This is a genomic window from Parapedobacter tibetensis, from assembly GCF_024704835.1.
GTDB lineage: Bacteria > Bacteroidota > Bacteroidia > Sphingobacteriales > Sphingobacteriaceae > Parapedobacter > Parapedobacter tibetensis.
Window position 1 is genome coordinate 1 of the sequence record NZ_JAMXBE010000011.1, and the last position, 208,676, is coordinate 208,676.

Annotated in this window: 169 protein-coding genes, 3 tRNA genes and 1 riboswitch; of the genes, 51 read left to right on the forward strand and 121 right to left on the reverse strand. The window is 46.7% G+C overall.

The genetic code is table 11. The features are described from left to right. Window positions 1–274: 274 nt before the first annotated feature. From NF543_RS16710 to NF543_RS16725, 4 genes are all read right to left on the reverse strand, one after another. Window positions 275–814 carry a hypothetical protein gene (locus tag NF543_RS16710; RefSeq protein WP_257669322.1) on the reverse strand — a complete coding sequence of 180 codons (540 nt, stop codon included), beginning with the start codon at window positions 812–814 and terminating at the stop codon, window positions 275–277. A gap of 11 nt (window positions 815–825) precedes the next feature. Further along, window positions 826–1,164 carry a type II toxin-antitoxin system HigB family toxin gene (locus NF543_RS16715; protein WP_257669323.1) on the reverse strand — a complete coding sequence of 113 codons (339 nt, stop codon included), beginning with the start codon at window positions 1,162–1,164 and terminating at the stop codon, window positions 826–828. A gap of 403 nt (window positions 1,165–1,567) precedes the next feature. Continuing rightward, on the reverse strand, window positions 1,568–1,954 hold the full coding sequence (gloA2, locus tag NF543_RS16720) for an SMU1112c/YaeR family gloxylase I-like metalloprotein (protein ID WP_257669324.1): 387 nt from the start codon (window positions 1,952–1,954) through the stop codon (window positions 1,568–1,570). Between the two features lie 335 nt (window positions 1,955–2,289). Then, entirely contained in the window at window positions 2,290–2,775 is a 486-nt protein-coding gene (locus NF543_RS16725; protein WP_257669325.1) for a GNAT family N-acetyltransferase, read from the reverse strand. Window positions 2,776–3,162: 387 nt separating this feature from the next. Here NF543_RS16725 and NF543_RS16730 point away from each other — a divergent pair, with 387 nt between their 5' ends. Beyond that, on the forward strand, window positions 3,163–3,579 hold the full coding sequence (locus NF543_RS16730) for an aldo/keto reductase (RefSeq protein ID WP_257669326.1): 417 nt from the start codon (window positions 3,163–3,165) through the stop codon (window positions 3,577–3,579). A gap of 461 nt (window positions 3,580–4,040) precedes the next feature. Continuing rightward, window positions 4,041–4,145: a JAB domain-containing protein gene (locus NF543_RS25570; RefSeq protein WP_373275017.1), complete on the forward strand. Its 105-nt coding sequence runs from the start codon at window positions 4,041–4,043 to the stop codon at window positions 4,143–4,145. On the opposite strand, the gene NF543_RS16735 is transcribed toward NF543_RS25570, so the two are convergent. The 9 genes from NF543_RS16735 to surE (NF543_RS16775) all read right to left on the reverse strand — a co-directional run bounded on the left by NF543_RS16735 (window position 4,132) and on the right by surE (NF543_RS16775) (window position 18,556). Next, entirely contained in the window at window positions 4,132–5,076 is a 945-nt protein-coding gene (locus NF543_RS16735; protein ID WP_257669327.1) for an alpha/beta fold hydrolase, read from the reverse strand. The genes NF543_RS25570 and NF543_RS16735 overlap by 14 nt on opposite strands. A gap of 154 nt (window positions 5,077–5,230) precedes the next feature. After that, window positions 5,231–7,864, reverse strand: coding sequence for a family 78 glycoside hydrolase catalytic domain (locus NF543_RS16740; protein WP_257669328.1), 2,634 nt, complete (start codon window positions 7,862–7,864; stop codon window positions 5,231–5,233). Window positions 7,865–8,012: 148 nt separating this feature from the next. Then, window positions 8,013–8,387 (reverse strand): DoxX family protein, encoded by a 375-nt coding sequence (locus tag NF543_RS16745; RefSeq protein WP_257669329.1) that lies wholly within the window; start codon window positions 8,385–8,387, stop codon window positions 8,013–8,015. A 129-nt stretch (window positions 8,388–8,516) separates the two neighbouring features. Next, window positions 8,517–9,764 (reverse strand): hypothetical protein, encoded by a 1,248-nt coding sequence (locus NF543_RS16750; RefSeq protein ID WP_257669330.1) that lies wholly within the window; start codon window positions 9,762–9,764, stop codon window positions 8,517–8,519. Between the two features lie 105 nt (window positions 9,765–9,869). Further along, window positions 9,870–12,794, reverse strand: a complete 2,925-nt coding sequence (locus tag NF543_RS16755; RefSeq protein ID WP_257669331.1) for a triple tyrosine motif-containing protein — start codon at window positions 12,792–12,794, stop codon at window positions 9,870–9,872. Window positions 12,795–12,877: 83 nt separating this feature from the next. After that, complete coding sequence (locus NF543_RS16760; RefSeq protein WP_257669332.1) at window positions 12,878–15,313, reverse strand: TonB-dependent receptor; 2,436 nt, start codon at window positions 15,311–15,313, stop codon at window positions 12,878–12,880. 256 nt (window positions 15,314–15,569) lie between these two features. Further along, complete coding sequence (locus NF543_RS16765) at window positions 15,570–17,201, reverse strand: PspC domain-containing protein (protein ID WP_257669333.1); 1,632 nt, start codon at window positions 17,199–17,201, stop codon at window positions 15,570–15,572. A gap of 19 nt (window positions 17,202–17,220) precedes the next feature. Continuing rightward, entirely contained in the window at window positions 17,221–17,577 is a 357-nt protein-coding gene (locus NF543_RS16770) for a PadR family transcriptional regulator (protein WP_257669334.1), read from the reverse strand. 241 nt (window positions 17,578–17,818) lie between these two features. Then, window positions 17,819–18,556, reverse strand: coding sequence for a 5'/3'-nucleotidase SurE (surE, locus tag NF543_RS16775; protein WP_257669335.1), 738 nt, complete (start codon window positions 18,554–18,556; stop codon window positions 17,819–17,821). A gap of 98 nt (window positions 18,557–18,654) precedes the next feature. Between surE (NF543_RS16775) and NF543_RS16780 the strand changes: the two genes are divergently transcribed. Further along, entirely contained in the window at window positions 18,655–19,572 is a 918-nt protein-coding gene (locus tag NF543_RS16780) for a diacylglycerol/lipid kinase family protein (protein WP_257669336.1), read from the forward strand. Window positions 19,573–19,596: 24 nt separating this feature from the next. Next, window positions 19,597–21,798, forward strand: coding sequence for a bifunctional alpha,alpha-trehalose-phosphate synthase (UDP-forming)/trehalose-phosphatase (locus NF543_RS16785; RefSeq protein ID WP_257669337.1), 2,202 nt, complete (start codon window positions 19,597–19,599; stop codon window positions 21,796–21,798). Window positions 21,799–21,940: 142 nt separating this feature from the next. Here NF543_RS16785 and NF543_RS16790 read toward each other — a convergent pair whose 3' ends face one another. The 6 genes from NF543_RS16790 to NF543_RS16815 all read right to left on the reverse strand — a co-directional run bounded on the left by NF543_RS16790 (window position 21,941) and on the right by NF543_RS16815 (window position 28,803). Beyond that, window positions 21,941–23,728: a glycoside hydrolase family 15 protein gene (locus NF543_RS16790; protein ID WP_257669338.1), complete on the reverse strand. Its 1,788-nt coding sequence runs from the start codon at window positions 23,726–23,728 to the stop codon at window positions 21,941–21,943. 370 nt (window positions 23,729–24,098) lie between these two features. Beyond that, window positions 24,099–24,539, reverse strand: coding sequence for a gliding motility lipoprotein GldH (locus NF543_RS16795; RefSeq protein WP_257669339.1), 441 nt, complete (start codon window positions 24,537–24,539; stop codon window positions 24,099–24,101). A 70-nt stretch (window positions 24,540–24,609) separates the two neighbouring features. Further along, entirely contained in the window at window positions 24,610–25,935 is a 1,326-nt protein-coding gene (locus NF543_RS16800) for a PSP1 domain-containing protein (RefSeq protein WP_257669340.1), read from the reverse strand. 2 nt (window positions 25,936–25,937) lie between these two features. Continuing rightward, a complete protein-coding gene (locus NF543_RS16805) occupies window positions 25,938–27,086 on the reverse strand; it encodes a DNA polymerase III subunit (RefSeq protein WP_257669341.1) in 1,149 nt (382 codons plus the stop codon). Window positions 27,087–27,110: 24 nt separating this feature from the next. Continuing rightward, the gene (map, locus tag NF543_RS16810; RefSeq protein WP_257669342.1) at window positions 27,111–27,875 is read right to left on the reverse strand and encodes a type I methionyl aminopeptidase; all 765 of its coding nucleotides are present in this window, start codon (window positions 27,873–27,875) and stop codon (window positions 27,111–27,113) included. Between the two features lie 139 nt (window positions 27,876–28,014). Next, window positions 28,015–28,803: a PhzF family phenazine biosynthesis protein gene (locus tag NF543_RS16815; protein ID WP_257669343.1), complete on the reverse strand. Its 789-nt coding sequence runs from the start codon at window positions 28,801–28,803 to the stop codon at window positions 28,015–28,017. Between the two features lie 352 nt (window positions 28,804–29,155). On the opposite strand from NF543_RS16815, the gene NF543_RS16820 reads away from it, so the two are divergent. The 3 genes from NF543_RS16820 (at window position 29,156) to NF543_RS16830 (ending at window position 31,381) form a co-directional block, all read left to right on the forward strand. Next, window positions 29,156–29,497: a single-stranded DNA-binding protein gene (locus NF543_RS16820; protein ID WP_257669344.1), complete on the forward strand. Its 342-nt coding sequence runs from the start codon at window positions 29,156–29,158 to the stop codon at window positions 29,495–29,497. Between the two features lie 78 nt (window positions 29,498–29,575). Next, a complete protein-coding gene (gene gcvT / locus NF543_RS16825; RefSeq protein WP_257669345.1) occupies window positions 29,576–30,658 on the forward strand; it encodes a glycine cleavage system aminomethyltransferase GcvT in 1,083 nt (360 codons plus the stop codon). Between the two features lie 9 nt (window positions 30,659–30,667). After that, the gene (locus NF543_RS16830; protein ID WP_257669346.1) at window positions 30,668–31,381 is read left to right on the forward strand and encodes a 2-phosphosulfolactate phosphatase; all 714 of its coding nucleotides are present in this window, start codon (window positions 30,668–30,670) and stop codon (window positions 31,379–31,381) included. Window positions 31,382–31,426: 45 nt separating this feature from the next. On the opposite strand, the gene NF543_RS16835 is transcribed toward NF543_RS16830, so the two are convergent. Both NF543_RS16835 and NF543_RS16840 read right to left on the reverse strand, forming a co-directional pair. Continuing rightward, on the reverse strand, window positions 31,427–31,618 hold the full coding sequence (locus NF543_RS16835; protein ID WP_257669347.1) for a DUF6358 family protein: 192 nt from the start codon (window positions 31,616–31,618) through the stop codon (window positions 31,427–31,429). Window positions 31,619–31,621: 3 nt separating this feature from the next. Next, entirely contained in the window at window positions 31,622–31,936 is a 315-nt protein-coding gene (locus NF543_RS16840) for a rhodanese-like domain-containing protein (RefSeq protein ID WP_257669348.1), read from the reverse strand. A gap of 374 nt (window positions 31,937–32,310) precedes the next feature. Here NF543_RS16840 and NF543_RS16845 point away from each other — a divergent pair, with 374 nt between their 5' ends. Next, the gene (locus tag NF543_RS16845) at window positions 32,311–33,621 is read left to right on the forward strand and encodes a M20/M25/M40 family metallo-hydrolase (RefSeq protein ID WP_257669349.1); all 1,311 of its coding nucleotides are present in this window, start codon (window positions 32,311–32,313) and stop codon (window positions 33,619–33,621) included. A gap of 82 nt (window positions 33,622–33,703) precedes the next feature. Here the strand turns inward: NF543_RS16845 and NF543_RS16850 are convergent, their stop codons facing one another. From NF543_RS16850 to polA, 15 genes are all read right to left on the reverse strand, one after another. Beyond that, window positions 33,704–34,204 carry a GNAT family N-acetyltransferase gene (locus NF543_RS16850; protein WP_257669350.1) on the reverse strand — a complete coding sequence of 167 codons (501 nt, stop codon included), beginning with the start codon at window positions 34,202–34,204 and terminating at the stop codon, window positions 33,704–33,706. Between the two features lie 3 nt (window positions 34,205–34,207). Continuing rightward, window positions 34,208–34,768: a thiamine diphosphokinase gene (locus NF543_RS16855; protein ID WP_257669351.1), complete on the reverse strand. Its 561-nt coding sequence runs from the start codon at window positions 34,766–34,768 to the stop codon at window positions 34,208–34,210. Window positions 34,769–34,781: 13 nt separating this feature from the next. Beyond that, the gene (locus tag NF543_RS16860; protein WP_257669352.1) at window positions 34,782–35,966 is read right to left on the reverse strand and encodes a M20 metallopeptidase family protein; all 1,185 of its coding nucleotides are present in this window, start codon (window positions 35,964–35,966) and stop codon (window positions 34,782–34,784) included. Window positions 35,967–35,976: 10 nt separating this feature from the next. Then, complete coding sequence (locus tag NF543_RS16865) at window positions 35,977–36,420, reverse strand: SPOR domain-containing protein (protein ID WP_257669353.1); 444 nt, start codon at window positions 36,418–36,420, stop codon at window positions 35,977–35,979. Window positions 36,421–36,435: 15 nt separating this feature from the next. Beyond that, a complete protein-coding gene (secA, locus tag NF543_RS16870; RefSeq protein ID WP_257669354.1) occupies window positions 36,436–39,729 on the reverse strand; it encodes a preprotein translocase subunit SecA in 3,294 nt (1,097 codons plus the stop codon). Between the two features lie 185 nt (window positions 39,730–39,914). After that, window positions 39,915–40,817 carry a 1,4-dihydroxy-6-naphtoate synthase gene (locus NF543_RS16875; protein ID WP_257669355.1) on the reverse strand — a complete coding sequence of 301 codons (903 nt, stop codon included), beginning with the start codon at window positions 40,815–40,817 and terminating at the stop codon, window positions 39,915–39,917. 42 nt (window positions 40,818–40,859) lie between these two features. Continuing rightward, window positions 40,860–41,120 (reverse strand): hypothetical protein, encoded by a 261-nt coding sequence (locus NF543_RS16880; RefSeq protein WP_257669356.1) that lies wholly within the window; start codon window positions 41,118–41,120, stop codon window positions 40,860–40,862. Window positions 41,121–41,138: 18 nt separating this feature from the next. After that, entirely contained in the window at window positions 41,139–41,915 is a 777-nt protein-coding gene (gene surE, locus NF543_RS16885; RefSeq protein ID WP_257669357.1) for a 5'/3'-nucleotidase SurE, read from the reverse strand. An 80-nt stretch (window positions 41,916–41,995) separates the two neighbouring features. Then, window positions 41,996–43,402 (reverse strand): OmpA family protein, encoded by a 1,407-nt coding sequence (locus NF543_RS16890; protein WP_257669484.1) that lies wholly within the window; start codon window positions 43,400–43,402, stop codon window positions 41,996–41,998. Between the two features lie 445 nt (window positions 43,403–43,847). Then, complete coding sequence (locus NF543_RS16895) at window positions 43,848–44,858, reverse strand: inorganic phosphate transporter (protein ID WP_257669358.1); 1,011 nt, start codon at window positions 44,856–44,858, stop codon at window positions 43,848–43,850. 61 nt (window positions 44,859–44,919) lie between these two features. Further along, entirely contained in the window at window positions 44,920–45,567 is a 648-nt protein-coding gene (locus NF543_RS16900; protein ID WP_257669359.1) for a DUF47 domain-containing protein, read from the reverse strand. 124 nt (window positions 45,568–45,691) lie between these two features. Continuing rightward, a complete protein-coding gene (locus tag NF543_RS16905) occupies window positions 45,692–46,729 on the reverse strand; it encodes a sensor histidine kinase (protein WP_257669360.1) in 1,038 nt (345 codons plus the stop codon). Between the two features lie 20 nt (window positions 46,730–46,749). Continuing rightward, the gene (locus NF543_RS16910) at window positions 46,750–47,409 is read right to left on the reverse strand and encodes a phosphatidylserine decarboxylase family protein (RefSeq protein ID WP_257669361.1); all 660 of its coding nucleotides are present in this window, start codon (window positions 47,407–47,409) and stop codon (window positions 46,750–46,752) included. A gap of 62 nt (window positions 47,410–47,471) precedes the next feature. Beyond that, the gene (locus NF543_RS16915; protein ID WP_257669362.1) at window positions 47,472–48,596 is read right to left on the reverse strand and encodes a toxin-antitoxin system YwqK family antitoxin; all 1,125 of its coding nucleotides are present in this window, start codon (window positions 48,594–48,596) and stop codon (window positions 47,472–47,474) included. Between the two features lie 15 nt (window positions 48,597–48,611). Next, entirely contained in the window at window positions 48,612–51,413 is a 2,802-nt protein-coding gene (polA, locus tag NF543_RS16920; RefSeq protein WP_257669363.1) for a DNA polymerase I, read from the reverse strand. A gap of 158 nt (window positions 51,414–51,571) precedes the next feature. Between polA and rsgA the strand changes: the two genes are divergently transcribed. The 4 genes from rsgA (at window position 51,572) to NF543_RS16940 (ending at window position 57,965) form a co-directional block, all read left to right on the forward strand. Continuing rightward, complete coding sequence (gene rsgA, locus NF543_RS16925; protein WP_257669364.1) at window positions 51,572–52,489, forward strand: ribosome small subunit-dependent GTPase A; 918 nt, start codon at window positions 51,572–51,574, stop codon at window positions 52,487–52,489. Window positions 52,490–52,549: 60 nt separating this feature from the next. Continuing rightward, window positions 52,550–53,368, forward strand: a complete 819-nt coding sequence (locus NF543_RS16930; RefSeq protein WP_257669365.1) for a purine-nucleoside phosphorylase — start codon at window positions 52,550–52,552, stop codon at window positions 53,366–53,368. Continuing rightward, window positions 53,365–55,362, forward strand: coding sequence for a putative porin (locus NF543_RS16935; RefSeq protein WP_257669366.1), 1,998 nt, complete (start codon window positions 53,365–53,367; stop codon window positions 55,360–55,362). Before NF543_RS16930 ends, NF543_RS16935 begins: the two co-directional genes overlap by 4 nt. A 215-nt stretch (window positions 55,363–55,577) precedes the next feature. Continuing rightward, window positions 55,578–57,965, forward strand: coding sequence for a hypothetical protein (locus tag NF543_RS16940; RefSeq protein WP_257669367.1), 2,388 nt, complete (start codon window positions 55,578–55,580; stop codon window positions 57,963–57,965). A gap of 194 nt (window positions 57,966–58,159) precedes the next feature. On the opposite strand, the gene NF543_RS16945 is transcribed toward NF543_RS16940, so the two are convergent. Continuing rightward, window positions 58,160–58,234 (reverse strand) — tRNA-Val (locus NF543_RS16945). A 418-nt stretch (window positions 58,235–58,652) separates the two neighbouring features. Here NF543_RS16945 and NF543_RS16950 point away from each other — a divergent pair. From NF543_RS16950 to dusB, 7 genes are all read left to right on the forward strand, one after another. After that, window positions 58,653–60,005 carry a sigma-54-dependent transcriptional regulator gene (locus NF543_RS16950; protein WP_257669368.1) on the forward strand — a complete coding sequence of 451 codons (1,353 nt, stop codon included), beginning with the start codon at window positions 58,653–58,655 and terminating at the stop codon, window positions 60,003–60,005. A 2-nt stretch (window positions 60,006–60,007) separates the two neighbouring features. Then, on the forward strand, window positions 60,008–61,327 hold the full coding sequence (locus tag NF543_RS16955) for a sensor histidine kinase (RefSeq protein WP_257669369.1): 1,320 nt from the start codon (window positions 60,008–60,010) through the stop codon (window positions 61,325–61,327). 82 nt (window positions 61,328–61,409) lie between these two features. Further along, window positions 61,410–61,847 carry a low molecular weight protein-tyrosine-phosphatase gene (locus NF543_RS16960; RefSeq protein WP_257669370.1) on the forward strand — a complete coding sequence of 146 codons (438 nt, stop codon included), beginning with the start codon at window positions 61,410–61,412 and terminating at the stop codon, window positions 61,845–61,847. A 458-nt stretch (window positions 61,848–62,305) separates the two neighbouring features. Beyond that, a complete protein-coding gene (locus NF543_RS16965; RefSeq protein ID WP_257669371.1) occupies window positions 62,306–62,650 on the forward strand; it encodes a hypothetical protein in 345 nt (114 codons plus the stop codon). Window positions 62,651–62,689: 39 nt separating this feature from the next. Further along, window positions 62,690–63,439, forward strand: coding sequence for a peptidylprolyl isomerase (locus NF543_RS16970; protein WP_257669372.1), 750 nt, complete (start codon window positions 62,690–62,692; stop codon window positions 63,437–63,439). Between the two features lie 69 nt (window positions 63,440–63,508). Continuing rightward, window positions 63,509–64,276: an exodeoxyribonuclease III gene (locus NF543_RS16975; RefSeq protein WP_257669485.1), complete on the forward strand. Its 768-nt coding sequence runs from the start codon at window positions 63,509–63,511 to the stop codon at window positions 64,274–64,276. Window positions 64,277–64,400: 124 nt separating this feature from the next. After that, window positions 64,401–65,393: a tRNA dihydrouridine synthase DusB gene (gene dusB, locus NF543_RS16980; protein WP_257669373.1), complete on the forward strand. Its 993-nt coding sequence runs from the start codon at window positions 64,401–64,403 to the stop codon at window positions 65,391–65,393. 9 nt (window positions 65,394–65,402) lie between these two features. Here the strand turns inward: dusB and NF543_RS16985 are convergent, their stop codons facing one another. The 8 genes from NF543_RS16985 to NF543_RS17020 form a co-directional block, all read right to left on the reverse strand. Further along, window positions 65,403–66,899, reverse strand: coding sequence for a lipopolysaccharide biosynthesis protein (locus NF543_RS16985; protein WP_257669374.1), 1,497 nt, complete (start codon window positions 66,897–66,899; stop codon window positions 65,403–65,405). Between the two features lie 18 nt (window positions 66,900–66,917). Then, a complete protein-coding gene (locus tag NF543_RS16990; protein ID WP_258171744.1) occupies window positions 66,918–67,217 on the reverse strand; it encodes an acylphosphatase in 300 nt (99 codons plus the stop codon). A 24-nt stretch (window positions 67,218–67,241) separates the two neighbouring features. Further along, a complete protein-coding gene (locus tag NF543_RS16995) occupies window positions 67,242–68,621 on the reverse strand; it encodes an alpha-L-fucosidase (protein WP_257669375.1) in 1,380 nt (459 codons plus the stop codon). Between the two features lie 84 nt (window positions 68,622–68,705). Next, complete coding sequence (locus tag NF543_RS17000; protein ID WP_257957522.1) at window positions 68,706–69,470, reverse strand: endonuclease/exonuclease/phosphatase family protein; 765 nt, start codon at window positions 69,468–69,470, stop codon at window positions 68,706–68,708. 167 nt (window positions 69,471–69,637) lie between these two features. After that, complete coding sequence (locus tag NF543_RS17005; protein ID WP_257669377.1) at window positions 69,638–71,401, reverse strand: RagB/SusD family nutrient uptake outer membrane protein; 1,764 nt, start codon at window positions 71,399–71,401, stop codon at window positions 69,638–69,640. Between the two features lie 12 nt (window positions 71,402–71,413). Continuing rightward, window positions 71,414–74,971, reverse strand: coding sequence for a TonB-dependent receptor (locus NF543_RS17010; RefSeq protein ID WP_257669378.1), 3,558 nt, complete (start codon window positions 74,969–74,971; stop codon window positions 71,414–71,416). A 135-nt stretch (window positions 74,972–75,106) separates the two neighbouring features. Beyond that, window positions 75,107–76,354 (reverse strand): FecR family protein, encoded by a 1,248-nt coding sequence (locus NF543_RS17015; protein ID WP_257669379.1) that lies wholly within the window; start codon window positions 76,352–76,354, stop codon window positions 75,107–75,109. A gap of 126 nt (window positions 76,355–76,480) precedes the next feature. Further along, window positions 76,481–77,068: an RNA polymerase sigma factor gene (locus NF543_RS17020; RefSeq protein WP_257669380.1), complete on the reverse strand. Its 588-nt coding sequence runs from the start codon at window positions 77,066–77,068 to the stop codon at window positions 76,481–76,483. A 515-nt stretch (window positions 77,069–77,583) separates the two neighbouring features. Here NF543_RS17020 and NF543_RS17025 point away from each other — a divergent pair. Beyond that, entirely contained in the window at window positions 77,584–77,781 is a 198-nt protein-coding gene (locus NF543_RS17025; protein WP_257669381.1) for a hypothetical protein, read from the forward strand. Between the two features lie 282 nt (window positions 77,782–78,063). After that, a complete protein-coding gene (locus NF543_RS17030) occupies window positions 78,064–78,252 on the forward strand; it encodes a hypothetical protein (protein WP_257669382.1) in 189 nt (62 codons plus the stop codon). Between the two features lie 487 nt (window positions 78,253–78,739). Here the strand turns inward: NF543_RS17030 and NF543_RS17035 are convergent, their stop codons facing one another. From NF543_RS17035 to NF543_RS17190, 32 genes are all read right to left on the reverse strand, one after another. Beyond that, window positions 78,740–81,346, reverse strand: a complete 2,607-nt coding sequence (locus NF543_RS17035) for an alkaline phosphatase D family protein (protein ID WP_257669383.1) — start codon at window positions 81,344–81,346, stop codon at window positions 78,740–78,742. After that, the gene (locus tag NF543_RS17040) at window positions 81,258–81,860 is read right to left on the reverse strand and encodes a sulfatase-like hydrolase/transferase (RefSeq protein WP_257669384.1); all 603 of its coding nucleotides are present in this window, start codon (window positions 81,858–81,860) and stop codon (window positions 81,258–81,260) included. Before NF543_RS17040 ends, NF543_RS17035 begins: the two co-directional genes overlap by 89 nt. Window positions 81,861–82,111: 251 nt before the next feature. Continuing rightward, entirely contained in the window at window positions 82,112–83,737 is a 1,626-nt protein-coding gene (locus NF543_RS17045; RefSeq protein ID WP_257669385.1) for a sulfatase family protein, read from the reverse strand. Further along, window positions 83,734–85,110, reverse strand: a complete 1,377-nt coding sequence (locus NF543_RS17050; protein ID WP_257669386.1) for a sulfatase-like hydrolase/transferase — start codon at window positions 85,108–85,110, stop codon at window positions 83,734–83,736. Before NF543_RS17050 ends, NF543_RS17045 begins: the two co-directional genes overlap by 4 nt. A gap of 97 nt (window positions 85,111–85,207) precedes the next feature. Next, window positions 85,208–86,815 (reverse strand): sulfatase family protein, encoded by a 1,608-nt coding sequence (locus tag NF543_RS17055; protein ID WP_257669387.1) that lies wholly within the window; start codon window positions 86,813–86,815, stop codon window positions 85,208–85,210. 13 nt (window positions 86,816–86,828) lie between these two features. Next, window positions 86,829–88,319 carry a sulfatase gene (locus NF543_RS17060; RefSeq protein ID WP_257669388.1) on the reverse strand — a complete coding sequence of 497 codons (1,491 nt, stop codon included), beginning with the start codon at window positions 88,317–88,319 and terminating at the stop codon, window positions 86,829–86,831. A 27-nt stretch (window positions 88,320–88,346) separates the two neighbouring features. Then, window positions 88,347–90,431 carry a hypothetical protein gene (locus NF543_RS17065; protein ID WP_257669389.1) on the reverse strand — a complete coding sequence of 695 codons (2,085 nt, stop codon included), beginning with the start codon at window positions 90,429–90,431 and terminating at the stop codon, window positions 88,347–88,349. Window positions 90,432–90,450: 19 nt separating this feature from the next. After that, window positions 90,451–92,043, reverse strand: coding sequence for a sulfatase family protein (locus NF543_RS17070; protein WP_257669390.1), 1,593 nt, complete (start codon window positions 92,041–92,043; stop codon window positions 90,451–90,453). An 18-nt stretch (window positions 92,044–92,061) separates the two neighbouring features. After that, entirely contained in the window at window positions 92,062–93,705 is a 1,644-nt protein-coding gene (locus tag NF543_RS17075) for a hypothetical protein (protein ID WP_257669391.1), read from the reverse strand. A gap of 28 nt (window positions 93,706–93,733) precedes the next feature. Further along, window positions 93,734–95,299: a RagB/SusD family nutrient uptake outer membrane protein gene (locus NF543_RS17080; RefSeq protein WP_257669392.1), complete on the reverse strand. Its 1,566-nt coding sequence runs from the start codon at window positions 95,297–95,299 to the stop codon at window positions 93,734–93,736. Between the two features lie 35 nt (window positions 95,300–95,334). Next, a complete protein-coding gene (locus NF543_RS17085; protein WP_257669393.1) occupies window positions 95,335–98,409 on the reverse strand; it encodes a SusC/RagA family TonB-linked outer membrane protein in 3,075 nt (1,024 codons plus the stop codon). 60 nt (window positions 98,410–98,469) lie between these two features. Beyond that, a complete protein-coding gene (locus tag NF543_RS17090; RefSeq protein WP_257669394.1) occupies window positions 98,470–100,104 on the reverse strand; it encodes a hypothetical protein in 1,635 nt (544 codons plus the stop codon). A 27-nt stretch (window positions 100,105–100,131) separates the two neighbouring features. Then, complete coding sequence (locus NF543_RS17095) at window positions 100,132–101,676, reverse strand: RagB/SusD family nutrient uptake outer membrane protein (protein WP_257669395.1); 1,545 nt, start codon at window positions 101,674–101,676, stop codon at window positions 100,132–100,134. Window positions 101,677–101,685: 9 nt separating this feature from the next. After that, window positions 101,686–105,000 carry a TonB-dependent receptor gene (locus NF543_RS17100; protein WP_257669396.1) on the reverse strand — a complete coding sequence of 1,105 codons (3,315 nt, stop codon included), beginning with the start codon at window positions 104,998–105,000 and terminating at the stop codon, window positions 101,686–101,688. Window positions 105,001–105,159: 159 nt separating this feature from the next. Continuing rightward, window positions 105,160–106,797 carry a hypothetical protein gene (locus NF543_RS17105; protein ID WP_257669397.1) on the reverse strand — a complete coding sequence of 546 codons (1,638 nt, stop codon included), beginning with the start codon at window positions 106,795–106,797 and terminating at the stop codon, window positions 105,160–105,162. A gap of 24 nt (window positions 106,798–106,821) precedes the next feature. Then, window positions 106,822–108,249, reverse strand: a complete 1,428-nt coding sequence (locus NF543_RS17110) for a sulfatase-like hydrolase/transferase (RefSeq protein WP_257669398.1) — start codon at window positions 108,247–108,249, stop codon at window positions 106,822–106,824. A 72-nt stretch (window positions 108,250–108,321) separates the two neighbouring features. After that, on the reverse strand, window positions 108,322–109,512 hold the full coding sequence (locus NF543_RS17115) for a FecR family protein (protein ID WP_257669399.1): 1,191 nt from the start codon (window positions 109,510–109,512) through the stop codon (window positions 108,322–108,324). A 135-nt stretch (window positions 109,513–109,647) separates the two neighbouring features. Beyond that, window positions 109,648–110,244, reverse strand: a complete 597-nt coding sequence (locus tag NF543_RS17120) for an RNA polymerase sigma factor (RefSeq protein ID WP_257669400.1) — start codon at window positions 110,242–110,244, stop codon at window positions 109,648–109,650. 182 nt (window positions 110,245–110,426) lie between these two features. Continuing rightward, window positions 110,427–110,771: a type IV toxin-antitoxin system AbiEi family antitoxin gene (locus NF543_RS17125; RefSeq protein WP_257669401.1), complete on the reverse strand. Its 345-nt coding sequence runs from the start codon at window positions 110,769–110,771 to the stop codon at window positions 110,427–110,429. A gap of 33 nt (window positions 110,772–110,804) precedes the next feature. Next, window positions 110,805–111,575, reverse strand: coding sequence for a 2-dehydro-3-deoxy-D-gluconate 5-dehydrogenase KduD (gene kduD / locus NF543_RS17130; RefSeq protein ID WP_257669402.1), 771 nt, complete (start codon window positions 111,573–111,575; stop codon window positions 110,805–110,807). 38 nt (window positions 111,576–111,613) lie between these two features. After that, entirely contained in the window at window positions 111,614–113,710 is a 2,097-nt protein-coding gene (locus NF543_RS17135) for a heparinase II/III domain-containing protein (protein WP_257669403.1), read from the reverse strand. Next, window positions 113,694–114,722: a zinc-dependent alcohol dehydrogenase gene (locus NF543_RS17140; RefSeq protein ID WP_257669404.1), complete on the reverse strand. Its 1,029-nt coding sequence runs from the start codon at window positions 114,720–114,722 to the stop codon at window positions 113,694–113,696. Before NF543_RS17140 ends, NF543_RS17135 begins: the two co-directional genes overlap by 17 nt. Beyond that, entirely contained in the window at window positions 114,722–115,129 is a 408-nt protein-coding gene (locus tag NF543_RS17145) for a VOC family protein (RefSeq protein WP_257669405.1), read from the reverse strand. The genes NF543_RS17140 and NF543_RS17145 overlap by 1 nt, the downstream gene beginning before the upstream one ends. Before the next feature lie 10 nt (window positions 115,130–115,139). Beyond that, window positions 115,140–115,841, reverse strand: a complete 702-nt coding sequence (locus tag NF543_RS17150) for an RraA family protein (RefSeq protein ID WP_257669406.1) — start codon at window positions 115,839–115,841, stop codon at window positions 115,140–115,142. A 4-nt stretch (window positions 115,842–115,845) separates the two neighbouring features. After that, window positions 115,846–116,538, reverse strand: a complete 693-nt coding sequence (locus tag NF543_RS17155; protein ID WP_257669407.1) for an SDR family oxidoreductase — start codon at window positions 116,536–116,538, stop codon at window positions 115,846–115,848. Then, window positions 116,519–118,216, reverse strand: a complete 1,698-nt coding sequence (locus NF543_RS17160) for a sodium:solute symporter family transporter (protein ID WP_257669408.1) — start codon at window positions 118,214–118,216, stop codon at window positions 116,519–116,521. Before NF543_RS17160 ends, NF543_RS17155 begins: the two co-directional genes overlap by 20 nt. Continuing rightward, window positions 118,213–118,902, reverse strand: a complete 690-nt coding sequence (locus tag NF543_RS17165) for an SGNH/GDSL hydrolase family protein (protein WP_257669409.1) — start codon at window positions 118,900–118,902, stop codon at window positions 118,213–118,215. Before NF543_RS17165 ends, NF543_RS17160 begins: the two co-directional genes overlap by 4 nt. After that, a complete protein-coding gene (locus tag NF543_RS17170; RefSeq protein ID WP_257669410.1) occupies window positions 118,899–120,071 on the reverse strand; it encodes a hypothetical protein in 1,173 nt (390 codons plus the stop codon). The genes NF543_RS17165 and NF543_RS17170 overlap by 4 nt, the downstream gene beginning before the upstream one ends. Before the next feature lie 24 nt (window positions 120,072–120,095). Further along, window positions 120,096–121,544 carry a GH39 family glycosyl hydrolase gene (locus NF543_RS17175; RefSeq protein WP_257669411.1) on the reverse strand — a complete coding sequence of 483 codons (1,449 nt, stop codon included), beginning with the start codon at window positions 121,542–121,544 and terminating at the stop codon, window positions 120,096–120,098. Between the two features lie 250 nt (window positions 121,545–121,794). Continuing rightward, window positions 121,795–123,330 (reverse strand): alkaline phosphatase D family protein, encoded by a 1,536-nt coding sequence (locus tag NF543_RS17180; protein ID WP_257669412.1) that lies wholly within the window; start codon window positions 123,328–123,330, stop codon window positions 121,795–121,797. A gap of 54 nt (window positions 123,331–123,384) precedes the next feature. Continuing rightward, window positions 123,385–125,007 carry a RagB/SusD family nutrient uptake outer membrane protein gene (locus tag NF543_RS17185; RefSeq protein ID WP_257669413.1) on the reverse strand — a complete coding sequence of 541 codons (1,623 nt, stop codon included), beginning with the start codon at window positions 125,005–125,007 and terminating at the stop codon, window positions 123,385–123,387. An 11-nt stretch (window positions 125,008–125,018) separates the two neighbouring features. After that, on the reverse strand, window positions 125,019–128,006 hold the full coding sequence (locus tag NF543_RS17190; protein WP_257669414.1) for a SusC/RagA family TonB-linked outer membrane protein: 2,988 nt from the start codon (window positions 128,004–128,006) through the stop codon (window positions 125,019–125,021). Between the two features lie 255 nt (window positions 128,007–128,261). Here NF543_RS17190 and NF543_RS17195 point away from each other — a divergent pair, with 255 nt between their 5' ends. The 3 genes from NF543_RS17195 (at window position 128,262) to NF543_RS17205 (ending at window position 129,731) form a co-directional block, all read left to right on the forward strand. After that, window positions 128,262–129,005, forward strand: a complete 744-nt coding sequence (locus NF543_RS17195) for an IclR family transcriptional regulator (RefSeq protein ID WP_257669415.1) — start codon at window positions 128,262–128,264, stop codon at window positions 129,003–129,005. A 42-nt stretch (window positions 129,006–129,047) separates the two neighbouring features. Beyond that, complete coding sequence (locus tag NF543_RS17200; RefSeq protein WP_257669416.1) at window positions 129,048–129,188, forward strand: hypothetical protein; 141 nt, start codon at window positions 129,048–129,050, stop codon at window positions 129,186–129,188. 348 nt (window positions 129,189–129,536) lie between these two features. Further along, entirely contained in the window at window positions 129,537–129,731 is a 195-nt protein-coding gene (locus tag NF543_RS17205) for a hypothetical protein (protein ID WP_257669417.1), read from the forward strand. A 52-nt stretch (window positions 129,732–129,783) separates the two neighbouring features. Here the strand turns inward: NF543_RS17205 and NF543_RS17210 are convergent, their stop codons facing one another. From NF543_RS17210 to NF543_RS17230, 5 genes are all read right to left on the reverse strand, one after another. After that, window positions 129,784–130,101, reverse strand: coding sequence for a HepT-like ribonuclease domain-containing protein (locus tag NF543_RS17210; RefSeq protein ID WP_257669418.1), 318 nt, complete (start codon window positions 130,099–130,101; stop codon window positions 129,784–129,786). Further along, window positions 130,094–130,405: a nucleotidyltransferase family protein gene (locus NF543_RS17215; protein ID WP_257669419.1), complete on the reverse strand. Its 312-nt coding sequence runs from the start codon at window positions 130,403–130,405 to the stop codon at window positions 130,094–130,096. Before NF543_RS17215 ends, NF543_RS17210 begins: the two co-directional genes overlap by 8 nt. A gap of 50 nt (window positions 130,406–130,455) precedes the next feature. Next, on the reverse strand, window positions 130,456–130,605 hold the full coding sequence (locus NF543_RS17220; RefSeq protein ID WP_257669420.1) for a hypothetical protein: 150 nt from the start codon (window positions 130,603–130,605) through the stop codon (window positions 130,456–130,458). Window positions 130,606–130,665: 60 nt separating this feature from the next. Then, window positions 130,666–131,109 (reverse strand): hypothetical protein, encoded by a 444-nt coding sequence (locus tag NF543_RS17225; RefSeq protein ID WP_257669421.1) that lies wholly within the window; start codon window positions 131,107–131,109, stop codon window positions 130,666–130,668. Window positions 131,110–131,181: 72 nt separating this feature from the next. Beyond that, window positions 131,182–131,565 (reverse strand): hypothetical protein, encoded by a 384-nt coding sequence (locus NF543_RS17230; RefSeq protein ID WP_257669422.1) that lies wholly within the window; start codon window positions 131,563–131,565, stop codon window positions 131,182–131,184. A gap of 177 nt (window positions 131,566–131,742) precedes the next feature. On the opposite strand from NF543_RS17230, the gene NF543_RS17235 reads away from it, so the two are divergent. The 3 genes from NF543_RS17235 (at window position 131,743) to NF543_RS17245 (ending at window position 134,426) form a co-directional block, all read left to right on the forward strand. Next, window positions 131,743–131,931, forward strand: a complete 189-nt coding sequence (locus NF543_RS17235) for a hypothetical protein (RefSeq protein WP_257669423.1) — start codon at window positions 131,743–131,745, stop codon at window positions 131,929–131,931. Window positions 131,932–131,942: 11 nt separating this feature from the next. After that, window positions 131,943–132,266, forward strand: a complete 324-nt coding sequence (locus NF543_RS17240; protein WP_257669424.1) for a hypothetical protein — start codon at window positions 131,943–131,945, stop codon at window positions 132,264–132,266. Window positions 132,267–133,049: 783 nt separating this feature from the next. Then, window positions 133,050–134,426, forward strand: a complete 1,377-nt coding sequence (locus NF543_RS17245) for a methyltransferase RsmF C-terminal domain-like protein (RefSeq protein ID WP_257669425.1) — start codon at window positions 133,050–133,052, stop codon at window positions 134,424–134,426. A 37-nt stretch (window positions 134,427–134,463) separates the two neighbouring features. Here the strand turns inward: NF543_RS17245 and NF543_RS17250 are convergent, their stop codons facing one another. Next, window positions 134,464–135,792 carry a PhoH family protein gene (locus NF543_RS17250; RefSeq protein WP_257669426.1) on the reverse strand — a complete coding sequence of 443 codons (1,329 nt, stop codon included), beginning with the start codon at window positions 135,790–135,792 and terminating at the stop codon, window positions 134,464–134,466. Window positions 135,793–135,950: 158 nt separating this feature from the next. Next, entirely contained in the window at window positions 135,951–138,416 is a 2,466-nt protein-coding gene (locus tag NF543_RS17255; protein WP_257669427.1) for a DUF5686 and carboxypeptidase regulatory-like domain-containing protein, read from the reverse strand. Window positions 138,417–138,638: 222 nt separating this feature from the next. Here NF543_RS17255 and NF543_RS17260 point away from each other — a divergent pair, with 222 nt between their 5' ends. From NF543_RS17260 to NF543_RS17290, 6 genes are all read left to right on the forward strand, one after another. Then, complete coding sequence (locus tag NF543_RS17260) at window positions 138,639–139,274, forward strand: O-methyltransferase (protein WP_257669428.1); 636 nt, start codon at window positions 138,639–138,641, stop codon at window positions 139,272–139,274. A gap of 18 nt (window positions 139,275–139,292) precedes the next feature. Beyond that, window positions 139,293–139,976 carry a glucosaminidase domain and LysM peptidoglycan-binding domain-containing protein gene (locus NF543_RS17265; RefSeq protein ID WP_257669429.1) on the forward strand — a complete coding sequence of 228 codons (684 nt, stop codon included), beginning with the start codon at window positions 139,293–139,295 and terminating at the stop codon, window positions 139,974–139,976. Next, window positions 139,977–140,825, forward strand: a complete 849-nt coding sequence (locus tag NF543_RS17270; protein ID WP_308379093.1) for a glucosaminidase domain-containing protein — start codon at window positions 139,977–139,979, stop codon at window positions 140,823–140,825. It begins immediately after the preceding gene. A gap of 104 nt (window positions 140,826–140,929) precedes the next feature. Beyond that, window positions 140,930–141,679 (forward strand): peptidase associated/transthyretin-like domain-containing protein, encoded by a 750-nt coding sequence (locus NF543_RS17280; protein ID WP_257669430.1) that lies wholly within the window; start codon window positions 140,930–140,932, stop codon window positions 141,677–141,679. Window positions 141,680–141,839: 160 nt separating this feature from the next. Continuing rightward, complete coding sequence (locus NF543_RS17285) at window positions 141,840–142,829, forward strand: DUF3078 domain-containing protein (RefSeq protein ID WP_257669431.1); 990 nt, start codon at window positions 141,840–141,842, stop codon at window positions 142,827–142,829. A gap of 16 nt (window positions 142,830–142,845) precedes the next feature. Then, window positions 142,846–143,721, forward strand: coding sequence for an N-acetylmuramoyl-L-alanine amidase (locus NF543_RS17290; RefSeq protein ID WP_373275016.1), 876 nt, complete (start codon window positions 142,846–142,848; stop codon window positions 143,719–143,721). 18 nt (window positions 143,722–143,739) lie between these two features. Here the strand turns inward: NF543_RS17290 and NF543_RS17295 are convergent, their stop codons facing one another. From NF543_RS17295 to NF543_RS17320, 6 genes are all read right to left on the reverse strand, one after another. Continuing rightward, window positions 143,740–145,440, reverse strand: a complete 1,701-nt coding sequence (locus NF543_RS17295; protein ID WP_257669433.1) for a sodium:solute symporter family protein — start codon at window positions 145,438–145,440, stop codon at window positions 143,740–143,742. Between the two features lie 105 nt (window positions 145,441–145,545). Then, window positions 145,546–145,752 carry a hypothetical protein gene (locus NF543_RS17300; protein WP_257669434.1) on the reverse strand — a complete coding sequence of 69 codons (207 nt, stop codon included), beginning with the start codon at window positions 145,750–145,752 and terminating at the stop codon, window positions 145,546–145,548. A 2-nt stretch (window positions 145,753–145,754) separates the two neighbouring features. Next, a complete protein-coding gene (locus tag NF543_RS17305; protein ID WP_257669435.1) occupies window positions 145,755–148,232 on the reverse strand; it encodes a PIG-L family deacetylase in 2,478 nt (825 codons plus the stop codon). 363 nt (window positions 148,233–148,595) lie between these two features. Then, a complete protein-coding gene (locus NF543_RS17310) occupies window positions 148,596–148,853 on the reverse strand; it encodes a DUF6952 family protein (protein ID WP_257669436.1) in 258 nt (85 codons plus the stop codon). Continuing rightward, window positions 148,834–149,148: a thioredoxin family protein gene (locus tag NF543_RS17315; protein WP_257669437.1), complete on the reverse strand. Its 315-nt coding sequence runs from the start codon at window positions 149,146–149,148 to the stop codon at window positions 148,834–148,836. The genes NF543_RS17310 and NF543_RS17315 overlap by 20 nt, the downstream gene beginning before the upstream one ends. A gap of 51 nt (window positions 149,149–149,199) precedes the next feature. After that, on the reverse strand, window positions 149,200–149,844 hold the full coding sequence (locus NF543_RS17320; protein ID WP_257669438.1) for a peroxiredoxin: 645 nt from the start codon (window positions 149,842–149,844) through the stop codon (window positions 149,200–149,202). Between the two features lie 200 nt (window positions 149,845–150,044). On the opposite strand from NF543_RS17320, the gene NF543_RS17325 reads away from it, so the two are divergent. Next, a tRNA-Arg gene (locus NF543_RS17325) sits at window positions 150,045–150,116 on the forward strand. Window positions 150,117–150,287: 171 nt separating this feature from the next. After that, complete coding sequence (locus NF543_RS17330) at window positions 150,288–151,196, forward strand: alpha/beta hydrolase (protein ID WP_257669439.1); 909 nt, start codon at window positions 150,288–150,290, stop codon at window positions 151,194–151,196. Window positions 151,197–151,676: 480 nt separating this feature from the next. On the opposite strand, the gene uxaC is transcribed toward NF543_RS17330, so the two are convergent. From uxaC to NF543_RS17345, 3 genes are read right to left on the reverse strand one after another with little or no spacing between them, the layout of a single operon-like run. Beyond that, on the reverse strand, window positions 151,677–153,089 hold the full coding sequence (uxaC, locus tag NF543_RS17335) for a glucuronate isomerase (RefSeq protein ID WP_257669440.1): 1,413 nt from the start codon (window positions 153,087–153,089) through the stop codon (window positions 151,677–151,679). 36 nt (window positions 153,090–153,125) lie between these two features. Continuing rightward, window positions 153,126–154,289, reverse strand: coding sequence for a mannonate dehydratase (gene uxuA, locus NF543_RS17340; protein WP_257669441.1), 1,164 nt, complete (start codon window positions 154,287–154,289; stop codon window positions 153,126–153,128). 27 nt (window positions 154,290–154,316) lie between these two features. Further along, window positions 154,317–155,138 (reverse strand): SDR family oxidoreductase, encoded by an 822-nt coding sequence (locus NF543_RS17345; protein ID WP_257669442.1) that lies wholly within the window; start codon window positions 155,136–155,138, stop codon window positions 154,317–154,319. A 388-nt stretch (window positions 155,139–155,526) separates the two neighbouring features. Between NF543_RS17345 and NF543_RS17350 the strand changes: the two genes are divergently transcribed. The 3 genes from NF543_RS17350 (at window position 155,527) to NF543_RS17365 (ending at window position 158,765) form a co-directional block, all read left to right on the forward strand. Continuing rightward, a complete protein-coding gene (locus tag NF543_RS17350; RefSeq protein WP_257669443.1) occupies window positions 155,527–155,811 on the forward strand; it encodes an HU family DNA-binding protein in 285 nt (94 codons plus the stop codon). A 33-nt stretch (window positions 155,812–155,844) separates the two neighbouring features. After that, entirely contained in the window at window positions 155,845–156,678 is an 834-nt protein-coding gene (locus NF543_RS17355; protein WP_257669444.1) for a tetratricopeptide repeat protein, read from the forward strand. Between the two features lie 533 nt (window positions 156,679–157,211). Beyond that, a complete protein-coding gene (locus NF543_RS17365; protein WP_257669445.1) occupies window positions 157,212–158,765 on the forward strand; it encodes an Rne/Rng family ribonuclease in 1,554 nt (517 codons plus the stop codon). Between the two features lie 39 nt (window positions 158,766–158,804). On the opposite strand, the gene NF543_RS17370 is transcribed toward NF543_RS17365, so the two are convergent. From NF543_RS17370 to NF543_RS17385, 4 genes are all read right to left on the reverse strand, one after another. Further along, a complete protein-coding gene (locus NF543_RS17370) occupies window positions 158,805–159,602 on the reverse strand; it encodes an endonuclease/exonuclease/phosphatase family protein (RefSeq protein WP_257669446.1) in 798 nt (265 codons plus the stop codon). Window positions 159,603–159,634: 32 nt separating this feature from the next. Further along, window positions 159,635–160,534, reverse strand: coding sequence for a tRNA (adenosine(37)-N6)-dimethylallyltransferase MiaA (miaA, locus tag NF543_RS17375; protein ID WP_257669447.1), 900 nt, complete (start codon window positions 160,532–160,534; stop codon window positions 159,635–159,637). Beyond that, window positions 160,531–161,703, reverse strand: a complete 1,173-nt coding sequence (locus NF543_RS17380; protein ID WP_257669448.1) for a Gfo/Idh/MocA family protein — start codon at window positions 161,701–161,703, stop codon at window positions 160,531–160,533. The genes miaA and NF543_RS17380 overlap by 4 nt, the downstream gene beginning before the upstream one ends. A gap of 174 nt (window positions 161,704–161,877) precedes the next feature. Continuing rightward, complete coding sequence (locus NF543_RS17385; RefSeq protein ID WP_257669449.1) at window positions 161,878–162,702, reverse strand: hypothetical protein; 825 nt, start codon at window positions 162,700–162,702, stop codon at window positions 161,878–161,880. Window positions 162,703–162,851: 149 nt separating this feature from the next. Here NF543_RS17385 and NF543_RS17390 point away from each other — a divergent pair, with 149 nt between their 5' ends. The 3 genes from NF543_RS17390 to radA are packed head-to-tail and all read left to right on the forward strand — an operon-like array spanning window position 162,852 to window position 167,140. Next, the gene (locus tag NF543_RS17390; protein WP_257957523.1) at window positions 162,852–164,561 is read left to right on the forward strand and encodes a serine hydrolase domain-containing protein; all 1,710 of its coding nucleotides are present in this window, start codon (window positions 162,852–162,854) and stop codon (window positions 164,559–164,561) included. 36 nt (window positions 164,562–164,597) lie between these two features. Then, a complete protein-coding gene (locus NF543_RS17395; RefSeq protein ID WP_257669451.1) occupies window positions 164,598–165,755 on the forward strand; it encodes a dipeptidase in 1,158 nt (385 codons plus the stop codon). A 5-nt stretch (window positions 165,756–165,760) separates the two neighbouring features. Then, window positions 165,761–167,140: a DNA repair protein RadA gene (gene radA / locus NF543_RS17400; protein ID WP_257669452.1), complete on the forward strand. Its 1,380-nt coding sequence runs from the start codon at window positions 165,761–165,763 to the stop codon at window positions 167,138–167,140. Between the two features lie 30 nt (window positions 167,141–167,170). Here the strand turns inward: radA and NF543_RS17405 are convergent, their stop codons facing one another. From NF543_RS17405 to NF543_RS17425, 5 genes are all read right to left on the reverse strand, one after another. Next, window positions 167,171–167,539 (reverse strand): YccF domain-containing protein, encoded by a 369-nt coding sequence (locus NF543_RS17405; RefSeq protein WP_257669453.1) that lies wholly within the window; start codon window positions 167,537–167,539, stop codon window positions 167,171–167,173. Window positions 167,540–167,543: 4 nt separating this feature from the next. After that, entirely contained in the window at window positions 167,544–168,929 is a 1,386-nt protein-coding gene (gene hisS, locus NF543_RS17410) for a histidine--tRNA ligase (RefSeq protein WP_257669454.1), read from the reverse strand. A gap of 83 nt (window positions 168,930–169,012) precedes the next feature. Further along, window positions 169,013–169,744 carry a ribonuclease III gene (gene rnc / locus NF543_RS17415; protein ID WP_257669455.1) on the reverse strand — a complete coding sequence of 244 codons (732 nt, stop codon included), beginning with the start codon at window positions 169,742–169,744 and terminating at the stop codon, window positions 169,013–169,015. A 67-nt stretch (window positions 169,745–169,811) separates the two neighbouring features. Beyond that, window positions 169,812–171,065 (reverse strand): beta-ketoacyl-ACP synthase II, encoded by a 1,254-nt coding sequence (fabF, locus tag NF543_RS17420; RefSeq protein ID WP_257669456.1) that lies wholly within the window; start codon window positions 171,063–171,065, stop codon window positions 169,812–169,814. Between the two features lie 27 nt (window positions 171,066–171,092). Next, window positions 171,093–171,329, reverse strand: a complete 237-nt coding sequence (locus tag NF543_RS17425) for an acyl carrier protein (RefSeq protein WP_079717265.1) — start codon at window positions 171,327–171,329, stop codon at window positions 171,093–171,095. A 274-nt stretch (window positions 171,330–171,603) separates the two neighbouring features. Between NF543_RS17425 and NF543_RS17430 the strand changes: the two genes are divergently transcribed. The 6 genes from NF543_RS17430 to metE all read left to right on the forward strand — a co-directional run bounded on the left by NF543_RS17430 (window position 171,604) and on the right by metE (window position 179,726). Further along, window positions 171,604–172,026, forward strand: coding sequence for an IPExxxVDY family protein (locus NF543_RS17430; protein ID WP_257669457.1), 423 nt, complete (start codon window positions 171,604–171,606; stop codon window positions 172,024–172,026). Between the two features lie 122 nt (window positions 172,027–172,148). Further along, window positions 172,149–173,579, forward strand: coding sequence for a pyruvate kinase (gene pyk, locus NF543_RS17435; RefSeq protein ID WP_257669458.1), 1,431 nt, complete (start codon window positions 172,149–172,151; stop codon window positions 173,577–173,579). A 153-nt stretch (window positions 173,580–173,732) separates the two neighbouring features. After that, window positions 173,733–174,452: a TylF/MycF/NovP-related O-methyltransferase gene (locus NF543_RS17440; RefSeq protein ID WP_257669459.1), complete on the forward strand. Its 720-nt coding sequence runs from the start codon at window positions 173,733–173,735 to the stop codon at window positions 174,450–174,452. Between the two features lie 153 nt (window positions 174,453–174,605). Next, complete coding sequence (locus tag NF543_RS17445; protein ID WP_257669460.1) at window positions 174,606–176,420, forward strand: sensor histidine kinase; 1,815 nt, start codon at window positions 174,606–174,608, stop codon at window positions 176,418–176,420. 9 nt (window positions 176,421–176,429) lie between these two features. After that, window positions 176,430–177,122, forward strand: coding sequence for a response regulator transcription factor (locus NF543_RS17450; protein ID WP_257669461.1), 693 nt, complete (start codon window positions 176,430–176,432; stop codon window positions 177,120–177,122). Window positions 177,123–177,178: 56 nt separating this feature from the next. After that, window positions 177,179–177,282, forward strand: a riboswitch (SAM riboswitch). Window positions 177,283–177,404: 122 nt separating this feature from the next. Then, window positions 177,405–179,726 carry a 5-methyltetrahydropteroyltriglutamate--homocysteine S-methyltransferase gene (gene metE, locus NF543_RS17455; RefSeq protein ID WP_258171745.1) on the forward strand — a complete coding sequence of 774 codons (2,322 nt, stop codon included), beginning with the start codon at window positions 177,405–177,407 and terminating at the stop codon, window positions 179,724–179,726. 163 nt (window positions 179,727–179,889) lie between these two features. Here metE and NF543_RS17460 read toward each other — a convergent pair whose 3' ends face one another. The 4 genes from NF543_RS17460 to NF543_RS17475 all read right to left on the reverse strand — a co-directional run bounded on the left by NF543_RS17460 (window position 179,890) and on the right by NF543_RS17475 (window position 183,154). Then, window positions 179,890–180,924 carry an LLM class flavin-dependent oxidoreductase gene (locus tag NF543_RS17460; RefSeq protein WP_257669462.1) on the reverse strand — a complete coding sequence of 345 codons (1,035 nt, stop codon included), beginning with the start codon at window positions 180,922–180,924 and terminating at the stop codon, window positions 179,890–179,892. A 194-nt stretch (window positions 180,925–181,118) separates the two neighbouring features. Continuing rightward, entirely contained in the window at window positions 181,119–181,718 is a 600-nt protein-coding gene (locus NF543_RS17465) for a hypothetical protein (protein ID WP_257669463.1), read from the reverse strand. Window positions 181,719–181,938: 220 nt separating this feature from the next. Next, window positions 181,939–182,523 carry a DUF4833 domain-containing protein gene (locus NF543_RS17470; RefSeq protein WP_257669464.1) on the reverse strand — a complete coding sequence of 195 codons (585 nt, stop codon included), beginning with the start codon at window positions 182,521–182,523 and terminating at the stop codon, window positions 181,939–181,941. A 64-nt stretch (window positions 182,524–182,587) separates the two neighbouring features. Continuing rightward, window positions 182,588–183,154 carry a hypothetical protein gene (locus NF543_RS17475; protein ID WP_257669465.1) on the reverse strand — a complete coding sequence of 189 codons (567 nt, stop codon included), beginning with the start codon at window positions 183,152–183,154 and terminating at the stop codon, window positions 182,588–182,590. A gap of 199 nt (window positions 183,155–183,353) precedes the next feature. Here NF543_RS17475 and NF543_RS17480 point away from each other — a divergent pair, with 199 nt between their 5' ends. Beyond that, complete coding sequence (locus NF543_RS17480) at window positions 183,354–184,979, forward strand: S41 family peptidase (RefSeq protein ID WP_257669466.1); 1,626 nt, start codon at window positions 183,354–183,356, stop codon at window positions 184,977–184,979. Here the strand turns inward: NF543_RS17480 and NF543_RS17485 are convergent, their stop codons facing one another. Continuing rightward, window positions 184,980–185,645 carry an ABC transporter ATP-binding protein gene (locus NF543_RS17485; RefSeq protein WP_257669467.1) on the reverse strand — a complete coding sequence of 222 codons (666 nt, stop codon included), beginning with the start codon at window positions 185,643–185,645 and terminating at the stop codon, window positions 184,980–184,982. It lies immediately after the preceding gene. Window positions 185,646–185,952: 307 nt separating this feature from the next. Here NF543_RS17485 and NF543_RS17490 point away from each other — a divergent pair, with 307 nt between their 5' ends. Next, the gene (locus NF543_RS17490; RefSeq protein WP_257669468.1) at window positions 185,953–187,152 is read left to right on the forward strand and encodes an MFS transporter; all 1,200 of its coding nucleotides are present in this window, start codon (window positions 185,953–185,955) and stop codon (window positions 187,150–187,152) included. A 10-nt stretch (window positions 187,153–187,162) separates the two neighbouring features. Here the strand turns inward: NF543_RS17490 and NF543_RS17495 are convergent, their stop codons facing one another. The 6 genes from NF543_RS17495 to NF543_RS17520 form a co-directional block, all read right to left on the reverse strand. Further along, on the reverse strand, window positions 187,163–189,535 hold the full coding sequence (locus NF543_RS17495; protein WP_257669469.1) for an ABC transporter permease: 2,373 nt from the start codon (window positions 189,533–189,535) through the stop codon (window positions 187,163–187,165). 198 nt (window positions 189,536–189,733) lie between these two features. Then, on the reverse strand, window positions 189,734–190,279 hold the full coding sequence (locus tag NF543_RS17500; RefSeq protein WP_257669470.1) for an NUDIX hydrolase: 546 nt from the start codon (window positions 190,277–190,279) through the stop codon (window positions 189,734–189,736). Window position 190,280: 1 nt separating this feature from the next. Next, complete coding sequence (locus NF543_RS17505) at window positions 190,281–192,014, reverse strand: phospho-sugar mutase (protein ID WP_373275018.1); 1,734 nt, start codon at window positions 192,012–192,014, stop codon at window positions 190,281–190,283. Window positions 192,015–192,172: 158 nt separating this feature from the next. Continuing rightward, complete coding sequence (locus NF543_RS17510; protein WP_257669472.1) at window positions 192,173–193,054, reverse strand: SDR family oxidoreductase; 882 nt, start codon at window positions 193,052–193,054, stop codon at window positions 192,173–192,175. A gap of 69 nt (window positions 193,055–193,123) precedes the next feature. Beyond that, window positions 193,124–193,891, reverse strand: coding sequence for an enoyl-CoA hydratase/isomerase family protein (locus tag NF543_RS17515; protein WP_257669473.1), 768 nt, complete (start codon window positions 193,889–193,891; stop codon window positions 193,124–193,126). A gap of 82 nt (window positions 193,892–193,973) precedes the next feature. Further along, window positions 193,974–196,682, reverse strand: a complete 2,709-nt coding sequence (locus tag NF543_RS17520) for a TonB-dependent receptor plug domain-containing protein (RefSeq protein WP_257669474.1) — start codon at window positions 196,680–196,682, stop codon at window positions 193,974–193,976. 455 nt (window positions 196,683–197,137) lie between these two features. On the opposite strand from NF543_RS17520, the gene purD reads away from it, so the two are divergent. Further along, entirely contained in the window at window positions 197,138–198,412 is a 1,275-nt protein-coding gene (gene purD / locus NF543_RS17525) for a phosphoribosylamine--glycine ligase (RefSeq protein ID WP_257669475.1), read from the forward strand. A gap of 24 nt (window positions 198,413–198,436) precedes the next feature. Next, window positions 198,437–198,511, forward strand: a tRNA-Glu gene (locus NF543_RS17530). 601 nt (window positions 198,512–199,112) lie between these two features. Here NF543_RS17530 and NF543_RS17535 read toward each other — a convergent pair. From NF543_RS17535 to NF543_RS17570, 8 genes are read right to left on the reverse strand one after another with little or no spacing between them, the layout of a single operon-like run. Beyond that, window positions 199,113–199,376, reverse strand: coding sequence for a hypothetical protein (locus NF543_RS17535; protein ID WP_257669476.1), 264 nt, complete (start codon window positions 199,374–199,376; stop codon window positions 199,113–199,115). Next, a complete protein-coding gene (locus tag NF543_RS17540) occupies window positions 199,364–199,582 on the reverse strand; it encodes a hypothetical protein (RefSeq protein WP_257669477.1) in 219 nt (72 codons plus the stop codon). The genes NF543_RS17535 and NF543_RS17540 overlap by 13 nt, the downstream gene beginning before the upstream one ends. Window positions 199,583–199,601: 19 nt before the next feature. Next, window positions 199,602–200,669 carry a dihydrodipicolinate synthase family protein gene (locus NF543_RS17545; protein WP_257669478.1) on the reverse strand — a complete coding sequence of 356 codons (1,068 nt, stop codon included), beginning with the start codon at window positions 200,667–200,669 and terminating at the stop codon, window positions 199,602–199,604. A 3-nt stretch (window positions 200,670–200,672) separates the two neighbouring features. Beyond that, complete coding sequence (locus NF543_RS17550) at window positions 200,673–201,689, reverse strand: NAD-dependent epimerase/dehydratase family protein (RefSeq protein ID WP_257669479.1); 1,017 nt, start codon at window positions 201,687–201,689, stop codon at window positions 200,673–200,675. Between the two features lie 8 nt (window positions 201,690–201,697). Further along, window positions 201,698–202,900: an Nramp family divalent metal transporter gene (locus NF543_RS17555; protein ID WP_257669480.1), complete on the reverse strand. Its 1,203-nt coding sequence runs from the start codon at window positions 202,898–202,900 to the stop codon at window positions 201,698–201,700. 51 nt (window positions 202,901–202,951) lie between these two features. Further along, window positions 202,952–204,085 (reverse strand): DUF4185 domain-containing protein, encoded by a 1,134-nt coding sequence (locus tag NF543_RS17560; RefSeq protein ID WP_257669481.1) that lies wholly within the window; start codon window positions 204,083–204,085, stop codon window positions 202,952–202,954. Further along, window positions 204,082–206,274, reverse strand: a complete 2,193-nt coding sequence (locus tag NF543_RS17565; protein ID WP_257669482.1) for a DUF5005 domain-containing protein — start codon at window positions 206,272–206,274, stop codon at window positions 204,082–204,084. The genes NF543_RS17560 and NF543_RS17565 overlap by 4 nt, the downstream gene beginning before the upstream one ends. 21 nt (window positions 206,275–206,295) lie before the next feature. After that, window positions 206,296–208,584, reverse strand: coding sequence for a hypothetical protein (locus NF543_RS17570; protein WP_257669483.1), 2,289 nt, complete (start codon window positions 208,582–208,584; stop codon window positions 206,296–206,298). Between the last annotated feature and the right edge of the window lie 92 nt (window positions 208,585–208,676).

A 208,676-nucleotide genomic window follows, 5' to 3' on the forward strand; every position in this document is an offset into this window, starting at 1 on the left:
AGTTTGATTTTTTGTTAGTACGTCTTTGGGAACGCCTGCCAGATCTGGCCAGACCGGTCGATCTTCAGGTTCCGGAGCAAATAGAGGAATTTATAATCAGCTCAGGTCCTTTTCAAGTAAGCGGCTGAATACGCTAACGATGAAATTAATTAATTTATCAAAAAAAATCTTAGTTTTTTTAGACGGTAAAAAATGTGAACATCAAAATAGAGCTGCCGGTGAGTTTTCAGTGGGATCCAAAAACGCAAATAATTCGTTTATCCTTTTGACGCTTTCAAACAACTGTCTTTTGCTTTTTCCTGTATTTCAAAAAAGCCACGAAATCCGACACCTCTTGCCTGAGATTAGCCGGTAAGGAACTGATTTCTGCAAATAATTGAACATCTGATATCGCATGATTTTGCTCAGCTTTACCGTTACTTGGTTTTGCACTTTTCGTTGGCACATCAATCAGATCATATGGAGTATTGAGTAAATTCTGATCCAAATGTAAGAACTCGGACAATTTGCGGATCATGCTTTTTGATAACCCTCGCTTTTTATTCAGTACTTCGGATACAATCCCGCTGCTTCCAATATACGGTTGCAGATCTTTTTGCTTCAACCCCATGTATTCCATTTTGAGTTTGATGATTTCTATGGGGTTGCCAACATCAATGTTGGCATTCTTATTTTCGTAAGCCTCGATCAAATCTGAAAGCAATTCAAACTGTTTTACGAGTTTTTCGTTTTCTTCAAACCCCTCCCGATCACCAAGCTCTTCCAACAAGGCTACCGCCTTATTGTACTCTTCTTCGTTTCTAAACATTTTCATTTTCATGGCTTTCATTTAAACATTTCTACAGTATACTGCTTGTTTAGTTTGCAAAGCTTTGAATATTCTGCGTGTGTACCGATCCACTTAACGTAAATCACGGATTGCTTCAATTTGGAGTGAAATTGATATTTAATGATGATCCGTATGTGATTTCCTTTAATGTCAATTACAGCGCGTTCGCCTCCGATAATATCTACAGCCTTTGCTCCAAACGATTCGACAATATCTTGGGGCTTTTCCCACGTTAGTGTTTTGACCAACGATACCCAAGCTTCGAGAGCGTCCTTTACTTTCGGATTTGTTTCGATATATTTACCTATCGAAGTAACTTTTACGATTCTAATCATGTTATTATGCCGATGATTTCGCTCTCGATTACAAAGGTAATAATTTACTCTCAAAACGAGAGGTTTTTTTGTGTTTTTTCAAATCCAGAAATTGTCTACAGGAAGTTTCCTACAACGCAAAAAAACCCGAGCCAATTTTAAGCTGGAATTGTGGAAGGCACATATTTCGCCGCTTCCAAAGTACTACTTCCCTATTTTGTCGCATATGCCCCGTTTAAACAATTAGGCATGTTTGTATCTTTGAAGTTAGTTAGGACGCTATGAAATCAATATATCTCCATCCGGCTCCCTGTATTGCAGAATACGTTCATGAATTGCTTATTATTGAAAACTTCCAATAAAAATATTTTCACCGGAATCGATATAGCAAGGAAGCACCACAAGCTGTATGACAGCCGACCGCCTACAGTTCATACAATTCGATAGGTAACCGGTCGGGGTCGTTAAAAAACGTAAACTTCTTTTGGGTATATTCATCAATCCGTATGGGCTCTACGGCTATATTACGGGAATCGAGGAAGGCAACCCATTCCGAAATGTTATCGACCCCAAAGGCAATATGCCGAAGCCCGGTTGCTTCGGGCCTGGTAGCCCGCGCCGGTGGATTGGGAAATGAAAACAACTCGATGAGGTATTGTCCATTCAAGGATAAATCCAATTTGAACGACTGGCGCTCTTTCCGGTACACTTCATTCACGACTGCAAACCCTAAAATTTCGGTATAAAATTTTTTAGAGACTTCGTAGTCCGTGCAGATAATGGCAATGTGATGCAGTTGGCTTATTTTCATCGGTATAAATTACTTTCAATGGTGATGAAGCTATCGTGATTTTATCTTTTCTGCTATGAGCCTTTGCAAAATCATGATGGTTCGTTTTTTCAAAAACCAAAAATGCAACTTCAGGACGAATAACTGAAGGAAACGTGAGGAAGGAATATTAAGTTAACGTTCTGGTGATATTCGAGATTTAACTTTGTGTAATGAACCCATGCTAACGCACTGGTTTTATCCAAGTTCTGTACAATGATTTCTACAGGCCTGCTGCGGCAAAACACTCCAACGGAAGAACGGGTTGGCTAATTATTTTGAACGTCAGTTCACCCCTGATTTTTTAGGGATATGCCTTAAGCCAGTTTATAAATAAATTCCTCTATCTCCGTTTGCCGTGCATTTGCAAAACCTTTGTCAGCGCCTATTTTGACAAAACCACATTTTTCCAAAACTTTTTGTGAACCGAAATTATCAAACGCTACTCGCCCAAAAACGGGTCTCGTCGTTTCAATCTCAAGAAGGTTCTTTAGTGCTTTTGTTGCAATTCCTTTTCCCCAAAAGTTTCTGTCTATCCAATAGGTAATTTCCGTATCACCTTCCATTATAAACTTCGCAACACTTCCTACGATGACATTGTCAACTATAATGGTCTGATTATTTACGGTTGGGTCGCTCAATAATTTTGTGTATTTAGTCAAATATGCCGTTTTGTCTGTCGGGTCTTTTGGTGTAAACGCAGCTAAATAATTCGCTTCTTTGTTAAGCTGAAACTGAAAGAAATTATCCAAGTCTGCAACTTCTGTTCGTCTAAGTTTTATGTTGAGTTTGTTTTTTGTCATTTTGTTTCGCGTGGTCGCTCGGTATTAACCCAAGGTACTAAAACCTCATCATCTTCAATATAGTGGGCCGTCGCTGCGGGTCAGCTTGCTCCGCAATATCCACTTCATCTATTTCATGGCATTAAGATAAATAAAATTTGTCAATTCATTTACAATTTATGATGGAAGTGAGTGGTGTAACAATGATATACAATCAATTCGCAAAGTCCCAATAGACCAGCACATTAGCGCCAATAGTGATATTAATGGCACCAATTGTTTATCCGATACTATTTTGATTGCTTATTTTTATTGCAGGAATGGTTTTTGGATACAACCTGATGTGATTTGGATACTTTTAATCAGGTTGCATGACGTAGCTTTGTTATAAATTAAAATAATGAATCTATGAGCAACATTAAAGAAGTGAAATTGGGCAGTCAGGGACTTACTGTACCAACGATTGGTCTGGGCTGTATGGGTATGACAACAGGGTTCGGGGTAGAAATATACGGAAAAGCAGATGAGAAAGAAGCGATTGCTACTATTCATCGTTCATTAGAGTTGGGCGGTAATTTTTTGGACACGGCGGATATATATAGTCCTTTTCTCAACGAACGGCTAATTGCAAAAGCCATTCAGGGAAACAGGGAGAAATACATTATAGCCACAAAATTCGGGTTTGAAATTGACGATAATGGACAAGCTACAGGTGCAATAAATGGCAGTAAAAGTTATGTAAAAAAAGCCGTAGAGCGTTCATTAAAAAATCTTGGTACGGATTATATTGACTTGTATTACCTGCATCGATTGGACACCAATTGAAGAGACCGTAGAAGCAATGGGCGAATTGTTTGGCGTGGAGGTTAACACCATCAATTATCACCTAAAAGAGATTTTTAAAAGCGGTGAACTCAAGGCAGATTCAGTTATTCGAAAAATTCGAATAACTGCCGATAACGGCAAAAAACACAAACGCTGAACGAAGAAAGGAAAGAAATAATACAGAAAAGTTCAGCATGGATACCTTGAAAAACACAGCGAAATAGCTTAACATTGGATCTATCCTATGGAGATGACCACCGAATATAAAAAACCTTAAACTGGCGTAAGGCATCAAAGGCCCGTGAGTGGGGTACCTTGTGCCTGACAATAAAACCAAGCGTGTAGCTTGATGGTCTGTATGAAGCCACAGGCTTCTTTTTATTGAGTGGATCCAAGTTAGGCCAGCCGCATTTCCCGACTCCTAAACTTGACCCAATGTCGGGCAGCGGCCTGTGCAAAGAGTGAAACATGCGGGCAAGTTATTAGATATACGGTTGTTGGATCACCTGATCATCACTAAAGAAAGGTACTGTTCATTCGCTGAAAAAGTGATCACTTCCGGATAAACTCACAGACCGCTTTCGTAAAAGTTGCATTATTCTCATAATACAACAAATGCCCACCGTCTATCTTCACTACTCTCTGATCTGGAAATTTGAATAACCGGTAATGATTGATCCCGATGGCATGGTCCCTTGTGCCGGTGATCACCAGCACGGGCAGCGAAAGTTTAGACGTCATGCCGGTAAAGTCCTGTGCATATTCAGGATAAACAACAGGCTTGGTGGTATCTAACAGCGGTACAACAATGGCCATTCCAAAGTCATTGGTACGGGGGTACTTATCATCGAGGCTGTCCAGTTTAATGATGGTTTGAATATCATCCGTCAGGAATTTGTAGCCGATGCGTTTTTGGCTCATTTCTTTCCTTACTGCCGTCATGGCCTGCAATAAGGAATCTTTATCCGTCCGCTGAACGATAGTGTCTTTATTTAGTAAGTGGTATCCATATTCCACCTGTTCCTTTATAGAGGTGGTGTTGAAAAAGTGAAGCGTTGAATTGGCCAGTATTAAACCATATACATGATCAGGATATTTCCTAGCATAATTGACGGCAATGATTCCGCCAAAGGAATGGCTGAGCAGGTATACTTTATCCAATTTCAGTCTCACCCTCAATTCTTCAATATCCTCCACCATTCTGTTTAAGCTGTAATCAGCGGCATTATGGGAGGAGCCGGAGCCACGCTGATCGTAATACACCATCGTCAAACATTGCTCAAGGGATTGACCGCCAATTTTTTCGAAAGAAAGAAAACCACCACCGGGGCCACCGTGAACAAAGATACAGGGGTAGCCCTGCCCTGCTACTTTAACCGCCAGCTGAATGGAATCACTGGTAAGGATGGTTGTATCCGCATTGGATAATTGAACATAGCTGGCTTTGGGTTGGCAAGCCGCTATGAGTAACAGGATCATTGCAAAAGGGATACGCATAAGCGGAATTTGGTTAAACTATAGCAAATATATGTTGGGTGTCCATGTTCGTGAGCAATTTATCAGTGAATAATAAGCCCCTAAACTTGTACCAGTGTTTGGGTGATTTAACCTACGCGGAACTGGTAAAACTCCGTGGGTACTGAAATCGCGTTTATGGCATACGGCATTCAAAATGATAGGTTCCAGAACCAATTTCCGATTTATTGGTCGTTTCCTTACCATCTTTCCATTCAGCAGCGGGCAAGGTTACCGTTGCTCGGGCATTCGCAGGGACCTCCACATCAAGCTTAAATAAGCCGTCTTCAATCTTCCAGGAGGAAGTAACCCATCCATAAGGCGTATTCAGTTCACCTGAAGCGCTGGTGATCCCACCACCAGGTTTCGGAACGAGGTTGATTTTTTTATACCCCGGAGCGGCAGGATCAGCATTGATACCCGCTATGTTCCTGTACATCCAATCGCCAATGGCGCCATAGGCATAGTGGTTGTATGAGTTCATATCAGGTGTTTGAAAACTTCCGTTGGGTTTGATACCGTCCCAGCGTTCCCATATGGTGGTAGCACCCATTTTAACCGGGTACAACCAAGAGGGATAGCTCTCCTGCATCAACAGGTCATAAGCCACTTGGATGTGGCCAAAACGTGTCAACACATGGCATAGGTAGGGCGTACCTAAAAACCCTGTAGTAAGGTGGTTGCCATAATCTTTTATGTTTCTCACCAGGCGGTCTGCCGCCGACACCCGTAGGTCTTCCGGCAGCATATCAAACTGCAATGCCAGTACATAGGCCGTTTGCGTGCCCGAAACCAGTCTACCGTTACTGGTCATGTATTCTTTTACAAAGGCTTCTTTGATGTGATTGAGCAATGCGGTGTACTCAGCTACATCTTCTTTTTTGCCCAATACTTGAGCGGCATTTATCAGTAACTGCGTGGAGTGTGCGTAAAAAGCCTGTGCAATTAGGTATTTATCGGTCACGGCAGCTCTGCCATCATTGTCGTCATCCGGACGGTAGAATAACCAGTCGCCAAAATGGAACCCGGTGTTCCAAAGGTTATCCTTAGCCACGGATGTCATATAACCAACCCAATTTTTCATGCTTTCATATTGCACTTCCAGCAAACGCTTGTCCCCATATGCCACATACATATCCCAGGGAATGATCGTGGATGCGTCGGCCCATCCGGCAGACCCACCATCATTCGCGCCCAGCACATTAGGGATCACATGCGGAATCGATCCATTAGGCTGTTGGTCTGCCCTTACATCGTGAAGCCACTTGGTAAAGAAACCGGCCACGTCCATATTGTAGGCCGCCGTATTAGCAAAGGCCTGCGCATCGCCGGTCCAGCCCAAGCGTTCATCACGTTGCGGACAATCGGTAGGTACATCCAGAAAATTACCTTTTTGCCCCCATTGAATGTTGTGCTGCAACTGGTTGAGCATGGGATTGGAAGTAACGAATTTACCAGTAATTGCCATCTCTGAATAGAGGGCAACAGCGGTTAGGTCTTCTGCACGGACCTCACCTGGATACCCCTCCACCTTCACATACCGGAACCCCTGAAAAGTAAAATGAGGTTCGAATACCTGATCGGTATTTTCGTTAAGTATGTAGGTATTTTGTGCTTTCGCCGATCTCAGGTTTTCGGTGTAGAAGTTTCCTTCCTTGTCCAGCACTTCTGCATGGCTTAGCGTGATTTTGGTACCGGAAGGGCCCCTTGCTTTGAGCATTACCCATCCAACAAGGTTTTGCCCAAAATCAACCACCGTTTCTCCTTTAGGGGTTTTAAATATCTTTAAGGCCTTAAACTCCTCATGCTTTTTGACCATGGGGCCACTCATACCGACCAGTTGCTCTGATCCCTTTTCAAGAATCCGGACATTTACCCATGAACTGTCTTCTGTATACCCTGCGGCCGACCAACCAGCCTTCTCCTTCCTCGCATCATAGATCTCCCCGTCATAAATATCAGACGCCAGTATCGGGCCGTATGAGGTCTTCCAACTTTCGTCCGTGTCAATCGATTCCCTGGTCCCATCGGTATATTCGACTTCCAATTGCATCAGTAAAGCCCTGGTATCGCCATAAAAATTCTGCTGACCTGCAAAACCTATTCTTCCCTTGTACCAGCCATTGCCCAGCGTTACGCCTATCGTGTTTGCGCCATTTTTCAAATCAGCCGTCACATCATAAACCTGATATTGAAGGTGATTCTTGTAGCTGGTCCAACCTGGCGCAAAGTAGGCATCACTAATGCGCTGTCCGTTGATATTTACTTCATATAAACCCTTCGCTGTGATGTAAGCCAATGCGGATTTGATTTTCTTTTTCAAGGCAAACTCTTTTCTGAACAACGGGCTTCTCACTGAAGTATCCTTGCCATTCACTGAAATCCACTGAGCAGTCCAGTCTATGGCTTTCAGACCTGTCTGCCAAAACTGAACACTGCTCCATGCAGAGGTATTGCCATGATTGTCCTTAACCCTAACCTGCCAGAAATAGTGTTTTTTTGATTGCAATGCAGGTCCTGCGTAAGGAATAAGTACCGACTTGTCTGATTTGGCAGCACCTTCCCATACGATCGCCTTTCCCGATGTCAGCCCATTTTTATCTGTGCCAACCCTGATTTCATAGGCAGTCTGCTGTGTGTTTTTTAATGGTGATAGGAGCTTCCAGCTCAATCTTGGTGCAGGGGCATCTATAGCTAAGGGATTATTGAGGTGCTCAACCCTAAGGTCACTCACATGGAGTTTCTGAGCCAAGCACGTAAAACTTGGCATGATCAATAATGCTAAAAGAAAACTCTTGATGGAAACGTTGCTCATGTAACATATAATTGGATCATACTAGTATCCGTAACATTTTTTGGATTAGTATCATGCACTATCCTGTATTTTTGGAAACAATGATGTCTGATCCACCAGGCGTTTATTTTACCATGGGCAAGTATTTAGCACGATTATCTATAATTACCCAAAGGTTTATCGCCAATAGTATCAAGGGGATTAGCAGGGTAGCCGGATCATGTGTCATGTGGTGGACAATAATCCCTACCATTATTGGAAAAATGACAATGGCGCCCAAAGCCCTGTATTTGGGGATAGCAATCAGGATGCCTCCCAGGATTTCCCCAATGGCTATCAAAGGGAGCACCCACTCAATGGTGCCGAATGCTCCAAAGATGGTCATCTGCTCGGGTGTGAGCTCCGGCATTGGCATGTAATTAAAAAGTTTGTTTAATCCTGAATTGACCATCATCAAACCGAAGAGGATGGTTAGTACCAATAAGATTTTCTGTTTCATAATTTTACATTTTTCCTTGGTTAAACTTTTATTGTTGATATACAAAAATAAGTATTCTTGTCAGATAACCTAATAGGCTAACAAGAAACGAGCAGCCGGGGAAGCCGGCCGGCAGGGTTCCTCTGCAAACTAGTCGTAATCTGAAAGCCTCACGGCAAACACGCAGCGGTTTTCTCGGCCGTATTGGGAAGTTTCGTATTCGGTCAGGTTCCAGAGATATCCGGTACTTTTTTCGAGGTACAGATCTTCGGCCCCATGTGGCCATCGCCAGCGGTATCCGGCATTGTCACCATCGGTATAACGCACCAGTCGCGCCGTGGAACCCTCGTACTGGCTTTTGCCTGTGACGGCCATAAAGGTAGTGGTAGCTTTCCGGTATACCCCTTGTATGTTATACACGGGCCCGTTGTTGCCCGTTTCGTTATCTTTGGGGGCGACCATCTCCGGGCTTGGACTGGAGGCAATCTGACCGGAAGCGTTGAGCGGAAAGCCAAATACCTTGGGAGTTCCCCCTGTCGAAGTCGTGATGTACTGACCTGTCCACAGGCCATCCCCAGAACCCGGGCCGTCGCCTACGGCGATGCAGGAGAATGGCGAGGCATTCCTAATTCTATAATAGCCTGTTTGGGGTACAATATAGCGGTAATCGAATGCCTGAAGTGTTCCATCAGTATTCCTGCCAATGCGGTTTTTAGTGGCATCCCCGGAAGCGGGGATTATTTTATTCAAATCGAAAACCCGTATCCCAAGGCTGGTAGACGCCACATAAATTTTCTGGTTATAATAAGCCACCCCTCCAGCATGGACACGTACAGGCGCAAAATCACCCAACTGTTGGTACCCGTCTGATCCATTGTAAAAACCATTGTTTATATCCTGTACCAACAGCAGATGGCGATACGTGATATTGTTCATATTGGTGATATCGACCAATGATATCCGGACGCCTTTATGAGCGTACGACTCCCTGCCATACCAAGTGACAAGCAGGAACCGCTTTCCTCCCCATTGAAATCCCGTGATGCCCTGCGGCCTCCATTCTTCCGTATCCTGGTCGCCCTTATTCCATTTGAACCCAGCAGCCTGCCTGTTGGCCGGGATGTTAAATCCGTACACCGCGTTGTACCCGCTGGTGGTACCCACACGGTTCAGGTTTACCTGTGTCGGCGTCTGGAAGCCATAAGAAGATAGGCTGGAGACAAAATTGCTTTCATCGGTGTAGGCAACGGAAACATCCGGTGCAGGAACGGCAGCAAGTAGGGAACTTTGGTCCAAGGCATTTGTCTCGCCGATCATTTCTTCTAAGTGCTCGTCGGTGGAGCAGGCACACAACAGGAAGATCCAAAGGCATGCCGCAAGGTAGTGCAGAGGTCTCATGGTTATATTTTTTGGTTAACCAAATATAGGAACAATTCGCCATGGGACAACATTAATTTTCAGTTAAAAACACCGGTCAATATCAGCACTTGGCTATACCGGCAATCACACCTCCATCAAAAATTCCGTTAGGTTTTTTTCGGTCGGCAGGTTGAGTTTTTTGCGTAGTCGGTAACGCCTGATTTCTACACCTCGGGTGGTGATGTTGAGTAGGGAGGCAATTTCCTTGCTACTCATGTTCATGCGGAGGTAAGCGCATAATTTGAGGTCATTGGGCACCAAGTCTGGGTAATCCGTTTTTAGTTTCTTAAAGAAGTTTTCATGTGCCTCATTGAAGCTGTCTTCAAAGAGGTTCCAGTCGCGTTCGTCGCTGCGCGCATCCTCGATGATTTTATTGATTTTTCGGAGCTGCTCACCAGATAGTTTCCGGCCATCGGCATCCTTAAGCCCCAGCATTTCATCATGCACATTATTGAGCAGCTCGTTTTTGTATACAATATTCATCGCTGAATTGGCGAGCTCCCTATTCTTACTGGCCAACTCCTGCTCCAGCTGCTCATTCTTAAGTTTGATGAGCCGCTGCTCGTTTTCTTCGGCCTCCTTCTTTAATAGCTCCTGTTGCTGCCGCGTCATCTTTTCTTGCACAAGCCTACGATGCTTCTGTATTTTATACCGATACCAATTGCGCCCCCCGATGCATAGAAGTAAAAACAGCATGATATATATGGTGAGTGCTCCCCAAGATAGGTACCATGGTGGCAAGACTGTAAATTTGAAATCGGCAATAGCTGAGCGCGTACCATCTGCGGTCATAGCCCGTACCTTAAAGGTATAATCCCCGTGCCTTAAATTGGTAAATTCCTTTTGTGCGGCCTCGCTCCATTCAGACCAAGTGCGCGAATACCCTTCTAAATAAAATTGGTATCGCAAGGGGGTGGCACTATACCATGGCATTGCATAGCTAATGCGGAGATTATTGTGTCGATATGGAATCTCCGGAGATGCGTCAATGATGTACCATCCGCCTAAAAGACTATCCGTAATATTCTGCACCGTGCGAATAAGCGGGATAGGCAATCGGGAAGGTCTAACGCTGGAATCCGGTGCTTGGTAAATGGCAAATCCGTCATCGAGGCTCATCAGGTACATATTGTCATTGACCCGATTAATGCTTTCATGAAATTTCATCATTCGACCATTAAGGGTGGCAAATTGGGTAGAATCTACCTGTATCTCTCCTTTCTGCCTAAAATGAACCAATGAAACCCGTGCCCGATTGATGAACCAATAGCGATTGGTATCGGCGTGTATAATTTTGTTGGAGAATGCAAAAGACCCCAATTGCTTATTCAATTGGTCATATCGATAGAATCGATCTGTGATATCATCGAATCGGTAAAAACCGCTATCCGTAGCAAACACTGGACTTCCCGCTAAATTGAACACATTTACAAACATGCTCCGGGGCAGGCCTTGGGTTGAGTCATAGGTATGTACCTGCTGAACTTCCTTAAACTGCTTATCGAGCGTGAGTAATCGAAGTCCTTTATAGCCGCTGGCCCACACTTTGGTATCTGAGATGGGTTCAATGAACTGTGTAGGGTCATTATACCTAGCAATACGGTGTGAAAACCGCCAACCTTGCCCTGCATTATGGAAAACGGCCAACCCTGTATAGTTGCCTTGTAATAAGGTGTTTGGTTGGTTAGCCAACTGCCTGAATGTCCATCCACCCGTTACGGATGACAATTTCACCAGCTTATTACCCAATACCTTATAGGTCCCATCGTTATGTCCACAGAGGAGCTCCCCATCCGCGACCGTGAGGTCCCACACTTGTCCCTGTGATCCGGCTACCAAGGCAAAGTTGAATGGACGATAGGCATCGCCAGATGACCAGGGGCTATAAAACAACCCTTGATTGGTGCCCAAATAGATGTTGCCTCCAAATATACGGGCGGCATAGACTGTACCGATGCTTCCACTATTATCCGCATAATAATAAAGTGGGGCATTGATCTCAATCCGGTCAATGCCATTATCGAGCCCCATCCAGATGTTTTGTTGAAGATCCATATTGATGCCCAGTACCGTATTGTTTTGCAAGCCGTTTCCTTTATGAAGGTGCTGCACAATATGGCCTACTTGATCCATAATGACCAAACCTTGGAGTATGGTACCGAAAGCATAATAGTGATCAAGCACCTTAAGACCGTTATTGAGTTGGGCGGCCTTCAGTAAGTCGTCAGCTGCGTTTTGCCATTTGCGGATGGTGGCAATACTGTCCATCAGGAACAAGCCTTCCTTGGATGTGCCAATAAGAATCTGCCCGTCTGCGAAGGGCAACATGGTCAGGATGTTTGCTCCAGCCAATAGGTCTTTATCAGCCACGGGTTCCAGCTTATCCTCCTTCAATTCATGGAGACCGGAAGGAATCAGCTCGATAAATATCCGTCCGTATACTTGATGCACGAATAGGAAAGGTTGACCGCCGCCTTTGATGATACGCAGCGAGTTGTTTTCATAGAGGTATAGGGTAGAAAACGATTGGAAGATGACGCGGTCGCCATCGATGATGATTTTCCATACCTCATCCTTGATCTGCTCTTCACTGCCCAATAACCGGCTCACCGAATGATAACGCATTTGCCCGTATCCGGAATCTTCCCAATACCCAAATTCAGCCAATCCTCCTGTATACACCCTACCCGCACTGTCCACAGCTACGCTCCTCACCGTGCTTTTATTCGGGAGGTAATGCAGTGCCCAATATTGTCCATCAAAAACTAATAGGCCGTCGGCATTGGCTACATACATGATGCCATTGGCCCCGGTGGCCACTGCCCAGTTTTGGTTCCCGGCCTTGTAATCTGATTTCGTGTACTGCTGCACCAAGGGAGAGCCTATCCGCTGGATTTCCTGCCCATACGCTTGGATGAGGGCTAAATAAATAATTATGAATATCGTTGCAATTGATGGTTTACACATATCGATCAGCATCACGAATGCATGCAAACTTAAGGATTTCATTCCTTATTTGTGATTTTATAAAAAAATGCCGCCGCTGATTCACATCGGCGGCGGCGAACCACAAATTTATATGCCCAAACACACTAAGGCATATTTACACGGCTTTTTTCCTCACTTTGGGTGTCGCTACGGCGGGCGCCGTTTTTTATGTTCCCAAAGTTGTAGGTAAGGGTAAGCCGCACAACCCTTGTCTCGTTTTTCTGATTAATTATCGTATTCATGCTTGCATAATTTGTACGCACATCTTGAATACGGGTATCGAAAATATCGCTCACGGATAGCTTCAAATTGGCCTTCTTATTGTAAAAGGACTTACTTAGCCCTGCGTCTATAGACCATTGTGCTCCTATATGATAAATGCTATAAATCAATGATGATCGATAGTTGCTTGAAGTTTCGGCCGTAAAGGTTGGCAAGATAGTAAATGTTTGGTTACTGCGCAATTGCCATGCAAATTTTCCTTGCTTCAGGTATTGCCCATTTAATGGGCCCTCAAAGCTCATATAAAAGGCATTGATGTTGGTGCTGGTATTCCAAAACTTGGTTATTTTCACAGGTATATTTAAATTACTATGCCATATCTCTTGTTTTGCAAGGTTATCCCGACTAACCCATGTCCTTTTTGTTTCCAGATTTTGGTTCATTGATTCGGCAATAACATCATTGGTACGACTATAGCCAGCGCTCAAATGATACCGCTGCATCAAGGTATAGGTAAAATCGAAGGCGTGGGTATACTCTGGCTTGAGGTACGGATTGCCCTGCTCAGATGTATATTGGTCAAGAAAATATTCGAAGGGATTGAGATTTCCATAGTTGGGCCTATTGATCCGCTTGCTGTAAGATATGCCTGTTTGATGGTTATCTGATATGCTGTAATTAACAAACAGACTGGGAAAGAAATCGATATAGTCGCGTTGTATACGGTTTTGCAGGGTTATGGAATTGCCATCAGATATCGTGTATTCACTACGCAGCCCTGCTTGGAAACCCCACTTGCCCAGCTTAGTGCTGTAATTGGCATAAGCGGCAGCTACCTGCTCCTCATATAGAAAGTGGTTGGTACGACCCACATCGTTTTGCCAGGCCCCATCTACCTGATTTTCAAACCGCATATCATTGTCTGACGCCACATTGCTGTATTTTATGCCCGCCTCTATTTTATTGTCTTTGCCAAACGGATGCGTATAATCAACCTTGGCCACACGGATATTGATGATGGTGGGCATGTCGCTCCGTGACAGTAGCGGAGTGTCTTTCATATCACCCGATGGTAGGTATAGCGTATTGTTGTAGTTGGCTTTGTTCTGGTTAGAAAAACGTGATATGTCCACATCAGCCACCAGTTTTCTGCCAGTGGTATCGATGGTAAACTGATTGTTGACGTTTACTGCAAAACTCCTATAGCTTCCATCAAAAATCGATGTCGTAGCCAAGGTGGAATCTGGAGAAGCGACGGTTCTACCTATCAAGGTGTTGCTCGAATTATTATTGTCATTACCGCTTGCATATCCGCTCAGCAAGATGCCAAGTACGTTTCTATTCGACGTATTGTAGTCCAGTCCAGCTCGATAGTTATGGCTACGATTTTGACGGTTAAAATCCGTGTATTGCTGGAAATCCGTATTGACGTTTTCCTTCATTAACGAACGGAAAATATCAAACTCATTGCCCCCTCTGTTATTCATGTAGCTATACGTACCAAATGCATTCAGCCGACCCGCCTTATGGTTAAGATTGAGGGAGGTATTGGCCTTATGGCCAAAGCCATATCCAGTTCCCATGGTCAACGTGCCGTTAGTCCCTGCCAGCCGGTTTTTCTTGAGCACAATATTGATCATACCGGCTGTTCCGGAAGCATCGTATTTGGATGAAGGCGTAGTAATCAGTTCGATGGACTTGATGGAATTGCCATCCGTGCTTCGGAGGAGGTTGGCCAGCTGCTCAGCGGATAGGTAAGTTTGCTTGCCATCTATCATCACCGTGACACCTTGTTTTCCCATCAGGCTGATATTGTCATCCTTATCCACCGTGACACCGGGTGAACGCTCAAGGATATCCATGGCGGTATTGCCCGCGGCTAACGTAGAATTTTCTACATTGACCACCAACATGTCTGGCTTGCGTTCTATAAGCGGACGTTGGGGAGCATCAACCGCCACTTCTGCCAATACCGTATTCACAGCATTGAGTAGCAGAGGTTTGAGTTTTTTCGTGGTGCTTTCAGTAGTTATCTCCACGATCTCGCTGATTGCATCGTCATAACCGACAAGTATTGCTGAAACTAAGTATTTGCCTTGCGGAATGCCCTGGAACTGGAAGTTCCCCTCTTCATCTGGAAAGATAGTCTTCACTACGGATGAATCTTTCGCATTCAATAAATTTATCGTCGCCAAATCGAGAGGTGCTTTTTGCTCGTCGATGACTCGACCTGCAATGGAAGCCTGCTGGGCATAGGCCGCTGCCATCAGCGAAGTGGTGACAATAACTGTTATAATGATGTAGAAAATAGTCTTCATTCGTTTCGTTACATTGCCTTTTGTGGGCTTGTACCACACAGATTTCATGTTTGTTTATTCGTAAGACATGAAATCTTCCCCAATTAAAAAACCTGGGGTTTTTTAATTACTTGCAAATCTGCCTTTTATATTTAAGCTTGGCTCTTTTAAGAATATACGGCAATATGATGTTTGCTCAGTTTCTGCTTTGTCTTCGTGCTATTATTTTGTGTTTGCTATATGACGCATCTACCTGTCAAAAAGTTGCATCAATCCACTAATTTTTTTGCACGGTATCAATATTGATCGTTCTTTCTTCATCGATCGTTTCTTCTTCAATGGGTGGCGGGATAACAGCACATTTTAATCCTGATTCGGTCATGGTCCACTCGGTTTTGTCGGGCCTGTCACCATCCGGATAGTTATAATTGTCTTCACACTGGTTGAATGGCAAATCCCAAATATGACGCTGCAAATCCCTATCGATGATGAGGGTTGCCCCCACAGGCATATTCAATTTGAGATATAACTGTTGGTGGCGCATCAGGTCGTTGCCATCGATATTGAAATGGCTATCGAATATCAATTTCCCTCCAAGTTGTTGGAATTGATAATCAATCCGTCCGGCGCGTTCAGCAGCGCGTTCGTAGGTGGCGCCATGCGCGGAATATTCATAGGTGATGGATGGTTCTTGCGTGGCGTCTACTTTGACAATGCGCATATGCATCCTACTGTGCCCCTCCAACACATTGTGGTTGCGGATAATTGCACGTTGCCGAATTCGAGATATGCGATCTGCACTATCGGTTTGCAGCCGGATGACCGTCAAGTCGTTTTTTGACAAATGGTATACCTCTTGTTTTTCCAAGGGGCGTTCTTCAACTACTGTGCTCTCCTCCCGGAAATCATTCAATGTACGGGTGCCATATACCGTGGTGAAACCCACGGCAATTAACCAAGCCACCAACATGGTAAAGCCCGTGTATTGCCCGATAACACTTTTATTGAATAAGATGCGGATAATTAACGCGACCAATGCGAGGAACGGGATAATAGCTACAAACAAGGCACTGACCAGCATGGGTGTGCGGAAGTCGGGCTCAATGACATTGAGCGGAAACATGGCCATCCCATTTTCACTGCCTAGAAAGCCGAAACTGGCAACAATGGCAATAAGCAATGTGATCAATCCGCCGCACATCCCCATAATCACCAGCACGCCTAGCACTTTCGCCAATACGACAAATGCCCTAACGAAAAAATTCCCAGCCGAGTTCAGCCCGCTCTTAAGACCTTCCTCGGCGCCGGTAAAATTTGTACGGAGGCCCTCCATCTCCTCCTGAAAGCTGCGCTTGAAATTCTGTAGGTTGGGCGCCTCGCCCCGCATAGCCATGCGGTCTGCGCGGGTCTTGGCTACGGGCATCACAATCCAAAGGATGATGTACAGCAGAAAGCCTGTGCCACCAAAGATGAAGAGCAGCACAAGGATGAGACGTATCCATCTGGCCTCGATGTCAAAATAGTGCCCCAAACCGCTACATACCCCACCGAATACCTTGTCATCGGGGTCGCGCATTAGCTTGCGTTGTCCGCTCATTGGGGGCATATCATAAGCAGCCTCGGTGGAATCTTCTTCTGGCTCACCCGTCTCAAAGTCGCTCACACGACCCATCTGCGCAATCACTTCGCTTACATCCTGCATCGCAATCACCTCTTTCTTGCCCTGTACGATACGCTCGTTGAACATTTCTGCAATCCGGTTTTCGATATCGCCTACGATCTCATGGCTGTCTGCCGTGTGTCCAAAGTGCTTCTTCACATCGATCATATAGGATCGGAGCACTTCATAGGCATCCTCCTCAATATGGAATACGATGCCGTTTATATTAATGATGATGGTCCTGTTCATTTTCTTGTGGTTTTATGTTTTAATTTGATGATTCTGTTGTTTGTTTATCACGGCCTTCCATCGAAGTTTGTACGGCAAAGACCAATTCTTCCCATGTGGTATCCAGCCTAATGAGCACCTCCAACCCTGCCGGGGTTATTTGGTAGTACTTGCGGGGAGGCCCCGATGTGGATTCTTTCCACACATAACTGAGGAGTCCATTATTTTTAAGCCGGGTAAGCAGAGGATATAAGGTACCCTCTACCACCAACAGTCGCGCTTTCTTAAGCTCGCCGATGATGTCTGAGGCATATATCTCGCCTCGCGAGATAATGGAAAGAATACAGTATTCGAGTATCCCCTTCCTCATTTGGGTTTGCGTGTTATCTACTATCATAATACAAAGATATATGTTTTACTTTATACTATGCAATACATAGTAGTATATAAGATCATAATTTGTTGATTATGAGTTAGAAAAATTTTAAAATCATTTGTTGTGTTTGGTCGTAGGTATTACTTGTAATCAAATCTGGGGGACTGGTAAAGCAAGATTCATATGATAAATAAGCAACGACTTCGAATTGGCCAACCAAGGTGCTCTTGTAGATCGCAATTGAAGTAAGTCTGCTATCAACTTATGTAACCGTATGGCCCATAAGGCTGCTTAGTTGGTTTTCATCGGTGAGATCGAGCCGTAAGGGAGTAATCGAAACCAAATTGTTTTCCATCGCCCAACGGTCGGTGTTTTCCTCAGCTGGCTCTAAGGGCATTACCGTAAACCAATAATGTTTTCGCCCCATGGGATCCGTACCGGGCACGATTTTGCCATCGTAAAACCGAACCGATTGCCTTGTCCACCTGATGCCCGATGGATACCGAGGGAAGTTTACATTGTATAATGCGGTTTCATCGGGATTTTCAAGCAACAGTGTCAATGTTTTTTCAACATAAGGTGTCAATAATTCAAAATCTGGCTCCGATTCACCTACCGGAGTGCTCAATGCAATTCCTTTTTTTCCCAATAATACAGCTTGCTTAGCAGCGGCCAACGTGCCCGAATGCCACATGGAATTTCCGAGATTAGGCCCCATATTGATGCCGGATAAGACAACTTGTATACCGCCGCGAAGATGCATCCCCAATGCAACACAATCTGCCGGAGTGCCATTGACTCGATAAGCTTCCATACCATCAAATGCAATGGGGGCTTTTTTATAGGTCAATGGGCGTGAATGGGTAACAGCGTGTCCCATGGATGACTGCTCTACATCTGGTGCCACAACGACCACTTCTCCAAAACCTATTGCAATCTTTGCTAATGCGTGTATTCCTGGGCTGTATATGCCATCATCGTTGGTTACTAAAATCCTCATAATCTATCTTTTACACGTATTACGTTATGGTTGTTTTTTTAAATTTCAAACAAGTGATAGCGGTTATTGTTTTTATCCTTAAACGAAGAAGCTTACAGATGAAGCCAGGTGCACACGTATATGTGTTACACAATCCAAATGCAGGAGACCAAAATAATACCAAAAAAGATCTTGTCAATCTTATTGAATCTGCAGGATTTCCCTGCAAATATGCCTCAGTAAAAGAGAAAGGTTGGCTACGTTTTAAAAAAAATACGGCCGTCTTGGTCGTTGTTGGTGGTGATGGCACCATCAGGCAGGTGATCAAAGAAATTCTGGATAGGCGATTGCTGGATAAACGACTACCAATAGTGCTGTTGCCTAGGGGTACAGCAAATAACTTTGCCAAGACGCTACAACTTTCTCCCAAATTGCTGGATCTGCCACTCCGTATCCATCATGGGCAAGTAAAAAAAATTGATGTCGGCTTTATTAGTAATATACCGGAACTTTCTTTTTTTTTAGAAGGCTTAGGATTTGGACTTTTACCAGCGCTTATCAAAGCGATGAGAGAAAGTAATCTATCGGCAGCCAAGGTTAATGGCCAAGAATTGGATATGGCTTTTGCAAAATTAATGCAGATAACCCAACACCATAAGGCAGAGCATGCCAAGCTAATTGTGGATGGAAGGACTTATGAGGGCAACTTCCTTTTGATCGAAATCCTAAATATTAAATCCATCGGCCCTAACCTGGAGCTTGCACCTGATGCAGATCCTTCAGACGGGAAATTCCATGTAGCTTTGTTAAAAGAAGAAATGAGGCAAGCATTTCTAGTATACTTGCAAAACAAAAAAAATGTATCTTCAAAAAAAATTACGCCAGTAGTCCCTTGGGAGCTTATAGAAGTAACTGACGAGGTAACCGTCGTCTCGGAAAATCGCTTACTCCATGCAGATGATGAATTAATGTATCTTAATAAGAAAAAACGCATAAAGGTAGAGGTGAGAACTGGTGTACTGGATGTGGTTTTATAAGTTTAACTAAACGTATTTTATATTTTGAGTAAAATTATCATTGTATCCAATCGATTACCCGTTAAAATCATGCAGGATGGGGACAACTTCGTCATACAACCCAGTGAAGGCGGACTGGCTACCGGATTGGCTTCCATCCATGAAGAAGGCGAGAATCTGTGGATCGGCTGGCCGGGGTTATCACAGGAAGCATTGGGTGACCTTGACCCGTTTACAGCGAAACTTAACAAACTCCGCTTAGTCCCATGTTATTTGAATGAAGAAGAGATAAATGGCTTTTATGAAGGATTCTCTAATGAGATCCTTTGGCCAATATTCCATTATATCTCCATGTATGCCAATTATGACTTCAATAATTGGGAAATATATAAACGTGTCAACGAGAAATTTAGGGATATCATCTTGCAATATGTGCAACCCAATGATACCATTTGGATACATGACTATCAACTGCTGCTGCTCCCTGGTTTGCTTCGGACCTCACTTCCCGAAGCAACCATTGCCTATTTCCAGCACATTCCATTTCCTTCCCAAGAGCTTTTCCGGCTCATCCCTTGGCGTAGGGAACTACTCGAAGGCATGTTGGGTGCTGATTTACTTGGCTTCCATACGTTTGACGATGTTCGCCACTTTGTTAGCTCTGCCACTCGTATAGCAGGTATACGCAGCCACTCCAATCGATTGGAAGTAGACGGGCGGGCCGTTTTTGTGGAGCCATATCCTATGGGTATTGATAGTGAACGGTTTTCTAAACTGTCTGCTGACAACGATGTACTGCAAGGTGTCTCCCAATTGAAGGAAAACTACAAAGGCCAGAAAATCATACTTTCTATCGATCGGTTGGATTATAGTAAAGGCATATTGCAACGACTTGAGGCCTTCGATTTGCTTCTTGCCGAAAATCCCGACTTCCATAAAAAATTGACTTTATACATGATTGTGGTGCCATCACGCGATACCGTCCCTGAATACCAGAAGTTAAAAGATCAAATAGACCGATTGGTAGGCCAAATCAATGCCCAATATGGGTCGTATGACTGGTATCCCATCGCTTATTTCTACCATAGCTATCCGGTGAAAGAAATCGTTACGCTCTATCATACTGCGGACATTTGCCTCATTACCCCGCTACGTGATGGAATGAACCTGGTAAGCAAGGAATACGTGGCATGCAAAAATGACTGTTCTGGGGTACTTATCTTGAGCGAAATGGCGGGGGCTTCCAACGAACTTATTGATGCGCTGATTATAAACCCCAACAATATACATGATATCCGCGATGCCATCATTAAGGCTTTGCAAATGCCTGAACCGGAAATGAAAAAGCGGATGGAAGCAATGCGATCAGTGGTATTCAAATTTAACATACACCATTGGGCAAAACTATTTTTGAACAGATTACAAGAAATCAGAACAATGCAAACTTCTACCAGAGCCCGATTAGTCGGTGACCATGTTGAGCAAACTATGCTATCGCAATACCAACGTGCTACGAGTCGTTTACTGTTGTTGGATTATGATGGCACATTAGTAGGCTTCCAAAACGATATAGATAAGGCTTCGCCAGATGAAGAACTCTATACCATACTCGATGCATTGGATGCGGACATATACAATCATTTGGTGATTATCAGCGGCCGAAAACATGAAACCCTAGCCCGGTGGTTTGCCGGGAAAAAATATACCCTAGTGGCCGAACATGGTGTTTGGATAAGAGAATCTGAATCAGACTGGCAATTGCGGAGGGGGCTATCCAACGCATGGAAAACTGAGGTGGCTCCGCTCATGGAATCGTATGCTGACCGCACCCCGGGCGCTTTTGTTGAAGAGAAGAGTTTTTCATTGGCGTGGCATTACCGCAAAGTACAGGAAGGCTTAGGTGTATTACGCGCAAGCGAATTGAAGAAAAGCCTGCGCGATTTCTCATCAACTGGTGGTTTGCAGCTCTTGGATGGCGACAAGGTTTTGGAAATCAGGCTGGCTGAAGTAAACAAAGGAAGAGCTACACTAGATATCTTGCATGGAAATACGTATGGTTTTATCCTAGCCATTGGCGATGATAGTACGGATGAAGACACGTTTATGGCCTTGCCCCCGGAGGCGTTCAGTATAAAAGTGGGCGATGCCATTTCCGCTGCTCGCTTTTATATGAAGCGGCAAACCGAAACAAGGGCGTTGCTTCGTAAATTGGCAAATATTTCAAAAGCAAACACCGAACAATCATGAAGTCACCTAATGGATTTATGTTTCTGTGTCTGTCTTCGCACCTTCTTGGGCTGTTACTGCAATGGGTTCCATGCCTGTTGCGTTTATCATGAAATGTTACTAGAACCTTTCCTATATGCGCTAATAAGTAATAAGTTGCTACTTACCCCATAAAAATCGGGCGATCGAGTTTCATGGAAATGCGATAAGCTGCATTCATGAGCCCTACATGACTATATGCTTGTGGAAAATTACCCCATTGGCTACCGTCGGTTTCATCCACATCTTCACTGAATAACATTAAGGGGTTTGCGTAGGTGAGCAACCGTTCGAACGTATCTACTGCTTCGTCTATTCGCCCGACACAGGCCAATGCTTCTACATACCAAAAGGCACAAATCAGGAAAGTTGATTTCGGTTTGCCAAAATCATCTGGATGCAAATATCGGTAAAACAATCCCTCAGGGGTTTTAAGCTCGCGCTCTAGCGCCATGAGGTGGCTATTGGCACGTTCGGATGCTGGATCCAAATAATGCATCATAATGAGCTGTAATGTACTAGCATCTAAGCTTTGGCTTCCAACGGCGTTGGTATAAACCTGTCTTTCCGCCTCATAGCAGCCCTCGATGTATTGTGCCGCGTTATCCATTAATGATTTGGCTCTTTTCATTAACTTTTCATCTCCTACTATCTTCCCTATTTTATAAGCAGCCGAACTACCAGCCCATTGGAACAGGTTAGAGTAGCAGTGATGATTCGCAAAATTGCGAAACTCCCAGATTCCGGCATCTTTCTCATCAATGGTTTTCTCCATTTTTCGCAGAATGTAATCCACCCAAGGCCCAGCATCTGAACGTTCCTTGAAAACAAAACGATAATCGGTATAGAGCGGTAATAACGCGATCATTGCTTGTCCATACACGTCATTTTGGATATGTTCGTATGCCTGGTTTCCAATTCGTACCGGTTTATTGCCCAGATATCCCGTTAGATGATTGAGGATATGCTCGGTCAACTGAGATTCTCCATTTATACCATATAATGGTTGGAGCCTTCCGGTATCAGCATGCGTGATGTTGGTAACGTAATTGGCATAGTGTTCCATTTCTTCGAACTGCCCGATATGGTTCAAGGCGGTAATCACATAATAGCTATCGCGCAGCCAACAGTACCGGTAATCCCAATTGCGGCCACTACCCGGATACTCCGGCAGACTGGTGGTACTTGCCGCTATAATAGCTCCCGTATCTTCATTTTGGTGGATTTTGAGCGCAAGAGCGGAGCGGATAACCGCTTCTTGATAAAATGTGGATATGGTGGCGTGCTTTATCCAGGTACGCCAATAGCCGATGGTCTCTCTCAGGAAGTGTTCAACGGTATGTTCAAGGGGGGCTTCCAGCGGTTCGCCATACGTCAATACTAGGTATTTTGCCTCACTTAATACAAAAGGCTCATCTTTAAAAAAATGACTGACTGGGATATTCGTTGTTAATCGCATTCGTTCAACACCGTTGTTGAATTCAACGTGGTTGCTACCCCTAAATTTTTGAAAAGTCCCCAAGCCATAATCGCATACTGGATTGCAGATAATCCGTAATCTTGGCCGGTTATCCAATGGTTCAATTTTACGGATAAGCATTAGCGGTTTAAAGTATCGTTCATATTGCCTAAATCGAGGGGCAAAATCTGTAATCCGATAGCTGCCATCTACAGCAGTCACTTCCGTACGCAGCACATTGGTGTTTTCGATGTAATACTGTTTACTGGTGAATTCTCCGATAGGTTCAGTAGAAAACCTCCCTCCCTTTTCGGGATCCAATAGGCTACCGAATATAAACGAGCTATCAAATGAAGGCCAGCATAGCCAGGAAATATTGGTATCATGCTGTACATGAGCAATAAAGGAGCAATTTCCAATAATGGCAGAGTTATAAACGTGTCGATTTTCCATGTATTAACGGCATTTGGTATGTAAGCTAATAAAGCAAAGTCTCATTTATCGTGTCAAAAACAATACCGATGAAATACTTTTCTTTAGAAATATCCGAAATCCACCACGTATTAAATGATGGTGAGCATCTACAGTGTGATCAATAGCTTTGGACTAACATTTTCGGGATCTCTTGATCGTGTGTTTACGGTACATATGCAACCCAAACATGGCCATGCCCATGACAACGGCATAGGGCACAATGGGGTGTCCTTGCGGTAAAACGAGTAGACTGATTATGCAAAAAATGACAACAAAGACATACACATAGCTAAAATAGGCGTGTATAATAATTTTCTGTAGCTTATTCATGGCCGGAGGCGTCCTAATATCATTCAACCGGTGCAATCCGGATTCCTACGTCGGTTATTTCATCCAACGGATTTTCACGCATATTTTGTTCCAACTTAAATACGTATTTCCCAGTATCAGGGAATCGAAAATGCTCCTTTAACAATTGTTGATGTGAAAAGGTACTTCCCATCCCACGGCCTAACCAACGGCCATCAGGTTCTGCAAGGCGTACTTCAAATCGTTCGGTTGTATCCCTCCCATTAGGTTCGTGCCTATGTACCAATACGAAAATATTAGAATATTTATAATCCGGTGTATGTCTCAAGTTGAGATAAATGTTATACCTTTTTTTGGTATCCGTAATATGGGCTTCTATTTCCGGCTGGTCTTCATAATGCCATTTACGGTCGGAAATAGCGACGCTATTGTCCAACAAAGCGGTGTCTGTGCAAGCCGAAGCCAGCATAACGAACAGCATCAGCCAATAACAAAATCGTATAGGTTTTGCTTGCACACAGAGCAGATGCAAACCTATGAGATTTCTACCGTTATGTGTTGCTTTGTTGCTGGCCGCCATTTCTTCCTTTTCGGTTATTATTGCCCCGAAAGCGTTTTTTCGGTTTTGAAGGTTTTTCATCCGGTGCCTTGCTCTCCGGTTTAGTCTGTTTTGCGTGGGCTATTTTATTATCTGGCTTATCCTGCGTTTGCGAGGTGGCGGTGTTTTTACCTTCAGGTTTCCGTTTGCCCCTACTTGGCCGGCGCTTTTTCTTGTTCCGTTCATCCAAACGGGTGAGGCTATCTTGACCTACTACATTTTCATAATCATAAACTACTTGCTTCTCCTCCACAATATCGATGACGACGGCTCCAATTTCCTCAGGTTTTATTCCTTCTTTGTTTAGTTGATTGATTTCCCTTACTCGATCCGTTGTGAGCGGAATCCAATTTTCCTCACCAGGATAGCTAAACCACATCAGTCTCTTGAAAATATCAGTTTTCTGGAGCCAAGCGGTACCTTTTTGGGTTTCTACCCGCTCAATGTTATTGGGAATGTCCTTGAGCGCATCCATGTAGCTATCCAGTTCGTAATTCAGGCAGCATTTGAGCTTTCCACATTGTCCCGCTAGTTTTAAGGTATTAAGCGAAAGATTTTGGTAACGCGCTGCCGAAGTGGAAACGGTTTTAAAATCGGTCAGCCAGGTAGAGCAGCATAATTCCCTTCCACACGAACCTATCCCCCCTAAACGGCTGGCTTCCTGCCGCATACCGATTTGGCGCATTTCGATCCGGATTCGGAATGCCTCTGCCATTCGCTTAATGAGCTCCCTGAAATCTACTCGTCCATCTGCTGTATAGTAAAAAGTGGCTTTGGATTTGTCTCCCTGATAATCTACATCGCTGATTTTCATGGATAGGCCAAGATCAAGAGCCAATTTGCGGGCCCGGTGCATGGTTTCCCACTCCAAGTCTTTGGCTGCTTGCCATTTCTTGATGTCGGTATCGTTGACTTTACGATAGATCTTTTTGGTTACATCGGCGACGTCTACACTGTTTTTCTTCAATTGCAGCCGTACCAATTCACCCGTTATCGACACGTGGCCGATGTCAAATCCACCCGTGGCAGGTTCCACGACCACCATTTCTCCCATTTCAAGGTATAGGTTATCGTGATTGACATAAAATTCTTTCCTTGACCCCTTGAACCTAACCTCCACAATGTTGAAGGGTGTATAATTTGTTGGCATGTCCATGTGGACCAGCCAATCGTAAACATCTAATTTATTACATCCGCTCGTCATACAAGCGCCGTTATTCTGGCAACCTGCAGGTGTGCTACCACACCCTCCGCCGGATGAGCAACTGCTACATCCCATAATTATTTATATATTGAGTCCGCCAATTGGTGGATCGTTTGATATTTGAATATTAAAACCAATTGCAAAGATAAATCTAAAAACAATATTTTCGGATTTGCATTGCGTTCTATATGATAGTGCGCCTTCTCAAATAAATCAATCGCCGGCTCAATTTGGTCCAGACGGTAATGTTTACTGAATTTTTGCGCAAAATCCAACTCTGCACTCGGCAAATGGACCAGTTGCGGCATGCGCTCTTTGAGCAACACTACCTGCCTCATCATATTAATGGTGTAAAGTAAAAAACTTTTTTGGTTTTCACGCCCTAATTTTGACAATTCCTCTTCACAGGTTTTAATCAGCGATGGGCCAGCGTCTGTAACGCAGTGACGCAACCACCGAATCATCAGATCGAAATGACCCTTGGTGTCTTCTCCCAATAAGGTGATGGCTTGTTGTATATTGCCATCGCTGATGAAGGCAATTTCGGTGGCTTGATGTTCACCTAATTGCTGAGCAGATATTAGGTATTTGCTTACGCTATCCGTATCAAGGCGATTTATTTTTACTAACTGGGTACGTGATATGATGGTGTTTAAGATCTTATCTTGGTTTTCCGCCACCAATAGGAAAAGGGTCTTCGCAGGGGGCTCCTCAATGAGCTTCAACAGGGCATTGCCCTGCGTATCCAAATATTCCGGCAACCACATGATAAGCACCTTGTATTCAGATTCAAAGACTTTAAAGCTTAGTTTTTTGATAATGTGATGGGCCTCTGCAATATTGATGTTGGCCTGCTTGTTTTCAGCGTCTAATTGGTTGCGCCAGAAGTCGAGACCGAGGTAGGGGTTGCCCAAGAAGGCTTTCCGCCATTCATCCGCATAAGTAGCGGCCGTATCTTCCTTATGTTTGGCGAAAAAGGGGTACGAAAAATGTAAATCAGGGTGAATGAGCTTGCCATATTTCCTGCATGAAGCACATGCTCCGCAACTATCATCGGCTTGTTTATTTTCGCAGTTGATGTATTGCGCATAAGCCACAGCCAGCGCCAAGCTACCGCTCCCTTCTGGACCAAGAAAAAGTTGGGCATGGCTCACGCGATTTTCCCTTACCGTATTGATAAGGTGTCGTTTTGCCTGCTGCTGCCCGATGATTTCTTTAAATAGCATATCGCGATTAGAATCCGCTTTCAATCAGTTCCATATCCCGTTCATCTCCGTCAGCACAATCGGTCTTCCATCCGTTATAACAATGGTATGTTCATGCTGCGCGACGAAACCACCGCTGTTGCCTACTAATGTCCACCCATCCTGCAATGCATTCGCTATGGTTGAACGGGTAGAAATAAAGGTCTCAATGGCCACCACCGAATTTTTTCTGAATCTGGATTGGTTAAACCGATCATAGTAGTTAGCAATCTCGCTCGGTTCCTCATGCAGCTTCCTGCCTATTCCATGGCCCGTCAGGTTTTTTATGACCGTATATCCCGATTTTTTTGCTGCTGTTTCGATTAAATGACCAATTTCCGCAATGCGAACACCTCCTCTAATGTTATCAATGGCTTTTCGCAAAATTTGTTTGGAGATATCAACAAGGTGTCGGTGGTTGTAAAAATCTTGCCCGAGGACAAATGAACTCCCATTATCAGCCCAATAACCATCGAGTTCCGCGGAAACATCAATGTTTATCAGATCGCCTTCGTGCATCGTCTTATTATCCGAAGGTATACCATGCGCGATCTCGCCATTCAGACTAATGCAGGTCCATCCCGGAAAATTATAGGCCAATGCCGGTGCTGATTTTGCGCCATACCCTTCGAGAAGTTGACGACCAAAATTATCGAGCTGCTTAGTGGTCATGCCTGGTTTGGCATATGCCGTCATTTTCCGCAGTGTAGTCGCAACGACTTCACCTATTCTCTTCATCCCTAGAAATTCTGATTCGCTTGTGATTGACATGTGCTGTTAAATTAACTTTGCAACAATATATTATCAATTAATTGAAAGTTTGTAAAGTTACTAAATTCAAGTCTGATGGCAGCAAAAAAGCCAGTCAACCATAGCGTAAACAAAAACCATCAATAAAGGGCTGTATCAATTATTCCACATATATTTCACCCATCAGATATAGTTTGCCTTGCCCGCTGATTTCAACTCGCTCACCTAAATACCTACATTCCAAATAGCCGGTCCGCTCAGAGAGCTGTATGGCAATCAATTCGTTTTTATGAAGCAAATTTGCCCAATAAGGAATCAATGTCGTGTGGGCCGATCCTGTTACAGGATCTTCATTTATACCCGTTCGTGGACCGAAAAAGCGAGAAACGAAATCAACCTTATCACCTTTTGCCGTAATAATCACGCCTCGGGCATCCAATTTGGAAATTTGCTCAAAATTAGGCGTGATTGTTTTTATCTGATTTTCGTTTTCAAATATCAGCATATAGTCCGTTTTCCCTTTTAGGGCCGCTATGGGTGTAATGTCGAAGCCATTAGTTAATTCATCGAACAGTGGTACTTGTTCGTAGATATCCGCTGGGAAATTCAATATGAAATAGTCGCCTTGTTTCTTCACCGTGAGCGCTCCACTTCGTGGCGAATGGAAGTGAATGATATTACCGGGATGGCCTTCATGATTAAATAAAACAAAAGCCGTGGCAAGCGTAGCATGGCCACAGAGATCTACTTCTACAGTTGGAGTAAACCACCTGATTTCATATACACTATCGTTTTTTACATAAAATACCGTCTCCGGAAGGTTGTTCTCCATGGCAATTCGTTGCAAAAGCTCATCATCTAACCAGTAGTTGAGTGGGCATACTGCAGCAGGGTTTCCGGAAAAAACTCGGTTGGCGAACGCGTCAATTTGGTAAATTCTTATGGTCATTTCGATTTCCTTTGAAGTTAATGCTGTATAATTTTTTTCGTTCTAATGTGGCGCCATTCTATTTCGGTTGTCCATTCAATTTACAATGTAATCTTCACACTTTACGCCAAGTCTCCAAATATACACCTTTGCCAATATCTTGGCAACCTATTGAAGGTTGTGCGAACAAATAAAACATTTGTGACTAAATGGTTTGTATAGCCGATTGTAACCGGATATAACCGTTTAAAAACGGAAGTATCCGGCTAATATACGGCTAATTTTTTTAGTCATTCGCATTTTTGCTTCGTCGTTGATCAAAGGAGATCATCGTTCATTAATCACATCATTCACGTTTTAAAATTTAAGTATCATGAACAAGTTAAAAAACAGTGTACGCCTTACCGGATTTTTGGGTAGCAATCCTGAAGTGAAAACATTCAACAACAACAGAAGCTTAGCGCGCGTATCCATCGCCACTAACGAACGATACCGAAACGTTCAGGGGGAATGGGTAACCGATACCCAGTGGCATAGTCTTGTATTTTGGGGCAAGCAGGCGGCCTTTGTGGAGAAGAGCCTCACCAAAGGTTCAGAGATTGCTGTAGAAGGCAAATTGGTCAACCGTCAATATGTTGATAAGGATGGTGTAAGTCGCTATGTCACTGAAGTCAACGTCTACGAGGTGTTACAGCTCAACCGAAAGCCAGAATAAAACGCTTCTAAACCTAACAGGTTTTTGAAATCTGTTAGGTTTTTCATTAGCTTTGCGCCAAATTAATGCTGCTTAGCTATGGTAAAAAACACCGCCCTCACTGACCTACATATTGCCTTGGGAGCCAAGATGGTCCCATTTGCTGGATTCAATATGCCTGTCCAATACTCGGGCATCAACGACGAGCATGAGACCGTTAGAAATGGGGTAGGGGTCTTCGATGTCAGTCATATGGGCGAATTTATCCTAAAGGGTGACAACGCGTTTGACTTAGTACAAAAAATAAGTTCAAACGATGCAGCAAAACTTTATGATGGCAAGGTACAATATGCCTATATCCCGAATGAAAATGGTGGCGTGGTAGACGATTTTCTGATCTACCGCATCGACGAAAAGACTTACTTCCTCGTGGTCAATGCTTCCAATATCCAAAAAGACTGGGATTGGATATCCAAATACAACACTTATGGGGTGGAAATGAAAAACATCGCTGATGAAACCTCACTGTTTGCCGTACAAGGGCCTAAGGCCGCTGAGGCATTGACCACCCTTACGGATATCGATTTGGCCACCATGGAATACTACACGTTTAAAAAGGGTGTTTTTGCCGGTATTGATAATGTATTGGTCTCTGCAACAGGTTATACTGGTTCGGGTGGATTTGAAATCTATGTCGCCAATAACGACGCCAAAAAAGTTTGGGAGGCTATTTTCGAGGCTGGTGCTCCATATGGAATTAAACCTATCGGCTTAGGCGCCCGCGACACCTTACGACTCGAAATGGGATTTTGCCTTTATGGAAATGACATCGATGATACTACCTCGCCTTTGGAAGCCGGATTGGGATGGGTCACCAAATTCACCAAAGATTTTGTCAATGCTGAAAACCTAAAGAAGCAGAAGGAATCTGGACTGAAAAATAAGCTCGTTGGATTCGAGATGGTTGACCGGGGTATTCCCCGTCATGGATATGACATTGTAGATGTGGATGGCAATGCGATTGGACGGGTTACTTCCGGTACCCAATCACCTTCACTAAAGAAATCAATCGGAATGGGTTATGTTGCCATTAGCCATGCGAAAGAGGGGAGTGAGCTATTCATTGATATCCGAAATAACAAGGTGAAGGCTATGGTGGTGAAGCCACCATTCGTGAAATAGAACATGTCTATGAATCCAAAAAGTATCCGCGTCTGCTTAAGCCCTGCATTGTTGCCATTTTACGATTTAGATGACACCATTGCCGTGGTTGTTGACATTTTCAGGGCTACTTCTTCGATATGCTATGGGTTGGCCAATGGAGCCAAAGCTATCATCCCTGTCGCAGAGGTAGACGAATGCCTGGCCTATCAAGGAAATGGATATCTGCTTGCAGCAGAACGTAATGGTGAAGTAGTGGAAGGATTTGATTTTGGCAATTCTCCTTTTGCTTACACGAAAGATAAAGTAGCGGGCAAAACCATTGTGCTTACCACCACTAATGGTACCAGAGCCATTCAGCTATGTTCAGGAGCAAAAAGAGTAGTTATCGGATCCTTCCTAAATATTACTGCACTTTCAGCGTGGTTGAAAAAGCAAAACCACCATATATTGTTGGTGTGTGCCGGCTGGAACAATCATGTTAACCTGGAAGATACTGTTTTTTCAGGGGCGGTAGTAAATCGTATCAAAGACACGGGGGCTGAATTGGACGATGCAGCTCATGTAGCTGAGAGCCTTTACCTTGAAGCCGAAAAAAACCTAGCAGTATATCTTAGTAAAGCTTCCCACGGCAAACGCATGCAGCGGCTAAACATTTCGCAGGATATCGCTTTCTGCTTACAGACAGATAAAGTATCGGCAATACCTATCATGAAGGGCAACAAGCTTGTTTGTTTAGCTTAACCTATCGTAAAGCACACAAATAACCGTTATCGACTATAACTGGGATTATTGGTCTTTATTGGTCCGTTTCACTTGTTTCAGCAATTGATATTTGAGGTAAACCAACACGATAATAATTGCCATCGAAATCGATAGGACGGGATACAGTTTGCTGTCGTATGCCGCTAATGCACTGAGGATCATCAGTATCAGCCCCACATTCAATAGGATATTATACAAAAAGGGTTTTTTCACCATAAATCAATATACCTGCATATCGGGGTCGAACGCATCACGCCAGGCCAGTATCCCTCCCTTGAGGTTAGCAAGGTTGTCGAAGCCTTCGCGTTCAAGCAATAGAATGGCTTGCATGCTCCGCTTGCCGCTGCGACAGTGTACTACCACTGGTTTGTCCTTGGCAATTTTACCTTGTTCAAGGATTACCTCTGCCAATGGGATATTTTCTCCGTTGATATGCGAGGTCTCATACTCAAATGGTTCACGTACATCAATCAGTTGAAAATCCTCGTTGTTATCGATTTTGGCTTTAAGTTCTTCAACAGTAATCTCTTTCATGGTTCATCGTTTTCAGTATCCAAACTTAGATAAAATTGCTTTTTTTCACAAGCATTAGTTAGTTTTCTTTTGTGTTCAAGCTTCCGCCAGTTGGCGGAGGTATATGCAAGTTTATAGAAACGGCATATAAAACAGGTTTATCGGTCTCTCATCTGCCGCTGAAGAACAGGTTTTACAGATGAAACTTAGGCAAATTGCTTTTAATATACAAGCACATGAATCGTGTATAACTAGCTAGTCCGCTCAAGTATGCTGAAACCATACACTCATAGAAAAAAGAAGTTTATCTAATTCTCATTAGTTATTTTACGGCAAAAAGTATGACAACCTTATTCAAAAATATGTACATTTGAGTCTCTTATACTCATGAAGTTATGCTTAAAACACTGAACCTATACATATTATTATCCTGTTTATTGGGGGGATGCGCCGTCTATCAATCGACCGACCGTATTGTGGATACCAAGGAGGTAGCAAGGCTGTTGAATACATTGGCAGCTGATGATATGGAAGGTCGGGCTTCTTTTACACCAGGCATAGAACGAGCTGCCGACTTTGTTGCTACTGAATTCAAAAAAGCCGGGCTACAGCCCCATGCTGAAGATAATTATCGACAAACTTTCCATGTGACACGCATCAGCCCAGCCACATGGGAAGTGATGCTAGATGGGGATGAAATTCCACAGGAACATATCATCATATCAAGCAATAGCCCTGGGGTGAATTGGAATTCAGAACCTGGAGTAGCAATTATCCAAATCAAGGCGGGCGAAGACTTCGCTCAACGTTTCAGAGAAGCATCAACCGGCAATCAAGATGCCGTTGTTATTATCGATACCAGTTTTACTACGATGTTTGGTCGGTATAAAGGTTTCCTAATGCAGGGCAGGATTAACCAACAGCAGGCTGATACTTCTAAAGGCAGCCCATCCGTTGTGTATGTGTTGGCAAATGAAGTTCCCCAATCATTTCGTGTGAGCTTTACAAATAGGATCGAAGAGTTACCACTTTTCAATATAGTGGGGATGCTCCCTGGCAAAACCAAGCCCAATGAGTATGTGATTTTTTCGGCACATTATGATCATATCGGCATCATCGGCCCCATAGGGCAGGACTCCATCGCCAATGGGGCAGATGATGATGCTTCAGGTGTATCGGCGGTTATTAGCTTGGCTAATTACTATAAGAAACGAAACGATAACGAGCGGACCTTGCTATTTGTTGCTTTCACAGCTGAGGAAATCGGTCTTGTAGGGTCCAGACACTTTTCGCAGCAAGTCAATGCCGACGAGGTGGTGGCTATGATTAATATTGAAATGATTGGCAAGGATGCCCGTTTTGGTCCTAATTCTTTGTATGTGACCGGATATAAGCAGTCAGATTTAGCCGAAATCATGCAACGGAATGTGAAAGGCACGGACTTTACGTTTCATCCCGACCCCTACCCCACACAAAATCTATTTTATCGTAGTGACAATGCCACATTGGCGGCGTTGGGCGTTCCAGCACACACATTTGCCACAGTTCAGATTGATAAAGACCAGTATTACCACACCGTAAAGGATGAAGTGGAAACCCTCAATGTAGAAAACATCGTTTCTTCCATCAAGGCTATTGCGCTAGGCGCAAGAAGTATCGTGGCAGGCGAAGATACACCAAAGCGGGTGCCCAAGCTCGAACGTTAGGCCGAGCTAACCCTATCTCCATCAAATGGAACGGATGTGGTATCATTGGCGCGATCAAGGTTAAGAAAACAGAAATAGATTGTCAAAATTGCTTTTGCATAATGTAGTCATTCAGCATATAGCCATAATAAGGGATGTCTACCTCTTCTACAATAACAAAACCTTGCTTTTCATAAAACGCCCTTGCCGGATTGCTTCGGTTTACATTCAGTTCTAGACAATGGATATTTACCGCCAACGCTGCTTGAGAAACATGATCGATTAATAGCTTTCCCGTACCTTTTCCCTGCTCAGATGGATAAACATATATCTTCTCAATCCGCATGATGGTTTTAACCGATGGTTTTGGTTGAAATCCCACAAAGCCTACAGGATCTCCATTCCTCATGGCAAATGAAAAATATTGTCCGGATTCCATCTGCTGTTTCAAAGCGGTTTCGGTATATATCAATTCCAGCATCAGGCTTATTTGTCCATGTGGGATATAATCCTCATAGGTAGGCCACCAGATTTCATTCGCCAATCGATGGATGGTGGGGGCATCAGCCAATTTCGCTCGCTGAATAGTTGTATTAGTGTTCATAGTTTATAAGTATTCGCCTACCAATCCATACTTCCCCGCAAAACGGATGGAATAAATACCATCCGCTTCAGTGAGGTAATGGTTAGGGCCTTGTTGCATCAAGCCGATGGTACTGATATTGTTTCCGTACAGACGTATGACCTCTCCCTTGGGTCTCCATTTACTAAACCGAGATTTGACTACAAAGATCCGCATCCCATTACCCAATAGGGTCGTATTGATCTCATTAGCGTATTTGAATAAAAGCTCAGTATCACCTTGATTGGAAACGATATTGGCCGCGCGATAATCTTTTTTAACTAAATAAGCAAGCGCTGCATCAAGAAACGTGTCCGATAAAGGCAGGGTAAGGATATGGTCTTGAGGTAAAGCGATGAGTTTGTTGGCAAACAGGATATCTACTTTAATGCCACGTTTGATTACCGATTCGAAGCTACCGCTATGGGTAATGATTGTGGGGCTCCATTCCAGTAATTGCCCCAATTGGTGCTCGGTGATGCCGTTGATGTCTTCAATGATTAAGGCAGGTTCTTGGTCTTCCCTGACAATGTGATGTGAAGACATGGCAATTAAATAGTTAATTCCCCAATTTGCGCAGCGCTATGTAGGCCATTAATCCCGTGCTTAAGGCCAATGCGCTTTCATCAATGTCAAATGTGGGGGTATGAACGGCTGACATAATGCCTTTGGCTTCATTTCCAGTACCCAAGCGATAGAAACAGGCATCTGCCACCTGAGAATAATAGGCAAAATCTTCTGCAGCCAACCATAGATCAAGGTCAATCACATTTTCCCTACCAAGGTATTCTTCGGCAAATTTCCGGGCTTCTGCGGTAAGCTTTTCTTCATTTACAAGGAAAGGATAACCTACACGAACCTCAAATTCACAAGTGCCTCCCATGCTCTCGGCAATTCCGATGGCCATTTTTCTCATCCGGCTATGGGCCTCTTTACGCCACTTTTCATCGAATGTACGGAAGGTACCTTCAAGGTACACCTCATCAGGGATGACATTGGTAGCTCCATTGGCAATGACCTTGCCAAAAGATAACACACTTGGTATTTTGGGGTCTGCAATACGACTCACCACCTGCTGTAGTGCAGTGATGATATGCGCCATGATGACTACTGGATCTATGTTCTGTTGGGGTTGTGCGCCATGCCCGCCTTTGCCTTTAATTGTCACATACAATTCATCGGTAGACGCCATGTATTTGCCTGCACGGAAACCTACCTTGCCCGCAGGAATCATAGGCATCACATGCTGTCCTATAACGGCCTGTGGTATGGGGTTCTGTAATGCACCTTCTTTAATCATTAGGCTTGCGCCCCCCGGTAGCTTTTCTTCTCCCGGTTGGAAAATCAGTTTAACAGTACCGCCAAATTCAGCTTTCAACGATTGGAGGATTCGGGCTGTACCTAATAGCGAAGCAGTGTGCGCATCATGCCCACATGCGTGCATCACACCAGTATTCTTGGAACCATATTCACGGCCAAGCACCTCCGTGATAGGAAGTGCATCCATATCAGCCCGCAATGCAATAACGTTATTAGAAGATTGCTCTCCCTTGATTTCGGCTACCAATCCGGTATTGGCCATGGGAATATATGAAATCCCCAAATCATCCAATTCGGATTTCACAAAAGCCGATGTCTGGTATTCTTCAAATGATAGTTCGGGATTTTGATGCAAGTGTCTCCTCAGGGCTATGATTTTACCGTGAATTTGAGCTGCCACTGCGCTGACCTTGTCTCTCATCATTTGTCTTTCTCTATTGATATATGTATATCTCTTCCGTGAAGATAAACACATTGTTGAATTGCTTCCGTAAGCCCTGCATGAGGTTTTGGGCTTCACCTCTACTTCTAAAATCGCCCACCTTTACCCGATAGTTTGGCTCATCATAGCTCACATAGGTATCAATATCTTTATACAGCTTTTTAAATCGGGCCTGTTCAGCATATGCTTCCGTACGGTTAGATCCTGAATAGATTTGGACACGGAACCCCATAGCCTTGGAACGAGTCGCGTTTTTCTTGTCGACAACCGTTTTACTCCCAGGATTCGCCGTGATATTGGTACCCATGCGGTTTCGCTGCATTAAGTTAATCAAGGGATCCGCTATAATCTCTACTTTGCCTTTTTGTTGGGCATGACTGTCCACACACCATAAACACAAAAATAAGCCAAAAAGCAATATTCCTTTTTTATTCATTTTTCTCTTTGATTTCTATGACCCATGGCAATTTTTATATTTTTTGCCACTGCCACAAGGACAGGGATCATTTCTGCCCACTTTCTGTTCGTTTCGGATGGGTTGAGTCCGTTGGATTTCACGTGTATCCTCTTCTACTGGTGATCCCCCTCCCGAAGTGACTAATTCAGGTTTGGACGTCTTTATTCGTGTCTCCTGACGTGGCAGCGGCCGGGCTTCGCGCACATCCTGTGGCTGCTGGTTGGGAATCTCACCCTTGAAAAGGAAACCTACCACATCTTTATTCATGCTGACCAGCATTTGCTTGAACAGGTTGAAGGCCTCCATCTTGTAAATGATAATTGGGTCTTTCTGTTCATACACGGCATTCTGCACAGATTGCTTCAGCTCGTCCATGTCACGCAAGTGCTCTTTCCATGCCTCGTCTATCAAAGCCAATACCACGCCTTTTTCAAAGGATTTGAATACTTCTTTACCGCCAGACTCTACGGCCTTCTTCAAATTGGTTGCCACCTGTATGCCACGCAAACCATCCGAAAATGGCACCACAATATTCTCAATCTGTTCCCCTTTTGTCGCAAATACATCCGTTAGCACAGGGAGCGTCTGTTTGGCTATTTTATCCGCCTTTTCCTGATAAAATTGAATAATCTGTTCAAAAAGCTTATCGGTAAGCGTTGCAATATTTTCATGCGCAAATTCGTCTTCGTTAATCTCAGGATCCAGGGAAAAAATACGTATAACCTCCAACTGGAAATCATCATATGTCCCGGACTCCTTATACTCACTTACCACATCTTCCACGACATCGAAAATGGTATTATTCAAATCCACATCCAATCGTTCGCCAAACAGGGCATTTTTACGCTTGGAGTAAATAACCGTTCGTTGGGAGTTCATTACATCGTCATATTCCAACAAGCGTTTCCGAATACCGAAATTGTTTTCTTCCACCTTTTTTTGCGCTCGCTCAATAGATTTGGTAAGCATACTATGCTGCATCACCTCGCCTTCCTGAACCCCCATGCGCACCATGATGTTAGAAATCCGTTCGGAAGCAAACAGGCGCATCAACGGATCTTCGAGCGAAACAAAGAATTGAGAAGCCCCCGGATCGCCTTGCCGCCCAGCACGTCCACGTAATTGCCGGTCAACCCGACGCGATTCATGTCGTTCAGTACCAATGATGGCCAGACCTCCAGCCTCTTTTACTCCCGGCCCCAGTTTGATGTCTGTACCACGACCAGCCATATTGGTGGCGATGGTCACCATGCTGGCTTGTCCCGCTTCAGCCACGATATCGGCTTCGCGCTGGTGCAATTTGGCATTCAGTACATTATGTTTCACTCCGCGCAACTTAAGCATACGGCTCAGCAATTCCGATATTTCCACGGATGTGGTACCTACCAATACTGGACGTCCCTCTTGTGTAAGCCGATGGATCTCTTCGGCTACGGAATTATATTTTTCACGAGCGGTGCGATAAATCAAATCATGTCTGTCCTCACGTTGGGTAAGCACATTGGTGGGTATTTCCACCACATCCAATTTATAGATTTGCCAAAGCTCACCTGCCTCCGTAACAGCCGTACCCGTCATACCGGCCAGCTTATGGTACATCCGGAAGTAATTTTGCAACGTGATGGTCGCATAAGTCTGTGTGGCGTCCTCCACCTTGACGTTTTCCTTGGCCTCAATCGCTTGATGCAAACCATCCGAATAGCGGCGGCCTTCCATAATCCGACCCGTCTGCTCGTCTACGATTTTGACTTTGCCTTCATCGATGATGTATTCATCATCCCGCTCAAATAAGGTATAAGCCTTTAACAATTGATTCACCGAGTGAATACGCTCGGATTTGACCGAGAAATCACGCATCAACTCTTCTTTTTTGGCAAATTTTTCCTCAGGGCTCAAAGCAGACTTTTCGATTTCAGCTATCTCAGTACCTACATCAGGCATGATAAAGAAATTGGTATCTTCACCTGATGAAGTGATGAGCTCAATGCCTTTCTCGGTGAGTTCTACTTGATTATTTTTTTCGTCGATGACAAAATAAAGCTCGGCGTCTGCCTTTGGCATGTTCTTGCTCTGCTCCTGCAGGTAATAATTTTCCGTTTTGGCCAGCACCTGACGGTTATTGCTTTCACTAAGGAATTTGATGAGCGCCTTGTTTTTTGGCAATCCCCTATGGGCGCGAAAGAGTGCGAGTCCTCCGTCATCCGCACTGTTGTTACCTGCAGCGATCGCTTTTTTTGCCTCGTTCAATACACCATTAATGAACGCTTTTTGAGTAGCGACTAGACGTTCGATACGCGGTTTAAGTTCATAGAATTCGTGTTCGTCCCCGCGCGGAATGGGGCCAGAGATGATAAGGGGTGTACGTGCATCGTCTATCAATACGGAATCCACCTCATCCACCATGGCAAAGTGCAATTTACGCTGTACAAGCGCCTCGGGTGATTGCGCCATGTTGTCACGCAGGTAGTCAAAGCCAAATTCATTGTTGGTACCAAATACAATGTCAGCGGCGTAAGCATTACGCCTAGCGGGCGAATTGGGTTGATGCCTGTCGACACAATCCACACGTAATCCATGGAATTCGAATAATGGACCATTCCACTCCGCATCGCGTCGTGCGAGGTAATCATTCACTGTTACGATATGCACACCCTGCCCAGATAATGCATTGAGATATGCCGGAAGTGTACCCACCAACGTTTTACCCTCCCCAGTGGCCATTTCAGCAATCTTACCTTCATGCAATACGATACCACCAATAAGCTGTACATCATAGTGCACCATATTCCATACGACTTCAGTACCAGCAGCAGTCCATGTATTCTTCCAAATGGCTTTATCGCCGATTATCTGTACATTGGATTTAAGGGCGGATATTTCACGGTCAAAATCCGAGGCGGAGACTTCCAATTCAAGGTTTTCCGTAAAACGGTGTGCAGTTTCCTTTACCACCGCAAAGGCTTCTGGAAGAATCTTCAGCAATACTTCCTCCAACTTTTGGTCACGGTCTTTACCCAATTTATCTACTTTATCGTAGATAGCCGTTTTTTGGGTCATATCCATGCCCTCTTGCTCCGCTTCCGCCTTTAAGTCGGCAATTTCTTTATCAATATCGGAGAGGAAATCCGTTATACGTTGTTTGAAATCTGCTGTTTTCGCTCGCAGCTCATCATTGGTCAGGCCCTCAAGTTTTGTATATTCCTCCTTGATTTTGTCTACCAAGGGTTGGATATGTTTGATATCTCGCTCTGATTTGCTTCCGAATATTTTGCTTAAGAATGTTAACATTATCTACTGTTTACTAAATCACATACCACATCGTCAATAATAGCACCAAAACCGCATTTCAGTCAATATGGCATAATGGGCAAAGTTAGTTAATTGATTTGAAATATGGGATATGAGATTTGAGCGACGTTCATGCAGCTGTTGGAAGCTTATGCCATTTTATAGCGTATATCTACGAGACAGGATCAAGTGATAAATAAATTTTTGGTCGTTTTAGGAACCAACCCAATCTGCATTGCCTGTTCAAAAAGTGTTTCTATGGCCCTATGCCCATCATCTCCAAGTGACATTGAAAACCGGTTGACATACAATTCGATGTGTTTATACATCACGTCTTCACGCATTTCCTGTGCATGCGAGCGGATGAAGTCAATCCCGGATTTGGGATTTGCAAAAGCATATTCAACACTTTTACGGATTACTCTATCGATTTTTCGTTTCACATCATCAGGCAACCTTCTTTTGGCCACGATGCCGCCCAATGGGATAGGAGAATTGGTCATTCGCTCCCAATAATCACCAAGGTCAATAACCTTATGCAGCCCTTTACTTTGGTAGGTGAACCGGTTTTCGTGGATGATAAGCCCGAGGTCGATTTCTTCGTTGAGCAGGGCTTGTTCAATATCAGAAAACAGCATTACCTGCTTATTTTCCAAATCGGGGAATGCTAAGCTCAATAGGAAATTTGCCGTGGTATACCTGCCGGGAATCCCTACTTGTGGCTGTGAGACGGGAGACGGGAGATGGGAACCTTGATGCTCACCGACAGCTACTGCCGACGGCCGATGGCTGATAGCCGACAGCCGTTCCGCCAACTCGGGGCGCTTACAAATCAACAAGGGCCCCACGCCAAAACCTAAGGCACTACCGGCGTCGAGCAATACATATTCTTCTATAGCATAGGCATAAGCATGGTAGCTTAACTTGGTGATATCCAGTTCGCCTTTGAAAGCCTTTTGATTCAGGGTCTCCACATCCTCGTAATACACCTCGAAATCCAATCCTTCGGTATCGATTTTATGGTGGATAAGCGCATCAAAGATAAACGTGTCATTGGGGCAGGGTGAAAATCCAAGGGAAAGTTTCATTTGAATACAACTTATTATATTTAAGCTGGCATGAACATTTCTTTACGCAGTCAGCTTCTGGGTAAACAGCAATACCATAGCTGCAACAAAGGTAATCAAAATCACGCCGCGCGCACTTTGCTCAAGGGCATTCCGATAGAAAAAACGCATAAGCAGCAGGTTTATTAACGCCGCGATGACATATAGACTTAGTGATTTATTACCGATAACCATATTCCAAGAAGTGAATAAGGTGAGTAAATGGGCGGCAGTAGGAGCCAGCAACCCGATGATACAGCCAAATAAAAAATGATTTATTTTCACCAGAAACAGCTTTAGCGGTCACTTAATTTCAAAAATCCAGGAGTTGAGTTCCGGTATGGCGTGATGGGCCGTCATATCAAATTGCACCGGTACAATGGAAGCATAACCATTTTGCAATGCCCATACATCGGTATCTTCACCACGATCACGCAGTTTGAACACCCCGGTGAGCCAATAATAGCTCCGATTGTAAGGATCAGTCCGTTCATCAAATTCCTCGGCCCATTTGGCATCTGCTTGCCGACAAATTTTAATGCCTTTGATTTGGTCAACCTTCGGGAAATTTACATTGAGTAATGTGCCCTTGGAAAGGCCATTGGCCAATACTTGCGTGGTGATACCGCGTACATATGGCCTGCATTTGGAAAAATCCGCATCGTTGTCGAAGTCATCGTAAGAAAATCCGATGGACGGGATGCCTTCTATTGCACCTTCTACGGCAGCAGACATGGTGCCTGAATACAACACATTGATGGAATTGTTCAAGCCATGGTTGATACCTGATACGCAAATATCCGGTTTTCGTCCCTTGAAGACCTTATTCACCGCAAGTTTCACACAATCTACCGGTGTGCCTGAACACTTGTACATTTCTATACCCGGATAGATATTGATACGGTCGATACGCAGCGGCTTGCCAATAGTAATGGCATGGCCCGTGCCAGATTGAGGCCCTTCAGGCGCCACCACCGTCACATCGCCCAGTTTTTGCATTTCTTCGATAAGTACTTTGATTCCAGGAGCGGTGATACCATCGTCATTGACGACCAATATAGATGGTTGTTTTTTTGCCATGGGGCTAAGTTAAATAAAAAAAGCGTCTGCCCAATATTGGGCAGACGCTTTAAATAGGTAATTCCTATTTTAAGTTTTACTTATTTTTTGATTTCAACACGACGGTTGATAACGCGGCCTTCTTCTGTTGCATTGGATGCTATTGGAGCAGATTCCCCAAGTGCTTGGACATTAACCTTAGCAGCGTCTACACCAGAGTTAACCAAGTATTGTTTTACTGAGTTAGCACGGTCTCTTGACAAACTCAAGTTATATGCTTCAGAACCTTCTGAAGAAGCATGGCCGTCTAATGTAACGGTTGCATCGCTTTCACGCAGGTCAGAAGACAACCGATCCAAGATAGAGTATGACTCTGTCTTCAATACGGAGCTATCAAATTCAAACTGAATGTTTGAATAAGTACTAGATGCTTCCGACTCGTTTACTACCGGCTCAGGGAACTTGATTGGGCATCCAGCACCATCAACTTGCGTACCAGCAGGAGTACCTGGGCACTTGTCAAATTTGTCAGATACACCGTCACCATCTGAATCACGGCCCAACTCATCAACTAAGCCTTCCAATGTAGATACACGTTGTTTCAATGCTTCAAGCTCGTTGCGCAATGAAGGATCTTTCAACTCGTCATACAAAGTAGACACTGGGTTGTGCCAAGTCAAATCTGGTTTCGAAGAAGAACCCAAAGAGAATTCTAACCCAGCATAAGTATAAGAGAATTTATCATTTGCTGCACGATTAGTAACAGGGCCGAACAAAGCTTTGTCATCAACAAAGTTCATGGTGTAACCCAAGTTCAATGCTACACGGTCAGACAGTTTGAATTTCACACCAACACCTACAGGGATGTAAGTCTCGCGCTTGTAATCACGTGAATGGTCCGCGGTACGCTCACCAGGGAATTCTTCGCCCCAAGCGCCTTTGTTATCCCATGCACCGGCAGTGTTAGAACCGTCAGCGTCTGTATAAGCAACAGGGTTGAAGCCTATTAAACCATAACCTACACTCGCATAGAAGTTAACCGAATTTTCTCTTCTCAGAAAATCGATAGTAGCCAGTTGGAATACACCATTCAAGCTTGCAGCATATTGTACGGCAGTTTCTACTGATTGGTATGATTCAGCACCAAATGCATTGTTATGGGCATCAAACAACATCGTGTTTCCTACTCCATTGTTGTTATGAGTGAAAATTCTACCGCGGTTAGCAGCAGCTTCAAGGCCAAACCAGCTTGATAATTGCTTGCGAACAGTAATTCCGTAGTATTCACGCAACTTGTACTCGCCAACACCTACTTTTTGATTAAACGCATTGGATCCACCAATAATCACCGATGGAGTAGTAAAACCACCATTGACACCGATAGACCACGTTCTGTATTGGGATCTTCCTCCAAATACAGTCGGCTCCTGTGCCTGTGCTGTTTCAGCCAACCCTAAGGCTGCTACAAGCGAGCAAGCAACTGCCGTTTTGATTGTAGAATAATTCATACTCTTGTTTTTTTTAAGGTTAAAAATTTTTAATTGTCTAATTTTTTTTGCAAAAATAACCAATAGTTTGATTCACGCAACATTTGCAAATACTATTCCAGTTTTTGGCTTTTTTATGATTTTTTAAAAAAAATGGCCCAAAAGCAGCTTTAGAAATAATTGAAAAAGAACTTATTTATTTGTTTAACAGCTGTTTACATAGGTATTCTTGTCTTATAACAAAAACTGAATTGCTGATAAACCCTTTTTATTTTTGCCCGAAAAGCCCCTAAAACCCCCTAGAACATCACATCTAATCAGCTTTTCCAAATGTCTATTTTAATAGTCAGTCTGGCGAAAAACATCGTAAACCTACTGATTAATCATCTTGTTTCCTAAAAAAAACAAAAAGAATTTGTTCTTATTCAGGTTCAATGAACGATAAAATCCTTCAAAAGCATCAAACTCAAAACAAATAGTAGATAATGGTATACGTAATACCGGCCAATATTGCTGACACCGGTATGGTCAGTATCCATGCCCATAACAGGCTGATTGTAACTCCCCATCTCACTGCAGACACTCTTTTTACCACTCCGACACCAATGATGGAACCGGTAATGGTATGTGTAGTAGACACAGGAATGCCGAAGTGCTCTGTGATACCTAAGGTAATGGCTCCTGCGGTTTCTGCCCCTACTCCTTCAAGTGGTGTTACCTTAGTGATTTTTGTCCCCATTGTCTTTACAATCTTCCATCCCCCGCTCATTGTACCCAGTGCAATGGCAGAATAGCACGTAAGCGGTATCCACTCAGGCATGGGGTCATCAGACTGCAAATACCCACCGGCTACCAAGGCCACGAAGATAATACCCATCACCTTTTGAGCGTCGTTGCCTCCGTGTGCAAAACTTAATGCGGCTGAAGACACCAGCTGGAGTTTTTTGAACCACCATTCGGCTACGGATGGTTTGGCTCGTTTAGATAGGTTAATGATGACAAGCGTAATGATAATCGCGAAGATCATACCAATCAACGGTGCAAACACAATAAAGGATATGATCTTCAAGGTTGCATTCAGGTTTATCGCACCAATCACATGATCGCCCAAAAGAAAGGCATGAGTCATCCCTGCCCCAGCAAATCCACCAATCAATGTGTGGGATGAACTGGATGGCACACCATAATACCAGGTGAATAAATTCCATCCGATTGCAGCAATCAATCCTGCAAAAATCACTTCGAGTGTAATGTATTCTTCCATTACGGTTTTGGCTACCGTATTGGCTACCTTATGGTCCGTGAAATAAAAATATGCGGCGAAATTGAATGCTGCTGCCCACAGTACGGCCTGAAAAGGCGACAACACTTTGGTGGAGACAATAGTGGCTATTGAGTTGGCGGCATCGTGGAAGCCATTGATGTAATCAAATGCGATAGCTAGGATGACGACAATTACCAGTAATGTGGTGACCATATATGCTGTATGTTATTAATTACGCCTTGCGACAGATGCTTGATACTTGGTTTATTTGAGGTTAGGCATTTTTCACTAAAATACTCTCTAATACATTGGCCACGTCTTCACATTTATCTGTAGCTGTTTCCATAGCAGACAATACCTCTTTGTATTTGATGAGCACGATGGCATCCTTCTCAAATTCAAACAATTCGCCCACAGCTTTATCGAAGATATAATCCGCCTTATTTTCAATACTATTAATGCGTACGCAAGAATCCGTGATATTCCGAATATTTTTCAAATTGCGTAATTCATGTACCGCCTTTGCCACGTCCTCCGTTGCCTCCAAAATCAAATCAGCCATTTCAATAATCGGATCAGTGATTTTCTCAACTTTATATAAATCCATTCGGTTTGATGCGCCATATATAAAATCGGCCACATCATCCAAAGAGCTGGTTAATGTATGGATATCTTCCCGATCAAAGGGCGTGATAAAATTTTTGCTCAATTCCAGATGTATTTGGTGGGAGATATCATCGCCCTTATGTTCCAAATCTTCAATCTTTCGGCAAAACTCCTTACGATTCTCAGGCTCAGGGACATTGACCATTTCCTTAAGTAGCTTCGCCATATCAATGAGGTTACTACTAGCCTCTTCAAAAAGGGGAAAAAACTTTTTGTCTTTGGGTACAAAATATTGGAATATACTGTTGAGCGACATAAGGGAGAAATTTCCGCAAAATTATGATGTTAATGTTAAGTTAATGTTAAGTAATGGGTCACTTAATGCTAATCGTGCTCACCGTTGTTTAAATCACGTTGGATGAGTGAATCAGTGGGAAGGATTATAACGATGGTTTTACTTTTTCTAATGTAAAGGTGAATGTCGTGCCCACCCCTTCCGTACTCCGCACGTTGATCGTTTGTTGGTGTGCTTCAATAATGTGTTTCACAATGGAAAGCCCCAAACCAGAGCCCCCTATCTTGCGCGACCTACTTTTATCTGTCCGATAGAATCGTTCGAATATACGCGGGAGATTTTTTTCCTCAATGCCTATGCCATCATCCGTTACCTCCACCAGCACCGTTTCAAACAGTTCATATATTCGGATATCAGTATGGCCGTTAGCTTTTCCATACTTGAAGGAGTTATCAATGAGATTGACAAGTACTTGCCTGATTTTCTCCCTATCCGCATTAACCATCATTGGGTGTTGGTACTTATCTTTAAATATTAAGGAAATCTCGTGGCTAGCCGCTTTTTCCTCCGTTGATTCCAAGACTTCCTTTACCAACATCACCAAATCGAATTTCTGGTAATTGATAGGTATCTGCCCACTCTCAAGTTTTGATATTTCATCCAAGTCTTTGATTAGGAAAGTCAGCCTATCGAGGTTTTGCGAGGCTTTCATCAGAAACTGCGTGGCCATCTCCATATCTTCCTGCATCATACCATCCTGTAATGCATCGATATAACCCTGGATGGCAAACAATGGGGTTTTAAATTCATGAGATATATTCGCAAGGAACTCACGACGAAAGCGTTCTTGATTTTTTAAGGTATCTATTTCCTTTTTTTTCTCTTTTGCCCAATCCCTCACTTGTTGCTCGACATCATTGATCGGGTCCTCGCTCATCTTTTCACCCAATGCGTCTTTTAGATCTTTCCCTAGTTTGAGGTTATGAATAAGCTTATAAATGAGTTTAATCTTGCTATAGATATACCGTTGGAATAGGTAGTAGAAGACCACGAAACTGATGGTGAAAGAAAAGGCAAACGTAAAGAGGAAATACTGCCAATTGTGTTGGAAATAAAAATTCACGCATGCAATGGATAACCCCACAGCACATGCATTGATAAAAACAAGCAATAGAAATCTCATCGTATACTCAATCCTCCTCCTTATTCAAAGCGTCCCAAGATAGTGAGCCCTCCTGAAACCATATCTCCGATATTCACATCTACCTTGGCACTCAACGGCAGAAACACATCCACTCGCGAGCCAAATTTGATAAACCCAAATTCTTCACCCTGTTTTACCGCTGTGCCTTCTTTTAGATACCACACAATGCGTCGTGCCATCGCTCCGGCAATCTGTCGGAACAACACCTCTTTGCCTGAAGCAGTCTGCACCGCAATACTGGTCCGTTCATTGAGGGCAGACGATTTAGGATGCCAAGCTACGAGGTATTTCCCAGGATGATAACGGAAAAACTTGACAATCCCGCTCACCGGGTTACGGTTGATGTGTACGTTGATGGGTGACATGAAGATAGATACTTGTATCCTCCTGTCATGGAAATATTCCGTCTCCTCCGTTTCTTCAATCACGACCACTTTTCCATCCGCTGGACATAAAATCATGTTTTCATCAATGATGATGTTCCGTTTAGGGTTTCTGAAAAACTGTAAAATCGCAACGAACAGCAAGAATGAAAGGATATATACTGCCCAAACGACGAATGTATTGCCGGGTATAAAGTAATGCACCAGCGCGTTGGCCACAAAAATGACTAATAGTGTAATGGCGATACTTGTATACCCTTCTTTGTGAATAGTCATGCGCTAAATTTATCCGGCAAATATAAGGATAAGAATCGTCATATCCACGTCAATCCTATGCATCAAAAGCCCTTCGTTCGTTGGATGTTAACATCGAAGAATCGCAATTTGCGTTCAGCTATATTAGGGAATACTTCCATGGTGACTATTAGTATATCATCGATGTATTCACCGTCTGCATAAGACGGAAACCAGAAACCAACCCAGCGGAATGCATTCAATAGGGAGGATGCTTGGATTTTGTTGGGAAAAGTGGAAATTGGCTCAATCTTTTGGGGTTCCCCGGTCTTGCTGACGGAAATAACAAATTCGATTTTCTGGGGTTCAAGCACCTCGTCCATTTCGCCTTCAAACCACTCTTCTAAGTGTTTTCTCAAATAGTTGGTAAAGCCGGTGTATTCGTCAATAGTACACGATTTACCAATCATCGATTCTGCTCGGCGGAAAACATCAAAAGGCACCAGCTGATACCTCGGCTCCTTATCAAACGTTTCGTCTTTAAAGGCTTCATATCCACTTATGAATTGGCCATTCCGGTAATGTTCATGCCCAGCACCAACCTTCTTATTGTTATCAAAGATATATTCAATAATCCAATCGCCGTGCGGCCGGCCGGCCACCACCCTCCCTTTGCGATTGTATCGTACATATCCAAATTCATTATAATCGTCTGTTCTAATGGCAAACTCATACCTTCCGTTTCCGTTAGTGACGCGCTGCCGCCCACGATTGTCCCAAAAATTGTATATCCACATGCCTTGCACATCATATGCTGCCTCAAGTAGCGGCTTACCATCCGGATAGTAAAATTTCCACTTTTCTTGGGGAATATTCTGTAAATAAGACACCTCCCATTTCAGTTGGCCATTGGGGTGGTAAGCCTTAAATTCGCCCTCCTTCCTACCATCTCGGTAATTCCCACGTAAAATCGTCGTGCCTTGGTTATTGAAATCAGTAAACTCACCTACGAACGTCTGTAATTGGAAATCATATCTCCCTACCCGCTCGATGGCCTTGAATTGGCAGTTTTTATCGGCAAGGTAATAATTATCATCATAGAAAAAACGAGTCATCCCGTTGGGAGCCGCTTCATAATATACAGGTTCATATATTACGGTATCTAAGCCATCCGCAAAAACAGTTGATGCGGCAACCAACCATATAGCTATCAACAAATGCACCTTCATATTCCGACCCGTTGTTTAGTGTGCCTCCAGCCAGTTACGCCCCTCTCCAATCTCCACTATAATAGGTACGGACATGGTCAAGGCATTTTTCATATGCTTTTCTACCAACTCTTTGAAAACAAGGACCTCCGTCTTTGGCACATCAAAGACCAGTTCGTCATGCACCTGCATGGTCATCTTTCCTTGCAGGCCTTGCCGCCTGATGTCTTCATGGATGGCGATCATCGCCACCTTAATCATATCTGCGGCTGAGCCTTGGATGGGAGCATTGATGGCATTTCGCTCGGCAAAACCCCGTACGGTTTGATTAGCTGAGTTGATATCCCTCAGATAACGTCGTCTTTTAAGTAACGTTTCTACGTAGCCGTTTTCCTTCGCAAAATTGATCGTATCATTCATGTATTTCTTGATACCTGGATATTGAGCAAAATACTGCTCGATGATCTGTGCTGCCTCCATGCGGGGGATTCCCAAGTTTTGCGAAAGCCCAAATGCAGATTGGCCATATATAATCCCAAAATTGACAGCTTTGGCATTCCGTCGTTGTTCGGATGTGACATCTTCCAACGGTATACCGTATACCCTGGCCGCCGTAGCTCGATGCACATCCAATCCTTGTGCAAAGGCCTCCAACATGCCTTCATCGCCACTCATATGGGCCACCAACCTTAATTCAATTTGCGAATAATCGGCAGATAGAATCGTATGGCTGTCGTCCCTCGGAATGAAAGCCTTACGGATTTCGCGGCCACGTTCCGTTCGAATGGGGATGTTTTGCAGGTTAGGATTGGTAGAGCTCAGTCTCCCGGTGGCGGCCACCGCTTGGTTATATGAGGTATGCACCCGCCCAGTAGCCGGGTTAATTAATTCAGGTAAGGCATCCACATAGGTCGATTTGAGCTTTTGCAATTGCCTGAATTCCAAGATATCCTTTACGATATCACTTTTAGAAGCCAGCGCCAAAAGCACATCCTCCCCAGTCTTATATTGTCCAGTTTTTGTCTTTTTGGCCTTAAGGTCGAGCTGTAATTTATCGAAAAGCACTTCGCCCAATTGCTTGGGCGATGCAATGTTGAACCGGACCCCAGCTTTTTCATAAATGGTTTTTTCGGTTTCAAGGATACTTTTTTCCAACATCTCTGATAGCTGCTTGAGCACCGATATATCGATATTGACACCCGAACGTTCCATATCAGCAAGCACATGTACCAATGGAAATTCCACGTTCTGTGCCAGATCAATGGCTTCTGCTTTTTCCAGCATAGGCTTGAAGACCGCTTTCAATTGGAGGGTGATATCTGCATCTTCCGCAGCATATTCCTTAATGACTTCCACATTCACATCTTGCATACTGCCCTGCTTTTTACCTCGAGGCCCAATAAGACTGGTAATCGATACAGGGGTATAGCCTAGGTAATTCTCAGCCAATACATCCATGCCATGGCGGGTATCGGGGTCAATGAGGTAATGGGCCAGCATCGTATCGAACAGCTGCCCCTTCACCGATACCCCATAGCGGGCCAATAGCAAGATATCATACTTGATGTTTTGTCCGATCTTCTCAATAGTTTCGTCTTCAAATACAGCTTTGAAGTATTCCAACAGGCGCAGACTTCCTTCCTCATTGGCTGGGGCAGGAACATACCAAGCTTTGCCTGGTTCGATAGCAAATGAAAATCCTACCAGGTCGGCAGTGTTGGCATCTGTTCCGGTTGTTTCCGTGTCAAAACAGAAGCACTTTTGCGTCGACAACAGCGCGACCAACGCTTGCTGTTGTTCCACCGTATCGGCTAGTAGGTACTCGTGTGGCGTATTGCTGATATTTTTACCAACTGCTGGCGGTATATATTCACTTTCGGCTGCGGATATGTTTTGGAGATTGCCCGTTATATTACCGAATAAATCCATCTGCTTACCCGTCGTTGGCTTCGATTCCGAAATATTAAATTCCTCCCCAAATACGCGCTTACCGAGTGTTCTGAACTCCAATTCGGCAAAAAGAGGTTCAAGTGCTTCCTTATTGGGTCCATCGAGCTCCAAAGCAGTTTCGTCCAATTCGATGGGTACGTCCAATTGGATGGTGGCCAATTTCTTGGAAATCAGTCCTTGTTCGGCAAAAGTCTCTAAATTTTCTCGTTGCTTTCCTTTGAGCTGGTCGGTATTAGCTAGGATGTTTTCCATGGAGTCAAAGCGCTTGATCAAATCCTTTGCGGTCTTTTCACCGATGCCAGGAATACCGGGAATATTGTCTACCGAATCTCCCCAAAGGCCGAGGATATCGATAACTTGGCATACGTCCGATATTTCCCATTTCTCCAATATCTCCTTTACCCCCAGTATTTCCGCACCATTACCCAACCGTGCAGGCTTATAGATATAGATATTATCGCTCACCAATTGCCCGAAATCCTTGTCAGGCGTCATGCAATATATGGTATATCCTTTTTTCTCAGCTTGCTTGGCCAGCGTTCCAATGATATCATCAGCCTCATAACCATCCATTGCAATGATTGGGATATTGAAACCCTCCACGAGCTTATATACATATGGGATAGCAGCAGCCAAATCCTCAGGTATGGCTTGCCGGTTAGCTTTGTAGCTTTCAAACTCGGTATGACGATTTGTGGGCGCCATGGTATCAAATACTACCGCGATATGGGTTGGTTGTTGGGATTTCAATACCTCAAGCAACGTATTGGTAAAACCCATGATGGCGGATGTATTGAAGCCGGCAGAGGTGAGCCGGGGAGTCTTGCTCAGTGCAAAATAAGCCCGGTAAATCAGGGCCATGCCATCTAGTAGGAAGAGTTTTTTCACGTGTCTTCGACTTATTGGTATGGATACAAAGATAGGATATAGATTTGAAATTGATGACCACATCATCGATCTCCCGCCACCGCTCACCAAAATACAATTATTTTTACGACTTTTGTAGCAATGGCAACATACGTATTGGTATATAATTTGATGAATGAATGAAAGGCCTCGTAACGAAGTCGACAGGAAGTTGGTACGAGGTGCTTGTGGATAATACACCATACAAGTGTCGAATCAAGGGCAAATTCAGAACCAAGGAAATCAAAACAACCAACCCCATTGCCGTGGGCGATTGGGTGGATATCACACCGGAGCCTGAACAATACACGGCCATTATCACTCAGCTGTATGAACGGCAAAACTATATTATTCGCAAGTCAGTAAACCTCTCGAAGCAGGCGCAGATTATCGCAGCCAACCTTGACCAAGCCTTTTTGGTGGTTACCTTGGCCTCACCGTTTACCTCATTGGGGTTTATTGATCGTTTCTTGGTTACTGCCGAAGCTTATGATGTGCCTGCGGGGCTCGTATTCAATAAACTGGATTTATTCAGCGCCGAAGGGATAGCTATTTTGCATGAATATGAAGCCATTTATAAAACCATTGGCTATCCTTGCTATGAAGTATCAGCACTTAAGGGTACAAATATCGATGTCATCAAGGGTTTATTCCATGATAAGACGACATTGATTTCCGGGCACTCAGGCGTAGGGAAATCTACCTTAATTAACGCCCTCTATCCAGAAGCAGCATTGCGTACAGCCAATATCTCCGATTGGTCTGATAAGGGAAAACATACCACTACATTTGCCGAAATGATTATACTTCCATTTGGTGGGCGACTCATAGACACACCGGGTATCCGAGAATTGGGCATCATTGATATCGAACAACAAGAGTTAAGTCACTTCTTCCCCGAAATGAGGGCCCTCATGAATGCATGCCGTTTCAATAATTGCCGCCATATCAATGAACCGGGCTGCGCAGTGCTTGCGGCGGTAAATGAAGGGGATATAGCGTCGAGTCGTTATGATAGCTATCTCAGTATCTACCACGGCAATGACACACGAGCCTGAGGAAAGCCTTTTGACTGTTGAGAAATTTAGTTTAAGTTTGACACATTAAGTCATACAACCATGTACCATTTGATAGAGGAGACGGTAGCATTCATCAAGCATTGCATAGTCAATTTCACTCCTGAATTCGGCATTATTTTGGGCACAGGATTGGGCAAGTTGGTTGATGAGATTGAAATAACTCATCAACTGATGTATGCCAACATTCCTAATTTCCCAATTTCGACCGTAGAGTTCCACTCTGGAAAGCTTATTTTTGGCAAACTTAATGGCCGTCGTGTGGTGGCCATGCAAGGACGCCTCCATTATTATGAAGGCTACTCGATGCAACAGATTACCTTTCCTGTACGTGTAATGAGGGCTTTGGGCATCCAAAAATTATTCGTATCCAATGCCTCCGGATCACTCAACCCGAATATCCTTAAGGGCAATTTGGCCATCATCGATGACCACATCAACCTATTACCCGATAATCCGCTGCGTGGCGCTAACGACAACCGTTTCGGCCCCCGCTTTCCCGACATGAGCCAGCCATATGACATCAACATGATTCGTGAGGGTATGGAAATAGCTCAAAAACATAAAATCACCATGCATTCTGCCGTATATGTATCGGCTCAAGGCCCTAATTTAGAAACACGGGCCGAGTACCGCTTTATGCATTTGATTGGGGGAGATATTGTAGGGATGAGCACTGTTCCGGAAGTTATTGTAGCCAACCACATGAGCCTACCGGTTTTTGCCCTTTCGGTGGTTACAGATGAAGGGTTCCATGAAGACCTCCGTCCTGTCTCGCTTGAGGAAATTATAGAAGTGGCTTCCACGGCTGAACCGAAAATGACACTTGTATTGAAAGAATTGGTAGCTTTGCAGCAATGAACGGTCACCTGCGCATTTTGTTGCTCATACTGTGTTCCTTTTCCTTCCTCTCCGCATTATATGCTCAGGAGGAAGAAGAATGGAGTAGCGCATTGGATTCTGCAAGAGCCGCAGAGGATAATAAGGAAGACACCGTGATTTATACAGCAAGGTATGTGCGTTACACAACTTTGGCTATGATGAAGCGAGGAACATTTACCTACCAGATAGACACACTCCATAAGAATCTCCAGTACTATAACATGCAAAACCAACCCCGAAACCCGAGCATAAATTTGGGCAGCTACGGGTTGGCCACGCGCGATTTACTCTTCATTCCCGATAAAACTATCGGATTCCAGACCGGATTCCGTAGTTTGGAACGGTATGTATACCAACCGGATTCCATCAAATATTATCGTGCCCGAGCCCCTTTTTCGGAGTTGTACAATGTGGGGTTCTTTTTTGATGACCAAATTATCCGGGCCAAAGTAACCCAAAATATCAATCCGCAGCTCAATATCGGGGGAGAATTCCATGCGGCAAGAGCAGACGGTTATTATACCAACCAACGATACAATGACGTGAAAGCCGCCGTGTTTTCATGGTACGAATCGCCGAACCGTCGCTACAACCTATTGACTAATGCGGTATTCAATAGGCTTATCGCTACGGAAAATGGATCCATTACAAACGACAGTGTATTTACCGATGGGGAAACGCGCGCCAGCAATGAGGAGTCGACCCGTTTGCGGGCGGCCCGCGATGAGCGCCCGAGACATACCTGGCGCGACAATAGTTTTTTCCTCAGACAAAGCTTGTTTGTGGGTCGATTGGATACCATCCATGCGGGAGAACCAGAACAACAATTATTGCCGACCAACAGCATGTCGCATAGTTTCAGCTTGCGTGCACACGATTTCCAATTTTACAAAAATGAGGAAGACGCCAACGATGCTTTTCCGGTTGGTGAAAGTGTATTAACACAGGACACCACCCGCCTTACTACCATTACTAATGATTTTAACTATAGTTTTTACCTGAGAGGCAAATCATTGGCTTTTGTTAAAAATGAAGTGAAGCTCGACCTTGGGTACCAACACAACATGTATTGGTATCGAGATAGGGGGTATAATACGTCTTCACAAAATAATATACTTAAAGCAGGCATTGGCTATCGTTTTAGTGACCGCGTAAGCATTACCGGAGATTTTAACCAGATTGTGCAAGGCAACAACTTTGGTGATTACCTTTATGAAGCCAAGGCAAATATCTTGCTCAGCAAAACTATCGGTCGTATCGTATTGGGGGCCTATACCCAAAATAAGTCACCAGAACAGCTGTTTCAGCGGGTCAATTACACTTATCATCAGTGGGCGCATGATTTTGATAAAACGAAGACCACCAATTTGTCATTTGCTTATGAAAATGCCAAGCTTGGGTTTACAGGTAAGGCAGAATACTTCCTTATAGCCAATCACCTCTATTTTAAAGAGGTCGACAATGATAATTATGATCCACGATTGTTCCGCGTCATTGAGCCCGCCCAGTTGGGGAGCAACATCAACTTACTCAAGATTTCCGTAGGTCAGAACTTCACATTGGGCAAGTTCCATTTGGATAATTATGCCGTATATCAAAAATCAGACTACAACGATGTCCTTGCTATCCCAGAGCTCTATACTTGGCATAGCTTTTATTTCAACAGTCAATTATATAAGGTCGTTGATTTTAATCTCGGTTTTGATGTCCGGTTCAACACCCCGTTCCGTACCCCTTCCTATGCCATCAATATCGGTCAGTTTTATAATGATAATGATAATGCAGGCATCGAATTTTCCACGTATCCCATCCTGGATGTATGGACCACTGCAACCATCCGGCGAGCCAATATTTTCCTCAGCTATAATTTTGTAAACCAATATGTTTGGCCCACAGGCTATTATACCGTGCGCAGATATCCCATGAATAATGCCAATCTGCGCATAGGCATCGCTTGGAAATTCTATGATTGATAGTACCCGTATTCATAAGCCTCTCACCTGCATTTATAAGTCGAAAAATCTAAAATACCTAATATTAGGTATTGGTTTTTAAGTAATTATCCCCGATATTGACCTTAATTTTGGTGGGCAATATAAAGTGCTTTATCATAATCTGGGTTTGCTTTTTTCAATTTTCTACAAATATTGCTAGGATACATATTGACCATAACCTAAAAGATCGGCTGATGAATACTAACACCCTGTATGGTATCTTACTGAAATTGTATAACACATTTAAGCTTAACGGCTTTTATATCCTCTTGGCCTTATTGGTACCCATAATCTTATGGAAAGTACAGGTAGGTAGGGACATCATAGCAAGCTTGGCAGAAAACGGGGAGCAACATTATATCAATATCCCTTTGCTGGTTGCCTCGTTTTCCATGCTAGCGATAAGCAACTGGGTAATCCCTGTATTAGCTATCGATATTTGGAGATTCATTTTAAAACGCCGCGTTAAATCACAGTGGTTATATCTTGGCCTCATCGGGCTTTATAACGGCAAAGATGTGAGTAACATTAACCAGCAGCAAACACACCCGATAAACAACAACCGGCAATTCCCGATACGGTATTTCGCCAGTCTTCCTTGGGTGGTTTTTCTGTATGTGACAACCTATTCCTTCTTCCCCAACCATCCCCTTGTTCCAATCGTTACCATTATTGTTTTGTGTGCCTTTATTATGGTAATAGACAAGATATACCGTAAACGGCGGGTGCCACCGCTTTTCCAGCATCTATGGGACAATGCGACTCGGTGGGGAAACAGCGACAGAAAAAGAGCACTTCACTATGTAGCCTCGATTGGCTTACTGTTTGGTTTATTCCTAGTCATCATCGGAGGATTGGGATTTTGGCTACGTGATAGTGTAAAAGGGTTGATGTGGTTGGTAATCAGCTCCAACTTCATAGCAATCTTGATTATTTATGCTTATATGAAATTTTCAGAAAATGTGGATGCGCGGTCTGCCGGCACTTCATATTTTGTCAGCAAGTACATCCATATTCTCTCCCTGACGCTAACACTTACCGCGGCTGTGTTATTGCAATGTTGTAATGGCATCAGGTGGCCAATTGAAATCAGTTTCTTTTCCCCGGTTTTCATTTTGATCATCGTAATTTCTCTTTACCTCTTCCTGGCTGATGTACTCATTACCACGCAGCTCAATATCACATGGATTTATAACAGCAGGCCAGAAAAATACGACCTTGTTAATGGAGAAAAACCAGGAAAGCCCGTATCAGTATGGTATAGGCCCATTGTACGTTTTGTCGCTATTGGGTTCATATTCTTATTTTTTTTTAATACGATTAATTCGCATCGAATCCGCAAAGAAATGGCACAGCCCGAAAGGGAGTATACGGCAGCCTTGAGGCCCAAGCTGGTAGACTATTTCGATAACTGGATAGCACATCGTTCAGCAACGCCTGGCGATACACTAAAGGTGTACTTAATATCTGGCCAAGGCGGAGGCTCTAGAGCGGCGGTATGGTTTTTTATGGCCATGAATTACTTGGATAGTTTGGAAAGCACGGGTTCATACCGCTTTGCAGACCATGTGTTTTCCATTTCCACGGTATCGGGTTCTACCTCCGGCGCCGCCATGTACCTCGCCGATCGCTATTTGGATGTGCCATCGCAGGCGACGTCGGTGGTACCACGGCTCAAAACCATTTATGCTAAAAATTATTTGAGCAGTTCATTTTGGGGTGCACTAATCGGCGATGGTTTCGAAGGAATCAAGCATGAAGTGTTTGACCGGCTTGCGGGTATACAACGGGCTTTCCCAAAGGATAGAAATTATTATTTTCAGCAAGAGGAAGTAATGGGCTATTCGGACGCCACACCTATACGGCAAGCGGATGAAATCAGTGGGTTCTTTGAAAAAGACTACCTCACACCGTATATAACAAGCCTTGCAAATGGGCAATCGGGATTGACTGCAAATGATGTGGAATTCAATTATACCCTCCCGTTGTTATTTATCAATAGCGCTGTCGTAGACCGGGGTGAACGGGGCGTATTTTCGCCGGTGGATTTGGGAAGTTTTAGCCTTGGCACGGATTTGTATGGTTTATTCAAAAAACACAACAGGCAATACAATATTCCCTTGATAACATGTGTGAACCAAAGCCAGGCTTTCCCCATCATCAATGCATATAACTACCTAGATGGTGTTGGAAGGTTGATTGATGGCGGTATTTATGAAAACTCTGGTACGACCACCACGCTTGAAATTTATGAGACACTTAAAAACCATTGGAATACCAAACATGACGCACCTTATCACGTAAGGTTTGTATGCATCAATATTGTGAATACCAACATGGATGCCGAAAAGAGCGAAGTTCGCTTTCGTCCGGCTTCAGTACTCAACACCCTTACAGCGGCATTTCAAAGCCCTTTTGGCGGACATGAAAGTTTTAGCTATCGGAATATCCTAAGGAAGGTAACCGCTCCAGATACGGCCTATTCGATTCAGTTAATCAGGCCAGTACCCCTCACCCGTATGCTTCAAGCTGCAGCCGTTGACACGATGTATGTGGCTTTACGTGAGACGGGTATTGATTGAATGGAGCAGTTGTTTCTCTTTGATTTGGACACCTTTATTGGGGCTTTGAATTTGTCTAATTATCAAGCTCTTCTAACCACACGCGGCTGGTCCAGAAGATAAGCTTATCAATGATCATCCTTTTCCTGATGGTCTATAAATAGACCATACATTTAGGCAAGAATAAAAAACACCCGCCGATTGGCGGGTGTCTGTGGGAGCTACTGGGTTCGAACCAGTGACCCCCTGCTTGTAAGGCAGGTGCTCTGAACCAGCTGAGCTAAGCTCCCATTTATTTTACCATACTTCGGGCAACATTCTGTCAGCTGTGGCTCTGCTTGTAAGGCAGGTGCTCTGAACCAGCTGAGCTAATCTCCCTTTATTTTTCTTTTAACCCTTTTGGACAGTGACCCTCCCGATGTAAAATCGGGATGAGCTGAACCAGCTGAGCTAAGCTCTCTTTATTTGGGAATGCAAATATAGCGCAGTTGCGGGACTTTCAAAATTATTTTTTCACTTTTTTTACACGGTTATCGCCCTAGCAGTTCAATGCAATAAATTTAGTTTGTTTCCAAAAAGCAGAATATGCATTGTCGCTATACATTGATGCAACAATCCGCTTTTATTTGTGTCTATATAGTTGTAGTTTTACATCTCCTTGTTAGGTATTTGCTTTTTACTTCACAAGTTCCATAAATTTTCAAATACATGAAGCACGCTCGCATATTAATTGTAGATGACGATCCAGATGTATTGACCGCTGTACGCCTGTTGTTAAAACAGAAGGTAGGCGAAGTCATCACCGAACATAATCCTGAAAATATTCCGGCCATCTTATCCAAGGAAATGCCCGACTTGGTATTGCTTGACATGAACTTCAAAAGCACCATCAATACAGGGAACGAAGGCCTATACTGGCTTAATCGCATTAAAACAAGCAAGCCTGAGTTACCTGTGATCATGATTACGGCTTATGGGGCCATCGATTTAGCCGTCACATCGCTTAAACAGGGTGCCGCTGATTTCGTGGTCAAACCTTGGCAGAATGAACAGCTGATGGCTGTTATTGCTGGCTTGTTATCCAAAAAAGACAACAAGAAAGTTGCCGACAACAAAACAGGGACTGACCTTGAGCTCATCGGAGAATCCGAAGTTATGCAAGATCTCCTCTACAAGATTAGCAAAATTGCCCCTACCGATGCCAACATCCTTATCCTGGGAGAGAACGGAACGGGAAAAGACCTCATCGCCACCGCCATACATAAGCAATCCCGAAGGGCAGATAAGCCTTTTGTAAAGGTGGATGTAGGAGCGCTTACGGAAAGCTTATTCGAAAGTGAGTTATTCGGTCACAAAAAGGGAGCATTCACCGATGCTCGGGAGGATCGTATAGGACGCTTCGAAGCTGCCAATGGCGGTACGCTCTTCCTTGACGAAATTGGCAACATCTCCCTGCAGCAACAAGCCAAACTGCTCAGCGTACTTCAAAACAGGCAAGTCATCCCGCTAGGCAGCAACACTCCAGTTTCAATAGATATCCGATTGGTCTGTGCCACGAATGTACCATTGGCCGATTTAGCTAACGAACATCGATTCCGAAAAGACCTGATATACCGAATCAACACGGTTGATTTGCAGGTACCCCCCCTTCGGGAACGGGGAGAAGATATCCTTCGGATTGCCCGACATTTCCTGGGGAAATATGCCCAAAAATACATGAAGTCTACCATAGATCTCGACAAAAGGGCTGAGCAGAAACTGCTCAAATACCACTATCCAGGTAATGTCCGTGAACTGCAATATAGCATTGAACGGGCAATCATCATGGCTGAAGGTGAATCGCTCAAAGCCGAAGACCTCATCTTTTCTCCGATTGAACATGTTCCAGAAAACAGCAAGAATAAAACCAATATACCCGATGAACATAACCTTGTTGAACTGGAGCGTATCACCATCAGTAATGTAGTAGAAAAACATGGCGGAAATATCAGTAAGGCAGCCAAGGAATTGGGCATTACCCGCACGGCCTTGTATAGAAGATTGAGCAAATACGATATTTAAGAATGCGGCGATTCAGGCGGTTGATATTTTTCCGGGCAGTACTGCTAATGGGAGCATTGACTGGCTTGGCTTACTTACTATTTCGACAGGAATACTTATATGCGATGTTGTTAACCCCATTTTGTATCTGGATGTTGACACTCAATTTCCGCTCGCAGTCACGTGCATACCGTGAGCTCGAAGAATTTGCCGAGGCCGCGCGTTACCGCGATTTTACGCGCCACTTTCCGCTCAGTCATGCCACCGCAGAATTGCTACCCTTAAGGAGTGCGTTCAATGAAATCAATAACGTATTCAAGAAAATTAGTAGCGAACGCGAAACCCAATACCAATATCTACACCAAATTTTGGAAATTGTAGACACGGCCATCCTATCATATGATACCACTTCTCACGAAATCGTATGGATGAATGAAGCATTCAAAAAACTCTTTGGCATTCCTTATTTACATCGATTTGAAGGCCTGAAACGTAAAAACGCGGACCTCTATCAAAAGACATTACAATTGGTGCCGGGCGAACAGACCCTGCTCACTGTAAATTCCGCAGGAGGGAATATCAAGCTGTTGCTTACCGCCAGTCATTTTCAAACACCTGAAGGGAAATACCAGCTTGTAGTGTACCAAAATGTCAATGAAGCTATCGATGAAACGGAAGCCAAAGCTTGGCAAAAACTGCTTAGCGTGCTGACCCATGAAATCATGAACTCCATTGCGCCCATATCTTCCCTTGCAGACACATTGAAAAGCCGCTTGGATGGAATGCCCAACAGCGAGGAACTGGAGGATATCCGGTTGGGCACAGAAACCATTAAGCGCCGGAGTGAGGGCTTGCTCAAATTCGCGGGCACTTATCGCTCACTCAACAAAATTGAGCGACCAAATATCGGCAAGGTATACGCATCCGATCTTTTTGAAAATCTTTACCAACTCATGGAACCATCCTTGATACAAAAAAATATCGAGTTGGACATTATCTTGAAAGACACCCAGTTGCAACTTGAATTGGATGTAAATCTCATCGAACAGGTACTCATTAATCTGTTACTAAACGCCATGGAAGCGGTCAAGGAGATCTCCGCTCCATATATCTCCCTCTCCGCTTCCGCCAATGAGGGAAAGCCGCAAATCAAGGTAAGTGACAATGGGAAAGGAATCCCCGCAGATTTGCTCGAAAATATTTTTATTCCGTTCTTTACCACCCGAAAGACCGGAAGCGGTGTGGGGCTTACACTCAGCAAGCAAATCATGCTATTGCACGGAGGCAATATCTTGGTACATAGTGAGGAAGGTCACGGCAGTGTATTTACACTGCAGTTTTAAAATAGCCCTGATTTTATATCAAGGTTCAAATATGGTCGGTGAGAAGTAAAGACACTTTTTCACATAGCAAATTAAATGATAAATGAAGATACTAATGGTTTGTTTAGGCAATATCTGCCGCTCACCCTTGGCACATGGTGTATTGCAACACTTGGCCGATAGCGAAGGATTGGATTGGGTGGTCGATTCGGCAGGCACAGGAGGCTGGCATGTAGGCGAACCGCCAGACGACCGGGCCGTTGCTGTTGCCGGGAATCATGGAATTGATATTAGCTGCCAACGGGCCCAACAGTTCAACCCCCGTCACTTCGATGAGTATGACCATATATTAGTGATGGATCGAGAAAATCTGAATCGAATCTTGGCCTTGGCTGAATCGCAACAACAACGCAGCAAAGTAAGGTTATTTCTCGAAGACAGCGAAGTACCCGATCCATATTTTGATAGTCGCTTGTTTGAGTTGGTATATCAGCAAATAGAAATACGTTGTAGGGAATTGCTGCGGATCTTGGGGAAATAAAAAAAGCGTCACCGAAGTGACGCCTTTCCAGATACTAAAACAAACAGTTCATACTATACTAAAGTAATTTACCGTTCTTTTTCAACTTACCCTTATGAAGGAATATGGTCACAAGGGAATGTTATATTGTTAAAGATTTTTCTAACACATATGTTCTCTTATAGTCAGGAATATTGTGCCAAACCGAAATATTGAACCCACTAGGTAATGCCTTTCATCGCATCATACCAAAAGACTAAGCTGACTATCAACCTAGTAATTGATTAAATCCAATATATACAATAGTTTTTTCTACGAGCGACCGTTATCTTTAAGTGGTGTCGTTATTATTTCTGTAGAAACAATTCCCCAAAGTGTTGCCGGAAAAGGTGATTTGTCACACAGTTGCTGTCCGATGAAAAGACGCGGAAGACGAAAACCGCCCGACGAACAAAACAATAAATACTTATCTTTGTACCGTGAATGCTTCAGAAATCAACAAAAAATGGACGGCTTTGCAGCAAGAGACAGCAAAGCAGTTCGAGATGGAAATACCAGATATCAAAGTGCTTTTGTTTCTCATTGGTGTACAGGAATTGGGCAAAGGCCCAATGAAGTTCAACAAAAGACAGAAGGAGGAATTGATGCATATTGCTACTTGCCGACTATTCAGTGCAATGGGCTTTTATAAGCTGGAAGGGCTTGATCAAGATGGCTGGCCTCATTGGCACCTCGTCAATCCTATACCAAACTACACCTTACTGGAACAGGAAATGATTATCAAGTCGCTCATTATTGACTATTTTGATGAAGTCTATCAGTAGGGATAGGCCTATTGCTTAAAGGCATAACATAACAAATACATGAAGAAAACCATTATATTAATTACCCTCATCGCATGGCATGTTATATTACATGCAGCCAATCCACCCCACAAATATGTACGCATTATCACTTCCAAAGGCGAATGCCTGTTGAAGTTGTACGAAGAAACGCCATTACATCGTGATAATTTCACCAAATTAGTCCGTGAGGGATATTATAAGGACTTGTTATTCCACCGTGTCATCCAAAATTTCATGATTCAAGGGGGCGATCCCAATTCTCGGTATGCCGCAGAGCGGCAACGCTTGGGAGAAGATGGGCCAGACTATACCATTCCCGCCGAATTCAACGATAGCCTCTTCCATAAGAAAGGGGTTATAGCAGCAGCACGCGATAATAATCCTGAAAAGGCTTCAAGTGGATCCCAGTTTTATCTTGTACAAGGGCGTATATTTACGGATAGGGGCCTAGATAGTTTGGAGCAAATGCGCCTTGGTGGACGCAAAATCCCCTCGTACCAACGCCAAGTGTATAAAATGCTTGGTGGCGTGCCCCATCTCGATCAAAATTATACTGTTTTTGGTGAGTTGATTTCAGGGGTGTCGGTAATCGATAGTATTGCTACAGTAAACACTGATCCGAACGACCGACCGCTGGAAAACCAACGTATGGATATGTATTTGCTTACTAGGAGAGAAGCCATTAACCTTGAGCGGGAGCTAGCTGGTTTCGAACCCAAAAACAACATATTGACTAAATTTTTAGATTTATTCAAGCCAAAATATTAATAGTTGTCGACGACCAGTGATGAATTACCGACCACTAATTACCTCCATTGGTCCCTAGTCACAAAGAAAATGAAAATCGTCACCTACAACGTCAATGGTATCCGTTCAGCCCTTCGGAAAGATTGGCTCTCATGGCTCAAAGCCTCCAAAGCAGATGTGGTGTGCCTACAGGAAATCAAAGCCACACCGGATCAATTACTGGAACTACAGCTTATTGAACAAATGGGCTATGAGCACTACTGGTACCCTGCTGAAAAAAAAGGATATAGCGGCACGGCCATCTTGACCAAAACTTCCCCCAAGCACGTTGAATACGGTTGCGGTCATGATGACTATGACCGCGAGGGCCGTATCATACGTGCAGATTTTGAAGGCATATCGGTGATGAGCACCTACTTCCCTTCGGGCACCACAGGCGATATTCGGCAGAATTTCAAGTATCGTTTTTTGGATGATTTCCAACTATATAGTGATAAGTTGCGTCGCGAGCTGCCAAATCTTGTCATTTGTGGCGACTATAATATCTGCCATCGCTCCATCGATATTCACAACCCCATCAGTAACGCCAATTCATCCGGTTTTTTACCCGCCGAGCGCGAATGGATGGAAAACTTCGTCAACACTGGATACGTCGATTCATTCCGGCATCTCAACCCCGAACCACACCACTATACCTGGTGGAGCTTCAGGGCTAACGCACGGGCACGCAACCTGGGTTGGCGTATCGATTACAATATGGCGAGCAAAACACTTGAAGATAAAATCGTCAGTGCTTACATCATGCCCGAAGCTGTACATTCTGACCATTGCCCGGTATTGCTCGAACTGGCTATTTAATGTGGGTAGTAATTTTATTAACGGTTTTGTTATCAGAAGCCATACGTTTCATCTTGTCATTACTGGAAAACGAACGGATAGATAATTTTCCGTATTTTTGCAGCCGAATAATGTAATACACTGCATGTCCGTGAAGATTGGAAATATCGATTTGGGTGAATTCCCTTTGCTCCTCGCACCCATGGAGGATGTAAGCGATCCACCCTTCCGTTTTGTGTGCAAGCAAAATGGGGTAGACATGATGTATACCGAGTTTATTTCCTCCGAAGGGCTTATCCGCGATGCGGCTAAAAGTCGGCAGAAGCTCGATATCTTCGAGTATGAGCGACCCATTGGCATCCAAATATTCGGTAGCGATATCAATACCATGCGCGAGGCTACCGAAATTGCCTCCCACGTTAATCCCGATCTGATAGACATCAATTATGGCTGCCCCGTAAAAAATGTAGCCTGCCGTGGGGCAGGGGCGAGCTTGCTGCAAGATGTCGAAAAAATGGTGGCCATGACCAAGGCCGTAGTGGAGGCTACACCCTTACCCGTGACCGTGAAGACCCGCCTAGGCTGGGACGATAACACCAAAAACGTGTATGAAGTGGCCGAACGCTTGCAGGATGTGGGCATCCAAGCCCTCAGCATCCACGGTCGCACTCGTGCACAACTATACAAGGGGCAAGCCGATTGGCGCATGATTCGTGATATAAAGCACAATCCCCGCATACGCATTCCCATTTTTGGAAACGGCGACGTAGATAGCGTCGAGAAGGCTGCAGCTTGGCGTATGGAATATGAAGTGGATGGTATCATGATCGGTCGAGCATCCATAGGCTATCCTTGGATTTTCCGTGAAATCAAACATTTTTTCAATACAGGCGAACGATTAGCGGGCCCTACGATTATAGAGCGTGTGGACGTATGCCGTACCCACCTGCAAAAATCCGTGGAATGGAAAGGCGACAAAACCGGTATTTTTGAGATGCGCCGACATTATGCCAACTATTTCAAAGGCATACCCCACTTCAAGGAATACCGAATGAGATTGGTTTCACTTACCGACATCAACGATATCCATGCTGTACTTGATGAAATCAGCGAGCAATTCGAGATGGAAGTCGCTTAACACTCCCCTTTACTTTTTTAATACCGCCATTAACGTCTTTCGCTCAGCAAAAAAGGCAATTGCCGCAAATGCGCATAACAACACATTGCCAATGATGACATGGCGATCAAACACATCAAAGGCCAACCAGCAAACAGCTACTCCTGCCAAGATATAAGTGATGTTTTTGCCTACGCGATAGGGAATGGGATACCGCTGTTGTCCCCAAAGGTAGGATAACACGACCATACATGCATAGGCTAATAATGTGACCCAAACTGCACCTACGTAACTGAAACGAGGGATCAAAATCACATTAAGCACCACCGTCACGACCGCTCCGATTCCCGAAATATACAATCCAAACCGGGTCTGGTCGGTCAATTTATACCATATCGATAAGTTCATGTAAACACCCAACAACACATAATTCAGCAACAAGATGGGCACAATATGCAGTCCCGACCAGTATAATGCCTGTTGTTCGGCACCATCGCCTTCGATAAAATATTTCAGCCAATCAATATTAGCAGTAATACCCACCATGACCAAAACCATGGCGATGATGAAATAGTCCATGATGAGTGCATAGATTTTACGGGCATTTTCATTTTTGGAATAACTAAAAAAGAATGGTTCTGCCCCTAAACGGAATGCTTGCACCGCTATGCTCAGGAATACAGCTATCTTAGATACAGCACCATATATTCCGTTGTCAATCTTCCCCGCCTCGCCGGGTATCAGCAGCGGTATCATGATTTTACCGAGGTATTCGTTGATGATAAACGAGATGTTGGCCACCAAAATGGGGAAGCTATAGGAAAGCATATCTACCAAAAGCTTACGCTCCACCTGCAGGCGGATCCGGCGGATTTCCGGAATCAAAAGCAGCAATGTCAGTCCACTGGCCACGAGATTGGCCATAAATACGTAGCCCAGCCAGCCGGGCTTGTACCAGCCTGCAAAATATGCTGCCGAGCTAGGCACCTGCTGCATCAGCCAAGGAATGGCCACAATCAACACTAGGTTGAGGCAAACGAATGTTAGGATATTAATCAGCTTAATCACCGCAAACCGGATGGGGCGACCTTGGGCACGCAATTGTGCAAACGGGATGACCGCAAGCGCATCGGCCGCGAGGATAAGGGCAAAATAGCGCACATACCGGTTATAATCACTGTCGTACTGTCCGTTGTTTAGCCACGCGGCAATCGAGGCAGAAAACAAGAACATCGTCGCTAAAAAAAGGGCTGAAGCAAATAAGATAACCACGAAGCTGTTGTTGAGCACCTTCTTTTGGTTGCCCTCATGCTTTTGCAAATAGCGGAAGAAGGTCGTTTCCATGCCAAAAGCAAGCACGGCATTGATCATGGCCGCCCAGCTATATAGTTGGGTGAAAATTCCATATACGGCCGTAGGGAACTGCCGTACAAAAAGCGGCGTGAGCACAAAATTAATTAGCCTTGCGATGATGGTACTCAACCCATAGATTGCGGTTTGACCGGCAAATTTTTTTAGTGCAGACAAGTTTTCAATGCGTTAAAGTCAACTACCCAATTTCTTGATGACTTCAAAATTACGATAGTTTTTTACTTCTCCCTCATGATACGCTACCTTTTCAACTAGAGCTCTATCAGGTCCTTCATTGCACCATTCAAGAAAAGCGTCTAAAGCGAAGCGGTCGCCTTCTGCTTCGATATAAACGGTGCCGTCGGGTATATTGCACACAATACCTTTCACACCGAGTTGATTGGCCACCGCTTTAGTAGCCAGGCGAAAGTATACCCCCTGTACCTTGCCTGATACGATTATGCTGAGATGTTTGATGTTTTTGTCATTAGCCATTCCCGTTCCCTTCGTCTTGCACGATCACTGCAATATCCCTTCCAATTTAAATACCCAAGCATGTGCACAAGGCATTTCGGCTGGACCAACGGCAGGAGGTGTAATGGATAATGCCTTGCCTTTGCTGCTTGTTTTAATCGTTGCATCCGAACCCAACAAGGAGACGTTTTGGGGTTTCCCGTCAATAGGCACATGAATAGGTTGCTCAGGCCAGCGGGTACAGATGACATAGAGATCGTTGCCTTTGCGTGTATAATAAACAGGCTCATTCGCTTTATTATTGGGGCGTTCCTGCCATGCCGTTGTCCCATAGATGGCGTCACCATTCACGGCTAGCCATTCCCCCATGTCAAGCAAACGTTGCTCCATGATTACGGGGATAAGGCCGTTAGCCTTAGGCCCCACGTTAAGTAAGAGGTTACCTCCGTTGCTTACCTTATCTATTAATAGATCGATGAGTTGCTTGGACGAGAAATAATGTGCGGTGGTTTCGAATTGATTGTACCCATATGACGTGCCAATGCCCCGGCTTTCTTCCCAAGGGTGGGTAGCTTTATCACCTATACCCTTCTCATTATGAATCAAATCGTATTCCGTGGTATAGTAATCGCCGTGTTTGCTGCGGGTTTCCTTGCCCCAACGGTCATTCACCACTACATGCTCTTTTACCGGAGATTCATTATACAGCCAGGCCAAAAATTCAACACTCTTCAATGTCTCACTCGGATAGTCCCATTCACCGTCTGAAAAAATGATCTCAGGTTGGTAGGCACTGACTAACTCCTTCATTTGGGGAATCATGTGGGTATCCACCCAGTTGTGGATGGTTTCTTTTTTATAGAGCGGGTGGCTCCATTCCAGCAAGGAGTAGTAGAATCCCATATGAAGCCCGGCATCCTTTACCGCTTGCGTGAGTTCTCCCGCTAAATCACGATTGGCACCGATATCCATACTGTTCCATCGGGGGCTATATTGGCTAGGCCATAAACAAAATCCATCATGGTGCTTGGACGTGAGCACGACATATTTAGCTCCTGCACGCTTAAATAGATCTGCCCATTTGTTGGCCTGAAAATGCTCCGCTTTAAACATCGGGGCAAAATCACGGTAAGTGATGTGGTCACCGTACGTCTTGCGGTGGTATTCAGCAAAAAACTTGTTGCCATGCAACAGCCGGTTTTCATAATGCTCGGCATATTTTTCATATACTCCTTCTACTTCATCTACTGGGGCATAGGCAGGCACCGAGTAAGGCCCCCAATGGATGAAGATGCCAAATTTGGCATCAGACCACCATTGTGGGGTTTCGCGTTTGTCAAGCGATTCCCAATTGGGTTGGTAGGATTGGGCTAGCAATGAGGTTGTGGTACATAGTACAAGTAGTTGCATCAATAAGTATTTCATAGCTTGAATCCGTAGGATCTTATCTGATTTGTTATTAATTGGATTCCGCTAATATCGCGATTTGTTTTGAAAACTTGCAACTCCCTATTCCATATGACGAATAGCCGCCACTACCGGAAGATGATCAGAAGGATAACGCTGGTCTTTGGCATCGGTTAGCACCGCATATTTTGATACATCGAAATGCTTACTTACGAATATATAATCAATACGATGCTTCATTAGTGCAGTGAAATTAAAAGAATTAGTAGTCCCTACAGGACCATAAGGCGGTAACTTTGAAATGGAATAAGTGTCATTAAGTATCGATGAAATGGCTTTAATCTGTTCAGTTTCCGGTGTAGAGTTAAAATCTCCAGTGCAAATAACAGGCTCATCCTTAGCGATTTCCTTTATTTTTGACACCATTAGCTTTCCCGATTCCTGACGGGCAATTACCCCTTGATGGTCAAAATGTGCGTTGAATACGTAAAACTGTTTTTTGGTATCCTTATCCTCGAATTTTGCCCACGAACATATCCTATTGCAACAAGTCGCATCCCAGCCCAATCCGGGTTCATCCGGAGTTTCGCTCAGCCAAAAGTTTCCAGAATCAATGACTCTAAAGCGGTCTTTCTTATAAAGAATCGCCGAATGTTCGCCGGCATGCTCACCATCATCACGGCCTGCTCCAAAGTAGGCATACGCTGGTATTTCACAAAGGTCATTTAATTGGTGAATAAAACCTTCTTGGGTACCGATAATATCAAAATCGTGGTATTGGATCAAGGCTTTTACATTTTCCTTACGGTGAGGCCATGCATTTAGGCTATCCCTTGGTGTGTCCATCCGCAGGTTATAGCTTGCCACATTGATGTCGGTGGTACCGTTCCGTTTTTGGCCACATCCGGCAAAAATGAAAAAACAGGAGAAAACGATTATAATAGATGCTCTCATAATTACATGCTTGATTTGTAATGATATGGCAGAGGCCATAAAGCAGCCCCTGCCATTCATGATGAAATAAACTATATGAACTACCAGCCCGGATTTTGTCCAAGTGCCGGATTCCGATCCCGATCAGTTTCGGGAATGGGATATAGGTACTTTTTATCCAGCCATTCGCGGACTCCAGGGTTCCACCTCACCTCACCCGATGTTCCATTGGACAGTTGTATCCTCCCCGTAGCCGTAGATGGAGATACATCCACAAAAGCAATTGAAGGATTCGTAGAAGTTGGCTTGCTTCCCTGATAGAAATAAACATCCATGATCCCATCCTCGTTCAGATCATACTCACCCAAAGCGGGCACATACATACCATTCATCGGGGCATCCTGGAACAGCTTACCAATTCGCCATCTTTTTAAGTCATCGGGTCGAAGCCCTTCGAAGATCAATTCAACGGCTCGTTCGCGCATAACTTCAAGCAATACCGCATTGGTAAACTTTCCTTGGTAAAAATTAACCAGGTATGGGTCAGCAATGGATGGCATGGTAGTGAGTGTTGCACCCGTGATACCGGCACGCTGGCGCAAAGCGCCAATAGTTGCTGCCCATGTCGCATTGGTCATTGCACCTAATTCTGCCAAAGCCTCCGCCTTGTTCAACAATACCTCTCCCCAACGCATGATGATGTGGGCATTATCATTCCTACTTTCATCATCATAAGGGAAGCGCTCGTCATAACACCACTTTATGGGCTGGTATCCGGTAACCGTCTGATTGAAATTTGGAGGTGCCACCATGGGAACCCCGTTTTCAGTTCGTCGATAGTCTCCCAAGCGGATGGTTTGTTTCAGCCGCAGGTCACGATCTTTTACTTCATCCACAAATGGTGTCATTTGATAATTCGGGTTATCGGTAAAAGGCGTGCCATCCAGCTTGAGGTAGGTGTTTACAAAATTACGGGTCAAACTTGGGCGGTTGCCATATGTTGGGCTTATAAACCGCCGGTTTGCCGAACTGAATACCTGTAGGCTGGCATCCAATGCCACGGCCAAGATCGTTTCGTCTGCATAAGGAGTTTTGGTGATGAAAATCTCGCGGTAAGACCGCGCTTGTAATGTGCCCTGATGCAAGGAGAAGCCTGCGATGTTGTCCGCCTCTTTTATCACCTCTTGGTACCATGCATCAGCAGTAGACTGCATGTTATAATCCGTATGGTACTTCCTAAAAGACGCCTCATAGAGACATATCCTTGTTTTATAGGCTCGAGCAACATTGTTGGTAATCCTAGTGCTCGTAGGGTCCGTTGCCAATGTAATGTTTGTTATGGCGTAATCAAGATCGGCCAACACATTATCCATTACTTCGAAACGGTTTGTACGAGGTCCGTGTAGCGTAAGACTGTCTGTTATTTCGATCGTTCTGTCAATCCAAGGCACATCCCCAAAGCGTTTTACTTTATCAAAATAAAACAATGCGCGAAAGAAACGGGCCATCCCAATGTAATGATTTTTCTCAGGCACGGTGCTTTCTTCGGCATTCTCAATAAAATAGTTGATATTACGGAGGTCTGTCCAACTCCATCCAGAGCTTGTAATGGGGCTTAACGCCCCGGGGGCCAATAAATTATCCACCCCGTTTCGGGCAACCAAATCCGATACATCGTCACTCTGAAACACACCAACATCTGTTCCGGGCAAAATATCATAAAACGAGTTGGCATAAAGTTCAAGACCGCTTGCTGAGCCAAAGATCGCCTGATTTGTTGCGGTATCCACGGGGATTTCATCCAGATCGCATGACGCTAGCGAGATGATGATCAATATTGGCAATAAATAACGAAATGTCTTCATGATTATTCAAGATTAAAAATTAAGGGTTAATCCTACTGAAATGGCTTTGAGCATCGGGTAATTGTACCCGTCTCCGCTCCTACCCCTACCATCACTGCTCAAATCACGGTCGGACCCATAGATATTAGTCACATCCGTATCTTTGGTCCATTTGTACATCGGTGACCATGTCCATAGATTTTCGGCAGAGACATATACTTTCAAATCATTTGCATGAATTCTCGAGACAAGTTGCATTGGAATCGTATAGCCCACTTGCAGGTTTCGCAATCGAATATAAGCCGCATTCTGCAGATACCGGTCATTCGGCACATTCAAAGCACGCCCTGTTCCCTGGGCGATATAACCAACAAGACGTGGCATATAGGCATCGAAATTTCCAAGCTCTTCCCTGAACATATTGGCCTCTTGCCAGCGCGGGTATTGATTGTAGGGACGATTATACTGCCCCCAGAATCGCGCCTCCGGTGACGGGTAGTAATCCTGCTTCATTACCCCTTGGAAAAATGCCGATAGGAAAAAGCCATTCCAATCGCCAGAAAAATTAAACCCAAACGTATACCGCGGTTCCGAATTGCCGATAATGGATTTATCGCCTGAATCACCAACGCGGTTCAGGCCCTGGTAAATAACACTGTCCCCATCCAAATTTCTAAATTTGATATCCCCAACATAGTTTTTCCGGGTATTGGTATTCGGGATGTTGTGCTGGGAGGGTGAGTTTGCGATTTCCTCTTCCGAACGGAAAAGGCCCTCTACCTGATAACCCCATATTTCCCCGACACGCTGGCCGACATAGTAGTCCGTCAGCAATTTGTCCCTATTGTTGTACTTTGTGATTGTGGCCCGATAGTCGGATAAGGTAAATCGGACGTCATAATTAAATGGTTTTTCGGCTAAGGTAAAACGATCCATCCAATTGACGGAAATCTCCCATCCGGTGGTTTCCAGGTCGGCATAATTCCCTTTCGGCACGGTCGTTCCATAGATAGCGGGCAATGTCGGCCCGGTGGTGAACATGTCACTTGTCCAGCGACGATACAGATCGCCCACAAACTGGAGCCTGTTGTTCAAACTTGAAAATTCCAAACCGATATTGCCCGTTGTGGACGTTTCCCAGGTCAATCCCTCAGGAACAACGCCCGGTTGTCCTGTTCGTTGCGGACGGATCCCATTGATGATACGACCCGATTGGGAGATGACAAAGTTCTCCGTAAACGAATAAGGGTTAATATTTCCATTACCCAATGAACCATAAGAGGCCCGTAACTTTACATTGGACAAAGCCTTGGGATTTACCTTCCAAAACGGCTCTTCAGAAATCCGCCAACCGACGGATGCCGATGGGAAGAAGGCCCATTGTTGGTCAGTGGGGAACTTTGAGGAACCATCATAACGGCCATTTACTTCAAGTAAATACCGTTCCTTGAAATCATAATTCACACGAAAAAATCCACCGGCAATAGCCCATTTTTGATTGCCTCCTGTGGTAAGAATGCTTTGCCCGAGCGCCAGATTGATGTCATCCGCATCGGCATATACAATACCATTACGCCGTGCGGTCAGGTTTTTATACAGCGACTGCTCATAATTGTAGCCAACCAATAAACCGATGTTGTGGGCAGCATTAATTGACTTTACATAGTTGGCATAGATATTTGTAGCAATATATTCCGTCGTTTGTCTACGCTCTTCCAGGTCGTTTGTGTTGGTGCCTGTGTAGCCGATTACCCCTTCGTAACGGCTGTATGGCACTTGAACCCGGTTTTGTTGCGAACCGATATCTGTACTTTGGAAGGTAAAATCAGCACGTAGTGTCAAGCTTTTATCAAGAAATTCAGCCTTGGCAGCTGTTCTGTTCTTCAGGAACCGTCGCGCGTTATCCGTGCCGTTTCTTCCGATATAGTAGTCGCCTACCGTATAAGCCGCGGGAAAGGATAAGGTACCATCCGGATTCAGCAACGGGGCTAGGGGATGGCCTTCGTCGGCCATATTACGCCAAATGCCACTGCCTTCCCCAACGTTCAATGGTTGATGATAGTCCATCCGCGAGTATTCCGTATTATTTTCCATTTGCAACCATTGGGTAAGTTGAATGGTGCCTTTCGCCCGTAAATTATACATGGAATAGGTGTCTGAATTATATCGGAAAAGCCCGTCTTGCCCATTGTAGCGGCCACTCAAATAAAATGCGGTCTTCTCGTTCCCACCGGAAAGCGCCAGGTTATGGTCTTGCGCCAAAAACTGGTCTTTATACAATTCGCGATACCAGTCAGTACTGTAGAAATATTGGTACTCTCCCGTAGATGGATTTACTTCTATCCTTGGTAGGGACGGGTCCTCCCACCGCCTTTTTATTTCGGCTAAATATGCAGGCGAAAATGGTAGGGTTTTGTTTACCGCTGTGGGTGTATTGCCATTGTCATTCCATCTCGACCATGCATCGCTAAAGCCTTGGGCCCAAGGATAAGAATCCGTGATGTTATCCGGGACGGTTGTTGGCGATTTTGAAGAGAAATTTGTTGAATAAGTAATGGATGTTTTTCCTTCAGATGCGGATTTAGTGGTAATCAATACCACCCCAAAAGCGGCGCGTGCCCCATAGATGGAGGCTGAAGCAGCGTCTTTTAATACGGATATGCTTTCAATATCGTTTGGGTTCAACATACGTGGATCGCCTTCTACTCCATCTATCAAGATCAACGCGCTACCTTGTTGCCCGATTGAAGTCGTGCCCCGGACATTAAACTCTGGCGATTGGGTCGGCTTACCGTCCAACATGCGGATATTCAAATTTGGAGAAGCCCCTACTAAACCTTGGGAAATATTTGTGATAGGTCGGTTCTGGAATGCCTCAGCAGTGATTTGATCTACCGCACCCGTAAGGTTTACTTTTCGTTGCGTGCCATAACCTACCACCACCACCTCATCCAAATCGCTTACCTGTTCTTGCATGGTCACATTGATGACATTGCCCGTAGTTACGGGCATCTCCATTGGCGTATAGCCGACTATGGAAAATGCCAGCACCTGATCGCGGTTTGGCAGTTGGATGCGGAAGTTTCCATTGACATCGGTGGTTACCACAAGCGTACTGCCCTTTACGCGTACTGTGGCCCCTTCAAGCGGTTCTCCTTGTTCGCTAGTAACCCTGCCGGTGATGATGATTTCCTGTATGGCTACTTTTTTTCCTACAGGAGGGTCTGATTTCGCTTTGGTAATAATGATGTTCTTTTCGATCATCTGATAGTCAAGCCCCTGTCCTTTCAGACTCTCGGAGAGCGCCTCTTCAATGGAGGCTTCTTTAAGTGTAATGGCAATCGGCTTTATACGGCGGATGAGCTCCGAATCATAGAAAATATGATATCCGGTTTGTCGCTTTATTTCCTTGAAAACCTCCACCAATGTTGCCCTGTCTTTTTGTAGGGTAACGTGCTGGGCATACGTCAATGCGCTGACCTGCAAACAGCTGATCAATGACAAGATACAGGACAATTTCATGGCCAATACATATTTGGGCTTCACACACCTACGGAGACGATGGTAATGTGTGGTAAAATTTTTGTACATTTGAATAGGGTTTATGAAAAAAGGTTCCTAATTATTCTTTTACTAAATCCTGATGGCCCAAAGCCATTTGCATTCAGGGGCGGTCGCAACGCTCCTGTTTGCATCTTTTAGCCTTGGATTGCCCTTTCCATTAAGCTATGTCATCACAATTACCCTCCTTCCTACTATCCGAAACCGGATGGAACCTGTTAGTGCTATGGTGCCCAATAAGGTTTCAAAATCTTCAAATCTTGAAATGGTGCCCCCAAAATACTTATTTGTCATATCGCCTTGGTATTCCACTTCAATATCATACCATCGTGCGATGGTGGTCATTACGTAGGTGATGTGCTCATCCGAAAAGGCGAAATAGCCATTTTTCCAAGCGATGGCATTGGTTGGATCTACTTGTGCGACCTGAATGATATTGCTACCCCTTTTGACGGTAGCTTCCTCGTTGGGATTTAGGATACGGTGTATGGATTCATTCGGTCTTGAGGTAGTGGCTGATACTTTTACACGGCCTTCGAGCAAGGTAGTTTTTACGGTTTCTCCATCATTATAGGCATTGATATTGAAATGAGTGCCAAGGACTTCCACAGTTTGCGTCTTGGTTTTGACGAGGAATGGTAGATGGAACGCGGATTGGGCGGATGACTGACTGCTAACCTCAAAATACGCTTCTCCTTCGAGTTCGACTATTCTTTTATTTCCAATAAACTGCGTGGGGTACGTTAATGTGGATGCCGCATTGAGCCATACCTTGGTACCATCGGGTAATATCATCCGCTGTTCACCCCCGTTCGGCGTGCTGATGGTGTTGTATACGACCTCTTTTACCTGTGTCGTATGAATGGATTCATAGAAAAGTTGTCCCTCTGCTGTCTTCACAATCCGCATGCCTGATTCCTCGGCGATACGCCCAGAACTGATTTCATCCAAATTGATGGTTCTGCCATTGGACAAGGTAAGGATTGCCTTTTCACCACCTGGTACGATAGCATCTGAAAGCACCGTTTTGTCTAATTGTTCGTCTTTCGTATTATCATTGGTAGAACGATCGTGCAGAAAAAACAGCATGCCTATGCAAAGCAATGCAGCCACTCCCGCTGTCCACCGCCAAATGGCTGGCTGGATTAGCCTGCTCGATTTTGGTTGCTTTATTGGTGGGTTAGCCTGTACTCTTGGGTCGTTGAGGATGCTTCGATACATGGAATCACTTTGGGCGGACATCGGTGTATCGCTATTTAAATCGTGCCACAGGCTGTCAATGACAGCATTCAAATCACCCTCCGTGTCGGTCTGCAACATATACTGTTTCAATTCCAACAGTTCATCGGCACTAATTTGATTGCTCATATATCCTTGAAGCAGCTGGCGTAACCGTGCTTTGTCAAATTCCATGCAATGTCCTTCTCAAGTTTATCATATGGTCCATCAGATTTATGAGGGTTACCTATACAATAAACGGATGAGGGATGCCAGAGGACTAGTGGGGCATCTATTTTTTTATTGGGGGGAAAATCGTGTTCATCCGATTAACAGAAACAGCGACAGCAGAAAAGTCATATTATGTTTGCTGAAGTGCAGTTTTAAGGTTTTCAATGCACTCACCATATGATTTCTTACGGTATTAGGTGAAATGTGTAAGCGTTCGGCAATTTCGTCATATGACAACCCTTCTTTGCGGCTCAGGGTGAAAACAGTCTGTTGTTGGGTTGGCAACGCTTTGATGGTCTCTTCTGTAAACCGATTCAAATCTTCGAATATGATAGTTTCTTCGGTATTATTGGTATGGGTCTCCATGTAGCGGCTCAAATAGTCTTTTGCGCTAGCCTCCGACAATTTTTTCCGAAAATGGTCAATGGTTAGCCTTCTCGCCGTCAAGTAAACATAAGGATACAACGGTTGGGTCTCGTTGAGTTTGCCCCGATGGAGCCACAGTGCCACAAATGTTTCCTGAAGCAATTCTTCGGTCTTTGCGGTATCTTTAACCAACGATTGGATTAGCCGATAGATTCGCCCGTGCAGTTGATTGTAGATGGCACGGAAAGCCGCCTCCTCTCCGTCCTGTAGGCGGGTGATTAGTTCGGGGGCGATTTCTACATGGGTAGACATGAACAATATGGATAGTAAACTAGTTTCGAATTACAGGAATATCCTTGGCATTGGTAAGAGCAAACTTAAAGCAAATTCTTTAACATTCCAAGGATATCAATGGACATCATTCTGTCAACAAAAATAACAGACTAAGCTAAACTTCTTGTTCGCTATAGGTTAAGTTTGTGTTAGGAGTAGTAATCCACAGGCAGGGCACTCACGCTTGAGCCGCACCAGATACTTAGACTTGCGCCGCAGCTTCCCTGACATTCAGTCTCTGTACTTTTACCCCTTCTTCGGATGTTAAATATTGCTGGTTCCTATCGCATTTGCTCTGCGGGTTTGTCATGCTGATCCATTTCGCATCAATGGCCGTTTTCAGCACCTTGTTGAAATTGTCCGTATACTGGGTAGTCCGAATTTGTCTTTCAACGTATCCGTACTTATTCGTTTATATCCGCTTAAAAGCGACTTTAGTTTGCTAATAAAATTAGATTATGGAAAAATGAGAACTGACAGGAGGCAGTGATACTATGGGTATAGAACAATTATTGATTGAAACAGAAAAGAAGGGAAGCGAAAAGAAAGGCATTGAAAAAGGCAAGTCAGATGTGGTAGCCAACCTAATCCAGCAGCTGGGGCTGGACGACCAGGCCGCTGCCGAGGTAGCCGAAGTCTCCATCGACTTCGTGCGCAAGGTCCGTAAGGATTTGGCCAAGAAAAAGAAATAAGAAGTTTTACCAATAGAATCTAGATATTTCAAGCCATCCGCCAGTTGTCGGGGGCTTTTTTATTTTCTCACAAGCTCTACACCAAATACCGCTGGTTCTTATGGTGCAGGCTTTCGGGATATTTGAGGCGCAGTAGGCCGGCTTGAAGGGCTAGGTCCAATAGGCGGTTGAAGGAGCGGGTGTAGGTTTTGAGGTTGAACTTTAATGATAGCCGTAGGATTTCATAGCGAAATCCTTTATTTTTGCAATCAACTTTACCTTTGATTAACTAAAATCGAAACCTTGAAAAAGTATTACTTTATTGATGAGAGCGGAGACCCGGTATTCTATGGGCATCGGAAAAAGCTTCTTGTCGGAACCGATGGTTTCCAACCCTATCTGATTATTGGCATGATCGAAACTGACAACAGGAGAGCTCTACGTAAAGCCGTGGTTGACTTCATGGAGATGATTAAAGCCGATGTCATGTAAATAGTATTCCATCCATATCCGATGGGAAAGGCTGGTATGTACATGCAAGGGAGACCATCCCGAGATCAGGGCAAAGTTCTTTGAGCTGTTGCGTGGCCTGCAGGGTTTCAAAGCACACATCGTCATCGCCAAAAAAAGGACTTGAATATCTTCAACCGCAAACACAACAATAATCCGACAGAATTTTACTTCGATGTATTGCAACATTTACTCAATGGCAAATTGCATAATCAGCAATGCGAACATTGCCTGTACCTGTCCAATATATGTCGCAATACAAGAAATGAGTAACAATAAAAATAGGACAGAAGAAGAGTTTAACCGGATTCAGTCCCTGGGCGAACCCGACCCCTTCAGATTGAAATACCGGGAACGACAATAATGGATTTCCCGGATTTCTTGGCCAGGGCAACCGGAGTTTCGTATCTTTTTTCAAACAAGTGACGTTTTTTTCCGCATCGGGCGTGGTGGTAGTGTTAGGGGATGCTTAGAAGACACACGCAATAATTTCCCCTCCTTCGCTCGGCTTCAGATCGCTGAATTCCCGCCAGATTCCTGTGTCCGGATCACCAACCCTCATCAGGTAGGTCGATTCGTTAAACACTTTCGGTTTAAATGTTGGGCTTTCTACGCGAAGCGAATACACCAGTTCGCCATTTTCCTGATCGATTATTTCAACGACTGGACTTTCCAGGTTTTCCAGCTGAAGTTCGGGCAGGTAACCGATCGCCTTGCGTGCATAGTTATCCTGCTGCGCAATGGTCATCGGCCATCCTTGGTATTGTCCATCCAGTTCTTTTTCCGGGTCGGCATACCGGGGCCAGCATTCCACTTGGATGCTTTGGGCTTCCTTATCAAACGTAACGATCCCGTAACCGGTGGAACGGTCGTAAATGATAGCAGGCTCCCGGTTCGTTTGCCGTGGGTTGGCCACCGCATGGATGGTCATCCGGTTCCCGAATCCGTCGAAAAAATCGCCAGTGTATGCCGGTTGGCCGTTGAGTGGCCTGTGGTTTTCGGTCACGGGCGGCCACCAGCGCCTCGGGAAAATATTATTCAGTGCCGGCCCGGCGAAGGCATATCCGGCATCGCCGAATTCTTCTATACCATAGTGCACCATACTGGCCAGGTGTTGGTCTCCTGCGATATGGAAGGCAAAGCATTTCCGGATCAGCTTCAGTGCCTCATCGCGCCCGCGCTGCGGCCAACCGTTTGAATCCATATCGGCCGTGGGCGCATCACCCGGAATGTATTCGCCTTGCTTCGGTACTGGAAGTTTGGGGACGATGCTGTCGATAACACTCCCTTGGGGTAGGGTGGCCACGGTGCAGAAATTGGTCTGCGAAAGTACCGCTTTCATTTTTATACCCTGCTTCCAATCTTTCGACCATTCCTCCAGGAAATGCAGCTGGCGATCACCCAACAAGTCTGCATCGATATCGTAATGTGCTTTGATGTCAAAATCCCGATTCTGTGTAAAACCATTGAGTACATTGGCTTCCCCGGGCAACGCATTTTTGGGCGCTGTTTTGAACTTCCGGTCTTCCAGGATCGCAAAACCCACGCCTCCGTAATTCCAATTGGTGTAGTACACCCCGATTCCTTGCTCCACAGGGGTGGGATCGTAAGGATCGGGGAGATGGCTGGTTTGCGTCTGCTGCATCATGTTTACCCAGGCTGCGGGCATTTTATACCCACCCTGATCTTGAGCCACATAATTCCAACCTTCATTGGTTGGAGCAGCCTTGCCGCCTTCTCCCCATACATTACCATGGTACGCATCATGGTCGTCCGGGATGATGGCCGCGGGGATGTGCCTGAAGATATCGCGGTACGACCACCCGAACATGTACCACTTGCGCAGGTAATCCAACGTGGCGCGGTCTAACGGAGCGGTTTCGATACCGAACCCGCCGGTCGATTCATAAAACTGGTCGCCTAGGAAAAGGGCCAGGTCCGGGCGGTGTTTGGCCACATGCCGGCCTACCTCGGTGTCGGGGAATCCAAAATCGCCGTTGCAGCTGAATACCGCCGCTTTAAGCCCCTCTTCGCCTACGGGCTCACCGGCGATGCTCCCCTCGTAAAAATAGGTTTCGGTTCCCCTGCCAAGGGGGAGTTGCACCCGAACCCGGTAGGGCACGGTTTGTTCGTACGCCCAGTTGTCTGCCCGAAACCGGGCGATGCGCCCCTGGCCGTCTACCCGGCTGTCCTGCACGGGATCCCAGCTATCGCCGGGTTTTATTTCTAGGGTGACCCGGTGGCCGGCTATGGTCTCTATGGGGGTTAGCTGGGCAGTGAGTTTAAGTACCTTATTGTGCAGGGTGTACTGTGCGAAACATACCGGGCCGAAAACCTGATCGGGATGGTGATCCACCTTTGTCCCGCTGATCTTCCAATCGGCAAAAGCAGCCGAAGGATATAATTCGGCTGTTTTCTCGGCCTCCAAAAAATGTGATATTAGGGCGATGTTGCCCGTGAGGCGATGCCGGGGTATGTCGCCAACCTCCATTTCGGCCAATTGTCTGTCGCCGTCAGCGCTCTTGGCGGCCAAGTGTATCCGATAGGCCCCACCACGGGGTTCGGCCCGCAAGATTAGTTGGCACGTCCCACTCGGGGATAAACTGGCGGATACCTTGCGATCACCGATAAATAAATCGCCCGCTGCGGTAATCCCGGTATCCAGTCCCTTCCCGAAGACCGTGGCAGACCGATAGTCGGCAAACGGGCCTTTCGCCCCCAAGCGGATCCCAACATATTCCATACCGGCATTTCGCCCCTTGCTAAACAGGTGCACCTGTACCGAAACCTCGAACACTTCCATACGGTCGCTAAGCTGGCAAGTAAGGCAATGTAGGGTGCGGTTTTTCCCGGTCACCACGCAAACCGCACGCCCGTCCTGAAGCTCCCAGTCCTGCAGGCGATTGCCCCAATACTCCGGGCCTACCCAGCGTATGTTTGGCCAGTGATGCCACTGACTTGCGAAGTCCGCCGCATCGGTTGTCGTTTTATTGTTCGCTTTCTTGGTGTCCGCGAGTAACGCGGATGGGGCTACCATGGCAACGCCGATGGTTTTGATCGCATTTCTTCTTTTCATTTCTTCGTTTCGATTTGTTTGCTTTAGCGATATCTGAATTATAAAAACTAGTGTCCTGCTCGAAATCCGTGGCATTGACCCAAGGCGATTCCATTTCTTCCCCGGCCATATATCGCTCATAAAAATCCCGATTATTCTTGGCAAAATAAGGGTATTCGTCAAATATATGGCCTTTTCCAAACATCCGCGGATCTCCTTCGTCCCTTAATTTTTCAAACAGGAGTTCCTTTAAGCTTAACCTAACGGAATCATGGGCCGCTTCATTCGCCAGATTTCGGCCAGTGAGGATACTGGCCCTGGAAGGCGCACATTTGGCATTGGGGGTATACGCGTTCGTAAATAAAACCCCCTCGGCGACCACGCGGTCAAATGCCGGGGTCTGCAGCCACTCGCATCCGTACGCACTCATATAGGGAAAAGATGCATCATCCGCCAATGCGAATAAGATATTGGATCGCTTGGGCTTTTCCTCTTGGTTTTCGCGGTCACTTTTATGTGAATACGATATTTCCATCTGGAGAAGTGAGTTTAATATTTTTCTGCGCAAATGCTGGTATTGTGCATGCCACTAAAAAAATAGTGAAGATATTGCTTAAAACGTTCATAATATTGCGATTCCGTTGATTCGACTCTTTGCGTTTATTGACATGCAATATAATAAAACCGTCCGAATCGTGCTAATCGTCGCAATTTAATGCCGTTTTATAATTTTTAAGGATAAGCTTCTAATTCTTTGACAACAGGCTTAAGGTCTGCATCGGCTTCTTATTTCTCCTTCGACGTTGCCGACAAATAGCTGTCGATGTATTTTTGATCGTTCGCATCCGAGTCCTTATACTTTTTGCGAAGCTCATCCAGCTTTGTATGCATTTCTTCCCGGATGCCCTTATAAGATGGATCATCGTACACATTGTGCATCTCATGCGGATCCTTCTCCAGGTCATATAGTTCCCACTCGTCGATATCGTAATAGAAATGGATCAGTTTGTAGCGGTCCGTACGGATACCATAGTGGCGCTTGACCATGTGGATTGATGGATATTCGTAGTAGGTATAATAGATGGCATCCCGCCAATCCTTCGTTTTCCCTGATACCAGCTCCCTGAACGATTCGCCTTGCATGTCTGCCGGAATCTGCGACCCAGCATAGTCCAGGAATGTCGGCGCGAAATCCAGATTCTGTACCAGTGCATCGAGCTTCGTGCCTGCCTTGATCTCTTTTGGATAGCGGATCATCAGTGGTGTACGGAGCGATTCTTCATACATGAACCGCTTATCGAACCAACCATGCTCACCCATGTAGAAGCCCTGGTCTGATGTATATATCACAATTGTATTTTCATCCAGCCCGTTTTCTTTCAAGTAGTCCAGCATCCTGCCCACCCCATCGTCCACAGCGGCGATCGTTGCCAAGTAGTCCTGCATGTAGCGCTGGTAACGCCACCGCATCACATCTTCCTCCGACATCGAAGGGTAGCGCTTCTTGAAATCCTCGTTGATCGGATCGTAAACTGCATCCCATGCCACACGCTGGGACGAATCCATCCGCCCTAGGTTATTATTGTAGGCATTTTTATCCCAGTTCAACGTACTCGGTATACCCAATTCATCCATCACCTCCGGTTTGATCTTCGAATCACCTGCCCAGTTCATGTCTTTAAGGATATTCATCTCGGCCGATTTAGCGGCCGTACCGCGGTCCTCATAGTCATCGAACAAGGTCTCCGGTTCCGGAAATTTCATCTTGGTGTATTCTTGATAATGCCGCTCGGCAGGTAGCCATTCGCGATGAGGGGCTTTCTGATGATACAATAAACAGAACGGCTTGTCCTTATCCCGTCCTTCCAGCCATTCCAGCGCCAAGTCCGTCGTGATATCGGTTACATAGCCGTGTATCTGTTCCTTCTTGCCGTTTACGATGAAATCCGGATTGTAATACTGCCCCTGCCCCGGCACCACCGCGGAATAGTCAAACCCCTGTGGCAAACCATCCATGTGGATCTTGCCCACCATGGCTGTCTGGTAGCCAGCACGCTGGAGCAATTTGGGAAAATTGTCCTGCTCCCAGTTGAAATGCTGCACGTTGTCCACTTTACCGTTAAGAAAACTATGTTTGCCCGTCAACAGCACAGCCCGACTTGGCGCACACAATGAATTGGTCACCGTTGCGCGCGTGAAAAGTGCTCCTTCGGCCGCAATCCGGTCTATGTTCGGCGTTTTATTTATTCCGTAGCCATAGGCGCTCACCGCCTGGTAGCCATGGTCGTCGCTCATGATGTAAACAATATTGGGACGTACGTCCTTCTTGTTTTCAGGTTGTGCACAAGACATAACAGCCCCTACAATGATAAATCCTATGGAATGCCAAACGCTAACAGTTGTTCTCATCATCGTTGTACGCTATTGAGCCACGATTTGTGCAGGTTGAATAATTCCATTACTTTTTCCGGATGTTTTTCAGCGAGATTTATTGCCTCACCGATATCTGATGGTAAATGTACCAAAAATAGCCGGTCTTTCCCATTGAAGTCCGCATTCCACTTAGGATTAGGATCCGTGGGATTGCCCAATAATTTCCAGTCCCCCTTCCGCACAGCCCAGCTGCTGGTACTGTCATCATAGGATCCGGTCTGCCAATGCAACTCACGCGGTGGTGCGTCCCGGTGGTTTTCCATCAGGAGAGGGAGCAAATTGACACCTTCAACCCCCTCTTGCTCGTACTTAGCGCCGGTGATGGTAACGATTGTAGGAAACCAATCCATTCCAGATGCAACAACATCACTCTCCACTCCTTTGGGAACAAGCTTTGGATAGCTAATGATCGCCGGCACTCTGATCCCTCCCTCGAACATACTGAATTTGCCGCCGCGATAAGGACCGGAATTCCCGCCCCCAAAAAATGCACGTTCTTCGTAGGAATGGCCGTGATCTGATTGGAACACAATTACTGTGTTCTCCAGCTGTCCAGTTTCTTCCAGTTTTTTCATTACCTGTCCGATGCGTTCATCCAGAGTCGATACAAACGCAGCGTACTCCTTTCGAGGCGAGGCAAGGTTTTTATAATAATCCAGCCACTTTTGTGTGCCTTGATAGGGATAATGTGGCACATTGGCTGCCCAATAAATAAAAAAGGGCTGACTCCGCCTTTGGTCGATAATCGCATTGATTTCCGTTACCATTAAGTCCGGAAAATAAGCTCCTGGTCTGTACAGCTCCTGTTCATTTTGGTATAAATCATGTTTGTTTGGGCCACTCCAAAAAAAGAAATGAGAATAGTTATCAATACAACCCCGCTGATGGCCGAAAAAATAGTCGAACCCCTGTGCATTTGGAAGTTTGTCCGGTGCGTGGCCTAAGTGCCACTTGCCCACCAGCGCTGTATAGTAGCCATTGCTTTTCAGCATTTCCGCCATGGTTACTTCCGAAGAGGGCAATCCTCTGGTCATGCCAGGGTCCTTTTCCGGAATGGGCACATTCCCTGGCAATCCCGCTCCCAGGTTAGATTTTCCTGTCAATAGTCCCGCTCGGGAGGGGGAGCATACCGGCGCAACAGCATAGAATTGGGTGAACCGAATGCCGTTGCTGGCTAAACGGTCGAGGTTTGGCGTTGCCAAGTCATCCGCCCCATAGAAGTTCAAATCCATGGTTCCCAAATCATCGGCCAAAATAACAATGACATTTGGCCTGGATTGTGCCCAAACTATCGTATTAAGGCCATTTAATATGACCAATCCAATGAATACAATTCTCTTTAATTTTCCCATTTTTAAACAACTTATTTACCAATTAGGGTTTTGCTCGAGTTCGGGGTTCAAATCACTATCATCGCAACGCCGATGGTTTTGATCGCATTTCTCCGTTTCATTTATTTGCTTTTGCGGTATCTGAACTATAAAAACTCGTATCCGGTTCGAAATCGGTGGCATTGACCCAAGGCGATTCCATTTCCTCCCCGGCCATATATCGCTCGTAAAAATTCCGGTTATTTTTGGCAAAATAAAGATATTCGTCAAACACATGGCCTTCACCGGCCATCCGCGGATCTTCTTCTTCCCTCAATTTTTCAAACAGCAGTGCCTTCAATGCCATTCTAGTGGAATCATAGCTCGCCTTGCTCGCCAAGTTCTGTACGCATTCCGGATCCGTATCGATCCGGTATAGTTCTTCTTGGGGCCTCCTCCCAAAGGATTGATCCCAGTAGCGATCCACTCCTGTTTGCCTTCGTCGGTTTAGGATCACCGTTTTCGTCGGGCTGCCATCGGTATTCAGGTAACCCGTTTCTGGATTGCCCGCGGGCCACCGTGCCGTTTCGAAGTTATGCAAGTAGATAAATCCATCCTTCACGATCCCCCGGATGGGATATCCCCAGTCATGTGGCCTCCCCACATCATGGCGTTCCTTGCCGATCAGCACGAAATCCCGGTCGGGGTCAATTTGGCCGGATGAATCACTGTAAAAAATATCCGTGAGGCTGCTACCTGTAATTGGCTCCATGCCGCTTGCTGCCGCTGAGATACCTGCCAGTTCCAGAAAAGTTGGCGCCAGGTCTACGAAGCTGACCAGATCGTGCACCTGCCGGCCTGGTTTTTTGATCCCGTCTGCCCACATCACGGCAAGCGGCAGGTGGTTGGAATATTCATACGCTTGCCCCTTAATGCGAGGAAACGGCATGCCGTTGTCCGCCGTTACCACCACTAAGGTATTCTCCAGTTCGCCCCGTTCTTCCAGCAATTCGAGCATCTGCTGCAAATGCCTGTCGAAATGCTCCAGCTCAAACGCATAATCCAGCATGTCGGCCCTTACGGTATCATTGTCGGGCCAAAAATCCGGCACCTTCGTGATGTCGCCAACCTGCTTACCGCCTTTTTCAATACCTGATCTAAACTCATAGCCCCGGTGCGGCTCGGTTGATCCATACCAAAAACAGAAGGGTTCGCCATCGGGCTTTGCATCCAGGAACGCTTTGAAATTTCCCGCGTAATCGTTGGTGTTGATGCCTGTAGTGGGTGCGGCAAGCGTATGCTGGTTGTATGCCTTGCCCGTGAGCTGCCGTTTTGCGCCGTTTACCTCGCCCGGATCACCGGGCGCCCAGCCTTTGGCTGTATAACCGGTATGGTAGCCGTGTGCCGTCAGGGCCTCCGCATACGTTTTGAACTTAGCCGGGAAGAACGCCCCATGGTTTGCGGCTTCTTCCAGCTGCCAGGAGTTTCTACCGGTAAGGATACTCGCCCTGGAGGGTGCACATTTGGCGTTGGGCGTATACGCGTTGGTAAACAAAATACCCTCCTCGGCTACCCGGTCAAATGCAGGAGTTTGCAACCAATCGCTCCCCATCATATACGCATAAGAAGCATCATCCGCCAATGCGAATAAAATATTGGGTTTCTTGGGCTTTCCCTTTTGGCCTTCGCCCATGGAGCAAGCCACCAAACCGAGTGTGAGCGTAAAAAAGAGCAGTTTTTTCTTCATTTTGTCAATTCGTTTATTGTTTGGCTTCCGGATGAGTGTTCAATAGCTTCCGGAGTGCAGCAACGACCTCCGGCCGTTGGTCTGCTATATTTTCATGTTCGACAGGTCCGTCTTGGTAGTCGTATAGTTCCAACTCCGCGGATTGGGGATCTGCACCGATTTTTTTCCATTCCACCAAGCGATACCGATCCGTTCGGATGGCCCGGCCTAACCGCCCTCCCCGTGGGAAGCAATGGTACACATGGTCTCGAATGTGTACTTCAGGGTGTTGGAGTACGGATACCATGCTCAGGCCGTCAAACGGCTGTAGTACGCCCGGTTTGTCCAATCCGGCGAGCGCTGCCAATGTGGGGTAGATATCCACCGTTTCGGCCGGCTGATCGGTATGGGTACCGGGCCGTGTAATACCGGGGGCACATACGATTAGGGGGATCCGGCAGGCAAGCTCATAATTGACGTGCTTCGTCCAGATACCAAGCTCCCCAAGATGAAACCCATGGTCGCCCCAGAATACCACGATGGTATTTTCATCCAGATCAAGGGCTTCCAACTCCTGCAATACTTTCCCGATCTGCGTATCCACATAACTGACGCCAGCGTAGTAACCGTGGATCAGCTTGCGCGTGAGGTGGGCAGGAAACGGATCCTGCTCTGACGATAGTGGGATGGGACTGTACTGGCTGATTTCGACATCCCGCTTGCCAGCATAGTCCGGCGCACCCTTTGGCGCTTTTTCATAGAAGGGCATGGGGAGTTTTTCGGGGTCATATCGATCCCAATACTTTTGGGGTACGGAAAAGGGGAGGTGCGGACGTGCGAACCCTATGGCAAGGAAAAAAGGTTGTTCCGGATTTTTCTTTAATGCCCGCAACCGCTGGATAGCGCGGTTGGCCGTCCGGCCATCAGCATAGGCATCATCTTCCACCTCCGGCGATTCCCAGGCCGGTCCACGGATAAGTGTCTTCGCAAGGTCCTTGTCTCTATTTCCGAAAAGCGCTTCTTCGCGGGTCAGCTTGCCACCGGTGCTGGCGGGGTCTACATACTCAACCACCAGGTCTTTGTGGTGGGGTACACTCCAGGAAGCGGTATCATTATAACTGCCGTGGCCAATGTGGTAGACCTTACCCATGGACTCGCAGTGGTATCCGTTTTGTTTGAAGTACTGCGGCAGCGTGACCGCCTCTGGGTAAAGCTTCCGGAAATCCCGGCCAAAGGTGTAAATACCTGTTGATGAAGATCGGCTGCCCAACATCAGATTGTAACGCGAAGGGCCGCAGACCGCCTGATTCGCATACGCGTGGTTGAACTGCATGCCCTTAGATGCTAGTCGGTCTATATTTGGTGTGATTGCCACCGGATCACCATAGCTACCCGTGGCGGGCTTCAGGTCATCTACCAATATCAACAAGACATTGGGCCGGCGGGCTGCCGGTTGCTGGGCGGAGGCGTCATGTCGCCCTGCAATCATTAGCAGGTACAAAACGAGTAAGTAAGTTGGTTTCATGGATCGTTGCCGTAAGTATTTCATCGCCTATAATTTCACCCCCATTTCGTCAAATCTAGCGGCAGCATTCAGAAAATGTGCCGTGATCCAGAATACCGTCCACGATTCGGCATAGCCGCCGCGCAGTGCATAAACATCCGTGACTTCGCCCCGCTGCGCAAAGTTTGTCTGCTGCAGTTGTTCGCCCTGGCTACCGGAGGGGTCAATCAATTGGCCACAGCTGAGAAACATGATTTTTGCTAGCTGCTGTAACCGTGGATCATCCAGATATTCGCCTAACTTGTATATTTCTGGGCTATACAATACGCCATAGATATCGACGTGCTGGTTCTGGGGCGACACAACGGTCCACCCCCGGGTTTTCAACCCATGGTCGGCAAGCCTGCCCGGAGGCAGCGGGATGTCCCATACCACCGTGTAGCTCAGGCATACCTCGCCCGCGTGTTTGGCCCACGCGAGGTACTTTTTTTCATCCAGGTGTTCGTACAGCGTTAAGAAACCCTGGAAAGCCGCCCATGCCCCCTCCTTGTCTTCACCTGTGGCATCCAGCGTGCCGCCCCAGTAGGGTTCTTCCATCGAAAGGTGCCTATCCGCATAATGGGTTGCTGCCTTGACCGCCGCATCCTTGTACGACGCTGTACCGAACAGCGAATGGGCAATGATCAACGGGGCGATATAAAATCCCTCCGCTGTGGAGCGGGGGTACCACTTTGGATCGAGGATGCGCGCCGAGGCGAAATCACACGCCTCAATCAGAAACGCCTCCCACTTGGCCGACTGGTATTGCCCGTTGGCTCGGGCCGACCGTATGGCACTGGCGAAATTATACATGGCCTGCCCCACGGAAACATGATCACTTTTGGTCCATATTCCTTTGCGGATGTTATAGTTTACTGAAAAGCCCGCCTCTTCAGACGGGTTGGTTGTGGTCAGAAAATCCAGCGACTTCTGCACCATCCGATGGATGTCGTGGTCATCCCCGGCTTGAAATTCCCGAAGATGTTGCAGTGAGTACCCCGGTGATGCCGCCTGACCGCACCAGCCCATCACGATGTGTTGACGATCTGCGGGTTCATACATGTTGAACCCCGCCACCGAATCGTCCTCAACATACCGGGATACCGCCATTCGGTATTTGGCTCCAACGATATCCGCGAACGCTGGCAATCCGCTATCGGAATAGGGTTCATGGAGCTCCAACGCGTCGTACAGCGGCTTCTGGAAACCCGTGCCTTTGCGGGCTATCGGGAACACATCCAAATAAAAAGTTTTCTCGATGACCATGCCAGGCGAGGCTGTAAAGTAAGTATCGTTGTACTCCACCGGGGCTTTTTGCGTGGCCTTCGCTACGCTGCGCCTGCCATTGTACCCCACCGGCCCCGAATACAAGACCAACTCACTGCTGCCGGAGTCTGCCAAGGCGCCCATTGACCACCAATGATCTGGGAGTCTTGGGTTCTTGACCGGGCTGGGGAGTGAATGGACGGCTGCGCCGTATTTTTCCGCGCCGATACTGTTTTCGAGGGCAACAAAAGGCATGGGGAACCGATGCTCTTCAAACACCGCAAATTCACCGGGAAGTCCGTTGTATGATGGCACCCGACCGGGGGTGTTGGCCGTTCCAGACGGGTTGCCGTAATAGAGGATGCCCGGCATGAACACGGAGAGGTGCGCTCCCGGCACACGCCAACGCACCGAAAGCGTCACCGAATCGAGGGCCTCCTCTCCGGTCCATTCATACCGTCTCACACACTTTACCAGCCCCTGTTCATATCGGTAGGCATCCCGGAAAATCCACTTGCCTTCCGGTAGATCCAACGAGCCTTCAAGGATATCCCAATCGCCCACTTGTTCATGCGACATAGCCTCGACATGCCGCCATTCCGATGGCCAGTCCCCATCCCAGGCCGTCGCAATAGACCAAAGGCCTTCTTCCGGAGGTGATAGCTGGATGCCCGACACGCTTTTGACCAATGGAATATATTGACCATCCTGCTGTTCAACTTCAAAACGGGCCTGTCCTTCAGTATCCGGCGTGCTTTGCGCCGCAACGATGCCGGACTGCACGGCCAGCCATAGAAAAATTAATGATAGTGAAGCCAATTGATGCATGATCTGTTCTTTTTTAAACTTAACGATGGGATTCCATTTTTTCCATTCGGCTCGTCCCGGCACGATCCCATTTTTGCAACAACGCCCTCATCTCATCAACCATATCCGGGTAGTCATTCCACACATTACTCACTTCTTCAGGATCCCTGCTGAGATCATAGAGTTGCCCTTTGGGCCCTTCGGGTTGGGCCTCGATCGAAGCCGGACGGGAGAAACCGCCCGAACCAAGCGATTCGATCAATTTCCACCGCCCGCTTTGGATGCTCCTCACCCCAAGGCTGGATACCGAGACAACCGGAGGACGAATAGCCACCTGTTCTGGCTGTTCTCCGGTCAGTACCGGCAATAAGCTGAAACTATCTTCACCGGCATCCGTCGGTAAATCCACGCCAACAATAGCTGCAAACGTCGCCATTACATCGGTGAACGATACAGTCTGGCCCGTTAGCGCCCCTGCCTTCACAACTCGTGGCCAACGCACAATAAAAGGCATATGGTGGCCTGCCTCATAGGTGTCGCCTTTCATTCCCCGATAGGAAACATACGATGTACTACCATCCTTTGCTAACCGTATGCCTGCACTGGCATGGTGGCCAAAGCGTCGAGTGTCATGGAGATACCAGACCGGGCCGTTATCACTGGTAAAGATTACTAGCGTCTCGTCTGACATACCGGTGCTATCAAGCGCAGAAAGGATTTTTCCGACCTCGGCGTCCACCGTCGCGACAAAATCGCCATATTCTCCCGCTCCACTTTTTCCGCGAAAATTATCGGCGGGTAGCCAAGGGGTGTGTGGAGCAGGGAACGCTATATGCAAAAATAGCGGCTTATGAGCACTTCCCTTGGCATGATCTTCAATAACCTCAACCGCTTCTTCCGAGAATCGCGGCAATACATCAGCCAGATTCAACCCCGGCGCTATCCCCCCACCGCGCCAAAAGGCACCTTGAATGGGTGTCCAATCCGGACTGTTATGATCTTCAATCGTATCAGTGGGAGGCGTAACCACGCGATCATTCCGAATAAAAAAATAAGGTGGAATATCCGTAGATGCTCGGATGCCGAAAAAGGAGTCGAACCCGCAATCTACGGGGCCTCCTGAAAGCCTTTGGCCTTGCTGATAGACGCGATATGCGGCCTTGCTGTTCCCGTCGTCAGACACGTGTTCTGTGCTTGCGGCGACAGCCTCGGATTCATCAAACCCCAAATGCCACTTCCCTACCATCGCCGTCCGGTACCCGTTCGATCGAAGCAGGGAGGCGATCGTCATCCGGCCGGGCTCAATTACCGGCTTCTCCGGCCAAACACTTACATCCGTACGGAAAGGGTATCGGCCCGTGATCAATCCATAGCGTGAAGGATGGCAAACGGCCCCCGGTGCATGGGCATCGGTAAAACGCATGCCTTCATTGGCCAACCGGTCGATATGGAGCGTCGGAATCTTAGCTTGCGCATTGTATGCGCCGACATCCCCATAGCCCATATCATCCACTAAAATAATGACTATATTCGGACGTTCCCTACCCTTTTCCTGTCCAAATGAAGGCGTAACCAGTAAGACTAGTTGGCATACAAAAAATAAATACCGACGCCTGTAAGCAAAACTCACCATCTTATTCCTTTCCCATCGCTACTTTGTAAACGTGATCTCATCCCAAGAGGCCGTTCCTGCGCCATTGTGCTCCAATGAGATAACCGCCCATTCGTTTCCGGCAACAAAGCTGACCTCCGCATGCACGTATTTCCCATCGGACTCCGCGTAGGTGACTTCCTTTTCTGCTTTCTCCTTCCCCAATACATCGAAACCCATGGCTCTCAGATTGGCTTTCGATGCCGCTCCAGTCAGCTTCACCCGGGCACAGAGTTTGTACCGTTGCCCCGGTGTTAACCCTTCCACCAAGCGACGACACCTGTTCGCTGAAATTTGCGTTAAAGGACGAACGGGTTTGGACATCTTTAAATAGTTATTCCCCTTGAAGGCCCCGGACGGATCATTCTTGACAAAATCCACCGATTCCCATTCCTGCGGTACGGAGGTTTGCATGCCAATACGAGGGTTTCCTTTAAAGCATACCACCCACCCGCGCGATTTATCCGGATTAGCCTCCTCAAAGCCACCGTTTATACCATTCGATAACAAATGTGGCTCCAACCGCCAAAGCTCTTTATAGGCTTGGTATTCCCGCTCATAGCGCTCGAATCCATTCGCCAAAGGGCGATTTTTGTCCAGTATATTGTACTCGCCGCCGTTGGCCTGCGACTTGATCACTGCATACATCACGATATACTTGAAACCCAGCGCCTTCATTTGCACCAAATCGTTCCCTATCCACCGCGCTTTATAGGTACGGGCATCCGCTTCGGTGGCGCCCTCCCATACCTGCGGGAGTGTAAGCCGGGTGCCGTTCTCGTCCATCACCATGGGTCGACGGGGATATCCCATTTCCTCGGCTCGATCGATGATCCGCCAAACATCGGTACCGCCTTCGTTATGGCCATCTTCACCAATATCATTGTGCTTGTGTACCCCGAAATAGTCGCAATACTGGGTAATGCCACGTTCGGCCAGCTCCACGCCTTTGTCGATACGGCCACCGGAAATCGGGCAGGACAGCACGACAATTTCGGGATTCACGGCCTTTAGTGTCGTATACACCACTTCCTGTACCCGCATCACCTGATCGACTGTCAACGGCACACCATCCTCCCGCATACCGGGCAGAAAGGGCTCGTTCACTGCCGAGTAATAGAGCGGTTTTGTTCCGTAATATTTCCCGATCTCCTCCACCACGTACCGGGCATTCTCTTCCCAAACCGGCCCGAAGTTATCCGGATTGGCTACCACACGATCCAATCGCAGCTCCGTAGCATACCGGATGCCCTCTTCATCCAGTCGTCTATAGATCGAATCCATATACGGAAAATCGATAAAACTACCCTTCCTCCGTTTTAATCTGTTAACTTCCAACACACCTACCGACTCACGCACGCCCCATACATCCAGGTCTTTCAGGTGTTTGATCACCCGCTCGCGCATGGGCTTGCCGTCCGCCGAATCTTTGCTCCGCGGGCGGTACCTGAAAAATTTCAAATTCGAATTGAACAGCAAGTTGCCCCGATAGGTTTCATCAACCGAAACTTGTGCGTTGCTTTTTTCTTCCGTAAGCCCATCTGAGAGCTTATCCTGGCATTTGCTGAAAAACGGAAAAACGATAAAAAGTGCAAGGTACTTCACCAGCACCGGGAGCGATTTTCTATTTGTAGGTTTCATCATTTTGGTTTTTTTTAATTTAATCAATGTTTCAATACCCCTCGCTTTGTTCCAACTGGTCATTGGCTTCCAATTCTTGTTGAGGGATGGGTAAGTAATTGTCGCGGGGAGCATAGTTGATGGTTCCCGACCTGACTTTTCCATAAGCAGCTAACTCATCCTCAACGATACCCCAGCGTTGCAGATCATACCACCGATGGCCCTCGGCAAACAATTCCAAAAAGCGTTCCTCCCGGATCGCATCGCGGAGCTGGATTCCCGACAACCCCATAAGGTCTGCCGAAGGCTCGGGCGTATCCGGACTAAACCCGTGGGCCCGCCTTCTTACTTTATTCATGTATTCCAAGGCCTCGACATCGTTGCCTTGGGCCTGAAGCACCTCAGCATACATCAAATACACATCGGCCAAGCGCATCATGATCAGGTTTGCCCCATGGGTAAGGTTGGTGGAATAAACCGAATGGTCCAAGGGTACGTACTTCCTAAAGCTCCAACCCAGCGCACCGTCATCACCCACGTAAACCTGCAAAGGAATCTTAGCTCCCTTGTTGTCAAAAACCGAGTCCACGCCCGGCTCTAACGCTGCGATGCGTAGACGGGGATCATCTCCAAAGCGCTGGACATTCTTGTCGTGCGGATATACATTGCTCCATCCTGATCCCTTGGGAGCCATCACCAGCGAGGTCAGTGTTCCGGTACCTCCGGCGCGCTCCTGCATGTCTACGCTGAAGTTGAGTTCGTAGAGCGATTCCGGGCTAAACTCGTTGGTTCCGCGGAACAGGGCATCGTACGCATCATAGGGCTCCAATGAAAAAGCCCCGCTGCTAATCACCTCTTCGAAATACCCACGAGCCATCTCCCAGTTTTCCTGGTAGAGGTACGTCTTTCCCAAAAAACCTTTTGCCGCATACCGGTCTACCCGGGCAATGTTTTCGCCGCTCCAGGAATCCGGCAGCCGTTGCTCGGCTTCTTTAAAGTCGTTGACGATTTGCTGATAAACTTCGGCAACGGAAGCCCGGGGCACAAACATGTCCTCCCGCGTTTCGGGCACTTCCAAAATCAGCGGAACGCCCCGCGTGCTACCGTTTCTTGCCGGACTGTCTTCGCCCCACAAACGTATGAGGTGAAAATAGGCCAGCCCCCGTTGGAAATGGGCTTCACCTTTCATTTGCGAAACGCGTTCTTGCTCTTCCTCGGAAAGCTCGGTGCCTGCGGCAAATTGATCGCTTTGGGTTAAAAAATCATTCGCCCGTGCGATAATTCGGTACCAGCTTCGCCAGAAATCCCTAACCAGGCCGTTCTCCGGTGTCACGTTGTTTTGGTATAGCTGATTCCATGCATTATCCGCAATCCATTCCTGATCGGCCGTGTGAGCCAGGCCATACAAAGCCTTGGGCACAAAATCCCGGCCGTAAAGCTCCCGGGTGGTTTGGGCGGAATACACCGCAGTAAGTGCCAGCTCCAGGTCTTGCATCTTCGTAAAGAAATTTTTCTCATCGATCTGATTGGGATTGGCAACGTCCAGAAAATTATCCGAGCACTGTGTTGATACCAAGCCTACACTCGCCAATACGATATATATCTTTAGTTTCTTCATCACTTTTATTGATTTATGAACATGCTTTATTTCCATCAGAATCCGATTTGTACGCCTGCCGAAAACAGCCGGGTTTGCGGATACTGGTCCTGTCCGTCGATCCCCCTAGCGGTATTCCCCCCAGCCAATTCAGGATCCAATCCCGAGTATTTGGTCAATGTGAGTACATTCTGGGCGCTCACAAACACCCGGGTGTTGGTCATACCGACTCGCTGCATCAGGGGCTGGGGAAGTGTGTACCCCAATTGTACGTTCCTGAGCTTCAGATAAGAACCATCTTCCACGAAATAACTCGAAGGTTTTCGAAAATTGCCGTTCGGATCGGTTGCGATCAGCCGCGGATGTTCAGTTGGGTTTTCCGGGGTCCAGGCTTCATACACATCGGTGGTTGAATTATAGTCGCTATACAACGTACGCGAGTAGGCTTTGTTGAGATTGAACAGTTCCACCCCTTGCACCCCTTGCAAAAATAGGCTAAGATCCCATCCCCGATACCCCACGTTCACATTCAAACCATACGTCATTTTTGGCCAGGGATTTCCGATATGAACACGATCATCATTGGTAATCACCCCGTCCCCGTTCATATCGCGGTACTTCAAGTCCCCCGCCGCTGTTCCCTCTTCCTGATAGTTACCCGTAGGAGACTGGCTATTCAAGGCATTGATCTCCTCGTCGCTCTGAAAAATACCATCTGCTATCCAACCCCAATACATACTCATCGGATGTCCGGTTTCGGTAATCGTCAGGTTATAACCGCTCATGGCCGCACCACCTGCTCCCCCAGTCAGGAAATCGTCCGCATTCAACTGTTCTATTTCATTCTTGTTGAATGAAGTATTACCCGTTACATTCAGGTTCCAGTCGTTAAAGTCCTTCCGGTAGGTAAGCGCCAGTTCAAAACCGCGGTTACTGACCTGCCCGACATTAATCGGCGAACTGGACGGGCCGACATTGGCTGCCGCAATACCGGACGTAAGCGGCAGTTGCACATTGAACAACATGTCGGTTGTTTTCTTTATATAATAGTCGGCCGTGAGGGTTATGCTCCCGTCCAAAAAGCCCGCATCGATGCCGATATTCGTTTGCCGCACCTCTTCCCATTTAACCTCTTCATTAGGAAACCTGCTCAAGTAAAACCCTCTGGATCTCGTACCCCCGTCAACTCCCGTAGCATCAAAAACATACGATGAGCGGATATTGTTATAGGTTCTGGAGTAGATAAAGTCCGCAATCCGATCCGACCCCAGTATGCCCCAACCGGCCCTAAGCTTCAGATCAGAAAGTACGGGTATGTTTTGCATAAAAGGCTCTTCGATCATACGCCATCCCGCGGAAAAAGATGGAAAAACCCCGTAGCGGTTTTCCGGCCCGAAACGGGAGGACCCATCGCGGCGGACATTCGCCGTAAGCAAATATTTACCGCTATACGTGTAATTCACCCGCCCGAACACGGACGCTAGCCGGTACATCCCCAGGGTATTCCTATTGACGATGTCCACCTCGCCCGAAGCCAGGGCGAAGCTATAACTCACATCGACCGGAAAATCCAAGGCTTTGGCACTAAACGCCGTCCCATCACTTTGGAAGCGTTCGTATCCGGCCATCGCAGAAAAATCATGCTTCCCGAGCGTATTGGCATATGTAAGCACCACATTGGTATTGTACTCTTCGACGTCATCGCTGGCATGCGTCAGTGAATTTATCGGATCACCCTGCGTACCATAGTCAAACGCCTCCTGGAAATTTTGCGTGCGGCCGGCCAAAATATTTGCTCCGAACGAGCCCCGGAGTGTTAAACCGGGTAGCGGCTCAAGTTCGGCATACACATTTCCGTTTATACGTGTGTTCGTTGACAATATATGCGATTGCCATTCCTGGGCCACCGGGTTACCCCCGTTAAAATAGGTCGGCCCACGCCCCCACCCTCCAAAAGAATTGGATGCGTCGTATACAGGCATAATCGGAATAGACCGGTATATCCGTTCCAAATCCCGTGTGTCATTATCGGTGGGGTTATTCCGAGACCGGGACACTAATATCGATTCGCCGATCTTCAGCATTTTCCCAATCTTGAAATCGGAATTGGCCCGTACCGCAAAGCGTTCGAACCAGTTGTTGATCATGACTCCGTTCTCGCGGTCGTACGCGCCTGAAACATAGAACTTTGATCGCTCATTCCCACCGGATACCGAAAGGTTGTAGGTTTGCTCCAACCCATTCCCGGCATATAGTTCGTCTGCCCAATTCGTGCTGGGCAACGATGCGGGATTGTCCCACGCGCTTTCCGGGGTTTGGCCCGCTGCTTCGCGGGATTTTGTACCCGTTTCCACAAATTGTAGGGTATTGAGCATCTTGGGTAAGCTAACGGCTTCCCGCCAGCCAACTTGTGTACCCAAGTTTACCGTAACCTTATCCTGGGCCGCCCCCCGCTTGGTTGTCACCAAAATTACACCATGGGCGGCGCGGGCGCCATAGATAGCCGCTGCTGAGGCATCCTTCAATATTTCGATGGATTCCGCGTCGTTCATATTGAAATAATTACCCGGAGCCATTGGTACACCGTCTATGACCCACAGCGGTGTGCTGTTTCCGATCGTACCCGCTCCCCGGATTTGGATGGAACTCCCTGATCCGGGTTTCCCCTCAGACCTGGAAACGATAACCCCCGCCGCCTTGCCCTGCAGCGCTGTTGCCAAGCTCCGCTCCGATACTTTGGTGATTTCTTCGATAGGAACAGACGAAACCGAGCCGGTTAGGTCGCTCTTTTTCTGCGTGCCGTACCCAATCACCACTACTTCGTCCATCGTGCTGTGCGTCGCGTGGAGTGTCGCATCTATCGTGGAGCGGGTGCCCACCTGCAATTCCAATGGTTCAAAGCCCACCATACTGAACATCACAATCCCGTTGTCCGAAACATCCTGCAATTCATAGTGCCCTTGTGTGTTGGTAGACGCACCTAGCGATGTGCCCTTGATGGCGACAGACACACCCTCCAAAGGTGCGCCGGTGGTATCGCTCACCGTCCCGCGGAGTGTCCGTTGCTGGGCCTGAACCTGAAGCAGGGTTGTGGTGAGCAAAATGAGCATCAGCTTACAATTTAAATACATACTTTCCCCTTGTTTTAAGGTTAAACAATCAGCCCCCATTCAGATGGATTAAGTTTTTCGTTATTTGGTGAATGTGATTTCATCCCAATAGGCCACCCCTTCGCCATTGTGTTCCAGCGAGATGACCACCCACTCATTTACCGCCACAAAACTCACTTCTATTCTCGTGTATTTCCCTTGGGATTCGGCATAAGTAACTACTTTTTCAGCCTTCTCTTTCCCCAGCACATCGAAACCCATGCCCCTTAGGGTTGCCCGGGAACTGTCTCCGCTTAGCTTTACCCGGGCACAGATCTTATAGCGTTGTCCGGGGATCAGCCCCTCTACCAAGCGCCGGCACCGGTTTGCCGATATCTGTGGCCGGATGGGTTTGGCCATCTTCAAATAGCTATCCCCTTTGAAGGCTCCAGGCGAGTCATCGTGAATAAAATCTACCGATTCCCATTCCTGGGGTATCGAGCTTTGCGCGCCGCCGCGGGGCCATCCTTTGAAAGACACCACCCATCCACGCGACTTGTCGGGGTTTTCCTCTTCGAATCCGCCGTTGATACCTCTGGAAACCAAATGCGGTTCCACTTGCCAAAGCTCCTTATAAGCCTGGTATTCCTTCTCGTAGGGTGTGAACCCATTCGCTGTTGGACGGTCAACATCCAAAATATTGTACTCTCCATTATTAGCCTTCGAGCCGAGTAGCGAATACATGACGATGTATTTGCAACCCAAGGCTTTCATCTGGATCAAATCGTTCCCCACCCAGCGTGCCTTAAAATCGCGTGCGTCTTCCTCGGTGGCTCCGGACCATACGCGCGGCAGTATCAGGTGCGTCCCGTTTTCATTAAGCACTATTCCACGGCGCGGGAAACCCATTTCCTCAGCCCGATCGATGGCATCCCAGATCAACTTCTCCGATCTTGGAGCATCTTCGCCGATATCCACGTGCTTATGAAAGCCGAAGTAGTCACAGTATTGGGTTATCCCCCGCTCGGCCAGTTGCACTGATCCACGATTGATTTCCAACGTGTTAACCGGGCAGGATATCACTATTATTTCGGGATTCACTGCCTTCAAAGCCCTATAAAACACCTCCTGTATGCGCAGTACCTGATCGACCGTCAATGGCACGCCATCCCCCCGCATGCCGGCAGTAAAGGGTTCGTTTACCGCCGAATAATAAAGGGGCCGGGTGCCGTAATACCTCGCCATCTCCTGCACGTACCACCTGCAGTTCTCCTCCCAAACCGGCCCATAATCATCCGGGTTTACGACCACGCGGTCTACTATAAGGGGAATGGCATACCGGATACCTTCTTCATCCAGCACTTTATACATCTTATCCAAGTAATCGAAGTCGATAGGGTCGCCTTTTTCCACTTTTCTGTCCTTTCCCCCCACCGCAAGGTATCCTACAGACTCCCGTACGCCCATGGTCTTCAGGTCTTTCAAGTGGTTTATGATGGACGCCCGTATCTTTTTACGTTCGTCCGTGTCATTTGCGTCCCGGTACGTGTAGTTATCCAAATTCGCATTGAAAAGGATATTCCCTTTATAACTTTCATCAATGGGAAAAACATTCGCTTTTTCCGTTGAAAGATCTCCCTTGAAGTCTGCGCGCTTGCATCCAGAGAAAAACAGTACGGCCATCAAAAGGACGAAGTATTTTGCTAACGGTAGAAATCGTTTGATATTAGTTTCCATTTTTTCGTGTTTAAATTAATGAATGAGTTACTGGTAGCCCGGATTCTGTTCCATTAAAGGGTTGGAATCCATCTCCAGCAGCGGTATCGGGAACAGTTTGTGCGTATCCTCATTAAACCTTTCTTTTACTTGAGGCCGCTTTTTTGCCATTACTACCTCACCTAGACGCTCATACCTGATCAGATCGTGCCACCGCGAACAGTCTTCATAGCAAAGCTCCCAAGAGCGCTCCTGCAATACCGTGTCTATAAATTCGGCCAGTGGCAATCCCGAATAGTCGAGCGAGTCCGCCACGTCTACCGGTTTACCAAACGCTCTTCTTTTTACTGCATTCAATGCCGAATACGAGGCTTCCGATGGCGACCCATTCGCCATAGCCGAGGCCTCTGCGTATAGCAGCAGTATGTCTGCATAGCGGATCAACGGATAGTCGTAAGGCGAATTGTACCCCACATACGAGCCGTCGCGCCGGAATTTGGCAATGCCGAAGTGGGTAACCTTTGTGCTTGGCGCGGTAGCGCCGTTTTTTCCTGCCAAGAAGTTGGATATCGTCCAATTGCGCCGGGTATCCAAGCTATCATAAGATTGGTAGAAAGACTGTTCCACTTTTACCGTTCCAAAACCGGCGATATTGTCCCAGCTATTCCCGTTCGCCCCGCCAAAGGGCACGATACCCCCATGGGATCCCAACGTGGTTCGCTCGCCCGGGCTATCGCTAAATTTAACGGCCAGTATGACTTCATCGTTCACCTCGGTAGCCCGGTCATTCCCGCCAAAGACATCCACAAAATCGTCCAACAACCGGTGTTCGCCCGAGGTCATGACCTCCTCGGCATAATCGGCTGCCTCCGCCCATTTGGTCTCATCATGGAGCGGATACGTAGCCCAGGTGGAATACACCCGTGCCAGCAAAGCCCAAGCCGCGGTTTTTGTAACCCGTCCGTTTTCGGCGGCGCCGAGTTCGCCCGGTAGGAGCAGGTACTCCTGTGCAGAAAGCAGGTCCGACTCGATTTGCTGGTAGACCGCCAGCACCGGAGACCGTTCGATGGCGATCACGTCTTCTGCCGTTAGGCTCGCTGTTTCCGTCAATTTAAGGGGAACCGCTCCGTAAAACCGTACGAGATTGAAGTAATACAATGCCCGTAGAAACTTTGCTTGGGCGATAAAATGCTGTAGGTTCTCCGTGTTGAAACGTTTATCTTCCAACAGGGGCTCCACCCGGTTGATGACCGTGTTTGCCCGATTGATGCCGACATAATGCCCCTTCCAGACTTGCGACGGAATCTGTGAGCTTGGACCATAAGCGTACAGATCCATTTGGTGGAATTTGTTGGCCACATCGTTGTTGTTTGACCGGAGCTGGTCTGTGCCGGTCATCCCCACGGTGAGTAAGTGTTGCTTGTAACCGGCTGCGGCCAACGCATCGTAGATGCCATTGACCGCGATCTCGATATTCTCTTCGGAAGTAAAAAAGGTTTCGGATGCCAACAATGATTCCGGGGTCTCCTCCAAAAATTTCTGGCAGCCTGATAGCAGGCCAGTCAACAATCCAAGTAGTAATAGCTTCTTCATAACAGTTCTTTAAAATTTTACCTGTACACCAAATGTATAAATCCGGGAAAGGGGATACGCTGCCCAATCGATCCCCGGCGCAACGGGGTTACGATTCACATTCGCTTCGGGGTTGTATCCCTTGTAGTTGGTCCATGTAAGCAAGTTTTGGCCCATCGCATATACCCTTAAGGTCTTCAGCGGTGTGCGTTTCAACAGGTCAGGCCGGAGTGTATAACCCAAGGTTACGTTACGCAGGCGTAAAAACGACCCATCTTCGATGTATCGTTCGACCAGCCGGTTCACTTCACTTTTTCCGATAGCGGGCAATTCGGCGTCCTGATTTTCGGATGTCCAACTGCCTTCTAAAGCGATGGGCGACTTGTTCCTGGGATCGGTTATTTCTTCGAGGTAAATCCGATTGGCATTGTATACGCTGTTGCCGTATGACCAGTTGAAGAACACGCTCAAATCGAGATTTTTGTACCTCAAGTCGTTTGTAAAACCACCGTAGTGTTTGGGCTGAGCATTTCCGAGGATTACACGATCATCATCATTAATGACCCCATCGCCATTTTGATCCACAAAGTTCCATCTGCCGGCCTGTCGCTGCTCTGCCTGCGTTGGATTGTCCGGCAACCCGACGATCCCATCGGTTTGGTAGCCGTAGAACGTACCGATAGGGGAGCCCGGTTGTAAAATCACCTCATTCACCACCGTATGGCTTCCGCCAACTACATTGACAAAGATCTGTTCATATGGCCCCAAGTCCAGTACTTTATTGCGGATAAACGATATATTGAAGCTCGTGCTCCACTCAAAATCCCGCTTGGCAATGTTCTTTGAATTGATACCGATCTCCAGTCCGGTGTTTTGCAAGCTACCAATGTTCTGCAGTGCCGGTGCGGCAACGCCCGCCGAAGGAATCAGATTGATGGCCAAGAGCAGGTCTTCCGTCTTTTTGTGGAATGCATCAACGGTTGCGTTCAGCCTATTCTTGAACAACCCTACATCCAAGCCTAGATTGTATTGGGTGGTTTTTTCCCACGTCAAATCCGGATTGGCTACACGATCGGTGCCTACCGCAATGTTGGCCCCTCCATCGCCTGTTCCGAAACTGTAGAAATTGACCCCAAGGGACGATAGGGACTGGTAACGCTGCACCTCCTGGTTTCCGGTGACACCGTACCCCAACCGCAGTTTGAGATCGCTGATGGCTTTTACGTCTTTCAGGAATGCTTCGTTTGATAGCCTCCATGCGAAAGCGGCCGCAGGGAAATACCCCCATTTATTGCCCTTGGCAAAACGTGATGAGCCATCGGCCCGCAAACTGAGGGTAACCAGGTACCGCTCGTCAAACTGGTAGTTTACCCTTCCCAAACCCGAGGCAATGGACCACTCGTCGACGCTTGATTTGGGGATAACCGGATTCGTACCCAACCCGATGTTGTTGAAACCCAAATCTTCAATGTCAAAATCGAAGTTGAGAATCTCATTGAATGTTCGCCGACCGGATTGTAAGGTGCCTCCCCCCAACACGGTGAGGTGGTGCTTTCCGAATTGTTTATCGTACGTGAGCGTATTCTCATTCACCCAATCCCGGTTGTTCGCGTTCCGGATCTGTACCCGCCCCCCAACTGCAGCACCGGCCCCTACACGGGATGAGTGGAATGCGTTGCGTTTCTGATTAAGCACATTGGCGCCGGCCATCACTTTAAAGGTCAATGCTTTCGTAATGTCGTATTCCACCGACACATTCCCCATAAGCCGGTCTGCGGTATTTTCCAGGTCAATTTCATTGAGCACGGATAGGGGACTATAGTTGGCAGATCCGCCGATTTCACTGGTGGGTTCCAGATTTTCATTCGGAATTACCGGCGGGAAGAACAGTGCTTGGTTTACCACGCCGGCATTCTGGTTGTTGGTGCCACCGGTGGCCGCCCCGTCTTGTTTGACAAACGAAGCCGAAACCAAGGTTGAGAAACGCATTTTTGGAGAAATATTGCCCCGCAAGTTGAGGCGACCCGTGAAACGGTCGAATGCCGAGGTCTTGATGATCCCCTGGTCGTTGAAATAACCAAACGAGGTGTTGTACTTGATGTTTTTGACCCCGCCACTCATGCCCAACACATGGTTTTGCATCACCGCTTGCCGGTAGATGGCGTCCTGCCAGTTGGTCGTTGCTGAATCCGCGTACCGCTCCGGATTTTCGAAGGGGTTTTCTTCATTGTTGATACGTCTGATATTTTGATAGGTCGCATATTGTAGCGCATCCATCACGGTTAGCTGTTCGGTTAGGTTCTTTATCCCTGCATAGGCATTGTATGTAATGGTGGGCTGCCCAACCTGCCCGCTTTTGGTGGTAATGATCACAACCCCATTAGCTCCCCGGGCGCCATAGATAGCCGTTGCTGACGCATCTTTGAGAATTTGGATGGATTCAATATCGCTGGGGTTTATGCCCGCAAGGATATTGGTGCTGGCGGTGGCCGCGTAATCCGCCCCCATCGCTTCTTGCTCGTCGTCAATGATCGGAAACCCGTCGATGACGTAAAGGGGCTCATTTGAAGCGCTGATGGAGGTGCCCCCCCGTACCCGGATAGACGCGCCGCCGCCGGGGCTACCCTCGCCGCTGAGCACCTGTACACCGGCGGCTCGCCCCGTCAATGCATCGATAAACGAGGTGTTGACGGTTTTTTCCAACTCGGCCGACGAAACAGATGCAATCGCACCCGTCACGTCCCCCTTCTTCTGCGTACCATAGCCAACCACCACCACCTCATCCACCTCGCTAAACGTTGCTTTGAGTACAACATCTACCGTGGTACGATTCCCCACAGGTATGCCCGCGGTCTCAAATCCGAGCATACTAAACACCAGTATCGCATTTTTCGGGACATTTCGCATTTGGTATTGTCCTGCTGCATTGGTGGAGACACCCCGATCCGTTCCTTTGATCGATACCGACGCGCCCACCAGCGGTGCACCGGTGGTGTCCCTTACCGACCCCCGAAGGATCCGGGGTTGCTTCGCCTTATCGGTCGGCCGCGGTATATCCCGTTGGCCCTTTGGGTAAATCATGATGGTCTTGTCTTCCATCATGTAGTCCAACCCTTGCCCCGCCAAACTGGCCTCGAGCGCTTCTTCCAGCGTCCCTTTTTCGATAGCGAAGGTTACCGGTTTCGCGTGCCGGAAAATCCCATTGTTGTAGAAAAAAACATAGTCGCTTTGCTGTTCGATGGCCGAAAGCACCTGCTTCAACGGAAGTTCCCGGGCCGAAAACGTGATGCTCTGGGAAAATCCCCTGGCCTGAACCTGAAGCATGGCGACGGTTAGTAACATCATCGTCAATTTCATAACTAACCAATAATTCGTTTTATAATTTAAATGCATACTTTTACCTTGTTTAAGGTTAAACAATCAATTCCAATTCAGATGGGTGAGACCTTGAACGCCCTGCCTTTTGGGCGGGTTTTCGCCGGAAGTGCCGCAAACACTTCCGGCTTATTTGGTGCATGTGATTTCATCCCAATACGCCACTCCTTCGCCATTGTGCTCTAAAGAGATGACTACCCATTCGTTTACCGCGACGAAGCTAACCTCTCTCCTGATGTATTTCCCATCGGACTCCGCGTAGGTGATCTTTTTTTCTGCTTTCTCTTTCCCCAATACGTCGAAACCTATCCCTCTCAAGGTCGCTTGCGAGCCTTCCCCGCTTAGCTTTACCCAAGCCCCGATCTTATACCGCTGGCCAGGCGTTAGCCCTTCCACCAATCGCCTGCAGCGGTTGGCTGTAATTTGGGTACGGCCTGGCTTTGTCATTTTCAGGTAGCTATTCCCAACCCGTGCATTTTCGGAGTCGTCATGGGCGAAGACCACCGACTGCCATTCCACTGGAATGGACGTTTGCACGCCTCCCCAGGCCCGGCCCCGGAACGAAACCACCCACCCGCGGGATTTATCGGGATTAGCCTCTTCAAACCCGCCGTTGATCCCGCCCGAGAGCAAGTGTGGTTCCAATTGCCAAAGCGATTTGTACGCTTGGTATTCTTTCTCGTATGGTTCAAATCCATCAGCCGTTGGCCGGCCTACGTCCAGCACATTATACTCCCCATTGCTTGCCTTCGATCCGATCAGCGAATACATCACGATGTATTTACACCCCAGGGATTTCATCTGCACCAGATCGTTACCGATCCATCGGGTCTTAAACGCCCTCGAATCCGCTTCCGTGGCTCCAGCCCACGCTACGTCGAGCGTAAGCGGGGTTCCATTTTCGTTCATCACAACACCCCTGCGCGGATAGCCCATTTCCTCCGCCCGGTCAATGGCATTCCAGATCGCGGTCTCCGACATTTGTCCGTCTTCGCCAATATCATTGTGTTTGTGGAACCCGAAATAATCACAGTGGCGAGTAATCCCACCCTCGGCCAACTGCACGGCGCTTGTGGCGATATGGCCGGTAGAAACCGGACTGGATATCAACACCACGTCCGGATTGACGGCTTTCATCGCCGTATAAACCACCTCCTGGATCCGCAGCACCTGAGCAATGGTCAAGGCTACGCCATCCTCCCGCATACCGGGCATGAAGGGTTCGTTTACTGCCGAATAATAGATCGGCCGGGTTCCATAATACCGGGCAAGCTCTCCCACGTAGTATCGGCAATTCTCTTCCCAAATGGGCCCGTAGTTGTCCGGGTTCACGACCACTCGGTCAACTATCATAGGAATGCTGTACCGGATGCCTTCTTCATCCAGGGTTTTATAAATCTTATCTAGATAGGCAAATTCAATCGGGTCGCCCTTTTCTATCTTTCTCCCGCCGAGATGCAGGTTGGCTACGGACTCGCGCACGCCCCATACATTCAAGTCTTTGAGGTGCTTGATGATGGCGGCCCGTTTCGGCATGCCATCCGTCGTGTCCCTTGCTCCCCGATAGGTATAGATATCCAAATTCGCATTGAACAACAGGTTGCCCCGATAACTTTCGTCATACGCAGGGCGCGCTTCGCTTTTTTCTTGGGGCTCAGGTTTTTGCGTTAGCTTATCTTGGCATTTGCTAAAAAATGGAAAGACTGCAAAAAAAGCGACGCATCTCATTAGCCGCGGAATAAATTTTCTCCTGTTAGGTTTCATCATGGTGGTTTTTTATTTGGTTTACACTTATGGGTTTATTCTATAAAGATTCCTGTCTATGTCATGCGGATAATTGTCGTACCACGTTTTCAATTCTTCTTTGAGCCGCCTAGTTGCCCGGCGATCGATAAGGGCTAAGTTATCCCTCTCCCCCGGGTCTTTGCGGATGTTATACAATTGCTGGGACGTGCCATCGACATCCATCATCAGTTTGAAATCGCCTTTCCGTATCGCCAGATCGGGATCGTTGTCGCCATCGTATCCCGGACGGTCTGGCGGACGGATCCAAAACAACGGTTTCTCACGCAACCGCGAAGACTGTCCGGTAATGGCGCCAAACAGGTTTTCGCCATCGTAGGCTACCTCAGGCTGCGGGTCAACGCCTGCCGCCGCCATAAAAATCAGTGGCAGATCGATACCTGCCATTACCGTATTTTGATTGACCGTGCCACGCTTATCGGCCGAAATCTGATCCGGCCACCAGGCAATAAACGGCTCTCGAATACCGCCCTCATACAAGCTGGCCTTATATCCCCTAAGATTTCCTGCTGTATTGACTTTTTTATCAGGGCCATTATCGCTGGTGAAGATGATGAGTGTATTCTTGGCGAGCTCCGGTTCAGCCCGGATGAAGTCAAAAAGGCGGCCCATTTGCCGATCCATTTCAGCCATTACCCCCAAAAAGCGTGCTTTGGTTGAAAGATCCCCCCGCAATGCTGCTATGGGTTCCAACGGTGTATGAATATCATCCGGCCAAAGGTTAATGAAGAAGGGCTTATTTGCCCGCTTTGCGTTCTGTATCGCACCGATGGTCCGGTCGACAAACACTTGTGTGAAATTTTCCCGCTTTTCCCAGTGTATGTCTCCGTTACCGAGTTTGGCCGACATTTTCTCCAACTCCCTCGTACTATCTTTCAGATTCAGCGTCTCATAAGTGGCCAAATACCGTTCGCCCAAACCTTCGAACTGTGTGACTGACTCGTCAAACCCGTATTGGGTAATAAGCGGAGCATCACCAACATCGCGGCCACCGCCCATATGCCATTTGCCGATGTGGGCGGTATAGTATCCGGTTTTGGCGATGGATGGCGCTGCCGTATCCAGGTAGTCGCGCATCCCCCTTGCTTTATTTTGTTCCCTCGCGTGAATAAAAGAGGTAATCCCCCAACGGGAAGGATATTGACCAGTGAGCACCGCCGTACGGGAGGGCGAGCAAATGGGGGCATTCACATAGAACTGGTTGAAGCGGATCCCCTCCGAGGCCAGTTTATCGATATTCGGCGTCTGGACTTCGTCATTTCCGTAGCAGCCCAAATCGCCGTATCCCATGTCGTCAATGAAAACAAATAGGATATTCGGCTGATGCGCAACAACGTTGTTGGTGTTGCAGACTAAACAAATAGCCAGAACAAAAAGCGCGCAGACACTACTCGTTTCCTGAATAGCATTGTTCATCACAATACAGGTTTTAATCACTAATTTCCTCCCAATGTACCGAAGTACCGGTACACGGTATTTATAATTAAGTTATGGCCTTACCACCAGTTTCCGCCCATCTAAATGGAACTGAACCCCTCCTTTTTCCAAAATCCTTAACACTTGCGACAACTGCAGGCTTCGCTGGATTTTTCCTGAAAATTCCAATGCGGGAGTATTTCCGTCATAATCAACTTCAACATCATACCACCTCCCAACTTGCCGTATAATATCAACCAACGGTGTGCTATTGAAATAAAAGAAACCATCTTTCCAAGCGGTGTATTGTTGTACATCTACCGTGTGGATATCCGTAGCCGCCCCGCGGATGATGCTTTGTTCTCCGGGCTGTAATTTATTGACCGTTTCAGATTGGCGATTGACGATTTGCACGCCGCCCTCCACCAAAGTGGTTTTGACTTCTTTTTCGTCTGCATAAGCGGAAATATTGAATTCCGTACCCAACACGTCAACCTCCTGCCCGTTGCTGATGACCTTGAAGGGCTTGCGCGCGTCCTTTGCCACCGCGAAATACCCTTCGCCCACCAGTTCCACAACCCGCTCTCTGCCGGTAAACGCACTGGGATACTTCAATGTGCTGGCCGCATTGAGCCATACTTTGGAGCCGTCCGGTAAAATGAGCTGGTAAGTACCTCCTTTTGGAGTAGTGAGCACAAGCTGATCCACAATACCAGACTGTAGATTAACGATTTCTCGTGACTCATCGCTGTATGAAATATTGCCTTCATTGACGATAATACCTTCTTTTGCTTCATCAAGCGAGATTGTACTACCGTCTGCTAAGGTTAATTTTGCTCTGCTGCCGCCTGGCAAAATTTCTTCGGCATCGATAATTTTTGATTGTTGATTTCCGATCCGATCTCTTAAAAGAAACCATGTCGTGACTGTAGCCATTACGAGAATTGCAGCAGCATAGGAGAGCCATTTACGAATGCGCCTTATAGATTGGGCGCCATGGTCGCTAAGAATTCCTGATTTGCGCTGATGATACTTGGCGAGAAGCAACGGTAGAACTTCTTCCGCAGGACGCGGCGGCTCTTCTTGGAGCGAGACCTGCCTGCTGTGGTCATTCATCAATTCTTCGTAAACCTGCTTGTTGCGGTCGGACAATTTTAACCAAGCGGTTATCTCGCGCGCCTCACCGTCCGTAAGCGTGCCGCGGAGTTGCTTAACCAATAGTTGGCCGATTCGGATCGCTTGCTGCTCATATTTGTACGACATCTAGGTTACCTTTTTTTACAACTTGGTTATCGTCATTCAACAACCACCAAACAACATGGATCCCGAAAAGTACCAAAGGCAATGTTGGATTTTTTTGATGAAAAAAGTTAACCAGTTGATATTCAGCTAAAAAATTTAATAATTGAGAGCTGCAAGGCTTAGAAGCAACAGGAATTGTTCATCGGTTAGTCTGGTGCGCAACAGGGAAAGTGCCCGGAGTTTTTGGTTTTTGATCGTCTGCACTGACAATTCCAGCGCGTCGGCGGCTTCCTGGTTGGTCATGCCTTCGAAGTAGGTGAGGGTAATGACCTTCTTCGCTTGCGTAGGCAGGTTGGCTACGGCCTGCCTCAACTGGAGCATGGCCTCTGCCCGAGCAAGCTGGGCAAGATAATCATGTTCTTCATTGGCATCCCATGTGGCGAAAGCCCTGTCTCTGTGGGTTTTGCGGACAGCCATCTTCCGGGCATTCAGGCAGGCATGTCGGACAGCCCGGAACAAATAGGCTTTCAGGTGTGTGGCATCGTTAAAGTGGGTGTCTTCTTCCAGCAATTTCAGGAACACGTTTTCGGTCACGTCTTCCGCCTCGGTATCACTGCCTACAAATTTTTTGGCAAACTGGAACATGATGGCATAGTAGATTTTAAAGACGATACCGAAAGCTTGCTCGTCACCCTTTGCCAAGTTGGCGAAGAATTCTGGATTGTTTGTCGCTATATGGTCTTTCTCTGCCATTTTACATTCCTTCCATTTCCAAAGGTAACGCAAACTTATCATATTTCTATGCCGGATTCGATTCTACTCAGCCATTATTTAGCTATTTTTCAGCAGAAAGTGGTTGCTTTTTTATGGTTGTTGACACTACGAGTGCCAAATATTCACTTTTCTTGCGTTCACTTTTCAGGATTGTGTCTTATTTATCCGAAGCCAGCAGCAATGGTCGATAAAACAGGCGATGACACATTTACATAGCCCGAATTTGTCTTCTGTTCAATTAAATCCTTATCCTGCCATTCTTTTTTATAAACAAAATCGATTTGGACGTACGGCTTTTTTTTCACGGGTAGGTAAGGAGGTCTTGTGACAACCACATTCCTCTGTGGTTGTTGGTGTGCTGCTCCATACCATGCCGCTGCATTTAATAGGCCGATGCTGGAGCGATCGTCCACATAAGCCTTCCATTGTTGTGCCCATCCGTAAAAGTCCATCCGTGGGATGTTCTCGAAATCCTTAAAACTTGCGTTATCGAAATCGTTGCTCATAACAGTATTATTTTGTTTATGGGCAAGGTATAACTATCTCCCCATCCAACCTCCATCAATGGTCAGTATTGTGCCATGCACGTAACTGGCAGCCGCTGAGGCTAGAAATACCACTGCACCCTTGAAATCATCAGGCGTACCCCATCGGCCGGCGGGTATTCGGGAAAGAATGGCCTCGCTCCGTACTGAATCGTTGCGCAACGCTTCAGTATTGTCGGTATCGATATAACCCGGGGCAATGGCATTCACGTTGACACCATGTGCCGCCCATTCGTTGGCCAGGGCCTTCGTTAACTGCCCGATAGCACCCTTACTGGCGGCATAGCCCGGCACGGTGATGCCGCCCTGGAATGTCAACAAGGAAGCGGTAAAGATAATCTTGCCGCCACCTCGCTTCACCATATCCTTTCCGAATTCACGGGAAAGAATAAATTGGGCGTTTAGGTTGACGTCGATGATTTCATCCCAGTATTCATCGGAATGTTCTATTGCGGGTTTGCGCAAGATCGTACCTGCGTTGTTGATTAAAATGTCTATGGGTTGTCCACTAGCCTTCACTTGCTCGATGAAACGGTATACCGCATTTCTATCGGAAAAATCGCACTGGAACGCGGTGAATTTTTTGCCTAATGCGGTGATTTCTTTCTCTACCTGACTTCCTGCTGGTGCAAGCGAAGCAGAAACGCCGACGATATCGGCTCCCGCCTCTGCCAACGCGATAGCCATCGCTTTGCCGATGCCGCGCTTGCAGCCGGTTACCAACGCGGTTTTACCGCTTAAATCGAATGGGTTTTTAGTGTTCATGATTTGTTTGAGTTGCTAAAAGTGATTGCATTGCTACTTCATGACTTCATTACTTCGTTAAAGCCATAACGACCGTTCAGGGCGGTGAGCTGCCAGCTGCGCCCTCCTATCCTATCATTCAGCGTAAAGGCCATGTGTTCACCTGGAGTCAACGTCAATATCCAGTGCTCTTCGGGGCTACGGGCTTCATAAGCGTCCGCGTTAGTGCTTAATGTCCAGTCGCCCAATTTGTCAGGCTTGTCTGCAACCAACACATGTACCGCGCAGCGATTGGTCTGCGCTACCGGCTCGATGGCACGGAAAATCAGGCCGCTGCCCGGCCGCCCTTCGCCGAGCCGGGCGGGCTCGGGATGATAGGCATCATGGGCGTAACCATAAACCGGCCCGACCGGCCTGGCCGGTCCGCCTTGTAGGAGTTTCAGTCCGGCCAATGGCCGATGAATGGTCAGTTGCTGATCTTCGACCGTCACACTAGCGAGCCCGTCGCGGTTGTTGATAATCCAATTCCAGCTGGTGCGCACCGGTACTGCCGACTGGATTTGATCGATGACAAAAACGACGTGGCTGCCAGCGACGACCCAAAAGCGTGAAAACGCGGTGAGCGGTGGCCCATAACAGGCTGATGCCTCAGCCCCTACAACGGATACTTCTGCAATTCGCTCGACAATCAGTCGGTTATTGCCACGTAGAATGGGACTGCCCACCACACCATCTACAATTAGGCGCCTGCTCAGTATGCTCTGCTGCTCCAGCAGTTTGGTCTTGGTCAGGTCTTCTTGCAGGCCCAACCCACCCTCTTCGATCAAAAACGTACAGGTATTGTGGGTTTGACTACTGCTTTCCAGGCCGTGGATGAGGTTACGGTAGCAGCTATGGCCGGGATCGATAAGGAGGCGTTCCCGTTGGTGGGCTAACATAAAACTGTTTACGTCGCCGTGCAAATGGCCCGGCCCATGGAGGGGTGAGGCGCCAGCTTGTAATGCGATGACCGTATCGCCATTCCAGGCATCCCGTACAAATGTATTGCCGTTTTCGAAGGCTGCCGTGAGTGGCAGACCGGCATCAGACGGCGATAGGCGAGTCGCTGCTTGCCCAAGTAAAGGCAACGTCAGAAAACCCCAATCGTTGACGAACCCGAAGCTGGCCAAATGGTGCGGCTCCTGCGATGGAACCGGCACATAATAGGTGTGAAATAGGTAACTGGCCAATCCGGCTGCCTGCTGATCGGTATGTGTACAACGGGCGGCGATGTGCAGCAACAGATCGCCCGACGGCCTGAAAATGGCTGCACTATCGTTGAAATTGACGGCTCGCGCGCGGGATTCTTCACCCCATCCGGAAAGGGGTTTGGCATACAGCATGCTACTGACCACCCAAGGTATTCCCATGGCATAGGCTTCGACAGCAATGGTGGAAGCGTAATCGGTGTACACCCGGACCAACGATTCGTAGACGAGCATCAGCGCATGTGCTAAGTAATTTCCATACTGCACCGACTCGGCATAGGAGCCGTCTGGCTGGAAAGCGGCCAAGCACTGCGCCATCAGGGGAACATGGTCTTCCAGGCGTTGCCGATCGCCCAATACGGCGGATGGCACCAATACGCCCGCCAACATGATACCCCGCCAGTTGGCCAAGTGGGTATTTTTTGCGAGCCACCGCTCACAGGGGATGACGCCTTTTTCGAGGAGTGCTTGGCTGACTTCTTCGTGCTCTGCAGGGGTAAACGCCGCAGCGGCAAGGTCTAGCACGCTAGCAATACCCCAACAGACGTGAGCTGTTTCTAAATGGCCGGTGTACGGCTGGCTGTGATCCCGGAACCACGGACCGACCCATTCGCCCGCCGGATACCGCGCGATGGAAAGTGCAACCTGCCGGAGCCAGTCGCCTACGTGCTGATCTTGCTCGATGGCATATAGCATGGCGGCATCCGAAAGGTATTCAAAAGCGGGGTACCACCATCCGGTACCATCTTCTGGTTGCGGCAACTGTGGCTGCGCTGTTCGCGCCAGTACCCGGTCACGAAGTGCAGGCCGGAAAACGTTTACCTCGCCGCCACCGGCGAGAATCCGCTCGCGCTCCTCCCTGGTCAGGAAACACGCTTCACGACCAATTTGGTTATTGAATGTGTTCATTGCAGTGGAGCAGATATTTCATCCCCGATGGATTTTGATCAATTTGTTCAAACGCATCCTGCACGCGACCTAATGGCAACACCTTCGTAATCAGTTCCGCCAACGGCAGGGTGCCCAACGCGACCAGTGCAATGGCCGCCTCAAAATCTTCCGGCTCGTAAACCCGGGCGCCCACCAGCTGCAGTTCTTTCCAGAAGAAGTCAAACAGCCGCACGGGTTTGGGTTGGCTATGGATGGCGACCATCACCGCACGGCCACGGACTTTTAGTAGTTGGGTCATGCTATCGACGGCGGCGGCCACCCCGGAGACTTCAAACACCACATCGGCCATTGCGCCATCGGTGAAACGGTCGACAACCTGTACCAGGTCTTCTGCTGTGGGATCTGCCGTTTGGAAATCGAGCGACTGAATCATCGCCAACCGGTGTGGATTGACTTCTGAAACGAGCACGACGGCGTCTTGTTGCCGGGCGACCAGGGCGACGAGCACCCCAATGGGCCCACCGCCCAATACGACCGCTTTATCCCCGGCTTTCAACTGGCTGAGGCGCACATCGTGGCAAGCCACGGCGAGTGGTTCGATCAACGCTGCTTCCGCTAACGATACACCGGCGGGCAGCCGGTGAAGGGTGTGCGCGGGTACCACCCACGACGATTGCATGCCGCCTGGGGTATCGATGCCGATAAACTTGAGGTTCTTGCCGATGTGTGTGTAGCCATTATCAAACGGGGTCTGCTCGCCGGGTTGTAATGGACGGACAGTAACGGAATCGCCGATTTGGAATCCCTCCACATCGGGCGCCAACTCACTAATCACCCCCGATACTTCGTGGCCGATGACCTGGGGAATGGCGACCCGTTGATCCATCGCGCCGTGGTAGATGTGCACATCGGTACCGCAAATGCCGCAGTAGGCAACATCCAAACGTACCATTCCTGCTTCCAATGGGGGTAAGTCTGTTAAGGCCTTTACCGCAAACCGTTTATTGCCTTCGTAATATGCTGCTTGCATCAGTGTTCAAATTGACGTTCCAGAATCTGTAACATGTTCCCCTCGGGATCAACAAGGTTTCGCACGCGGCCGCCCCCGATAGCGGGTGTCGGGTCGCCACCCCATTGTACGCCCTTTTCATCCAGACGAGCAATTGCCTCATCGAGGTTTGCTACGCGAATGGCCAGGTGTGACCAACCGGGTGTCCAAGTGGTCCGTTCCGGCCGAACGGTGTGATCTTTGGGCATGATCTCCAGCAAGGTATCGTCTGGCGCGCGAAGCATCCATACGGGCTTATCGTGCCGGAAATACTTTTCATAACCGAGCACCTCACAATACCAATCTGCCAATTGATCCACATCATCCGCAGCTACCGCGGGGTGGTCTATTCCGGTGAATCCGATGTTGTTACTGTTGTTATCTTTCATGATTTCCTGATTAAAAATATCCGCCTCGCTTGACGACTTCCGTGGGCTTTAAGCCGCTCTCCACCATGGCTTTGATATCTACTTCCTTCACCTTGATCGCTTCGGACGCTACCAATACATCATAAGCGATGGCCGCTGGAATGGCTATAACACCATCGATATCGCCGAATATCCAGTCGCCGGGGTGGATAATGATCTCCCCGATCAATACGGGTTTCTGATAATAGTACATCCGGAATCGTCCGAGCATACCGGTATTGGATTTGTATTGGTAGAATACTGGAAATTGCTGTTCCAAAATAGACTGCGTATCGCGAATGCCATTGACCAGTGCTCCCCGACAACCGGCCTTGCCGGCAGCCATGGTCATCACCTCCCCCCACTGCGACGTTACGGTATCGCCGGTACAATCCCAGATAACGACCGAGTTTTGGTGTAAGGTTTCCAACATTTCAGCACGCATCTCAAACTCGCCGTCGGTGGTGATGTCAGGCCCGCCCTTGACGGTGAACGCCTGGCCAACCATTTTCATTTCGTCGCGAAGTGGACGATAGCTTGCCGGTAGGCTGGTGGCGTGCATTTTATAATTGAACCGCAACACATCGTTGATTGCTCCAGAAAATAACTGGAGGTACCGCTCACGCATCTCGGCTACCGGTACTGGGTACTGTACATCATTTGCTGAAATACCCTGTTTAGTTAGTGCTCCCATGCTGCTATCTTGCTAAAAACTTCATGTTGTCAAAATTAATCTCGCGAATGACCACGTACTCGGGCTGGGACAGCACAAATGTAATGATATTGGCCACGTCTTCTACCTTCAGGAATTTCTCCCGAGCCACCTTGCGATCGCCCCAATACGCGCTATCCACCGGTCCAGGGTTTACATCGGTAACCTTGATGCCTTGTTTCAATACCTGATCGGCAAAGCCACCGCTGAGTCCGCGCGCGCCGAATTTAGATGCACAATACAGCGGTGCATTCGGATTGGTACGCTGCCCGGCCATGGATATCAGGTTAACGATATGGCCTTTGCCTTTGGGCTTCATCATCCGCAATGCTTCCCGGCTGCACAGAAAAACGCCGCGCATGTTCGTATCGACCATCTGCTCAAATACCGCCAATTCGGTCTCCGCCAAATCTGGGGTCGGCAATCCCACGCCGGCATTGTTGATCAATACATCCACCGTACCGAACGCTGCTACACACTGCCGAAACGCTTCCTGTACATCCGCTTCATTACCAACATCGCCGGCAAATACGCGATGATTTGGTTCATTGGCTGTAACCTGGCTCCTGCTCATGGAAAAGACCTTGGCACCATTAGCCAGCAGCAACTGCTGCACGGCTTCTCCGATTCCCGACGATGCCCCTGTGAGGAATACCACTTTATTTTTCAACTGACTCATACGTATGTTTTTTTTGTTTTTCTTTCATTCGTTCATTTTTTCCATAAGGCCAGGCTAATGCGCCACCGATCAAACAGATTACACCTGCCCCTAGGGATAACTGTCCCCCCAAAACGCTTAATGACGGTATGCTCATGAGGACAAACAATACCCCGGTGGCTGCCAAGGAAAAGACAACCACCTTTCGCATACCGATCCCTGTCTTTGCAGAAAGCGACGGCTTTTCGGCCGCCGTCAACGGACGGTTCAATTGGTCAAAGAATGCCGTTGTCCGTGATAGATACGCCGGGTCTCTTGCCGGCCATGCGGCCGAGACCAGCATCACTGCAAAGCAAAGCATGACCTGGATCAGGGTGGCAGTTTCCCAACTGTACTGGGGATGGGCATTAAAAAACAATCCCGTCACCAATCCCACCAGAATGGAAGCAAATGCACCAGCGGGACGAATCCGTTTCGATACGATCCCACCGATCAACGGGATCGTCATCGGAATGGCGAATAAACCTGTAAAAAGTTTATTGGCCTCGAATGCGCCGCCGAACCGATCAATATAAAGCGCACCTAACATAACCAGTATTCCAATTCCTGTTGTTGCCACCCGACCGACAAGCAGCCGTTGTTTTTCCGTTGCACGGGGACGAATTAGGCGTGCGTAGACATCCAGTGTCACCACACCGGCCATCACGTTATATTCGCCATCAAGCGATGACATGGTAGCGACAAACATCGCGGCTATCATTAGCCCCAGGATTCCCGGAGGAAGTGCCGCGGCGCTAATCGCAGCATAGGCCATCTCACCGTTTTCCAATCCCGGCAATGCCACGGCTGCCACCATCGATGGCAGCAGAAAAATAATGGGAAACGCCAAAAAAAAGCACGCACTCATCCAGCCCAGCTTCTGGGCTGACCGCTCATCCTTTACACTGTAAAACCGCTGGATAAAACCCCAATTGCCATTGTATTTGATCAACACCATCACATAATAAGCCAGCAGAAACCAGAACGAACCTTTAGGCCCATTGAACCAATTGAAATGGTCCGGTATGGTAGTTACCACAGTATCGATGCCACCAGCCATCCGGATGGACAACGGGATCAATATCAGCGTAGTCAACATCAGGAAAAAGAACTGGACGGTATCCGTAATTACCACTGCCCATAGGCCACCGGCGATGGTATAAGCCAACACCCCTGTTCCGGCGAGCAGGATGGCTATTTTCAGCGAAAGCGGTGTGACCGCTGAAAGGAAAATTCCCATGGCATACAATCGCACCATATTGTCTAGCAACCTAAAAAACAAACCCGACCAGGTAAACACTTGCCGCGTAGCAGGGTTGAACCGCCTTTCTAAAAATTCCACCGGCGTCATGATGTTGGCCCGGCGCCAACGTTTGGCCAGAAACAGCGCTGCCAAGACCATCGGAGGTACAGTACACCAAAGCAAGGTCAGCGAAACCAATCCAAACTCGTAGGCTATGCCCGCGTAAGCAACAAAGATAAACGTGCTGAACATGGACATGAAATTGCTGACTGCCCCCACCGCCCACGGAATCACGCTGCCTCCCTTGAAATAGTCGCCCGCGTCCTTCACGAACCGTCCCAACAGCACGCCTAAGACCGCCATGAGCAACATGTACAGGGCGATAGCGGTGTAATCTAAGTGGTGGAGGGTGTTCATTGTTGCGTTAAGTAGTTTTGTAAAAATCCGGCAATGTACGCTGCCTGCGCTATGCGACCGCTATCGCTATAGTGGACATGGTCGATGACCTGTTCACGGCCTAGTGAAACCGAAAGATGATATAAATCGATTGCTGGAACTCCGTTCGCCTGGCAAACTTCATCCGCAATTCGGTTGAAACTATCTAAATCTGCAGTGTATCGCTTAAACGCTTTGGAACGTTGATTATGCACGGAATCAATGACCATCGTGGTACGCATCCAGATCAATTGGATGCCCTTTTCAGACAACAGCCTGTGTATTTCTTGGAGATTTTGGCGGTATGCCGCCGAGTCGACCTGCGTACCCGCCCCATTAACATCGCGCTTGATATCATGAAGGCCGCAGTTGAGCAGCAGATAATCGGGTTTGAAATCGGGGTCGGCGGCCTTTTTCTTCAAGTACGCCAACACCATACGTGAATCTCCGCCATTAGCACCGGTAGGTATATCCAGGTTTTTGGCTGCGCTGCCATCATCTTCCTTACGTTCCAGCTGCGCGATTCCTTTCAAGTATTCCTGTAGGTATGGGCCATATTGGATAGAAATGGAATCGCCGATGAGGAATACATTGGGCAGGGGGTTCTTCCATGCCAGCAGCATACAGCCAATTGCCATCATGCCGATTAGGATTCTAAGCTTCGTCATACGCCGATATTCTTTGTTCCATTAAACACATTGCAGACGTGCAGGGACTGTGCTGTAAACTGATAAGGCCCCTCGTAGCCCGTGTTGCCCAGCATATGCGCGATCAGCGCGATGGACAACGGATAAAACCATGACCCAAGCATGATATGGGTACGGTTGGGGTCTTCGTCCCTCAGCTCGGCTGTTGCTTCTGCTTCTCCGGGCTTCCAGATCCAATGCGGCCTGGGCACCCAATCCTTCGGGCTGCTATCCCGGCGGTGCAATAACCAACCATGTTGATCCGGGTCTTCATGCATCAATGCATGCCGGAGGTAGCGCATCGCCGCAGCTTCCATATCTTCCCGTCGGTAATCGGTGAGCTCCGCAAGGTTAGCCATCATATATGCACCGTCAAAATCGGGGCAATCCGATCCCCCCGGCCAAAAGGAGCCGTCGCTGAGTTGGCAAGCCAGCGTAGCATCCACATTGCGGTCTACGGCACGTAATGGCCAACCTTGCGCAAAATAGATCGGTGTGACGTGGATGGTGCCAAACAGGCCATTGGGGAGATCTGCTCCGAACTGCGTACCCCAAAATCCGGTCTGTTCATCAAGTAATTCTTCCAATGCCGGGTACATGCCGTCTTCCATGATTTTGTCTACCTCAGACACCCCGAACCAATCGCGCAGGGCAAACAATGCCGTCGCACAGGCGAGGACCTGATTTCCTGCAGCCCAAGAATTGGCCCAATTATATTTCTTCACCCAGTTATACAGGGCTTTTGCATCCAGCAATGGTTCTAGAAAATCCAGCTGGTGTTTGGGTTTTATACCCAGCACACGCAATGCCCAGATGTTGCCCCGGGTATAGTGCCAGTAGGGGTCAAAATCGTCGATTGTCAGTCGGCGATCGGCATCTTCCGGCTTGGACGAGAAATAGCCCTGTTGGGTCTGGCGTTTGGTAAAATTGGCCGCCCAAATGGCCTTTTCATCACCGGATAACGCGTCCAATTCGCCAAACAAATCCAAAATATGCACCGCATGATAGGATCCGTAAAAACTCTCTCCTTCACTCGCTTCCTTACGGTAGACGCCGGGCGTATCACCGATTTTCATGGCGTTTACAAAATTGAGGGCGGTCCGCTTGATGCGGCTGTACCCGTAGACCTCGTTGTTTATCGTTTCACTCATTGCTAAAGATACTATTCAACTTGATTATCTGCACGCTTGATACGGTATTGCTGACCGATCGGCAATCAATATCGGATAATCGGGTACCTGGATATTCTTGATTGTCCTTTTGCCATCCATTTCGATGATTGCTTCTTTCGGAACTTGATACACATTTCCGGATATCAGATCGACATAAACGGGATTCTTGACCTGATCGGCAAGGACAATATCTTGGAGCGCAGGAACAAAGCTTTCTAACGGGCGTCCCTCATGGTTCCAAATGCTATAAACTGGCGTACGGGTTGCCTTGTGTTGGTAGCCGAATACCGATATCGACTCGGGAAGCGCTGTAGGAATTACTTCAGCCGATTCCAAACGGTCAACCTCATCCGCAGTGAAGAAGCCCATAATCCGCTGTGCGGTAAAGTAACCGATCTTCGGTCTATCAATCGTTTTATCCTCATGGGTTTTCAACAACCCTTTTGAGTTAACTCCGGCAAAATGATCTCCTTTTTCGTAATGCAAATCACTAAGTGTAAACAGGTTGGTCTCGATACCTCTACCGTAGTCGCCCAGTAACCGCCGAGCAACATATTTGGCTTGGCTAAGCTCTGTCCAATCCAATTGTCTCAACGCACCTACACTGATACTGCTTGGCGTGGAGGGGCAGCCATTTTCGCCCTGCATCAGCTTGATACGGGACGCATACCCATGCACTACGCTCTTTAACTTATCAATCGTCGGATACAGGGCGTCTGGATTGGAAGGATATCCATGGAAGGTGACCACATCAACCAAGTCTAACTTACCTTGCGCTTTTAACACCTCAAAAAATTCAGTCAGAAAAGCCGTGTTACTCACGCCAGCATACCCTAACGCCAATAAACGGGCATTTGGTTGTACTTTTCTAACCAATTCCGCCGTTCGGATATAAAAATCAGCATAGGACTTACCGGTTATCTTCGCGGTTAAATCTGGCTCATTCCACACTTCCCACTCGATAACCTTATCTTTATTGCGAGATACCAATGCCGTTACCCAAGCATCCCAGGCCTTAAGTGCTTCATCAGACGAAGGGAGAGCCCCGCCAAGCTTGGGTTCGCCCCCGCCCTCATAGATGGGATTGCCGTAGGAAAACTCTACCCATGGGTGTACTCCCCGTGACAGCGCATCATCAATCATGTCATCCAACCAGGTGAAATCATGTTGCCCTTTAACCCTTTCGCATTTTGCCCAACCAGCCTGGAATCGGATACGCTTTGCTCCTAACTCACCGAGATACTCCTTATAGGAATGGTAGTCTGCATAATCCCGATCAAGCGTTTCCCCGCCGATGGACCATGTAGATGATTTAATCTCGGAGGATTTTTTGCCTTTCATCGAACCTAATAATTCGTAACCGGCCGGTCCTACGGGGTGCTGCCCATACATCACCGAGGTTATAAAAACCATTAACATCCCCAGTGAAATTTTTCTTTTTGTTTGTATCATAATCCATTAAGTTTTCTCAAAGCTATTCACTACTTAAGCACGCTAATTTATTCAAATCCTGGGTTTGACCTTACCGATCTTCTGGTAATAAATCCCGCTTGTTTGCGCGGTCAGGGCAGCACAATAGATCAAGCTAAAAATAAATACGAAGATACCCTTTTTCAACCCCTTTCGTTTTGGTTTTGGCCTTTGCCGTTTTACCCAAAAAGCTTTCTGTTCTCCGTATCGAGGCATAAACGTATCCATTCCGCTATTTATTTTCTTCTTTATTTCCCCGATTGAAATTACCGGGGGTTAACTTGCTGCGCTTCAAGGTCAGCTCCTCGATATTTTCTCCTTCCTGGTCGATCAACCGAAATGTAACCGTGGGATCCGGCACCTTCGTGTTGATCTCAAACTCACCGAATGCATATCCACCAGATATTCCATAGAATTGAGTAGTCCACTCGCTCATTGTTGCAGGCGGACCGGAAAGGCCACCCAAGCTTCCGACTCCAAATTCATAAAATTTAAATCCCGATGGGCGGGGAATCTGAAACCCTCTCGCACCGTGGCGGTCTCCCGAAATCAGCAAAACTCCCCGGATATTATTATCTTCAATAAAATCAAATAGCTCCTCGCGGCCTTCAGGATCGTTTATTCCCCAGGAATCCTTGCCTCCTGAAACATAATCGCTCCACATTGATCCGCAGGAAAGGATAATAAAAGGACCTTTACAGTCGAGTAGTTGTTTTTTTAGCCAGTCCATTTGCGCATCGCCAAGAAAAGAACCCTTTTTCCCGGTCCGGAAATACCGGTTGTCTGTCATAATAACATCACAGTGTCCAATCCGTGTCCGTAGAAAAATACCTTTTCTATGTTCCCCTAAACCATATGATGGGTTATTCCAAGAATATCTGAAGACCTTCCAAACATTCTCCTTATCTTTTTCGCGGTATCCTTCCGGTATTCCGGCTTTATCGTTACCGAAGTAATCGTGATCGTCCCAGGTTGCATAAACCGGTACGTTGGAAACGAGATTTTGCCAGGCAGGATAAAGATCTCGTGCCATGTAATCCAAGCTATGCCATCCTGCATGATTGTTCCTGTCCTGAGCGCCTATATCCCCCAGTCCTAAAAACGCATGCGGATGTCTTTCAATCATAGCCTTACTTTGCTTTTCATTCCCAAGCCCCCAGCGATGAAAGTCCCCTCCGAAAATGATTCGCGTATTTACGTCTTCAGCACCAGACGGAGTCCAGATGCATGCATTTTCCGGAACCCCTATTTCTTGCTCCCCAACAAAAACCTTGTAGGTATATCGTGTGTCAGGTTTCAGATCTGACACATGCACAATAGCAGTAAGTTCAGTATTCTTTGTCGATTTTACCGGACCAAACTCTTTGGCTTCTCCATCAATCTCTACTTTAACTGTCACTAAATCCGGTTTCACCGTACGGACCCAAATATCTACAGAGTTCGTGGTTATATTACCTAACATCGGGCCGCCCAAATGAACAATATTAAATTCGCCGGCTAGCTTTTGAAATTGGGGGTAATCAACCAGCGCACTGAATCCTTTACCGGCTTCACCTGATAGTCTAGTCTCCGCCCATTTATAAAGCAGCTGTTTTTCAAGGGGCAGTTCCCGATCAAAATTGTTCAGGAAAATAAGATTATCCAACAACCGGGGACTAAATTCAACTCCGTTTTTAACAGGAAAGTTACCGGCCTGAGAAAACGCTTCAAAAGTGAAGAGTAAACTCAGCATGGATATTATAAACAGCCTTGCACTTCTTTCTTCCATTTTTATTTTTTACCATTAGATCTTATGATCCTGATGCAATTTCGCGTAAGGCGCTCACCAGCCAGGATTCTGCGGAAACTCCTTATCAATGTTCGCGTCAATGACAGCCTGGGGAATTGGAAACAAGGTATCCCTATCGGCGATATGCGGACCGGATTGTTCATTAAACCGCCGTGTGCGTTCGAGGTAGGTGCCTGTGCGCAACAACGTATAGCGGCGGTGCTCTTCTGCATGGAGCTCCCTAGCCCGCTCTTCGAGGATAAACTCCATGGATACATCCGCGGCTGTGATAGCTGACGCATTTGATCTGGTTCTCACGCTGTTAATGCTTTGTGCAGCCAGTTCGTTTTTACCTTGCAGGTATTGTGCTTCCGCTAGCAGCAAGAAGGTTTCGGCCAGCCGGAGATAGGGTTGATCTTTGTACCCTTGGTCATCCACTGGGTTTTCTTCATATACATCCTCCCATTTACGCGTAGAAGGCCAGTTATAAGGCCGATCAGGATGCGTTGGCGGAAAGGATCCGATGGCGAAGGCACCGATATACTTATCGGCATTGGTCGTGGTGTAGAGTGTATCCCCATTGTCTTTAATCACATAGCGAAAAACCGCAAATTCCGAATACCGATCGTCATCAGCTTCATACAGGTCGAAGCCATGTTTATTAAAGGCATACCAGCCGGTACCCCTACCTCCTGTTTGAACGCCTGTCGATATACCCGGATTTTGCCAATACCAAAGTACCCATGCCCGCCTCATCCGGTTAAATCCTCCGCCTTGTACCTGCCTACTGTACGGAATAGCCCATAATGCTTCCGTATTCCCTTCCTGATGCAATGCATTACCATCGTAAAATTGATCCATGAACGGAACGCCGGGCTGATTTGCCCGCACTCCGTAACGCTCGGTAATCAATTTGTAATTGGGATTGTTAATAGCGGCCCGCGCCTTTTGTTCGGCTTGGTCTGGACGGCCCAAGATGAGGTAGAGTTCGGCTAGGTAGTGTTGTGCAGTCGCACTGCTTGTACTGCCGGCATTGGCTTGGACCGGGGGAAGGTGCTGTTCTGCAAAAAGCAAGTCTTCTTCCATTTGACTTTGCACTTCGCGTTTGGCTGTACGTTCCCAATCATTGCGGAAATTAACTCCCGTGATCTCCTCAGTAACCAAGGGTACGTCGCCCCAAAGAAAAGTAAGATGCCTGTAGCACCATGCCCTGATTAATCGGGCCTCTGCGACAACTTCATTTTTCTGGGTTTCATCGCTCCACGGAATATCCGGATTTTCCGCCCGATGTATGATCATGTTTGCGGCCAGAATCATTTGATACAACTGTTCGAACCAAATTTCGAAATCAGGCAATGTACTGTTGATGTAGCTTCCTCTTTGTGCCCAAGGTATATGCGGATTGTTGACAATAGGTGCGTAGTAGTAGTCTGTGGCCAATGAAAGCCCTTTACCCATCATCACTTCCCGATCACCCCGCACCGTAAGGCGTTCGAACGTACGGAAACCACTGTATAGTCCATTCAGCGCTAACTGAAAGCCTGAGGGACTGCTGTACAACTGTTCGGCTGTTAATTTGGATTTTGGCACCTCTTGCAGAAAATCCTGCTCACTGCATCCTAACGGCAGGAAAAATAGGAACCCAATACCGATTAAAACAATGATGTATGATTTCATAATGATTTTTTCTAAAATGTGACGTTCAATCCAAGATTGTATACCCGATCAAGCGGTGCCCCGCGTTGATCGCTATATTCCGGATCGAGCCCGTTCCAAGACGTGAACGTGAATCCATTAATTAATCCTGCTGACAGCATGAGTCTTGACACCCCCCACTGCTGCAAGACTTGGACAGGTAGTGTATAGTTAAGACCGATGTTGTTAATCCGGACGTAACTGGCATTTTTGTAGAATCTTACACCAAAGGGGTTTGTCCCTTCGCGATTGGCGGGGTAATCATTCGTAGGATTATTTTCATTCCACCAGTTCTGCTTAAGCGTGTTGCGAACGGCATCTGCATATACGATATCCGTATTCCAATATTGATTCAGGCGCGTCACACCGGTTCTACCCGTTACCATCACATTCAATGAAAACTGTTTAAACCGGATTTGATTATCGACACCGAAAGTCAATTTGGGGGATCGCTGGCCGATAAAGGTACGATCGTCTGGGGTGATCTGACCGTCTCCGTTCACGTCGACAATCTTAATATCCCCTGGTTTGGCTGTAGGCTGATGCATATTGGGAATATCATCGTCCGACTGCCATACGCCATCATACAGGAAACCAAAATTAGTGCCGATAGGTTTACCGAGGAACCAATTATTGGAAATATCATCCTGTCCATTTCCATACAGGTCAACGATCTCATTGCCGTTGTGGGCTACATTAAACGTAGTGACCCATTCAACATGTTCCTTCTTGATGTTGCGGGTACTTAGTGCCAGTTCAATCCCGGTGTTCTGCACTTTACCAACGTTAGAGAGGATATTGGTTACCCCATTGACGGATGATATGGCCCTATTGAGCAACAAGTCTTGCGTATTGGACCGATAGAAATCCAGCGTTCCAAAAATACGGCCGCCGAGAAATCCATAGTCTAAACCCACATTGAGCGAACGGGTAGACTCCCACCCCAGTAAAGCGTTCTCCAGTGAACCGGGCCGATACCCTACTCCCTGCTCGTCTCCCGTTGGCCCTGTCAGGTAATCACTCCGCTGCATTTGGGCTAATGTGGAGTAAGCCGAAATAGCTTGGTTGCCATTAAGGCCATAGGTAGCACGTAGTTTCAACTGGTTAATCCAACCGACGCTTTGCATAAAGGCCTCTTGATGGATGTTCCATCCCAGCGCCAACGATGGAAATACACCGAATTTCTTTTCACTGCCAAAGGCTGAAAAACCGTCTCGACGGATTGTTGCGGTTACCAGGTAACGATCATCATAGGAATAAAATAACCTGGCCATTTGCGAAAGATAGGCTTCCTGCACGTAATTCCTTGCTGGAAGTGTAAATTCAGCTGACCCCGGTTGATACCAAGTCAAGTCTTCCGTTGGAAAGCCTCTTGCGAAGATACTAGCATTGTCATTCTTATTTTCTTGCGAACTATACAACAACGTAACATCCAGCCGGTGCTTCTCAAACTGACGGTTGTAGAACAACAGGTTTTCTATAAGCCAGCTCGACTGCTTGCCATCGCTGGAATAGGATTGTCCTTGGTTTAATATCCCCTCGATGGTGTTAGATCCCCAAAAAATATCATGGTTTGTAGATTGAAAAGTATATCCCGTATTCAGTTTATAGGACAGCCCTTTCACGGGGAGGCTAACCGTTAGGAAGTTGTTAGAAAACAAACGTCTGCTGTAATCCTCATCCAGCGCATTGACCGCCGCGAGTGGATTAGGATAGGTAGGCCTCTCGGGCCAGGGGACTATTTTCAGGTCTCCATTTTCATCGTATGGTGACACCAATGGATTCATATAAAATGCCCCACCAAGATTTGAATAGCTATTGGGAGCGCCACCTCCGCTGTTGAAAGCCACCGCCATACCCGAATAGTCCATAAAGGAAAATTGCGAATTCGTGCCGATTTCGAGCCACGTTGTTGGTTTCATCGATAGGTTGGCCCTACCTGTTGTCTGTTGGTATTCTTCTCCCTTGGCTGTACCCTCCACATCCGAATAATTTGCCGCAAACAAGTAGTTGATGAATTGCGTTCCCCCAGAAAGGGTCACGGCGTGCTTCTGCTGTGCACCCACTTGAGTTGCAAGCTTTACCCAATCGGTAGAGACACCATTTTGATAGTTGGCCGTCCGCGTAGCATCGGCTAACAACGCTCCCTCTCCATAACGTTCAACACCAAAAGCCCAGTGTTCGGGGCCAGTCAATAACCTGGGAACACCGTAGATCTGTTTCCACCCGTAGCTGGCATCATAAGACGCCGTGGGTTTGCCTGTTTTCCCCCTCTTTGTGGTGATGATGATAACCCCATTGGCACCACGCGCACCATAAATGGCCGCAGAAGAAGCATCTTTCAAAATCTCAACCGACTCTATCGTTGTCTGGTCGATGAGATTGAGCCCTCCACTGTAAGGAACACCATCCAAAATCACTAAAGGAGCGTTGCTGGCCGCTATGGAATTTTGTCCGCGTATATCAATATTAATACTGCCCGAGCTTGCGCTATTACCCGTTTGGGTGACGTTTAGGCCCGGCACAGCCCCCTGCAAAGACTGCGCAAAATTAATCCGGGGGCCTTGTTTCTCTAGGTCTTCGGCTTTGACGGAAGCTACACTACCTGTCAGATCACTTTTACGCTGTGTGCCATACCCGACAACCACCACCTCTTCGAGGGCCAGATTGTCCTCTTTTAAGGTAACGTTTAGTGTTCGCTGACCATCATACCCGATCTCCTGGGTGTGAAAACCTACTGAAGAAAACACCAAAACACTACCTGGCGTTGGTACGGTTAGCTGGTAATTACCCGCTTCATCCGTGGAAGTGGATACGTTCGTCCCTTTTACGGTTATGGAAACACCTGCCAACCCCTTGGATTCAGTGTCGGCTACTTTTCCCCTCGTCGGCGGCTCAATTTGGGCGAACACATCAATACAAAAGAGTTGCACCAACAACATGAAAGAGCCGTAATAGATTAATCGAATGTATTTCATCATAATTTACAAATTGGTTTTCGATCAAAATTAATTATTATTGAATAACAATTCAACAATGCAATATTAAATATAATAATTATTCTTACCAAATATTTTTTAAAAAAATACGCTGGCGTCTAAAAAACGCAACTTGAGTTGAAATAAAAGCATTTTTCTCGAAAAGCAGGATTAACTGCCTTTCCTCAACAAGATTTTTGCGATACTCATTACAAACACATTATTATTTACTATTATTGAAAAATAATTCAGATATACATGATACAGGTTATTAATAGGGCATTGAATATATTGGAATACATAGCCAAGAACAAAGACCGTGCGTGCTCGCTCACGGAGATTGCAGAAAGCATGGGGTTGAACCTGCCCACATGCGCGAATATTCTGAAGACCTTAGTGGACGCGAACTACCTGGAGCATCTAGGCCGTAAAAAGGGTTATAAACTGGGCCCTATGGTGTACCAGCTAACCGGAGACCTCTCCTATAACCAAAATTTACTGCAAGTAGCCAAACCTGAAATGGAAAAGCTCACTGAAAAACTGAATGAAAGCTGCATATTGGGCATCATCCGCAACCAAAAACGCTTCATCTTACATACGGTCAATTCCGACCAGGATCTCCAAGTGCGCAGTAAGACCGAACGTGATATCTACGAAACAGCCAGCGGAAGAATGCTGCTCGCCTTTCTGCCCGAAAAGGAACGGGTCGCCCTGATTTCAAATATCGGTTTGCCCAGACCCGAAATATGGAAAGGAATCAAAAACACGAAACAGCTCGAAGCGGCCTTTCAAAAAATCAGAGAAGAGCGATTAGTGACGACCCTTTCTCCATCACACATCGTAGGGCTCGCCGTTCCCATCGAGAAGAATGGTATGGTTGTCGCCAGCCTGAGCGTATTCCTGCCGGAAAGCCGTTACAACCGGAAGGGAAACGTTAAACCCATAACAGAGGAACTTATAAACACTGGAGAAAGAGTCAACAAACATTTGATGGAGAAGTAAGCCAGGCTAAAATGGGCCTTTTTTTGCTACATTGATAACATAATGGTCGATATTATCAAATACGATCATCCCATCATTGCAATGCCCGAAACCAGCGACCATATCCGTATGTATAGTGACGAAGACATTATTGCCATGAAATTTAACGCAATCCTGGGTCGGGGAAAGAAAAAAGACTTTTGAGACATTTTTGAATTATTGCAGCATTACACGCTTGCAGATATGATCAATTACCATCGCCAGAAGTTTCCGGAGCAAATGTTATTAATATCAATACCTATGGCTCTTACCTATTTTGAGGATGCCGAAGAAAGTGAAGGTCCTGTCAGTCTAAAGGGTCGGACATGGGATGACGTCAAAACTTTTATACAGCAAAAGGTTAGTGATTATTTGAAATAGCCCTACCCTCACAACTTCCATCCCAGCTCCGCACCTACTTTCAGCACAAACTGATCTTTTGCCATGGACGTGACGTCGCCTTGGACCAGAATGCCGGATTCGAGCCCTCTTGCATCTTTGAATATGCGAAAAGTGAAGATAGATAAAGTTAACTATGCGGTTCCCGGAGATCCGATGACGCAAGAAGAATTACAACAGATGATCCATGAGGCTGAAAATGGCAAGTTTCATAGTGTGCATACGGTTAAGCAAAAAATTGACAGAATAGGTGAGTGTATGCAAGGGGCTTTCCAGGTTCACGAAGGGTGGTTGGCTGTTCCACTATGAGTAAAAGATTATAATCCTTTGTCGTCTGATTGATAGCGCTGTAGCAAGGTTTCTACTTCGGCCAATAAGGGGGAGGAAGATCTTTTGTCAGTACGCCCCATACAATTGCTGGATCTATCTGATCATAAGAATGGATGAGTATATTACGCATTCCCCTGATTTTATTGCAATTTTTAAGCGCTACCTTTGGGGTTAACTGTGTCAGTTTATTGACGGCTTCCCCAACAATAGCGATTTGGCGCTCGACAGCACTCTGTGTCTTGAGATCGGCTTCAAAATCAAAATATGTAACAATGTCTTTCCTAAACTCCATTGCCAGACCTATCGCATAGCGAATATCCTCCAAATACTTTTCAGCATCCTTAAGCATAGATCAGTGTTTTGGTTTTATTGATTGCTTTAATGAGGTAAGGATTTCTTAATGTACGTTCAATGATCAGGTCTACGTGTCTCTTCAACAAACTTTCCAACTTTTCTTTGAACGAGAAATAATTGTCGGCATAGGCATCGATCGACAACGAATCTTTAAATGTGACCAGCAAATCCACATCGCTCTGCGGCGTGAATTCATCGGAACATACCGAACCAAAGGCATACATTTTCTCTACGGAGTGTTCTTCACATAAAGAAGACAACGAAGGAAGTTTATCTGCCAAATCAGTTTGTATATTCATATTTCATATCTCCAATCTTTACAAAGACTACAAAACAATTGATTAAATCTTTACATACCGACCGTATCATTTGTCAGGTACTGAAACTGCAGTTTTCCCTTATTTTTAGTCTGTTCCAATGTGGCAGTAAAGTCGCTGACTTCCCACCATTGGGCACGGGCCGATGCGATGCGGTATTTATTGCGGTATTTTTTATCCATCCTGATCATTGTGTTCGGCTGCAATGTCCGTATTGCCCTTTGCCTCCTACGAAAACGGGATCACGCCAGTGCAGTTCCCAAGTATCGGCTTGGCCATCCCCGCTCTACCACAAAGCCGAAAAGTAGATGGCGACCCCCTGGGAGCGTGACCTCGTAGGTCGCCACTTCAGCCCGAACCTGCACATGCTCATCGGCCACCAGCCAAAGAGCTACCATACCATCAGGGCCATGGATGCAAAATTCGCCAGCCAATGGGTAGAGCCAATGCAAGTCACGCCGGAGACACTCCACACTGAAACGGAGTGTTTGCCGGGGACTCACCTCGATGAGGTAGACGTAGGCATGGCGTGCATCATAGGCCTGCTCGGTGATCCACCAGTTTTCCCCCCGCCAGCAACGCTTCCTGGCGTAAGGCACGCGGTAGCTGCAATCGGCAGGCAGTCGCTGCGACATACGTGCACGGGGATTATGGGCAGTAACCTGGAGGCTAAGCGATGGAGCCATGGAATAATAAGTAAGGCCAGGTGGTAAAAGTCAATAAATGGGGAGGGCGCATTCGGCGGCCCTCCCATGTAATTAATACGTGATCGTAAACCGCAGCCTGCCCTTCATCGCGGCGGCGGTCAATTTGGTGGCACCTTCCAGTGTTTCCAGCTCCTCATCGGAGAGCACCAGCTTGGAGCTGCGCACCTCCGGGATCACATCGGGTTTGTTGAGCTCGATGGGCAACCGGCACCGGATGAAGTAGGCGATGCTCTCGCCCCAATGCTGGGTAAGCGCATTGTCAAGCGCAACGAGGTAATCCTGCTGGTCCTGCGTGAGGCTGAAGCGCTCCATGAGCCAGCCTTTCATGTTGGACTCCGCGTCACCGGCTTCCTCCTCGATGACGTCGTCGGGTGCGGCATGGAGGTCCAACTGCCATGCCTTCACGCCCGCTGTGGTAAAAGGATATTGATCCATTTTTTTAAGAATTTAACGGGTTAAACAATCCATGCCACCGGCACCATGCCGATGGCTACGGGGCTAAGGTAAACGGACACCCGTTGATTCCGGCCCCGCCCGGGGCACGAATTGGCATGAGCCAACGGTTTGTCTGGCATGAGCCATCACATGCGCTGCATGAGCCAACAAAATCCCATGCTAAACCGTTTGGAAATACCCAGCTACCGTTTGGAAAAGGCTTATAATAATACGGTTCTGGTGCTTCGGCATACGCCGGTGGGTTATTTCCGTACGGAAATGGCGCATTTCCGTATGGTTTTGGCTTGGAATCGTATGGTAAAGGTGTCCGGTGGATGCCCGGGGGGTGTTTCCGTACGGTTTTAGGCTATAACCATATGGTTACAGGTTGTAACCGTATGGTGGAGGCGTCGTGGTATTTGGCTATATGCCTCCGGCATATGGTTTTGGGCCGTTTCCGGATGCCGATATCCCGGAACCGTTTTATTCCGGAGTCCCGGCATACGGCAATGCCTTCCCGGCGTATGGTTGTGGTATATTTCCATACACCTACGGCTTGGAATGGGACGGTTATGGCACCCCGGCATACGGTTTTACGCTCGCGGCGTTTGGTTATTCTACATTTCCGTATGCCTTTGGCGCGAAACCGTTTTATGCTGCCTTACCACCGTACGGTTTGGCATATTTTCCGTACGGTTTGACGCCATATACAAACGGTTCCGGCCCATTTCCAAACGCCGCAGCCCTTAAGACAAACGGTTATACTGTATTTATATCGTCAAGAGACCCTTCTTTGCACTCCCTTGCACAAAAGACTTGCCTATGCTTGCATATCCTTGCCCATCGTTGCCCAAAAAATCGTTGTACCNATACTGTATTTATATCGTCAAGAGACCCTTCTTTGCACTCCCTTGCACAAAAGACTTGCCTATGCTTGCATATCCTTGCCCATCGTTGCCCAAAAAATCGTTGTACCCCAATAAGTTGGCGGAACTTTGCACTTGCAAACGAAATAAAAACAATGGACAACAACGAAAATCCCATCCGGGCAGGACCATTTTGAAACAGGTTCGCAGATTCGCAGATTAACGAATAAGCAAACGGAGCAAAGCGACGTCCCGACATCCTCCCGCCCCGGGCGGGAGGATGTCCACCGTGAGGTACATCTTGATGTAAAGCAAAAGTGGAGCGCCATGGTGGAAAAAGACATCAGCCTAAACGTGTAGAATTCCAAAAGTAATGTATTTCTAGGCCTATCAGTAAAGTTGGAGCGTGCAGACAACCTGTATAGCATTGGCTTCCAACACCGGATACACGTGGGCTTTGAGCCGCTGTAGGTAAAAATATTTTTACTATATTCGGCAGGTTGTCAAAACAGGATCCCATTAAAATTTTTAAACAGTAAGAACACTATGGAAAGAAGATTTCGCTTGGGCATGGTAGGTAGGGGAATGGGCGTGTAGCTAATTTAATTTCGCACTTACATGAGCAACATCATTCCCCCCGCTTTGGTCAGTAAATTGGGAGGCCTTGCTGGGTTCGATGCCGAGGCTTTCGAGGCTGCACATACGCTGGAAGGCAGCATTACCTCTATTCGGATAAATCCCGCAAAACCCCATGGCCCAGATACAGCCACCTTGGAGGGGGTGCCTTGGTGCGATACGGGCTTCTACCTCGCAGCACGCCCGGTATTTACGTTGGATCCGTTGTTTCATGCGGGATGCTATTATGTACAGGAAGCTTCGTCCATGTTTGTAGCCCATGCCATCAAAGCCCTTGAATTGGACCAACAACCCTTGGTGGCTTTGGATCTCTGCGCCGCGCCTGGCGGGAAGAGTACGTTGCTCAACACGTATCTTCATCCGGAGAGCTTGCTCATCTCCAACGAACTCATTAAAACACGGGTGAACATATTGGCCGACAGTCTTGTGCGCTGGGGGCATACGAATACGGTGGTAACGAATAACGACCCTTCCGCTTTTCGTCACCTGCCGGGGTATCTGGACCTCATGCTGGTGGATGCACCATGCTCAGGGTCGGGGCTGTTCCGAAAGGACCATAATGCCATATCCGAATGGTCTGAGGCCGTGGTGCGGCTTTGCAGTGAGCGGCAGCAGCGTATCCTGGCCGATAGCCTACCCGCACTCAAAACAGGGGGTGTCCTATTGTACTCCACGTGCTCGTATTCAACTGAAGAGAACGAGCAAATAGCCGATTGGCTATGTGATACACAGGGTATGGAGCCGCTCCATATCGCCATTGATGAGGCATGGGGCATCGAACAAACGATGTCTGATAAACACGCATGCCCCGGATACCGCTTCTATCCACATAAACTACGGGGTGAGGGATTCTTTCTTGCCGCTTTCCGCAAGGTAAATGAACAACCTTCGTTTGAACATCGTAAGCTAAAACCTGAAAAGGCAAATGCTCCCAAGGAACTGGAAAATTGGATTGTACAGGGTGATAATTTGTCTTCGAGTTTCGTTACATTCACCATGGGGGATGATATCTTTATCTTTTCCCAAGATAGGGAAAGCGACTTGCGAATCCTGCAACGTATGTTGTACTTGAAACATGCAGGAACATGTGTAGGAAGGCTGGCCAAGGGTGATCTCATTCCTAACCACGACCTAGCGTTGAGCCATGCGCTTCGTCCCGGTCTTCCAATGCTTGATTTAGAAAAGGAGCATGCACTCGAATACCTTCGCAAAGGCAATCTCCCACTCACAACCAACCCACAGGGACTCGCCGGCTGGGCACTTGCCGCTTACAAGGGAGTGCCATTGGGCTGGGTGAAGCTATTGCCCAACCGCATCAACAACTACTATCCTAAAGAATGGCGGATTGCCACCTTGTAAGGTTAAGGCTTAGCGCACCTGCGTCTTTGCGTGAAAACTACAGCAGGTCATTCGCCAAATTCGCCAGTTCGCTCCGTTCACCTTTTTGCAAGGTAATGTGGGCGTATAACGGGTGGTTTTTTACATTTTCAATAAGGTAAGAAAGGCCATTGCTTTCGGCATCGAGGTAGGGGGTGTCTATTTGGTAAATATCACCGGTGAAGACAATTTTGGTGTGCTCGCCCGCACGGGAGATGATGGTCTTGATTTCATGAGGGGTGAGGTTTTGTGCCTCATCCACGATAAAGAAAATCTTGGTAAGGGTGCGCCCCCTGATGAAGGCCAATGGTGCGATTTCGATTTTTTCGTTGGCGATCAGCTCATCGATTTTTTTGAGCATCTTTTCATCGTCGGCATATTGCTCTTTGATGAAGCGAATATTGTCCCAAATGGGTGCAAGGAAGGGATCTGTCTTGGATTTGGCATCTCCGGGCAAGAATCCGATTTCTTTGTTGCTCAATGGGATGATAGGCCGGGTGATGTAAATCTGCCGGTAGTTTTTTCGCTGTTCGAGGGCACTGGCCAAGGCCAATAGTGTTTTTCCTGTGCCCGCATTGCCTTGGATGCTTACCAAGCGGATAGCCGGGTTGGTAAGGGCATGCAAAGCAAAGGCCTGCTCAGGGTTGCGCGGTTTAATGTGGAAAACAGGTTCGGAGGGTACCGGAACCAACGTATGTGTAGCTTTATGGTAAAAGGCATTGACCTTTTTACGTTGATGTTTAAGGATGTAGAATTGGTTGGCGCCCGTGTGGTTGAGCGTTAGATTTTCGACGGTGACCGCTGTTTTGTCCTTTAAAGCGTCAACCAACGGTGCAGGTGTGTCATTGCGAACGGTTTTTCCAGTATAGAGTTCCTCTACATTCTTGATTTTACCGGTTTCATAGTCTTCGGCGAGGAGGTTCAGCGCTTTTGCCTTCAGACGCAGGCAGATATCTTTCGAAACCAGTACCACCTTTTTATCTGGATTTTCCTCCATCAAGGTAAGCGCCGCATTAATGATTTGGTGGTCATATTTGGCGTTGCCGAAAATTTCCTCCGCATCATTCAGCCTGGGCTTATTAGACAGGATTACTTTGAATTTCCCTTTCATCTGGCCTTTGAGGTTCACCCATTGGTTGATGAGTTTCTGTTTAGACATTTGGTCAATCAGCCGGATGAAACTACGTGCCTCGAAATTACGGGTTTCATTGCCCCCTTTTAAATTATCGAGCTCTTCAAGCACTTGTATGGGAATGGCCACATCATGTTCTTGGAAATTGTTGAGCGCATTATGGTCGTACAGAATGACCGAAGTATCTAAAACGAAAATTTTGCGGGGAGCCGCCATAATTCATGTGATTTTTTTTATCAAATTGAAGGTATAAAATTACTGTTTTTTATCATCAAGTTGTCCGCTTCAAGGCTTATTGGTTAATCTTTTTCTTGCGTAATTAAAGGTGGGGAGTAAAAAAGGCAGGTTTTTATTGCCTAAACTAAAATTAGCCGTTAAAACAACCTTAAACCAATCCTAACCGCATCCTTTCCTCGCAAGCCTACTTCTGAGCCGAATGACCGCGCATAAATTACACGGAAGTTTTGCCATTGGAGACCAAAATGGGCTTCCCCATAATGATCGGTTTCCGAAGTGTGCAGGTAATGCAGCCCAATGATTTCCTGTAATTTGAGCTTACGGAGCAGGGGCACTTTACTGGTGAGCACGGTAGCGAGGTTATATTCGCCGTGCGCTTCCGCAAAACTCCCTGCAGTGCTGTGTTGATAGTAATCTAGCAGGAGGAAGGTCCTTAGTTCCTGCTCACTGATGAGTGTCTGCGTGCCGTTGAAATGCCTACGATCTATGTAATATACTTGGCTCCTGTTTAGGAATGTCCCTACTGCTGCGGAAAATGACATATGGCCGTACAGCCCCAATGCGATTTTTGACTTGTCTAATCCAGCAATAAACAAATCATAATCCACATCCGACCCGAAAACATTCGGGATGCCTTTAGTGTAATTCACGGACAGCGTAGGCCATTTCGATGGAAGGTATACCCTACGATGTGGGTACGTTTCATATGTTGTGCCGAAATCATAACTGAGCCCCAAGGAAACGTTGAACGATTGGTTCTCTTCAAATAGCGGTATGTCTTCCTCTGGCATAAAAGGATTATTTGACGTAAGGTGCTGCCTATTCCGCTCCCAAAAGGTATAATCGGTGCTGTTTGGCAACCATTGTCGGTTTTCCCATATCGCTGAGGTGGTCAATTTCACATTTCCTGGCAGGGTATACTGCCATCTTGCTCCACCAAAAGCGCGTTCGTATAGTTTTAAGTAGTTACGACCAAAAAAGGTTGTGCTGATGGTGTTAAACAGCGGCGGAAGGGACCCTCGATTGTTCAAGTCTTGCATATCGCTACCCCCATAGATACTGATCGTGCTTTCGCCCAAGGGAAATGTAGTACCCAAATAGCCATTGAATTGTTTGTTGGCAAAGCCATAACGCGCATTGCCATATAACACAAAATTGCGGTTGAGTACCGTATCTATGCGCTTCGTATAGCGAATCCCGTAGTTCAGCGCCAATCCTTCTACGCTGTTGAACAGTATGGAAGTAGCCAATCCGTCGAATGAAAGGAAAGAGCGCTGGGCCCGGTTTCTATGGGTGTATCCCGTGGTGAGGAATCCCATCGGTTTGAACCGGTTTGATACCTTATCAAGCGAATCTAGGTATTCCTTGGATTCACGCCGCTGCTGGAGACTATCCTTATGGATATAATCCAGTCGCTCTTCTTCCGTGAGCAACAGCAGACGATGCTCGGCCCAATAGGCCGAATCCTTTTCATTGACACCCTCGGTGATACGCAGCACTTCGTTGAAAAGCCCCTTTTCTATATCGGGGTTTGGTGCATAGTCGCTATACACAGCCGCAAAATACCCGCCGATCCGGAATCCGAGCAGTCCACCTACAAAATCAAACCGGATGCTCGAAGGCTGCCATTGCCCATATTCAAGTGGGATGAATTCCTGTTGGATGGCTAATGTATCGATGATATTGACGCCGGACTCTTTGGTGAGTTGCAGGTTTATACCATATATCCGCCAGGTGTCCTCCACGATATAGATATCGCCACGATACAGTGGTTCGACCTTGCGCCGAGGGATCACCTCGATTTTATTGATGATCAGCCCGTTTTCTTCGCTGCTTCCCAAGTAACGGTAACGGTAATAGCTTAATGCATTGTCTGCGATGGGCGAAACAAATGGGCGGGCGCTCAATCCTTCTATGATGGGTTGGTGGTTTTCATAGAAATTAAGCTTCAAATCAGAGGCCCTGTTGAAACTAAACGCCCTATTGTTGCCAGAAAAGGTAGAACTAATCATTTCTTCCCTAAATTCATCGGGCGGCCTTACCGTAATTTGGGATTCGGATTCCGATAAGTACACGATGCCCGTACGATTGGAGTCGAGACCGATTTCCCGACCAATTTGATCGATGTCTACCCCAAGAAATTTCTTTGGCGCACGCAATAATCGTTGTACTCCCTTGATGTAAACCTTTGCCGTATAAGGAGTGGCCTCATTCAGGTATTTCTTGCGATTACGTATGGCTTGCCGAATGATCGCATAAGCAGGGTCCTCTCCTCCGCCGATGACTACTTCATCCAACAGGTAGGATTCCGTGAGAAGCGTGATCTGGATGTGGGTATCACGGTTTAATGTCACCTGTTCAGCGGTTTGCTTATATCCCACGGCCCTTACCAGGATTTCATGTTCGCCTGATGGCAGCTGTAGCTTGAACGCTCCTTCGCTGTTGGCTGCGGTGCCTATGGCGGCGTCTTTCTTGTACACGCTCGCAAATGGAACGGGATCGCCCTTTTCGTCTGTTATCATCCCGGTCAACTGGTAGGATTGTGCATGAGCAAAGGTGGATGCGATAAAAAGGAGAAGAAGGAGGGTAATGGATCTCAGCATGGGATCGTGTTTAGAACATTAATGTTGCTAAATATAAATGACGACCAAATTTAAAAAAGATTACAATCAAGCGCTGTTAAATCGTGTTAAATGTGGGCAAATGCTGCCGCCTTTGGTTCTTTAAGTATCCTATTTTGGCAATTTGGCCCAGAAATTGTGCCATGGCTCATCGTGCGGCCATAAAGTTGCATATGATAACAAGTTTATCTAAGTTTGCCTGCAATGGATATGTTCGATGACATATTGACGAGCTATCTGGAGAGGACCTGTGATGCTGAATCTGCGTTATTGCAGCGCATCAATAGAGAAACCTACTTGAAGGAAACGATGCCTCATATGCTTTCAGGGCATTACCAAGGCAGGGTATTGGCATTACTAAGCAAGCTAGTTTCGCCCAAAAAAATCATGGAAATAGGTACATTCACTGGTTATGCCACGATATGCCTGGCCGAAGGGCTTTCGCCCAATGGCGAAATCCATACGATTGATAGCAATCCTGAATTAGAAGATCGGGTGCTTGGATATTTTGAGCAATCCGGATTCGCTAATGCTATCCACTACCATATCGGTGATGCATCTGCAACCATCCCCGGCTTGCCGGGACCTTTTGACTTGGTCTTTATCGATGCCGACAAGAAAAATAATCATCTTTATTACGAACTTACGCTTGAGAAAACCCGCGCAGGGGGATTGATTTTAATAGATAATGTACTTTGGAAAGGAAAGGTGGTGAACAATGCCACGGATACTCAAACACAGCAAATTGCTTCGTTGAACGAACGGCTTACAAACGATGAACGTGTGGATAAACTGATTCTCCCGATCCGGGATGGATTATTTGTATTACGAAAACGGTAGCGATACCAAATAATCGATATGGAACAGCTATATAAGACTATGGTACGCACATTAAGCTTTACCCTCTTGTTATTGACAGCCTTAGCCATGCCATCGTATGCCCAAAAAACCTCTCCTCAGCAGTATATTGAACAATATAAAGATGCTGCTATACAACACATGAAAGAACATGGGTGTCCGGCAAGCATTATATTGGCCATTGCCATGCATGAAAGTGCAAACGGGAATAGCCGGGTGGCTAAGCACCTCAATAATCATTTTGGCATCAAAGGGCGAAATACGAGTAAGATCATCCGTTCGGCCTATAAAGGCTATGCGTCCGTGGAGGAATCGTACGAAGATTTTGTTAATCTTCTCAAAAGACGGAAAAGCACACAAAAACTGTTTAACCAGTACATGACAGATGAATACCAGGAATGGGTGCGGGGAATTGCCCGCTCGGGTTATGCGCAAAGCCCTACATGGGCTACCAAGGTGGTGGGTATGATTAAGAAATACAACCTGCACGAATTTGACGAACGGCCTGAGGATGCGACGTTTGTGCTAAACGAGGAACCCGACCAAACCGAGCTATATACTGTAAAAAAGGGGGACACGTTGTCTGCCATTGCCCAGAAACATGGTACTACTGTTAAAACGATACAGCGCAACAACGGATTGGCCAACTCAAGATTGCATATTGGTCAACAACTAGTTCTATAAATGAAAGTGAAGAGTTTTTTCTATTGCTTGCTCGCTATTGTATGCTTTGCTTCATGCCTATCCAAGCACGAAGTGCTTCAGAATCCGCGCTCGGGAGGCCGTCCTGCGCCCGTACGCACGCCAAAACCGGAGATAAGCAAAGCGCCCCGCCCTTCTTATACGAGCACTTCCGGATACGAATACATCGCTCATTACAAGGATATTGCCATTGCGGAGATGGACCAATACGGTATTCCTGCAAGTATTAAATTGGCTCAGGCCTTACTGGAATCAGGCAATGGCAATAGCACCTTGGCCCGAGAGGCCAATAATCACTTTGGTATCAAATGCACGCCGGAATGGCCGGGGAGGAAAACCTATAAAGATGACGACAGCCGTAATGACTGCTTCCGTGTGTATGAACGGGTAGAAGATTCTTTCAAAGACCACTCCCAATTTTTACTACGCAATCGTTATGCTTCCCTTTTTGAACTTGATCGAGATGATTACAAAGGGTGGGCAAGAGGGCTTAAGTCTGCAGGCTACGCGACCAATCCTAAGTATGCTGAACTATTGATAAATCTCATCGAGCGCTATGAGCTACATCAATACGACCGCCCGGAGTCCCGTGGCGAGAAGGTAAAACGTGAAGGAATTGTTCGGACGGAAATCGTTGATAACAAGACGGAAAAAACCCGAGAGGCACCAGCAAAAGCCCCAGTGGCCATCGAGATCCATGAAGTGAAACAAGGAGATACGCTTTCAAGTATCAGCAAACAATATGGGATGACCGCTAAGGAACTAATGGACCTCAATGGCCTTAAGACCGAATCCCTTTTTGTTGGGCAATTGATTTTGGTGTCGCTTTAGGTGCTTAAGTGTGCGGAGCCATTATCGCGCCGATTGCTGGAGAGCGATTGTGAAATGATGTTAAATTTTTCGCTAACTCCGAACTTAACCGTAGTTTTACGACGGTGAAAAATACTGCCTGCTTTTTTTTTGCGTTGCTTTTAAGCGCTTTATGGCCCAGGTTTACTGTGGCCCAAACAGCTATACAGGGCATCGTGTTTGATAAACACACGAAACAACGGATTTCCCAAGTATATATCTACAATACAGTCAATGACCAAGGTGGGTACAACAACACGCGGGGCGAATTTGATATCCAAGCCGGTCCGGGCGATGTTTTGATTGCGGCAGTAAAGGGATATCACGCAGATACATTGGTCGTGTCGGATAAGAAAATTGTCTTGTTCCATTTGGAACGGTCTACCATTTGGATCGATGAAGTGTCTGTTGTTGCAAGGCGCAGCCCGGAAGAGCAGTTGCTCGAAAACAAACGAGCATACAGTACAGCATACGCTAAGGGGGATGCCGGTTCCATATTTTCTGTAGGACCTACTGGGGCAGGGCTAAGCATCGATGCCTTGTATAAGTTGATTAGTCGGGAAGGAAAAAATGCCCGTAGACTTCAAGAAATCATTGAACGCGATTATAGGGAATCTGTTATCGACTATCGTTTTACACCAGAGTTGGTCAGCGGGGTAACGGGCCTTACCGGTACAAAACTTGCTGATTTCATGCGTCAATATCGTCCCTCATATTATTTTTTGCTGAGCGCCAATGATTACAACCTAACGTTTTACATCCGTTCATCGTTTGCACAATATCGACAAAACCCAGGCGCTCGAAGGCTGCCTGCACTCCCCAAAACAGCGAATTAAAACGACCCGAAAGATATACACTGGCATTTAGATTGCTTCTCGGGTTCCAAAAAACGCCAGCCATGAATAGGGTATGGATCATGCCTTGGAATTTTGTAAACATGGCGCTAAGCAAGTTTTATGAAAAAACAGCACGATATTTGTTATTTTAGCGGCAGATATGAAACAATACAAACCCATCTATTTTTGTGCCTGTTTACTGTTAGGAGCTACTTTTGTGGCTCGAGCCCAACTATATGATTTGGATCAACTGCGACACAAACCAGACTCCAATAGCTTGAAAGTGGACAAGCCTGAACTTGATATACGCCCCGTTGCGCTTCCCCTATCTGCATTGGGTCTTAACGTCATCTATTGGCGGCATTGGTCATCTTTCGGAATCAATGCCAACCAAGCCTCCTTCAGTGACAACTGGAACGCGGGTGGTGTAAATTCCATTTCGGTGGGGGCCTTGATCGACCATAAATCTGATTATACTCGGAACAACACGAATTTCGTCACTGAACTAAAATTGCGGTATGGGAAAATGAAAAACAGAGATCAGCTAGCCCGAAAGAGCGATGATCGGATTTTTTGGGACAACAAATTATCCGTGAAAGTTTCATCTAGCTGGTCTATTTATACATCGGTTACATTTGAAAGCCAGTTTGATGTAGGTTATAAATATAGGAAAGTGGATGGCGAGGAAATGATTGATACGTTGATTTCTAATTTCATGGCCCCCGGCTACCTTACTGAATCACTCGGTGTGGAATATAAACCGGATAAATCGTTTTCCCTGCGTATTGGCACCGGAGCCGTAAGACAGACATTCTTATTGGACGATCGATTGGTTCCCAGAATTGGGGAAGAACCACGGTTTGGTGTTGAGCCGGGCAAGCGTTTTCGAAACGAATTGGCTTTTCAGCTTACCGCTTTTTTAGATCGCAATTTATCAGAAAATCTCAACCTGTATAGCCGATACAACATGTTTGCCAATTACAACGAATTGAGCGACCCTAATCATGAACTGGAAGCAAAACTTACCGCTAGGGTGACTAGATTGGTAAATGTCACCCTCAATGGCCGTCTGATTTACAATAGTGATGTAGATCCCAAGGTGCAAACCAGCCAAACACTTGCCTTGGGTCTGTTATACAAGATTCCATAATCAAGCGCACCTTTGCATGAACATGTCCATAAAAAGGAATAGGGTTTTATATTATGTGTTGTTTTGCTTACTTATAAGCTGCAATACAAACCGTTATGCAAAGACCAATAAATTATACAAAGCGCAATTAAAAGAATTAACCGAGGAAATCAAGCGACCGCTTCCCTATCCAACAGCACCCCTTATTACCACATATGATTCCTCAGGCACTGCCATTTTATCGGAAGATACACATAGGCAGCGAGATGCCCATTGGGTAGGTGCAGTCCATTTCAACCTACGGAAGCCTAATTATGTAATTATCCACCATACTGCTCAGGATAGTTTGGAGCAGACCCTACACACATTCACCGTGCCCCATACACAGGTAAGTGCCCATTATGTCATCGGGCACAATGGCGAGGTGTACCAAATGCTCAACGATTATCTACGCGGATGGCATGCAGGTGCCGGGAAATGGGGAAGTATGACGGACGTCAATTCGGTATCGTTGGGGATTGAGCTGGATAACAACGGAAACGAACCATTCTCCGAATCTCAAATATATAGTTTGCTGAGCCTATTGGATACCTTGAAAACCAGATACAACATCCCTACGGCCAACTTCCTTGCCCATTCGGATATCGCCCCAACCCGTAAAAACGACCCCAGTGCACTATTCCCGTGGAAAAAATTAGCCGAACGAGGCTTTGGCCTATGGCCGGATGAGGTATTAATGACTCCACCGGAAAATTTCAATCCCGTAGATGCCTTACGTATCATCGGGTATGATACGAGTAACCTAAAAGCGGCAATCATCGCATTTAAACGCCGCTATATCCAAAATGATCTTACTCCTGAATTGACAGTATACGACCAAAGCGTACTGTATAGCCTCTATTTAAAATATTGATCGTAGCTCGCTAAAGCGCTATGAAGTTTTCAATTGCTTATGAGCAGTAGTTCCCTGAAATAGCAACGCAAACAAAACTACTCCAGCACAGCCAACCAAATTCAGCCAAAGGAAAGCCATGGCATCTGACCACCACAAGAACACGATGATCATTTCAGTAAGGATAGCTGCCCATAGTACAGCCCTTCCGCCTGCCCGTTTCACATAAAACGCTACCACGAAAATGCCAAGTATGGTGCCATAAAACAGCGACCCTAGGATATTTACGGCCTCCAATAAGTTGCCAAGTTTACTGGCATATAAGGCAATTAATACACAAAAAGACCCCCAAACGAAGGTAAAAATCCTGGAGGCCGAGAGGTATCGCTGCTCGCTACCCTTTTTGCTTACAAAACGCTTATAGATATCTATCACCGTTGTAGATGCCAATGAATTGATCGCGCTGGCGGTGGCACCCATGGACGCCATAAATACGATGGCCACCAAAAGTCCGATTACGCCCTTTGGAAAATTTTCAGTAACAAATGATAGGAAGATGTAATTATTGTCATTGGTATCAGCCATGCTGTCGTTTTCTTCCATTAAAGCTACCAAATCCTCTCGCACTTCTTTAGCACGCACATCGGCATCGCGCAATCGTTGCCGTACATTGTCTATCGTCGCTTCATCATCACGGTCCAACGCAGCCGTCAACCGGTGTATTTGCTCCTGCTTTTCCCTGAAAATCGATTCATGTTCCGTTTTCAGTTCATCTACTTGGGCAGTATACCCACTGTTTTCGATTTTATTGAGTTCATATTTGTTAAAGAAGATAGGCGGGCTATTGTATTGATAATACGCAAATACCAGGACTCCGATAAGCAGAATGGCAAACTGCATAGGTACTTTGAGCAGCCCATTCATGAGCAAGCCAATGCGACTATGGCGAATAGACGAGCCGGTGAGATATCGTCCCACTTGGCTTTGATCTGTGCCAAAATAAGAAAGCTGCAGGAAAAAACCGCCGATCAGTCCGCTCCAAAGGGTATACGGGTTATTCCAGTCAAAAGAGAGGTCTATAGCGTTAGCCTTGCCAGATTTGCCCGCGATATGCAGGGCCTTGACCAGGCCAATATCTTTGGGCAGCATGTATACCACCATTATCCCTGCGGTCAACAACCCACCAAAGATGATGCTCATCTGTAACAGTTGGGTATACGATACGGCCTTGGTACCGCCATATACCGTATAAAGCACCACGAGTGCGCCAATGAAAAGCGTCGTATAGGTGACATTAATCTGCAAAATGCTCGATAAGATGATAGCGGGAGCATAGATGGTAATTCCCGTTGATAGGCCCCGCTGGAGAAGAAATAGGAAGGCTGTAAACGCGCGGGTGCGTACATCAAAGCGTTTTTCCAGAAATTCGTATGCCGTGAAAACACGTAGGCGATGAAAGATAGGCACAAATGAGATGCTCAACACGATCATGGCCAAGGGCAGGCCAAAATAAAATTGCACGAAACTCATGCCCGAGGAATAGGCCAAGCCCGGTGCGGAGAGAAAGGTAATAGCACTTGCTTGCGTGGCCATCACGGAAAGTCCAACATGGTACCATGGCAATGACTTGTTGCCTAGCAGATACCCATCGATATTCCGGATGCCTTTACTTTTGTACACCCCATAGGCGACAATCATTAGCAACGTGCAGAATAGCACAATCCAGTCTGTATTACTCATCCGAAATAGCTAGTGAATAAGTAAAACAGCAGGATCAGCACCAACAACCATAGCACCACAATCCAATAAAAGCGCTTCCAATTGCGGGCAAAGGGTGGCAATCCCTTATCGGTCATGCTCGCGGCCTTTCAATAATATATTGGCAAAAAAGGCGGCAAATAGCAAACCGATGATCGCCCCAACAATGGTGGCCATAAATGTTTCCTGGGTAACGCCACCTGTTAAGGCGCCGAACACGGCCCCTAACAAAAAGAAAATGCCTTTCATGTTCTTTACACCATCCATGTGTTCTTCTGCTTGTTTCTCCTTCATAGTTAATTGGGTTTGGCCAGCAAATTTACAAATAATCTGTATGCGCCCGGTACACCAGCTGGCAATTGCCTAAAAAAAGCCAGCGATGTATAAACAAAGTTACCTTTGCCATAGGAGGCTATCAATAGTGAACCATCGTTGGGCGACTCGCCTGGGTCGCCCATACGCAGTGGCCGGTCATACTGTGCATCCGAGTCACCCACGAAATACAGCCCCCTTTCCTGTATCCAGCCATCAAAGTCGGCTGCCGTGATTTTGTTGGGGTAATTCAACACGCGGCTGTTGGGGTTTACGATAGTGACTGGTGCCGTTTCGTCCGTCACCCGACTACGGGTGAGTGTAAGCGGGTAGGGGCCAAGTTCCGATACACCCAATCTACTGCTTACATTATATTGGATAAGCAGCGTGCCCCCATTTTCGACATATTTAAATAGGTGAGGCTGCATATACCGCATGCGTCCATTTATATTGTATATGCGTATTCCGGCTACTATGGCGTCATATTGCGAAAGGTTTCCCGACAGTACGTCCTGTTCTCCTAACATGTCCACCTGTAGACCGATTTCTCGTAAAGCTTGGGGCACCAAATCGCCTGCACCCGGCAGGTAGCCAATACGGGTAGCTGAGGTTCCCGTTTCCACCTTGCTGAGCCGAGCGGCGGCAGTGGGGAACCAAGTGATGTGTGGGATATGCTCATGAGATATGGAGCGGATTGTATTGGCCGATTCCGTGGAGCTTGCATATTGCAATTCGACGCTTAGTGAATCGGTTAGCGACGCGTCTTCTGGTGGGTATATAGTGAAATGCGAAACGATTTCCTCCTCTTTTGATAAAAAATCCAATGCAAGTTGTTGGGGTTCGGCTTTCCAACCTTGTGGTAAGCGCAATACGGCAGTGGCCGACACCTTTTCTTGCGCATGCGAAATAAACACCACTTCAAGGGATTTGGGTTCCTCACCATTAAAAATCAAGGCTTTTTGGCTGAGGTTGGCGGTCACTTGGGGAGCAATGACTAAGGGTTCATATACCTCACCCCGAACGGGATGCGTGTATTTGAACACGATTGGGCGCTCGAATGCTATTTCTTTTCCATTGATATTCAAGGCTATATTGGTCGTGGGATTGTCATGATTTTCGGGTAGGCCAATGTCCTCCTGCTTTTCGACGATGAAGCTTCCCACGCCATGCGGCTGGCGGAGCCAGTAAGGTTGGGTGATGCTACTGGCAGTATAAGTGGATGGATGCTGGTACTGCTCGTTGATTTCCAGCTCCGTCTGTTTTGACGTATCTGAACGCTCGGTCCCTTTTGTCCACACGTTTTGTACAGACACACTAACATCGGGTCTCCGTACGATGAAGGCAGTGCTAATGGGAATTTGTTCACCCACGGCAAATTTTGCGGCCGGCGCATAGCTTTCAAACCAAATCCCGCCACAGGCTAAAATCAAGTTCTTGATTTCTGTAGTCTTTTGTATTTTCCAATACTCGTCATCCAAGGCTTCCACGGCGCTGAGCAAGGCGATCAATCCATTGATGGACCTTTCTGGACGCTCCATGTCAAAATCTTCGAGTATGCTCGCGACGGACTGCTGGATGTTTTCACCCCCCTTAATCCGCTTCCATGAGGTTTCTATACCGTCAAAAAGCGTTTGCTGGGGTGCATCGCCTTGCAATACCTCAAACCGTTCAATGATGTTCCCACGTTGCCGCGCCGCCCCAAAGCCTTGGCTTTTATGGTTTGACCGGCTTTCTGCGGCAATTTCGCCATAGGATTGGCCAAGGAGTGGATTATAGTCGCCAATGTTTACGATAAAATGTTCAGAGGAAGGCGGAGATCCCTGGAAAAAACTGGAGGTATTCCAAAGTAGCCGCTTGGCTCGCCATACCGATACCTCTGTGAGTTGCTCGGGGAAGCTATTGGGATCCGCCGCTGCTTTGAATGCTTCAATAGCGAGTATCGCAGAGGCTTGGTGGTGGCCGTGTCCGGCCCTTTCATCAGACGGGAAGCGCGTAATGATGACGTCCGGTCTGAATTTCCGGATCACCCATACGGCATCGGCAAGGATATCTTCCCGACCCCAAAAGCGAAACGTCTCGTCATGGGTTTTGGAAAAACCAAAGTCGTTGGCCCGAGAGAAAAACTGCTCTCCGCCATCTCTGCGTCGCGCTGCAAGCAGCTCTTTTGTACGGATCAGGCCTAGCTCTTCGGCTTGTTCAGTACCGATGAGGTTTTGCCCCCCATCGCCACGTGTGAGGGAAAGGTATCCGGTACGGTATAGCTTTTCTTTGGCCAACCAAGCAATCAGCCGTGTATTTTCGTCATCAGGATGTGCTGCAAAATACAATACCGAACCCAATGTGTTCAACTGTTTGATCGCTTGTTTGATTTCGCCGGCATGATATGGGCGCTGCGTTTGAGCGAAGGATAGGGTGGATATAAAAAGGAGAAAAAGAGCTGACGGTAAAAATCGTATATTCATGGTTTAAAGATAATGCATTATATGTATATCCTTATATAGGGAAAGCATGAATGGCGCTGTCTTCACATAAATTTTACGTTTGATGGCCCTTGGTTTATGAGTATTACCCATACAAAAGCCGTCCCGATCTATCGGGACGGCCCTTGCAAATTAACAATTAAAAAAATCATTTAAATCTTAAAACCTCCGCTTTTACAACCACCAAAAATAACAAATGATTGCTCTGACTAAAAATCTGTAAAATCCGATTTTAAGAAGTTAACCTTTAACAAGGGTAAAGTTACGACAATATGCGGCTAAGCGTAAGGGTAAGCGCGGACAAGTTTTCAACAAAAACTTTGTTTTTAACATTCCGCGGCCCATTCACTTATCTATCGAACCGAGTACGCGTTTCATAAATATATTGAGGGCCTCTTTCCTTTCCATGCCTTCTTTTACCAGCTTATCCACTTCCACGGCACCGTACATATTTGAAATCAGTTCGCCCAATACATCCAGTTCTTCATCTTTCAATGAAGGCACTTCAGTGAGCGATTCAAGCGTTTCAATGGTTTCAAGGACATAATCCTGGTCATTTTGCGCAATGAACTCAACTAGGTGCTTAATTATGGGCAACTTCATTAAACAAATCGATTAAAGGATCAAATTTATTCGTCTGCACCTGATTGACCAACTTGCCCCCTTTGAATGCCGCAAAAGTAGGAAGGTTATTTACATTGGCCAGTTGCCTTGATTGAGGGAACCGTTCTGCATCGGCAATGACAAAGGGAATCTTTTCGTTTTCCGAGGCCAATTTCTTGAACTTCGGTTTCATGATTTTGCAATTGCCGCACCATGTGGCGGAATATTGCACCACTACCATATCGTTGTCTTTCACGATATCGGCAAGGTTATCGCTATCCAATTCTTGAAACATATTGTAATTAAAATAAAAATGTGTACCCTGGAATAGGTGTATTGTGATAAATTAGCTCAATGAGATTTGACTGGCCAAGTAGTTGGCTACACCATCACGTGAAGCGTTCATGGCTTCTTTGCCTTCCTCCCAATTAGCGGGGCATACTTCGCCGAATTTTTGCACATGAGCGTAGGCGTCGATTAGGCGGAGATATTCTTTCACATTGCGGCCTACCGGCATATCGTTTACACTTTCGTGAAACACCTTGCCATCCTCATCAATGAGGTAAGTAGCACGGAAAGTCACATTTGAACCTTCGAAGATGTAGCCAAATTCGTCACTTTCTTTTTCTTCACCTTCCAATATACCTAATACACGGGATAGGTTACGGTTGGTATCGGCTAGGATGGGATAGGTTACGCCTTCGATTCCACCATTATCCTTTGCGGTGTTCAACCAAGCAAAGTGCACCTCGTTCGTATCGCATGATGCACCGATAACGATGGTATTGCGTTTTTCAAATTCGGGCAATGCTTCTTGGAAGGCATGTAGTTCAGTGGGGCACACAAAGGTAAAATCCTTAGGGTACCAGAACAGCAGCACTTTTTTTCCGTTTTTAGTGGCTTCTTCAAAAATGTTGATAGACAGATTGTCGCCAAGGTAATCAATTGCATCAACCGTAATGCTTGGGAATTTTTTTCCTGTAAAACTCATAGTTATGTATCCATTAAAAATTTGACACCGCAAAGGTACAGTTTATCTCCATGTCGAATTATCGTTTTTGTCAATAGGCCATATAAATCCTCTATGGCTTGGTATTTTTGAAATTGAAATTACAATCACCGAACATCGTCACCGGAAATCTTTTTTCGGTTTATTTACATAAAAGCTTATTTTTGCCCCAAAGTAATTCTGGCCCTGTAGTTCAACGGATAGAATAGAAGTTTCCTAAACTTTAGATATGGGTTCGATTCCCGTCGGGGCTACCTACGGGACATTTGACTTAAATTGTCATTTGTCCCGATTTTTTTTGACTCCAATTCATTGTTAATCAATAATATAAGGCATCAAGCGTAAAAGTTGACTAATGCTACGGGCCTGAACAGAATTAAACTGTAAACGGAGCGATTTTTGTTTTGTTAAAGAAAAACGTTGCTATGAAAAATTTAGCTGTTTATCTCATTTTATGTGTTTGTATAGCACAGACATCCTGCAAAAAAGATAAAAAATTATCCGTCGATGCCCAGGTGCTTACTGATATCAGTTTTGGTGAGGACCCTAAGCAAAAAATGGATGTGCATCTCCCTGAGAGTAGAAATGAACAGACACCTGTTGTAGTGATGCTACATGGTGGCGGGTTTGTGGCTGGCGACAAGACAGCGTTTTCTGCGCGTGCGCAGCAGCTTGCTGCCAAAGGTTTTGTGGTACTTAATGTCAACTACCGGCTGGTGAGCATCGATGGTGTGTTTAGCAACCCTATTGTGCACAAGCCCAGTCCTGTAAAGATTTCAGATCAACTAAACGACATTGCGGCGGCTGTTAATCTGGCTGCTTCTAAAAGCGGCGAATGGCGGATGAGTAACGATAAATGGTCCATAGCCGGACATAGTGCAGGTGCAACATTAGCCTTGCTTTATGCTTATGGTGATAAAAATACCGGCGGGCGGGTTAAGGTGGCAGCCAATTGGGCCGGTGCTACCAACTTTGCTTTTCAAGACGAATCGGAAGTAGAGCAACTCGACCCGAGAATTGCCGAGATCATCTACCGCGCAGTAGGCGCAGAACCTGTACAGGCCAATATACCGGCTTACATGGCTGTCAGCCCCATGTGGCTGGCTATTCAGGGTAGGGGGTTGGCAACTATCAATATCCGTCCCGAGTTCAATAATGTTGGTGATCTTCCTGATGGAAGCAAAGTGGAATATCAGAAGTTTACCCAGGTACTGAACGATAAAGGCGTAACCAATAAATGGGTAGAGGTTGCCGGTGCCGATCATGGATTTTCCAAAGCAGGCAACTGGGACCTGGTCATGAATGAAACTGCCGCATTTTTTAACTCAAATTAGCCAACCGATATTTGTGTTTCTATTCCTGATTGGCGCATTATGTCCGGATTATCTCCTATTCAGATATGGAATGACCTCCGGTCAACAAGTGGGTAGTAAACCGCGTGTTAGTTCCCATGAGGGTTACATACCCGCTTTACGATGCGTAGAGCAGGTTTTTACTTTAAGCGTTTCAAAACATCATCATGCAGGCCTTGGGTCGGATACGGTAAAACAGATCAAGGGCAAATTATCTGCCGGCTTGGCACATCAATTGGACTATACAATCCTACAAAAATGTATAGCCATGAAACGCGATAAATTTACACTTCCTGTACTAATAGCTTGTTTATTAGTCGTATTGGTTCTTTTGGGCTCTTTTTCTGCATAGCACCAAAGATTTAATCATCCAAACAGGAGTAAAAGGGTGGCATATGCCAAATTAATGCCCTCATAGAAAACACCTGATTATGTATAAGATAACCACAAGGTGTAGCCGGATTACACATCCTGTAACCCAAAATACGCCTTTGCATTGTGGTAGCAGATATCCTGTATGATTTTACCGGTCCATTGAACATCATCTGGAATCAATCCGTTATTGATGTCCCTGGCAAAAAGGTTGCAAAGCAACCGCCTGAAATATTCATGCCGTGAATAGGATAGAAAACTACGTGAATCTGTAAGCATGCCCACAAAGCAACTGATTAGTCCGATATTAGACAAGGTATCCATTTGCTGAGTCATGCCATCCAATTGGTCCAAAAACCACCAGCCGGATCCAAATTGCATTTTTCCTTTTGTGCCCTCGGCTTGGAAATTCCCCATCATAGCTGCAAACACGGCATTGTCTGCGGGGTTGAGGTTATAGATAATCGTCTTTGCCAATCGGCCCTCGGCTTCCAGGGCATTGAAAAACTGCGACATGTTTTCAGCCTGCTGGAAATCGCCAATAGAGTCAAATCCTGTGTCAGGGCCGAGTTCTCGCAATCTGCGACTGTTGTTATTACGCAGGGGGCCGAGGTGGAACTGCTGCACCCATTCTTTATCGTGATATAGTTTGCAGAGTTCTAAGAGCACCGTATAGGTAAACGCCTCTTCATGCGCCGCCGCCAAGTGGTCATCTCCGGCAAGCACTTGTTTGAACACTTCATTCAGTTTGGCAGGGGATGCAGTGGCTTTCGGCAGATGGCTCAGCCCATGGTCGGCGATGCGACATCCATGGCTATGGAAATAATATAGCCTATTCCATAATGCATCCAGCAGCGTATCCAAATCTACAATCGCCACGCCACTGCTTGATTGTAGCCTTTCGATATAATCCCGATAATCATCGCCTTTGCTCAGTTGGAACACTTTGTCTGGCCTAAATGTGGGAAGGATCTTCGTTTCAAACCCGGATTGGGCGATTGACTGATGGTGCTCGAGGCTATCCGTGGGGTCATCCGTGGTGCCTACCATTTCTACTTGAAAATGCCGAAGCAGACCGCGTGGCGTAAACTCAGGGATTTGCAGTTGGGGCAGTGTGCGATCAAAAATGGCGTCGGCATTGCTGGCATCTAGTAGTTCGGTAACGCCAAATGGGTTTTTTAGCTCCATATGGGTCCAATGGTACAATGGGTTGCGTAAAGTGTAAGGCACAGCCTCGGCCCACTTCTTAAATTTCTCCCGGTCATCTGCATCGCCGGTGATATACTGCTCTGGAATACCCAATACCCGTTGTGCACGCCATTTATAGTGATCGCCGGCCAACCAAATATGGGTAATGTTTCTGAAATTTTCGTTGGAAGCCACCGCATCCGGTGGCAGGTGTGAGTGATAGTCAATAATGGGCAATTTCTTGGCATAGTCATGATAAAGCTTTTCAGCCGTGCTGGACTGTAGCAAGAAATTGTCAGTTAGAAAATAAGCCATAGGGTTTCCATTTTTACGTTTTCAGATGGCGAGCATTCATTGGCCGATGATACCCAATTCAAGCCCCCGTAGTTCGGCCAACCCGCGTAGACGGCCGATAGCCGAATAGCCCGGTGCCGTGGTTTTATTGAGGTCATCAAGCATTTGGTGTCCATGGTCTGGGCGGAAGGGGATAGCCTTTTCGCGCAGTTGGTTTTCGGCCTGTAGGGCTTTCATTATCGCATGCATATTGACATCGCCATCCAAATGGTCTGCTTCAAAAAAATTCCCCTGCTCATCTTTCTTTACGTTACGCAGGTGTACGAAATAAACACGCTCTTTTACTGCGTCAAAAACTGCTGGAATATCGTTGGACATACCTGCACCCAAAGATCCCGTGCAAAAACAGATGCCGTTAAATGGTTTGTCCAATTCGCGGAGAATATACAATAGGTCTTCTTTATTGCTGGCAATACGCGGTAGCCCAAGAATGGGATAGGGCGGGTCGTCGGGATGGATAGTCATCCGGATACCGTTTTCTTCGCATACTTCCGCGATGGATGACAAAAACCAAATCAGGTTTTGCCGTAGCCCATCAAAACCAATGGCTGCGTATTCACGAATACTCTCACGCAGCTCTTCCAGTTCAATGCTTCGTTCGCCCGGTATTCCCATCAATACATTGGTGTTTAACAACTCCATGGTTTGCGGCGTATATGCTTCGTATCTTTTTTTTGCTTCAACTTTAATTTCTTCGGGGTAATCTTGCTCAGCCCCTTCCCTTTTCAATACAAAAAGATCAAAGATTGCTAAATCATTCCAATCAAAATACAACGCTTTCGAACCGTCCTTCATCTCCAAATCGAGCTGCGTACGCGTCCAATCCAACACCGGCATGAAATTATAGCAAACGGTCTTAATCCCTTCCTGGCCTAAGTTTCGTAGGGTTTGCCTATAATTTTCAATATAGATTTGCGCATCAGGCCTCCGGGTTTTGATGGCCTCGTGCACGGGCACGCTTTCCACCACACTCCATGTAAGCCCCGCCGCTTCTATCAAGGCTTTTCGCTCCCGAATATCTTCCAATGGCCACGTCGCCCCATGGGGAATATGATGGAGTGCAGTTACTATACCCGTGGCTCCCGCCTGTTTGATGTCCTGCAAAGAAACCGTATCAGCGGGACCGTACCAGCGCCAGGTTTGTTCAAGTTTTTTTGTCATTTTCTTTTATGCTTATTTGCCCTTCAATCACACTCCACTCCAGGCATTGAATCCACCATCTACCATAATGGTTTCACCGGAAACAAAAGCCGATGCATCGCTCAATAAGTATATCAATGTGCCGGTCAATTCTGCCGGAGCGCCCAGTCGCCCAAAGGCCGTGTTGTTGACAAAGCGCTGGGCGCGGTCGGTATATGACCCATCGGCGTTGGTGAGCAATGTACGGTTTTGCTCTGTAAGAAAGACACCGGGTGCAATGGCATTGACCCGTACTTTGTCGCCATAACGCTGGGCTAATTCCACAGCCATCCATTTGGTATACCCTTCAATGGCGCATTTGGCCATAGTGTACCCCATCACGCGTGTAATGGCTTGCTGTGCTGCCAAGGAAGAGATATTCACGATGGAACCTTTGCCCTGTTCGGCGATGACCCTGCCAAAAATATGTGTAGGTATCACAGTACCAAAAAGATTCAGCTCCACGGCTTTCTTGGTGTCTTCTATTTTTGAATCAAAAAGGTTTTGGTCAGGACCAATCGTTGCGCCGGGGATATTGCCACCTGCGGCATTTACCAAGCCGTCTATCGTGCCCCAAGTATCTAATATTTCTTTTTTGGCGTCGTGTATGGCGCGTTCATCCAGTACGTTTGTAATCACTGCTATGGCTTCTCCTCCTCTGGATTTGATGGCCGCTACACGTTCGAGGGCTCGTTCCTTGTTGCGTCCTAATATCGCCACTTTGGCCCCTGCCGCAGCAGTCGCCAAGGCAAATGATTCGCCCAGAACCCCCGTGGCACCAGTAATTACTACCACCTTGTCAACCAAAGAAAACTGTTGTATTCCATCCATAGCTATTAAAATAAGGTTTATATCGTGTTTAAAACGCCAATATTAGTCAAAAATGAGCTTAATCGCTATGTTTTTTTGGATAAATATCTACGAAAACGTTGTAGCATAACACATTGCAGTGAAAATGCTTATTTAAGAAATATGTGGATCTAGCTGATGATCTCCTCACTTAAGAGCGCGTGTTGCCAATACGGCTAAAGCCCATTCAGAAGGAACAATCGGTTTTGCTAAAAGCTAGGTAAAGCGTGTCAAAAATTATTCATCTGGGTGGGCTTTACAAAAATTTAACAATTTTATTTTAAGATGTCGTTTTAAAGCGATACTTTTGCATCCCCAACATTGGAAGGGCTTACATGTTGAAAAATAATTAATTACAAAAAATATAGATATGACTAAAGCAGAAATTATCGCGGAAATCGCTAACAAAACGGGGTTAGAGAAAGTAGATGTTCAAGAAACTGTTGAAGCTTTTTTCAAAGTAGTGAAAAATGCCATGATCGGGGGTGAGAATGTTTATGTAAGAGGATTCGGTAGTTTTGTAGTGAAAAAAAGGGCAGAGAAAACCGCGCGCAACATCTCGAAGAACACTGCCATTATTATACCTGCACACTATGTGCCGACATTCAAACCCGCCAAAACGTTTGTTGAAAAGGTAAAAACCGGCAACAAATAATTGCGCCCATAAGCGCAATGTAGCGTATCCGCCATGCAAAGGACCAAACAGATAGCCACGATAACATCCATTGTTATACTCATGGGCTTCCTTTTGGTACAACCCATCAAGGGTTTGGTCAATAAAGATAAAGGCGGCGCAGCGTCCGATACGGAGTCCAGTTCCTTGGTAACTTTCGAATTGGTATCTCAACAGGCCAAGCAAGGGCTGAATGTGAATATCATCAAGGAAATATCGGATATTGAAGCACAATTACGAGACGCTTCTGATTCGAAGAAAATTGATTTGCTGCAACAACTTGCGATGAAGTGGGATGATGTGAACAGGCCCGCCCCAACCGGATTCATCTATGAAAAACTAGCCGATCTCGATGCTAAGTTTGATTATTGGTTAAAGGCAGGCAATGCTTATCGTGAAGCATATGCTAATCTCCAGGACACGTCGATGGCAGGTGCATTCAATGGTTATGCGATAAATGCTTATCAAAAAGCCTTGGAAATCAACGGGAATGATTTAGACGCCAAAACGGGATTGGGTAGTGCATACGTAAGTGGCACAAACAATCCCATGGCTGGCATTGCGCTCTTACAGGAAGTGGTCAAAGCCGATCCATCCCATATTGATGCAAACAAAAACTTAGGCCTATTCTCCATGCAGTCACGTCAGTTTGACCGCGCGATAGATCGGTTTAAGACCGTTGTATCTTTGAAACCGGATGCCGAATCCTATTTTTACCTGGCAACAAGTTATGAAAACATTGGGTTGAAACGAGAAGCAATAGCTGCGTTTGAAAAAAGCAGGGAACTTGCTGCAGATCCAACTCTCACTCAGTTTATCAATCGTAAAATCGATGAATTGAGTAAATAATTAGTTAAATTCATTCATTTAAAAAAATTAAGCTATGCCAAGCGGAAAGAAAAGAAAAAGACACAAGATGGCTACCCACAAACGTAAAAAACGTTTAAGAAAGAACAGGCATAAGAAAAAATAGTCTTTCTTGCCTAGTATAGACCAACTACCGGAATGGGGTATATAAATGAGCGTGATTTCACAATTGAACTCTGCCCCATATGATGCCGGAAAGAATTGGTTTATAACTAATTGCGGTGGTGGCTGAGCAAGGTGTTTACCTTGATGTAACTCCGTACCATCGTTGGTTATTAAACGTATTTTATTGTTTCATCCAGAGCAGGTATTTGGATCGTGAGATGAAGGCATGTGGGAATTGTTTCAACGTCTATTATTTATTTACGTTATGATCATAACGAGATTAAGTTATAGCCATCATATAAACAAGGAAAAATCAGTCAACCATGGCATATCGTTCGCATACTTTCGCCACATCCTAGGCAGCAATAAGCCGCCTCCAAAACCCACCTGCTTTGCAAAAGGAGTAGCTGTTGGTAAAGGAATTAATTATCGATTCGACTCCCGAAAAGGGGGTCACTATTGCTTTACTACAGGACAAACAGCTTGTAGAGCTCAATAAAGAGCAGGCGAACAACAATTACGCCGTAGGCGATATATATCTGGGCAGGATAAAAAAAATAATGCCTGGGCTTAATGCTGCGTTCGTAGATGTTGGTTATTCGAAAGACGCTTTCTTGCACTACCTCGACTTGGGGCCGCAGGTGCAATCGCTTGTCAAGCTTACCAAACTAGTAAAGAATGGCAGTTACAAAGAGAAACTGCTCAATAGTTTAAGACTAGAAAAGGACATCAACAAAGCCGGTAAGATATCTGAGGTATTGAGCCGCAATATGTTGTTGCCTGTACAAATAGCCAAGGAACCTATTTCTACCAAAGGGCCAAGATTGAGTTCGGATTTGTCTATTGCAGGAAGGTACATCGTGTTAGTGCCTTTTTCCAGCGCTGTATCCATATCCAAGCGCATCAAAGGCAACGCAGAGCGTAATCGCCTCAAAAAAATTGTAGAAAGTATCAAACCTGCCAATTTCGGCGTAATCATCCGGACTGTTTCAGAAGGTAAGGGTGTAGCGGAGTTACAGAAAGATTTATTGGACACCATTTCCAAATGGGAACTTTTCACAAGTCGCCTGCGTTCGGTCGAACCCGCGCAAAAGGTGCTTGGCGAAATGGACCGGGCTTCGACCATCTTACGTGATATCCTCACCGATGAGTTTTCGCATATTTATGTCAATGATCAGATGATCTATGAGGAGACTCGTTCGTATGTGCAGGAAATTTCGCCAGATTTGGAGAAAATAGTCAAACTATACAAGCATAAGGAACCCATATTCGAACATTTCGGCATCGAACGGCAGATTAAGGCGGCATTCGGTAAGACGGTAAACCTGCATGGCGGGGCTTATCTCGTAATCGAGCATACCGAGGCGCTTCATGTCATTGATGTGAATAGTGGCAACCGTACAGCCAATAAAGAAAACCAAGAGGAAAATGCCTTACAGGTAAACATGGAGGCCGCTAAGGAAATCGCACGCCAACTTCGCCTTCGCGATATGGGAGGTATTGTGGTGATCGATTTCATCGATATGCACAAGCCGGCCAATCGCAAGGAACTGCATGCGCACCTGAAGCAGTGTATGGCCACAGATCGCGCTAGACATACCATTTTGCCTCCAAGCAAATTTGGCCTCGTGCAAATCACCAGGCAACGCGTACGGCCCGAAATGTCCATTGTGACCAACGAAAAATGCCCTGCTTGTGATGGTACCGGGGAAATCCGTTCCAGCATTGTGCTCATGGATGATATCGAAAACAACTTGAGTTTTATCCTTCAGGAACAGAATGAAAAGGATATTACGCTATGTGTGCACCCGTACATTTATGCTTATGTCAAATCCGGTTTCATCTCGCGTCGGATGAAATGGTATTTCAAATTCGGTCGGTGGATCAAAGTGAAACCCGTTTCATCGTATTACCTCACTGAATTCCATTTTTTCAATGGCAAAGAGGTAGAGATAAAGTTATAACATAAAAAGGGAAACCCGGGCATACCCGAATTTCCCTTTTTATTTCAGCAACTCCAGCGTAACCAACACGGGCATATGATCCGAAGGGTTTTCCTTGATTACCTTGATATCCTTGATATCCCATTTGTGCCCCTTGCCCTTGGAAAGGAAAACATAATCAATCCTTGATTGTGGGTTTTCAAACGGAATGGTGTTTTCTTCCTTTCCATATTCCCGTGCTGCATCCAAGAATTTTTCCGAAATTACCTGGTATGGTTCGGTGTCAGGCCTGAAATTGAAATCCCCACCCATGATTACAGGGATAGCTTGGTTTTCAAAAACCGTATTAATGGCCTCTACTTGTGCAATACGATTTGCCTCAGACTTATGGCAAAGATGCGTGCCAGCAAAAATCAGCTGATTCCCATCAGGTAGCGTGTATGTAACGGAAAGCAGTGCTCGGGCCTCACCTCCTTCAGGTAAAGGCAACGTATCTCTTTTTGCTTCAGAAGGCCAACGGGAAAGCACCCCTTCGCCATATCCGCCATTGCTATAATCGATAGCCTTAGCAAAATAGCCGTGCATGCCTGTGAGTTTAGCGAGTTCCTGTACCAAATCCTTGGGCACCCCATTATTGAATCCTGCAGTACGATTGGTCATGCTGTCCACCTCCTGCAAAGCAACAAAATCGGGCTTATATGCATTGATGATGTCGGCTATTTCCTGCAGGTTACTGTTCCCTGGATTGTAATTATGTTCACCATGATAGATGTTATAAGTCATTACTTTGAGCTCTTGCGCTGAAGCCATTACGCCGGGCAAACAAAGCAATAAACATATAATAAAGTGCTTATACATGTTTTAATCCTCCAATAATTAATACAACAATATTACGCTTTCCGCAGATTTTCCACAACATCTATCGCCATATTTTCAATCAACTGCCACTTCAGCCAATGAATTTTTAATCCGTCTTTCTCCATCTTGCGGAAATAGGTCATCTGTCGCTTGGCGAAGCGATGTATTTCGGTGTTGAGCCGGGCGAAAAACATATGGTAGTCCATTTCGCCCAAGAGGTACTGCGTGATATATTTATATTCTAGCCCATAATAGACTAGCCTTTCCGGGGGTATCCCTCTTTGCAGTAACAACCTTACTTCGTCAATCAAACCTTCATCAAGTCGTTTCTGAAGTCTTTCAGTGATACGTTGTCTTCGGGTTTCCACTGGAGGATTAATGCCAAAAATAGTTGCTGAAAGCGGGGGGTATGGATTTGGCGGCAATGTGTATTGCTGGCACCATGTGGCTATCTCGATGGCTCGGATAAGCCGTTTCTTGGTGCTGGTATCCGCCTTGAAATCGGACGGAACGGGCAAATGCCGTAGTTTCTCCTTTAAGGTTTCAGCAGCTAGCGGTTCGAGCATTGCTCGCAGCGCGGCATCTACGGGTACGATGGTATAATCAAGCCGCTGCATGACCGATTGGATATATAACCCTGTACCCCCACATAAGATGGGCTGTTTGCCTTGCCGTCGGATGGATTCCACGGCTTTATGTACATCTTCCTGATATTGGGTTACGTGATAAGTCTCCCCTGCCTCAAGGATGTCAATGAGGTGATACGGGATATTACCATATATGTGGAGATCCTTGCCAGTGCCCAAATCCATCCCCCTGTAGACCTGCCGCGAATCTGCACTGATGATGGCGCCATTGGTCTGGCGAGCCACTTCTATAGCTAGCTGGGTCTTTCCAGAAGCGGTAGGGCCAAGGATGACCACCAACCTCACACGACAAACTTAGTCCACTTCTCGGTACTACTATTACTCGCTACCACATTATCGATGAAAGCCATACCCCGTACTCCTTCATCCACTTGCGGGAAATCGAGCATTTCGGGTGTGGGTGTTTCACCATTAAGCTTGGCCGACACCGTGAGGACAAAATTCCGATAGATGTTGCCGAAGGCTTCCAGAAGCCCTTCGGGATGGCCTGATGGAATACGCGTATTATGGGTGGCGAAACTGCTTAGGGTATAGGGCGGTTGGTAGGCGTTACCGGTACGGATATATTGCCGGGGCTGGTCAAGAATCTTTATAATCAGATTGTTGGGATCTTCCTGGGCCCATTCGATGCCTCCTTTTTCTCCATACACACGGATACGGAGCGCGTTTTCTTCTCCTGCCGAAATTTGTGAGGCAGTAAGTACTCCACGCGCACCGTTGTCAAAACGCAGTAATACATTTCCATCATCGTCAAGCAACCTGCCTTCAACCAATGTGGATAGGTCTGCGCAAAGTTCGGTAATCTGCAAGCCGGTGACATATTCGGCCAAATGCGCTGCATGCGTGCCGATGTCACCCATAGCCCCACTTTTACCCGATTTCTTGGGGTCCGTGCGCCAAGCGGCCTGAGCATTTCCTTCACGCTCAGAGAGGCGGCTCAGCCATCCTTGCGGGTATTCTACAACGATTTTTCTCACCTTACCCAATACGCCCTCTTTTATCATGGCCTTGGCTTGTTTCACCATCGGGTAACCACTATACGTATGTGTGAGGCATAGCATTTTTCCTGTGCGTTCTACAATTTCTTTCAACTCCTTGGCTTCTTCGAGTGTAAAAGTCATTGGTTTTTCAATGACAACATTGAACCCATGCTCTAAAGCCAGCTTTGCCGGGCCAAAATGCACAAAATTGGGTGTAACGATGGTCACGAAATCCATCTGCACGTCTTCGGGCAACTGGCTTTCTTTTTCAATCATTTCCTCGTAGGTGAGGTATACGCGGTCTTCGGGGATGAACAGGGCTTTACCCGATTCCTTGGCAACTTCAGGATTTATGCTGAATGCCCCACAAACCAATTCAACCAGCCCATCCATATTGGCTGCAATCCGGTGCACTGCGCCGATGAATGCGTCCTTTCCTCCACCTACCATGCCCATGCGAAGTTTTCTTTCCATAGTGTTCTTACTGTTTAAAAAAAATATTAGGATCTTGTTTTAACAATCTGCCGAATATACTAAAAATCCCTAATTTGTGAACGCAAAAGTCAATAGGATGTTGCCTACAACAGTCGATAAAAAACAGGTTATTAACCTTAGGGTAGTAGGTGATTCGATTTCAGTGATATGCCATTAAATAACCTTTACCAACTTGAGGCTACCACTGTTACAAATCGGCACATAGCCTGCTCTTTCCCGGTCTTGGGGTGATTTTTCCATCATATCGGATGGCATTGCCCCATCATAATATCGTTTCATCGTGCTGGTCTCTATCCAAAAAAGCTGGGGAGGGATTTCGCCTACAATGGTGAAGCCCGTCTTTCGATAGCTGCTTCCATCAGACCAGTCCTTATCAGCATACGTCATGATATCGCCGGGGTTGAACTCCTGCTGAAAGGCGTCAAGCAATTTGCTAAAACCCCCTACCACTTGTATTCCTTGCTTATGGCAAAAACGAAGCAGTTCATAAGACCGGTATTCGGCAGGTTGATTGTCCATCCGCCTTCCACCACTGAATACAGCAATGGAAACCAACTCGCCCTCATGGAACAGGCCATAACGATACTTGCCCGGCAATGCCACTTGTAAATGGTGGTCTTGCTGGAATGCCATAGCCATAGATTTATCAATGCGGGCCGCGACGGTATCACGCGCATGAACCCGTTGCGCCTGTCCCGCCAACGCTGCAATGCGGTTGAGCAAAAGGTCGGGCTGTGTTATCCAGACATCCTCATCAATGTGGATGCAACGCACATCGCTCTCTACCGGTATTCGTTTCTTAGCATCGCTCAGGTAATAGACAATACTTATAGGTAAGCCTTCGGAGAATAGGAAACAAGCATTCTTAGTGAGTGCCTTGAGGTCAAATTCCGCATGCACCCTGTGCTGCAGAGCTATTAAAAACTTGTAGAAGGAGCTGTTGACACTAAACATGGAAATCAGGTAAATGAATTGCAAAAATCATAAAATTTTTAACAGATAACTATTTTTTGTGCAAATATTAGCGATATTCGTCATGTATGAGAAAAATTCCCTCAATTACCTACATATTATGCTTGTGTATAGTTTGCTTTTACGGATGCCATACCGCTTACGCGCAACAAAATGTGCCAAGGGTCAACCATACGGTTTTGTTAAACAACCAAAGCAGGATCGTTCCATTACGTGCCTTGCAGGATCGCAGAATCGCTCATATTGCCAATATTGACGAACAAACCTTGTCGCTGTTTGGCGAACTATTGGACCGTTATGCACCTATTGACCATTTCGCCATTCCAACTAACACCGAGAGCTATGGTAAATTGGATGAGAGATTGAAATTCTATAATACGCTTATCCTTGCCGTCAATGGCAAGGACTTAGGTAACAAACGGTTGTTGCAGTTTATCAATACCCAAGCGATTGGCAAACAGGTTATACTCGCCGTTTTTGGAGATGGTACGAAGTTGGGTGGGTTAGATTTTGTCCGATTTCCCATATTATGGAACCCCGAACTGACCGAAGAAGCCGCTAGCCATGCGGCAATGTCTGTATTTGGGGGTATCGCATGCACAGCGCGCTTGCCACAATCGTTTTCTACAAAATATGCAGCAGGTGCTGGGTTTACTACAGAACAAACGCGTTTAGCATATACGGATGCTGCCCTATTAGGCATTGATGCACAACACTTGGGCGCTAGCATTGATACCATTGTGGAAGAGGCTATTCGTGAGCGAGCTACGCCCGGAGCTGTTGTGATGGTAGTCAAAAATGGCAAGGTTATTTTCGAAAAGGCTTACGGCTACCATACATATGACCGGCTCACGCCTACGGAGGTGTCTAATATTTTTGACTTGGCCTCCCTAACCAAAATAATGGCTACCACTCCTTCTGTGATGCGACTTACCGAACGTGGTGTAATCCACCTCGATAGTACGATGGGTTACTACCTGCTTCAGGCCCGTAATACGAATAAAAACAAGACCAAACTACGGGATGTGATGCTCCATGAAGCGGGGTTTATCCCTTATATCCCATTTTACCGCGAATTGAAATCCGATGACCTTAGCCCCGATTCATCGGCCGCTTATTCCGTGAAAGTGGCAGATGGTTGCTATATCCGTACAGGATATTATGAGGAGGTAATGTGGTCTACCATGCTTCAATCTAAGCTCAATGCCTCTGGATCGTATGTATATAGTGATATCAGTATGTATGTGATGAAAGAAGTAACCGAACACCAAACAGGTTTTCCCATACAAGACTACATTCAGCAGGAGTTTTATCGGCCATTGGGTATGAAAACCGCCGGATACGGCCCCCGTGAGCGCTTCGGAAGAAACCGGATTGTGCCTACGGAGAATGATAAAGGATTTAGGAAAACCTTACTGCAAGGATATGTCCACGATCAAGGAGCAGCCATGGCAGGCGGCATTGCGGGGCATGCTGGATTATTCGCTACGGCAAATGATTTGGCCATTTATGGCCAGCTGCTGCTCAATAGGGGAGCATACGGTGGTGATCGTTACTTCAGGGCCGAAACGGTAGATTTGTTCACCTCCCGACAGTCGGCCAACAGCCGGAGGGGATTGGGATTTGATCGTTGGGATCCGGATACGAGCAAACACTATCCCTCAAAGTTGGCTTCAGATGCTACCTTTGGACATACCGGATATACTGGCACCTGCATTTGGATTGACCCTAAAGAACAATTGGTATATATCTTCCTTTCCAACCGGGTGCACCCAGAAGTGAGCACCAAACTGATCAGTCTCAATATCAGGGGAAGGATACAGGACGCTGTATATGAAGCCATACAAGCAGCGCAAAAGAATTGATTACAATTTTTCACCTAATTTGCTATGGGTTTCTCCATGAAAATAGTTGTTGTTTGCCTAGCTTCCATCCTTTGGGACATTGCTATCTATGCCCAAGATGCCACTGAAATCCATCGTTCGGCCATTGTCTTTGATGCACACAACGATGTGTTATACCAATCGGTTATGCGAGGTAAGGACATTGGCAAACGGATGAATACAGGGCATACCGATTTGCCCCGTATCAAAGAAGGGGGGATAGATGTGCAGGTCTTTGCTGTATGGTGCAATGAAAAATATGGCAAAGGCACAGCCTTTGCCCAAGCCAATGCACAAATTGATGGGTTGATGAAGGTCATCCGCGAATATCCCGATGATATCGCCTTGGCCACTGATGTTGCGCGCATACGGCAAATCATAGAACAAGAAAAAATAGCTGCTGTCATTGGCGTGGAGGGGGGCCACATGATTGAAGACCGAATAGACTACCTCGATAGCTTGTTTAGACGGGGCGCACGGTATCTTACCCTCACATGGAACAATAGTGTAGATTGGGCGACCTCCGCTACGGATGAAACGAGAAACCCATCAAAGCTACGGCATAAAGGGTTGAATGACTTTGGCCGTCAGGTTGTCCATAGGATGAACGATTTGGGAATGATGGTCGATCTCTCACATGTAGGCCGGCAAACATTCTTTGACGTGATGGAAACGACCTCCAAGCCGGTGTTGGTGTCACATAGTAATGCATATGCCCTAATGGCACATGCCCGCAACTTGCATGATGACCAAATCAAGGCTGTGGCTGAAAATGGAGGCGTGATTTGCCTCAATTTTTACTCGGGATTCCTTGATCCAGCTCATTATGGCAAAATAAACCGCCTATATGAGAAACACGTTGCAGCAACAGATTCCGTGAAACGTTCTAGCAGCGCTAAATATAATTTACTGCCCCCAGCGGCAAAGGAACAGCTCCGCCCGTCTTTATCACTTTTATTTGACCATATCGACTACATGGTGAAGCTGGCGGGGATAGATCATGTAGGTATCGGGAGTGATTTTGATGGCATTACGTCTACACCTAAGGGGCTGGATGATTGCCGTGATTTCCCCAAAATTACGGCAGGATTACTGCAACGTGGGTATTCGGAGGTAGATATCAGAAAGATATTGGGTGAAAACATGTTGCGGCTGATGGAGGCGCAGGAAGAATAAATATCATGGCCAAAACAAGAACAACCTATTTCTGCCAAAATTGCGGATATGAATCTGCAAAATGGCTTGGCAAATGTCCCTCTTGCAACGAGTGGAATACATTTGTGGAAGAAGTGGTGGAAAAAACCGGTACCCGAACTCCTGATTGGCGAACCACGGCTGATCCCACAAAACGACCAAATAAAGCTGCGGCGATACACGAAATTGTGCATGCAGAAGAAATTCGCCGAATCACACCCGACAAGGAACTAAACAGGGTTTTAGGCGGAGGGATTGTGCCCGGATCACTGGTGCTCATCGGGGGTGAACCCGGCATCGGCAAATCCACACTGATGCTACAGCTTGCCCTCAACATGCCAGGAACTAAGACACTATATATTTCTGGTGAGGAAAGCGAACAACAGCTCAAACTGCGGGCAGAGCGGTTAGTACAATCGTCCAAAGCTGATTGTTACATCCTCACAGAAACATCCACGCAAAATATTTTCAAGCAAATTGAATCCACCAAGCCCGATTTGGTTATCATCGATTCGATACAGACGCTCCACTCTGCCCGTATTGATTCCACTCCGGGTAGCGTATCACAAGTGCGCGAATGCACCGCGGAACTGCTTCGTTTTGCAAAGGAAACAGCTACACCAGTATTCGTGGTCGGTCACATTACCAAGGATGGCACGATTGCCGGCCCCAAGGTATTGGAGCACATGGTAGACACGGTATTGCAGTTTGAGGGCGATCAGCACCATGTATACCGCATCCTACGCGCTATCAAAAACCGATTTGGATCTGCGGCTGAGCTGGGAATCTATGAAATGCAGGGAACAGGGCTGCGGGAAGTGAGCAATCCTTCGGAAATCCTGCTTTCACAACGAGAACATACCATGAGCGGCATCTCCATCGCCGCTATGTTGGAGGGGCTGCGGCCCATGCTCATCGAAGTGCAGGCATTGGTAAGTAATTCCGCCTATGGAACGCCCCAACGCTCCTCTACGGGATTTGACGCCAGACGATTGAACATGTTGCTTGCCGTGCTTGAAAAACGCTTTGGTTTCCGACTAAGCGCACAAGATGTGTTCCTCAATATCGCGGGAGGGTTACGAGTGGAAGACCCTGCTATTGATCTGGCGGTCATTACCGCCATTATTTCCTCCCAGCAAGACATATCCATGGCCGCCACGATTGCCTTTGCGGGTGAGGTGGGTCTTTCTGGCGAAATACGGGCGGTCAACCGCATTGAACAACGCATTGCCGAAGCCGAGAAGCTCGGATTTGAAGCCATCTATATTTCCAAATACAATACCAAAGGATTAGATAGCAGCAAATATCAAATCGAAATCAAACCCGTAGCCAAAGTAGAGGAGGTCTTTCAAGCCGTTTTTGGATGATGGAAGAAGCCGCATAGGTTTAGATTGAGGCTAACCAACCGTTTTCCCGAACGGAGTAAATGCCAATCCCATTAATTTAAAATGCTGCCTGCCGAATGGGATGCCAATAATGGTGATGCAGAGCAATAAACCAAAAAGAAAGTGGGTGAGCGCTACCCATATCCCCCCGAATAGGATCCAAAGGATATTCATGAGCGTGTAAAGGCATCCTGTACTTGATGGCGTATTGGTTACCACCATGCCGAACGGCACCAATGAAGCAATCGCCAGCTTAAACAGTTGTATCCCGAAAGGAATGCCCACGATGGTGAGGCAGAGTATCAATCCACCAATAAGATATTCTAGGAAGATTAAAAATCCACCAAAGACTATCCAAATTAGATTTCCTATAAGATTCATAAGCTTACTTGGTCAAAAAAGAGATAATAGCCTTTTCATCCAATTTCCGTTGTTCTCCGGTCCGCATGTCTCTCAGCGAAAACAGTCCATGCTGTATCTCTTCTTCTCCGAGGAGAATAACATAAGGGATTTTTTTGGCATCTGCATAAGACAGCTGTTTCTTCAATTTCACCGAGGAGGGGTAAAGTTCCGTGGAAATTCCTGCCGCACGCAGTTTTTGCAGGAGAGGCAAGGCGTACAACTCAGCCAACTTATCGAAATTACTGATGAGCACCATGGTAGACTGCGTAGCGCTTTCTGGAAACAAGGCCAATTCTTCCAATACATCATATATTCGGTCTGCCCCGAAGGAAACACCTACACCGGTAAGCCCCTTAAGTCCAAACATGCCGGTAAGATCGTCGTACCGGCCGCCACCGCCAATGCTACCCATGGTCACCTCGTTGGTCTCTACCTCAAAGATGCATCCTGTGTAATAGTTGAGACCCCTCGCCAAGGTAATGTCCAAATCAACAAAACGATCTATCAGTGATGAATCAGCCGTTAGTTTTTCAATGTAACCCAATACGATTTCAATTTCATCAATGCCTTGTAATCCGGTGGTTGAAGATGTAAGCACTTGCTTCAGGGTTTCTATTTTTTCGGCTTTGCTGCCTTGCAACTGAATAATCGGTTGTAACCTATTCAAATCTTCTGTAGAAAACCCCTTGTCAAGCAGTTCCTTATTGACTCCATCGAAGCCAATTTTATCTAGCTTGTCAATGGCTACCGTCATATTCACGATTAACTCCGGTTTGCCCAATATCTCTGCAATGCCCATTAGGATCTTGCGGTTATTGAGTTTGATGGTAAAGTCGCGTAATCCCAAGTTACTAAATGCCTCATGATAGATGAGCACAAATTCGGCTTCATTGAGCAGGCTTTCCGAACCGACTACGTCCACATCACACTGGCAAAACTCGCGATAACGCCCGCGTTGCGGCCTATCTGCACGCCATACGGGTTGCATTTGGAATCGCTTGAATGGCAGGGCGATTTCATGTTGGTGCATCACTACATAACGGGCAAAAGGCACCGTGAGATCATAACGCAAGGCTTTTTCAGCGATATGTGGAATCAGCTCCGTAGAAGCCCTTTCTTCCAAGAGACCCTTTGGGGCCTTGGCTAAGTAGTCGCCCGAATTGAGTATCTTGAAGATCAGCTTGTCTCCTTCATCTCCGTATTTGCCTGTAAGCGTCTGAAGGTTTTCAAAAGAAGGGGTTTGTATCTCTTGATACCCATACTTTACGAACACCGACTTAAGGGTATTGAAAATATAATTGCGCTTTTCCATTTCAACGGGCGAGAAATCGCGCGTGCCCTTAGCCAACGAAGGTTTAATTATTGCCATACTGCAAAGGTAGGGATTGATTTACGATTTTAGATTATTGCTGTCGCATTTGTCTTGATCGGTATCAATGCTGCCTTCGGCGGTTATAAGATGCTCAAAACTTCGCAGGCCTTTTCGGCGGCTATTTTCTCTGCACTCTTTTTATTGTAATCGCGACCAGTGCCATATACTTCGCCATCCACCACTGCATCTATCGTAAAAATCTTAGCATGGTCACCCTCGATATTTTCGACTTGCACAAAACTTATTTCTTTGCCAGCCTGCTGGCACCATTCAATAAGCCTACTTTTGAAATTCATTTCGGTTTGTTCCAAGGTTTGGATATCCACATGAGGCTTGATGATTCGGTTTATCAAGAAGTTTTTGGTAAATACATATCCCTTATCCAAATAGATGGCACCAATTAATGCCTCAAACGCATCACCGAGTAACGAGCCTTGTTTGTTTGGATAGTTTATCATGCGCACATCAAATTGGATGAGCTCATTGAGTCCCAGTTTTTTAGACAACTGATTGAGATGTGCTCGGCTCACGATTTTTGAACGCATTTCCGTAAGGAAACCCTCGCCTTTGTAAGGGTATTTTTTGAAAAGCAACTCAGCCACCACGGATCCCAATACGGCGTCGCCCAAAAATTCCAGGCGCTCGTTGCTGTTTTTTGTACCGTCTTTCACAGGCACGGCGACAGATTTATGACGGAATGCCAATTGGTATAGATGCAGGTTGCCCGGAACAAAGCCCAACATGTTCTTCAACGCCTTTACGTATTGGCGGTTGGATGAAAAATGTAGTTTGTAAATCTTTGAAATAGGCATCTATTTATTTAGCTGTATAAAGCGTTCAAAGGAAAAAAATGCTCCCTTTGTCGCAAATGCCTTTGGGTTATTCCTCGAATTTCTTAAAAATAACAGTTGCATTATGCCCGCCAAAACCAAAGGTGTTGCTCATAGCGGCATCAATCTTCCGTTTTTGTGCCTTATTGAACGTGAAGTTTAGTTTCTGGTCAAGGTTTGGATCATCCGTGAAATGATTGATGGTAGGCGGGGCCATATCATTTCTCACCGCTAAAATGGAAGCGATGGATTCAACCGCCCCAGCAGCACCCAATAAGTGCCCTGTCATGGACTTTGTGGAGCTAATACTGAGGTCATAAGCATGATCGCCATAAAAATCGAGGATAGCTTTTGATTCGCTGATGTCTCCAACGGGTGTTGAAGTGCCATGTACATTTATATAATCGATGTTTTCTTTTGAGATTTTAGCATCTTTTATCGCGTTGGCCATGGCAAGGCGCGCTCCCAAGCCTTCAGGATGAGAAGCGGTGATGTGATGTGCATCGGCACTCATGCCGCCACCTACAAGCTCGGCATAAATTTTGGCCCCACGGGCCTTGGCATGTTCGAGGCTTTCCAAAATAATTGCTCCAGCCCCCTCGCCAGCCACAAACCCATCTCGGTCTTTATCAAAAGGCCTCGAAGCTGTGGTTGGATCATCGTTGCGTGTAGATAGGGCATGCATGGCATTGAAGCCACCTATACCCGCTTCATTAATAATAGCCTCAGACCCCCCACTAATGATGACATCTGCGTAACCTGTCCTGATGTAGTTAAGTGAATCAATCAGTGCATGCGTTGAAGAAGCACAAGCGGATACCGTGGAGAAATTCAGACCATGTAGGCCATATCTCATCGAAATATGCCCAGGGGCAATATCCAGAATCATTTTGGGGATAAAAAAGGGGTTAAATCGCGGGGTACCATCCCCTTGGCCAAAACTGATCACTTCGTCCAGAAATGTTTTCAGCCCGCCGATACCCGACCCCCATATCACACCAATACGGTTGGTATCCAGTTTTTCAAATTCAAGCGAGGCGTCTGCTACCGCCTCATCTACTACCGCCAATGCATAATGTACAAATGGATCTACTTTTCGGGCTTCCTTCCGCTCCATGAAATTATCTGCGCTAAACCCTTTCACTTCACAAGCAAAGCGAGTTTTGAATTTTGACGCATCAAATCGGGTGATAGGAGCAGCGCCGCTTACTCCTTTGATTAGGCTGTCCCAAAATGCCGAGACAGTGTTCCCAATAGGAGTAAGCGCACCTAACCCTGTTACTACTACTCTTTTAAGCTCCATTTATTATGACTGGCCTAATGAAATTAGCTAGTTAACGTTTTTTTCTAAATAGGCGATTGCTTGTCCTACAGTGCTGATGGTTTCAGCCTGGTCATCGGGGATAGCTACGTTGAATTCCTTTTCAAACTCCATGATCAGCTCTACGGTGTCGAGTGAATCGGCACCCAAATCATTGGTGAATGAAGCCTCAGGTGTAACTTCGTTTTCGTCTACACCTAGTTTTTCAACGATAATAGCTTTAACTCTTGATGCGATATCAGACATGATTTTATAGTTTAATTGTTTAATAAATCTGTGCAAAGAAAAATAAATTTCGGCAAATAGTAAAACGTTTTTGATTTTTAAAGCATTATTCCGTTTACTTTAGTGAAAACTAAATTATAGTTTTTATGTCAGCTGTTTAGCCTAAAATTCTTTTAGGTCTATTAATTGGTCAATTGTCCAAAAATAATTACAGTATGCTTTATCATTACTTTTATATAATTGCTATTCCAGTCCTTTTGTTTTTGTAATTTTGCGATGAATATAGAAATTTACTTTGAATAAAGTCATATTAAAATACGAATTAGACTTAGATTTCATCTTGATTGCTATTACTTCTTCACTCAAGGATTATCGCCTGTGTTATTTTATCAACAAATTTACGGGGTTGAAGTTGCATAAGATTGACGACCATGAAATTTGGAAGCCATCTCCCAAGAGCCGGGTATACTTCAGTCGGTACGCGGATTATTCAGCCCCCTCAGACACCGAATATTACCTCTTAGCCAATAAAGGGGCGGATGGGGGGTTTCTGATTCCCGAAATGCGCCATTCGGATTATTTTTTTTTAATCAAAAACTTTATTGATGACGAGGACCTGACTGCACTACAAGATAACGTTGCAGAGATTCCTGAAGTAGTGGTGGCCAGTGAAATCCCCCCCCAAAAATTGAAATCCAAAGAAAATCTAATATTTTAGTGCCATATTTGCCAAAGTGTATTTATCACACCATGAATATAAATAATATAAGTTAGAACAAGTCAATTTTTTAGTGCCATACCGAGTAGGGCAAATGCAATTAAACAAAATAACAATTATAGATGGAAAAGGTTCAAAAACGAACTAAAATAGTGGCCACATTGGGCCCGGCGTCCGCCAAAAAAGAAATATTAAGTAGCATGATTGCTAAGGGTGTAGACGTATGCCGACTCAACTTCTCGCACGGCAGCCAAGAAGACCACCTAAAGGTAATCAAAATCATACGGGAAATAAACAAAACACACCAAACCAATATTGGGATATTGGCCGACTTGCAAGGCCCGAAAATCCGGATAGGCAAAATGAAGGAAGGGGGCGCCGTTTTGCTTAATGGTACACAGGTAGAAATTACGACCAAAGCGCTTATCGGTGATGAAAGCAAAATTTACATTACCTATGAGAATTTCCCCAAAGATGTGAAAGCGGGAGAAATCATTTTGCTCGACGATGGGAAAATACAGTTACGCGTACTGCGCTCAAATTTCGAAGATACGGTATGGTGTGATGTGGTACATGGGGGCGTCCTCACTTCGCGTAAAGGAGTGAATCTTCCTAATACCAAAGTTTCCATTCCTAGTCTGACAACGGAAGACCTGGATAACCTATATTTTGCGCTTGAGCAAGATGTAGAATGGATTGGGATGTCGTTTGTAAGAACAGCAGACGACATTGTGAGGCTCAAGGAGATCATCCAGTCAAAAGGGAAGACCGCACGTGTGATTGCAAAAATAGAAAAACCAGAAGCCATCGACAACATCGATGCCATCATCGCTGCTACGGATGGCATCATGGTAGCCCGAGGCGATCTTGGCGTAGAAATGCCAATGGAGGATGTGCCCATACTACAAAAAATGATGGTAAAGAAATGCCGGAATGCCTCCAAACCGGTCATCATCGCCACACAAATGCTGGAAAGCATGATTACCACCCCCCGACCTACGCGAGCAGAAGTAAATGACGTGGCCAACTCCGTGCTTGATGGTGCGGATGCTGTGATGCTGAGTGGCGAGACATCGGTCGGTGAGTTCCCCGAAATCGTGATAGAAACAATGAGCAAAATCATTGTCCATGTGGAGCAAACATCCTATCCATATTATATTGCGAAAAAGACTCAACATAGCTCAGAATCGATGATTCCCGACTCCATTTGTGGCTCATCCATCTATTTGGCCGAAAAGACGAAAGCATCTGCCATTGTAGCCATGACATTCTCAGGCTATACAGCCTTCGAGATATCGAGCTTCCGCCCCGATACCGACATCTATATCTTTACAGGCAACCCGATACTGCTCAACACCCTCAGCTTACTTTGGGGTGTCAAAACGTTTTTTTACGATAAATTTGAAAGTACAGATGGCAGCATCAACGATGTGAATTCACTATTGAAAGCGAAAAAACTAGTGGAAACGGGACAAATCGTCATCAATACTGCGTCTACCCCGCTACATAAAAAAGGCAATACAAATACAATCAAAGTGACGGAGGTAGATTAGTAAGCATAAGTAAGTTTAGCCTGACGCCATTAAAGTGACAAAATATTTATTGCTTTAATGGCGTTATATGTATGGTTAAGCCGGATCCTATGGAATAGTCCCCTTACAGCTTAATCATTTTTTGACTGAACATCGTTCTATAACATAGCAAGAATGACTATCGAAACACTCCTTACAAAAGCACAAGCCATCTTATATGCCCTTACCGACAAGGAAAAGGCTCGGCTTATTCAGATAAAACAGGACCATCTGACTTATCTGGCCACCAAGGATATCTTTAACCTCTATCGCGCAGTGAAAGAAGTAGAGCAGGCCCAAACAAAAGGATTGTTTATAGAGGCCGGTTGTGCGCTTGGTGGTTCGGCCATTGCGATCGGCAGGGCCAAAAAGCAGAAGCGGGAGTTTTGGATATACGATGCTTTTGGATTGATTCCTCCGCCTACTGATAAGGACGATGCTGACGTGCATGCCCGCTATGAAGAAATCAAAAGCGGGAAATCCAAAGGCTTAGGCAATAATCCATATTATGGATATACCAAAAATCTACAGGAAGTAGTAACCGCTAATTTGGCCAAGTATGATGTTCCCGTTGAAGAAAACAACATCAAACTGATAAAGGGTTATTTTGAGGATACGCTCTCCATAGCCGAACCCGTAGCTTTTGCACACATCGATTGCGACTGGTACGAATCTGTAATGACCTGTCTATATCAAATCGTACCAAACCTGACATTAGGGGGAAAACTTGTTTTTGATGATTATCACGCATGGTCCGGTTGTCGCCATGCCGTTGACAAGTATTTTGAGGGCAAAAAAGACCAATATGCGTTTGCCACACAAAGCAAAAAGCTGCACGTGACCAAAATTGCATGACTCTTTGGAGGCGTTGTACATAGTTCCTCCTATTGTTGCGGGTTTGTTATTGGCTTAATATCATGATTCAAGTTTGCAATACCCTGATTTTTTTAGTGTTAAAATATGTTAAAAGCTAAACTTTGCTTTTAAGCTTACGTATTTTTGTATGGGATGAAGCACAAAAGCATTGGATTGATTATTGGGTTGATGACATTTGCCCTCCTGGGTGTAGTGGCCATGCAGTATTTTTTCATCAAGCAGTCATACATTCAAAAAGCACAATTGTTTGATGAATCGGTGAAGGCCGCGCTCAACGTTGTGGCCTCCAAGGCGGAGAAAAGGGAAGTAATGAAATTGGCGGAGACCCAACAACGCAAAAACAAGGAAAAGTTTGAGCGCGAACAACGTAAGCTGGAAGAGCAACTTCGGATAAAGACCGAGATCGAGGAATTACGTAATAAGCAAGCTAAATTTCATGCAGCCTTCAAACAACAAGAACAGGTATTAAGCGAGCAGTTCCCAGTTGTAATACCCATCGAAAATAATGATTTCTTTGAAACGTACATTAAGAATCCTCGAAATCGACATTTAGTCGAAGTGGATTTTGGTTTCAAGTCCGTTATTGATGGTGGGTTCCAAAGAAACGATAATACAGTTGGTATTTATGCCACCAAGCAAGTGCCCATACGTAAGGCTCAAGATGATAGCGTAAGATACCTCATTTTATTGGGGGCAAACCCCTTTGGTACCGAGCGTGTGGATTATACCTATAAAGCCCTCCCCCCCAGGCAAGACCTTAAGCTAAACAGCGAAATAGACCGCAAAGAAAGGCAGCTTAGGCTGCTTCAGGCCAACACGCTGATGGATACCATAGCCATCTTAAGTGGCAAGAATCATAAGCTTGTCGAAGATTTTGCGGCGGAATTGGAATTATATAAGCGCCCATTGAGTGAACGTATCAACGTAGGGTATATCAAAAAAGAACTGCAAAAAGAATTGGTAAGCAGGGACATCAAATCCACGTTCAATTTGGAAATAAAGGACGAGTATACCACCTTTCATTCTTTTGCAAATTTTGCCGACGAGAAACCTACCCCGCAAAATGTCTATTCCACGGTGCTGTTCCAAGCAGATAACGACGGTTCCTCTGGGCGGCTTTCTGTGTATTTTCCCAACAAAAATACCATCCTCACAAGCAGCATGTCGATGATGCTATTTTCCTCCGTGGCCCTGTTGCTGGTATTGATCGGGTGTTTTACTTACACCATCTTTACCATACTCCGACAGAAGAAGGTTTCGGAAATGAAAACCGATTTTATCAACAACATGACCCATGAGTTCAAAACACCGGTGGCGACCATCATGATAGCGAGCGAATCGTTGAAAGACCCAGAGATTTCATCCGATCGATCCCGTACGGCACGTTTGGCCAACATCATATATGATGAAAATGTTCGCCTAGGAAATCATATCGAGCGCGTGCTCAATATTGCCCGCCTTGAAAAGGATAATCTGAAGCTGCAGCATCATGATGTAGATATCAACGAACTTGCGCAAGTGGTTGTAGATAGCATGGAATTGCAATTACAGAAAAATGGCGTTCATGTAGCTATGGATCTCGATGCCACTCAGGCAGTGGTGGTAGGCGATGAGCTACATATTTCGAACGTCTTATTCAATTTAGTAGATAACGCGATCAAATACAGCAAAGAACATCCGGAAATCACTATCAAAACTAGAAACACCAATAAACATATTCTAATCACAGTGGCGGATAAGGGAATAGGAATGAGCAGGGAGCAGCTATCTAAGATTTTTGATCAGTTTTATCGCATCCCTACTGGAAACAGGCATGATGTAAAGGGATTCGGTTTGGGACTGAGTTATGTACATGATATCGTGAAACGGCTAGGTGGAAAAGTACAGGTAAAAAGTGAAAAGGACAAGGGCACGACATTTGAAATAATACTGCCCATCAAAGGCTAGGAAACTATTATGCAAAAAATTCTATTAGCTGAAGACGATCCCAACTTGGGAGACATCTTGAAGGACTACTTGGAACTGAAAGGAAAATTTGACGTCACGCTCAGCAAGGATGGGGATGAGGCATTGCGTCAGTTCAACAAGGAAGCATTTGACCTCTGTATACTAGACGTAATGATGCCCCGTAAGGATGGATTTACCCTTGGCAAAGAAATCCGGAAGATCAACGCAGATATCCCCATCATTTTTGCTACCGCCAAAGGGATGATGGAGGACAAAACAGAAGCTTTTGAGCTTGGGGGCGATGACTACATCACCAAACCTTTCCGCGTAGAAGAATTGTTGCTGCGCATTCATGCCCTGCTCAAACGGGCTTCACGTGAAAAGCAGGGAGAGGATGAGTTGCCCGACAAATTCCAAATCGGCGATCATCATTTCGATTATATCGCCCAACAGATTTCATACAAAGGGCATCAACAAAAATTATCAACCAAAGAAGCCGAATTGCTCCGCCTGCTCTGCATCAAGAAAAACGATGTGCTGACCCGTGAGGAGGCCTTACTCAGAATCTGGCATGACGACAACTATTTCAATGGCCGTAGCATGGATGTGTTCCTAAGCAAACTCCGCAAGTACCTGCGCAGTGACCCCAAGGTAGAAATCGTAAATGTGCATGGTAAGGGATATAAGCTGCTGGTGAGCTGAGCATTAAACCTGCAAAAATATTTGCACTTTATAGATTTTATCCCGACCTTAGCGGCCGCTTATGGAGAAAGGCAGAGGGAATGGACCCTGTGAAGCCTTGGCAACCTGTCACAAGACAAGGTGCTAAATTCTACCCACCAACTGGAGGGAAAGATAAGCAGACACAACTCATCCTTGTGCCCTCTCCCTCAAAGCAATCAAAATAGGTAAAGTTTGCCGACCATCGAATTAGATCCGGCACAAGTTGATTGTACATTAAATACATTTTATTCATACATTATCATGTTAAAAACCAACAATTTGGGCTACCCGCGTATCGGCGCCCTCCGCGAGCTGAAAAAGGCCAATGAAGCATATTGGGCAAAAAAAATCAGCCAGCAAGAACTGTTGCAGGCCGGACTCAAAATCCGTGAAGGCAATTGGAAGACTCAACAGGAGGCCGGTATCGACTTGATTCCCTCCAATGATTTTTCTTTTTATGACCAGGTGTTGGACCTTACACTGACCGTAGGTGCAATTCCCGCCCGTTACAATGGGTTCAATGTGGAGAATGCATCCGCTTACAACCTCGATTTATATTTTGCCATGGCCCGTGGTTTCCAACAAGATGGCCTCGATGTAACCGCCATGGAAATGACCAAATGGTTCGATACCAACTACCATTACCTTGTTCCTGAATTTGTGAAAGACCAGCAATTCCGTCTCACTTCGGAAAAAGTCATCAATGAATTCAATGAAGCCAAGCAGTTGGGCATTACTACCAAACCGGTACTGTTAGGACCCATCTCCTACCTCTTGTTGGGTAAAGAAAAAGAAACTGGTTTCGACCGTTTGGATTTGATAGACCGCTTATTGCCGGTTTACGAAGAAATTTTAGGAAAATTAGCTCAAGCAGGAGCACAGTGGGTGCAGTTTGACGAGCCTTTCCTAGCATTGGATATTGACGACAAAACCCGTCAGCTTTACCAAAGCGTTTACACCCGTCTATCGGCTGCTGCACGTGGTGTAAACTTAATTATTGCTACTTATTTCGAGTCATTGCGCGAAAACACACAGACCGCCCTTGGCTTACCCGTGCAAGCGTTGCATATAGATTTGGTGCGGGGAGAAAGCCAACTCGACGAGCTATTGCCGCTCGTACCTCAAAATCTCATTCTTTCACTTGGTGTGGTGGATGGACGTAACATTTGGAAAAACGATTATGAAGCTTCACTCCAAAAAATTACGAAAGCTACGGATGCTTTGGGTGCCCAGCGTGTATGGGTAGCTCCGTCAAGCTCCTTGCTGCATGTTCCCTTTGATTTGGACATCGAGGACAATGAAAAATCATTACCCGCTGAAGTCAAAAATTGGTTGGCATTTGCCAAGCAAAAATTGACTGAGGTCAAGGATTTGGCCGTATTAGCATCAGGCAATGCAGATGAGACTACATTGGCTCGCTTTGAAGCCAACAAAGCGGCACAACAAAGCCGTCGTACATCGTCATTGATTCACCGTGACGAGATAAAGACCCGCGTGAAAAACATCACCGATTCCGATGCTCAACGGACAAGCCCTTTCGCCGAGCGTAAGGCCAAACAACAAGCAAAATTTAATTTGCCCGCTTTTGCCACTACAACAATAGGTTCTTTTCCACAGACCAAAGATGTGCGCAAATGGAGGGCCGACCTAAAAAAAGGAGTCATTACTCAAGCGGAATATGACAAACTCATTGCCGAGGAAACCGAACGGACTATCCGTTTGCAAGAAGAGCTGGATATCGATGTATTGGTACATGGCGAGTTTGAGCGTAATGACATGGTGGAGTATTTTGGTGAGCAATTATCGGGATACGCATTTACCAAAAATGGGTGGGTACAATCATACGGCTCACGTTGTGTAAAACCTCCAGTTATCTATGGCGATGTTGCCCGTCCGAATGACATGACCGTTTACTGGTCGGCATATGCGCAAACTTTGACCAAGCGTCCGGTAAAAGGGATGCTAACAGGTCCGGTAACCATTTTGCAATGGTCATTCGTGCGTAATGACCAACCGCGTTCGGAAACAACCTATCAAATCGCACTCGCCATTCTTGATGAGGTGCAGGCATTAGAAAAAGCAGGCATCAAGATTATCCAAATCGATGAGCCAGCCATCCGCGAGGGTCTTCCCTTGCGCAAAGCCGACCACAAAGCCTATTTGGATTGGGCGGTACGTGCATTCCGTGTTTCTTCATCTAATGTAGCAGACGACACACAGATTCACACGCACATGTGCTATTCGGAGTTTAACGATATCATTGAACATATCGCCGCGATGGATGCCGATGTGATTACCATCGAAACTTCTCGCTCACAAATGGAGCTATTGGATGCTTTTGCCGATTTCAACTATCCAAATGATATTGGACCCGGTGTATATGATATCCACTCGCCACGTGTGCCGAGCAAGGACGAAATGGTCAAGCTTTTAGAAAAGGCGAAGGCAGTAATCCCTGCCGAGCAATTGTGGGTAAACCCAGATTGTGGATTGAAAACACGTGCTTGGCCTGAGACTAAAGCCGCTTTGGAATCTATGGTCGAAGCAGCCAAAACCCTTCGCGGCGTAGCCGAAGCGGTGTAATTGCGTTGATTATCTTATTATAGGCCCCGCTGCCGATAACGGCGGCGGGGCTTTTTCTTTATAATCGTACGGATGGGTTTCTATGCCTCCGTATAACTGAAATTTTAACGCAACGCCGCATTGAGCTTTGTGTGATGACGCACCCGCTGACTGTATTAGTTATTTATTCCTTCAACGCTGCCCTTACTTGGGGTGCTATCTTCGCTCCGTAGATTTCGATGGATTTCATTAGATCTTTATGTGAGGGGCCACCTACATCCATATGCGCGGCAAAACGTGTTAGGCCAAACATTTCTTGTGCCTGCAGGATTTTATCGACCATCTCGCTGGCATCCCCGATGAACAATGCCCCATTTTTGGTTCTGCCATAGTCATATTGCGACCGCTGGTATGCAGGCCAACCTCTTGATTTTCCTACCCTATCCATCTGCGCGGCATACAAAGGATAATACTGGTTGCTGATGGCCAGACTGTCTTCACCAAAAAATGCATGCGCATGTATACCTACCCGAAAGTTGGAAAGATCATGCCCATATTTCGTATATGTCTCTTTGTAAAGCTCAAAGAGTGGCTTGAACTGTACAGGTGACCCCCCGATGATGGCGATCATCAAGGGTAGTCCCAATCGTCCGGCCCGCACAACCGATGCCGGCGTACCGCCAACAGCAATCCATATAGATAAGTCGTTGTTTACCGCACGGGGCAATATTTCTTGGGCTTTCAGCGGCGCCCGGTGTTTACCCCCCCAGGTAACCTCTTGTTCTTTGTTGATTTGCAGAAGCAATTCCAGCTTTTCAATAAATAGTTCTTCATAGTCTTGCAGATTATAGCCAAACAATGGGAAAGATTCGATAAAGCTACCTCTGCCTGCCATCAGCTCCACACGGCCATTTGACAACAAATCGACCATGGCGAAACTTTGGTATAGTTTTACGGGGTCTGAAGAGCTCAATACGGATACAGCGCTGCCCAATTTGATATTTTTTGTTACAGTAGACGCCGCGGCCAATATGATTTCGGGACTCGGAACAGCATAATCGGGTCGATGGTGCTCGCCCATGCCGAAGTAATCTAGCCCAAGCTCATCCATCACCTTAATTTCTTCAATGATTTCTTGCAACCGTTGTTGTGCAGGCTGGAATTTTCCAGTTATGGGATCCATATGCAAGTCCCCAAACATGCTAATGCCAAGTTCCATGACTTTCTCCTAATTTTATGCGAAGATACAGAAAGCAGGATGGGCCTGCGTTAATATAGGTTAAGAAATCTGTCAATAATTTGAGTCCAAGCACATCTCAGTTTTACGAAATAAATTTAAGCATATTTCCGAAAACACAGCAGCCACCTCTTCTCGAGGTGGCTGCTGTGTCATCTGTCTTTTTATAAACTTACTTATAAGATTGCTACCGTAGAGGCCTCGCGGTCGTCAAATTTGGCCACCCGCTCAATGGAACGGGCAAAATGCTCTTCTACTTCACGTAGGATTGGTAGCGTCTGTTCATTTAATTCGTTTAATAGGCGGGCATATTTTTTCTTTGAAACTTCAAACCTTTTCATTTCCTTGTTCAATTCGGTCTTCAATAGTGCTTGCAACCGAGCTATTTTCTTGTTTTCGAATACATCCCTTTCTGCATGCTTTTCGGTATAGAGGGCCGCGATTTCAGCAATTGCCTTTTTGCTTTCTTCCACACGGATTCCCTTGTCGAGGTCTTGTTGATAAACATTGGTAAAGAAAGCCTTATCGCGTTCAAGTTCGGCATGGTTACCGCGGCTTTCTTTGATACGAGCTTCTTCCAGTGCATATTGGTTCCACAGTACATCTACATTTCTTTGGTGGAAGGCCATTTGCTCCTTAAAAGCTTCGATGCTTTTTGAGTCACCCGATAGTTCCTTCTTACTTTCCTTGTTTGATGCGGCTGACCCGTAGGTACTTGCCGTCCCGTTTCCAATTGCTGCTGCGCAAATCATAGCGCATAATACTAAAGATTTCATAATGGTATATTTTAATTTTTATACGTTGCTTTCCCAAGGGTGTTGTTCTTTGTTTTTGCCCTCTTTTATGAATAAGACGCTAAGTGCTAAAAAACGTTGCGTACGATTTGGAGATAATAGACCAATTGGCCGTTGTCATCGACCAAAAGATAGATCAATAGATAAAAGGCGGGTTTCACTCGACGAAAATTGGGAAGGTTTAAGGTGAAGAGCTCAGGACTCAGGGTTTAATTCGCTCTGTTACCTGGGCAAGGGTGACTGCGTCGCGGCCGCATAGCTCGAAATAGGCAATATTTGGACTCAACATACTGCCTCCCTCAATCCGCACGAAGATGCGGTCGAGGATAGCCTCGCGATTGTTGATGGAGGCCAAAACCAGGTATTTCTTATGTGCCGTAGAATAGGAAAGTCGCAAGGGCAGGGTTTTGTAAGCGGCTAGGCGTAGCTCAAAATCCCCATTGGTAAGTGTTTTATGGGAAATGCCATACGCCATGCTGCGTTGGATAAGATTCAGCTCCTTACGCACTCCGCCTTCGGCATACCGTATCCAATAGGCATTTACCGGCTTATCGGCATCTACTTGGTTCCCATCGGTATTGAGCTGGTATATTATGGTGTTTTCATCGGGGTCACGCTGTAGGTAAAAAAGCTGCTTCTTTTCATTAGGTATCGGCAATTTAGCTACTTCAACCTGTTTTTCAAAGTCATTTTGTTGGGCCAAGAGCCCCAGTGCATAGAAGAGGAATACCACACTGATGCAACCCTTGAGGCAGGCATACCGATGAAAAATTGGATGTGATAGCATAACGCTCTTCCCTTTTTCCAAAGATAGCGATTTTTATGTTAAGGATCGGGCGGGGGACAAAGCACTAATAAAGCCGTTTCACCAACTGCTCTTCTACACCTTTATACACCTGTAGCGGTTTTTGATGGCGCCAACCCAAATCGTTGAGTATACCTCCGAAATTAATGAAATAATCGATATTGCTCGATTTGAATTCGTCAATAACATGGTCGCGGAAATTGATACCGGCAATCCAGCCGTCTTCTATATCTTGGAACCATTCCTCATAATAGCAATCGTCTGAAGCATGGAAATTGAGTACGTTTTCGCCAATGATAATAAATTTGCTAATGCCGGCGCTGACCATGATGTCTACTACCTCACGCTTGAGCAACATCACGTCATTATATATCGCATCGTTCCATTCGCCAATTAATTCAATGATGGTGTAACCATATTGGTAATCTGTAAACAGGATTTTGAGGTAAAGGGTATTGGATCCGAAATTGTCCCATTGTGGGTGCAGGAGGAAGTTGTATATTTTCTTGTCAAACTCGAACTCATTGTACTCCGTGCCATAGAACGGGGAAAACTCGTCTTCAGCGGCGATATAATCATCTCTCCAGCGGTAATATGGCTCAATCTCGTGCATCGTTCTGTGCGAGTTTTCTGTTTTACAAAATTGCTAATAATTTATGAAACCCACATGATTAAAATAATCACGAAGCGCATAAGACATAGCACTCAGGGCCGGGATCACCGAAACCTGACCACCACATTTTATGTAAATTTTGTGCGTTAACGATGGAAAATGCTGGAAACTATGTAATTTAGCGGTTGTTATCAATGCTATGCGCAAGGGAACCAAAAGAAATTTATTTATAGCGGCCACTTATGGCGCTGTCTTATTTTTGGGATTGCTACTCGGGCAGAATTATGCGGGTGAAAATCGCTGGTCTGGGTCGGGTGGGCTGCTGCCTTTGGGCAAGACTGATAGAACGGGGAAGGTGCAGCATATGATTGATCTCATCGTTTCCAATTACGTGGATAGCATGGATATCGGCCAGCTGCAAGACCTCGCTATCAATGAAATTGTAGCACAATTAGATCCGCATTCCGAATACCTCCAACCTGACCAAGCGCTTAAGCAACATGAAACCCTCGAAGGGAGTTTTGAAGGCATAGGTATTGAATATTACAACCTGCACGACACCTTAATGACGGTAGGACTGATTGCTGGCGGACCGGCACAACGTGCTGGCATGCGGGTGGGTGATAAGCTTGTCGCCATCAATGGCGATGCAATCGCGGGAGTAAACATCACAGACAAAGCTATCGAGGAGAAGATCCGGGGGCGTAGAGGCACGGCTATTGAAATAACCATAAACCGTAGCGGGAAAGACATACCCACGCCGCTAAAGGTCATGCGCGATCGAGTGGACGTGAGCAGTATCGATGCTGCATACATCATCGATAGCGCCACGGCTTACATCAAAATTAGACGTTTTGGTGCTAACACTGCCGATGACTTTAGACAGGCGCTGCAAAACCTGAAAAAACAAGGTGCGCAACGGTTGATACTTGACTTGCGTGAAAATGGCGGGGGTTACTTCAGTGCTGCCACAGCATTGGCCAGCCAGTTTTTTGTTGACAAACAACTAATCGTATACACGCAGGGGGCACATGAAGCTCGTACCGACTATTACTCTAGCGCCGACGGCATATTTGGAAATGGCGAGCTGGCGGTGCTCATCGATGAGCAATCTGCATCTGCTAGTGAAATCGTGGCTGGAGCAATACAAGACCTAGAGCGAGGCATTATCGTAGGCCGACAGTCGTTTGGAAAAGCGTTGGTTCAAGAACAGTTTGGTTTTGGCGATGGGTCGGCAATCAACCTGACCGTCGCCCGTTATTATACTCCATCGGGTAGGTGTATCCAAAAGTCATATCCCATCAGTAATGGGAAAAACCACCATCTGGCCAACCGGCCAACCCCGGCCAAAAAACTGATGGATACAACTATAGCCGAAGCGGTCCGCCGCCATCGTCCATCTCAAGACGTGTATAAAACCGCATCAGGTAAGTTGGTATATGGCGGTGGTGGTATTTCACCCGATGTGCTGGTGCCCGCAGATAGTAGCGGGATAAGCACATTATATCGCAAAATACGAAAGGCCAATCTTATCGAAACATACGTATATGACCGCCTTACCAAATCTGTGCCAGCCTACGCAGCAGAAAACTACCTGAAAGGATATTTCTTGCCTGACAAGGAATACGATGATTTCTTGCAATATGTACGCAATAAAGGTATAGACCATACCACGAAGGAAGCCGAGGCCATAAAGCCTATGGTGCGCACAGATATTGAGGCATTATTGGGCCGCTACTATTTTGGTAGTGAGACGTTTTTTAAAGTACGAAACCGTTCGGATCAGGTATTGGCCCAAGCCCTAAACGCCTTGCAGGGTGGATAATTAACTCACCACTTGCCCATCCAGGAGTTCGACGATTCGATGACCGTATTCTGCATTTTTCTCCGAATGTGTTACCTGTATAATGGTTACACCATCTTCCTCATTGAGCTGCTTGAACAGGTTCATGATGTCCTCTCCCTGTTTGGAGTTGAGGTTCCCCGTAGGTTCGTCGGCCAGCAGTAACTTGGGCGTAGTGGCCAATGCCCGTGCGATACCTACCAATTGCTGTTGACCTCCCGAAAGCTGTGTGGGAAAAAGGTCTTTCTTGCCCACGATGCCAAAGCGGTCGAGCAAGTCGCCCACAATGGCCTTACGTTCGCCTCCTTTGAGGTTTTTATAGATGAGCGGTGTCTCAATGTTTTCGTATACCGTGAGTTCATCAATCAAGTGGTAGGCTTGGAATACAAAGCCGATATGTTGTTTATAAAGGGCTGAGCGTTGTCTCTCCTTAAGCCCAAGCACATTTTCATCCATAAAAAGGTATTCGCCCTCATCAGGTTCATCCAAGAGTCCAAAGATATGGAGCAACGTGGATTTGCCTGAGCCCGAAGGCCCCATGATGGATACGAACTCGCCCTCGGCAATATGGAGGTTGACATCTTTGAGTACGAATGAACGGCTTCCGCCCACGTTGTACCACTTGAATATGTTGTTTAATTGGATCATGTTTAGCTATCAGCTTTTGGCTATCAGTAGTCAGCGTTTATCTTTTTGCTGAAAACAATTCAAATATATTAATTATCAGGATTGCTATGCCAAATTCCTTACCAATATTACAAAATACTATTAACTAACAGCATACCTAAAACCAGAAAACGTCCGGTGTCCGATTCCGAACATATTGTTGTGCGATTCCGAACATTCTCATTGGCTCGAAAATGAGATAATGCCGTCAGTTTTGTATCATATTTTCGACGAGCCTCTTCCTAATATGCATAAACCAACTATCTTTGTGTACTTTTTACACTAAGAGATGAAAAAAAGTTTATTGTCACTCGCTTTCGGCGGATTGGGTATCGGAATTACCGAGTTTGTTATGATGGGTTTGTTAGAAGATATCGCGCGAGACCTTCGTATAGATATCCCGACGGCGGGCCACCTCATTGCCGCGTATGCGCTGGGGGTGGTCATCGGGGCACCTTTGCTAGTCGTGATGGCGGGCAAGTATCCACCAAAGCGTATCCTTATCGGCTTAATGGTGTTGTTTACGGTTTTCAATGCCTTTTCCGCATTTGCACCGAGTTACTATACCTTGCTGATCTCGCGCTTGTTGGCAGGTCTACCCCATGGCGCATTTTTTGGTGTGGGCTCGGTGGTGGCCAGCCGTTTGGCCCAACCGGGGAAGGAAGCCCAGGCGGTATCCATCATGTTTGCCGGTCTCACCATCGCCAATCTTATCGGCGTACCGCTCGGCACCTATATTGGCCATCATTTCATTTGGCGGTATTCCTTCGCCATTGTGGTATTGGTAGGGCTCATTACGCTATTATCCTTGAAGCTATGGATGCCTAACCTGCCTGTGAAACAAACAGGAAGCGTAAAATCCCAACTTCGCTTTTTCAGGCGCAGTGAGGCATGGCTGATTATTGGGATGATCGCCATTGGCACTGGAGGTCTTTTCTCGTGGTACAGCTACATTTCGCCGCTGATGACCAAGGTGTCGGGCTTTTCAGAGGCTTCCATGACTTACATCCTCATGCTGGCAGGCCTAGGCATGTTTATCGGCAATTTTTTCGGGGGCCGCTTGGCGGACCTGGTTTCCCCCGCCAAGGCCTCTGTGGTGCTACTCTTTGCGATGGCCGTGGCATTGGTTTCCCAGCGGTATTTGGCGGTCTATCCTGTCCCGTCTTTGGTGATGACATTTATTCTTGGTGGCATTGCCTTTGCATTGTCTGCTCCTATACAAATGCTGATGATCAATACAGCCAAAGGCTCGGAAATGCTCGCTGCTTCGGTGAGTCAAGCGAGTTTCAATATCGGCAATGCCCTCGGGGCCTTTTTGGGAGGCTTGCCCATTGCAATGGGCTATGGCTACGCCTCACCGGAATGGGTTGGAGCGGTCATGGCCACTTGCGGCGCCTTGTTTGCATTGTGCTTCATTTATCATCGAAGCCAGCGTAATAGCGAGGAACCTATAGTCGTTGGACAGGCCATAGAAGAAGTTGGTTGTTAGCCCTCAACGCTTATTCATCCCTAAGCGAATCAATCGGATTGGCGCGTGCTGCGCGTATCGACTGAAAGGCCACCGTAAGCAACGAAATAAGTAAAGCCGCCATGCCCGCCACTGCAAACATCCACCATTGCACCGTGATGCGGTAAGCAAACGTGGCCAGCCATCGGTCTACCAACAGATACGCCAGTGGCAATGCGATGAGGTTGGCCAACAGAAAAATCCTGAAGAATGGCTTGTTGAGCTGCATAAATAGCTGGTTTACGGAGGCTCCTAAAACCTTACGGATGCTCATTTCTTTCTGCCGGATACTAATGCTATAGGCAGACATGCTGAACAGGCCCATTACCGCGATGGCGATGGATAGGAACGTGAATGCACTGAACGCAGATTCCAGTTGTTCCTGTTGGGCATGTAGCGCAGCGTATTTCTGGTCGACGAATTCGTATCGGAAATGCTCGCCATCCAATCTGTTGATGGACTTCCAGTCTTTTTCCAAGGCGATCAACGTCTGCCGTGCCGTACCCGGTTTGATTTTTGCCAGAATCTCGGTTTTGTGCTGCCCGCAGGCGTTGTTGATGGAATATACAGTGGGCTGTACCAGTCGCTCAAACCCTGCCATCTTGCTGTCTTTGACCACCCCTATGATCTGGAAGTCGGTGTCACAGCCGCGGATGGTTTTTCCGACGGGGTTTTCTATATCGAAGGCTTTCGCCAGCGTTTCGTTGACTAGGGCTCCGCTCACGGAGTCCGCCGCAAACGCTTCGGTGAATGAGTGGCCTTGCAAGACTTCCATGCCCATCGTTTCCACGTAGTCGAAATCCACGGCAACGTGGTCTGCCTTGTGCACTCCGTTCACATATTCAAATTCCTTTTTCGCTGGGCCGATTCCTCCCGGAACACTCGTTGCCGCTGTGACATATTCAATTCCCGGGTAGCTTTGCATCCGGTCGCGGAAGGGTTTGAAATCAGATGGGTTGTTCAATATCGCGGAATTCTTGATGTACACCACCTGTTCGGGATCGAAACCTTTGTCTCCTTGGCGCATATAGTCAAGCTGCCTGTTGAGGATAAGCATGCCGGTGATGAATACAATGGCGATGACAAACTGGAAGGTCAACAGGGAATGGCGGAACCAGGCCGTCCGGTGGCTGGTCTGGAAGTTGCCCTTCAGAATGCTCACCGGATGGTAGCCCGAGAGGATGATGGATGGGTAGATACCCGATACCATTGCGGTGAGCAGCGCAGCCACCAACAGCTGCCACCCAATCTGGCCCGTCAACGTGAAGGTGGCCAAATCATAGGCCAGCCATTTCTGCAAGCCATTTTGGCAAAGGACGACTAGGCCCCAAGCAAGCACGGAAGCGAGTAAACATTGGAGCAGTACCTCGCCCAGGAATTGCATGGCTAAACGGCTTCGGCTCACGCCGAACATTTTTTTGATGCCGATTTCCTTGGCGCGTTTATTGGCCTGGGCAATCATGAGATTGGCGAAATTGATGCTGGCCAGTAGCAGGATGATGCCTGAGAGTATTCCCAATGCCCAGACCGTGATATATCCCGTATTCGAGCCATGCTTCGGCCTCAGATGCAGGTTTTTTAACGGATCAAGATACGTTTCGCCCTTGGCGAATGCCGAAGTGGAGTTGTGGTAATACTGTGAAACTTCTTGTTTATATATTTCGTTGATTTTCTGGCTTAATCGACGGATATCCGTCCCCGGCTTCACTTGGATAAAAGTTTGGACTTGGCGAGGGTGCCCCACGTTTGCGTCACCGAGGTTTGGTACAAAAAACACGACTTCAAAGGTGAGGTTGGACAATCCTCGTTCCTTTGAGATGCCATGAATGTAGGGGAATCGCCCAAATTGCTCGCTATGCAAGATGATTTGCCGCGGTTCGAACACTTTCTCGGGCGCTTTCGGAAATAACGCTTTGGCGATCTCGGGCGTAATGAGATTCCACTGGGGTTGAGATTGGTCAGCTACTGGATTTCCATAGGCTTCAATGCCAAACATCTTTGCAATGGAAATATCGGCCGCCTTCCAATCTTTTACCATTGCTTCGCCGTTGTCGTGGATAAAGGGTATTTCCCAAGGGAAATAGGAAACCCGACCTACCTCCTCCACTTCCGGGAATTCCGTTTTAATGGCGTCGGCCAATGCCGACGGCGTAACGTCGGTATTCGTTCCCCGATAAGTCAGCCCTACCAAGTAAATATTCTCATAATTCGGATTCCATTTGTCATAGCTCGTTTCTCGATTGATGTAGAGATAAGCCAATACAAAACCTGCAAAACCCAGACTCAAACCAAGGATATTTAATGCGGTAAATAGCTTTGATCGAAGCACATTACGCCAAGCAATCTTTAGGTTATTCAAATTCATGATCTTTCGTTAAAAATTCAACGTCATCTCATTATACCAAATTCACTACCAAATAGTTAACCTACTGTCTTTCAAATAAACGAGACAGCAGGCCATCAACAAAAGTGTCCGATATCGGACACCTACTGTTCGATTTCGAACAGTATAATGACTAGTAAATTATTTATGAAATTGGTTGAATATGCCGAATGGGCTGCGCTATGTTAACAATCCCAGTTTAGCCAATGCATAGAATAACGCCGCAGTATGCAGCGCCTGCCCAAATTGATTGTCCAAGAGCAGGTGCTTCAATTCCTCAGGGGAAACTAATATCACATCAATTTCTTCCTGTTCGTCAAGTTCTTGTTCCTGCACTTTCACACCTCCGGTGAGCAGATAAGTGGTGGTACTGTTATTACTTGTAGCGGGATTTGGAAAGAGTGTGGACAAGTTTTCGATGGTATCAAACCGATAACCCGTTTCTTCGAGGAGTTCACGGGTAGCCGCTGTTGAGGCATCCTCCCCGGGGTCAATCACCCCGCCCGGAATTTCGAGTACATCTTGCTTCACCCCGTGTCGGTATTGTTTTACTAAAATAAACTGGTTGTCGGCGGTCAAGGCCACCATGTTCACCCAATCGGGGTATTCCAACACGTAATACTCGGGCACGATGTGACCGTTTGGCATGCGGCATACATCTTTGCGCAAAACCGCCCATGGCGCTTGTACGAGGTATTCCGACGATAATGTTTCCCAGTGCAGCATATCAGGCGATGTCTTTCATGATGCGATCGATTTTTTCATCCAATTGCCTGCTCACTTCATCGAAATCATCGCGGCTAGGCAATGGTTGCCTCACGCTGCAATAAAACTTGATTTTGGGTTCAGTACCGGATGGACGGGCCGAAATAACATCACCATCTACCGTGATGAATTGCAGCACGTCTGACTTGGGTAGGTTGATGATTTCCCTCGCCCCTGTCTGCGGGCTGAATGCTTCACTGCTTTGGTAATCTTTGATTTGTGCTACCCGGATACCGCCTATTTCCTGAGGGGGATTACTGCGCAAACGGGTCATCATGGCTTTGATTTCTTCGGCTCCAGCCTTACCTTTCTTGGTGAGTGAAATCAATTTTTCCTTATAATAACCGTATTGGAGATATAGGTCTAACAGGGCATCAAACAAGGTTTTGCCTTGGTTTTTATAATATGCCGCCATTTCGGCAATAAATGCGCATGATACCACAGCGTCTTTATCACGGACCAGCTCGCCCACCAAAAATCCATAGCTTTCTTCACCACCCACTAGAAATCTGCTCCGTCCTTCTTTGGCTGTCATGATTTGGCCAATGAACTTGAAGCCCGTGAGTACATCGTCATAAGGAACACCGTAAGCGTTGGCAATGTCTGCAATAAGACTAGTGGTCACAATAGTTTTAACCACATAGTCACCCTCCTTCAAATCGCCCAATTCTTTTTTGGATGAAAGCACATAGTTGACCAATAAGCTGCCGATTTGGTTTCCGTTAAGCAGTTGGTACTTGCCCTTTGCGTTTTTCACCGCCGCCCCTACGCGGTCGGCATCTGGATCGGTAGCGAAAATGATGTCGGCACCTATGCGCTCACCTTCTTTCACTGCCATAGACATGGCTTCTTCTTCTTCCGGATTAGGGTACACTACCGTAGGGAAATTGCCATCGGGCTGTGCCTGGGCTTCCACAACCTGTACATTCGTAAAACCCCATCGCTCAAGCGCTGGCGGCACCAGGGTAATGCCCGTGCCATGTATGGGCGAAAAGACGATTTTTAAATCCTTTTGCGCGGCCACCACCTCCGGCCGTATGGATAATGCAGCAATTTGACTAAGGTATGCCTCATCCATTTGCTCATCGAGCAACGTAATATTTTCCGCTACGGGACCAAAATTTATTTCACTAGGATTTGTGATGGCGTAAACCGCCGTGATGACATTCTTGTCGTGCGGGGCCACCAGTTGCCCCCCATCATTCCAATAAGCCTTATAGCCATTATATTCTTTGGGATTGTGAGAAGCGGTGAGCATCACTCCGGCATGGCATCCCAAGTGACGTACCGCAAAGGAGAGCAGCGGAGTGGGTCGCAATTCTTTAAACAGAAACACATGGATGCCATTGGCGGCGAAGACGTCAGCAACCAATCGGGCAAATTCTTTTGAGTTGTTTCGGCTATCGTAGGAAACGGCCACTTTCAGTTGTTCACCGCCGGGGTAGGTGTCTGCCAAATAATTGCTCAACCCCTGAGTCGCCCGGCCTACGGTATACTTATTCATGCGGTTGGTACCCACGCCCATGATACCACGGAGGCCTCCGGTACCAAATTCTAGGTCTTTATAAAAGCTATCGGTCAATTCCGTGTATTGCTCTGAATCAAAAAGATGTTTTACGGCTTTGCTTGTTTCTTCGTCATAAGGTGTTTGCAGCCAGATGGCTGCGCGCTCTTGTATGGATGGCTCTAAATGCATTGTTGACATGGGCTTAAAAATTTCATTTGTTTTTCGCAATCAAAAATATCAATTCAATTGAAAAAAAGGAGTGTTTGAATGATTAATTTTATCTGTTTTCGGCGTTAAGCTTTGCGCATGGCTCAAAACACGGAGCCTATACTCCCTGCCCTATGCTCCTAGCCACGCGTCATCTGCTCCAGCATATCCCACATGTCATCCGGCACCGCTTCCAGTCCATTGAACTGTCCGGCACCCTGCAACCATTCTCCCCCATCTATGGTGATGATTTCGCCATTGATGTATCCGGCAAAGTCCGACACCAGGAATGCGGCTAGGTTTGCCAGTTCTTGGTGTTCGCCTACCCGTTTGAGCGGCACACGGTTTTTGAAATCGAATTGTTTGGCCAAATCACCAGGCAACAGGCGCTCCCATGCACCCTTGGTGGGGAATGGGCCCGGGGCAATGGCATTGCTACGGATGCCGTATTTACCCCACTCTACAGCCAGTGAGCGGGTAAGTGCTAATACCCCTCCTTTGGCGGCAGCTGAAGGGACAACGTATGCCGAACCGGTAAAGGCGTATGTGGTGACGATGTTGAGGATGCTGGCCGATTGTTTTTGGGCAATCCAGTGTTTGCCAAAGGCCAGGGTGCAATTGGCCGTACCCTTCAATACAATGTCTATGATCGTCGCAAATGCGTTGGCAGATAGGCGCTCAGTAGGTGAGATGAAGTTGCCCGCAGCATTGTTGAGCAAGCTATCCACCTGTCCAAACCGCTCAAGCGTAGCAGCTAACAAGCGCTCTACGTTATCAATATCGCGTATATCGCAGGCTACTGGCAATACTTGCCCGCCAGTATCAGATTCCATTTCGGCGGCGGCTTTTTCTAATATGGCTAATTTACGGCTTGCGATGACCACATGCGCCCCTAATTTGAGGAAGTAAGTAGCCATGGCTCTGCCCAGGCCCGTGCCTCCTCCGGTGACCACGATGGTTTTGCCTTTTAGTGCATCCTCACGTAAGGCTCCCTGTATGGGGGTGCTTGTTTTACTATTCATTTGCTGATGTATTTAGCTGCAAATTGGCGAAACGCGAATAGGCAGAATCACCGTCCACCCTTTAAATTATCAATGAGATCGTTTCACTAAGTTATCAATAATCGTTTTGAGTATGGAGCGGGTGGCGGGCGACCACCATTGTTTGAGCACGGCCTCTATGACTTCATCTTGATTGGCCTCAAACCGTGCAATTAGCGCTTTGCGCATGTTGCGCTTACTTTGCCGCCAAGTGTTCCGTTCGTATTGGGTGAATTTTCTAAGCTGCCGCTCAGCAGCAGTTCGGATACTTTTCACATGGACAACCTCATCTATCAGTCCGGCTTGAAAGGCTTCTTGCGGGTTGAGCAATTTTCCTTCAAGCAAATACCGGTAGGCAACGGCTTGGCCCACCCAAAAACTGTATAAGTGGAAGATGCTGTCTGGCACAACGATACCTACGGGCACTTCATTGAGCCCAATGACGTAGTCGCCCTCGACCATCACCCGATAATCACAGCAAAGTGCCAGTACACAGCCGCCTGCGGGGCTATGTCCACTGATGGCAGCCACAGCTGGTTTATCAAAGGCCACAAATACACGGATGAAATCGATAAAGGTATGCCAAAACTTACGTACTTCCTCTTCATTGTATTCATATAGTGCGATCAGGTCAAGCCCGGCGCTGAAAAAGTCTTCTTTGCCCTGTATAATCAGCCCTTCAATGGCAGGATCTTGTTGGGCGGCTATTATTGACTGCTTGAGTTCCTCAAGCATTTGCTGGTTAATGGCATTCGATTTACCACGATCCAAATAGACATGGGAAATCCGTTCGTCAACCGTTACCTTAATAAAATCCATAGTTGCTAATTCGCTTTTCGTCGATTCGTTAATCTGTTATTTGATAATCTGCCTATTTGCTAATCTGTGAAAAGCAAACCAACTACTTGACCGTAATATAATGTAACGCCCGTGCAAGCCTCCCATTGACATCCAGTCCCTCTACCATGATGCGGTAGGTGCCGCTCCCTTCGGCAGTATAAAATTCAAACGAGGCATTTCCTTCTTGGTCTGTGACGATATTGGGCGCCCAGTGGATGGTGGTTCGCAAGTCTCTCATTCCTGCAAGCGAATCTGTAGGCACACTATAATCGGGCACATAGAATTCCCTTACCTCATAATACCCTTGTGGGCTGTGGGTGACGATGCCAGGGGTGTACAAATCCCGGTTATATCCGCCACTATCTCCACGCTTAGTGGTGATGATAAGCACCCCGCCGCCACCTCTGCTACCATATATAGCAGTATTGCCTACACCACGCAACACCTCTATGGTTTCTACATCAAACGGGTTGATCATAGAAAGGGCATCACCTTCCATGAACATGCCATCCATGACAACTTGCATTGGTGTGTTTTGAGAACGGGTAGAATAGGGTACCCCGTTACGGAAAACTACACCCAACAGCCTTCCTTGCAAGCACATATCCAAAGAGGCACATCCCATCATCAGCTCGTCCGCAGTGATAACTTGATCGGCGTTGCCGGGGCCATTGAGGTTGCTGGAATGCCTTACCTTGCTTTTCTCCGCCTCACGTGTCACCTTCACTTCCTCCAATAAGATTGTTCGTTGCTTGAGCCCATATCTTTCCATCTCATTAAATTGCTCCTGCGTGTTTTTGAGGTATGTGCTAATGGATTGGTTGATATTTACAGTAGCGTCTGGGGTATTCTTGTTGCGTGTAACCTGTTGTTGGGGTGACTCATCAAGCTGAACTTCCACATTTTTTCGGCCTCGTTCGTCCCGGGCTTGTACCACGAATTTGGTGTTATCATAAAACAGCAACCGATCGAAATTGAACCGGCCATCATCTCCCGTCACCGTGTCGATAATAGCACCGACATTGGTGGTAGAAAGAACGGTCACCGTGGCATTGGGTACCGGGGTCTTACCATCGCGCTTGGTCACCACCCCACTGATGCGTAAATCTTGCTCAGGATGATAGGTGATGGCGGGAATTTTGCCTGCCATCAAATCGGGCCAATTAATCCTGCTCCATCCCTGCGTGAGCATCACATGGTCAAGCTGCCTTTTTTTGGCAATATCCATGTCTTCAAAATAATACTCAGGGGTTTCGACGTACCCTTTTATATCCGAACTGAGCAATAAGGAGGCATAGATATTGCCCTCACCATGTTCATCAAGAGGCACTTTGCTCAGGTCAAGTACAGAGGCAGAAAGTGTAGCAACACGGCTGGTATCCGCATCATGCCCTACCGCAATCTGGACGGTTGCTTTTTCCTTATGCCTATAATTTTCCTTATCTGTCGATACACTTAGGGGCAGCATCGCACTTTCATTTAAATTGAATATTGTCCGCTCGGCTAGCGGTTGCATCGCTGACGAGAAAAGGGTGAGTTGGACTACTCCAAGGGGGATATTTTCACGCGGAATGGAGAAGACGATCTCATTCTTCGCAAATTTGCTCTTTGAAGCATAGAACACATTGGCGTTACGCTGCAACAACAGTGTGACCTCTTGCCCCTGTAACAAGTCATGGGAGGCAAAGGCCTGCACGTAGATGTTCTTGTCAAGCTCGTTGTTCACAGCGAGCGCATAGCCTGAGGGAATCACCTTGGGAAGGTTTTCCTGTGATTCACTTCCGTCTGCATAAGTGAGCTTTGCCGTGTAGCTTTGTCCGACTTGGGGAATGAAGCTAAAACTCCCCATTCCGGCATATGTCGATTCGAATTCGGCTATCTGTGTGCCATCGCTATCTTCTACATGGCCGGATACATCAATACCTAACCCTTCGGGCTGCAAAGCCTTAAACCCAACTTTAGTGAGGTTGTTCGCCACAAGGTGGCCGCTTTCGGGAAAGAACTGGATGCTATTGGTATTTGACGTAGTTTTTAGCGGTATGGTTTTATTGATGGTATGCTTATCCGGTGTTAGTATGGTAAGCGCTACTTTCCCCTTCTTTAGGTTGAAAGGCTGCTTGTTTACAAAATCAAAGGAGATTTGGCCGTTTTCATCCGTCTTTTCCTTACCCCGGCTGATATTCCTACTCTCCATGACTACTTGATAATTGACGTCCATATCGGCCAGCGGCCCTCCTTTGAGATCGGTAAAGGTGATTTCGGTATTGACGGTATGTACGGGTGAATTTTCGTAGGAAAAGGAGCTATGGGTAACAATGTTGTCTGATCGGGCATTTCCGATAGGCACCATTCGGTCATAGAAGATATCGTTGTCAAAATTACGCATCCAGTTGGTATATGCGCGGATACGATAGTTTCCTTCCCTCAGCGAATCGGCTAGTTGGAAATCACCCATGGTTACTCCCGCGATGAGGGGCAGCCGGATGGATTGTACGATTTTGTCTTCGGGATCGATGAGGTCTACATACAGGATCTTACTTAAGCCCGAGAGGTTATTGTATGTTCCGATGGTCACATAGCCCTTGAACCAAATATCGTCGCCTACTGTATAGTAGGGTTTATCTAAGTGTAGATATACCTTTTCTTGAGGATATTCATCAGCATAGTGCTGCAATTTTTCCAAAACCTTGTCGGTTGTGAAATTTTGACCATACACCGTTTGCTGTAGCAAACATAACAGGCATGCCCAAATAATAGCTGTCGGTTTCATTCGAAAATTATTCGTTCTTTAATGGCAGGTTTCATCAGCATAAAGTTTCTCTTCAAAGCAATTTCGCTAGGTCCTTTTTCTTCCGAGCTAACCATTAAACCAATCAATTAATTCCCTAGCCTCGGCTGAAAGTTACGAAAAATCTTTAATATAAATAGCTTAGCTAATCTTAAGGTGCAGTAATCGGGACTTGGCGGCCGCGATACGGGCTTAACCGTCAGATCGATATTGTTTCCCGAAAAGAATGGTTTTTTCATTAAAGGGTTCACGCCAAGTTACAAAGACGCTTTTGTCGTTCTTATTGGAGACAAACGGGTAACGGGAACCTATAGTGCGCTCCCACAGTAACACATCATCATGCAAGCCAAGAAAACTCCTTGGACGAACAAGACCCGATTACAGATATTTTTAATATCGTCCAATTCCCGTTTAATTAAAAAAAATATCTTTGCAAGATGAACATCCTGATTATCGGTTCGGGCGGACGAGAAAGTGCTTTCGCCTGGAAAATAGCCCAAAGCAACCAAATTTCACAACTATATATCGCTCCCGGCAATGCTGGCACAGGTCAATACGGCCAAAATGTACCGCTTGAGGTCACGGATTTTGACGGAATAGCTGATTTTGTACTCCAAAATGACATCGACATGGTCTTGGTAGGACCGGAGGAGCCATTGGTGAAAGGCATTCATGACTTTTTCCTTGATCGTGACGATCTTAAAAACATTCCTGTGATCGGTCCTCAGCAGAAAGGTGCGCAATTGGAAGGGAGCAAGGATTTTGCCAAGCAATTCATGGTGCGCCATGGCATCCCTACGGCATCCTCACAATCTTTTGACAAAGCGACGTTGGCTGAAGGGTTAGCCTATTTGGAAACACAAAAGCTACCTATTGTCCTCAAGGCGGATGGATTAGCGGCAGGCAAGGGCGTATTGATATGCACAACCTTAGAGGAGGCCAAAGCTGAATTACAAGCCATGCTTGCCGAAGGTAAATTTGGCGAAGCCAGCAGCAAGGTGGTTATTGAAGAATACCTCTCAGGTATTGAGCTGTCCGTTTTTGTTCTCACAGATGGCGATAGCTATAAGGTGTTGCCTTCAGCCAAAGATTATAAACGTATTGGAGAAGGCGATACAGGCCTTAATACGGGGGGTATGGGGTCCGTGTCTCCAGTGCCTTTTGCTGACGATGAGTTTCTAAATGAGGTGGAGCAACGCATTATCATGCCCACCATCAATGGGCTCAAGGAGGATGGCATCCCCTATAAAGGTTTTATTTTCATCGGCTTAATGAACGTGGAAGGTAAGCCATATGTTATTGAATACAATGTACGGATGGGTGATCCCGAAACCGAAAGCGTGCTCCCGCGCATTGAAAGCGATTTGGTGGATTTGTTGCAGGGTATAGCGCAAGGCAACCTGGTTGACCGTTCGTTTACACTTTCACCGAAGACGGCAGCCACGGTGGTACTCGTTTCAGGAGGTTATCCAGAGGCCTATGAGTCAGGCAAGACTATCAGTAACACCGAAAATGTGAAGGATTCCATTGTTTTTCATGCCGGTACGCGCGAAGAAAACGGGGTGGTGAATACTGCAGGGGGACGCGTGTTGGCGGTAACAGCGTTGAAAGACACATTATTTGATGCGCTGCAACAGGCTACCGCAGATGCGGGGCGGATTTATTTTGAGGGAAAATATTTCCGTAAAGATATCGGTTTTGACCTGATCTAAATCATTGGTTTATAGCAGTAAAACGGCCCATTAGTCTATCGGTTAGGACGCCAGATTTTCATTCTGGAAAGAGGGGTTCGATTCCCCTATGGGCTACCACTGCCTCTAGCAACATGCTAGAGGCATTTTTGTTTTTCAACCCTTCTCAGAAGGCTTAAAAACAGGGATTTTGGTTCATCCCCCTAAGGTGAGCCTTAGGGGAAAAGGTTCGAAGCCTTACCTTTTCCTGTCCGGATTTACACGATAGGTCATAAACGCAAAGTTAACTTTTTAGCTTGATATAACGGTAAAAAATTGAAATTTTACCGTTAGGTTCGCCTTTGGACGGTAGTCAATCACCTTTTGCCGGTAACTAAGGGTAAAAAATATAGATTTTACCGTTAGCCCCAGATGTGAACGGTAATGAAGGCGCCGCTGATCCAACATAACGGTAAAAAAATGGACTTTTAATGTGCCTTTCTAAGAAATTAGCAGACCTCCTATTTTCGTTAGTCCCCCTTCCCCCAATGGAATGACCGCCGGTCAACAAGTGGATAGTAAACCGCGAAAAATAACCGACAACGACTTTCTCACCCACTAGTCAGCCAATCGACGCAAATCTTCCATAAAGCGGTTCGTGTTAGTTCCCATGAGGGCTACCTCATGGGAAGGATTCAAATTAAATGAATTCTTCTCCTTTTTTGTTTCTAAGTTGTTGTTATCAATAATATAAGCGACAGCGCTTTGTTAAGTCTAGCGGTTCGATGGCCCATTCCATCCCATGCTCTGCCGCATACAGCACCCATGCGGCGTTATCTACGCTGACAAGTGCATTATAAATAAAATTCGCATTGATATTCGCCTTTCCGGTCAGCACACACGCGTCTGCAAAAACCGCAGGCCATATGGTTTCCAACAGCTCGATGGGTGAACGGAATGTCGTTTGCCTAGCCCAACGGAGTGCTTTATTGGCTAAGAGGTACATCGTCGCGTTCCCTCCGCTTCCGAACAGGAGGCGAAGAAATCCGCATCGCCGTACAGCACACTTTGCGTCGCCAGGCCGATACCATGCTTTCCGGAAGTCGACTCCATCAGCGAGGCTACCTGCCAGAGTTCCGTCAAAAAGGCGCCCTTAAAACCAAAGGGATGCACCAGCTTTTCCCGCATAAAATCCGAATCCGTGCCGACCAACTAAATTTCCTTCATTTCGCTATCGTTGTCGTACCAAAAAATCGGTTACAAACGCATCGTCTGTCAGGTCGGGATAGGCTTGGCAGACGCGCGTAATTTCATCAGCCTGACCGGGGGACAGCCGCTCATCGGGATCCAGGCACCAAATCCCATCCATCAGCCCTTGTCGGCGAAGCACGTCGTGGATACCCGGAATACAACCGTGGAAATCATGCGCCGGATCAAAGATAGCGGCATTCATATCCGTGACGGCCACCCCTTTTGCCAGCAGCTCATCCATATCAGCATAGCCATTGTCACGGCAACGCTTCACCTCCTTCAACAGCGCGACCGCCGCATGCGTCCATACCGCCCAATGGCCCAACAAGCCTCCTTCAAACCGCTTGCTCACCTTTTTCCCGCGCACGTCAAAGGTATAAGTAGTCAGCAAATCTGCAACGATATTGTCGTCATTGCCCGTGTACAGCGCAATCTCCTCACCCCGGCTGGCATGGCAGACCGCACGCACCAACTCGAGGGTTTGATAGCGGTTGAAAGGCGCTGCTTTGATGGCCTGCACATTCGGGATTTCGGCAAATTCCAACCAGAAATCATACGAAAAAACCCGCCCCCCCACACTAGGTTGGAGGTAAAAACCAAATACAGGAATAACCGCTGCCACCGCACGGGCGCGTTCCAGTATCTCCGCCTCGGTCTTTCCCTGTAGCCCCCCCATGCTGAGCAACCCCATGTCATATCCGTATCTCAATGCCAATTCGGCTTCCCGCAAGGCCTGCTCGGTGTTGCCGCAAAGCCCGGCAACACTGATGAAACGATCTCCCGTGCCGGCCGCTGTAATCTCCTCGGCAGCCAATGCCAACACCGGCTCATATAAATTGATTCCCGGGTCTCGTATGGCAAACTGGGTGCTGTGTACCCCAACAGCTACCCCGCCCGCCCCTGCGGCGAGGTAATAGCGTGTCAGCAACCGCTGATTCGCTTCATCCAGTTTACGTTCACTCGTCAGTGCCAATGGATGTGCGGGGATGACTGTACCCTGCTTCAATATGGCCCTTTTTGCTGCTGAAAATCCTGTTTGCGCTGCCATCACCTAAAATTTTCCTGTTCTTTCCTGAAAATGGGTAGGCTTATTCAGTTCTTCCCCACCGTTGATTAACCACCGCGCCGTCACTTCGATGATTTCCCGAACGGTCACCCGTGGGTAACCGAAAAGGCGATGGCATGCCGATGCATTATTCAGCAGCGCCGTCCCCTCCGCTTCGCCGACAAACATGGGTTCCTTGCCGATTAGCCGGCCAAATTGTTCCGCTATCCACCGGATGGAGAGTGTCTCCGGCCCGGTCACGTTTAAAACGCGGGCGGGCGACGTGCAATGGAGCAACGAACGGATGGCGATCTCATTGGCATCGCCCTGCCAGATCACGTTGACGTTTTCCGTACGCAAATCGATTGGCTTCTCGCGGAGCACCGATTTGGCAATCTCTACCATGACCCCATAGCGGAAATCCACCGCGTAGTTCAACCGGTAGATCAAGACCGGCGTGTTATTTTTGGCCGAAAAGTACTCGAATATACGCTCCCTACCGAGGCAAGATTGCGCATATTCGCCCACCGGCGCAGGCTGGGCCTCTTCTGATACGCCGCCGGCCGTTACCGGCACAAATGGCAGCACGTTGCCAGATGAAAATGCCACAATATTCGACTGGCGATATTTCTTAGCGACCTCACCAGGCAGGTAAGTATTCATCGCCCACGTAAACGCCTCGTTGCCCGTAGTCCCAAACTTATGCCCGGCCAAGTAAATGACATTAGGCACATCCGGCAACGATGCCAATTGATGTTCATCCAGCAAGTCCGCGGCGATGGTTTCTACCCCAGCGGCTTCCAGTGCTGTACGCGCAGCGGGGTCGGAAAACCGGGATACCCCGATGATGCGCTGCCCACTTCCAGCAATATCCGCTGCGCGGCGGGCAAGGCGGGCCATCGATGGGCCCATCTTTCCGGCAACACCGAGCAGCAGGATATCGCCCTTGATGTGGCTGATGTCTTCGACCAGCGCCGGGGAGGGCCCCAGCATCCTTTGCTCCAATTCGATTAATTCATCCATCTTCATTGTTATTTTAGGAATAATTCATTGAAATTGTATACCGCTAGCACCATAAGCGCCGCGAGGCCCACAAAACCAGCCACACGGACAAAGCGGGAGTTGACTTCAGGTCCCATTATCGTGCGGTCGCAGGATATGCGATACATCACAATGCCGATAAAGGGCACCAGAAAAATCGTGACACGTTGCGCAAACACAATCATTTCCAGGGGCGGCTTCTCGTAACCGATGGCAATGACACAGCCGGCCAGCATCACCAACGCGATGAACCCTTTCACGATTTTGGCGTCCAACCCACTCCCATAGCCAAACCCATCGGACAGCATGGCGCCTCCAATGGTAGCATTGCCCACTATCGATGAAAAAGAAGCACCGAACAGCCCGATAAGAAACAGATATGAGGCATACCTCCCAAAAAGCGGTTCCAATGCCTGGGCCATGTCTGATGCCTTAGTCACCGGTATTCCTTGCCGATGCAACACCGCGGCTGCACAGATAATCACCACCGCACACATGACGCCCAGCATGACAATACCTGCCGCCCCACGGCTCTCATGCTGCTTCATCTGGGGATTGACCTTCCGCGCCGCCTGTATCAAGTACGCCTGATAGAACGCCCCCACAATGGAAAAACAGGATGCCGAAAAGGCGATGATCAATCCCAAGGATTCATCAGGGATAACCGGTACGAGACCCGACACGATACCGCCCACGCTGGGCCGGGCAAGAAACATGGTCGTCACGAATGCGAAAAGCATCAATGCCACAATTCCAATCATCAGCCGCTCCAGCACCTTATAAAAATCGCGGAAAAACAGTAATGCAATGCCGATCAGGTTAAAAAGAATGATCCAGGGCGCCATTGGCGTATGACTTGCTTCTGCGATGGAAATGCCTACGCCGATGGAATTCCCGGCTTGAAAAGAAATGGCTACCAAAAAAATACCGAAACCCATCAATCCCGACACCCACTTGCCGTAACGCCGGCGGATGGTCGTAAGTAGTGATTGTTCAGTGGCCATCCCAATCCGGGATGCGATGTTGGTAAAAACCATCATGAAGAAGATGGCGACCACCACGACCCAGAGTAGCCCATAACCATAGGTGGCACCCATCTTGGAAGTAATGGTAATCTTGCTCGGCCCGAAGACAATGGCTGCCGTTACGACACCCGGGCCCAGGGTCATCAGCCAGCGTTTGATATTATTCATAGTCAAATGACTTGATTATTATTGAGTTTATTTAAACTTTGTATATATAAATCAAGGTTTTGCAAATCGAACCCGCACTGTATTAAAGGAATCGTTATACACACCCCCGGATTCCCATCCCCCGGTAAAAACAAGGGTCGCCGATCGTCCGTCTTCGCTCATCCATTTTGTCGGTACACACCAGAAAAAAGTGGTTCTGGGCATAATGCTTGGATCATAATCGTGCCCGAACCACGTTTCATTCGTAGCATACGTGACCGTAGACCACGGTCCCCAAGGCGCAGGTGCTTCAAAAACACCCAACAACCCGGAATGCCCCTTGCTGTGTCCGGTACATAGCAGATATCGTTCTAGTCCTGGATTGTAACTAATTCCCATGGGCGTGCCCACGCCATTGCTGTCCTCAAATATCGGCTTTTTATCATCTACATTTTTCACCCAAATAGGTTTGTCTCCGCTAAATCCCCCAAAGAATTCGTATGTTTTTCGCTTCATCAATCTATCACGATGAACTCTTGAAAGGTAAATTTTGCCGGGAAGCATGAGTTCCGATTCCCCCTTGTCTGGATCCAGTAAAATATCGGGATGAACAAAATAATGATAGACAAACTTATCGCTGGCGCCCGCGCCATTTTTCCCAAATTGCAGAATACCTCCACCTGTCAAATTTTCTTCCGGTGAAAATACCCAGTCTGTCGCTTTCCATGAGGCCCCTTTATCTTTTGACACATAAAGCTTGGATTCGGAGTGGTGCTGAGCCCAACCACCCCATCCTTCTTCCCTGTCCGGATGGATCCAGGCATACAGATTGCCTCCCACACAAACCAGTCCCCAGCTCTTGCCTTTGATTTTCGCTTCGTATTCAGCGCTTTCCTTATGTCCGTATCGATCGTAACCTTTGTAATTATCGTAGTCTCCTTCTATTCTAGCCACACCGAATGATACCCTGTATCTGCCATCTGATCCGGCGAATCCTCCTCCGTCTCCCCATATGCCATATTGGTGTCCGTCATCTGCCCAAGTAAGCTGAAAGTTGTCGCTCCCCTTGGCATGACGTTGGTGTGTGGACCAGTCGATCTCAATACCTGATATTACCTGACTTTCGGGATAAGGAATTTCCTGTGCGAAAGTCCACGAAGTAAGCAGCACCGTAAATAACGTTAAGATCTTTTTCGTATGATTCATCGTTCATTCGTTTGTAATGTCCCGAAGATCATTTTCCTGACCGAAAAATAATCCTCACCTGAAAACAGCAAATAGCAGGTTTTGTCATCGGGGTCCATCCATTTGGTCGGGATGGAAGAGGTCTCTCCGGGACCTATGTCCCAATCCCGTGTATAGTAAACAGTTTTCCAGGGACCCCACGGATTTGGCGATTCAAATATGCCCAAACCGCCTTTGAAGCGGACGTCGGTATGTTCTCCGGAAGTAAGTTGAAGGGTCTGGCACCACAGGTATTTTTTCAAACCCTTATGATAGGTAATTCCGGACCGGTAACATTTACCGGGATTGGTAAATACAGGTTTTCTTTTGCGGATGTCTTCAGACCATTTGGGCTGATTATCGTTTTCATAACCGGCAAAAAATTCATATTGCTGCCAATCCTTTAGTTGTTTTTTCGGCACCCTTGCCAATACGAAATGATCGCTATTTTTGTAAGCACTTGCTTCGTCGTGTGAATAAATGTAAACGTATTCGTCCCTTGCGCCTGCGTAATTTTTCCCATAGTTTAAAAATGTGGGAGCGCCAAAGCTAACATCGAATTTCCAATCGGACTGTTCCCAGGTTGCACCGTGATCGTCTGACCACATCAGGCTCGAACTTTGCGGATTCCGGATCAGCATATAGAGCACCCCGTCGACCATGAGCATACCACTCGCCTTAACGCCGTGTTTGCCGTCGCCCACTCTTTCTCCAGTAGCGGAATGTAAGTTCAGGCCGTTTATGGAAGGTGGAATTCCGCTCACTTTAGCAAATCCAAGACTAAATCTGATAGCTGTATAGGGCAAAAAACCATTCCCGTCGCCATAAGCCGTGTACAAGTTATCGTCATCAGCCCAGGTCACCGGCCAGTTGTCTCCTCCTTTTGCCATACGTAGCACAGCATCCGGAGGGGCAAATTCCACTGACAGGCTGCTCTGGGGATACGGAGGTTCTTCAGTTGCATCCATAAGTGGATTGAGTAAATATTTTTCACTTCCCAACCAGAAACCTTCTCCTTCTGACGCGTTATAGAGGTTCTCTCCCATGCGTATAACGACCATATTCAGGCTGGGGATAACCACCAAAAGTTGATTGCCCGCTCCAGCACCGCCAAAAGCATCTCGGGGAACCCCTTCCCAAACGCCGTCAAAATTACTATACCAGCCTGCTGTAGTGGCCGGTATCGGATTATTTTCGTCCCGGATATTGTGTTTCCCCTTACCGGAAAAAGGCGTAGGTAACGCGGTTCCGCTGTATCCGGTTACCCGGTCAATAGCGGAAGAATCGATGATTTGCTTTCCCTGCCATTTACCTTTGTGGAGCATGAGCAGACCGATGCGGGCTATAGCCTTTGCCGTAAAATCTCCTCCTCCCCAACTGGGTACCAGCTTCAGCCCACCCGCTTCATAGGTTTTTCCATAACCAATGGTATATTCATGCTCATCTACCCCGATGGGCCCAAATATACGCTCCCTCAGGTAGGTCCGGATATCACTGTATTCCGAATTCTTCAAAGAAGCTGTAACACCATAGGTGAGCATTGCGATACCCGGATTGCTATAGGCATATTTTTCACCGGGGGTAAAACGTACCAGGGCGCTGTCCCGCGAAACCGAAAAGGGGTCGGGGTCATTCAGCCAAAACTGTCCTTTCCAGCCGGGAAGGTCAAAATGATCGGTTCCCGTTCCCTCGGCATCCATCAGTCCGGAGGTATGTGTTGCCAATTGCCGGATGGTGATCTTTGATTTTACATAATCGTCTTTCCATTGAGGGATATAGCGGCAGGCTGCTTGGTCGAGCGTCAGGTAGCCATCATCTAGGGCTGCAGCCAATGACATTCCGCCGACCAAGGCCTTTGCCAGCGAAGCCGTATAATGACTCCTGACGGTGCCCTCCCATCCTTCGGCAAACCACTCATAAACTATTTTGTCATTTTTAATAATCAATAATTTTTTCGTGCCCTTTTCAGCTAATGTAAGGCTCATTTTATCCAACTTCTCCGATGACATGCCCTGGCTTTCAGGGCTGGCATATTCCCATTGGAACGGTGGAAATTTCGCTTTCTTTTCCGGGGCATCCGTCCGGTGGCAGGCGACAGCGAAAAATGGCCCAAATAGCATAAATAGGACCATGCACTTCGGCACCAGATCTTTCCGTTTAGCTAACGTCATATGTTGTCAGATCTAAGTAAACTAACTTTCTGGTTCAAACAACACAATATACTGAATGGCAGTGCCACCCATTCCATTCAACGTATGTTGTCCGGCGGAGGCGATATTCTTTGACCAGACTGACATGCTTATCGTCTCCGTACCGGAATCGATCGTGATATCATCACCTGTATCCGTAAAGTCGCTCATCAACCATGAAGCCGGAGCTGCCCGATCATCCCACAAAACATACAAGCTCCCTGGTGATGCCGACGTGAACGTATAATAGGTCGAATCGGAAGGTGCCCTCTTATCATCACAAAATCCCCTGATCCCGTCAAGACCCTGATAAGCTGACGGAATCGCACCAAATGTAAACAAAGGTGACGTACGATCGAAGTAAACTCCATTACCCACCTGGGCAAACCCTTCATACGCTACCGCTGCTTTCGAGGTGGAGGTGGATACACCGATAATTTCTTCGGATGGTGGTATGCCGTCTCCAAGCTTGAATAAAACAGTATACTGAATGGCAGTGCCACCCATTCCATTCAACGTGTGCTGTCCGGCGGAAGCGATGTTCTTTGACCAGACGGACATGATTATCATCTCCACACCAGAATCGATCGTGATATCATCACCTGTATCCGTAAAGTCGCTGGTCAACCATGAAGCCAGAGCTGCCCGATCATCCCACAAAACATACAAGGTCCCCGGTGATGCCAACGTGAACGTATAATAGGTCGAATCGGAATGCGCCCTCTTATCATCACAAAATCCGCTGATCCCGTCTAGCCCCTGGTAAGCTGACGGAATGGATGCAAACGTGTATAAAGGATCGGTCCGGTCCATGTAAACCCCATTACCCACTTGGGCAAATCCTTCATACGCTACCGCCGCTTTCGAGGTGGAAGTGGAGACGCTTACTATTTGATCAGATTCCGATAAAGCACCTTCAATGTCTGCAGGAAAAGTATGGAGCCACTCTTCCAGTACGGTATATCCACTGGGTTGCACCTGGTCTTTATTAGGCGGAATGGCAAGTGATCTGGCATTCGCGTTCAATACAGGCCATCCACCCACATCGTCCTGGCTATCAATGATGCTTCCTGTCCCATTAACAACATCATTGACAACACGATCATCCACCGGATCACGGTCAAGTGGGTGGGCGCCGACATCGGCTATTACCCGGTTCAAGACCTGGTCTTCGGCAGTAGGCAGGACCATTAGCCCGTTATTCCAGGTTGGGGGAGTACTGGCCACAAAATCCGGACCGGCTCCATTGTAAACAACAGACCACGGATCCGAACCATCAAATTCAACTGCAGCATTGTCGGCGACATACACCTTCGAACCCGCTACCATAGGAGCTGAACCAGTACCCCACATCCAAATAGGCTTGTTTGAGCCTGTATTAGCACCCCGGATAAAAACATTCCCGACTATCGTATTTTTGCTCACCACCTCGTGTAACCCTGCAAGCGTAGCCGCGCGGTCTTGCCAATTGTAAACCACATTGTTCGCCATCACCAGTTCGGCAGCATAGGAAAATGGATTCCGGCCAGCCTGGTGGGCAAGAAGGTTGCCAACGAAAGTAACCTTACTGCTTTCGAAATAACCGAAAATGGGGCCAAAGCCATGAACCCCTTCTGGGTGAATGGAATTATTCAGCGCTTCGCTCATGATCGAATTCTGTACGGTTACACCGCCTGTTTCATTCCATAACGAAATGGTTTCGTCCACTGCCCAGGAAAAAGAGCAGTGGTCGATCACCACATTATATGTGGTATTTGGCTCCTGGGTACCATTGATCTTCAACGCATCGCGATCGCCTGCAGAAGGCCCTGGAAGGTTATCGCCAACCCGTACACGCAAGTGTTGAATAAGTACATCATGGGCAGTGACCGTCAGTCCGCCCCCCCGAATGGCGATGCCTGGTGAAGGGGCGGTTTGCCCGGCAATGGTAATATAGGGATTGGAAATCCTCAGGTCGCCCGTCAACTGTATGGTGCCAGCCACTTCAAACACGACAACCCGCGGCCCCGTAGCGTCGATCGCTGCCTTCAGCGAACCCGCACCCGAAGTATTAAGATTGGTGACCTTGATCACCGTTGTCGCTGGTGTGCTAAGATGCCTGCCGCTCCCGGCTACGGTATGCATTCCAAAACCCGCGCTTCCGGGAACGATCGGGAGATAGTCAATAATACCCGGGTCCATACCGAGACTGTCAGGGTACTCATCGGGATTACCCACCTTGATTTCGCTGCATGCCTGAAATATCAGGCAAAGCATTCCGATAACCGCTAGGGAAAAGCTAACTCTTTTCATGATTTATTTGTTTTAGTAGTACAACATCTTATTCTTACTCGAATTCAATCTACAGGGATACATTGAGCCCCAGGGTATAGGTCCTGGGCATG

Coding starts and splice junctions, on each gene's coding strand:
- NF543_RS16710 (WP_257669322.1), bottom strand. CDS start 814: ATGAAAATGTTTAGAAACGAAGAAGAGTACAATAAGGCGGTAGCCTTG.
- NF543_RS16715 (WP_257669323.1), bottom strand. CDS start 1,164: ATGATTAGAATCGTAAAAGTTACTTCGATAGGTAAATATATCGAAACA.
- gloA2 (WP_257669324.1), bottom strand. CDS start 1,954: ATGAAAATAAGCCAACTGCATCACATTGCCATTATCTGCACGGACTAC.
- NF543_RS16725 (WP_257669325.1), bottom strand. CDS start 2,775: ATGACAAAAAACAAACTCAACATAAAACTTAGACGAACAGAAGTTGCA.
- NF543_RS16730 (WP_257669326.1), top strand. CDS start 3,163: ATGAGCAACATTAAAGAAGTGAAATTGGGCAGTCAGGGACTTACTGTA.
- NF543_RS16735 (WP_257669327.1), bottom strand. CDS start 5,076: ATGCGTATCCCTTTTGCAATGATCCTGTTACTCATAGCGGCTTGCCAA.
- NF543_RS16740 (WP_257669328.1), bottom strand. CDS start 7,864: ATGCCAAGTTTTACGTGCTTGGCTCAGAAACTCCATGTGAGTGACCTT.
- NF543_RS16745 (WP_257669329.1), bottom strand. CDS start 8,387: ATGAAACAGAAAATCTTATTGGTACTAACCATCCTCTTCGGTTTGATG.
- NF543_RS16750 (WP_257669330.1), bottom strand. CDS start 9,764: ATGAGACCTCTGCACTACCTTGCGGCATGCCTTTGGATCTTCCTGTTG.
- NF543_RS16755 (WP_257669331.1), bottom strand. CDS start 12,794: ATGAAATCCTTAAGTTTGCATGCATTCGTGATGCTGATCGATATGTGT.
- NF543_RS16760 (WP_257669332.1), bottom strand. CDS start 15,313: ATGAAGACTATTTTCTACATCATTATAACAGTTATTGTCACCACTTCG.
- NF543_RS16765 (WP_257669333.1), bottom strand. CDS start 17,201: ATGAACAGGACCATCATCATTAATATAAACGGCATCGTATTCCATATT.
- NF543_RS16770 (WP_257669334.1), bottom strand. CDS start 17,577: ATGATAGTAGATAACACGCAAACCCAAATGAGGAAGGGGATACTCGAA.
- surE (WP_257669335.1), bottom strand. CDS start 18,556: ATGAGGATTTTAGTAACCAACGATGATGGCATATACAGCCCAGGAATA.
- NF543_RS16780 (WP_257669336.1), top strand. CDS start 18,655: ATGAAGCCAGGTGCACACGTATATGTGTTACACAATCCAAATGCAGGA.
- NF543_RS16790 (WP_257669338.1), bottom strand. CDS start 23,728: ATGGAAAATCGACACGTTTATAACTCTGCCATTATTGGAAATTGCTCC.
- NF543_RS16795 (WP_257669339.1), bottom strand. CDS start 24,539: ATGCTGTTCGTTATGCTGGCTTCGGCTTGCACAGACACCGCTTTGTTG.
- NF543_RS16800 (WP_257669340.1), bottom strand. CDS start 25,935: ATGGGATGTAGCAGTTGCTCATCCGGCGGAGGGTGTGGTAGCACACCT.
- NF543_RS16805 (WP_257669341.1), bottom strand. CDS start 27,086: ATGCTATTTAAAGAAATCATCGGGCAGCAGCAGGCAAAACGACACCTT.
- map (WP_257669342.1), bottom strand. CDS start 27,875: ATGTCAATCACAAGCGAATCAGAATTTCTAGGGATGAAGAGAATAGGT.
- NF543_RS16815 (WP_257669343.1), bottom strand. CDS start 28,803: ATGACCATAAGAATTTACCAAATTGACGCGTTCGCCAACCGAGTTTTT.
- NF543_RS16820 (WP_257669344.1), top strand. CDS start 29,156: ATGAACAAGTTAAAAAACAGTGTACGCCTTACCGGATTTTTGGGTAGC.
- gcvT (WP_257669345.1), top strand. CDS start 29,576: ATGGTAAAAAACACCGCCCTCACTGACCTACATATTGCCTTGGGAGCC.
- NF543_RS16830 (WP_257669346.1), top strand. CDS start 30,668: ATGAATCCAAAAAGTATCCGCGTCTGCTTAAGCCCTGCATTGTTGCCA.
- NF543_RS16835 (WP_257669347.1), bottom strand. CDS start 31,618: ATGGTGAAAAAACCCTTTTTGTATAATATCCTATTGAATGTGGGGCTG.
- NF543_RS16840 (WP_257669348.1), bottom strand. CDS start 31,936: ATGAAAGAGATTACTGTTGAAGAACTTAAAGCCAAAATCGATAACAAC.
- NF543_RS16845 (WP_257669349.1), top strand. CDS start 32,311: ATGCTTAAAACACTGAACCTATACATATTATTATCCTGTTTATTGGGG.
- NF543_RS16850 (WP_257669350.1), bottom strand. CDS start 34,204: ATGAACACTAATACAACTATTCAGCGAGCGAAATTGGCTGATGCCCCC.
- NF543_RS16855 (WP_257669351.1), bottom strand. CDS start 34,768: ATGTCTTCACATCACATTGTCAGGGAAGACCAAGAACCTGCCTTAATC.
- NF543_RS16860 (WP_257669352.1), bottom strand. CDS start 35,966: ATGATGAGAGACAAGGTCAGCGCAGTGGCAGCTCAAATTCACGGTAAA.
- NF543_RS16865 (WP_257669353.1), bottom strand. CDS start 36,420: ATGAATAAAAAAGGAATATTGCTTTTTGGCTTATTTTTGTGTTTATGG.
- secA (WP_257669354.1), bottom strand. CDS start 39,729: ATGTTAACATTCTTAAGCAAAATATTCGGAAGCAAATCAGAGCGAGAT.
- NF543_RS16875 (WP_257669355.1), bottom strand. CDS start 40,817: ATGAAACTTTCCCTTGGATTTTCACCCTGCCCCAATGACACGTTTATC.
- surE (WP_257669357.1), bottom strand. CDS start 41,915: ATGGCAAAAAAACAACCATCTATATTGGTCGTCAATGACGATGGTATC.
- NF543_RS16890 (WP_257669484.1), bottom strand. CDS start 43,402: ATGAATTATTCTACAATCAAAACGGCAGTTGCTTGCTCGCTTGTAGCA.
- NF543_RS16895 (WP_257669358.1), bottom strand. CDS start 44,858: ATGGTCACCACATTACTGGTAATTGTCGTCATCCTAGCTATCGCATTT.
- NF543_RS16900 (WP_257669359.1), bottom strand. CDS start 45,567: ATGTCGCTCAACAGTATATTCCAATATTTTGTACCCAAAGACAAAAAG.
- NF543_RS16905 (WP_257669360.1), bottom strand. CDS start 46,729: ATGAGATTTCTATTGCTTGTTTTTATCAATGCATGTGCTGTGGGGTTA.
- NF543_RS16910 (WP_257669361.1), bottom strand. CDS start 47,409: ATGACTATTCACAAAGAAGGGTATACAAGTATCGCCATTACACTATTA.
- NF543_RS16915 (WP_257669362.1), bottom strand. CDS start 48,596: ATGAAGGTGCATTTGTTGATAGCTATATGGTTGGTTGCCGCATCAACT.
- rsgA (WP_257669364.1), top strand. CDS start 51,572: ATGAAAGGCCTCGTAACGAAGTCGACAGGAAGTTGGTACGAGGTGCTT.
- NF543_RS16930 (WP_257669365.1), top strand. CDS start 52,550: ATGTACCATTTGATAGAGGAGACGGTAGCATTCATCAAGCATTGCATA.
- NF543_RS16935 (WP_257669366.1), top strand. CDS start 53,365: ATGAACGGTCACCTGCGCATTTTGTTGCTCATACTGTGTTCCTTTTCC.
- NF543_RS16940 (WP_257669367.1), top strand. CDS start 55,578: ATGAATACTAACACCCTGTATGGTATCTTACTGAAATTGTATAACACA.
- NF543_RS16950 (WP_257669368.1), top strand. CDS start 58,653: ATGAAGCACGCTCGCATATTAATTGTAGATGACGATCCAGATGTATTG.
- NF543_RS16955 (WP_257669369.1), top strand. CDS start 60,008: ATGCGGCGATTCAGGCGGTTGATATTTTTCCGGGCAGTACTGCTAATG.
- NF543_RS16960 (WP_257669370.1), top strand. CDS start 61,410: ATGAAGATACTAATGGTTTGTTTAGGCAATATCTGCCGCTCACCCTTG.
- NF543_RS16970 (WP_257669372.1), top strand. CDS start 62,690: ATGAAGAAAACCATTATATTAATTACCCTCATCGCATGGCATGTTATA.
- NF543_RS16975 (WP_257669485.1), top strand. CDS start 63,509: ATGAAAATCGTCACCTACAACGTCAATGGTATCCGTTCAGCCCTTCGG.
- dusB (WP_257669373.1), top strand. CDS start 64,401: ATGTCCGTGAAGATTGGAAATATCGATTTGGGTGAATTCCCTTTGCTC.
- NF543_RS16990 (WP_258171744.1), bottom strand. CDS start 67,217: ATGGCTAATGACAAAAACATCAAACATCTCAGCATAATCGTATCAGGC.
- NF543_RS16995 (WP_257669375.1), bottom strand. CDS start 68,621: ATGAAATACTTATTGATGCAACTACTTGTACTATGTACCACAACCTCA.
- NF543_RS17005 (WP_257669377.1), bottom strand. CDS start 71,401: ATGAAGACATTTCGTTATTTATTGCCAATATTGATCATCATCTCGCTA.
- NF543_RS17010 (WP_257669378.1), bottom strand. CDS start 74,971: ATGTACAAAAATTTTACCACACATTACCATCGTCTCCGTAGGTGTGTG.
- NF543_RS17015 (WP_257669379.1), bottom strand. CDS start 76,354: ATGGAATTTGACAAAGCACGGTTACGCCAGCTGCTTCAAGGATATATG.
- NF543_RS17020 (WP_257669380.1), bottom strand. CDS start 77,068: ATGTCTACCCATGTAGAAATCGCCCCCGAACTAATCACCCGCCTACAG.
- NF543_RS17025 (WP_257669381.1), top strand. CDS start 77,584: ATGGGTATAGAACAATTATTGATTGAAACAGAAAAGAAGGGAAGCGAA.
- NF543_RS17035 (WP_257669383.1), bottom strand. CDS start 81,346: ATGAAAAGAAGAAATGCGATCAAAACCATCGGCGTTGCCATGGTAGCC.
- NF543_RS17040 (WP_257669384.1), bottom strand. CDS start 81,860: ATGGAAATATCGTATTCACATAAAAGTGACCGCGAAAACCAAGAGGAA.
- NF543_RS17045 (WP_257669385.1), bottom strand. CDS start 83,737: ATGATGAGAACAACTGTTAGCGTTTGGCATTCCATAGGATTTATCATT.
- NF543_RS17050 (WP_257669386.1), bottom strand. CDS start 85,110: ATGGGAAAATTAAAGAGAATTGTATTCATTGGATTGGTCATATTAAAT.
- NF543_RS17055 (WP_257669387.1), bottom strand. CDS start 86,815: ATGAAGAAAAAACTGCTCTTTTTTACGCTCACACTCGGTTTGGTGGCT.
- NF543_RS17060 (WP_257669388.1), bottom strand. CDS start 88,319: ATGAAACCAACTTACTTACTCGTTTTGTACCTGCTAATGATTGCAGGG.
- NF543_RS17065 (WP_257669389.1), bottom strand. CDS start 90,431: ATGCATCAATTGGCTTCACTATCATTAATTTTTCTATGGCTGGCCGTG.
- NF543_RS17070 (WP_257669390.1), bottom strand. CDS start 92,043: ATGGTGAGTTTTGCTTACAGGCGTCGGTATTTATTTTTTGTATGCCAA.
- NF543_RS17075 (WP_257669391.1), bottom strand. CDS start 93,705: ATGATGAAACCTACAAATAGAAAATCGCTCCCGGTGCTGGTGAAGTAC.
- NF543_RS17080 (WP_257669392.1), bottom strand. CDS start 95,299: ATGAAGAAACTAAAGATATATATCGTATTGGCGAGTGTAGGCTTGGTA.
- NF543_RS17085 (WP_257669393.1), bottom strand. CDS start 98,409: ATGTATTTAAATTGTAAGCTGATGCTCATTTTGCTCACCACAACCCTG.
- NF543_RS17090 (WP_257669394.1), bottom strand. CDS start 100,104: ATGGAAACTAATATCAAACGATTTCTACCGTTAGCAAAATACTTCGTC.
- NF543_RS17095 (WP_257669395.1), bottom strand. CDS start 101,676: ATGAAGAAGCTATTACTACTTGGATTGTTGACTGGCCTGCTATCAGGC.
- NF543_RS17100 (WP_257669396.1), bottom strand. CDS start 105,000: ATGATGTTACTAACCGTCGCCATGCTTCAGGTTCAGGCCAGGGGATTT.
- NF543_RS17105 (WP_257669397.1), bottom strand. CDS start 106,797: ATGATGAAACCTAACAGGAGAAAATTTATTCCGCGGCTAATGAGATGC.
- NF543_RS17110 (WP_257669398.1), bottom strand. CDS start 108,249: ATGAACAATGCTATTCAGGAAACGAGTAGTGTCTGCGCGCTTTTTGTT.
- NF543_RS17115 (WP_257669399.1), bottom strand. CDS start 109,512: ATGTCGTACAAATATGAGCAGCAAGCGATCCGAATCGGCCAACTATTG.
- NF543_RS17120 (WP_257669400.1), bottom strand. CDS start 110,244: ATGGCAGAGAAAGACCATATAGCGACAAACAATCCAGAATTCTTCGCC.
- NF543_RS17125 (WP_257669401.1), bottom strand. CDS start 110,771: ATGAGCAACGATTTCGATAACGCAAGTTTTAAGGATTTCGAGAACATC.
- kduD (WP_257669402.1), bottom strand. CDS start 111,575: ATGAACACTAAAAACCCATTCGATTTAAGCGGTAAAACCGCGTTGGTA.
- NF543_RS17135 (WP_257669403.1), bottom strand. CDS start 113,710: ATGAACACATTCAATAACCAAATTGGTCGTGAAGCGTGTTTCCTGACC.
- NF543_RS17140 (WP_257669404.1), bottom strand. CDS start 114,722: ATGCAAGCAGCATATTACGAAGGCAATAAACGGTTTGCGGTAAAGGCC.
- NF543_RS17145 (WP_257669405.1), bottom strand. CDS start 115,129: ATGAAAGATAACAACAGTAACAACATCGGATTCACCGGAATAGACCAC.
- NF543_RS17150 (WP_257669406.1), bottom strand. CDS start 115,841: ATGGGAGCACTAACTAAACAGGGTATTTCAGCAAATGATGTACAGTAC.
- NF543_RS17155 (WP_257669407.1), bottom strand. CDS start 116,538: ATGAGTCAGTTGAAAAATAAAGTGGTATTCCTCACAGGGGCATCGTCG.
- NF543_RS17160 (WP_257669408.1), bottom strand. CDS start 118,216: ATGAACACCCTCCACCACTTAGATTACACCGCTATCGCCCTGTACATG.
- NF543_RS17165 (WP_257669409.1), bottom strand. CDS start 118,902: ATGACGAAGCTTAGAATCCTAATCGGCATGATGGCAATTGGCTGTATG.
- NF543_RS17170 (WP_257669410.1), bottom strand. CDS start 120,071: ATGAGTGAAACGATAAACAACGAGGTCTACGGGTACAGCCGCATCAAG.
- NF543_RS17175 (WP_257669411.1), bottom strand. CDS start 121,544: ATGATACAAACAAAAAGAAAAATTTCACTGGGGATGTTAATGGTTTTT.
- NF543_RS17180 (WP_257669412.1), bottom strand. CDS start 123,330: ATGGAAGAAAGAAGTGCAAGGCTGTTTATAATATCCATGCTGAGTTTA.
- NF543_RS17185 (WP_257669413.1), bottom strand. CDS start 125,007: ATGAAATCATACATCATTGTTTTAATCGGTATTGGGTTCCTATTTTTC.
- NF543_RS17190 (WP_257669414.1), bottom strand. CDS start 128,006: ATGATGAAATACATTCGATTAATCTATTACGGCTCTTTCATGTTGTTG.
- NF543_RS17195 (WP_257669415.1), top strand. CDS start 128,262: ATGATACAGGTTATTAATAGGGCATTGAATATATTGGAATACATAGCC.
- NF543_RS17200 (WP_257669416.1), top strand. CDS start 129,048: ATGGTCGATATTATCAAATACGATCATCCCATCATTGCAATGCCCGAA.
- NF543_RS17210 (WP_257669418.1), bottom strand. CDS start 130,101: ATGCTTAAGGATGCTGAAAAGTATTTGGAGGATATTCGCTATGCGATA.
- NF543_RS17215 (WP_257669419.1), bottom strand. CDS start 130,405: ATGAATATACAAACTGATTTGGCAGATAAACTTCCTTCGTTGTCTTCT.
- NF543_RS17220 (WP_257669420.1), bottom strand. CDS start 130,605: ATGGATAAAAAATACCGCAATAAATACCGCATCGCATCGGCCCGTGCC.
- NF543_RS17225 (WP_257669421.1), bottom strand. CDS start 131,109: ATGGCTCCATCGCTTAGCCTCCAGGTTACTGCCCATAATCCCCGTGCA.
- NF543_RS17230 (WP_257669422.1), bottom strand. CDS start 131,565: ATGGATCAATATCCTTTTACCACAGCGGGCGTGAAGGCATGGCAGTTG.
- NF543_RS17235 (WP_257669423.1), top strand. CDS start 131,743: ATGCTAAACCGTTTGGAAATACCCAGCTACCGTTTGGAAAAGGCTTAT.
- NF543_RS17240 (WP_257669424.1), top strand. CDS start 131,943: ATGGTTACAGGTTGTAACCGTATGGTGGAGGCGTCGTGGTATTTGGCT.
- NF543_RS17245 (WP_257669425.1), top strand. CDS start 133,050: ATGAGCAACATCATTCCCCCCGCTTTGGTCAGTAAATTGGGAGGCCTT.
- NF543_RS17250 (WP_257669426.1), bottom strand. CDS start 135,792: ATGGCGGCTCCCCGCAAAATTTTCGTTTTAGATACTTCGGTCATTCTG.
- NF543_RS17255 (WP_257669427.1), bottom strand. CDS start 138,416: ATGCTGAGATCCATTACCCTCCTTCTTCTCCTTTTTATCGCATCCACC.
- NF543_RS17260 (WP_257669428.1), top strand. CDS start 138,639: ATGGATATGTTCGATGACATATTGACGAGCTATCTGGAGAGGACCTGT.
- NF543_RS17265 (WP_257669429.1), top strand. CDS start 139,293: ATGGAACAGCTATATAAGACTATGGTACGCACATTAAGCTTTACCCTC.
- NF543_RS17270 (WP_308379093.1), top strand. CDS start 139,977: ATGAAAGTGAAGAGTTTTTTCTATTGCTTGCTCGCTATTGTATGCTTT.
- NF543_RS17285 (WP_257669431.1), top strand. CDS start 141,840: ATGAAACAATACAAACCCATCTATTTTTGTGCCTGTTTACTGTTAGGA.
- NF543_RS17290 (WP_373275016.1), top strand. CDS start 142,846: ATGAACATGTCCATAAAAAGGAATAGGGTTTTATATTATGTGTTGTTT.
- NF543_RS17295 (WP_257669433.1), bottom strand. CDS start 145,440: ATGAGTAATACAGACTGGATTGTGCTATTCTGCACGTTGCTAATGATT.
- NF543_RS17300 (WP_257669434.1), bottom strand. CDS start 145,752: ATGAAGGAGAAACAAGCAGAAGAACACATGGATGGTGTAAAGAACATG.
- NF543_RS17305 (WP_257669435.1), bottom strand. CDS start 148,232: ATGAATATACGATTTTTACCGTCAGCTCTTTTTCTCCTTTTTATATCC.
- NF543_RS17310 (WP_257669436.1), bottom strand. CDS start 148,853: ATGAAGTTGCCCATAATTAAGCACCTAGTTGAGTTCATTGCGCAAAAT.
- NF543_RS17315 (WP_257669437.1), bottom strand. CDS start 149,148: ATGTTTCAAGAATTGGATAGCGATAACCTTGCCGATATCGTGAAAGAC.
- NF543_RS17320 (WP_257669438.1), bottom strand. CDS start 149,844: ATGAGTTTTACAGGAAAAAAATTCCCAAGCATTACGGTTGATGCAATT.
- NF543_RS17330 (WP_257669439.1), top strand. CDS start 150,288: ATGAAAAATTTAGCTGTTTATCTCATTTTATGTGTTTGTATAGCACAG.
- uxaC (WP_257669440.1), bottom strand. CDS start 153,089: ATGGCTTATTTTCTAACTGACAATTTCTTGCTACAGTCCAGCACGGCT.
- uxuA (WP_257669441.1), bottom strand. CDS start 154,289: ATGACAAAAAAACTTGAACAAACCTGGCGCTGGTACGGTCCCGCTGAT.
- NF543_RS17345 (WP_257669442.1), bottom strand. CDS start 155,138: ATGGATGGAATACAACAGTTTTCTTTGGTTGACAAGGTGGTAGTAATT.
- NF543_RS17350 (WP_257669443.1), top strand. CDS start 155,527: ATGACTAAAGCAGAAATTATCGCGGAAATCGCTAACAAAACGGGGTTA.
- NF543_RS17355 (WP_257669444.1), top strand. CDS start 155,845: ATGCAAAGGACCAAACAGATAGCCACGATAACATCCATTGTTATACTC.
- NF543_RS17370 (WP_257669446.1), bottom strand. CDS start 159,602: ATGTATAAGCACTTTATTATATGTTTATTGCTTTGTTTGCCCGGCGTA.
- NF543_RS17380 (WP_257669448.1), bottom strand. CDS start 161,703: ATGGAAAGAAAACTTCGCATGGGCATGGTAGGTGGAGGAAAGGACGCA.
- NF543_RS17395 (WP_257669451.1), top strand. CDS start 164,598: ATGAAAATAGTTGTTGTTTGCCTAGCTTCCATCCTTTGGGACATTGCT.
- radA (WP_257669452.1), top strand. CDS start 165,761: ATGGCCAAAACAAGAACAACCTATTTCTGCCAAAATTGCGGATATGAA.
- NF543_RS17405 (WP_257669453.1), bottom strand. CDS start 167,539: ATGAATCTTATAGGAAATCTAATTTGGATAGTCTTTGGTGGATTTTTA.
- hisS (WP_257669454.1), bottom strand. CDS start 168,929: ATGGCAATAATTAAACCTTCGTTGGCTAAGGGCACGCGCGATTTCTCG.
- rnc (WP_257669455.1), bottom strand. CDS start 169,744: ATGCCTATTTCAAAGATTTACAAACTACATTTTTCATCCAACCGCCAA.
- fabF (WP_257669456.1), bottom strand. CDS start 171,065: ATGGAGCTTAAAAGAGTAGTAGTAACAGGGTTAGGTGCGCTTACTCCT.
- NF543_RS17425 (WP_079717265.1), bottom strand. CDS start 171,329: ATGTCTGATATCGCATCAAGAGTTAAAGCTATTATCGTTGAAAAACTA.
- pyk (WP_257669458.1), top strand. CDS start 172,149: ATGGAAAAGGTTCAAAAACGAACTAAAATAGTGGCCACATTGGGCCCG.
- NF543_RS17440 (WP_257669459.1), top strand. CDS start 173,733: ATGACTATCGAAACACTCCTTACAAAAGCACAAGCCATCTTATATGCC.
- NF543_RS17445 (WP_257669460.1), top strand. CDS start 174,606: ATGAAGCACAAAAGCATTGGATTGATTATTGGGTTGATGACATTTGCC.
- NF543_RS17450 (WP_257669461.1), top strand. CDS start 176,430: ATGCAAAAAATTCTATTAGCTGAAGACGATCCCAACTTGGGAGACATC.
- metE (WP_258171745.1), top strand. CDS start 177,405: ATGTTAAAAACCAACAATTTGGGCTACCCGCGTATCGGCGCCCTCCGC.
- NF543_RS17460 (WP_257669462.1), bottom strand. CDS start 180,924: ATGGAACTTGGCATTAGCATGTTTGGGGACTTGCATATGGATCCCATA.
- NF543_RS17465 (WP_257669463.1), bottom strand. CDS start 181,718: ATGAAATCTTTAGTATTATGCGCTATGATTTGCGCAGCAGCAATTGGA.
- NF543_RS17470 (WP_257669464.1), bottom strand. CDS start 182,523: ATGCTATCACATCCAATTTTTCATCGGTATGCCTGCCTCAAGGGTTGC.
- NF543_RS17475 (WP_257669465.1), bottom strand. CDS start 183,154: ATGCACGAGATTGAGCCATATTACCGCTGGAGAGATGATTATATCGCC.
- NF543_RS17480 (WP_257669466.1), top strand. CDS start 183,354: ATGCGCAAGGGAACCAAAAGAAATTTATTTATAGCGGCCACTTATGGC.
- NF543_RS17485 (WP_257669467.1), bottom strand. CDS start 185,645: ATGATCCAATTAAACAACATATTCAAGTGGTACAACGTGGGCGGAAGC.
- NF543_RS17490 (WP_257669468.1), top strand. CDS start 185,953: ATGAAAAAAAGTTTATTGTCACTCGCTTTCGGCGGATTGGGTATCGGA.
- NF543_RS17495 (WP_257669469.1), bottom strand. CDS start 189,535: ATGAATTTGAATAACCTAAAGATTGCTTGGCGTAATGTGCTTCGATCA.
- NF543_RS17500 (WP_257669470.1), bottom strand. CDS start 190,279: ATGCTGCACTGGGAAACATTATCGTCGGAATACCTCGTACAAGCGCCA.
- NF543_RS17505 (WP_373275018.1), bottom strand. CDS start 192,014: ATGCATTTAGAGCCATCCATACAAGAGCGCGCAGCCATCTGGCTGCAA.
- NF543_RS17510 (WP_257669472.1), bottom strand. CDS start 193,054: ATGAATAGTAAAACAAGCACCCCCATACAGGGAGCCTTACGTGAGGAT.
- NF543_RS17515 (WP_257669473.1), bottom strand. CDS start 193,891: ATGGATTTTATTAAGGTAACGGTTGACGAACGGATTTCCCATGTCTAT.
- NF543_RS17520 (WP_257669474.1), bottom strand. CDS start 196,682: ATGAAACCGACAGCTATTATTTGGGCATGCCTGTTATGTTTGCTACAG.
- purD (WP_257669475.1), top strand. CDS start 197,138: ATGAACATCCTGATTATCGGTTCGGGCGGACGAGAAAGTGCTTTCGCC.
- NF543_RS17535 (WP_257669476.1), bottom strand. CDS start 199,376: ATGTACCTCTTAGCCAATAAAGCACTCCGTTGGGCTAGGCAAACGACA.
- NF543_RS17545 (WP_257669478.1), bottom strand. CDS start 200,669: ATGGCAGCGCAAACAGGATTTTCAGCAGCAAAAAGGGCCATATTGAAG.
- NF543_RS17550 (WP_257669479.1), bottom strand. CDS start 201,689: ATGGATGAATTAATCGAATTGGAGCAAAGGATGCTGGGGCCCTCCCCG.
- NF543_RS17555 (WP_257669480.1), bottom strand. CDS start 202,900: ATGAATAATATCAAACGCTGGCTGATGACCCTGGGCCCGGGTGTCGTA.
- NF543_RS17560 (WP_257669481.1), bottom strand. CDS start 204,085: ATGAATCATACGAAAAAGATCTTAACGTTATTTACGGTGCTGCTTACT.
- NF543_RS17565 (WP_257669482.1), bottom strand. CDS start 206,274: ATGACGTTAGCTAAACGGAAAGATCTGGTGCCGAAGTGCATGGTCCTA.
- NF543_RS17570 (WP_257669483.1), bottom strand. CDS start 208,584: ATGAAAAGAGTTAGCTTTTCCCTAGCGGTTATCGGAATGCTTTGCCTG.